General features: G+C 61.2%; 215 protein-coding genes, 3 tRNA genes, 2 pseudogenes and 1 riboswitch (2 of these 221 running past the window's edge). Of the genes and pseudogenes, 94 read left to right on the top strand and 126 right to left on the bottom strand.

From position 1 onward, the window contains the following. From J2Z75_RS08580 to J2Z75_RS08565, 4 genes are all read left to right on the top strand, one after another. Positions 1 to 861 carry the 3' portion of a hypothetical protein gene (locus J2Z75_RS08580; RefSeq protein ID WP_209850462.1) on the top strand. Its footprint begins 267 nt before the window's first position, so only the last 861 of its 1128 coding nucleotides appear in the window; the start codon falls outside the window, past its left edge; its stop codon occupies positions 859 to 861. Beyond that, positions 858 to 2012, top strand: a complete 1155-nt coding sequence (locus J2Z75_RS08575; protein ID WP_209850460.1) for a DegT/DnrJ/EryC1/StrS family aminotransferase — start codon at positions 858 to 860, stop codon at positions 2010 to 2012. The genes J2Z75_RS08580 and J2Z75_RS08575 overlap by 4 nt, the downstream gene beginning before the upstream one ends. Positions 2013 to 2099: 87 nt before the next feature. Next, positions 2100 to 2852: a cephalosporin hydroxylase family protein gene (locus J2Z75_RS08570; RefSeq protein ID WP_209850458.1), complete on the top strand. Its 753-nt coding sequence runs from the start codon at positions 2100 to 2102 to the stop codon at positions 2850 to 2852. Continuing rightward, entirely contained in the window at positions 2837 to 3391 is a 555-nt protein-coding gene (locus tag J2Z75_RS08565) for a GNAT family N-acetyltransferase (RefSeq protein ID WP_209850456.1), read from the top strand. The genes J2Z75_RS08570 and J2Z75_RS08565 overlap by 16 nt, the downstream gene beginning before the upstream one ends. Positions 3392 to 3440: 49 nt before the next feature. Here the strand turns inward: J2Z75_RS08565 and J2Z75_RS08560 are convergent, their stop codons facing one another. The 4 genes from J2Z75_RS08560 to J2Z75_RS08545 form a co-directional block, all read right to left on the bottom strand. After that, the gene (locus J2Z75_RS08560; RefSeq protein WP_209850454.1) at positions 3441 to 4157 is read right to left on the bottom strand and encodes a WbqC family protein; all 717 of its coding nucleotides are present in this window, start codon (positions 4155 to 4157) and stop codon (positions 3441 to 3443) included. A 49-nt stretch (positions 4158 to 4206) separates the two neighbouring features. Continuing rightward, positions 4207 to 5364, bottom strand: coding sequence for a class I SAM-dependent methyltransferase (locus J2Z75_RS08555; protein WP_209850452.1), 1158 nt, complete (start codon positions 5362 to 5364; stop codon positions 4207 to 4209). Next, positions 5361 to 6221 (bottom strand): phytanoyl-CoA dioxygenase family protein, encoded by an 861-nt coding sequence (locus J2Z75_RS08550; RefSeq protein WP_234937218.1) that lies wholly within the window; start codon positions 6219 to 6221, stop codon positions 5361 to 5363. Before J2Z75_RS08550 ends, J2Z75_RS08555 begins: the two co-directional genes overlap by 4 nt. A 118-nt stretch (positions 6222 to 6339) precedes the next feature. Continuing rightward, positions 6340 to 7563 carry a glycosyltransferase gene (locus tag J2Z75_RS08545; RefSeq protein WP_209850446.1) on the bottom strand — a complete coding sequence of 408 codons (1224 nt, stop codon included), beginning with the start codon at positions 7561 to 7563 and terminating at the stop codon, positions 6340 to 6342. Between the two features lie 175 nt (positions 7564 to 7738). Between J2Z75_RS08545 and J2Z75_RS08540 the strand changes: the two genes are divergently transcribed. Further along, positions 7739 to 8044: a chorismate mutase family protein gene (locus J2Z75_RS08540; protein WP_209850443.1), complete on the top strand. Its 306-nt coding sequence runs from the start codon at positions 7739 to 7741 to the stop codon at positions 8042 to 8044. 96 nt (positions 8045 to 8140) lie between these two features. Here the strand turns inward: J2Z75_RS08540 and J2Z75_RS08535 are convergent, their stop codons facing one another. The 7 genes from J2Z75_RS08535 to mscL form a co-directional block, all read right to left on the bottom strand. Next, a complete protein-coding gene (locus tag J2Z75_RS08535; protein WP_209850440.1) occupies positions 8141 to 9370 on the bottom strand; it encodes a class I SAM-dependent methyltransferase in 1230 nt (409 codons plus the stop codon). Further along, on the bottom strand, positions 9367 to 9930 hold the full coding sequence (locus J2Z75_RS08530; RefSeq protein WP_209850436.1) for a dTDP-4-dehydrorhamnose 3,5-epimerase family protein: 564 nt from the start codon (positions 9928 to 9930) through the stop codon (positions 9367 to 9369). Before J2Z75_RS08530 ends, J2Z75_RS08535 begins: the two co-directional genes overlap by 4 nt. After that, on the bottom strand, positions 9927 to 11006 hold the full coding sequence (gene rfbG / locus J2Z75_RS08525) for a CDP-glucose 4,6-dehydratase (RefSeq protein ID WP_234937217.1): 1080 nt from the start codon (positions 11004 to 11006) through the stop codon (positions 9927 to 9929). Before rfbG ends, J2Z75_RS08530 begins: the two co-directional genes overlap by 4 nt. A gap of 5 nt (positions 11007 to 11011) precedes the next feature. Continuing rightward, positions 11012 to 11782, bottom strand: a complete 771-nt coding sequence (rfbF, locus tag J2Z75_RS08520; protein ID WP_209850433.1) for a glucose-1-phosphate cytidylyltransferase — start codon at positions 11780 to 11782, stop codon at positions 11012 to 11014. Positions 11783 to 12096: 314 nt separating this feature from the next. Further along, entirely contained in the window at positions 12097 to 13089 is a 993-nt protein-coding gene (galE, locus tag J2Z75_RS08515; RefSeq protein WP_209850428.1) for a UDP-glucose 4-epimerase GalE, read from the bottom strand. A gap of 94 nt (positions 13090 to 13183) precedes the next feature. Further along, the gene (locus tag J2Z75_RS08510) at positions 13184 to 14350 is read right to left on the bottom strand and encodes a pyridoxal phosphate-dependent aminotransferase (protein WP_209850424.1); all 1167 of its coding nucleotides are present in this window, start codon (positions 14348 to 14350) and stop codon (positions 13184 to 13186) included. Between the two features lie 124 nt (positions 14351 to 14474). Next, a complete protein-coding gene (mscL, locus tag J2Z75_RS08505; protein WP_209850421.1) occupies positions 14475 to 14903 on the bottom strand; it encodes a large conductance mechanosensitive channel protein MscL in 429 nt (142 codons plus the stop codon). A 241-nt stretch (positions 14904 to 15144) separates the two neighbouring features. Between mscL and J2Z75_RS08500 the strand changes: the two genes are divergently transcribed. From J2Z75_RS08500 to J2Z75_RS08490, 3 genes are read left to right on the top strand one after another with little or no spacing between them, the layout of a single operon-like run. Beyond that, complete coding sequence (locus tag J2Z75_RS08500; RefSeq protein ID WP_209850418.1) at positions 15145 to 18645, top strand: PAS domain-containing hybrid sensor histidine kinase/response regulator; 3501 nt, start codon at positions 15145 to 15147, stop codon at positions 18643 to 18645. Between the two features lie 51 nt (positions 18646 to 18696). Then, positions 18697 to 19125: a type II toxin-antitoxin system RelE/ParE family toxin gene (locus tag J2Z75_RS08495; protein ID WP_209850415.1), complete on the top strand. Its 429-nt coding sequence runs from the start codon at positions 18697 to 18699 to the stop codon at positions 19123 to 19125. A 19-nt stretch (positions 19126 to 19144) separates the two neighbouring features. Next, a complete protein-coding gene (locus tag J2Z75_RS08490; RefSeq protein WP_209850412.1) occupies positions 19145 to 19504 on the top strand; it encodes a helix-turn-helix domain-containing protein in 360 nt (119 codons plus the stop codon). A gap of 6 nt (positions 19505 to 19510) precedes the next feature. Here J2Z75_RS08490 and J2Z75_RS08485 read toward each other — a convergent pair whose 3' ends face one another. Beyond that, on the bottom strand, positions 19511 to 20158 hold the full coding sequence (locus J2Z75_RS08485) for a response regulator transcription factor (RefSeq protein WP_209850410.1): 648 nt from the start codon (positions 20156 to 20158) through the stop codon (positions 19511 to 19513). Positions 20159 to 20243: 85 nt separating this feature from the next. After that, entirely contained in the window at positions 20244 to 20681 is a 438-nt protein-coding gene (locus tag J2Z75_RS08480) for a hypothetical protein (protein ID WP_209850407.1), read from the bottom strand. A 114-nt stretch (positions 20682 to 20795) separates the two neighbouring features. On the opposite strand from J2Z75_RS08480, the gene J2Z75_RS08475 reads away from it, so the two are divergent. Then, entirely contained in the window at positions 20796 to 21143 is a 348-nt protein-coding gene (locus tag J2Z75_RS08475; protein WP_209850404.1) for a DUF952 domain-containing protein, read from the top strand. Further along, a complete protein-coding gene (locus tag J2Z75_RS08470; RefSeq protein WP_209850401.1) occupies positions 21140 to 22228 on the top strand; it encodes a quinone-dependent dihydroorotate dehydrogenase in 1089 nt (362 codons plus the stop codon). Before J2Z75_RS08475 ends, J2Z75_RS08470 begins: the two co-directional genes overlap by 4 nt. On the opposite strand, the gene J2Z75_RS08465 is transcribed toward J2Z75_RS08470, so the two are convergent. From J2Z75_RS08465 to J2Z75_RS08455, 3 genes are read right to left on the bottom strand one after another with little or no spacing between them, the layout of a single operon-like run. Next, the gene (locus tag J2Z75_RS08465) at positions 22204 to 23571 is read right to left on the bottom strand and encodes an MATE family efflux transporter (protein WP_209850398.1); all 1368 of its coding nucleotides are present in this window, start codon (positions 23569 to 23571) and stop codon (positions 22204 to 22206) included. The genes J2Z75_RS08470 and J2Z75_RS08465 overlap by 25 nt on opposite strands. Positions 23572 to 23601: 30 nt before the next feature. Further along, positions 23602 to 24105, bottom strand: a complete 504-nt coding sequence (locus tag J2Z75_RS08460; protein ID WP_209850395.1) for a CAP domain-containing protein — start codon at positions 24103 to 24105, stop codon at positions 23602 to 23604. A 1-nt stretch (position 24106) separates the two neighbouring features. Continuing rightward, on the bottom strand, positions 24107 to 24373 hold the full coding sequence (locus tag J2Z75_RS08455; protein ID WP_209850393.1) for a DUF6460 domain-containing protein: 267 nt from the start codon (positions 24371 to 24373) through the stop codon (positions 24107 to 24109). A gap of 170 nt (positions 24374 to 24543) precedes the next feature. Here J2Z75_RS08455 and J2Z75_RS08450 point away from each other — a divergent pair, with 170 nt between their 5' ends. Both J2Z75_RS08450 and J2Z75_RS08445 read left to right on the top strand, forming a co-directional pair. Then, on the top strand, positions 24544 to 25482 hold the full coding sequence (locus J2Z75_RS08450) for a tetratricopeptide repeat protein (protein WP_209850698.1): 939 nt from the start codon (positions 24544 to 24546) through the stop codon (positions 25480 to 25482). A gap of 196 nt (positions 25483 to 25678) precedes the next feature. Then, positions 25679 to 26311, top strand: coding sequence for a YitT family protein (locus J2Z75_RS08445; protein WP_209850390.1), 633 nt, complete (start codon positions 25679 to 25681; stop codon positions 26309 to 26311). A 127-nt stretch (positions 26312 to 26438) separates the two neighbouring features. On the opposite strand, the gene J2Z75_RS08440 is transcribed toward J2Z75_RS08445, so the two are convergent. Both J2Z75_RS08440 and J2Z75_RS08435 read right to left on the bottom strand, forming a co-directional pair. Continuing rightward, positions 26439 to 26900, bottom strand: a complete 462-nt coding sequence (locus J2Z75_RS08440) for a carboxymuconolactone decarboxylase family protein (RefSeq protein WP_209850387.1) — start codon at positions 26898 to 26900, stop codon at positions 26439 to 26441. 23 nt (positions 26901 to 26923) lie between these two features. Continuing rightward, positions 26924 to 27424: an RrF2 family transcriptional regulator gene (locus J2Z75_RS08435; protein WP_209850384.1), complete on the bottom strand. Its 501-nt coding sequence runs from the start codon at positions 27422 to 27424 to the stop codon at positions 26924 to 26926. 139 nt (positions 27425 to 27563) lie between these two features. Here J2Z75_RS08435 and J2Z75_RS08430 point away from each other — a divergent pair, with 139 nt between their 5' ends. The 4 genes from J2Z75_RS08430 (at position 27564) to J2Z75_RS08415 (ending at position 32201) form a co-directional block, all read left to right on the top strand. Next, positions 27564 to 28205, top strand: coding sequence for a YitT family protein (locus J2Z75_RS08430; protein ID WP_209850694.1), 642 nt, complete (start codon positions 27564 to 27566; stop codon positions 28203 to 28205). A 180-nt stretch (positions 28206 to 28385) separates the two neighbouring features. Then, a complete protein-coding gene (locus J2Z75_RS08425) occupies positions 28386 to 30911 on the top strand; it encodes a ligase-associated DNA damage response DEXH box helicase (RefSeq protein WP_209850381.1) in 2526 nt (841 codons plus the stop codon). Positions 30912 to 30934: 23 nt separating this feature from the next. After that, a complete protein-coding gene (pdeM, locus tag J2Z75_RS08420; protein ID WP_209850378.1) occupies positions 30935 to 31660 on the top strand; it encodes a ligase-associated DNA damage response endonuclease PdeM in 726 nt (241 codons plus the stop codon). A 289-nt stretch (positions 31661 to 31949) separates the two neighbouring features. Further along, entirely contained in the window at positions 31950 to 32201 is a 252-nt protein-coding gene (locus tag J2Z75_RS08415; protein WP_209850375.1) for a PilZ domain-containing protein, read from the top strand. Positions 32202 to 32490: 289 nt separating this feature from the next. Here J2Z75_RS08415 and J2Z75_RS08410 read toward each other — a convergent pair whose 3' ends face one another. Next, positions 32491 to 32727, bottom strand: a complete 237-nt coding sequence (locus J2Z75_RS08410; protein ID WP_037104964.1) for an Lrp/AsnC ligand binding domain-containing protein — start codon at positions 32725 to 32727, stop codon at positions 32491 to 32493. A gap of 271 nt (positions 32728 to 32998) precedes the next feature. Here J2Z75_RS08410 and J2Z75_RS08405 point away from each other — a divergent pair, with 271 nt between their 5' ends. Beyond that, a complete protein-coding gene (locus J2Z75_RS08405; RefSeq protein ID WP_209850371.1) occupies positions 32999 to 34849 on the top strand; it encodes an ABC transporter ATP-binding protein in 1851 nt (616 codons plus the stop codon). A 37-nt stretch (positions 34850 to 34886) separates the two neighbouring features. On the opposite strand, the gene J2Z75_RS08400 is transcribed toward J2Z75_RS08405, so the two are convergent. From J2Z75_RS08400 to J2Z75_RS08390, 3 genes are all read right to left on the bottom strand, one after another. Further along, positions 34887 to 35675, bottom strand: coding sequence for a TIGR02186 family protein (locus J2Z75_RS08400; protein ID WP_209850369.1), 789 nt, complete (start codon positions 35673 to 35675; stop codon positions 34887 to 34889). Beyond that, on the bottom strand, positions 35675 to 36601 hold the full coding sequence (locus tag J2Z75_RS08395) for a sulfite exporter TauE/SafE family protein (protein WP_209850367.1): 927 nt from the start codon (positions 36599 to 36601) through the stop codon (positions 35675 to 35677). The genes J2Z75_RS08400 and J2Z75_RS08395 overlap by 1 nt, the downstream gene beginning before the upstream one ends. A 301-nt stretch (positions 36602 to 36902) precedes the next feature. Further along, positions 36903 to 40838, bottom strand: coding sequence for a peptidoglycan-binding protein (locus J2Z75_RS08390; RefSeq protein ID WP_209850365.1), 3936 nt, complete (start codon positions 40836 to 40838; stop codon positions 36903 to 36905). A 405-nt stretch (positions 40839 to 41243) separates the two neighbouring features. On the opposite strand from J2Z75_RS08390, the gene J2Z75_RS08385 reads away from it, so the two are divergent. The 3 genes from J2Z75_RS08385 to J2Z75_RS08375 all read left to right on the top strand — a co-directional run bounded on the left by J2Z75_RS08385 (position 41244) and on the right by J2Z75_RS08375 (position 46844). Continuing rightward, complete coding sequence (locus J2Z75_RS08385) at positions 41244 to 43040, top strand: acyl-CoA dehydrogenase C-terminal domain-containing protein (RefSeq protein WP_209850363.1); 1797 nt, start codon at positions 41244 to 41246, stop codon at positions 43038 to 43040. Between the two features lie 197 nt (positions 43041 to 43237). Further along, positions 43238 to 44446 carry an acetyl-CoA C-acetyltransferase gene (locus tag J2Z75_RS08380; RefSeq protein ID WP_209850361.1) on the top strand — a complete coding sequence of 403 codons (1209 nt, stop codon included), beginning with the start codon at positions 43238 to 43240 and terminating at the stop codon, positions 44444 to 44446. A 184-nt stretch (positions 44447 to 44630) separates the two neighbouring features. Further along, positions 44631 to 46844, top strand: coding sequence for a 3-hydroxyacyl-CoA dehydrogenase NAD-binding domain-containing protein (locus tag J2Z75_RS08375; protein ID WP_209850359.1), 2214 nt, complete (start codon positions 44631 to 44633; stop codon positions 46842 to 46844). Positions 46845 to 47012: 168 nt separating this feature from the next. On the opposite strand, the gene J2Z75_RS08370 is transcribed toward J2Z75_RS08375, so the two are convergent. Together J2Z75_RS08370 and J2Z75_RS08365 are read right to left on the bottom strand one after the other, a co-directional pair. Next, the gene (locus J2Z75_RS08370) at positions 47013 to 48794 is read right to left on the bottom strand and encodes an ATP-dependent nuclease (RefSeq protein ID WP_209850356.1); all 1782 of its coding nucleotides are present in this window, start codon (positions 48792 to 48794) and stop codon (positions 47013 to 47015) included. A 45-nt stretch (positions 48795 to 48839) separates the two neighbouring features. Further along, on the bottom strand, positions 48840 to 49400 hold the full coding sequence (locus J2Z75_RS08365) for a hypothetical protein (protein ID WP_209850354.1): 561 nt from the start codon (positions 49398 to 49400) through the stop codon (positions 48840 to 48842). Between the two features lie 174 nt (positions 49401 to 49574). On the opposite strand from J2Z75_RS08365, the gene J2Z75_RS08360 reads away from it, so the two are divergent. Together J2Z75_RS08360 and J2Z75_RS08355 are read left to right on the top strand one after the other, a co-directional pair. After that, positions 49575 to 50144: a YdeI/OmpD-associated family protein gene (locus J2Z75_RS08360; RefSeq protein ID WP_209850352.1), complete on the top strand. Its 570-nt coding sequence runs from the start codon at positions 49575 to 49577 to the stop codon at positions 50142 to 50144. Positions 50145 to 50657: 513 nt separating this feature from the next. After that, positions 50658 to 51020, top strand: coding sequence for a hypothetical protein (locus J2Z75_RS08355; protein WP_209850350.1), 363 nt, complete (start codon positions 50658 to 50660; stop codon positions 51018 to 51020). A 38-nt stretch (positions 51021 to 51058) separates the two neighbouring features. Here the strand turns inward: J2Z75_RS08355 and J2Z75_RS08350 are convergent, their stop codons facing one another. Both J2Z75_RS08350 and J2Z75_RS08345 read right to left on the bottom strand, forming a co-directional pair. Next, a complete protein-coding gene (locus tag J2Z75_RS08350; RefSeq protein ID WP_209850349.1) occupies positions 51059 to 52096 on the bottom strand; it encodes a Tim44 domain-containing protein in 1038 nt (345 codons plus the stop codon). A gap of 243 nt (positions 52097 to 52339) precedes the next feature. Beyond that, entirely contained in the window at positions 52340 to 53698 is a 1359-nt protein-coding gene (locus J2Z75_RS08345; RefSeq protein WP_209850347.1) for an Nramp family divalent metal transporter, read from the bottom strand. Positions 53699 to 53834: 136 nt separating this feature from the next. Here J2Z75_RS08345 and mntR point away from each other — a divergent pair, with 136 nt between their 5' ends. Next, positions 53835 to 54350, top strand: a complete 516-nt coding sequence (gene mntR / locus J2Z75_RS08340; RefSeq protein WP_209850344.1) for a manganese-binding transcriptional regulator MntR — start codon at positions 53835 to 53837, stop codon at positions 54348 to 54350. Between the two features lies 1 nt (position 54351). Here mntR and J2Z75_RS08335 read toward each other — a convergent pair whose 3' ends face one another. Next, entirely contained in the window at positions 54352 to 55230 is an 879-nt protein-coding gene (locus J2Z75_RS08335; RefSeq protein WP_209850341.1) for a DMT family transporter, read from the bottom strand. A gap of 185 nt (positions 55231 to 55415) precedes the next feature. Continuing rightward, a complete protein-coding gene (locus J2Z75_RS08330; protein WP_209850337.1) occupies positions 55416 to 56501 on the bottom strand; it encodes a calcium:proton antiporter in 1086 nt (361 codons plus the stop codon). A 228-nt stretch (positions 56502 to 56729) separates the two neighbouring features. Here J2Z75_RS08330 and J2Z75_RS08325 point away from each other — a divergent pair, with 228 nt between their 5' ends. The 3 genes from J2Z75_RS08325 to J2Z75_RS08315 are packed head-to-tail and all read left to right on the top strand — an operon-like array spanning position 56730 to position 58718. Then, entirely contained in the window at positions 56730 to 57395 is a 666-nt protein-coding gene (locus J2Z75_RS08325) for a S24 family peptidase (RefSeq protein WP_209850333.1), read from the top strand. 13 nt (positions 57396 to 57408) lie between these two features. Continuing rightward, the gene (locus tag J2Z75_RS08320) at positions 57409 to 58254 is read left to right on the top strand and encodes a thermonuclease family protein (RefSeq protein WP_209850329.1); all 846 of its coding nucleotides are present in this window, start codon (positions 57409 to 57411) and stop codon (positions 58252 to 58254) included. 53 nt (positions 58255 to 58307) lie between these two features. Then, a complete protein-coding gene (locus tag J2Z75_RS08315; RefSeq protein WP_209850326.1) occupies positions 58308 to 58718 on the top strand; it encodes a tellurite resistance TerB family protein in 411 nt (136 codons plus the stop codon). A gap of 38 nt (positions 58719 to 58756) precedes the next feature. Here J2Z75_RS08315 and J2Z75_RS08310 read toward each other — a convergent pair whose 3' ends face one another. Beyond that, entirely contained in the window at positions 58757 to 59629 is an 873-nt protein-coding gene (locus J2Z75_RS08310) for a transporter substrate-binding domain-containing protein (protein WP_407692746.1), read from the bottom strand. A 92-nt stretch (positions 59630 to 59721) separates the two neighbouring features. Between J2Z75_RS08310 and J2Z75_RS08305 the strand changes: the two genes are divergently transcribed. Next, positions 59722 to 61614 carry a glycosyltransferase family 2 protein gene (locus tag J2Z75_RS08305; protein ID WP_234937214.1) on the top strand — a complete coding sequence of 631 codons (1893 nt, stop codon included), beginning with the start codon at positions 59722 to 59724 and terminating at the stop codon, positions 61612 to 61614. A gap of 10 nt (positions 61615 to 61624) precedes the next feature. Here the strand turns inward: J2Z75_RS08305 and J2Z75_RS08300 are convergent. Both J2Z75_RS08300 and J2Z75_RS08295 read right to left on the bottom strand, forming a co-directional pair. Continuing rightward, positions 61625 to 61698, bottom strand: a tRNA-Gly gene (locus J2Z75_RS08300). A gap of 67 nt (positions 61699 to 61765) precedes the next feature. Then, positions 61766 to 62863, bottom strand: coding sequence for a 2'-deoxycytidine 5'-triphosphate deaminase (locus J2Z75_RS08295; RefSeq protein ID WP_209850320.1), 1098 nt, complete (start codon positions 62861 to 62863; stop codon positions 61766 to 61768). A 108-nt stretch (positions 62864 to 62971) separates the two neighbouring features. Beyond that, a riboswitch (SAM riboswitch) is annotated at positions 62972 to 63050 on the top strand. A 44-nt stretch (positions 63051 to 63094) separates the two neighbouring features. On the opposite strand from J2Z75_RS08295, the gene J2Z75_RS08290 reads away from it, so the two are divergent. Beyond that, complete coding sequence (locus tag J2Z75_RS08290) at positions 63095 to 64279, top strand: O-succinylhomoserine sulfhydrylase (protein ID WP_209850317.1); 1185 nt, start codon at positions 63095 to 63097, stop codon at positions 64277 to 64279. A gap of 49 nt (positions 64280 to 64328) precedes the next feature. On the opposite strand, the gene J2Z75_RS08285 is transcribed toward J2Z75_RS08290, so the two are convergent. Beyond that, positions 64329 to 64949, bottom strand: coding sequence for a CDP-alcohol phosphatidyltransferase family protein (locus tag J2Z75_RS08285; protein WP_209850315.1), 621 nt, complete (start codon positions 64947 to 64949; stop codon positions 64329 to 64331). A gap of 95 nt (positions 64950 to 65044) precedes the next feature. Here J2Z75_RS08285 and apaG point away from each other — a divergent pair, with 95 nt between their 5' ends. Continuing rightward, positions 65045 to 65437, top strand: coding sequence for a Co2+/Mg2+ efflux protein ApaG (apaG, locus tag J2Z75_RS08280; RefSeq protein WP_209850313.1), 393 nt, complete (start codon positions 65045 to 65047; stop codon positions 65435 to 65437). A 10-nt stretch (positions 65438 to 65447) separates the two neighbouring features. Here apaG and J2Z75_RS08275 read toward each other — a convergent pair whose 3' ends face one another. From J2Z75_RS08275 to J2Z75_RS08265, 3 genes are all read right to left on the bottom strand, one after another. Next, positions 65448 to 66443: an Hsp33 family molecular chaperone gene (locus tag J2Z75_RS08275; protein WP_209850311.1), complete on the bottom strand. Its 996-nt coding sequence runs from the start codon at positions 66441 to 66443 to the stop codon at positions 65448 to 65450. Positions 66444 to 66727: 284 nt separating this feature from the next. After that, the gene (gene argF, locus J2Z75_RS08270; RefSeq protein WP_209850309.1) at positions 66728 to 67645 is read right to left on the bottom strand and encodes an ornithine carbamoyltransferase; all 918 of its coding nucleotides are present in this window, start codon (positions 67643 to 67645) and stop codon (positions 66728 to 66730) included. A 43-nt stretch (positions 67646 to 67688) separates the two neighbouring features. Further along, positions 67689 to 68888, bottom strand: coding sequence for an aspartate aminotransferase family protein (locus J2Z75_RS08265; protein WP_209850307.1), 1200 nt, complete (start codon positions 68886 to 68888; stop codon positions 67689 to 67691). A 432-nt stretch (positions 68889 to 69320) separates the two neighbouring features. On the opposite strand from J2Z75_RS08265, the gene J2Z75_RS08260 reads away from it, so the two are divergent. Next, positions 69321 to 69845 (top strand): GcrA family cell cycle regulator, encoded by a 525-nt coding sequence (locus tag J2Z75_RS08260; protein WP_209850305.1) that lies wholly within the window; start codon positions 69321 to 69323, stop codon positions 69843 to 69845. 70 nt (positions 69846 to 69915) lie between these two features. Here the strand turns inward: J2Z75_RS08260 and phoB are convergent, their stop codons facing one another. The 7 genes from phoB to phoR form a co-directional block, all read right to left on the bottom strand. Further along, positions 69916 to 70599 (bottom strand): phosphate regulon transcriptional regulator PhoB, encoded by a 684-nt coding sequence (gene phoB, locus J2Z75_RS08255; RefSeq protein ID WP_209850303.1) that lies wholly within the window; start codon positions 70597 to 70599, stop codon positions 69916 to 69918. Positions 70600 to 70721: 122 nt separating this feature from the next. Beyond that, positions 70722 to 71432, bottom strand: a complete 711-nt coding sequence (phoU, locus tag J2Z75_RS08250; protein ID WP_209850301.1) for a phosphate signaling complex protein PhoU — start codon at positions 71430 to 71432, stop codon at positions 70722 to 70724. Positions 71433 to 71509: 77 nt separating this feature from the next. Beyond that, positions 71510 to 72325 carry a phosphate ABC transporter ATP-binding protein PstB gene (gene pstB / locus J2Z75_RS08245; RefSeq protein WP_209850299.1) on the bottom strand — a complete coding sequence of 272 codons (816 nt, stop codon included), beginning with the start codon at positions 72323 to 72325 and terminating at the stop codon, positions 71510 to 71512. Between the two features lie 12 nt (positions 72326 to 72337). Further along, entirely contained in the window at positions 72338 to 73660 is a 1323-nt protein-coding gene (gene pstA / locus J2Z75_RS08240) for a phosphate ABC transporter permease PstA (RefSeq protein WP_209850297.1), read from the bottom strand. After that, entirely contained in the window at positions 73657 to 75141 is a 1485-nt protein-coding gene (gene pstC / locus J2Z75_RS08235) for a phosphate ABC transporter permease subunit PstC (RefSeq protein ID WP_209850296.1), read from the bottom strand. Before pstC ends, pstA begins: the two co-directional genes overlap by 4 nt. A gap of 100 nt (positions 75142 to 75241) precedes the next feature. Further along, entirely contained in the window at positions 75242 to 76276 is a 1035-nt protein-coding gene (locus tag J2Z75_RS08230; protein WP_209850293.1) for a substrate-binding domain-containing protein, read from the bottom strand. A gap of 193 nt (positions 76277 to 76469) precedes the next feature. Then, positions 76470 to 77711, bottom strand: coding sequence for a phosphate regulon sensor histidine kinase PhoR (phoR, locus tag J2Z75_RS08225; protein ID WP_209850290.1), 1242 nt, complete (start codon positions 77709 to 77711; stop codon positions 76470 to 76472). 149 nt (positions 77712 to 77860) lie between these two features. On the opposite strand from phoR, the gene ppk2 reads away from it, so the two are divergent. Beyond that, complete coding sequence (gene ppk2, locus J2Z75_RS08220; protein WP_209850288.1) at positions 77861 to 78742, top strand: polyphosphate kinase 2; 882 nt, start codon at positions 77861 to 77863, stop codon at positions 78740 to 78742. Between the two features lie 22 nt (positions 78743 to 78764). Here the strand turns inward: ppk2 and J2Z75_RS08215 are convergent, their stop codons facing one another. Then, on the bottom strand, positions 78765 to 79910 hold the full coding sequence (locus tag J2Z75_RS08215; protein ID WP_209850285.1) for a biotin transporter BioY: 1146 nt from the start codon (positions 79908 to 79910) through the stop codon (positions 78765 to 78767). Positions 79911 to 80301: 391 nt separating this feature from the next. On the opposite strand from J2Z75_RS08215, the gene J2Z75_RS08210 reads away from it, so the two are divergent. Continuing rightward, on the top strand, positions 80302 to 81261 hold the full coding sequence (locus tag J2Z75_RS08210) for an NAD(P)H-dependent flavin oxidoreductase (RefSeq protein ID WP_209850282.1): 960 nt from the start codon (positions 80302 to 80304) through the stop codon (positions 81259 to 81261). A 122-nt stretch (positions 81262 to 81383) separates the two neighbouring features. Next, positions 81384 to 81459: transfer RNA gene (locus J2Z75_RS08205), tRNA-Thr, on the top strand. A 173-nt stretch (positions 81460 to 81632) separates the two neighbouring features. Here J2Z75_RS08205 and J2Z75_RS08200 read toward each other — a convergent pair. Continuing rightward, positions 81633 to 82250, bottom strand: a complete 618-nt coding sequence (locus J2Z75_RS08200; RefSeq protein ID WP_209850279.1) for a hypothetical protein — start codon at positions 82248 to 82250, stop codon at positions 81633 to 81635. 549 nt (positions 82251 to 82799) lie between these two features. Between J2Z75_RS08200 and J2Z75_RS08195 the strand changes: the two genes are divergently transcribed. After that, a complete protein-coding gene (locus J2Z75_RS08195; protein WP_209850276.1) occupies positions 82800 to 82961 on the top strand; it encodes a hypothetical protein in 162 nt (53 codons plus the stop codon). Positions 82962 to 83164: 203 nt separating this feature from the next. Continuing rightward, positions 83165 to 83353, top strand: coding sequence for a hypothetical protein (locus J2Z75_RS08190; protein WP_209850273.1), 189 nt, complete (start codon positions 83165 to 83167; stop codon positions 83351 to 83353). A 34-nt stretch (positions 83354 to 83387) separates the two neighbouring features. Here the strand turns inward: J2Z75_RS08190 and J2Z75_RS08185 are convergent, their stop codons facing one another. From J2Z75_RS08185 to J2Z75_RS08175, 3 genes are all read right to left on the bottom strand, one after another. Beyond that, entirely contained in the window at positions 83388 to 84215 is an 828-nt protein-coding gene (locus tag J2Z75_RS08185) for a bifunctional allantoicase/(S)-ureidoglycine aminohydrolase (RefSeq protein WP_209850270.1), read from the bottom strand. 240 nt (positions 84216 to 84455) lie between these two features. Then, positions 84456 to 85604, bottom strand: a complete 1149-nt coding sequence (locus tag J2Z75_RS08180; RefSeq protein WP_209850267.1) for an AI-2E family transporter — start codon at positions 85602 to 85604, stop codon at positions 84456 to 84458. Between the two features lie 189 nt (positions 85605 to 85793). Beyond that, positions 85794 to 87005: an MFS transporter gene (locus J2Z75_RS08175; RefSeq protein ID WP_209850264.1), complete on the bottom strand. Its 1212-nt coding sequence runs from the start codon at positions 87003 to 87005 to the stop codon at positions 85794 to 85796. 401 nt (positions 87006 to 87406) lie between these two features. Here J2Z75_RS08175 and J2Z75_RS08170 point away from each other — a divergent pair, with 401 nt between their 5' ends. The 4 genes from J2Z75_RS08170 to J2Z75_RS08155 all read left to right on the top strand — a co-directional run bounded on the left by J2Z75_RS08170 (position 87407) and on the right by J2Z75_RS08155 (position 92825). Then, positions 87407 to 89107: a long-chain fatty acid--CoA ligase gene (locus J2Z75_RS08170; RefSeq protein WP_209850262.1), complete on the top strand. Its 1701-nt coding sequence runs from the start codon at positions 87407 to 87409 to the stop codon at positions 89105 to 89107. A 435-nt stretch (positions 89108 to 89542) separates the two neighbouring features. Continuing rightward, positions 89543 to 91168, top strand: coding sequence for a glucose-6-phosphate isomerase (gene pgi, locus J2Z75_RS08165; protein ID WP_209850259.1), 1626 nt, complete (start codon positions 89543 to 89545; stop codon positions 91166 to 91168). A gap of 143 nt (positions 91169 to 91311) precedes the next feature. Then, positions 91312 to 91554 carry a DUF6894 family protein gene (locus tag J2Z75_RS08160; RefSeq protein WP_209850255.1) on the top strand — a complete coding sequence of 81 codons (243 nt, stop codon included), beginning with the start codon at positions 91312 to 91314 and terminating at the stop codon, positions 91552 to 91554. 218 nt (positions 91555 to 91772) lie between these two features. Further along, positions 91773 to 92825: a glycosyltransferase family 4 protein gene (locus J2Z75_RS08155; RefSeq protein WP_209850252.1), complete on the top strand. Its 1053-nt coding sequence runs from the start codon at positions 91773 to 91775 to the stop codon at positions 92823 to 92825. Positions 92826 to 92869: 44 nt separating this feature from the next. On the opposite strand, the gene J2Z75_RS08150 is transcribed toward J2Z75_RS08155, so the two are convergent. Both J2Z75_RS08150 and J2Z75_RS08145 read right to left on the bottom strand, forming a co-directional pair. Continuing rightward, entirely contained in the window at positions 92870 to 93796 is a 927-nt protein-coding gene (locus J2Z75_RS08150; RefSeq protein ID WP_209850249.1) for a carbohydrate kinase family protein, read from the bottom strand. A 73-nt stretch (positions 93797 to 93869) separates the two neighbouring features. Next, positions 93870 to 94568 carry an orotate phosphoribosyltransferase gene (locus tag J2Z75_RS08145; RefSeq protein WP_209850247.1) on the bottom strand — a complete coding sequence of 233 codons (699 nt, stop codon included), beginning with the start codon at positions 94566 to 94568 and terminating at the stop codon, positions 93870 to 93872. Positions 94569 to 94885: 317 nt separating this feature from the next. Between J2Z75_RS08145 and J2Z75_RS08140 the strand changes: the two genes are divergently transcribed. Further along, a complete protein-coding gene (locus J2Z75_RS08140) occupies positions 94886 to 95356 on the top strand; it encodes a hypothetical protein (protein WP_209850244.1) in 471 nt (156 codons plus the stop codon). A gap of 43 nt (positions 95357 to 95399) precedes the next feature. Here J2Z75_RS08140 and pyrC read toward each other — a convergent pair whose 3' ends face one another. The 5 genes from pyrC to J2Z75_RS08115 all read right to left on the bottom strand — a co-directional run bounded on the left by pyrC (position 95400) and on the right by J2Z75_RS08115 (position 100157). After that, positions 95400 to 96452, bottom strand: coding sequence for a dihydroorotase (pyrC, locus tag J2Z75_RS08135; RefSeq protein ID WP_209850241.1), 1053 nt, complete (start codon positions 96450 to 96452; stop codon positions 95400 to 95402). A gap of 109 nt (positions 96453 to 96561) precedes the next feature. Next, positions 96562 to 97191, bottom strand: a complete 630-nt coding sequence (locus J2Z75_RS08130; RefSeq protein WP_407692750.1) for a nucleoside triphosphate hydrolase — start codon at positions 97189 to 97191, stop codon at positions 96562 to 96564. A 2-nt stretch (positions 97192 to 97193) separates the two neighbouring features. After that, the gene (locus J2Z75_RS08125) at positions 97194 to 97967 is read right to left on the bottom strand and encodes an ATP-binding cassette domain-containing protein (protein ID WP_234937212.1); all 774 of its coding nucleotides are present in this window, start codon (positions 97965 to 97967) and stop codon (positions 97194 to 97196) included. Next, positions 97967 to 99025: an ABC transporter permease gene (locus tag J2Z75_RS08120; RefSeq protein ID WP_209850232.1), complete on the bottom strand. Its 1059-nt coding sequence runs from the start codon at positions 99023 to 99025 to the stop codon at positions 97967 to 97969. The genes J2Z75_RS08125 and J2Z75_RS08120 overlap by 1 nt, the downstream gene beginning before the upstream one ends. A gap of 106 nt (positions 99026 to 99131) precedes the next feature. Then, on the bottom strand, positions 99132 to 100157 hold the full coding sequence (locus J2Z75_RS08115; protein WP_209850229.1) for a sugar ABC transporter substrate-binding protein: 1026 nt from the start codon (positions 100155 to 100157) through the stop codon (positions 99132 to 99134). A 303-nt stretch (positions 100158 to 100460) separates the two neighbouring features. Here J2Z75_RS08115 and J2Z75_RS08110 point away from each other — a divergent pair, with 303 nt between their 5' ends. After that, a complete protein-coding gene (locus J2Z75_RS08110; RefSeq protein ID WP_209850226.1) occupies positions 100461 to 101693 on the top strand; it encodes an ROK family transcriptional regulator in 1233 nt (410 codons plus the stop codon). Beyond that, on the top strand, positions 101693 to 102121 hold the full coding sequence (locus J2Z75_RS08105) for an RbsD/FucU family protein (RefSeq protein WP_209850223.1): 429 nt from the start codon (positions 101693 to 101695) through the stop codon (positions 102119 to 102121). Before J2Z75_RS08110 ends, J2Z75_RS08105 begins: the two co-directional genes overlap by 1 nt. Positions 102122 to 102198: 77 nt before the next feature. On the opposite strand, the gene J2Z75_RS08100 is transcribed toward J2Z75_RS08105, so the two are convergent. Further along, positions 102199 to 102582 carry a DoxX family protein gene (locus tag J2Z75_RS08100; protein ID WP_209850220.1) on the bottom strand — a complete coding sequence of 128 codons (384 nt, stop codon included), beginning with the start codon at positions 102580 to 102582 and terminating at the stop codon, positions 102199 to 102201. Between the two features lie 293 nt (positions 102583 to 102875). Here J2Z75_RS08100 and J2Z75_RS08095 point away from each other — a divergent pair, with 293 nt between their 5' ends. Together J2Z75_RS08095 and J2Z75_RS08090 are read left to right on the top strand one after the other, a co-directional pair. Beyond that, positions 102876 to 103580 (top strand): Crp/Fnr family transcriptional regulator, encoded by a 705-nt coding sequence (locus tag J2Z75_RS08095; protein ID WP_209850217.1) that lies wholly within the window; start codon positions 102876 to 102878, stop codon positions 103578 to 103580. Between the two features lie 4 nt (positions 103581 to 103584). Further along, positions 103585 to 105432 carry a CHASE2 domain-containing protein gene (locus J2Z75_RS08090; protein ID WP_234937211.1) on the top strand — a complete coding sequence of 616 codons (1848 nt, stop codon included), beginning with the start codon at positions 103585 to 103587 and terminating at the stop codon, positions 105430 to 105432. Positions 105433 to 105441: 9 nt separating this feature from the next. Here the strand turns inward: J2Z75_RS08090 and J2Z75_RS08085 are convergent, their stop codons facing one another. After that, positions 105442 to 106065, bottom strand: a complete 624-nt coding sequence (locus J2Z75_RS08085) for a FecR family protein (protein ID WP_209850688.1) — start codon at positions 106063 to 106065, stop codon at positions 105442 to 105444. 220 nt (positions 106066 to 106285) lie between these two features. Here J2Z75_RS08085 and J2Z75_RS08080 point away from each other — a divergent pair, with 220 nt between their 5' ends. Continuing rightward, positions 106286 to 107176 carry a tetratricopeptide repeat protein gene (locus tag J2Z75_RS08080; protein WP_209850211.1) on the top strand — a complete coding sequence of 297 codons (891 nt, stop codon included), beginning with the start codon at positions 106286 to 106288 and terminating at the stop codon, positions 107174 to 107176. Positions 107177 to 107399: 223 nt separating this feature from the next. On the opposite strand, the gene J2Z75_RS08075 is transcribed toward J2Z75_RS08080, so the two are convergent. Genes J2Z75_RS08075 through pxpB form a run of 3 tightly spaced genes read right to left on the bottom strand, consistent with a single transcriptional unit; the run spans position 107400 to position 110099 of the window. After that, positions 107400 to 108434 (bottom strand): proline racemase family protein, encoded by a 1035-nt coding sequence (locus J2Z75_RS08075; RefSeq protein ID WP_209850208.1) that lies wholly within the window; start codon positions 108432 to 108434, stop codon positions 107400 to 107402. A 25-nt stretch (positions 108435 to 108459) separates the two neighbouring features. After that, positions 108460 to 109437, bottom strand: coding sequence for a 5-oxoprolinase subunit C family protein (locus tag J2Z75_RS08070; RefSeq protein WP_209850205.1), 978 nt, complete (start codon positions 109435 to 109437; stop codon positions 108460 to 108462). Continuing rightward, positions 109434 to 110099, bottom strand: coding sequence for a 5-oxoprolinase subunit PxpB (gene pxpB / locus J2Z75_RS08065; protein WP_209850202.1), 666 nt, complete (start codon positions 110097 to 110099; stop codon positions 109434 to 109436). The genes J2Z75_RS08070 and pxpB overlap by 4 nt, the downstream gene beginning before the upstream one ends. A gap of 258 nt (positions 110100 to 110357) precedes the next feature. On the opposite strand from pxpB, the gene J2Z75_RS08060 reads away from it, so the two are divergent. The 11 genes from J2Z75_RS08060 to J2Z75_RS08010 all read left to right on the top strand — a co-directional run bounded on the left by J2Z75_RS08060 (position 110358) and on the right by J2Z75_RS08010 (position 121095). Further along, positions 110358 to 111131, top strand: a complete 774-nt coding sequence (locus J2Z75_RS08060; RefSeq protein ID WP_209850198.1) for a LamB/YcsF family protein — start codon at positions 110358 to 110360, stop codon at positions 111129 to 111131. Between the two features lie 22 nt (positions 111132 to 111153). Continuing rightward, the gene (gene accB / locus J2Z75_RS08055) at positions 111154 to 111600 is read left to right on the top strand and encodes an acetyl-CoA carboxylase biotin carboxyl carrier protein (RefSeq protein ID WP_209850195.1); all 447 of its coding nucleotides are present in this window, start codon (positions 111154 to 111156) and stop codon (positions 111598 to 111600) included. Continuing rightward, a complete protein-coding gene (locus J2Z75_RS08050) occupies positions 111597 to 112007 on the top strand; it encodes a hypothetical protein (RefSeq protein WP_209850192.1) in 411 nt (136 codons plus the stop codon). Before accB ends, J2Z75_RS08050 begins: the two co-directional genes overlap by 4 nt. A 93-nt stretch (positions 112008 to 112100) precedes the next feature. Continuing rightward, positions 112101 to 112907, top strand: a complete 807-nt coding sequence (gene spdA, locus J2Z75_RS08045; protein WP_209850189.1) for a 2', 3'cyclic nucleotide phosphodiesterase SpdA — start codon at positions 112101 to 112103, stop codon at positions 112905 to 112907. A 180-nt stretch (positions 112908 to 113087) separates the two neighbouring features. Continuing rightward, positions 113088 to 113402, top strand: coding sequence for a YkgJ family cysteine cluster protein (locus tag J2Z75_RS08040; RefSeq protein ID WP_209850186.1), 315 nt, complete (start codon positions 113088 to 113090; stop codon positions 113400 to 113402). 188 nt (positions 113403 to 113590) lie between these two features. Then, positions 113591 to 117286, top strand: coding sequence for a trifunctional transcriptional regulator/proline dehydrogenase/L-glutamate gamma-semialdehyde dehydrogenase (putA, locus tag J2Z75_RS08035; protein WP_209850184.1), 3696 nt, complete (start codon positions 113591 to 113593; stop codon positions 117284 to 117286). 271 nt (positions 117287 to 117557) lie between these two features. Further along, entirely contained in the window at positions 117558 to 118142 is a 585-nt protein-coding gene (locus J2Z75_RS08030; RefSeq protein ID WP_209850182.1) for an IMPACT family protein, read from the top strand. Between the two features lie 193 nt (positions 118143 to 118335). After that, positions 118336 to 119322, top strand: coding sequence for an aldo/keto reductase (locus tag J2Z75_RS08025; protein WP_209850180.1), 987 nt, complete (start codon positions 118336 to 118338; stop codon positions 119320 to 119322). 62 nt (positions 119323 to 119384) lie between these two features. Continuing rightward, positions 119385 to 119813: a DUF1810 domain-containing protein gene (locus J2Z75_RS08020; protein ID WP_209850178.1), complete on the top strand. Its 429-nt coding sequence runs from the start codon at positions 119385 to 119387 to the stop codon at positions 119811 to 119813. 164 nt (positions 119814 to 119977) lie between these two features. Beyond that, complete coding sequence (locus tag J2Z75_RS08015) at positions 119978 to 120220, top strand: hypothetical protein (RefSeq protein ID WP_209850176.1); 243 nt, start codon at positions 119978 to 119980, stop codon at positions 120218 to 120220. A gap of 107 nt (positions 120221 to 120327) precedes the next feature. Continuing rightward, entirely contained in the window at positions 120328 to 121095 is a 768-nt protein-coding gene (locus tag J2Z75_RS08010) for a trypsin-like peptidase domain-containing protein (RefSeq protein WP_327791246.1), read from the top strand. Positions 121096 to 121307: 212 nt separating this feature from the next. Here J2Z75_RS08010 and J2Z75_RS08005 read toward each other — a convergent pair. The 5 genes from J2Z75_RS08005 to J2Z75_RS07985 all read right to left on the bottom strand — a co-directional run bounded on the left by J2Z75_RS08005 (position 121308) and on the right by J2Z75_RS07985 (position 127497). Continuing rightward, positions 121308 to 121384, bottom strand: a tRNA-Arg gene (locus tag J2Z75_RS08005). Between the two features lie 198 nt (positions 121385 to 121582). Continuing rightward, complete coding sequence (locus tag J2Z75_RS08000; protein ID WP_209850172.1) at positions 121583 to 123064, bottom strand: sensor histidine kinase; 1482 nt, start codon at positions 123062 to 123064, stop codon at positions 121583 to 121585. Between the two features lie 19 nt (positions 123065 to 123083). Continuing rightward, on the bottom strand, positions 123084 to 124508 hold the full coding sequence (locus tag J2Z75_RS07995) for a dihydrolipoyl dehydrogenase family protein (RefSeq protein ID WP_209850170.1): 1425 nt from the start codon (positions 124506 to 124508) through the stop codon (positions 123084 to 123086). 4 nt (positions 124509 to 124512) lie between these two features. Beyond that, a complete protein-coding gene (locus tag J2Z75_RS07990; protein ID WP_327791245.1) occupies positions 124513 to 125283 on the bottom strand; it encodes a TVP38/TMEM64 family protein in 771 nt (256 codons plus the stop codon). A 198-nt stretch (positions 125284 to 125481) separates the two neighbouring features. Further along, positions 125482 to 127497 (bottom strand): methyl-accepting chemotaxis protein, encoded by a 2016-nt coding sequence (locus tag J2Z75_RS07985; protein ID WP_209850167.1) that lies wholly within the window; start codon positions 127495 to 127497, stop codon positions 125482 to 125484. A gap of 415 nt (positions 127498 to 127912) precedes the next feature. Here J2Z75_RS07985 and rpmH point away from each other — a divergent pair, with 415 nt between their 5' ends. From rpmH to yidC, 3 genes are all read left to right on the top strand, one after another. After that, positions 127913 to 128050 (top strand): 50S ribosomal protein L34, encoded by a 138-nt coding sequence (rpmH, locus tag J2Z75_RS07980; protein WP_037104763.1) that lies wholly within the window; start codon positions 127913 to 127915, stop codon positions 128048 to 128050. 135 nt (positions 128051 to 128185) lie between these two features. After that, on the top strand, positions 128186 to 128572 hold the full coding sequence (gene rnpA / locus J2Z75_RS07975; protein WP_209850164.1) for a ribonuclease P protein component: 387 nt from the start codon (positions 128186 to 128188) through the stop codon (positions 128570 to 128572). Continuing rightward, complete coding sequence (yidC, locus tag J2Z75_RS07970) at positions 128572 to 130356, top strand: membrane protein insertase YidC (RefSeq protein WP_209850161.1); 1785 nt, start codon at positions 128572 to 128574, stop codon at positions 130354 to 130356. The genes rnpA and yidC overlap by 1 nt, the downstream gene beginning before the upstream one ends. A 104-nt stretch (positions 130357 to 130460) precedes the next feature. Here yidC and J2Z75_RS07965 read toward each other — a convergent pair whose 3' ends face one another. Beyond that, positions 130461 to 131339 (bottom strand): LysR substrate-binding domain-containing protein, encoded by an 879-nt coding sequence (locus J2Z75_RS07965; RefSeq protein WP_209850158.1) that lies wholly within the window; start codon positions 131337 to 131339, stop codon positions 130461 to 130463. 78 nt (positions 131340 to 131417) lie between these two features. On the opposite strand from J2Z75_RS07965, the gene J2Z75_RS07960 reads away from it, so the two are divergent. The 3 genes from J2Z75_RS07960 (at position 131418) to yihA (ending at position 134094) form a co-directional block, all read left to right on the top strand. Continuing rightward, positions 131418 to 132344 carry a DMT family transporter gene (locus J2Z75_RS07960; RefSeq protein ID WP_209850155.1) on the top strand — a complete coding sequence of 309 codons (927 nt, stop codon included), beginning with the start codon at positions 131418 to 131420 and terminating at the stop codon, positions 132342 to 132344. Between the two features lie 93 nt (positions 132345 to 132437). Next, a complete protein-coding gene (locus J2Z75_RS07955) occupies positions 132438 to 133355 on the top strand; it encodes a DMT family transporter (RefSeq protein WP_209850152.1) in 918 nt (305 codons plus the stop codon). Between the two features lie 85 nt (positions 133356 to 133440). After that, positions 133441 to 134094, top strand: a complete 654-nt coding sequence (yihA, locus tag J2Z75_RS07950) for a ribosome biogenesis GTP-binding protein YihA/YsxC (RefSeq protein WP_209850150.1) — start codon at positions 133441 to 133443, stop codon at positions 134092 to 134094. Positions 134095 to 134127: 33 nt separating this feature from the next. Here yihA and msrB read toward each other — a convergent pair whose 3' ends face one another. The 4 genes from msrB to J2Z75_RS07930 form a co-directional block, all read right to left on the bottom strand. Next, positions 134128 to 134619, bottom strand: a complete 492-nt coding sequence (msrB, locus tag J2Z75_RS07945) for a peptide-methionine (R)-S-oxide reductase MsrB (protein ID WP_209850147.1) — start codon at positions 134617 to 134619, stop codon at positions 134128 to 134130. A 241-nt stretch (positions 134620 to 134860) separates the two neighbouring features. Beyond that, positions 134861 to 135418, bottom strand: coding sequence for a fasciclin domain-containing protein (locus tag J2Z75_RS07940; RefSeq protein WP_209850144.1), 558 nt, complete (start codon positions 135416 to 135418; stop codon positions 134861 to 134863). Positions 135419 to 135667: 249 nt separating this feature from the next. Then, positions 135668 to 136390 (bottom strand): anti-sigma factor, encoded by a 723-nt coding sequence (locus J2Z75_RS07935; RefSeq protein ID WP_209850142.1) that lies wholly within the window; start codon positions 136388 to 136390, stop codon positions 135668 to 135670. Beyond that, entirely contained in the window at positions 136387 to 136926 is a 540-nt protein-coding gene (locus J2Z75_RS07930; protein ID WP_209850139.1) for a sigma-70 family RNA polymerase sigma factor, read from the bottom strand. Before J2Z75_RS07930 ends, J2Z75_RS07935 begins: the two co-directional genes overlap by 4 nt. A gap of 186 nt (positions 136927 to 137112) precedes the next feature. On the opposite strand from J2Z75_RS07930, the gene argB reads away from it, so the two are divergent. Beyond that, positions 137113 to 138000 carry an acetylglutamate kinase gene (gene argB / locus J2Z75_RS07925; RefSeq protein ID WP_209850136.1) on the top strand — a complete coding sequence of 296 codons (888 nt, stop codon included), beginning with the start codon at positions 137113 to 137115 and terminating at the stop codon, positions 137998 to 138000. A 279-nt stretch (positions 138001 to 138279) separates the two neighbouring features. Here argB and J2Z75_RS07920 read toward each other — a convergent pair whose 3' ends face one another. From J2Z75_RS07920 to J2Z75_RS07910, 3 genes are all read right to left on the bottom strand, one after another. Beyond that, the gene (locus J2Z75_RS07920; protein WP_209850133.1) at positions 138280 to 139047 is read right to left on the bottom strand and encodes an isocitrate lyase/PEP mutase family protein; all 768 of its coding nucleotides are present in this window, start codon (positions 139045 to 139047) and stop codon (positions 138280 to 138282) included. Positions 139048 to 139120: 73 nt separating this feature from the next. Beyond that, a complete protein-coding gene (locus J2Z75_RS07915; protein ID WP_209850130.1) occupies positions 139121 to 140026 on the bottom strand; it encodes a DMT family transporter in 906 nt (301 codons plus the stop codon). Positions 140027 to 140202: 176 nt separating this feature from the next. Further along, positions 140203 to 140994: a sterol desaturase family protein gene (locus J2Z75_RS07910; RefSeq protein WP_209850127.1), complete on the bottom strand. Its 792-nt coding sequence runs from the start codon at positions 140992 to 140994 to the stop codon at positions 140203 to 140205. A 135-nt stretch (positions 140995 to 141129) separates the two neighbouring features. Here J2Z75_RS07910 and J2Z75_RS07905 point away from each other — a divergent pair, with 135 nt between their 5' ends. The 3 genes from J2Z75_RS07905 to J2Z75_RS07895 all read left to right on the top strand — a co-directional run bounded on the left by J2Z75_RS07905 (position 141130) and on the right by J2Z75_RS07895 (position 144082). Next, positions 141130 to 141843 (top strand): pyrimidine 5'-nucleotidase, encoded by a 714-nt coding sequence (locus tag J2Z75_RS07905; protein WP_209850124.1) that lies wholly within the window; start codon positions 141130 to 141132, stop codon positions 141841 to 141843. 139 nt (positions 141844 to 141982) lie between these two features. After that, positions 141983 to 142504: an EF-hand domain-containing protein gene (locus tag J2Z75_RS07900; protein ID WP_209850121.1), complete on the top strand. Its 522-nt coding sequence runs from the start codon at positions 141983 to 141985 to the stop codon at positions 142502 to 142504. Positions 142505 to 142780: 276 nt separating this feature from the next. Next, positions 142781 to 144082 (top strand): RtcB family protein, encoded by a 1302-nt coding sequence (locus J2Z75_RS07895; protein WP_209850119.1) that lies wholly within the window; start codon positions 142781 to 142783, stop codon positions 144080 to 144082. Between the two features lie 72 nt (positions 144083 to 144154). Here J2Z75_RS07895 and J2Z75_RS07890 read toward each other — a convergent pair whose 3' ends face one another. The 4 genes from J2Z75_RS07890 to J2Z75_RS07875 form a co-directional block, all read right to left on the bottom strand. Further along, a complete protein-coding gene (locus J2Z75_RS07890) occupies positions 144155 to 145540 on the bottom strand; it encodes a PepSY-associated TM helix domain-containing protein (protein ID WP_209850117.1) in 1386 nt (461 codons plus the stop codon). Positions 145541 to 145602: 62 nt separating this feature from the next. Further along, positions 145603 to 146007 (bottom strand): hypothetical protein, encoded by a 405-nt coding sequence (locus tag J2Z75_RS07885; RefSeq protein ID WP_209850115.1) that lies wholly within the window; start codon positions 146005 to 146007, stop codon positions 145603 to 145605. 83 nt (positions 146008 to 146090) lie between these two features. Then, complete coding sequence (locus J2Z75_RS07880) at positions 146091 to 146525, bottom strand: pyridoxamine 5'-phosphate oxidase family protein (protein ID WP_209850112.1); 435 nt, start codon at positions 146523 to 146525, stop codon at positions 146091 to 146093. A gap of 90 nt (positions 146526 to 146615) precedes the next feature. Next, positions 146616 to 147515 carry an LOG family protein gene (locus J2Z75_RS07875; protein WP_209850111.1) on the bottom strand — a complete coding sequence of 300 codons (900 nt, stop codon included), beginning with the start codon at positions 147513 to 147515 and terminating at the stop codon, positions 146616 to 146618. A gap of 207 nt (positions 147516 to 147722) precedes the next feature. Between J2Z75_RS07875 and dapD the strand changes: the two genes are divergently transcribed. Together dapD and J2Z75_RS07865 are read left to right on the top strand one after the other, a co-directional pair. After that, positions 147723 to 148580 carry a 2,3,4,5-tetrahydropyridine-2,6-dicarboxylate N-succinyltransferase gene (dapD, locus tag J2Z75_RS07870; protein ID WP_209850109.1) on the top strand — a complete coding sequence of 286 codons (858 nt, stop codon included), beginning with the start codon at positions 147723 to 147725 and terminating at the stop codon, positions 148578 to 148580. Positions 148581 to 148583: 3 nt separating this feature from the next. Then, positions 148584 to 148943 (top strand): DUF805 domain-containing protein, encoded by a 360-nt coding sequence (locus J2Z75_RS07865; protein ID WP_209850107.1) that lies wholly within the window; start codon positions 148584 to 148586, stop codon positions 148941 to 148943. Positions 148944 to 148971: 28 nt separating this feature from the next. On the opposite strand, the gene J2Z75_RS07860 is transcribed toward J2Z75_RS07865, so the two are convergent. From J2Z75_RS07860 to J2Z75_RS07855, 3 genes and pseudogenes are all read right to left on the bottom strand, one after another. Beyond that, a complete protein-coding gene (locus tag J2Z75_RS07860) occupies positions 148972 to 150123 on the bottom strand; it encodes a GAF domain-containing sensor histidine kinase (RefSeq protein ID WP_209850104.1) in 1152 nt (383 codons plus the stop codon). 99 nt (positions 150124 to 150222) lie between these two features. Beyond that, positions 150223 to 150357 (bottom strand): annotated as a pseudogene (locus tag J2Z75_RS29670) (aldo/keto reductase); the annotation flags it as partial. Between the two features lies 1 nt (position 150358). Continuing rightward, a complete protein-coding gene (locus J2Z75_RS07855) occupies positions 150359 to 151267 on the bottom strand; it encodes an AraC family transcriptional regulator (protein WP_209850102.1) in 909 nt (302 codons plus the stop codon). A gap of 203 nt (positions 151268 to 151470) precedes the next feature. On the opposite strand from J2Z75_RS07855, the gene J2Z75_RS07850 reads away from it, so the two are divergent. Further along, positions 151471 to 152187, top strand: a complete 717-nt coding sequence (locus tag J2Z75_RS07850; RefSeq protein WP_209850099.1) for an SDR family NAD(P)-dependent oxidoreductase — start codon at positions 151471 to 151473, stop codon at positions 152185 to 152187. A gap of 289 nt (positions 152188 to 152476) precedes the next feature. On the opposite strand, the gene J2Z75_RS07845 is transcribed toward J2Z75_RS07850, so the two are convergent. The 11 genes from J2Z75_RS07845 to J2Z75_RS07795 form a co-directional block, all read right to left on the bottom strand. Beyond that, entirely contained in the window at positions 152477 to 153715 is a 1239-nt protein-coding gene (locus J2Z75_RS07845) for an adenylate/guanylate cyclase domain-containing protein (RefSeq protein WP_209850096.1), read from the bottom strand. 504 nt (positions 153716 to 154219) lie between these two features. Beyond that, complete coding sequence (locus J2Z75_RS07840) at positions 154220 to 154975, bottom strand: SDR family NAD(P)-dependent oxidoreductase (RefSeq protein ID WP_209850092.1); 756 nt, start codon at positions 154973 to 154975, stop codon at positions 154220 to 154222. A 17-nt stretch (positions 154976 to 154992) separates the two neighbouring features. Then, complete coding sequence (locus J2Z75_RS07835; RefSeq protein WP_112858610.1) at positions 154993 to 155751, bottom strand: SDR family NAD(P)-dependent oxidoreductase; 759 nt, start codon at positions 155749 to 155751, stop codon at positions 154993 to 154995. A gap of 9 nt (positions 155752 to 155760) precedes the next feature. Next, positions 155761 to 156795: a proline racemase family protein gene (locus J2Z75_RS07830; RefSeq protein WP_209850089.1), complete on the bottom strand. Its 1035-nt coding sequence runs from the start codon at positions 156793 to 156795 to the stop codon at positions 155761 to 155763. 5 nt (positions 156796 to 156800) lie between these two features. After that, positions 156801 to 158276 (bottom strand): aldehyde dehydrogenase family protein, encoded by a 1476-nt coding sequence (locus J2Z75_RS07825; RefSeq protein WP_209850087.1) that lies wholly within the window; start codon positions 158274 to 158276, stop codon positions 156801 to 156803. Between the two features lie 34 nt (positions 158277 to 158310). Then, the gene (locus J2Z75_RS07820) at positions 158311 to 159549 is read right to left on the bottom strand and encodes an NAD(P)/FAD-dependent oxidoreductase (protein WP_209850085.1); all 1239 of its coding nucleotides are present in this window, start codon (positions 159547 to 159549) and stop codon (positions 158311 to 158313) included. Positions 159550 to 159612: 63 nt separating this feature from the next. Then, positions 159613 to 160491, bottom strand: coding sequence for a 4-hydroxy-tetrahydrodipicolinate synthase (gene dapA / locus J2Z75_RS07815; RefSeq protein WP_209850083.1), 879 nt, complete (start codon positions 160489 to 160491; stop codon positions 159613 to 159615). 31 nt (positions 160492 to 160522) lie between these two features. After that, entirely contained in the window at positions 160523 to 161188 is a 666-nt protein-coding gene (locus tag J2Z75_RS07810; RefSeq protein WP_209850081.1) for an amino acid ABC transporter permease, read from the bottom strand. Between the two features lie 9 nt (positions 161189 to 161197). Continuing rightward, the gene (locus J2Z75_RS07805; RefSeq protein WP_209850079.1) at positions 161198 to 161860 is read right to left on the bottom strand and encodes an amino acid ABC transporter permease; all 663 of its coding nucleotides are present in this window, start codon (positions 161858 to 161860) and stop codon (positions 161198 to 161200) included. A gap of 9 nt (positions 161861 to 161869) precedes the next feature. Then, entirely contained in the window at positions 161870 to 162652 is a 783-nt protein-coding gene (locus J2Z75_RS07800; RefSeq protein ID WP_209850077.1) for an amino acid ABC transporter ATP-binding protein, read from the bottom strand. Positions 162653 to 162717: 65 nt separating this feature from the next. Beyond that, entirely contained in the window at positions 162718 to 163551 is an 834-nt protein-coding gene (locus J2Z75_RS07795) for a substrate-binding periplasmic protein (protein ID WP_209850075.1), read from the bottom strand. Between the two features lie 197 nt (positions 163552 to 163748). On the opposite strand from J2Z75_RS07795, the gene J2Z75_RS07790 reads away from it, so the two are divergent. Together J2Z75_RS07790 and J2Z75_RS07785 are read left to right on the top strand one after the other, a co-directional pair. Continuing rightward, on the top strand, positions 163749 to 164468 hold the full coding sequence (locus J2Z75_RS07790; RefSeq protein WP_209850073.1) for a GntR family transcriptional regulator: 720 nt from the start codon (positions 163749 to 163751) through the stop codon (positions 164466 to 164468). A 3-nt stretch (positions 164469 to 164471) separates the two neighbouring features. Continuing rightward, the gene (locus J2Z75_RS07785; protein WP_209850071.1) at positions 164472 to 165257 is read left to right on the top strand and encodes a pyrroline-5-carboxylate reductase; all 786 of its coding nucleotides are present in this window, start codon (positions 164472 to 164474) and stop codon (positions 165255 to 165257) included. Positions 165258 to 165617: 360 nt separating this feature from the next. Here the strand turns inward: J2Z75_RS07785 and greA are convergent, their stop codons facing one another. Beyond that, positions 165618 to 166100 (bottom strand): transcription elongation factor GreA, encoded by a 483-nt coding sequence (greA, locus tag J2Z75_RS07780; RefSeq protein ID WP_209850069.1) that lies wholly within the window; start codon positions 166098 to 166100, stop codon positions 165618 to 165620. Between the two features lie 906 nt (positions 166101 to 167006). Here greA and dapE point away from each other — a divergent pair. Both dapE and J2Z75_RS07770 read left to right on the top strand, forming a co-directional pair. Further along, the gene (dapE, locus tag J2Z75_RS07775; protein WP_209850068.1) at positions 167007 to 168200 is read left to right on the top strand and encodes a succinyl-diaminopimelate desuccinylase; all 1194 of its coding nucleotides are present in this window, start codon (positions 167007 to 167009) and stop codon (positions 168198 to 168200) included. Then, positions 168187 to 168798, top strand: coding sequence for a hypothetical protein (locus J2Z75_RS07770; protein WP_209850067.1), 612 nt, complete (start codon positions 168187 to 168189; stop codon positions 168796 to 168798). The genes dapE and J2Z75_RS07770 overlap by 14 nt, the downstream gene beginning before the upstream one ends. On the opposite strand, the gene truA is transcribed toward J2Z75_RS07770, so the two are convergent. The 5 genes from truA to def all read right to left on the bottom strand — a co-directional run bounded on the left by truA (position 168792) and on the right by def (position 171761). After that, on the bottom strand, positions 168792 to 169535 hold the full coding sequence (gene truA / locus J2Z75_RS07765; RefSeq protein WP_209850066.1) for a tRNA pseudouridine(38-40) synthase TruA: 744 nt from the start codon (positions 169533 to 169535) through the stop codon (positions 168792 to 168794). The genes J2Z75_RS07770 and truA overlap by 7 nt on opposite strands. Next, a complete protein-coding gene (gene fmt / locus J2Z75_RS07760; RefSeq protein WP_209850065.1) occupies positions 169535 to 170470 on the bottom strand; it encodes a methionyl-tRNA formyltransferase in 936 nt (311 codons plus the stop codon). Before fmt ends, truA begins: the two co-directional genes overlap by 1 nt. A 24-nt stretch (positions 170471 to 170494) precedes the next feature. After that, a complete protein-coding gene (locus tag J2Z75_RS07755) occupies positions 170495 to 170914 on the bottom strand; it encodes a type II toxin-antitoxin system VapC family toxin (RefSeq protein ID WP_209850064.1) in 420 nt (139 codons plus the stop codon). Further along, complete coding sequence (locus J2Z75_RS07750) at positions 170911 to 171171, bottom strand: plasmid stabilization protein (protein ID WP_209850063.1); 261 nt, start codon at positions 171169 to 171171, stop codon at positions 170911 to 170913. The genes J2Z75_RS07755 and J2Z75_RS07750 overlap by 4 nt, the downstream gene beginning before the upstream one ends. A gap of 65 nt (positions 171172 to 171236) precedes the next feature. Next, positions 171237 to 171761 (bottom strand): peptide deformylase, encoded by a 525-nt coding sequence (def, locus tag J2Z75_RS07745; protein WP_209850062.1) that lies wholly within the window; start codon positions 171759 to 171761, stop codon positions 171237 to 171239. A 144-nt stretch (positions 171762 to 171905) separates the two neighbouring features. On the opposite strand from def, the gene J2Z75_RS07740 reads away from it, so the two are divergent. The 4 genes from J2Z75_RS07740 to J2Z75_RS07725 all read left to right on the top strand — a co-directional run bounded on the left by J2Z75_RS07740 (position 171906) and on the right by J2Z75_RS07725 (position 177172). Beyond that, entirely contained in the window at positions 171906 to 173105 is a 1200-nt protein-coding gene (locus J2Z75_RS07740) for a DNA recombination protein RmuC (RefSeq protein ID WP_209850060.1), read from the top strand. Positions 173106 to 173155: 50 nt separating this feature from the next. Further along, positions 173156 to 174055, top strand: coding sequence for a ribokinase (locus tag J2Z75_RS07735; protein ID WP_209850058.1), 900 nt, complete (start codon positions 173156 to 173158; stop codon positions 174053 to 174055). 290 nt (positions 174056 to 174345) lie between these two features. Beyond that, positions 174346 to 176712, top strand: a complete 2367-nt coding sequence (locus J2Z75_RS07730) for a methyl-accepting chemotaxis protein (RefSeq protein WP_209850056.1) — start codon at positions 174346 to 174348, stop codon at positions 176710 to 176712. 193 nt (positions 176713 to 176905) lie between these two features. Then, a complete protein-coding gene (locus tag J2Z75_RS07725) occupies positions 176906 to 177172 on the top strand; it encodes a hypothetical protein (protein ID WP_209850053.1) in 267 nt (88 codons plus the stop codon). A 75-nt stretch (positions 177173 to 177247) separates the two neighbouring features. Here J2Z75_RS07725 and J2Z75_RS07720 read toward each other — a convergent pair whose 3' ends face one another. After that, entirely contained in the window at positions 177248 to 178192 is a 945-nt protein-coding gene (locus J2Z75_RS07720) for a nucleoside hydrolase (protein WP_209850051.1), read from the bottom strand. A gap of 155 nt (positions 178193 to 178347) precedes the next feature. Between J2Z75_RS07720 and J2Z75_RS07715 the strand changes: the two genes are divergently transcribed. Beyond that, positions 178348 to 178779, top strand: coding sequence for an Hsp20 family protein (locus J2Z75_RS07715; RefSeq protein WP_209850048.1), 432 nt, complete (start codon positions 178348 to 178350; stop codon positions 178777 to 178779). Positions 178780 to 178918: 139 nt separating this feature from the next. Continuing rightward, entirely contained in the window at positions 178919 to 179176 is a 258-nt protein-coding gene (locus tag J2Z75_RS07710) for a BQ00720 family protein (protein ID WP_037157201.1), read from the top strand. A 27-nt stretch (positions 179177 to 179203) separates the two neighbouring features. Here J2Z75_RS07710 and trmB read toward each other — a convergent pair whose 3' ends face one another. The 14 genes from trmB to trpS form a co-directional block, all read right to left on the bottom strand. Beyond that, positions 179204 to 179902 carry a tRNA (guanine(46)-N(7))-methyltransferase TrmB gene (trmB, locus tag J2Z75_RS07705; RefSeq protein ID WP_209850045.1) on the bottom strand — a complete coding sequence of 233 codons (699 nt, stop codon included), beginning with the start codon at positions 179900 to 179902 and terminating at the stop codon, positions 179204 to 179206. A gap of 86 nt (positions 179903 to 179988) precedes the next feature. Further along, positions 179989 to 181269: a methionine adenosyltransferase gene (gene metK / locus J2Z75_RS07700; protein WP_209850041.1), complete on the bottom strand. Its 1281-nt coding sequence runs from the start codon at positions 181267 to 181269 to the stop codon at positions 179989 to 179991. Between the two features lie 261 nt (positions 181270 to 181530). Further along, positions 181531 to 181950: a helix-turn-helix domain-containing protein gene (locus J2Z75_RS07695; RefSeq protein ID WP_209850038.1), complete on the bottom strand. Its 420-nt coding sequence runs from the start codon at positions 181948 to 181950 to the stop codon at positions 181531 to 181533. Between the two features lie 154 nt (positions 181951 to 182104). Further along, the gene (lnt, locus tag J2Z75_RS07690) at positions 182105 to 183700 is read right to left on the bottom strand and encodes an apolipoprotein N-acyltransferase (RefSeq protein ID WP_209850035.1); all 1596 of its coding nucleotides are present in this window, start codon (positions 183698 to 183700) and stop codon (positions 182105 to 182107) included. A 140-nt stretch (positions 183701 to 183840) separates the two neighbouring features. Then, a complete protein-coding gene (locus tag J2Z75_RS07685) occupies positions 183841 to 185004 on the bottom strand; it encodes a hemolysin family protein (RefSeq protein WP_209850032.1) in 1164 nt (387 codons plus the stop codon). Positions 185005 to 185016: 12 nt separating this feature from the next. Continuing rightward, entirely contained in the window at positions 185017 to 185523 is a 507-nt protein-coding gene (gene ybeY / locus J2Z75_RS07680; RefSeq protein WP_209850028.1) for an rRNA maturation RNase YbeY, read from the bottom strand. A gap of 17 nt (positions 185524 to 185540) precedes the next feature. After that, positions 185541 to 186596 (bottom strand): PhoH family protein, encoded by a 1056-nt coding sequence (locus tag J2Z75_RS07675; protein ID WP_209850025.1) that lies wholly within the window; start codon positions 186594 to 186596, stop codon positions 185541 to 185543. A 29-nt stretch (positions 186597 to 186625) separates the two neighbouring features. Then, on the bottom strand, positions 186626 to 188026 hold the full coding sequence (gene miaB / locus J2Z75_RS07670; protein ID WP_209850023.1) for a tRNA (N6-isopentenyl adenosine(37)-C2)-methylthiotransferase MiaB: 1401 nt from the start codon (positions 188024 to 188026) through the stop codon (positions 186626 to 186628). Positions 188027 to 188077: 51 nt separating this feature from the next. Further along, the gene (locus J2Z75_RS07665; protein ID WP_209850019.1) at positions 188078 to 188866 is read right to left on the bottom strand and encodes a lysophospholipid acyltransferase family protein; all 789 of its coding nucleotides are present in this window, start codon (positions 188864 to 188866) and stop codon (positions 188078 to 188080) included. Positions 188867 to 188989: 123 nt separating this feature from the next. After that, positions 188990 to 189502, bottom strand: coding sequence for a GNAT family N-acetyltransferase (locus J2Z75_RS07660; protein WP_209850016.1), 513 nt, complete (start codon positions 189500 to 189502; stop codon positions 188990 to 188992). A 1-nt stretch (position 189503) separates the two neighbouring features. Further along, complete coding sequence (tsaB, locus tag J2Z75_RS07655; protein ID WP_209850013.1) at positions 189504 to 190169, bottom strand: tRNA (adenosine(37)-N6)-threonylcarbamoyltransferase complex dimerization subunit type 1 TsaB; 666 nt, start codon at positions 190167 to 190169, stop codon at positions 189504 to 189506. A gap of 46 nt (positions 190170 to 190215) precedes the next feature. After that, complete coding sequence (locus tag J2Z75_RS07650; protein WP_209850010.1) at positions 190216 to 190782, bottom strand: NifU family protein; 567 nt, start codon at positions 190780 to 190782, stop codon at positions 190216 to 190218. Between the two features lie 155 nt (positions 190783 to 190937). After that, positions 190938 to 191429, bottom strand: coding sequence for a universal stress protein (locus J2Z75_RS07645; protein WP_209850007.1), 492 nt, complete (start codon positions 191427 to 191429; stop codon positions 190938 to 190940). Positions 191430 to 191482: 53 nt separating this feature from the next. Beyond that, positions 191483 to 192550, bottom strand: a complete 1068-nt coding sequence (trpS, locus tag J2Z75_RS07640) for a tryptophan--tRNA ligase (RefSeq protein ID WP_209850005.1) — start codon at positions 192548 to 192550, stop codon at positions 191483 to 191485. A 455-nt stretch (positions 192551 to 193005) separates the two neighbouring features. Between trpS and J2Z75_RS07635 the strand changes: the two genes are divergently transcribed. Next, the gene (locus J2Z75_RS07635) at positions 193006 to 193488 is read left to right on the top strand and encodes a YcbK family protein (RefSeq protein WP_209850002.1); all 483 of its coding nucleotides are present in this window, start codon (positions 193006 to 193008) and stop codon (positions 193486 to 193488) included. 24 nt (positions 193489 to 193512) lie between these two features. Here J2Z75_RS07635 and J2Z75_RS07630 read toward each other — a convergent pair whose 3' ends face one another. The 5 genes from J2Z75_RS07630 to mutS form a co-directional block, all read right to left on the bottom strand. Then, positions 193513 to 193905 carry a VOC family protein gene (locus J2Z75_RS07630; protein WP_209849998.1) on the bottom strand — a complete coding sequence of 131 codons (393 nt, stop codon included), beginning with the start codon at positions 193903 to 193905 and terminating at the stop codon, positions 193513 to 193515. A 13-nt stretch (positions 193906 to 193918) separates the two neighbouring features. Beyond that, the gene (murJ, locus tag J2Z75_RS07625; protein ID WP_209849995.1) at positions 193919 to 195511 is read right to left on the bottom strand and encodes a murein biosynthesis integral membrane protein MurJ; all 1593 of its coding nucleotides are present in this window, start codon (positions 195509 to 195511) and stop codon (positions 193919 to 193921) included. Beyond that, positions 195508 to 198354, bottom strand: coding sequence for a [protein-PII] uridylyltransferase (locus J2Z75_RS07620; protein WP_209849992.1), 2847 nt, complete (start codon positions 198352 to 198354; stop codon positions 195508 to 195510). Before J2Z75_RS07620 ends, murJ begins: the two co-directional genes overlap by 4 nt. A 267-nt stretch (positions 198355 to 198621) precedes the next feature. Continuing rightward, a complete protein-coding gene (locus J2Z75_RS07615; protein WP_209849989.1) occupies positions 198622 to 199890 on the bottom strand; it encodes an RDD family protein in 1269 nt (422 codons plus the stop codon). Between the two features lie 140 nt (positions 199891 to 200030). After that, positions 200031 to 202772, bottom strand: a complete 2742-nt coding sequence (gene mutS / locus J2Z75_RS07610) for a DNA mismatch repair protein MutS (protein WP_209849986.1) — start codon at positions 202770 to 202772, stop codon at positions 200031 to 200033. A 102-nt stretch (positions 202773 to 202874) separates the two neighbouring features. On the opposite strand from mutS, the gene J2Z75_RS07605 reads away from it, so the two are divergent. Beyond that, a complete protein-coding gene (locus J2Z75_RS07605) occupies positions 202875 to 205160 on the top strand; it encodes an NADP-dependent malic enzyme (RefSeq protein ID WP_209849983.1) in 2286 nt (761 codons plus the stop codon). 232 nt (positions 205161 to 205392) lie between these two features. Here the strand turns inward: J2Z75_RS07605 and J2Z75_RS07600 are convergent, their stop codons facing one another. The 5 genes from J2Z75_RS07600 to J2Z75_RS07580 all read right to left on the bottom strand — a co-directional run bounded on the left by J2Z75_RS07600 (position 205393) and on the right by J2Z75_RS07580 (position 211078). After that, on the bottom strand, positions 205393 to 206271 hold the full coding sequence (locus J2Z75_RS07600) for a GNAT family N-acetyltransferase (protein WP_209849981.1): 879 nt from the start codon (positions 206269 to 206271) through the stop codon (positions 205393 to 205395). A gap of 94 nt (positions 206272 to 206365) precedes the next feature. Further along, positions 206366 to 208669, bottom strand: a complete 2304-nt coding sequence (locus J2Z75_RS07595; RefSeq protein ID WP_209849977.1) for a PAS domain-containing hybrid sensor histidine kinase/response regulator — start codon at positions 208667 to 208669, stop codon at positions 206366 to 206368. Between the two features lie 56 nt (positions 208670 to 208725). Then, entirely contained in the window at positions 208726 to 209214 is a 489-nt protein-coding gene (lspA, locus tag J2Z75_RS07590) for a signal peptidase II (protein ID WP_234937207.1), read from the bottom strand. Then, on the bottom strand, positions 209214 to 210074 hold the full coding sequence (locus J2Z75_RS07585; RefSeq protein ID WP_209849975.1) for a TrmH family RNA methyltransferase: 861 nt from the start codon (positions 210072 to 210074) through the stop codon (positions 209214 to 209216). Before J2Z75_RS07585 ends, lspA begins: the two co-directional genes overlap by 1 nt. Then, the gene (locus J2Z75_RS07580; RefSeq protein WP_234937242.1) at positions 210071 to 211078 is read right to left on the bottom strand and encodes a class I SAM-dependent rRNA methyltransferase; all 1008 of its coding nucleotides are present in this window, start codon (positions 211076 to 211078) and stop codon (positions 210071 to 210073) included. Before J2Z75_RS07580 ends, J2Z75_RS07585 begins: the two co-directional genes overlap by 4 nt. A gap of 259 nt (positions 211079 to 211337) precedes the next feature. On the opposite strand from J2Z75_RS07580, the gene J2Z75_RS07575 reads away from it, so the two are divergent. Then, positions 211338 to 211796 carry a CoxG family protein gene (locus J2Z75_RS07575; protein ID WP_209849973.1) on the top strand — a complete coding sequence of 153 codons (459 nt, stop codon included), beginning with the start codon at positions 211338 to 211340 and terminating at the stop codon, positions 211794 to 211796. A gap of 6 nt (positions 211797 to 211802) precedes the next feature. Here J2Z75_RS07575 and J2Z75_RS07570 read toward each other — a convergent pair whose 3' ends face one another. The 3 genes and pseudogenes from J2Z75_RS07570 to sppA all read right to left on the bottom strand — a co-directional run bounded on the left by J2Z75_RS07570 (position 211803) and on the right by sppA (position 213605). After that, positions 211803 to 212147, bottom strand: a complete 345-nt coding sequence (locus tag J2Z75_RS07570; RefSeq protein WP_209850679.1) for a DUF1049 domain-containing protein — start codon at positions 212145 to 212147, stop codon at positions 211803 to 211805. A 61-nt stretch (positions 212148 to 212208) separates the two neighbouring features. Further along, a pseudogene (locus J2Z75_RS07565) lies at positions 212209 to 212529 on the bottom strand (integration host factor subunit beta); the annotation flags it as partial. Between the two features lie 116 nt (positions 212530 to 212645). Further along, entirely contained in the window at positions 212646 to 213605 is a 960-nt protein-coding gene (gene sppA, locus J2Z75_RS07560) for a signal peptide peptidase SppA (RefSeq protein WP_209849970.1), read from the bottom strand. 225 nt (positions 213606 to 213830) lie between these two features. Here sppA and lptC point away from each other — a divergent pair, with 225 nt between their 5' ends. The 11 genes from lptC to J2Z75_RS07505 all read left to right on the top strand — a co-directional run bounded on the left by lptC (position 213831) and on the right by J2Z75_RS07505 (position 222632). Beyond that, positions 213831 to 214499, top strand: a complete 669-nt coding sequence (gene lptC / locus J2Z75_RS07555; protein ID WP_209849967.1) for an LPS export ABC transporter periplasmic protein LptC — start codon at positions 213831 to 213833, stop codon at positions 214497 to 214499. Positions 214500 to 214515: 16 nt separating this feature from the next. Then, the gene (locus J2Z75_RS07550; protein ID WP_209849964.1) at positions 214516 to 215076 is read left to right on the top strand and encodes an LptA/OstA family protein; all 561 of its coding nucleotides are present in this window, start codon (positions 214516 to 214518) and stop codon (positions 215074 to 215076) included. Between the two features lie 13 nt (positions 215077 to 215089). Continuing rightward, positions 215090 to 215899: an LPS export ABC transporter ATP-binding protein gene (lptB, locus tag J2Z75_RS07545; protein ID WP_209849961.1), complete on the top strand. Its 810-nt coding sequence runs from the start codon at positions 215090 to 215092 to the stop codon at positions 215897 to 215899. A 394-nt stretch (positions 215900 to 216293) separates the two neighbouring features. Then, complete coding sequence (rpoN, locus tag J2Z75_RS07540; protein WP_209849957.1) at positions 216294 to 217868, top strand: RNA polymerase factor sigma-54; 1575 nt, start codon at positions 216294 to 216296, stop codon at positions 217866 to 217868. Positions 217869 to 218163: 295 nt separating this feature from the next. Then, complete coding sequence (hpf, locus tag J2Z75_RS07535) at positions 218164 to 218739, top strand: ribosome hibernation-promoting factor, HPF/YfiA family (RefSeq protein WP_209849954.1); 576 nt, start codon at positions 218164 to 218166, stop codon at positions 218737 to 218739. 168 nt (positions 218740 to 218907) lie between these two features. Further along, positions 218908 to 219372, top strand: a complete 465-nt coding sequence (gene ptsN / locus J2Z75_RS07530; protein WP_209849952.1) for a PTS IIA-like nitrogen regulatory protein PtsN — start codon at positions 218908 to 218910, stop codon at positions 219370 to 219372. 169 nt (positions 219373 to 219541) lie between these two features. After that, positions 219542 to 220309: an SDR family NAD(P)-dependent oxidoreductase gene (locus J2Z75_RS07525; protein WP_209849949.1), complete on the top strand. Its 768-nt coding sequence runs from the start codon at positions 219542 to 219544 to the stop codon at positions 220307 to 220309. Positions 220310 to 220313: 4 nt separating this feature from the next. Next, positions 220314 to 220709, top strand: a complete 396-nt coding sequence (locus tag J2Z75_RS07520; RefSeq protein ID WP_209849947.1) for a hypothetical protein — start codon at positions 220314 to 220316, stop codon at positions 220707 to 220709. Between the two features lie 38 nt (positions 220710 to 220747). Then, complete coding sequence (locus J2Z75_RS07515; RefSeq protein WP_209849945.1) at positions 220748 to 221983, top strand: D-arabinono-1,4-lactone oxidase; 1236 nt, start codon at positions 220748 to 220750, stop codon at positions 221981 to 221983. 16 nt (positions 221984 to 221999) lie between these two features. Continuing rightward, positions 222000 to 222320 carry a low molecular weight protein tyrosine phosphatase family protein gene (locus J2Z75_RS07510; protein WP_209849943.1) on the top strand — a complete coding sequence of 107 codons (321 nt, stop codon included), beginning with the start codon at positions 222000 to 222002 and terminating at the stop codon, positions 222318 to 222320. A gap of 39 nt (positions 222321 to 222359) precedes the next feature. Further along, positions 222360 to 222632 (top strand): DUF6959 family protein, encoded by a 273-nt coding sequence (locus J2Z75_RS07505; protein WP_209849941.1) that lies wholly within the window; start codon positions 222360 to 222362, stop codon positions 222630 to 222632. A gap of 134 nt (positions 222633 to 222766) precedes the next feature. Here J2Z75_RS07505 and grpE read toward each other — a convergent pair whose 3' ends face one another. Then, positions 222767 to 223381: a nucleotide exchange factor GrpE gene (gene grpE / locus J2Z75_RS07500; RefSeq protein ID WP_209849939.1), complete on the bottom strand. Its 615-nt coding sequence runs from the start codon at positions 223379 to 223381 to the stop codon at positions 222767 to 222769. 115 nt (positions 223382 to 223496) lie between these two features. Continuing rightward, entirely contained in the window at positions 223497 to 224555 is a 1059-nt protein-coding gene (gene hrcA, locus J2Z75_RS07495; protein WP_407692745.1) for a heat-inducible transcriptional repressor HrcA, read from the bottom strand. Positions 224556 to 224936: 381 nt separating this feature from the next. On the opposite strand from hrcA, the gene rph reads away from it, so the two are divergent. Next, positions 224937 to 225088: the 5' portion of a ribonuclease PH gene (gene rph / locus J2Z75_RS07490; protein WP_209850676.1), read on the top strand. It continues 568 nt past the right edge of the window; only the first 152 of its 720 coding nucleotides appear in the window; its start codon is at positions 224937 to 224939; its stop codon lies off the right edge, out of view.

The following is a 225088-nucleotide window of genomic DNA, read 5'->3' as shown; positions in this document are numbered from 1 at the left end:
CCTGGCGACATGATCGAAAGCGAACTGGCGACCATGGTCGCCTTTCTCGAAGCCAGCTCGCCCGATGTCGACGCGCTCGCCTGGAATGCCTTCCAGATCGACCGCCACGCGGAACCCGGCAAGGCAAGCTCGGTGGCAATCCCGGCAAGCTATCACATCGATACGCTCGACAAGACCGCCATGTTGAAGGCTTTCTTCTATTGGGAAGGCAGCTTGAACAGCCCGAAGATGCCGTTCGGCCTCTACCACGCCGCAATCCGCCGTTCGCTTGTCGATGCGCTGCTGCAACTGCCCGAGCCGCAAGACTGGTCGACTTCGGTACCGCAATATGAATGGGCGGCCAAGGTGCTGCTGTTTGCCAATGAGCTGGCCTTCTGCGCCCGGCCGATGTCGGCCATCAACATTTCACCCTTTGTGGCGGAGCCGCCGCTTCATCCCTGGAATTTTCCCTTCCACTCCGGCATCGGCCTCGCCGGCGCCGTGGCCGAGGTGCAGTTCCATGTGCTGCGTCAGCTTGATACGCCCTGGTCCGGAGGCAGCGAGGCTTTCGTGCGCGCCCTGATGATCGACTGCATGATGGAAACCGATCGGGAAACCTACAAGAACAAGGGCAACGCCTATTTTGCTGCGCTGAAGGAATTCGAAGGCGGATATCTTGCGCCGCTCTTCCGTCCGGAATTCCACGAGGTACGGCCAAGAGATGCTCGGCGCGGCCTGCACGACGGCGCGCTGCTGGTCGACCGCTTCCTCGGCGGTGCGCGGGATGCCGCCGAATTCTACACGACAGTCAAGCTGGTCCTGGCACCGGTCGGACTGATCTGCGGCGGCGTTCTGCGCGACGAAAACGGTAAAGCCGCATGACCGCAAAGACGTCGAGAATTTGCTACACCAAACCCTCGATTACCGAGCTTGAGGTGGAGTATGCCACCGACGCCGCCGCCAACGGCTGGGGCGACCGCTGCTACGACTATATCGTGCGGTTCGAGAATGGCTTCCGTCAGCATCTCGGCGTCGCCCACGCGATTGCCACATCGAGTTGCACCGGTGCCATGCACATGGGCCTTGCGGCCATCGGCATCGGCCACGGCGACGAAGTGATCCTGGCCGACACGAACTGGATCGCCACGGCCGCACCGGTCGTTCATCTCGGCGCAACGCCGGTTTTCGTCGATATCCTGCCTGACAGCTGGTGCATCGATCCGGAAGACGTCGAACGACATATCACGCCGAAGACCAAAGCGATCGTCGCCACCCATATCTACGGCAACCTCTGCGATATGGACCGCCTACTCGATATCGGCCGCCGCCACGGCATTCCGGTCATCGAGGATGCGGCTGAAGCGATCGGTTCGGTCTGGCGCGGTCGCCGCGCCGGTTCGATGGGAACCTTCGGCACGTTCTCCTTCCACGGCACCAAGACGCTGACGACGGGCGAAGGCGGCATGTTCGTCACCAGCGACGCCGCCCTGTTCGAAAAGGTCCTGACATCAAGCAATCACGGGCGCGCGCGCAGCCAGAAGAAGCAGTTCTGGCCGGATGACGTCGGCTTCAAATACAAGATGTCGAACATCCAGGCAGCGCTCGGTTGCGGCCAGCTGGAGCGCATCGACGGCCTGATTGCCCGCAAGCGCGAAATCCTGGCAAGCTATGCCGACAGGTTCAAGGCCTATCAGAGCATCAGCCTCAACCCCGAGGCCCCCGGAACCGAGAACGGCGCCTGGATGCCGACCGCCGTCTTCGACCGCGATATCGGCATCACCCGCGAGATGCTGCAACAGGCGTTCAGCGCCGCCAATATCGACGCGCGCGTCTTCTTCCATCCGCTGACCAGCCTGCCGATGTTTCCTGAAAAGCGCGGCAACCGGCACGCCTGGGACATTCCCGAACGCGCCATCAACCTGCCGAGCTATCACGACATGACCGAGGTCGAGATCGGACGGGTGACAGACGTCATCATCGGCCTTCTCGACAGTTGTTCCGTCGGCGAAACGCCCCTGGTGAAATCCGCTTAAGACACACGGCGCATCGCTCGCCGCCTTCCACACCGCCCGGCACACGGCCCCAGACAGCCATTTTGAAAGACAAAGGCGCTAAACCTCATGACAACCAAAGACGACCGCCAGGAATTCGAAGCGCACAAGCAGGAGATGTGCCTGGCGCTTGGCAAGGACAATGACGCGTTTCGTCAATCCGTCGATGCACTCGTGACCCTCGACAAATACGACTATTCCTATCTCTGGTCCTTCCTCGGCATTCCGATCATCCAGATGCCGGCCGACGTCATGGCGACACAGGAAGTCATCTGGGCAACGAAGCCAGACGTCATCATCGAAACCGGCGTCGCACGCGGCGGATCGATGATCATGATGGCGGCCATGCTGAAGCTGATCGGCAAGGGCAAGGTGATCGGCGTCGACATCGATATCCGCGCCCATAATCGCGAGGCCATCGAAACGCACCCGATGTCGCCACTGATCGAACTGATCGAAGGCCCGTCAACTGCGGCGGAGACGCTTGCCAAGGTCAGGGCATCTATTCCCCACGGCGCTTCCGTCATGGTGGTGCTGGACAGCGATCACAGCCGCGATCACGTGCTGGACGAGTTACGCCACTACGGACCGATGGTGACCGAAGGACAGTTTCTCGTCGTCGCCGACACGCTGCTTGGACGTGTGGAAGCCGCGCAGACACCGACCAAGCGATCGAAGATCTGGCATCCCGGTGACGAGCCGCTGACGGCACTGAACACCTATCTTGGGGAAACCGATCGGTTCCAGCCTGACGATGTCGTCAACGGCAAACTCGTTTTTTCCAGTTCGCCCGGAGGATACGTCCGGTGCATCCGCGCCTGATGATGGATCCCGCCCCCGTTGACGGAGCGGTCGTCTTTCGCCAGCCGTTGGATACGGATTTCGGCGTCCTGGCCAGCCTGCGCCGCGATCCCGCGGTCCAGTCGATGCTGATGGCGATTCCCGATGCCACCGACGATGATGCCGTGCGCGGCTGGATCGATCGCCGGCTGCGCGACAGCGACGGCGCATTCCGGGTTGTTGCCGATGTCCGGAGCCATGATCCTCTCGGCTTTGTCCAGATTAGCCAGGTGCACCGGCGCAATCGCCACGGCTATGGTGGACTGGCCTTGTTGAGCCAAGCGCGCGGCCGTGGGCTTGGGCTTGCCATCGTAACCCTGTTGATGAAACTCGCGTCCGAAGAACTGGGCTTGGCAAAGCTGCTTCTTGAAGTGCGGCACGACAATCTCGTCGCGCTCAAAGTTTATCACGCCGCCGGATTCCGCGTCGTGGGGACGCTGGAAGAGCATTTTCGGGACCGCGATGGCAAAGTCCATGACGTATTGCTTCTTGAGCGCCGCTTGACACCGATCAAGCCGTAGCCCGTTCGAACCGCTGCATCGCACCGAATCCCGTGGCGAGCTTCCGTCCCTATTGGGCGAATTCCTTCCAACCGATCGTTCCCGAATGGATCATTCTGGCGCCCTCCACACCGCAATTGGCGACGAGGTCCAGCGCAGTCACATAGGGCGTGAAATCGCCATGCAGCTGCGGATAGGGCGTCCGCTCATACTGCATGTATTCGACGGCAATGCCTTTTTCTTCGAACAGGGCGTGATTCAGATAATTCCGTGCGCCATGCCCTGTAATGTAGACCGTGCCCTCAAGATGCTCGACGATATCGCAGACACGTTCGCTGCTTGCGCCGGGTATCGGAAGCGTCTGCGATGACAGGAATTGGGATCTGTTCAGACCGAAATAGGCGGCAAGCTCAAGCATGGACTGGCGTGAGATATCCGCAACGGTCTCGACGCTCTGCGCAAAAACCCTGTCCACCAGCGCCAGCATCTCGTCCCGATATGGCGCTTTCCGATAGGCCTGCCGCAGGATTTCCCGATGTTTGCTCCGCCAGTCCGTCCGGTCATCGAGCATCACCTCGTCGATCCGCTGTCCCAGATGATAGTCGCGCAGCGGCAAAGTCATCCAACTGACGCCGTTAATGCCCTTAACCTGTACGCGATTGCTGAAGCTGCCCTTGGAATATTGCACGTCGTCATAATGGACGAAGACATCCGCCAGCCGGATCTGTTCCAGCAGACCGACCCAGGGAAAATACATCGACTGTGAAATAACGATATTCCGGCTCATGACCCGTTCAAGTACCGATCGATGTTTTTGCTATGGAGAATTGCCACCGCTAGCCGTCGATCCAGACGAGATCCAGACCGGGCCGGTGAAGGGCCGCCTGGCTGGCGATCGCGGCGCGCGCCTTCAGCGGATTGAGGCCGACGAAGACGACATCGACGTCGTCATCGAGCTTCGACGGCGACAGGACGGGGCGGTTGAAATGGACGGAGCCCTGCAGCTTCGGATTCTGGTCGAGGAAGACACGGAAATCCACTTCCGCTTCGATGCGGCTGCAGATCCAGCTGCCGTAGAAGCCCGAGCCATAGACTGCCGCGCGCTTGCCGGAAAACTGCTTGGCCGCACCATCGAGACGAATGGTTGCGTCCTTCCAGAAGGCGCAAATTTCCTTGGCCCTTTTGGCCGCGTCCGCGGCGTCCTGCCGGTCACCCTCGATTGCCACCGGCTGCTCGCAGCGAACGGCCACGATGAAGAAGGCGCCGGGAAAAGCTGCATTGTCCACAGTTTCCAGCGTGAAGCCGGAAAGGGCGAGCGCCCGTTTCAGCGAAGCCTCGCTAAAATGGTTGAGGTGGTCTGCAACCGTCATGTCGCCGGGATTGGATGCCACGTCCGGCATGGACAACAGAAGCCTACCGCCGGGCGCCAAAAGACCGCGCAGCGTTTTGAGGAAGCCGATGGGTTCGGCCACATGCTCTATGACGAAATGACTGATGATAGCCTGGAACCGGCCGGCCCACGCATCCGGAACGGTGTAGCTTGCCTGGTCTTCGGGCTTTACCCAGCCGTTCCATGCGGGCACGTAGTCGCGGCTGACATCGAAAACATGCGGATGCAGATCGGTGCGCGCCAGACACATCTTGCGCAACGTATCGGCCTTGCCGGCGCCATAGTCGAGGATGGAAGCACAATGCGGCAGATCCAGCAGTCGCAGGCCAATGGCGGCCTGATGATCGGTCCGATAGATCGGCGTTCCATCGGCAGCCACCGCGAAGATCTGGTCGTGATCGTCGGATTCAAGGGAAATCCGGTAGGTGGTATCGTAGAATGCCTCGATATCCGGCAGGTCGGCGCATTGCGCGTGGCCGCATTCGTCGCACACAAAGGCGAGTGTCGGAATATCGAGGAAAGCCATCATGGACGTCAGCGCCGGAGCCGAGGCCTCATAGGAGGCCTTGGCAATATGCGATCCGCAAACCCGGCATACCGTCATGCCGCGGTCTCCCCGTCCGTCACCAGCTCCGGGAGGATCTTTGAAAAATCCACGCCGGCGGCGAACGAACCGCACCAGCCGATGCGCGTTCCGATCGGATCGGCGAAATTGAAGTAACGGAACTGCAGGCTCCAGCGCGGCATCGTTGAGACATTCTCGCCCCCCTGATGCATGGTCAGGAAGTCCATCAGGATCAGATCGCCCGGCTGGGTCAGCGGCGCAACCGTCTCGTATTTTTCAAGGCGGCCTGCGCAATTGTCCATGAACAGCGCATAGGCGCCGCTTTTGCCGTGCCCGGCGTCATCGCGGTAGACGGGAATCAACCCTTCGGCATGCGAGCCGGAGGCAATCTGGACCGGGCCCATTTCCTGCGTCACAGGCAGCAGCGGCGTCCAGAAAACGATACCGTCAAGGCTTCTGAGCTGGCCCGGAAACTCCTGGTGCCACTGCGCGCGGAATTTCTCCTCGCCCGGATTATCGATCCGGATGCCGTAACCGCCGGCGGCAATCCCTGGAACCGACCCCGGACGCAGGTTTTCGAAAACCGTCAGATTCTTCGCCTTGGTGACCAGTTGCATGAAGGCGGGAATCTGCTTGATGGCGTCGTACACCTCACCGCCCCAGGCGCGGTTCCTGGCGATCAGCGCCGGATAGGCCTTGGTCATCGCGTTCCAGGATGTATCCGTTGGAGCATCGACATTGTACTTGCGGCACATCAGTTCCAGGATGATGCGGATGCCTTCCTGGATCGGCGCCACATCGCGCTGCGCGTCGTAGAACTGCGGCAGCATCGTGTAGCCCTTGGCAACAAAATCTTCCCGCGCCGAAGCGGGGATGAGAACCTCATTCTGAATCATGCCTTGCATCCTTTTCTATGCCGCAACGCCCATTCTGGCCCGGTCGCGGGACACCGGCGGTTCGTTGATAAAGGCGCATTCAAGCCTTCCGCTGATATTGGCAAACCACTCATTCCATTCATCCGGCGGCCTTGAAGTGCTCGTAGAAGTTCAGCTTCAGCGCCTCTTGAGGTGCCAGCATCTGATCGACAAGGTTATAGAGGTCCGCCGGCGTCTGAGCGCCGCCGATCTCCTCGTCGATATAGAGATGGTTGTTGGTGGCAACACCGGTGAAGAACGGCCCCCCTGTCGGATCGGCAAAATCAGCCGGCTTGAAATGCTTCAGATACTTGCCGCCCTTCCATTTCGCAAAGGCGCCCCGATACCCCTCGACAGTTCTTGCATGGTCCTCGCGGCTTCCCATGATGCTGCAACTGACGCCGCATGCTTCGGCAAAATTGGCCTCCCAGTCCCGCATCTCGCTATAACCGTATTGCGTCAGGAACCAGTGCTGTACCTGCGCGATACAGGCGGTAAGCCCCAAGCCCGCCGGAAAGGGAAAGTCCTTCATGTGCGGGTCTTCATCGATATTTCGTCCGGTCTCGGCCGTAAAAACGGCCATCTGCGTCTTGATATTGTCGGTCGATTTTATTTTCGCCGAATTGCTATCCGGGCAGGAGCCAAGAACCGAGAACGGGCGTTCCGAATAAAACATGTGGTCGGCGGTCACGAGGATCTTGCAGACGTTCTCGAAGTCGACGACCGGGTATTCGCAGTATTTTCCGCCAAACTTCGTCTTGATCTTGTCCATCACGCGCTTGGAGACCGCGCCATGATAGAAGCCGAAGGCCATGTTGGGGGTTGCCGTGTTCCCCTTCCAGGAAAAGAACTCCTGATAGAGCCAGGCCCGTGGAAGCTTATGAACACCGGTGGCAAGCGGCGCGGAGACATTGCAATGATGCGGCCGGTTGCCGGGCCAATTGAAAGTGAGACGGCTCCAGACGAACACGTCTATGACGCTGTGCTCCGCCTGCGAACGGCTGATCAGGTCCACCACGTCGGCGTCGACATAGTCGTCATCGCCGATCATGCAGATGAATTCGCCCGTCGCGGCCTCCACGCAGCGATCCCAGTTTTCGAACATCGGCAATACCCGGTCCACCGACGGCAGGTATTTGACGCGCGGATCGGCGACCACGTCTTCCATGAATGAGTTCATGATCGAGGCATCGTCGGAATTGTCGGCAAAAATATACTCGATGTCCGTCCGCAGGTTCATCAGCTGGCTTCTGATCGTTTCCTGAAAATAGCGCTGGCGGTTACGCGAGGGCACACAAATCGTCAGTTTCGGCTGGGCGAACATGAAATTTCTCCGTTTGTCGCACACTAGCGGCGAGGGCTTTCGCGAAGCTTGCCCGCGACCCTTTGGCCACAGGGCGGGTTTTCGGCTTTTCAGGAGGCGGCTCGCTTGATAAGCAGCGTCCCAGACGGTCTTGCGTTGCAGCAAAGTGCCGTGAGGAAGACACCCGGAGACCCGCATGCAGAAAAGTCCGGCAGACTGCGCCTCGATGGCTGAGATCCGCGTCGAGATCGACCGACTGGACAACGCGCTGATGACGCTTTTTGCGGAGCGCTGGGCCTATATCGGCCGGGCGGCGGAAATCAAGAAACCGGCCGGCCTCAAGGCGGACATACCGGCCCGTGTCGATGAAGTCCGGCGCAACGCCCGCAAAAACGCCGAGGCAGCCGGGCTCGATCCCGATTTCTACGAGGATATCTGGGCGCGCCTTATCCGGCATTCGATCGAGCATGAACGTGCCATGCTCGGTGAAATCGAGACGTGAAGCCTGACGGTCAACCGGCCTTGACGGCAGGCGTATCGGCTTTCTTCACCGGCGCATCGACCGCCACCTCTGCCAGATCGACCATGCCGTCTTCCGCTACGGGTGCACCGTCAGCGACGGCACTGCCGTTACGAACTTGCCACCCCAATCGCTGATATACGAAAGCTGCTGTTTGATTTCGGCCTGAAGGTTCCATGGCAGTATCACCACTCTTTCCGGTTTTTCGGCTTTGAGAAATTCCTCCGTGACAACCGGGATACGGCTGCCGGGGAGCAGGAAGCCCTGCTTGGCCGGGTTCTTGTCGACGACGAAGGGCAAGAGGTCAGGTTTGACACCGGCGAAGTTGAGCAGCGTGTTGCCCTTGGCCGCGGCGCCGTAGGCGGCGACTTTGAGACCCGCCCGCCTGCTCTCGATCAGGAAAGTCAGAAAGCCGTCGCGCACGGTCTGCGCAGCCTCTTGGAAATTTGTGTAAAAAGCATCGTCAAGCATGCCGGCCGCATACTCGGCGGCAAGTGTAGCAGCAACGGCTGCGGTGGCGGCGTGCGTTCCGGTATCGCTCCGCTGCGCGAACACACGCAGGCTGCCGCCATGCCAGGGCGTCGTCTCGACATCGAAGACCGAAAGGCCGTTGGCCTCGAAGACCCGGCTGACTGCTGTCAGCGACAGGTAGGAATAGTGTTCGTGATAGGCCGTGTCGAACTGCGCCTCGCGCACCATGTTGAGCAGATGCGGAAATTCGAACGTCGCAACGCCGTTCACCTTCAGCAACCGCGCGAAACCGGCGACGAAATCGTTGATGTCGGGCACATGCGCCAACACGTTGTTGGCGGCCGTCAGGTCGGCCGAGCGCCCCTCCGCTGCCAGTCTTTCGCCAAGCTCGGCACCGAAGAACTCCTCGACAATCTCGATGCCCTTCGCCCGCGCCGCTGCCGCGGTACTCGCCGTCGGCTCGATGCCGAGGCAGCCGATGCCGCGCTCTCTGGCATATTGCAGCAGATAGCCGTCATTGGCGGCGATCTCGACGATGTTGGATACTGCCGTCAGGCCGAAACGAGCCTGCATGTCGGCAACGTAGCGCTTGGCATGATCGAGCCAGGACGTCGAGAACGAGCTGAAATAGGCATAGCTGGACGAAAAGAACGTCTCGCGGTCGGCGAAATCCTCGGTCTGCACCAGACGGCATTCGCCGCAGCAGCGGATGACCAGCGGATACCAGAGCTCCGGCATATGCCGCTCGGTGACGTTGACATAGGAGTTCGACGGCGGCGCGGTCCCAAGATCGAGAAACGGCACCATATGCGTCGATCCGCAGTGACGGCATTTCATGCGGCAACTCCACGATAGTCCTGCGACAGCAGCGCGTGGCTCCCATCGCGCGGCGAGAGATTGACGACCGGCAGCGGCCAGTCGATGCCGAGCGCCGGATCTTCAGGATTGAGGCCACCCTCCGAAGAGGCTGCATAGGGTTCCGAGTGCGCATAGATCATCCGCACATCGTCCGTCAGCGCCTGGAAGCCATGCGCGAAACCCTTCGGGATCAGCAGCGAGCAGGCATTGTCTTCGGAAAGCTCGACGGCGAAATGCCGCAGGAATGTCGGCGAATGCTGGCGGATATCGACGGCAACGTCGAGAATGCGGCCGCGGGTGCAGGTGACGAGCTTGATCTCCGCGTGTGGTGGACGCTGGAAGTGCATGCCGCGCACCGTGCCCTTGCGGAGCGTGCCGGTCTCGTTGAGCTGTGCGAGATGTCCCTGCCAGCCGAAGGCTGCCAGGTCCGCTTCACAGAACAGGCGCGACAGGAAGCCGCGCTCGTCCGACATCGTCTTGCGGCTGACGACGAAAAGCCCCTCAAGCGGCGTTTCGCGCGCTGTAAACCGCGCACTCATCCGGCTGCCCTCAGAGGCTCTTTCTCGGCCGCAAGACCGGCGAAATCGCGGATATCGGCAAGGCAGAGATCGCGTGCCGCCGTTCCGTCGCACTGCGCCCGGTACCATTCCATTGTGCGTTTGACGGTTTCGGCCAGACCCCAGCGCGGCCGGTAGCCGAGATCGGCGCGCGCCTTGGCACTGTCGAGCACCAGATAACCCGCCTCGTGCGGACCGTCCGTTCCGTCGCCCAGCATCATCGCCCCGCCGCCAAAATGCCGCTCCGCCACCTTCAGGACCGCACCGACGGACGCCGCATCGCCGTGATCCGGTCCGAAATTGTAGCTCTCGATGCCCTCGGGCGCCTGCCACAGGCGCTCGGCAAGTCCCATGTAGCCGCCAAGTGGTTCAAGCACGTGCTGCCAGGGGCGCACGGCCCGCGGACGCCGCACCTGCAACGTCTCGCCGCTCTGCCAGGCGCGGACCGCATCCGGAATCAACCGATCTTCCGCCCAGTCGCCACCGCCGATGACATTGCCGGCACGCGCCGTGGCAAGGCCGATCCGGCGGGCTGCAAAGAAAGAGGCGCGATAGCTTGCTGCAACGATTTCCGCTGCCGCCTTGCTGGCGCTGTAGGGATCGTGGCCACCGAGCGGATCGCTTTCCATGAAGGCAAGCCCGGTCTCGGCGTTATGATACACCTTGTCCGTTGTCACCACGACGATCGAGCGCACGTCTTCCGACACCCGCAGGGCATCGAGCAGGTTGGCCGTGCCGATGACGTTGACGTCATAGGTCTCTGTGGGGCTGCGATAGCCGGCCCGCACCAGCGCCTGCGCCGCCAGGTGAAAGACAATCTGCGGCTTGGTCTTCAACACATGATGGGTGACAGCGTCGCGATCACGGATGTCGATGATGCCTGGACCGTCCATGTTGCCGCCGAGAAGCAGGTGCAGTGAAGGCTCGGTCTGCGGCGCCAGCGACAGACCCGACACGTCGGCCCCGAGCTCACGCAGCCACAGCGTCAGCCAGCTGCCCTTGAAGCCGGTATGCCCGGTGACCAGAACCCGTTTTCCACGCCAGAATTCGTTCGTCATCGGCATCACCAGCTCTTCCACGGCGGGGAGCCGCTCTGCCACAGGCTTTCAAGATGATTCTTGTCGCGCAGTGTATCCATCGGCTGCCAGAAGCCCTCGTGGAAATACGCCTGCAACTCGCCGTCTCTGGCCAGCCCCATCAATGGCTCCCCTTCCCAACTTGAATGGTCCGCCTCGATCCGGTCGATAACGCGGGGCGAAAGCACGAAGAAACCGCCATTGATGAAGCCGCCCTCGCCTTCCGGCTTTTCGATGAAGCCCTGGACCTCGTTGCCATCCAGCTGCAGGGCACCGTAGCGCGCCGGCGGCCGTACGGCCGTTACCGTGGCCTGCTTGCGATGGCTTTTGTGGAAAGCAATGGTGGCGCCGATATCGACATTGCTGACGCCGTCGCCATAGGTGAAACAGAAGGCTTCCTCGTCCTTCAGGTAGGAGGCGACCCGCTTCAGGCGGCCGCCGGTCATCGAGTTTTCACCGGTGTCGATCAGCGTCACACGCCAGTTCTCAGCGCTTTGGCGATGGAATTCGATCGAGTTCTGCGACAGGTCGAAGGTGATGTCCGACATGTGCAGGCCGTAATTGGCGAAATATTCCTTGATCATGTAGCCTTTGAAGCCACAGCAGATGATGAAGTCGCGCACGCCATGGGCGTAATAGAGCTTCATGATGTGCCAGAGGATCGGCCGGCCGCCGATCTCGATCATCGGCTTCGGCCGCAGATGGGTTTCTTCCGCGATGCGCGAACCGAGGCCGCCGGCGAGAATAACAGCTTTCATTCGATCCTCCGGCTAGGCGCACAGGTGATCGCGAGCGATCACCTGGCAAGGGGAAAGCGGGCGGATGGAAAACGGAATGGGATTGGTCCGCGATTGACCGGGCACCGGACGGCACGCCGCCTTCGACAGCACAGCCGCGGGCTTTGCCGTCATACGGTTTCTAAGGCGGGGAAAATCCATGATGCTCCGGGTCCAGTCAGTCTATCCTGACCGGCACCCTAGAGCCTGAAACTGTCGTCAAACTGGAGAGGCCGCATGGCGAAAAGCCGGGTCGCAGCTTTGCGGCTCGATTTTTCGTCGAAACAACCCGAATATCAAAAGGAATTCTTCCGCATCAGATGCAGTTCCCAATCGAGCGCGCTGCGGATGATGCCGTTCAGATCGTCATATTGCGGCACCCATCCGAGTTCCTGTCTGGCGAGCGCCGGGTTGGCGACGATCATCGCGGGGTCGCCTGCGCGGCGTTCCGAGAAGGTAACGGCAAAGTCCTCGCCATGCACCTTGCGCACGGCATCGAGCACTTCGAGCACCGAGAACCCATGCCCGTAACCGCAATTGGCAGCCAACGATCCGCCGCCGGCGCGCATACGCTGCAGCGCCTTCAGATGCGCCTGCACCAGATCCCAGACATGGATATAATCGCGCACGCAGGTTCCGTCCGGCGTCGGGTAGTCGGTACCGAAGACGCTCATCGAGGCACGCTTGCCGAGCGCGGTGGCGCAGGCGACCTTGATCAGGTGCGTTGCCAATGCGGAGGACTGGCCGCTGCGGCCCTTCGGATCGGCGCCGGCAACGTTGAAATAGCGCAGTGCCGTATAGGTGAAGGCATGCGCATTGGCGGTATCGCGCAGCATGATCTCGGTCATCAGCTTCGATGAGCCGTAAGGCGATTCGGGCTTGAGATTGACGCTTTCCGTCACCGGCTCCAGCACCTCCGGCGTCCCGTACACCGCGGCCGTCGAGGAAAACACGAAATACGGAATGCCCGCTTCGACGGCGCTGGCAATCAGGCTGCGCGACTTGACCGTGTTGTTTTCGTAATAGCCGAGCGGATCGGCGACCGATTCCGGCACGACGATCGAACCGGCAAAGTGGATGATGGAATCAATGGTGTTGTCGGCAAAGATCTGCCGCATCAGCCCGGTATCGGCGATATCGCCTTCGTAGAAACGCGCCTCGGGAGCGATCGCCCAGCGGAAGCCCGTCGACAGCCGATCGATGACGACAACCTGTTCACCGGCGTCGAGCAATGCCCAGACCATATGGCTGCCGATATAACCGCCGCCGCCCGTTACCAAAACCGCCATTGCGTACTCCCGCTATGTTGCGTTGAGCGGGATAAGACCCGTTCACGACGAGATTCACAAGGATTTTGTGCAGTGCCGAACGGTCAATTCTGGGTCAGAGCGCGGCGATGTAACCCGCCAGCCGTTCCGCGGCGGCCGCGATCTGCCTGGGGTCGCGCAGGAAACAGGCGCGCATGAACAGCGATCCGCCTTCGCCGAACGCTGTTCCGGGCGCAAGCCCCACACCGGTCTTGTCGACGATGTCGAGCGCTGCGCGCCGTGCATCGGTGACGCCGTCGATCTTCAGGAAGGCATAGATCGCGCCGTCCGGCTTGAGCGTCTCCACCCGATTGGTGGCAATCAATGCATCGCAGAACAGGTCGCGCGACCGGGTCGCCTTGGCGACGTTTTCGGCGACGAACGCATCGCCCCGGTCGAGCGCTGCCACCGCGCCCGCCTGGATGAACTGCGCCACGCCGGAGGTGGAGTATTGGATCAGATTCTCAAGCACCTGGCCGATTTCCGGCGGCGCCACGATCCAGCCGGCCCGCCAGCCCGTCATCGACCAGTTCTTCGAGAAGGAATTGACGAAAAGGATACGCTCGTCGGCTTCCATGACATCGAGGAAGGAGGGCGCGCGGACGCCGTTGTAATAGTAAAGCGCATAGATTTCGTCGGCCATGATCCAGAGGCCGCGTTTCCGCGCCAGCGCCAGGATGGCTTTCAGATCTTCGTGCGATGCGGTCCAGCCCGTCGGATTGGAGGGCGTGTTGACGAACAGCGCGCGGGTCTTCGGCGTGATGGCGGCTTCGAGCCTGCCGATGTCGATCTGCCATTTCCCGTCTTCGAAATTTAGCGGCACGGCGACCGCACGCACCCCGGAAAGCTCGGCGCTTGCGGCAAAGTTCGGCCAGGCCGGCGACAGAAACACCATCTCGTCACCCGGAGACGTCACCGCCTCGATGGCGAGCTTGATCGCCTGCATGCCGGAGCCGGTCACATAGAAATTGTCGGGTGAAAGCGTCTTGGCGAAATGACGCTGGTAGTAGCGCGACAGCGCCTCGCGCAGCGGCGGGATGCCGCGCTGCCAGGTGTAGAAAGTCTCGCCCGCCCTCAGCGACTCCTGGGCGGCTTGAGAAATGAAATCCGGTGTCGGCAGGTCTCCCTCGCCGACCCAGAGCGGGATCAGCCCATCGCGGCCGCGCGCATAGTTTACCAGCTCGACGATACCGCTTTCCGGTGCTGCAAGCGATCGGGGGCTGAGGCTGGAAAGAATAGTCATCGGCGGGCTCCTGTTGGCCCGCCGCTTCTAACGGTTTTTCAGATCACGATCACGCGATATTCGCTGACGGATTTATCGATTTCTGTGATGTTTCGATATCCGGCAGAGGACCGCGAAATGGCGCTTATGTTCTCTGCGTCTTCAGCAGGTCGCGGATTTCCGTCAGCAGCTGGACATCCACCGGCGGCGGTGCTGCCGGCTCCTCGTTCTTCTGCTTTTCCATCGAAACACGCATCTTGTTGACCGCCTTGACCAGCAGGAAAATGATCCAGGCAAGAATGAGGAAGTTGATCACCACGGTCAGGAAGCTGCCATAGGCAAAGACCGCGCCCTGCTCGCGGGCGGCGGCAAGCGACGTCGCAGTCACCGTGCTGGAGAGCGGAAAGAAGAAGTTGGAGAAATCAAGTCCGCCAGTGATGGCGCCGACGACCGGCATGATGATGTCGTTGACCAGCGAGTTGACGATCAGCGTGAAAGCACCGCCGATGATGATACCGACCGCAAGGTCCATGACATTGCCCCTGGCGATAAACGCCTTGAACTCATTCAGCATTATTCTCTCCTCATGTTCCGTTGAACCGGCCGGGACGACCTGTCCTTGTCCAGCCGGATGGCCGCCCGATGCTAACCGAAATCGTGATCAAGTAAATCGGGCGTTGAAAAACGGAACGGAACACGCCGATTTCATTTCGCTCGAAAAACGGATGTCCCGTCTTTGACTTAAGGCTTAGGCACGCCCGATTTTCTTCAAGGCCGTCTTGTCCTATGCTCAATCCCAGGGACAAGGAGGAAGCATGCTTTCGGGCTCGATCATTTTCGCGGCCGCGTTCGCCTATCTGTTGCTGCTGTTCGCGGTGGCAAGCTATGGCGATCGCAAGGCGCGGAAGACTGCTCCTGCCGGAAAGGGCAGGCCGCTGGTCTATGCCTTGAGCCTTGCGATCTACTGCACCTCCTGGACCTATTTCGGTGGGGTCGGCCTTGCGGCCGAGCGCGGGCTGGAATTCACCGGGATTTATATCGGCCCGATCCTGATGTTCACGGTCGGCCTGCCGGTGATCCGCCGCATCATCGCGCTTGCCAAGTCCCAGAAACTGACCTCGGTCGCCGATTTTGTTGCGGCGCGCTATGGCAAGAACCCGACCGTTGCCGCCATCGTCGCGCTGATCTCGCTGATCGGTGCCATCCCCTATATCGCCTTGCAGCTGAAAGCCGTGTCGAGTTCGGTCTCGGTCATGGTCGATACCAGCGGCTACGGCATCGGCACCGGCCAGAATTTCATCGACCTGCCGCTTCTCGTCACGCTTTTCCTCGCTTGCTTCGCCATCGTCTTCGGCACGCGCCATACCGATGCGACCGAACACCAGGACGGGCTGATCCTCGCCATCGCGATGGAATCGGTGGTCAAGCTGCTGGCGCTGGTGACAGCCGGCCTCTACGTGGTCTTCTTCCTGTTCGACGGTCCGGGCGATCTGTGGGCCAAGGCGCTCGCCAACAACCAGGTGATGGCGGCGCTCAACTACCAGACCCCTCTGCCGCGCTGGATCCTGCTTGTCGTTCTCTCCGCCTTCGCCATCATCATGCTGCCCCGGCAGTTCCATGTGACCGTCGTCGAAAACCGCACGGAAAAAGACCTGCGCACCGCCGGCATCCTGTTCCCGATCTATCTCCTCGCCATCAACCTGTTCGTGCTGCCCGTTGCGATCGCGGGGGTGCTGACCTTTGCCGGCAGCGGCGAGGCCGATCTCTATCTGTTGACGCTGCCTCTTGCAGCGGACATGCCGGTGTTGACACTGATTACCTTCATCGGCGGTTTTTCCGCGGCAACCGCCATGGTCATCGTCGCTTCCGTCGCATTGTCGATCATGATCTCCAACGACATCGTCATGCCGACCTTTCTCCGGCGCAACCTGACGGGACGCAACGGCTCGCACGACATCACCGGCACATTGCTCAATGTCCGGCGCACAGCGATCTTCGTCGTCCTCTTGCTCGGTTATGGCTACTATCGCTCCGCCGACATGAGCGCCGGCCTTGCCTCCCTCGGACTGCTTTCCTTTGCCGCCATCTCGCAGATGGCGCCGGCGTTCTTCGGCGGCCTCGTCTGGCGGCAGGCGAATGCGCGCGGCGCCATCGCCGGCATGACGCTCGGCTTTCTCGTCTGGGCCTATCTGCTCTTCCTGCCGAGCCTTGGCGGGCCGGACAATTCGCATGTCGCGACCACCGTTCTGGGCTTCCTTTTCCCGTTCACCGGCATTTTCTCCGGCCCCGCCGCCGATCCGCTGGTCAATGCATCGGCACTCAGCCTGCTGGTCAACATGCTCGCCTATGTCATCGGCTCGCTGACCCGGGCGCCAAAGCCGCTGGAGCGGCTGCAGGCCGGTGTCTTCATCCGCCGCAAATCGCGCACGGAAAAGGCGTTCCGCGGCCGCAAAACCAAGATCACCGTGCTGGACCTGAAGACCACCATCGCCCGCTACCTCGGCGAGGAACGCATGCGGCGCTCGTTCCAGACCTATGAGCGCCAGTCCGGCCGCTGGCTTGAAGATCATCAACCGGCCGACATGGCCCTCATCCATTTCTCGGAGCAACTGCTCGGCAGCGCCATCGGCTCGTCCTCCGCCCGGCTCGTCCTGTCTTTGGTGCTGCAACGGCTGGACGATACGTCGTCGGACACCGCCTGGCTGCTCGACCAGGCATCGGAAGCGCTGCAATACAATCAGGACATGCTCCAGACGGCGCTGTCACAGATGGACCAGGGCATCGCCGTCTTCGACAGCTCCAACAACCTGATCATCTGGAACCGCCGCTTCCGCCAATTGCTCGACCTGCCGGAAAGTGCCGGGCAAGTCGGTTTTCCGCTGGCCGAAATCGTCTCCATGCTGACCAGGCGCGGCGATATCCGCAAGGAAGACGGCAAGCGGCTGATTGCCAACTTCCTGACGCTCGACAAGCCTTTCCTGCTTGAACTCTCCGGTGGCGCGCGCATCATCGAAGTGCGCACCAATGCCATGCCGGACAAGGGCATCGTCACCACCTATACCGACATCACCCAGCGCGTCGCCGCCGACATGGCGCTGAAACAGGCCAACGAAACGCTGGAACTGCGCGTCGCCGAGCGCACCGGCGAACTCACCCGCGTCAACAAGGAGGTTGCCGAAGCCCGCGCCGCCGCCGAGGAGGCGAACATCGGCAAGACACGGTTCTTCGCCGCAGCCGGTCACGACATCCTGCAGCCGCTCAACGCCGCCCGCCTCTACTCCTCGTCGCTGGTCGAGCGCCTCGGCGAATCGGAAAACAGCGTTCTGGTGCAGAACATCGATTCCTCGCTGGAATCGGTGGAAACCATCCTCGGCGCCGTACTCGACATTTCCAGGCTTGATACCGGCGCGATGAAGCCGCGCCTGCAATCGGTGCCGCTCAACGATCTGCTGCGGCGGATCGAAACCGACTTCGCCCCCGTCGCCCGGGCCGCCAATCTGAAGCTCACTGTCATGCCAACGTCCCTGACAGTGCGCACCGACCCGAACCTGCTCCGCCGCCTGATCCAGAACCTTGTCTCCAACGCCATCAAATACACGCTGACCGGCAAGGTTCTGGTTGGCGTCCGGCGCGAAGGCGGCAATGCCGTCATCCAGGTACTCGATTCCGGCATCGGCATTCCCGCATCCAAGTTCCGCACCGTCTTCAAGGAATTCTCCCGCCTCGACGAGGGCGCCAGGACTGCTTCGGGCCTTGGCCTCGGCCTGTCGATCGTCGATCGCATCTCGCGCGTCCTCAACCACAGCGTCGATCTGCAATCCAAACCCGGCAAGGGAACACGCTTTCGGGTCACCATGCCCATCGACCGCACGGCCGCCGCCAGCGTCAAGACCGCTCCCCCTGATCCCGTCCGCACCGCCGAACCGCTGCACGGCCTGCGCGTACTCTGCATCGACAACGAACCGCTGATCCTTGAGGGCATGAAGCTGCTTCTGGAGGGCTGGGGCTGCACGGTTTCCACCACGCCGTCCCTGGACGTCTGGCAACAGGATCCCCCGGCCCGTGACCTGCGCCCTGACGCGATCATTGCCGATTATCACCTGGACAACGGCACCGGCATCGACGTGATCCAGGCCATCCGCCTGCATTTCGGCGCCGACATTCCGTCGCTGCTCGTCACCGCCGACCGCTCCCCCGAAGTCCGCGCCGCTGCCGAACGTGATGGCATCGCTCTCCAGAACAAACCCGTCCGCCCCGCCTCGATGCGGGCCTGGCTGACGCAGCTTTCAGTGTCGATGAAGGCGGCGGCGGAGTAGCTGACATTACTCTTTATTTTTATAGCAAAAACACTATAATCGAGTTGTTGAATGACGTCCGATGATGCTGTCGATATCAAAGAAGTCGTCTTCCTGTCACAGCGCGTCGAGGACGACTATTTGTCTCAACCGGGCGATGTGGTGGAAGCGTTTGATGCGCGTGTGACCGCTGTCCAAAATCTTCAACGTTTACCTGCAAAGCACCATCGAGCTCTGTCAGGAAATCTGAACGGCATCGAAGAACTCCGCGTATCCCACGACAGCAATACGTACAGAACATACTACCTTGCAAACTACGAAGAGGCCGTGATCCTCATTGAGGCAGGTATGAAAAAATCGAAGAAGGACGGCGAAATACCAGCGGAGCAGGTTGCGCGACTGGTGGAACGAAAGCGGCAGGCAGATCAATTTTACGCGGAAAACCGGATATTGCTGCGTACGCGCTATGAAATGAGACAGCAGCGAAGAGCGCTATCGTAAGCGAACCATGGTCAAGACAATGAAGGATGCAACATTGGAACCGGCAAAATTGGGAAGCGGGAACTACCTCAAGGATCGCGGATATGCCGATCCCGCAGAGATGCGGGTCAAGTTTCTGCTTTCGAACGAAATCGCTCTGGCGATTGATGACAAAGCGCTCAGCCAAAAAGCGGCAGCTGAGCTGACAGGGCTGAAACAGCCCGATATATCAAGAATTTCGAATGGCAACGTAGCCGATTATTCCGTCTGGCGGCTGATGCGGACACTGTCCCTGCTTGGCAAGGATATCGTCATCGACATTCAGCAATCGAGCCAGCAGCAGGGTGACATCAATACCAACACCGTTCCTGCGAAATTGGTTTCCGTCGCCGGACGTTGATCCCTATCAAGCCGCCACAGCCGCGATCTTCCCCAGCTGGATCACCGCCTGCGTGCGGCTATCGACATTGAGCTTCAGCAGGATGGCCGACACGTGCGCCTTGATGGTCGCCTCGGAGACGCCGAGTTCGTAGGCGATCTGCTTGTTGAGCAGGCCTTCGGCGAGCATGCCGAGCACGCGCGACTGCTGGGGGGTGAGCGTCTGCAGCCGATGCAGCAGCGCCGCCATTTCCGGTTCATGTTCCATGCCGGCATGAAATCCGGGCGGCGTGAAGATGTCGCCGGCCATGACGGTATCGATACCCTGACGGATTTCGTCGATGCCCGCGGATTTCGAAAGAAAGCCGGAGGCGCCCAGCTCCAGCGCCCGCTGGATCGTCGCCGGATCGTCATGCGCCGAGACGATCATCACCGGCAGGCTCTGGAATTCGGCGCGAAGCGCAATCAGGCCGGAAAGGCCGCTAACGCCCGGCATGGTCAGATCAAGCAGCATCAGGTCGGCCGAGACATTGTCGATCGCTGCCTGCCGCGCCGAGGTGAAATCGCCGGCCTCGATGATGGTCGGGTTGCCGGCCATGCTCGCCAGCGCCTGGCGCATGGCGCCGCGAAACAGCGGATGATCGTCGGCGATGATGATGGTCAATCCTGATGTCATGACGCTCCCTCCCAAGAGCTTGGCCCAACGGCCTCGCACAACGCGCAAATCCTCCAATTCGCCGCTATGCGTCGTCCGGATCCGGTCAGGTTTTCTGAGGGACGTCCTCCGTCTTGTTCGACGGCGGTTTTTCCTCGCTTTCCAGATCCTTCACAATTCCCATGAAACTGCGCATCATTCTTTCCATGACGCTCATCGTCTGGTCAATCTCTTCCTTCGTCGGAAGCCGCGGTTTCAGGCTCGTCTGGCCATCTCCGACAGATTTTTCCAGGGTTTCGACACGTTTCGTCAGGAGATCGAGTTCCAGCTCGAAGGCGGTGCGCTCGTCGGCCGCCATCCGGCAGACGATGTCGCCGTCCTTTTCCTGGCAGAGCGAAACCTCGCCGGTCTGCGTATCCAGCCGCGCGATGCCACTGTCGGTCTTCTGCATGGCATAGCGCCCTGGCGCCGGCTCCTGGGCAAAGGCCGTAAAAGCCGCGAAGGTCCCGCCAAGAACCAAGACCGGCATCATCATCCTGTTCATCGCACTCTCCTTGATCGCCAAAAATCCGGGATCGAACCCGCTTGCCGGTGGACATTCGCAGAAGATTGCGGCAATCCCGCAAAGGATATCGTCCAAGGTCCAGGAAACGACGGCATGAGCAGCATCATCTACAAAATCGTTCCGGCAGTTCTATGGCAAGATGCGCGCAAGGGCGGAGATTTCAAGGGCGCCTCGATCGACCTGTCGGACGGCTTCATCCATTTATCGACGGCCGACCAGGCAAGAGAGACCGCCGCACGGTATTTTGCCGGCCAGGACGGCCTGCTGCTGATCGCCGTCGATGGTGAAAGGCTCGGCGACAAGCTGGTCTTTGAGCCCTCGCGTGGTGGCGCGCTGTTTCCGCATCTCTACGGCCCGCTGCCTTTCGAGGCCGTTGCCTGGGAGAAACCGCTACCGCTCGGCGCCGATGGCGCCCATGTCTTTCCGGAGCTTGACCGATGATCGATGTCTTCCAGTCGCTCGCCCGCCGTGGCCTCTTCCTGCTCGATCCGGAGGCAGCCCACGGACTTTCCATCAAGGGGTTGAAGACCGGACTGGTTCCGGCCTGTGCGGCACCCGCAGACCCTCGCCTGGCGCAGACCGTCGCCGGCCTCACCTTCGCCAATCCGCTCGGTCTTGCGGCCGGTTACGACAAGAACGCCGAAGTGCCGGAAGCGCTGCTCCGGCTCGGCTTCGGCTTCACCGAGATCGGCACCGTCACACCCAAGCCACAGGCCGGCAACGACAAGCCGCGCATCTTCCGGCTGGTCGAGGATGAAGCCGTCATCAACCGTCTCGGCTTCAACAATGAAGGTCATCAGGCAGCGCTAACGCGCCTTCGCGCCTGCGACCGCAAGGCGATGATCGGCGTCAATATCGGCGCCAACAAGGACAGCATCGACCGCGTCGCCGATTACGTCACCGGCATCCGCACGTTCTACGGCGTCGCCCGCTATTTCACCGCCAATATCTCGTCGCCCAACACACCCGGCCTGCGCGACCTGCAGGCGCGCGAAAGCCTGTCGGCGCTGCTCCTGGCCGTTCTTGCCGCCCGCGACGACGAAGCCGCCAAGGCGGGCGTCCGTGTGCCGGTGTTTTTGAAGATCGCGCCGGACCTCACCGAAGAAGGCATGGACGATATCGCCGCTGTTGCGCTGGCGCATCAGCTCGACGGCCTGATCGTCTCCAACACGACACTGTCGCGCGAAGGTTTGAAGGATCAGCGACAGGCCAAGGAAAGCGGCGGCCTTTCCGGCAAGCCGCTGTTTGAAAAATCCACCGTCGTGCTTGCCAAGATGCGCCGGCGCATCGGCCCCGACCTGCCGATCTTCGGCGTCGGCGGCGTTTCGTCCGCAGAAACGGCCGCAGAGAAAATCCGCGCCGGGGCCAATCTCGTCCAGCTCTATTCCTGCATGGTCTATGAAGGCCCATCGCTGCCGGGCAGGATCGTGCGCGGCCTGTCACAACTCTGCGACCGCGAGAAGCTGGGCTCAATCAGCGATATTCGCGGCAGCCGGACCAGCTACTGGGCCGATAAGAACGTCTGACCCGAGCGGCGCGGCACCAGCACCATCAGGAAAACGCCGCGAAACAGCAGGAACAGGTTGAGCGCGCCCCACAGGCCGTGATTGCCGAAGGCAGGCACGAGAAGACAGAGTGCTGCGACATAACCCGCGAAGGCAAGCAGCATCATGTTGCGCATGTCGCGCGACCAGGTAGCGCCGATGAACACGCCGTCCATCAGGAAAGCCAGCGCACCGGTCAGCGCCGTGATCGCCGCCCACGGCATGTAGACATAGGCCTCGGTGCGAACGTCGGCCGCCGTCGTCAGCAAATCGATCAGCCGTTCGCCGAAGATGAGGAAGGCGACGGTGGTGAACCCGGCCAGCGCGAACGACCAGATCGCCGTCATCTTCAACGCCCGGTCGAAGGCCGGACGAAAACGTGCGCCGATCGCCCGGCCGGTCAGCTGCTCGGCGGCATTGGCCAGGCCGTCGAGATAGTATCCCGCCACCAGGAAGATGGTCATCAGCACGGCATTGGCGGCAAGCGTCACCGGACCGAAGGAAGAGCCGATCCGGGTCATCAGCGTGAAGGCGGCAAGAAGCACGAAGGAACGGATCATGATGTCGCGGTTAAGCCCGAACAGCGGCTTCAGCCGTTCGGCGGAGAAGATCGTCGCCCAGCCTGGTGCAACGGTCCGGTCGAACCGGGCATAGACGATCGCAAATCCGACGATTGCGCCGACGACTTCGCCGGTCACCGTTGCCAATGCCACGCCCATGACGCCCCAGCCGAGATGAAGGCCCAGGAAGATGCAAAGCACGATGTTGATGCCGTTGATCAGTGTCTGCAACAGCAGCCCCGTCGTGCCCTGCCCGCGCCCAAGCACGAAGCCGAGGATGGCATAATTGGCGAGCGACGCCGGAGCAGCGAGGATGCGATATTCGAAATAGGTGCGCGTCACGCTTTCGATTTCCGGCCCCGGCGCCAGCAGCCAGAGACCGGCGGACAGAAGCAGCGGCGACAGGGCGACAGCAGCCGCGCCGCTGACCAGCGCTATACACAGCGATCGCCAGAAGACGGCCTGCTCCTCCGTCCTGTCGCCCCGGCCAAAAGCCTGCGCCACCAGGCCGGTGGTGGCCGAGCGCAGAAAATTGAACGTGGTGAAGATCAGGTCGAACAGGATGGCGCCGACGGCAAGCCCGGCCAAAAGCGTCGCCTGGCCGAAATGGCCGATGACGGCGGTATCGACGAGGCCGAGAAGCGGTGTCGTGAGGAACCCCAGCGTCATCGGCACGGCGATCGACAGGATCAGCCGATTGGTGACGAGAAACGGGCCTGCCTCGTGGGCATTGTCGGCTATGTCGGAAGTTTGCGCTGCGGTCATGCCCTGTCCTTCAGACCGGCAGGAATCAGCTTAGCCGGTCGACAGCACCATGGCCCAATAGGGCCGGTTTCCGGAAGCCGGATTCCGCATCACGGCCACGCCGAGCCCGCTATAATTCGGCCCCAGCATGTTCTCCAGATGCTTGGGCGAATGGAACCAGGCGGCATAGGCCTTTTCGGCGCTATCCTGTCCCATGGCGATGTTTTCCGCCGCCGGCAGGGCAACGCCGCCGCCCTTCATGCGTTCCAGGAAGCTGTCGCCCATGCCGATCAGGTGCGACATCTTGCCGGCCTTGGCCATGCGGCCGGCCTGCGACAGGGCAGCCTGCGCCGCAGCCGGATCGCGCACCAGCGGCTTCAGCCCCTTTTGCTTTCTCAGATCGTTGATATAGCCGAGCGTCGCATCCGTCTGGTCGCTGCCATTGCCGCTGGGGACGACCTTCGGCGTGCCGCAGCTGGCGAGCGCACCGAGCGAAAGGACGGCTCCCGCCCGCAGGAAATTGCGGCGGGAGGCAGGAAAGTCGTTGTCGTGCATGTTAGCGCCGGTAGCTGAGGATACGCAAGATAATGAAGACCGGGATCACGACCGCCGCGCCGAGCAGCAGATAGTCGCCGACACGGCCGAGCGCCGCGAAGCCGGAATGCCAGAGATCGAGAACGAAATCCCTGACGGTGTAGAGAATGCCGTAGGGCGTCCAGCCGAAGACGGCCATGACGAAACCGACGATGACCGAGACCACCAGCAGCTTGACCAGCACACGAAGGGGCGAATCGCCCAGAAACCTGTTCACTCCATCGGCCATGGCGTCATTCTTCTCCTGTTTCGCCTGACATAAGCTGCCGCGGCGTCTGCTGCAAGCGGTGAAGATGCAAGGAGATCCCTGCCGTCAAATCGCCGCTTGCCATTTTGCCCGTTGCGCGCAACAAGGCGTTACGGCCGCAAACCTAGGGCTGCGGCGCAAGATCAAGGCACATCACCATCAACCAGCTCTCCTCCGGCAACCTTCTCGCCGATCGCCGCACCGAATACGCGCTCATGCTGGCCGCCGAGGGCGAGCATGCGGATGCGGCCGACCTGATGACACAGGCGCTGGAGCTTGTTCCCGGCTGGGCGGCCGGCTGGTTCTGTCTTGCAGACTATGAGGAAAAATCCGGCCGCAAAGAGGCGGCGGTCGATGCACTGCGCAAAGTTCTCGAGCTCAATCCCGACGATATTTTCGGCGCCACCCTGAAGCTTGCTTTTCTCAACGGCGCCGAAGCCGGCAGCCCGTCGCCGAGCCTGCATGTCGAGCGGCTGTTCGATGACTATGCCCACCGTTTCGATACCTCGCTGGTCGTCAAGCTCGGCTACAGCGTTCCGGAAACGCTGAGCGCGCTGATCTGGGAGCATGTCGGCGAGGCTCATCTGGCCTATGTCACCGATCTCGGCTGCGGTACAGGCCTGTTCGGCGAACGCATCCGCGCCCGAACCGACTATCTCGAAGGCTACGATCTCTCGGCCAACATGCTGGCCAAAGCCGCGGACAAGGGCGTCTACGACCATCTTGCGCAGGCCGACCTTTCCCTGCCGCCAGAGACATCGGGACTGTTTGCCAATCACAAGCGCCATCGCGCCAGCCTGGTCAGCGCCGCCGACGTTTTTCTCTATCTCGGTAATCTCGACAGCGCCTTCATTCTCGCCGGCGAGCTGCTCGCGGAAGCAGGTCTGTTCGCCTTTTCGGTCGAGGACGCCGGCAATGACGGTGATGTGGTGCTGCGCCAATCGCTGCGCTATGCCCATTCGCGCGACTATGTCCTGCGCTGCTGCGGGGTCCACGGCCTGACGGTGCTGGCAATCCGCGAGACCGTCATTCGCAATGATGGCGGAAACCCCGTCTCCGGCATTCTTTTCCTTGCGCGGAAATCGGCCTGAGCGCATTTTTCTTGCGAAGTGTAAATAGGTCAGCATTGCTTACATATTCTGCTTGATCAACGCCGCAGGATTCCCGATAATTGCTGCATTGCACACAAGCGCCGCCGTCGAAAAGACCGCTGGCGTGATCGTACTTTATTCATTCCCGTCATTGCCGCCCGGGCGCCCACCCTTTGCGGCCTTTGGAGATCGCGACATGAGCATCATCAATGCCCTTGGCTTCTGGAAGACCAGTGCGACACGCCATACCCCTGTCGAGGACGTGCAGGGTATTTTTTCCGGCAGCCTGGTGGCAGCTCTCGGCCTCTATGTGCTGGCCAGCGCAGGCCTGTTGACGGGCAGCACCGCCGGCGTCGCCTTCCTGCTGCACTATGCGATGGGGATCAATTTCGGTCTCGCCTTCTTCCTGCTCAACCTGCCGTTCTTCTACCTGTCGTGGAAGCAGCTCGGCATGGCCTTCACCATCAAGACCTTCATCGCGATTGCCATCACCTCGCTTCTGACCAACGTCCAGGGACACGTGTTCCAGATAGCCAGCATCCATCCGGCCTGGGCGGCGCTTCTCGGCGGCCTGCTGCTGGGCTTCGGTCTTCTGGCGCTGTATCGCCATCGTGCCAGCCTCGGCGGCGTCGGCATCCTGGGGATCTATATGCAGGAGCGTTTCGGCATCCGCGCCGGGCTTGTCCAGCTTGCCATCGACATGTGCGTGCTGGCAGCCGCCTTCTTCGTCACCACGCCTGCGGTGGTGTTCTATTCCGTGCTCGGCGCGGTCGTGCTCAATCTGTTTCTGACCATCAATCACCGCGCCGACCGCTATATCGCGCTTTAAAGTGCAGCCCCTCATTCGCCCTATCGTGCACCTTCTCCCCGTTCACGGGGAGAAGGACAAGCGGCAAACTCCGTAATCCCCTCTCCCCGCCTGCGGGAGAGGGCTAGGGTGAGGGGCAATCTTCCACTCAGGCGGCCTTTGCCACCTTGTCCACCGGATGCTGCGACCGGAAGCTGACGGCTAGCCGGTTCCAGACGTTGATGGCGCCGATCGCCACGGTGATCTTGGCAATCTCCTCGCTGGAGAAATGCGCCTGCAACGTTTGATAGGCGTCATCCGGAGCGCCGGTTTGGGCGATATTGGTGACCGCATCGACCCAGCCGAGCAACGCCCGTTCGCGGACGTCGTAAACCGGCGATTCCCGCCAGACGCACATCAGGTTGATCCACTGTTCGCTTAAGCCGTCATGGCGCGATTCCTTCACGTGCATGTCGACACAGAAAGCGCAGCCGTTGATCTGCGAGGCGCGCAGCTTGATCAGGTGAATGAAGCGGCGCTCCAGGCCGGAATTCTGCACGTAATTTTCGAGCGCCAACACGGCCTTGAAGGCTTCCGGCGATGCTTTGGTCATATCGAGACGCGGGTGCATGGGTCTTCTCCTTTGTTGGTGGCTCAGCGAGCCGTCTTGCGTTCGTGGATTTCCAGGAAGGCGCAGCCTCTGGCCGCGATCGGTCCGTCGTCGATTTCGGCCAGTTGCTCGCCGAGATCGGCAATGGTGGTCTTGGCCAGTTCCGCCCGGTAGACGCGCTCGGCCCGCAGCATGGTGGCCGAGATATTGCAGGGCCTGGAAAAATAGCGGTCGGGCACCGGGTTCGGTCCGCGCTGGCGGATTTCGTTGCAGCGGAACGCCGGCGCCGGGCCTTCGACGGCAAGCACGATATCCAGCAGCGTGATCTTGTCTGCGGGGCGTGCCAACCGGTAGCCGCCCTTCGGGCCTGGCACGGTATCGAGAATGCCGGCGCCGGAAAGCGATTGCAGGTGTTTCAAAAGATAGCTGGTCGACACACCATGGAACTCGGCAATCGCGGCCGCCGAAAGCACGCCGCCCTCGGAAAGGCCGGACAACATTGCAACGCCATGAATGGCCTGCTCGACACCCTCGCCCAGTTTCATCTGCATCTCCCTCTATCGTGGATAATTCATATCCACGATTATTTCCGCCGTCAAGCGGCAAAATCCAGGGCAGCGCTTGCGTTCCGAAAGCGAGGCGATAGAACGATCGGATACGGGGCTACGGGAAACGACGACAATGATGGCAACACCGGCAAAATCCGCCTTCGCGGCGCTGATGAATTCGAGCGCGGAACGCCATTCGCTTGTCGATGACGCGCAGGGCGTCATCTCCGGCAGCATGCTCGCCGTGCTCGGCATCACGCTTCTGTCCAGCGCCGGACTGTTGACGGGCGGCACGCCCGGCATCGCCTTTCTCGTCCACTACGCGACAGGTTTCAGCTTCGGCCTGTGCTTCTTCGCCGTGAACCTGCCCTTCTATTATCTCGCCTTCCGCCGCATGGGCCTTGCCTTCACGCTGAAGACATTTGCCGCCGTCGCCCTCACCTCGGCGATGTCCGAACTCTTGCCGCGCGCGCTCGGTCTCACCCATGTCGATCCGCTTGTCGGCGCACTATTCGGCGGGCTGGTCATCGGCGCCGGACTGCTCGCGCTCTTTCGCCACCGCGCCAGCCTTGGCGGCATCGGCATTCTGGCGCTCTACATCCAGGATCGTTTCGGCTGGCGCGCCGGCCTCGTCCAGCTCGGCTTCGACGGCGCCATCGTCGCCTGCTCCTTTTTCCTCGCCAGCCCCTTCATCATCGCCTGCTCGATCGTCGGCGCGGTGGTGATGAACGTGACGCTGGCGGTGAACCATAGGAAGGACCGGTATATCGCGATGTGAGGGGCGCGCGGTTCCGAACACTTCCTCTTTCGGTCGCATCGAAATACGACGATCGGGTCAAAGTGGAATTTTACCCGTAAATCTCGCTCAAAGGTCCACTATCGGAGCGCGCGGAAAAGGGCATGTCAGTCCTATACTCCCCGGCTTCAAATCCCCCGCATCTGCGCTACATTCACCCGCGTGAACCAGATCGATTCCGCCACACGCGCAGAGCCCCCACTGCTCCTGCCCCCGCCCTTCCTGCGCTGGTTTGCGGACAAGGGCTGGCAGCCGCGTGCGCATCAGCTGGAGCTGCTTTCCCGCGTTGAGGGCGGCGAAAGCATGCTGCTGATCGCGCCGACCGGGGCCGGAAAGACGCTCGCGGGATTTCTTCCTTCGCTGGTCTCGCTGACGCAGCGCGGCAAAGTCCCGCCGGGCTCAGCCTTTACCGGCATCCACACGCTCTACATCTCGCCCTTGAAGGCGCTGGCCGTCGACATCGAGCGCAACCTGATGAAGCCGGTCGGCGACATGGGGCTGCCGGTGCGCATCGAGAACCGCACCGGCGACACGCCGGCGTCCAAGCGCCAGCGCCAGAAGCTCAACCCGCCGGATATTCTTTTGACGACGCCGGAACAGGTGGCGCTGCTGCTGGCCAATGGCGAGGCCGAGCGTTTCTTCAGGGACCTGAAATATGTTGTGCTCGACGAGTTGCACTCGCTGGTCACCTCCAAGCGCGGCCATCTGCTGTCGCTCGGCCTTGCCCGCCTGCGGCGACTGGCGCCCAAGATGCAGGCCATCGGCCTGTCGGCCACCGTCGCCGATCCGATGGACCTGCAGCGCTGGCTGGCGCCGCAAAGACCCGGCGAAAACAATCACGCCGGGCTGATCACGGTGACGGGCGGCGCGCGGCCGGAGATCTCGATTCTCTCCACCGAGGAGCGCGTGCCCTGGGCCGGCCATTCGGCGGCTTATGCCATCAGCGACATCTACAAGGCGATCGGCGGGCAGAAGACCACGCTGCTGTTCGTCAACACCCGCAGCCAGGCCGAGCGCGTCTTCCAGGAGCTCTGGACCATCAATGACGACAATCTGGCCATCGCGCTGCATCACGGCTCGCTCGATGTCGGCCAGCGGCGCAAGGTCGAGGCAGCGATGTCCGAGAACAGGTTGCGCGCCGTCGTCGCCACGTCCACTCTGGATCTCGGCATCGATTGGGGCGATGTCGATATGGTCATCCATGTCGGTGCGCCGAAGGGCGCGTCGCGCCTTGCCCAGCGCATCGGCCGCGCCAACCACCGCATGGACGAGCCCAGCCGCGCCATCCTGGTGCCCGCCAACCGTTTCGAGGTGATGGAATGCCAGGCGGCCCTCGACGCCAACTATATCGGCGCGCAGGACACGCCGCCTGTCGGCAAGGGTGCGCTCGACGTGCTGGCCCAGCATGTGCTCGGCATGGCCTGCGCCGCCCCTTTCGATCCGCTGGCGCTTTATGCCGAGATCACCAGTGCTGCGCCTTATTCCTATCTCACATGGGAGACCTTCGAGCGCATCGTCGATTTCGTCGCCACCGGCGGCTATGCGCTCAGAAGCTATGAGCGTTACGCCAAGATCCGCAAGACACCCGAAGGCTTTTGGCGCGTGTCCAATCCGATGGTCGCCCAGCAGTACCGCCTCAATGTCGGCACGATCATCGAATCGCCGATGCTCAACGTGCGGATGGTCAAGCACAATGCCCGCGGCGCCCTGGGGCGCGGTGGAATGCCGCTCGGCAAGGTCGAGGAGTATTTCATCGAGATGCTGTCGCCGGGCGACACGTTCCTGTTTTCCGGCAAGGTGCTGCGCTTCGAAGGCATCCGGGAAAGCGAGTGTCTGGTGAGCCAGGGCTACAAGCTCGATCCGAAGGTTCCATCCTATAATGGCGGCAAGTTTCCGCTGTCGACCTATCTTGCCAGCCAAGTCCGCAAGATGCTCGCCGATCCCAGCCGCCATGCGACCCTGCCCGAGCAGGTGCGCGACTGGCTCTCCCTGCAGAAGGACATCTCGATGCTGCCGAAGGAGGACGAGCTGCTGATCGAGACCTTCCCGCGCGGCAGCCGCCATTACATGGTGATCTACGCCTTCGAGGGGCGGCTGGCCCACCAGACGCTCGGCATGCTGTTGACGCGGCGGCTCGACCGCGCCGGGCTGAAGCCGCTCGGCTTCGTTGCCACGGATTATTCGCTCGCCGTCTGGGGACTGGACGACATGGGCGAGGCTTTCAAAGCCGGAAGCCCTCGCCTTGCCGATCTCTTTGACGAGGACATGCTCGGCGACGATCTGGAGGCCTGGCTCAACGAGAGCTTCCTGTTGAAGCGCACCTTCCGCAACTGCGCCGTCATCGCCGGCCTGATCGACCAGCGCCATCCCGGCAAGGAAAAGAGCGGCCGGCAGGTAACCGTCTCGGCCGACCTCATCTATGACGTCCTGCGCAGCCATGAGCCCGATCACATCCTGCTGGAGGCGACGCGCAACGACGCCTCGACCGGACTTTTGGAAATCGAGCGGCTTGGCGATATGCTGACGCGAATCAAGGGCCACATCACCCACCGCCCGCTCGACCGCATTTCGCCCCTGGCCGTTCCGGTCATGCTCGAAATCGGCAAGGTCCCAGTCGGCGGCGAAGCGCAGGATTTCCTGCTCGCCGAAGCCGCCGACGAACTGTTCGAGGATGTGGTGCGACACTGACGCTAAAACCAAGCCGGAACCCCATGCACCGCATCGCCCATGCCATTTCTGCCCTGCCGGACAATCCGGCGCTGTCGGCCCGCACCGTCATCAACGGCGTGGCGGCCGTCTGCGATCCGCTGGGCGGCCTCTATCTGCCCGATCTCGATATTCTCGTCGTCTCCGACCTGCATCTGGAAAAAGGCTCGGCTTTTGCCCGCCGCGGCATGATGCTGCCACCCTACGATACGCTCGCGACCCTGCGCATTCTCGATGCGGTGATCTCCCGCCACAATCCGAAGACCGTCATCAGCCTCGGCGATAATTTCCACGACCGAGTTGGCTCGGCCCTGATGCCGGAGCTTTTTCGCGGCATGATCGAGACCATGGCGCGCGGCCGCGAATGGGTCTGGATCAACGGAAACCACGATCCCGACGGCACTGTCGCCCTGCCCGGCTCCTGCGCCGACGAGCTCCATCATGCCAGCCTGATCTTCCGCCACGAACCGTCGCTGAATGCCTCAGCCGGCGAGATCGCCGGCCACCTGCATCCGTCAGCCACCGTCCGCCGCCGTGAAAAATACATGCGCCGCGCCTGCTTCGCCACCGACGGCAAGCGCCTGATCATGCCCGCCTTCGGCGTCACCACCGGCGGGCTGGACCTGCGCCACCAGGCCATGCGCGGCCTCTTCGACCACCAGAGCCTTGTCGCCCATATGCTGGGGCGGGACCGGATCTACTCGGTACGGTTTGCCAATTTGCTGGGGTGACAGCGGGCTCTTTTCGTCAAGACCCTGGACATAGGCACGATCGACATGAAAACCGCATCCTTTATGACCAGTCTGCAGGCGATCTGTCCTATGATGCCGATGGTTCTGAAGCGGGAGCAAGCATCAATTCCGCGCAGGTCGCGGACAACGCATTACTGAGTTTTACCAAGTCTCGATTTCGTCGTGGCTAGATTGTTCGAAGAGCATCAGTTTTCGGCGGGATTTGCGCAGCTTTTGCGAGCGGAATAGCCGCGAGCGAAAACTGTAACGGAAATCGGAGATCCTGAACTTGACAGAGAAACGCGATTCACCGAGGACACGGGCTCTCAAGAGCGGACGCATCGTATTCAATCACGGATCATCATCGATCGACTGCACGATCCGCAACCTCTCAGCAAGCGGCGCCAAGCTTCTTGTCGAGAACGCCTTGGGTCTCCCCGCTGAATTCGTTTTGATGTGCGCGGACGACAGGAGCTACAGATGCACCGTCAGATGGAGGAAGCTCAATGAAATGGGTGTCAGTTTCGACGCAACCATCTAGAGCGCTTCATCTTCAAACGGAAGCGATTCTGTTGGCTCAAACCGGCCGGGCCGCGAGAAGGTCGGCGCAGGGCGATGCCGGGCCCATCGTACAAGCCGGCCGACGCTGCGGACGACCGGTTTCAGCCAACCCTTTGGGCCGGATGAATTTCGGCCACTACCGGTGGCTGCCGTCTCGACCGCAGCTTCTGCTGCGCTCTTCGCCAACCGCCTTGGTTCTGGCCGAAATTCCTTCCGGCAGAATGCTTCCGTTTGAAGATGAAGCGCTCTAGCCGCTCACCCAACCCCCGCTAAAACGCGTTGAACGTCAGCGTCGTCAGCGACCGGTTGATCCCCGGCACCGTGGCGATGTTGTCATTGATGAACTTGCCGATGTCCTGCTCTTCGTCGACATAGACCTTGATCAGCAGATCATAGTCGCCGCTGGTCGAATACATCTCCGAGACGATCTCCTTCTTGTAGATCACGTCGGCGACCTCGTAGGTCTTGCCGGGGGCGCATTGCAGCTGGACGAAAATCGGCTTCATGGCGGAGGTCTCCTGATCTTTTGAACGCAAATAGCCTGTTTTGACGGCGAGGCAAAGCCGGATCAAGTTGAACTGCGGCAATGGAGACGCCGTTGCGGAATGGACATTCGGTGTTTCACGTCCTATAAACCCGCCAAGCGACTGAAGAAGGAGATCGTTTGATGAGAACCCTCGGCACATCCCACAGCTGAACAAGCGGTGCCGGGATCGGGCTGCCTGTTCGGCTCTTTCCATCAAATGATTCAATCTTTCGGCCCCATGGAGGGCATTCATGTTTCGTCGCTTCTCAAGCCTCGTCGATCCGTTCCGACCCTATGACCAAAGCACGCCGCCCGACAACGCATGGCGGTTCCTTGCCGAAAACCTTTGGCCGTTCCGGCATGTCACGGCAATGAGCCTCATCCTGACGGCGATCGGCGCCGCCATCGAGGTCTGGCTGATCGGTTACGCCAGTAAGCTCGTGGACGCCCTTGCCGAAACGCCACCTGCGGCGTTCTGGGCAAGGCACAGCCACGAACTCCTGCTCGCCGCCGCAATCGTGCTCGTCGTGCGTCCGCTTGCCGGGCTGCTGCGGGAAAGCCTCGACGATATCGCCTTTCGGCCGAATGCCGAATTCCTCGTTCGCTGGCGGGCGCATCGTCATGTGCTCGGGCAGTCCGTCGGCTGGTTTCGCGGCGATCTTGCGGGGCGTATCGCGAGCCAAGTTCGCGATCTCGGAGCCGCCGGCGTCGGGGTGGCCTACAGCATCCAGCACACGCTGTCCTTCGTCGCGATCTATGTCGCGGGCTCGATCTGGCTGATGGCATCCATCAACATCTGGCTGACGATCCCGCTTATGACCTGGGTCGGCTGCTATGTCGGACTGATGATCTATTCCATTCCCCGGATTCGCGATGCCTCCGAACGATATCAGGAGGCGTTTTCAGCGCTGACGGGAACGATGGTCGATACCTATGCGAATATCGACACGTTCAAGATGTTCGCCAGCCGGGAAGGCGGCAAAGAGGACGACGGGCAGTTTGAGGAGACGCGGGCCGCGGCGGTCGACGTTCAGCGGCTCGAGGTGATCATCAATTCCGGCATGCTCTTCCTCGGCAGCGCGCTGATCGTCGGGCTCGTCGGCTATTCGCTGGCGCTGTGGCAGACCGGCCTGGCGCCGCTCGGCCTCATCGCAGCATCGCTGACGCTCAGCTTCCGCATCACCGCCATGGCCGAATGGATGCTCGACGCGGTCTCCTCCCTGTTCGGTTATCTCGGCACGATGCGCCAATCGCTGAAGACCGTTGCCCAGCCGCTCGACATCGTCGATGCGGCAAATGCCGTTCCACTGGCACTGTCGGGCGGCGAGATCCGGTTCGAGCAGATTAGCCATCATTACGGCAGGGACGGCGGCGGGCTTGACCGCGTGTCGCTGACGATTGCGCCCGGCGAAAAGGTCGGTCTCGTCGGACGCTCCGGCACAGGCAAGTCGACGCTGGTCAATCTCCTGCTGCGTTTCTTCGATCCGGAGGCGGGAACGATCCGCATCGATGGACAGGATATAAACGGCGTCACCCAGGAGAGCCTGCGCCGCCATATCGGCATGGTCATGCAGGACGCCTCGCTGCTGCATCGCTCGGTGCGGGACAATATTGCCTATGGCCGCAAGGACATCCCGCAGGCGGCGATCGAAGCCTCGGCGGAAAAAGCCGAAGCCGGAGGCTTCATCCCGCTGCTTCGCGACCAGCATGGGCGGGTCGGTTACGATGCTCATGCCGGCGAGCGCGGCGTCACATTGTCCGGCGGCCAGCGGCAGCGCATCGCCCTTGCCCGGGCGATCCTGAAGGACGCGCCGATCCTCATTCTCGACGAGGCGACGTCGGCGCTCGATTCGGAGGTCGAAGCAGCCATCCAGCAGACGCTCCATCAGGTCATGGAGGGCAAGACGGTGATCGCCATCGCCCACCGGCTCTCGACCATCGCCCGGATGGACCGGATCGTCGTTCTCGATCAGGGCCGCATCGTCGAGGACGGAACTCACGAGGCTTTGATGGCACTGGGCGGCATCTACGCCATGCTCTGGACACGGCAATCCGGCGGCTTTTTCGGTGTGGACGATACCGTGGCAAGCAAAGCCCGCTGAGGCCATCCGGCGAACCTGCCGATGGGGGTTGGGTCCGTCAGTCCCTGCGGAAGACGATGCTGGCCAGCCAGCCGGTAATGACGGCCAAAAGCACGGCGGTCAGGCCGTAGAGGAACGGCTGTTCATGGGCGGCGCGGGTAATCGCCTGTTCCAGCCCGGTCTTGACGACGCGCAGCGGCAGGGCCTTGGCGGCGACGAAGACGCCGTCGCGGAACAGATAGGCGCGGACGATATGAACGCCGTTCGGCACGTCGGCCGGCAGGCGCACCGACGCCTTGAACAGGCTGGAACTGATGAACTGCACACCGCCGGGATCGCGCTGGTAAACGCCCGTCGTCTCCCGCAGCCGGCGGAAGGCGTCGCGGAATTCGGTGAGATTGCTGCCGTCGCCGATATAGCCGATCGGCGTCAGCGGCATGTGCGCGACGCCGATGCCCATATTGTTCATGTCGCCCGGCGGCGCGATCGTCTCGATGTCGCGCGTGCTCGACAGCGAATAGGATTCCGGCACCAGCTCGAAGGTCATCGAATTGGTGTTGATCCAGATGCCGAAGACGCGCTCCTTCTTGCGCACCGTGGTATTTTCCTTCGGCCCTTCGAGTGCCACGACAATGTTGTACTTGCCCTGGGCCAGAAGCCTGGAATCGAAGCCGTCGATGGCGCCGAAGATCGTCAGGTCGGCGCCGCGAAAATCGGAGGTGATCGAAATCTCGTCGGTCGAGATGCCGATGTCGAGCTTTTCGGTAAAGTCCACCGGCTCGGCGCCCGCCACGACAGGCGCGGCGAGAAACAGACCCAGTATCAAAATCCGCCAGACGATCCCCATCAGAAGCCAAGCCCCGCGGAAACGACCGAATAGATTTCCTTCGGCGGAATGACCAGCTCGATGGCGAGACGGATGCCGACGGCGAGAACCAGCAGGGCCAGCAGGGCCCGAAGCTGCTCGCCGCGCAGCCTCTGGCCGACCCGCACGCCATATTGCGCGCCGATCACCCCGGCGATCATCAGCACGAAAGCAAGCACGATATCGACGGTATAATTGGCCGTCGCCTGGACGATGACGGTATAGGCGGAGACGAAGATGATCTGGAACAGCGAGGTGCCGACGACGACATTGGTCGGGATGCGCAGGAGATAGATCATCGCCGGAACCATGATGAAGCCGCCGCCGACCCCCATGACGGATGTCAGGACGCCGATGCAGAAGCCAAGCCCCGCGATCGGGATGACGCTCAGGTAGATCTTCGATTTCTTGAACCGCATCTTCAGCGGCAGCCGGTGCACCCAGTTGTGCTGCCCCGGCCTCTTCAGCGTTACGCTCTCGTTCTTCGCAGCCCGGCGCAGCGCGATGATGCTTTCCCACAGCATCAGCGAGCCGACGGTGCCAAGCAAAAGCACATAGGCAAGCGAAATGACCAGATCGAGCTGGCCGATGCGGCGCAGCATCGCGAAGATCCAGATGCCGACTGTCGCCCCCGCCAGACCGCCGCAGAGCAGCACCGTCCCGAGCTTGATGTCGATCGTGCCGCGGCGGAAATGGGTAATGGCACCGGAAATCGAGGACGCGACAACCTGGTTGGCGCCGGTAGCAACGGCCACGACGGGCGGGATATTGTAGAAGATCAGCAGCGGCGTGATCAGGAAGCCGCCGCCGACACCGAACATGCCGGACAGGAAGCCGACGGCCGCGCCCATGCCGAGGATGATCAGAATGTTCACCGACAACTCTGCGATGGGCAGATACACTGTCACGGCCGGACCTCTAAATATGCCAATAGCCCGCAAAGCGGGCGGAAACATCAAAGTGGCAAGTGATTCACCACGGGAAATAAGGAGTGGAACGGGTCGGAAAACCAATTCTGAAATTGTGAATTCAACGTCGTTCCGTCATGCGCCCCGGGGTCGGGCCTGTCAACCTTTTGCAAGGTTTGAGCCTAACCTCTGGCACGGCCTTTTGTCCGGCCGGTCTGCGGCATTATTGCGGCCGCAGACGCCGTTTTGACAGTCTCTCGGTCAAAGCTGCCCGCCTGTGTCGGAATGGACACGCGGCAGCTTAGCCGTTTCGTTTCAGGAGTTCCTTGACCAGCGCGTCGGTGATCTGACCCGTCGGCTCCTGGCCGATCGATTTCTGGAAGGCCTTGATTGCCGAAAGGGTCTTCTGACCCATCTCGCCATCCGCCTTGCCGGCATCGAAGCCGTTGTTGTTGAGGATCGCCTGGATGTTGCGCAGCGCCTTCTTCATATCGATCGAGGCAGTCTTTGTACCCTTGCCAACCCAGGTATCCGGCACGTCGACCGTGTTGGCCTTGGCGTCGAGCGGGATCAGCTTCCAGGCGTCGAATTTCGCCTTGGCGCTCTTCAGCTGGTCGGGCTTCAACGCCTTGCCCACTTCGTCGCGCTTCTGGCCGGCATCGGCATCGCCGTCGCGGGCAGCAATCGCAAACCACTTGTAGGATTCTTCCAGATCCTGCTTCACGCCGTTGCCACGGGCATAGAGGATGGCCAGGTTGAACTGGCTGTCGCGAATGCCGCGATCGGCCGCCATGGCGAACCATTTGCCGGCACCGGCAAAATCCGGAGCCGCATCGCCACCGCTTGCCAGCATGACGGCGAGATTGTGCATGGCGCTGGCATTGCCCTTGTCGGCGGCATGCTCATAGAGCATGCGTGCCTTCTTCAGGTCGCGACCGACGCCGGTGCCCTTTTCGTAGAGGCTCGCCAGCCGGTATTCTGCCGGGATAACGCCCGCATCGGCGGCGCGCTGGTACCATTTCGCAGCCTCAGCCAGATCGGCCTTGATGCCGCGGCCTTCGGTATAGACGGCACCGATTTCGAACAGTGCCAGGGGATCGCCCTTCTTGGCAGCCTCGGCAAGTGCTTCCGGCTTGATCTCGGCGGGAACGACGATCGCGACGGCTGCGTCTGCCGGCGGCGTTACGCTCTCAGCCTTGGCGGTTCCATCCTTCGTGCCTTCGAAGCCTGTTGCCGTATCCGGTGCGGCGCCTTCGGTGACCGGCGAAAGCAGCTTTGTGCTTGCCTCTCCAGTCTCTGGCGTTGCCTCCGCGGTATCCGGCAGCGTCGTTTCAGGTTGCGCCGTCTGCGGCTCGGTGGCGGGCAGCTGTTCCGCCGCATTCTCGTCAGCCTGCGGCTGCAGCGTGTTCAGCGGCTCGATGTCATTGTCGCCGGCCTCGATTGCCGGTGCGACATTGGCCGTTGCCGGCGTTTCGCCCGCAACCGGCATTTCATTGGTCACCGGCTGTTCGATAGCAGCGACCGGCACCTGGATAGGCGCCTGGTCGCCACGGATCAGCGTGTTGACCAGCGGATAGGACATGATCGCCAGAAGCACGGCGCCGACCGCCATCAGGATCGGGCGGCGATGACGGGCAAAGGCGCCGCCGATGGGCGACGGAGCAGCGCCGCTCTTGCCCTTGTTCAGCGTATCGACTTCTTCGGCGGCAAGCTGCGCGGCGCGACGGGCAGCGGCAATGAAATCCGCCTTGTCGGATTCGCTCGGCGGCGCATTACGGCCCGTCTGGCCGGCGCGGACCCGCTCGAGGATCTTCTTGACGTCCGGAACGCCGGAGCCGGGTTCCAGCAACTGATTGGCCACATCCGGCTCGATTGCATCCGACGCGTCGATCGACGGCGTGGGATCGACGACCTGGCGTTCGACGGCCCGTGCGGGCTCGGCGCGCTTGCCGGTAAACCGCTTGGTAAGCCCGGCAAGGAGGCTGGGCTTGGCGGCAGGCATTGCCGTCGATTTGACGTCACCCCGATGCACGGTGGCCTGTTCGGTGGCGACGGCAACAGCTTCCGCAACCTCTTCACGCGAGGGGCCCAAAGGGTCGGCCTCGGACGCAAGCCCGTGCATGTCGCGTTTCAGGTCGTCGTAGCGGCGACCGAAATCAGCCTCGGCGAAGGGATCGTCCTCCATCTCGAAAACCGGTTGCGCCGCTCTCGGCATCTGCGGCTGGCTGTCAAGACCGCGCGAACCGAAGGCGCGGGGCGCATCATGCTCCGGACCGCGTTCCTCCAGCCGCTCCAGCTTCTCGGCGATATGAACGAGCGTTTCGTGCAAGGCTTCGAAGGTCCGCGCCGTGCGTTCCTCGCTCGAGCGGCTCATATTTTCCAGAACCTTGAGATCGTCGGCCAGCGCCGAGATCGCCGCCATGTCCGTGCCGCCGGACGCGGTTTGGGCCATGCCGTTTTTCGAATAGGCCTCCATCACGGCTTCGGCCGCCTGGCGGGCTGCTTCGATGATATATTCGTCGCTGGTCGCCAGGTAATCCTCGAGCGCGCTCATCCGGCCTTCGAATTCGGCGGGAACGGCGCTTTGGCTCACCTCGCGCGGCTGGCTGACGAGGCTCGAGAGGTTGGCGATCTGGTCCTGCAGGCTGCGCAGGATCTCGCTGTCATCATAGGGCGCCGCATGGGTTTCTTCGAGGCGGATGGCAATATCGGAAAGCTGGCCCTCAAGCCGATCGAAACGGGCATCGCCGACATAGCTGGTGGCGGGCATGTCCAGCTGGTCGATCCGCCGGGCAAGGTCGTCGAGACGCTCGGCGAGCGCATCGTTGACGGAGCCCTGGTCCAGCGCATCGATCTTGCGGGAAATATCGGAAAGATATCCCGTCAGGTCAGGCTGGGCGGAAATTTTCTGTGAGCGCTCGAGCATCAGCGACAGCTGTTCGAGGCGCTCTTCGAGGCGCACGGCGGCTTCCTCGTTGGCCAGTTCCTCGACGCGGGCAGCCAGTGCCTCGATGCGTGAGCCCACACCGTTGTCGGTCGGGCGTTGAAGACTGTCGATCTGGCGGGAAAGATCGGCAAGGCGACCTTCGACGCGGGTTACCCCGGCGCTGTCGGGCGTAGCAGTGCGGCCGCTGGCGACGATGGCGCGGCTGATTTCGTCAAGACGCGCGTCCAGATCGGCAAATTGCGAAACCAGGCGGCGATCGTCCGGCTGCATGTGGCGGCCGATCAGTTCGATCGCCTGGGCAACCGAAACCAGCTTGTCCTCCAAGGCGTGGATGGCCGGCCCGCTGTTCATCGTGCCGATCTGCGACTTGATCTCGTCGAGCCGGTAGGCGAGCGCCACCAGTTCGTCGTCGCGGTTCGCATCGAAAGCGTTCATCCGCTCTTCGACGCCGGTCCAGCGCGTTTCCATGCGATGTACGGTGTCTTCGCGGGCAAGGCCGTCGATCATGGCGCGCAGCTCGTCGAACTCGACCTTGAGCGCATCGGCCTGCGACGGCGATGCCTGCCGGCCGAGCTGGTTGATGCTGTCGGACAGGCGCTGCAGATCGCCGCGGATGTCTTCCGCCATCGACTGGTCCTGGGCCGCATCGACCGTGATGCCGCGAATTTCGGCACGCAGCGTCGTCATCTCGCGCGACAGGCCGTCGGCAATGTCCTTCTTCAACTCCTGACGCAGGCCGACCAATGCCTGGGCGATCTCGGCCATGGCCGGATCCGGACGCTGCGGCTCGCTGCGGTATTGTTCCGAGCGCATTGGTTCGCCACGAACCGGCGCCTGACGCAGGCTCTCGGAACGCACGTTTTCGGGGCGGATCGGCTCACGGCGGAACTGCTCGCTGCGATAAGGCTCGCTGCGCAGTTGTTCGCTGAGCGGAGGCGTCACCGGCATCTCGCGCCGGGGCTGGATAGGTGACTGGAAGGGAGCCGCAGCGCGCTCATCAAAGGCGCGGGGATCGGGCCGTGGCTGGACGCGGTCACGGATCGCATCGCGTTCCCGCGTTGCCGTCAGCGTGCGCTGGCGCTGCATGATTTCCGTGATCGGATCGGGAAGGCCCGCGGGAACGTCGCGCTCCGCCGAAACGCGGGCGCGCGAATCACGTCCGCCCGTGCCCATCAATCCTTCGATACGCGCTTCCAGCCCTTCGATCGTGCGATTCAGCGCATCGAGGGACGACCTGTCACCATGGGACGGGACGCCGGGGCGTGGAGTGTTTGATCGCGATCCGTTCATCGTTCTTCGCCTCTTTCATCGGCCTTGATCGGAATCCGGGCTTCAGAAAGGCCTATCCTCGCCTTCCGGTGGCTCCGGTACCGATCCGGACAAAGCTGCAACGACGCGAAGACAAAACTATTGCAACCATGACCATCTCAACACGCACTTTCACGAAACGTGGTAAATAAGCCGTTAACCTGACTGAAAATTTTTTAACGATTTGCGCGCATGCTGGGTGCGGGAGGCTTCCAGGAGATAGTTTCGGCACACCCGGTTCGCCGGTCCGGTGATCGATCAAATTCTGCCAACCGATAAATTTTGACGTTTACGCGCACGTCAAAATTTTGTAGCGTAGTGGAAACGACGCGGAGCGCTCCAGGAGAAGCCGCCCCGTGACACGGTTACAGGTGAGGAACACGAGACATGCCCAGCTATAAGGCCCCGGTCGAAGACACGCTTTTCATTCTCAACGACGTTCTCGGCATCGAGCGCTACAACAACCTGCCCGGCTTTGCCGATGCGACGCCCGACATGATCGAGGCGATCGTCGGCGAAGCGGCCAAGCTTGCCGAGGAAGTGCTGTTCCCGGTCAACCTTTCGGGCGACCAGGAAGGCTGCAAGCGCAACGACGATGCGACCGTGACGACGCCGAAAGGCTACAAGCAGGCCTTCGACCAGTATCGCGAGGGCGGCTGGCTCGGCCTGTCGGTGCCGGAGGAATTCGGCGGCCAAGGCCTGCCCTATACGCTGCATACCGCCATCGGAGAATATATGTCGTCGGCCAACATGGCGCTGACCATGTATCCTGGTCTCACCCAGGGCGCCATCGCCGCGATCCTCGTGCACGGCACTGACGCGCAGAAGGCCACTTACCTGCCGAGGATGGTGTCCGGCGAATGGACCGGCACGATGAATCTCACCGAGCCGCATTGCGGTACCGACCTCGGCCTGCTGCGGACCAAGGCCGTGCCGCAGGGCGACGGCTCCTACAAGCTGTCCGGCCAGAAGATCTTCATCTCCGCCGGCGAACACGACATGGCCGACAATATCATCCATCTGGTCATCGCCCGGATCGAGGGCGCGCCAGAGGGAACAAAGGGCATCTCGCTGTTCATCGTGCCGAAATTCCATGTCGAGGCTAACGGTTCGGTCGGTGCGCGCAACACGGTCTCCTGCGGTGCGATCGAACACAAGATGGGCATCCACGGCAATTCGACCTGCGTCATGAATTATGACGAGGCTGTCGGCTATCTCATCGGCGCGGAGAACAAGGGTCTCAACGCCATGTTCGTGATGATGAACGAGGCCCGCCTCGGCGTCGGCCTGCAGGGCCTGTCGGTCAGCGAAGTCGCCTATCAGAACGCTGCCAACTACGCCCGCGACCGCATCCAGGGCCGCTCGCTCTCCGGCGCCAAGGCGCCGGACAAGAAAGCCGACCCGATCATCGTGCATCCGGACGTGCGCCGTACGCTGATGACCATCAAGGCCTTCAACGAGGCCGGCCGCGCCTTCACTCTGTGGACCGCGCTCAAATCCGACATCGCGCACCGCGGCGACAATGACGCGGACCGCCAGACCGCCGACGATATCCTTGGCCTGATGACCCCGATCCTCAAGGGTGTCTTGACCGACAAGGGTTTCGACCACGCCGTCATGGCCCAGCAGATCTTCGGCGGCCACGGTTATATCGAAGAACACGGCATGAGCCAGTATGTCCGCGACGCCCGCATCGCCATGATCTACGAAGGTGCCAACGGCATCCAGGCGCTCGACCTCGTTGGCCGCAAGCTGGCGCTGAACGGCGGCCGCGCTATCACCGCCCTGTTCAAGGAAATCGGCGATTTCTGTGAGGAAAACCGCGCTGACGAGAAGCTTGTCGTCTACACCAAGGGCCTGAAGAAGGGCTTGAACGACCTGCAGGCGGCGACCATGTGGTTCATGGGCAATGCCATGGCCAAGCCCGACAATGCCGGTGCCGGCTCGACCGACTATATGCACCTCTTCGGTCTCGTCGTGCTCGGCTATATGTGGGCGAAGATCGCCAAGACCGCGGAGGAAAAACTGGCCGAGGGCGATACCGCGCGTGAAGAGTACCTGAAGAACAAGCTGGTCACGGCGAAATTCTTCATGGAACGCATCATGCCGGAAACGGCACTGCGCAAGGCCCGCATCGAAACCGGCGCCGACACGATGATGGCGCTGGATGCGGCGGCGTTTTAATTGAGCTTGCCTCTTCTCCCCAGCGGGGAGAAGGTGGTCCGAAGGGCCGGATGAGGGGACGCCGAAGGCGCAGCTTTTTCTGGCTCCGGCCTTGCCGGAGCCCCCCTCATCGCCTCGCGTTGCTCGGCACTTCTCCCCGCTGGGGAGAACAGGAAAACAATGAATTCACGGCCGATGGTCGATAGGGAGAAACAATCATGACCGAAGTCTTCGTTTACGACCACGTGCGCACGCCGCGCGGCCGGGGCAAGAAGGATGGGGCCCTGCACGAAGTGCCGACGCCGCGTCTGGCTGCCAAGGTGCTGCAGGCGCTGCGCGACCGCAACGGCCTCGACACGTCCACCGTCGACGACATCATCATGGGCTGCGTCGATCCGGTATTCGAGGCCGGCGCCGTCATCCCGAAAGCCGCCGCCTTCGAGGCCGGCTATTCCAACAAGGCGCCCGGCATGCAGATCTCGCGCTTCTGCGCCTCGGGTCTCGACGCCGTCAACATCGCGGCCGGCAAGATCGCCTATGGCGCCGACGACATCGTCATTGCCGGCGGCGTGGAATCGATGTCGCGCATCGGCATGGGCATGTCCGGCGGCGCCTGGTACATGGATCCGTCGGTCAACTTCCCCGGCTATTTCATGCCGCAGGGCGTTTCCGCCGACCTGATCGCCACCAAATACGGCTTCTCCCGCGACGACGTCGATGCCTATGCCGTCGAGAGCCAGAAGCGTGCCGGCCATTCCTGGGACAACGGCTATTTCGACAAGTCGGTGATCCCGGTCAAGGATCAGAACGGCATCGTCATCTTGGCGAAGGACGAGCATATGCGTCCGACGACGACGATGCAGAACCTTGCCTCGCTCAACCCCTCCTTCCAGATGCCCGGCGAGATGGGCGGCTTCGACGCCGTCGCCATCCAGGCGCATCCGGAAATCGAAAAGATCAACTATGTCCACCACGCCGGCAACTCGTCGGGTATCGTCGATGGCTCGGCAGCGGTCCTGCTCGGCTCGAAGGCCGGCGGTGAATCGATGGGCCTCAAACCGCGTGCCCGTATAAAAGCATTCGCCAATATCGGCTCCGATCCGGCGCTGATGCTGACCGGCCCGGTCGACGTCACCGAAAAGCTTTTGAAGCGCGCTGGCATGACCATTGCCGATATCGACCTGTTCGAGCTCAACGAAGCCTTTGCCGCCGTCGTCCTGCGCTTCATGCAGGCCTTCGACATCAGCCATGACAGGATCAACGTCAACGGTGGCGCCATCGCCATGGGCCATCCGCTCGGGGCCACCGGCGCGATGATCCTCGGCACCGTGCTCGACGAACTTGAACGCCGCGGCAAGCAGACCGCGCTGGTCACCCTTTGCATCGGCGCAGGCATGGGCACGGCGACGATTATCGAACGGGTGTGAGGTCTTCCCCTCCCCCTTGTGGGGAGGGTGGCCCGAAGGGCCGGGAGGGGTTTCCGTCACGAGGCAAGAAGCCCCTCCCCAACCCCTCCCCACAAGGGGGAGGGACTTAACCCGGCCGGATCGCCCCAACGGGAGGCGGCGGCATCGAGCGAAGCCAAGATTTCAAGGGAGAGGAATTCCCATCATGAGCAGCTACACCAATTTCACCATCGAAACCGACGCCGACGGCATTGCGCTCGTCACCTGGAACATGCCCGACAAATCGATGAACGTCTTCACCGTCGAGGTGATGAAGGAACTCGACGCCATCATCGACGAGACCGTTGCCGATGCGGCCGTCAAGGGCGTCGTCTTCACCTCCGGCAAGTCGTCCTTCTCCGGCGGCGCCGACCTGTCGATGATCAAGGGCATGTTCACCTTTCAAGAACAGCAGAAGAAGATCGATCCGGACAACGCGGCGCAAAAACTGTTCGAGCTGACCGGCCAGATGACCGGCCTGTTCCGCAAGCTCGAAACCTGCGGCAAGCCGTGGGTGTCCGCCATCAACGGTACCTGCATGGGCGGCGCCTTCGAACTGTCGCTGGCGTGCCACGGCCGCGTTGCCGCCAATTCCAAGGCGGTGAAGCTCGCCCTTCCCGAGGTCAAGGTCGGCATCTTCCCGGGCGCCGGCGGCACGCAGCGTGTTCCACGTCTCACCAATGCGCAGGACGCCCTGCAGATGATGACCACCGGCTCGTCGCTCACCCCGCAGCGCGCCAAGGCGATGGGCCTGATCCACGAGATCGCCGAGCCCGCCGAGCTGATCAATGCTGCCAAGGCGATGATCAGGAATGGCCTGAAGCCGGTCCAGCCCTGGGACGAGAAGGGCTACAAGGTTCCCGGTGGCGGCATCTGGACGCCGGCTGCGGCCCAGCTCTGGCCGGCCGCTTCCGCCATCCTGCGCCGCGAGACATCCGGCAACTACCCGGGCGGCCTTGCCATCCTCAAATGCGTCTATGAAGGCCTGCAGGTTCCCTTCGATACGGGGCTGAAGATCGAGCAGCGCTATTTCACCGAAATCCTGCAGACCACCGAGGCCTTCTCGATGATCCGCTCGCTGTTCGTCTCGATGCAGGAACTCGGCAAGGGCGCCCGGCGGCCTGCCGGCATCCCGAAGGCGGACCTGAAGCAGATCGGCGTCGTCGGCGCCGGCTTCATGGGCGCCTCGATCGCCTATGTCTCGGCCGCCGCCGGTATCGCCGTCACCCTGATCGACCGCGACATGGAAGCCGCCACCAAGGGCAAGACCCATTCGGAAGGCCTGGTGAAGGATTCGATCGGTAAGGGACGGATGACACAGGAACAGGGCGAAGCCCTGCTGGCGCTGATCACCCCGTCGGCCGACTACAGCGACCTCAAGGACGTCAAGCTCGTCGTCGAGGCCGTGTTCGAGGATCGCCAGGTGAAGAAGGACGTGATCGAGAAGGTCGAAGCCGTGCTGGCGGACGACGCCATCTTTGCCTCCAACACCTCGACGCTGCCGATCACCGGTCTTGCAAAGAATTCCAAGCGCCCGGCCCAGTTCATCGGCATCCACTTCTTCTCGCCGGTCGAAAAGATGATGCTGACGGAAGTCATCCTCGGCAAGGAAACCGGCGACGTGGCGCTGGCCACCGCGCTCGATTTCGTCGCTAGCATCAAGAAGACGCCGATCGTCGTCAACGACACGCGCGGCTTCTACGTCAACCGCTGCGTCTTCCGCTATATCCACGAAGCCTATGACATGCTGATCGAAGGCGTGCCGGCGGCAATGATCGAGAACATTGCCAAGATGGCCGGCATGCCGGTCGGCCCACTGTCGCTCAACGACGAAGTGGCGATCGACCTCTCCCAGAAGATCCTCAAGGCCTCGATCGCCGATCTGGGCGAAGGCGCCGTCGATCCGCGGCACATGGCGCTGATCAACAAACTGGTCGACGACCTCGACCGCCGCGGCCGCAAGAACGGCAAGGGCTTTTACGACTACCCCGCCAAGCCCGCCAAGAAGTCGCTCTGGCCGGGCCTCAAGGACCTCTACCCGCAAAAGCCGGCCGACAGCTTTGACGTCGAGACGATCAAGCAGCGCTTCCTCGTCACCATCGCGCTCGAAGCCGCCCGCACCATCGAAGAAGGCATCGTCACCGACCCCCGCGAAGCCGACGTCGGCTCCATCCTCGGCTTCGGCTTCGCGCCTTATACCGGCGGCACGCTGAGCTATATCGACGGCATGGGCGTGAAGACGTTCGTGGAATTGTGCGAAAAGTTGGCCAAGACTTACGGAGCGCATTTCCAGCCGACGCCGTTGCTGAAGGACATGGCGGCGAAGGGCGAGACGTTTTATGGGCGGTTTGATCCGTATGGGAAGAGGGAGGCGGCTTAGGCCGCCTCTCTTCTGTTCCGACATGGAGGAGCAGGACGCAGTATTTCGGCACCTTACAAACGCTTGGAACACAGCGCCAGCGAAAAGGTCGATCGGATGACTTCTGCGGTTAGTGGCCAGGGGAACTCACGTAATTACGACAGGAATCGGCTAAACGATTCGCGAAAGTTACTCACTGGAACGCCTACAGAACTCCTCAAGATTCTGGATTAGCTGGACCATTTCAGCAGGAACCTCATGAACTTGCATAGCGTCTATAATCCCGGTTTCAGTAATGCTGATCCCGAGAGAACTGCCAATGTATTTGTTGATAACGCTCAACGCGTCTTTGCCGGGTACAACGCGCAAGCGGCTCTCGGTTGATTTCCAATCGGCCTCAAATTTGGTCAATGCGATCTCAGCGAGTTTTGCTTCGTTGCTACCCGATCTGTGTTCCTTATCAAACCGGGTCCTGCTTGTTATATATTGAGCGGAAATATAACTTTTACTTTCTTCACAAAACGAAATAAGTTCACTTGTTATATCTATGGAGTCTTTTGGTAGTTTTCTTCCAGAACGCTTTGCCTGCTCTTTTAGTCTGATCTCAATCGCTCGGTTAATCGCACTAATCACAAGCAAAAAATTCTCAATTTCTTTGCATTTATGAATAACGACTATATCGCAGAATTCTTCGCACTTACCAATAATGAACTGTCGCTCCTCGTCGCTCCTATAGTCCCTGTCCAATATAGCAGCAGCAGAAATTTTTCCACCCAAAGTAGTTTCCATGCCGGCCTTGAGGTTGCGAATGCGCTCCGGGTTAAAGCCCTCCACAGGAACGACGGCAAAATCACGCCTGTTTCCAATGCCTTGCTGTCCTAGCTTTCGCGCAAATTTTCCAATAATTTGAAAATCTTTACCCTCGACAAAGACTACGCGCCGCGTCTTAGCAAGCTGAGTGAGTATTGGATTCAAATTTGAACCCAGGACATTGAAGACCCTCGACAGCTGCGATGGATCCTTAATGCGGCTGCCAGAAGTCTTCCCTTTGTTGATTAGAATGATGTCATTTGTTTCCGCTTCCGAAATCATCTCGGTAGAATGAGTTGCCAAGAGAATATCTGGGCCAAGATTTCGAAGTATCCCAAGGAGTTGTCTCTGCAACTCGGAATGAAGATAAATATCGGGCTCATCTATCAAGAATAGAGAGACTCCACTGGACTGGATCACATGCGTAAGCATTTGGCACCAGACCTGAAAGCCAAAACCAGCCCAGAAAAGCTCCCGAGGCAACCGATTTTCTGGGCAGTACATATGTAGCCTGGGTTTATCGTGTGATCTATCAATCTCAGGCCGCTGTATGTCCATACCTGGCCAGGTTTCTTGTAGCAGTGATCGAAATTCATCAAATTTTTCAGGGAAATGATGCCAGATATTTCGAAAATTTCGGGCAGCAATGTAACTAAACAAGGCTAAGCGTGCAGCTTCTTTTGCATAAAGTTGCTCGTGATGGTCCACAGGACCAAGTATAGGGACAAATCCTATCGGTGCATTGAAATGCTTGCCAAAATCGGAAGGATTCGCAAAATGTTTACCCTGGGCATCGGGAAGCAAATGGCATATTCCTTGCTCCGGAAAATACAGAGTGAGAGAATTTTGATTGGATAAGGTAAATTTAACTGACGCCGCTTCATCATCATCATAATTATAGAATATATTCTCTTCAGCCACCGATATTGTGGATAGGTCAATTTCATAACCAGTGACCATACCGCCTGGCCCACGAACCAGTGTAGCCTTTCGGGCTGACGCTTTTCTCATTGCAGCAGCAAGAATACGAAATGCCGCGAGGATAGTGGATTTCCCGGCATTATTAGGCCCAACCAAAATATTGAAGTGCTTCAATTTTAAATTGAACTGTCGAAAAGCCTTAAATCTACTGAACTCTACATTCGTGAATTGATGGAGCATCAAATACCCTAGATAATAATGGAGATTAAGTTTTAAACGGTGAGGTTATATAGGCTTTTTCCTTGCCATATATCGCGCTGCATCTCGCTCCAATGCCTTCGCCCAAGACTCGAATTGTACAGCACTTCGGTCAGGCATTCTTCCCATGATTTTTTTGGCAGCAGCTTCCGCTTGGCGGCAAAAATATTTTGTGGATTGGAGGGGCCAGCCTCGAGTATCTCTGAAGTCCAGCCCCAGGTTTAACAGCACCTTAACGGCCTCATCGTCGGTTACATCGGCGGTTTCAAACTGCAGTTCATGCCTGTAGAAACTACTATCGATCGCCCATCGTTCAGAATCCCACTCCGGTAGATCTTGATATTCTTCTGGAAATTGAAACCTTGTGTTCTCTTCCGTAACGCCAAACGTTTTCCTAGATAAATCGTCAATAAAATTTCCCAGTTCAGGGGGCAGCTCGCCGTATAGGGACCTATATAGAAGAAGCTTGTCCTCCAACTTTTGAAAATCACTGATTTCAACGAATTTTATTGGAGTGTGCGGAGTTTTTTTCACAACAGCATCGCTATTGCTGGAAAGTTTTGCCCAGTCTTCGAATCGCTTTTTCATCAAACTAAATCCTCGAATCGTGGAATTCAGTATTTTATCAAAAATTACACGTAAAAGAACTTGTATGCATTTTCAGAACAGCTTTCTGTTGCAAATCTTGTGGATTACGGGACTACTATGAAAAAATGACGAATAATGCGGCTGCCATTAGGTTCTATGCAAAGCTAACTATCGATGAAACCAGCGGACACTCCAGCCCCCCACGCCTTCACCACATCAGCCGAATGGGAAACCTGGCTCGCCACCCACCACGCCCAGTTCCTCGGCATCTGGCTGCTGATCGCCAAGAAAAACGCGACCATCCGCCTGATCACCATCGGCGAAGCCCTTGACGTTGCCCTCTGCTACGGCTGGATCGACAGCCAGCGGAAGGGGTTTGACGAAAAATCCTATCTGCAGCGCTACTCGCCCCGGCGAGGGAAAAGTCCGTGGTCGCGGCTGAATGTCGATCGGGTGGCGGCGCTCTCTGAAGCCGGACGGATGCGGGCAGCCGGCCTCGCGGAAGTGGCGGCGGCGCAGGCGGACGGGCGCTGGGCGGTGGCCTACGAGCCGCAGGGCAAGGCCGGGCTGCCGGAGGATCTGGCGGCGGCTCTTGCCGAAAATGTGCAGGCCGCGGCCGCCTTCGCGAGCCTCGACAAGACCGGCCAATACATGCTCATCCTGCCGCTCCTGAAAGCCACCACGCCGGGGATCCGTCTTGCCCGCGTCAGACAAGCGATTGCCCGGCTGGCCGGGGACGAATAGGTGGCTGCCGCCGGCGCTTTTGCGCCGTGACGCGCGGTTTTCCGGAAAAATTCATCGCCATTTTTCCCCGCCCCGAAAACCTGCCCCATACTTTCCCTCATCTCCGCCGCCGGAGTGTTTCGCGAGACGGTCGCGGGCAGGCGGAGGCCGGCGCCCTCACTTGACCCGTAACGTGCGGCAACGGTGAGGGAGGTGAAAGCCATGGCGGCCCTGTCCTTTGGGCAGTCGCCTATCAAGCCTCCCCCGGGCCGCCAGGTCCGGTTCGGTTGAGCCGTGCAAGTGGCCGGGCGTCCCGAAAAGACGTCGCGAAGAAAGCCATGCAGCGAGGCGAGGCAATCACCTGTAGGGGCCGGACGCCCCGAATGAACGCCGAAGGCCACGCGAGTGCGGAGCCACAGACTAAAAACCAAATGAGGTTCCGCACTCGTGTGGGCTCTCCATGGATCAACACGGGATCGTAACACGGGCAGACAGGCGGCGTGGCCGCAAAGCCGTGCGTGAAGGATAAGCGAGATGAAGATCAGAACTCCGGAAGAACAGCAGCGTTACGAGGCGGAACGAGATGCCGAGCCCTATTTGCCGGGCTTCACCTGGGGCGAATTCCACCGATTGCCGCAACGCCGGCAGGAGCGCGAAAGCCAGAAATTCTTCCAGTTCGCCACCAGTTCGCTTGGCTACTGGAAGACCTGCAGCCTCTCCCCATGCCGCCGGGCAAAGGCCTGCCGGGGTTTCCTTTCGGAAGCGCAGGCGGCGTCCGGTTCTTACCAGACAAACTTTCCGCCCTGCATCCGCGAAGGCGCCTATCGCCAGGAGGCGACATTGAAGGAGATGGCCAGACTTTACGGGCTGACGGACGAGGAAGCTAACGGAGGATGACCGCCGGCAGAGCCGGCGGTCAGAGGTCGAGGTGGCCTTTAAGCCGCCATGCCCTGGATGGCCGAGACCTGCCAGTCGCCGCCGCGCTTGCGCAGGAACGTCCAGAGTTCGACGGATTCCGTCGGCTGATCGGGATCGCCCTCGACGACGCGGCCGGTGGCGCGCTCGCGGGTGACGTCGATGCTCTCGTAGCGCATGGCGACGGTGGCGTAGTCATCGCCGCCCTCGTTCCAGGCTTCCGAAACGTCGCCCTGCACCAGATGCACGTCGCGGACCTCGTTCTTCAGGCCCTTGGTGGCATTGTCGCTCAGCTCTTCGGCCAGCCACGACATTGCCTCCGGCGTCGTCAGCTTGCGCAGCGTGCCGTAATCTTCCGCCGCATAGGCCGCCTGCACCTGCTTCAGCATGGTCTCGAACTGGCCGAGATCGGCCTCGCCGACACCGATCTCGTCGGTCGTGTCATCGGCCATGCGCGGCTGTGCCGGGCGCGCGGCACCCCCGCTGAGAGCCCCGCCACCGATGGACGGAATCTTGAAGGACGGCATGCCCGAACCGGAGCCCGAATTCTGGCCCTGGCCAAAGCCCTGCATCGGCGAGCTACCGGCTCCACGCGGCGCATAGCCGGCCGGAGCCGCCGTCTGGCGGCCGCGGAAGAAGCGCAGGGCGAGCATCACAGCACCGGCGATCAGCGCCATCTGCAACAGCATGCCGAGCATGCCGGCAGCACCGCCAAAGCCGGTGCCCATCATCATGCCGATCAGGCCGCCAAGGGCCAGACCGCCGAGCATCGAGCCGGCAAAGCCGCCGAACAGGCCGCCGGGACGCTGGGCGCCGGGACGGGCCGCCGTGTTCTGCTGGGCAGCACCGGGTGTCGCCTGGTTCTGCGGGGTCATCGTCCGGTTGATCGGCGTCGCGTCCGCCGGCGCCGTGCGGGTGATCGGCGGCTGCGAAAACGTCCGCGTGCCGCGGCTGCCGAAGCCGCTGCCGGCGCGGCGTGCCTCGGCCAGATCGACCACCGTCAGCATCACCATCGAAGCGACCGCGAAGGTCGCAAGAACACGTCCAAACCTAACCATGAAACCAAAATCCTGTTGTTCGCTCCCGGCGCGCAAGGCACGCCTCGTGAGGGACATATGGGGACATCGCAGCGAGAATTGAAGGCTTTTGCGCCGCAGTTCACGGTAAAGCGAGGGCTGAACGCTTGTGACGCGGGAGAAAAAGGGACCGGCGAACATCCCCGCCGGTTGAATCCGGGCGATGATGCCAAAAGAAAAGGCGGCACACCCGCCGCCTTTCCCTGTTCTCTTGGTCGGCCCGACCTAGCCGATAAACGTGTCGTACAGCAGCTTGAGATTGAGGACGACGATGATCGAGGCGACGATCCAGGCAAGGGCGGCGACATATTTCGGAATGACGAAGGTGCCCATCTTCTTTTTGTCGGAGACGAAGCGCACCAGCGGGACGACCGCGAAGGGAAGCTGCATGGACAGGATGACCTGGCTGAACACCAGGAGTTCGGCCGTGCCCTTCTCGCCATAGATCCAGGTAACGATGACCACCGGCACGATGGCGATGCCGCGGGTGATGAGACGCCGGGCCCATTGCGGAATGCGCAGCCGCAGAAAGCCTTCCATGACGATCTGGCCGGCCAGCGTCGCCGTCACCGTCGAGTTGAGGCCGGAGGCAAGCAGCGCCACGGCAAACAGGGTCGAGGCAATGCCGAGGCCGAGCAACGGCGACAGCAGTTCGTAGGCCTGGCCGATCTCGGCAACGTCCGTGCGGCCGTTGGCATGGAAGACGGAGGCCGCGATGATCAGGATGGCGGCATTGATGAACAAAGCCAGCATCAGCGCGATGGTGCTGTCCGTCGTCGCCCACTTGATTGCATCGCGCTTGCCCTCGTCGGTACGCTTGTAGTTGCGGGTCTGGACGATCGAGGAATGCAGGTAAAGGTTATGCGGCATGACGGTGGCGCCGATGATGCCGATGGCGATGTAGAGCATGGCCGGATTGGTGACCACCTCGGTCGACGGCAGGAAACCGCTGAGCACAGCCGCGATCGGCGGGGCAGCAGCGGCGATCTGGACGAGGAAGCAGCCGGCAATGATGACCAGAAGCGCGATGACGAAGGCTTCGAGAAAGCGAAAACCCTTGTTCATCAGCAGCAGCAGCAGGAAGGCATCGGCCGCGGTGATCAGAGCGCCGCCGATCAGCGGGATGCCGAACAGCAGCTGCAGCGCGATCGCCGTGCCGATCACTTCGGCAAGGTCGCAGGCGATGATCGCCGCTTCGCAGGCAAGCCAGAGGAGGAAGTTGACGGGCTTGGAATAGGTATCGCGACAGGACTGGGCAAGGTCACGGCCGGTGGCGATGCCGAGCCGGGCGGCAAGCGCCTGCAAAAGGATCGCCATCAGGTTGGACAACAGGATGACCGTCAGCAGCGTATAGCCGAATTGCGATCCGCCGGCGATGTCAGTCGCCCAGTTGCCGGGGTCCATGTAGCCGACCGAGACCATATAGCCCGGCCCCATGAAGGCAAGCATGCGACGGAACCAGATGCCGCCGGAGGGCACGGGAATGCTGGAATTGACTTCCGGCAGGCTCGGCCGGGCGTCCTCCGTGGTCTTGGCAAAGGTCCAGCTTTGCTGCGGCGGCAGGACGGCTTCGGAATTGGACATGCACGGTCTCCGGATGCGGAATGGGCCCTCTTGTCCCGAACTTATGCCAAGGCTCAACATTATGCAATGTGCTATATTGTATCGATCCGGCTTTTTTGAGCCGTGTTATCTGCGGTGGAAGACGGGATAAACCGTTATGAAAAATCGAAGCCTGTGCTATGAAATTGCAAGAGCTTTAAAAAAAGACAGAGAGGATCAGCCCCTGCCGCGCCGCCCCGTTCCCCGCACGGATCCGCTTCCCGACGCGGACATTCACTCCGAGGGTTTCAGGCAGACCCGCGAAGCACGGCGCGGTGCGCTGATCGAGGATTATGTCGAGTTGATCGCCGACCTCATCGAGGATGGCAACGAGGCGCGGCAGGTGGATATCGCAGCCCGCCTCGGCGTGGCGCAGCCGACGGTTGCCAAGATGCTGGCCCGGCTTGCCTCCGAAGGGCTGGTCTCGCGCAAACCCTATCGCGGCGTGTTCCTGACGGAAGCCGGCCAGAAGATGGCGCTGGAAAGCCGCGCCCGCCACCAGACGGTGGAAGCCTTCCTGCGCTGCCTCGGCGTCAGCCCGGAAACGGCCCGCATCGATGCCGAGGGCATCGAGCATCACGTCAGTGTCGAAACGCTGGAAGCCTTCCGCCGGTTCATCGCCAGGAAGACCTGACCTAACCCGCCGTCAGCCGCCGCCCGAAGCGTTCGCCCAGAATGATGATCATGCCGGCGGAAAAGATCAGCGCCGCGCCGGCGAAAACCCGGGTGGCCGGAATATCGCCCCAGATCAGGAAGCCGAGCCCGAAGGCCCAGATCAGCGAGGAATATTCGAACGGCGCCAGCACCGAGACCGGCGCCCGGCGCATGCCCTCGAACAGCGCATATTGCGCGATGCCGGCGACCACTCCCGTGCCCACCATCAGTGCGACATCGGCAAGGCTCGGCGGAACCCAGGTGACCACGACGGCGGCACCGGTGAAGAGAATGAAGAAGCCGCTCGAAATCGTCATCTGCACCATCGTCACCTCCTGCATCGCGGTCTTGCGCAAAAGCACCGTCGAAAAAGCCCAGAATACCGCCGCCTGCAGCGCCAGCCAGACCGGCAAGGAGAGTTTCATGCCGGTTCCGAACGGATCGGTCGCAACCAGCACGCCGGCGAAACCGACGAGAACGGCGATCCAGCGCAGGGGCGGCACATCCTCCTTGAGGATCGGCACGGCCAGAATGGTGATCAGGATCGGCGCGGCATAGTAAAGCGTCGTCAGCTCGGCCAGACCCAGATCACGCGCCGCCGTGTAATAGGATAGCCACGCAGCCAAAAGCAGCAGGTTGCGCAGGATCATCGGTTTGAGAACCGGCGAATGCAGCGAGCGGCGCAACAGCGGACCCCGCCCGATGACGGCGCAGATCGTAAAGATCGTCACGCTGCGCACGAACAGGATCTGCCAGACCGGCAGCGCCACGACCAGCCACTTGACCGAGGCATCCTGCAGCGTGAACAGGAAATAGGAAAAGATCGTCAGCAGAATGCCTGATAGCACGGAGGTATTCACGAAGGGCTCCCGAAGGCGCGGCGCAAGTCGCGCGCAGCCTGTGATAGCCCGAGGAAAACGGGCCAGGAAGGGGCGAGAAAGGCATGTCTGTGGCGAAAAATGGGGGTCGGACAGTCAAATCCGGACTTCAACACCGAAGCCGTGCCGATGGTGACCACACGATGCCCTCGGCCGAGAGACCCGTTTCAGAGCCCGATCACCGAGAGCATGACAAAGGTGGCGAACAGCACGAAATGCGTCATGCCCTCGATCGCATTGGTCTCGCCGTCGTTGAGATTGATGGCAGCGACGATCAGGGTGATCGTCACCATCAGCGTCTGCACCGGCGTCATCGCCATGATGAAGGGCTGACCGGTATAGAGCGCGATCGCCTCCATCACCGGCACCGTCAGGATAACGGTGGACAGCGAGGCGCCGAGCGCGATGTTGACGACCGCCTGCATGCGGTTGGCGAGCGCTGCCCGCATCGCCGTCATGATCTCCGGCGACGCCGAGATCGCCGCGACGACGATCGCCGCCAGAACAGGCGGCGCGCCGCTGCCCTTCAGACCTGCCGTCAGCAGGCCGGACATGATTTCGGCGAGCGCACCGATGATGACGACGCCGATGATCAGGATGGCGATGGACGTGACGACCGGTTCTTCTTCCGGTGCATGCTTTTCCGCGCCTTCGCGCTTGGGATAGCTGTAGCTGAAGAAATAACTATGCACGCCGACCTGCATCTTCAGGAAGACCGCATAGAGCGTCACCATCGCGACGATCGTGAAGGCGGAATAAAGGTGCCATTTGGCTGCCGGTACAAATTCCGGCACGATCATGGAAATGCCCATGGCCGTCAGGATCATGACGCTGTAGGTGCGGCTGGAATCGTCGTTGTAGGATTGCTCTCCATGCTTCAGGCCCCCCAGCAGCGCCGCCAGCCCGAGGATGCCGTTGATGTCGAGCATGACCGCGGAATAGATCGTGTCGCGCACCAGCGTCGGCGACAACTCTTCGCCGCTCATCATGATCGCCAGAATGATGACCTCGACGAGTACGGCCGACAGCGTCAGGATCATCGTTCCATAGGGATCGCCGACCTTGGCCGCCAGCACTTCGGCATGGTGAGCGACGCGCATCGAGGCGAGCACGATGGCAAAGACCAGAACCGCCGCGCCGGCAAGGGCAGCCACCTGCCCGCTCTCAAGCAGTTTATGTTCGATCAGGAAGCCGACGGCAGCAAAGACAAGTGCTGCGCCGAGCAGGATTTCGGACTTCAGAATGGAGAACAATGCAGCGCCTCGTGACCAACGGTATGAAGTTCAACCAAGTATAGGCGCCAGGCTGCGCATTTCAATCGAACGTCAGCGATCTCACAGACACGGCTACAGGATTATTTTCCTCGCACACTTTACTCCGCTCTGCATTTTGGTTAATCTCGGCGGAGAAACAATCAAGACAGCAAGAAGCCAAAACACCAGAGAAAGCGTCACGCTTCACCGCCCGCAGGATGCGCACCGATGTTTTCACATGACCGGATCTGGAGTGCGATCGATGCGCTCGCCGAGCGGCATCAGCTGTCCCCTTCGGGCCTTGCCCGGCGGGCCGGACTCGATCCGACCTCTTTCAACAAATCCAAGCGGCATTCCGCCGATGGGCGCGAGCGCTGGCCTTCGACGGAATCGATTGCCAAGGTGCTGGATGCCACCGGCTCGACGATCACCCAATTCATGGAATTCCTGCGGCCGGGGCCTGCCTCCGGCGCCTTGCAGGAGAGCGCTTTCCCGTCGCAAACAGGCTCCATCCCGCTGCTCGGCTTTGCCCAGGCCGGTGCTGGCGGCTTTTTCGACGACGGCGGCTTTCCGGCGGGACAGGGCTGGGACGTGGTCGAGTTTCCGGCAGCTCCGGGCGCCAAGGCCGGCGTCTATGCGCTGGAAATCCAGGGCGACAGCATGCTACCGCTTTATCGCGACGGCGACGTGCTGATCGTCGAACCCGGCGCGCAGATCCGCCGCGGCGACCGCGTGGTGGTCAAGACGACCGAGGGCGAGGTCATGGCCAAGATCCTTGTGCGCCAGACCCCGCGTAGCATCGAGCTGCTCTCGCTCAACCCCGAACACCCGAATCGCACGTTCGAGCTCAGCGACGTCGAGTGGATAGCCCGCATCATCTGGGCGAGCCAATAGGACAGTTTTCCTGATGAAGCGGCATCTTCTCACCGCCGGCGGCGGCATCGCCGGCATTTTCCTGACCATCGCCCTTCTGATGAGCGGTGCCTCCGCCATCCAAGGACGGCAGAGTGCCGCCACGCCCGAGTTTACGCTGGAAACGCCCGATCTGGCGGATGTGCCCGACCTCGGCGGTGACGGGATGAACACGGGCGACGAACAGACGGACAACAGCGAGACGGTGCCTGATGATCCCGCCGAAAGTGGCATGATCGAGCCACAGAACAAATCCGTGCGCGATATCGCGCCGGAGCAATTCGGTCTTCCAGACGAGGTGACCGCGCAGCCGCTGGAGCGCATCGAACCCCGGACGCCGCTTTCGGAGCCTGTTGCAAGGCCGGAGCCCGTTCCCCTGGTGCTTCGCCATCCGGTCGCGCTGTCGGCGGGCCTGATCCAGTTCGGCGACCGACTTTTGCAACTGGACGGGCTGACACCACAGAAGGCAGAGCGTGTCTGCGGCGAGGCAGGCAAGACCTGGCCCTGCGGCGTGGTGGCGCGAACCGCATTCCGCAATTTCCTGCGGGCCCGCGCGCTTCTGTGCAATGTCCCGAAAAACGGTTGGCAGGGAACGCTGACCGCCGCCTGCAGCGTCAACAACACCGACCCCGCCCTATGGCTTGCCGAAAACGGCTGGGCCGAGGCGCAGCCAGGCTCGCCGCTCGAAGACAAGGTGGACGCAGCGCGAAAGTCCCGTCTCGGCTTTTTCGGGGACGATCCCCGGGATTTCAGCACAACGCCTATGCCGCTGGATGAAACGGCCGTGCCCGGGGGCATGGATGTGCCCGAAGCAACGGACACGATCGAACAGGGCTTGTAAGCGGCAGCACCTGCCCATACCTCTCAGCGCAGATACAGCAGCACGGATATCCTATGCCCGAAAACATGAGCCATCACGAAGCCCTCATCTACGTCATGGTGATGATGTCGGCGGTCGATACCGCCATGAGCGATGATGAGTTGGAACGCATCGGCAGCCTCACCAGCTTCCTGCCGGTCTTTGACGGATTCGATCACGACCACCTGGTGCATGCCGCACGCGAGTGCGCCGCCCTTCTCGATGGCCCGGAAGGACTGGACATTGCGCTCGAGGTGGTGCGCGAAGCGCTGCCTTCGCGTCTCTACGATACGGCCTACGCGCTGGCGGTCGAACTGGCCGCGGCCGATCTCTCGATCCGTCAGGAGGAAATTCGCCTGCTGCAGCTTCTGCGCGACCGGCTGGGTCTCGACAAGCTCACCTGTGCGGCGATCGAGCGCGGCGCCATGGCCCGCTTCCGCAAGTAGAAGCTGCTCCCGTTTCGAAGGATGCAGCAGCACATGTTTCAATAAATCCCGGCCGGGAAATAGCGCAGGTAGATCTCGTTGAGACGGCCCTTGCGGGACAATTCCAGAAGCGCGTGGTCGATCGCCTGCGTCAGCGCAGAATCGCCCTTGCGGTTCATGATCGCCAGCCCCTCGCCGAGGAAGCGCTGCGAGAAATAGGCGCCGTCGAGGAGCGCGCAGCAATCGGCGGCGTCGCTGCCGGCTGCCCAGAAGGACAATTGCATCCCGTCCGAAAAGACCGCGGCAACGCTCCCCTGCTTGAGGGCGGCCAGCATGGCTTCACGGCTGGGGAAGGACCGCGTTTCAAGCTTCGGGAAAAAGGCCTTCAGCATCGCCTCATGCGTGGTCCCCGATACCGCACCAACGGGCTTGCCACTGAGCGACGCCACGGAAAGATCCGCCCCCATGACCTGGCGATTGGCGGCGAAGCGGGCTGGCAATTTCATGAAGGCGCGGGAAAAGGCGAAGCGCTGGCGCAATTCCGGGCTGATGCCGATCCCGGCGACCACCGCCTCCCCCTGCCCGTCCTCAAGCGCCGGCTGCAATTCCGCGAAGGTCACGGCCTGGATCTGGCACTTGGCGTCGATCTCCAGCTCGCGGCAGATTTCCCGCACCAGATCCACATGGAAGCCTGACAGCTTGCCGGATTGATCGATAAAATTGAACGGCGGGAAATCCACGGTCGTCAGGAACCGCAACCGTGCAAGGCCACTCAGGTCCGGCTTTGCAATCCGCTCGCGCGCGTCAAACAGCAGGGGCAGGTCATGAACCCCCTCCGCGGCCCGCGACACGGTTGAAAAAGATACAACCGACAGCACGCAAAGCGTGAAAATCCCGTAAAATTTTAGGGATGCACGGAAGGCGCGTGTCATTATGATCATTCCCGGGGTGAGATAGGGGATATTGCCGCGCATGCGGCAACGGGGTTTTCATGCGTCTCGGAGAATATCCGGACAATTCCGGAATGGCTACCGCAAATGAGCCGACGGCCAGGCGATCGCTGTCTGATGCCGCAGCACGACGATTGCCGCCGGCGCTGAAGCAGGAAGGCCGTCTGCTTCTGCAGATGGGTATCGGCAAACCGGCCATCGCGCGGGCGATGCTGCTCGCCGATATCCATGGCACGACCGTCGAGGAAGAATTGCTCGCGTCCGGCGAAATCGACGAAACGATCTATTTCGAAGCCCTTGCTGAAAAGCTGGGCCTCGACTTCATGCCGGACATCGACTCCGGCCGGGTGCAGGATATCGCAGATCTGGATACACAGATCGCAAGGCCGGAAATGCTGCGCGTTCATCACACGAGCCGTCCGCCGGTCACGGTGATCGTTCCCTCGCTATCCAGGCTTGCCGAGGTTGCGGCCCTTCTGGAGCGAACACCGCTGCTGCGCCGATCGCTGGCGGTCTCGACGCCTTCGGCGGTGCGCAAAGCGGCCTGGCAGGCCGGGCGCCTGCGCCGGGTTTCGGCGACCACACGATCGCTTTTCGAAACGGTGCCGCTGCACAGCGCGCGCATTACCTTCTGGGGGAAGCAGGGATTTTACGCGGGCATCATCCTCTGTGCCATGGTCGCCGCATCCATCACGGTACCGCTGGTCAGCCTGCTGATGCTGCATATCGTGCTCACGCTGTTTTATCTCGCCAATTTCCTGGTGCGGTTCTACGCGCTCGGCTGTGCCTTCATGCAGGAACGTGCCGGACAGGCGCCGAAACCGGACGTCCCCGCCGGTCCGTTGCCGATCTATTCGGTACTCGTCGCACTCTACAAGGAAGAGAGCGTCGCGACCCAACTTGTCGATGCCCTGGACCGGCTCGACTGGCCACGGTCCCGCCTCGATATCAAACTCATCTGCGAAGAGGATGACGCAGAAACGATCGCGGCCCTCAAGGCTTTGCCGCTCGCTTCCGAATACGAGATCGTGCTGGTGCCGGTCCATCTGCCGCGCACCAAGCCGAAGGCGCTGAGCTACGCACTTCCCGGCGTTCGCGGTACATTCGTCACCGTCTACGATGCCGAAGACCGGCCGCATCCGGGCCAGTTGCGCGAGGCCCATGCCGCCTTCATGGCAGCGCCTCGGCATGTCATCTGCCTGCAAGCGCCGCTGATCGTCACCAATGCGCGTCAATCCTGGCTGAGCGCGCTGTTTGCGCTGGAATATGCAGGGCTGTTTCGCGGCTTGCTGCCGATGCTGTCGCTGACCGGCCTGCCGTTGCCGCTCGGCGGAACATCCAATCATTTCCGAACGGCCGAGCTGAAACAGATCGGCGGCTGGGATCCGTACAATATGACCGAGGATGCGGATCTCGGACTGCGGCTGCATCGGCTCGGCTACCGCTCGCGCGTCATCTTCAAGCCGACCTTCGAGGAGGCGCCGATCTCGCTGCCGGTCTGGCTCGGCCAGCGCACACGCTGGTTCAAGGGCTGGCTGCAGACATGGCTGGTGCTGATGCGCAGGCCAGCCCAGCTTGGAAGGGAAATGGGCTGGCCGGCCTTTGCCGTCTTCCAGATCCTGATTGCCGGCATGCTGCTTTCCTCGCTCAGTCATCCCGTCATCGTCGGCTTCCTCGTCTATCTGACATGGGCGATGCTGCAAGACGGCACGCATGTCGATGGCTGGCTGGCCTTCTGGCTGTTCATCTGCGATGTCGTGAATATCTTCGGCAGCTATGCCGTCTTTGTCTCGCTTGGGTTCAACCGGATGACTACGCGGGAGAAACGAGCGGTCGGCCGGCGCTGGGTTTTCGTCCCGTTCTACTGGCTGATGATGTCGCTGGCGGCCTGGAGGGCGCTGCTGGAACTGCGGACCAGTCCGTTTTCATGGAACAAGACGCCACATGCGCCGGTTGGCAAGAGCTAGAAAAGCAAGGTGGAGCGGGTAGCGGGAATCGAACCCGCACGATCAGCTTGGGAAGCTGACAAGCTACCACTACATCATACCCGCAACGCATGCGACGTTTCCACCAAGCACCGCTGGCTGTCAAGGCGGGGCATGATTTTCCGGGCGCTATTTATTCCGAGCGGAAATGCTTGGAGAGCTTCAGGCCCTGCGCCTGGTAGTTGGAGCCGAGACCGAGCCCATAAAGACCTTCCGGCCGCTCCATCATGTGCTCATAAACCAGACGGCCGACGATCTGGCCGTGTTCGAGGATGAAGGGAACCTCGTGGCTGCGGACTTCGAGAACGGCGCGGCTGCCCTTGCCGCCGGCCGAGACGTGGCCGAAGCCGGGATCGAAGAAGCCGGCATAGTGGACGCGGAACTCGCCGACCAGCGGATCGAACGGAGTCATTTCCGCGGCATAGAGCGGCGGAACATGGACCGCTTCGCGCGAGACGAGGATATAGAACTCGTCGGGATCAAGGATCAGTTCGTCGCGACCCCGGCTGTAGAGCGGCTCCCAGAAATCGAAAATGCCATGCACCGCCTTCTTGTCGACATCGACGACGGCCGTATGGTGCTTGCCGCGATAGCCGATGAGGCCGTCGGCGCCGGTGCCCTTGAGGTCGATGGAGAGTGCGATGCCGGCGCCCGAGACGTTCGGCGTATCGCTGGCCACCAGAACATCGCTTTCATGCAGCGCCATGACTTCCGTTTCGGTGAGCAGCGCATGGCCGATGCGGAAGCGGATCTGCGACAAACGTGAGCCGCGCCGGACGATGACCGGGAAGGTGCGCGGGCTGATTTCAAGGTAGAGCGGGCCGGAATAGCCAGCCGGGATCTTGTCGAATTCCTGGGCGCGGTCGGTGATGACGCGGGTGAAGATATCGAGGCGGCCCGTCGAGCTTTTCGGGTTGGCCGATGCCGACATGCCGACCGGCAGGTCCAGGCTTTCCATCAGCGGCACGATATAGACGCAGCCGGTCTCCAGCACCGCGCCTTCGGAGAGATCGATGACATGCAGTTTCAGCCGGTCGAGCTTGTCGGCCACCAGATGGCCGGGGCCCGGCATGAAGCTGGCGCGGACCCGGAAGGCGATCGAGCCCAGGCGCAGGTCGAGGCTTGCGGGCTGGATCTGATCGTCATCCAGCTTGCCCTCGCTTTTCAGCCGCCCCGCATCAAACAGCGCCGCAATGGCGCGATCGGCTAGAATGCCCGTGGCCCTCGTCATTTCCATCTTCCTCTTTGCCGCAGACGGCACGTCATAAACCAAATTGTCCCTGTGACATATCTTCTTGTTCGCGGGAATTGACGCAAGCGCGGCTAATCAGTAAATACTGACTTATCCCGTGGTGATTTGGCCGGTCGGCTTGCAGCCACGTTAAACAAATAGCTAAAAAGGCCGGGTTTGAAACCGGCTTGCTTTACGCGGCCGGTTTTTTTGTTTTGAAAGAGACAATCGATGAGCAAAAATTGGCGCCCCGCGACACAGCTCGTTCATGGCGGCACGACCCGTTCAAACCATGGTGAAACCTCCGAAGCCATCTTCATGACGCAGGGCTTCGTCTACGACAGCTCGGAAGCCGCCGAAGCGCGCTTCAAGGGCGAGACGGACGGCTTCATCTACGCACGCTATGGCAGCCCCACCAACGACATGTTCGAAAAGCGCATGTGCATGCTGGAAGGCGCCGAGGATGCGCGCGCCACGGCATCCGGCATGGCCGCGGTCTCGGCTGCGATCCTCTGCCAGTTGAAGGCCGGAGACCATATCGTTGCCGCCCGCGCTTTGTTCGGCTCCTGCCGCTGGGTGGTGGAAACGCTGGCACCGAAATACGGTATCGAATTCACGCTGATCGACGGACGCTTCCTCGAAAACTGGGAGAACGCGGTCAAGCCGAACACCAAGGTGTTCTTCCTCGAGAGCCCGACCAACCCGACGCTGGAAGTGGTCGATATTGCCGGCGTCGCCAAGATCGCCAATCAGATCGGCGCCAAGGTCGTGGTTGACAACGTCTTTGCGACACCGCTGATGCAGAAGCCGCTGGAACTGGGCGCCCATATCGTCGTCTATTCCGCGACAAAGCATATAGACGGCCAGGGCCGTTGCCTCGGCGGCGTCATCCTGTCCGACAAGGAATGGATCGACGAGCATCTGCACGACTATTTCCGCCACACCGGCCCGGCGCTATCGCCGTTCAACGCCTGGACGCTGCTGAAGGGCATCGAGACCCTCCCCTTGCGCGTGCGCCAGCAGAGCGAGAATGCCGCGCGCGTCGCCGATTTCCTTGCCGAGCAGAGCCAGGTCGCCAAGGTAATCTATCCCGGCCGCAAGGACCATCCGCAGGCCGATATCATCGCCCGGCAGATGAAGGGCGGCTCGACGCTGGTCTGCTTCGAGCTGAAGGGCGGCAAGGAGGCGGCTTTCGCGCTGCAGAACGCACTGGACGTCGTGCTGATCTCCAACAATCTCGGCGATAGCAAGAGCCTGATTACTCATCCGGCGACGACGACACACAAGAATCTCTCGGACGAGGCCCGCGCGGAACTCGGCATTTCGCCGGGTACCGTGCGCTTCTCGGCCGGCATCGAGGACAGCGAAGACCTGATCGAGGATTTTGCCCGTGCGCTGAAGTCGGTACAGGGCTGATCCGCAACTCAATTGAAACGCCCATGTCCCGCAGGATGTGGGCGTTTTTCTATGCCTGTCTTTCCGCTTTGAAGCGTGTGCGCGCCAGCATGATCCGCGACAGCGCGGTGTAGAAGCACACAAGCGCGAAACAGATGGCGATTTCCGAAAACCAGTGCGGGAAAAGGCAGAAAGCCAGGAACACGGCGATCGTTTCGCTGGCCTCGGCAAGACCCGTTGTGAAATAGAGCGATTTCGCTCCCCGCACGTCCGTCGAAAGACCGCGTTTTTCAGCCATGATGGAAAAGGCGAGGAAGCTAGCGCCGTTGACATAGAACGACAGCAGCAGAAGCCCGCCGGCAACGCCGTTTTCATAGGAGTCGGCAAGGATGAAGGCGAACGGGATGAGACCGTAGAAGGCGAAATCGAGCACGATATCGAGGAAGCCGCCGAAATCGGTTTTTTGCGTTGCCCGCGCAACCGCTCCGTCCAGGCCATCGCACATCCGGCTGACGCCGATCAAAACAAAAGCCCAGATATAAGAGTCCAGAACGATGGCAACCGCAGCGGCCAGACCGATCAAAAAGCCGGTGATGGTGACGGCATTCGCAGTGATACCATGACCAGCCAAAGCGCTGCCTGCGCGCCCCAGCCACGGGTCAAGCCCCCTCTTGATATGACCGTCGAGCATGCTGTGCCCTATCCCTACAGTTTACCGTGTCCGTTATTCTTGACGAAACCATCTTGCTGTAGAATATCGCTCATAGACTTGAAAAGGGTTTGGATATGTACCGCGCGCTGACACGCGACATCGAGGTGACCGTTGAGCCTTATTATCTGGAGGAGCAGTCCGATCCGGATGACAGCCGTTATGTCTGGGGCTATCGCATCCTGATTTCCAATCTTTCCGACAATACGGTGCGGCTGATGACGCGCTACTGGCATATCACCGATGAAAACGGCCAGGTGGACGAAGTCAACGGACCGGGCGTGATCGGCGAGCAACCGATCCTCAATCCCGGCGACACCTATGAATATTCGTCCGGCTGCCCGCTCGACACACCGTCCGGCGTGATGTTCGGCCACTATTCGATGGAAACGACGCAAGGCGAGTCCTTCACGGTGGACATTCCCGCCTTCTCGCTCGATTCACCCGGCCAGAACCGGACGCTGAACTGACGGCCGCAGATTACTGCGGCCGCACTTCCGTTGCTTCGAAGCTATAGGTCGTCGAGCAGAACTCGCAGGTGACCGAAACCATTCCGTCCTCGACGGTATGATCGATATCCTCCTGGCTCAAACTGGCCAGGACATCGCGCAGCTTTTCCCGCGAACAGCTGCATTTGTCATAGACCGCCTGCGGCGGATAGACCTTGACGCCGCGCTCGTGGAACAGCCGGTAGAGCAGACGTTCAGTACCAACCGTCGGATCGGTCAGTTCATCGGCGTCGATGGTCTGCACCATCACGCTTGCTTCACCCCAGAGATCATCGACCTCGAAGTCAGCATCGACGTCCGTCGCGTCGCCATCGCCGCCGTGCAGATCCCGCTGGCGCATGCGCTCGGGCGCTTCAGGCAGGAACTGGGCCACCATGCCGCCGGCCCGCCAGCGATGGCGCGGCTTGCCGTTTTCATCGCGGTCGAGCAGCTCGGCGACGCCGAGGCGCACCTTGGTCGGAATCTGTTCCGACTGGCGGAAATAGACGCCGGCGATCTCCTCAAGCGTCGCGCCATCCAGCGGTACGATGCCCTGATAGCGTTGCGAATGTACGCCTTGATCGATCGTGAAGGCGAGAATGCCGTCACCCAGCAGATGCTGGGGCTCGGTCAGACCGTTCTGTTCGGCAATCGACAGCGCTTCCTCATTGTAACGCGCATAGGCGCGCACCCGGTCCGGCGTCGAGAAATCGGCGACGACGAGATCGACCGGGCCGTTGCTCTTCGTCTGCACGATCAGCTTGCCTTCGAATTTGAGCGACGTGCCGAGCAGGACCGTCAGCACGACTGTCTCGGCAACGAGGCGGGCGACCGGAAGAGGATAGTTGTGGCGCTCGAGAATCGCATCCAGCATCGGGCCGAGCTGAACGGCGCGGCCGCGCACATCAAGGCCTTCCACCTGAAACGGCACGACGTGATCGTCGCCGGCGAAATCGAACTGGCCGAGGCCCGGTATGGTTTCCGTCATCACTCTGCTCCTTAGCCCTCGGCCATCCGCACCCCACAGAGGCCAAGGCCAGGGGCGCAACGATGTCCGATGCTCATATTGATCCTGCGCAGGCCCGGTTTGTCCAGATCGTCGCTGAAAAAACGGTTGCTTATCCTGATCGCCTCCAGTGTGGACAGCGAAACGGATGGGTGGATATTCCAAACATGAATGACCGGCACAGAAGGCCTCGCCACCCGCCGGTCATCACCTTGCAGCATAGATCGTGTGCCGCCGTCCGTTTTTCAATATGCGGCGGAACGCTCCTAAAGTGCCCCGAGGCACCAGGCGAGAACCGATTTCTGCGCATGCAGGCGGTTCTCCGCCTCATCGAACACGACCGACTGCTTGCCGTCGATCACTTCGTCCGTGACTTCCTCGCCGCGATGGGCAGGCAGGCAATGCATGAACAGCGCGTCCTTGTCGGCCTTCGCCATCAGCGCGGCATTCACCTGGAACGGCTGGAAGACATTGTGGCCGCGGGCGCGGTGTTCCTGGTTCATCGACACCCAAGTGTCGGTGACCACGCAGTGGGCGCCATCGACGGCCTGTTCGGCCTCGTGATAGAGCTTGATGTTCCCACCGTTGTTGCGGGCCCAGTTGAGGATCTTGTCGTCGGGTTCTGAACCGAGCGGAACGGCCATGTTCATCTGGTAGCCGAAGCGCGCCGAGCCCTCGATGAAGGAATGCAGCACATTGTTGCCGTCGCCGGTCCAGGCGATCGTCTTGCCCTTCACCGGACCGCCATGCTCCTCGAAGGTCATGATATCGGCCATGATCTGGCAGGGATGCGTGGTGTCGGTCAGACCGTTGATGACCGGGACGGTCGCATGCTCGGCCAGCTCCAGCAACCGTGTGTGATCGGTGGTGCGGATCATGATGGCATCGACGTAGCGCGACAGCACCTTGGCCGTATCGCCGATGGTTTCGGCGCGACCGAGCTGCATTTCGGTGCCGGAGAGGAACAGCGTCTCGCCACCGAGCTGACGCATGCCGACATCGAAGGAGACGCGGGTGCGGGTCGAGGGCTTCTCGAAGATCATCGCCAGCATCTTGCCGGCCAGCGGCTTTTCAGCCGTGCCCGCCTTGGTGGCTGCCTTGCGGACGCGGGCGTCGTCGATGATCGTCCGGAGGTCGCCTGTCGTCATGGCAGAAAGATCGAGAAAGTGTCTGGTACCGGCCATTCTATTCAAAGTCCTGTGTTCTTCAGCGTAAGGGGAACGTCGTTCAGGCCGAGGCCTGTCGTCGTTCCGCTGTGAGCTGTTCGGCGGCGCGCTCCAGCCGCGCCAAACCTTCACGGGCCTCCTCGGCCGTCGTGATCAGCGGCGGCAGCAGGCGGATGACATTTTCGCCCGCAGGCACGGCCAGCAGTCTTTCGGCCCGAATGGCCTTGAGCAGATCGGCCGACGGTACCTTGGCCTTGATGCCGAGCATCAGGCCTTCGCCGCGGATTTCCTCGATGACATCGGGGAAACGATCGGCAAGCGAGGCAAGGCCCTGGCGGAAGACCAGAGAGACATCGCGCACATGCTGCAGGAGGTCATCCGCGAGGATGACATCCAGGACCGCATTGCCGACGGCCATGGCCAACGGGTTGCCGCCATAGGTCGATCCATGCGTGCCGGCGACCATGCCGGAGGCTGCTTCCTCGGTCGCAAGGCAGGCGCCGAGCGGGAAGCCGCCGCCGATACCCTTGGCCACCGCCATGATATCCGGCGTGATACCCGCCCATTCATGGGCAAACAGCTTGCCTGTCCGGCCGACGCCGGACTGAACCTCGTCGAGAACGAGCAGCAGTCCGTATTCGTCGCACAGCGCCCGTAGTTCCTGCAGGAACTCCTTCGATACGGTGCGAATACCGCCCTCGCCCTGGATCGGCTCGATCAGGATGGCAGCGGTCTCTTCGGTGATGGCAGCCTTCAAGGCTGCCATATCGTCGAAGGGTACCTGATAGAAGCCCGGCGCCTTCGGGCCGAAGCCCTCAAGATATTTCGCCTGGCCGCCGGCGGCAATGGTTGCCAGCGTGCGGCCATGAAAGGCGCCCTCGAAGGTGATGATGTGGAATTTTTCCGGCTGGCCCTTGGCGAAGTGATAGCGCCGCGCCGTCTTTATCGCGCATTCGAGCGCCTCCGCACCGGAATTTGTGAAGAACACCTTGTCGGCGAAGGTCGCCTCCGTCAGGCGGCGGCTGAGGCTCTCCTGGCCGGGGACCTCGTACAGATTGGAGAGATGCCAGACCTTCTCGGCCTGTTCCTTCAATGCCGACACGAGATGCGGATGGGCATGGCCGAGCGAGTTGACCGCGACACCGGCGGCAAAATCGAGATAGCGCGTGCCATCCTCGGCGATCAACCAGACGCCTTCGCCGCGCTCGAACCGCAAGGGTGCGCGGGCATAAGTGTCATAAAGCGGCGTGGCTGCGGCCATGGCGCAGGTCTCCTCAATCATCGCGGTGATTGTTTCGGTTCATTGTTCGTCTCGGGTCGGGGCCAACCCTTAAAAAATCAAAATGCCGCCTTTCGGCGGCGAGGGCACTATCTTCATTTCGCATTGCGATGTCAACAAAAGCCCATGATTTGCAGCAATTCGCGCATACACGGCGGATATGATTTTTTTTGCGCGCACTCTTGCAAAAATGCCACGCATGGCAAGCAAGTTGGGGAAAACTCACAAATCGATTCGGTGAGATTCAAGGGACTCTTGTCAGAGAGTCCCCCGGTCTCTACGTTAATAAACAATTACTAGAACGCATGCGGCGGACCTAGTCACCAAAAGTGTTATCGCGTTTCAACCTCGGAACATGTCCGGGGTTCGGTGGAGGATTCGACCATCACCAACGCTGGGAATGGAGACAAGACCATGAACTGGACTGACGAGCGGGTCGAAAAACTCAAGAAATTGTGGGCCGAAGGATTGAGCGCGAGCCAGATCGCAGCACAGCTCGGCGGCGTCAGCCGAAACGCGGTGATCGGCAAGGTTCATCGGCTTTGCCTGCCCGGCCGCGCCAAGGCCGGCGGCACGGCAGCAACTGCCCGCACCAAGCGCCCCGCGACCTCCGCTCCACGCGCACCAAACTATGCTTCGCGCATGACCGCTACCCGCACCGTGACACGCACCGCCGGTGCCACCGTCATGAAGGAAGAGGTCGAGATCGACACCATCGAAGATCGGGAAGCAGTGCCCGCCGGCAACGTCGTCGTTCCGATGTCGCGCCGCCTGGTTCTGACAGAACTCACCGACCGCACCTGCAAGTGGCCGATCGGTGATCCGATGAAGGACGAGTTCCACTTCTGCGGCAACGACTCCCCGGATAGCTCGCCCTACTGCACATTCCACGCAAAGCTGGCCTACCAGCCGTCCGGCGAGCGCCGCCGGGCACGCTGAGGCTCCCCGAATTGCATTGCACGGAAAAGGGGCCCGTTGGGCCCCTTTTCCGTGCATTCAAAACAACAGATCAGCTTTCCAGCGAATAGCCTGCGCCGCGCACGGTGCGGATCACGTCCTGCATGTTGGAAAAATTCAGCGCCTTGCGCAGGCGGCCGACATGGACATCCACAGTGCGTTCATCGACATAGATGTCATGGCCCCAGACGCCGTCCAAAAGCTGCGAGCGAGAGAAAACCCTTCCCGGTGACGCCATGAAGAATTCGAGAAGACGGAATTCCGTCGGCCCGAGGCGGACTTCGCGGGTCTTGCGATGAACGCGGTGGGTTTCCCGGTCGAGTTCGATATCGCCGCAGCGCAGCAGCGTCGACAGCACTTCCGGCTTGGCCCTGCGCAGCATCGCCTTCACCCGCGCCATCAGCTCAGGCGTCGAGAACGGCTTGACCACATAATCGTCAGCGCCGGTGGCAAGCCCGCGAACACGCTCGCTCTCTTCTCCGCGCGCCGTCAGCATGATGATCGGCAGGCGTTCGGTCTCCGAGCGCTGGCGCAGCCGGCGGCAGAGTTCGATGCCGGAAACGCCAGGCAGCATCCAGTCGAGGATCAAAAGGTCAGGGAGGCGCTCCTGCAGACGGATTTCCGCTTCGTCGCCACGATTGATCGTATCGACTTCGAACCCTTCGGCCTCGAGATTATAGCGCAAGAGAACGCTTAGCGCTTCCTCATCTTCTACAACGGCAATTCTTGGCAACATGCGGTCTCAACTCCTTGACGCCCTGCCCTTAAATGCGAGAAGCGCGCCCGGCGGCCATCAGGACCGTCCGGGCAGTCAAAATGTAAGCAAATGCTTACTTCAGTCGGGTTTGGCGCGGCAGATCAAGTGCCGATTGCGCCGACGGTATTGGCGGTGTCGTCCTTCGGGCGTTCGCCAACGGGCTGCGCGCCGGTCGCCATGTAGTAGATGGTTTCGGCGATGTTGGTGGCGTGGTCGCCGATGCGCTCGATGTTCTTGGCGCAGAACAGAAGATGCGTGCAGGGCGTGATGTTGCGCGGGTCTTCCATCATGTAGGTCAACAGTTCGCGGAACAGCGACGTGTAGATCGCATCGATCTCGTTGTCGCGCTCGCGGATGCTGTTGGCCTTTTCCGGGGAACGGGAGGCGTAAACGTCGAGCACTTCCTTGAGCTGAACAAGCGCAAGCTCGGCCAGATGCTCCAGGCCACGCGCCAGCTGGCGCGGCAGGCTGGCGGTGGCAACGGCGATGACCCGCTTGGCGTTGTTCTTGCCGAGATCGCCGACCCGTTCGAGGTCGGCGGCAATGCGGATCGACCCCATGATCTCGCGAAGGTCGGAGGCGACCGGCTGGCGCCTGGCGATGGTGACGATCGCCTTCTCGCCGATCTGGCGCTCGGCCTCGTCGAGGATGGTATCGTCGGAAATGACCTTCTGAGCGAGCGCCAGATCGGAATTGACCAGAGCGCGCACGGATTCGGCCACCATCTGTTCGGCAAGGCCGCCCATTTCGGAGATGCGCCGGGTCAGGTACTTCAGATCTTCGTCGTAGACGGAAGCAATGTGCGTAGACATGATTGTTTTTCCTTGCGATCACAATCCGGGTTGGAAAACCGCCGCCCTGCCGGGATAGGAGGGCGACGCGAGAATCCTCAGCCGAAGCGGCCCATGATGTAGTCCTGCGTGCGCTGGTCGTCCGGATTGGTGAACATTTTGTCGGTATCGTTTTCCTCGACGAGATTGCCGAGGTGGAACATGGCGGTGCGCTGCGAAACGCGGGCTGCCTGCTGCATCGAGTGCGTCACGATGACGATCGTGAAATTGGTGCGCAGCTCGTGGATCAGTTCCTCGACCTTGGCGGTCGCGATCGGATCCAGCGCCGAGCACGGCTCGTCCATCAGGATGACTTCCGGGCTGACAGCAACGGCGCGGGCGATGCAAAGGCGCTGCTGCTGGCCGCCGGAAAGACCGGTGCCGGATTCATGCAGGCGATCCTTGACCTCGTTCCAGAGACCGGCCTTCTGAAGGCTCGACTCGACGATCTGGTCAAGTTCCGCCTTCGTGCGGGCAAGGCCATGAATCTTCGGGCCGTAGGTTACGTTCTCGTAGATCGACTTCGGGAACGGATTCGGCTTCTGGAAAACCATGCCGACGCGCGCGCGCAGTTCGACGACGTCGATGCTCGGATCGTAGATATCGCCGTCATCAAGCGTGATCTTGCCCGTGACGCGGCAGCTGTCGATCGTGTCGTTCATGCGGTTCAATGTCCGCAGGAAGGTGGACTTGCCGCAGCCGGACGGACCGATCAGCGCGGTAACGGTATTTTCACGGACATTGAGGTTCACATCGAAAAGCGCACGCTTCTCGCCGTAATATACCGAAACGTCCTTTCCGATCATCTTGAAGGGAACGGTGTTCATTTTCTGATCCAGCGCCTTTTCAACTGCTGCTTCTGACATCATGTTCATGTTCTTACCTCACTACCAGCGCCGCTCAAAGCGACGCCGCAACAGGATTGCGCCAAGGTTCATGACGACGAGGAAGATCAGGAGAACCATGATCGCACCCGAGGTCCGTTCGACAAATGCACGTTCGGCTTCATTGGCCCACATATAGATCTGGACGGGCAGAGCGGTGGATGGATCCATCGGTGTGCCGGGATAATCGACGACGAAGGCGACCATGCCGATCAGCAGCAGCGGCGCGGTTTCGCCGAGCGCATGCGCCAGACCAATGATCGTACCGGTCAGCACGCCCGGCATTGCGAGCGGCAGCACATGGTGGAAGATCGTCTGCATCTTCGAGGCGCCGAGACCGAGGGCGGCGGCGCGGATCGACGGCGGAACCGCCTTCAGCGCGGCGCGGGTGGCGATGATGATCGTCGGCAACGTCATCAGTGTCAGTACCAGGCCACCGACGAGTGCCGCCGAGCGCGGCATGCCGGCAAAGTTGATGAAGATAGACAGGCCGAGCAGACCGTAGACGATCGACGGAACAGCGGCGAGGTTGTTGATGTTCACCTCGATCAGGTCCGTCAGGCGGTTCTTCGGTGCGAACTCTTCCAGATAGATCGATGCACAGACACCGATCGGCAGGGCAAGTACGAGCACAATCAGCATCATGTAGAACGAGCCGAGGGCTGCGACGCCGATACCGGCAGCTTCAGGACGGCTGGATGCACCATAGGTGAACAGGCCGGTGTTGAACTGCTTGGCCATCGCGCCGCTCTCGGTGAGCGTCTTCATCCACCCAAGCTGCTGGTCGTTGACCTTGCGGTTCGCCTCGGCAACCGTCAGGTCGATCTGGCCCTTGTTCGCACTGTCGATATTGCCTTCCGCGAGGAGGGCGACATCTGCCGTCGTTCCGATGATCGCCGGGTTAGCAACCACCAGGTCGCGCAACTGGGTGCGGGCACTCGGCGACACCATATCGGTCGCCTTCTTGACCAGCGCCTTGTTGTTCGGGTCGATGGCGAGCGCCTTCACCAGTGCATCACGCACCAGCAGGGGATAGTTCGCCGACATCAGCTTGGCAGGGTTGGCGGCACGCTCGTTCTTCGGATCGATGATCTGTTCCGAAAACTCGATCGGCAGCGTGATCGCCGTCTGCTGGAAGGCCGTGTAGCCCTTGGAGACGACGGTCCACAGAAGCACGAACAGGAAGAACAGGCCGATCAGGATGGCGGTGACGCCATAGGCCTTGAAGCGGCGTTCGGCGGCATAGCGTTTCTTGATACCGATATCGCGTCTTGCCTGGGCCGGGCGCTGAAACGTGGACTGTACCGAGGATGTCATGTCGGTCATTCGTACTGTTCCCGATATTTGCGCACGATGTAGAGTGCATAGATGTTGAGGCAAAGCGTGATGGCGAACAGCGTGATGCCGAGAGCAAAAGCCACCAGCGTCTGCGGCGAGTTGAACTCAAGGTCGCCCGTCAGCTGGTTGACGATCTTGACGGTGACGGTTGTCATCGCCTCGAACGGGTTGAGCTGCATGCGGGCAGCAACACCGGCGGCCAGCACCACGATCATGGTTTCACCGACAGCGCGCGACGCCGTCAGAAGGAGCGCGCCGACGATGCCGGGAAGAGCCGCCGGAAGGATGACGCGCTTGATGGTTTCGGAGCGGGTTGCACCAAGGCCGAGCGAGCCGTCGCGCAGCGAGCGCGGCACCTGCGTGATGATGTCATCCGACAGCGACGACACGAACGGGATCAGCATGATGCCCATGACCAGACCGGCGGTCAGAACGCTCTGTGCCTGGATGAAGTTGACATAGTTTCCGGTCACCAGTCCGTTCAGCTGCGCCGACATGTCGCGCAGGAAGGGGCCGACCGTGACCAGGGCGAAGAAGCCGTAGACGATGGTCGGGATACCGGCGAGAATTTCCAGCAGTGGCTTGGCAATGCCGCGCACCGCAGGCTTGGCATACTCGGCCATGTAGATGGCGGCGAAAAGGCCGACCGGCACCGCAAACAGCATGGCGACGAAGGCGATATAGAGTGTGCCAGCCAGAAGTGGCAGCAGGCCGAACTGGCCTTCCGTGCCACCGCTGCCGGCGGCCGAAAAGCGCGGGTCCCAAACCGTACCGAAGAAAAAGGTACTGGGAGATACCGACTGAAAGAAGCGGATGGCTTCGGACAGCATGGAGCCGACGATACCGACAGTCGTCAGGATCGCGATGGACGACGCAAGCAACAATGCACCGAGCATGACGCGCTCGACACGGTTTCGCGCCCGGAACGGCGCGTTGATGCCGCGAACAGCAAAGACGGCGCCGGCAATCGCGATGATCAGCACGACGGCACTCATCATCCAGCGGCTGGCATCCTGCATCGTATTGTATTTTTGCGCCGAGGTGACCATGTATGCCTCGCCGGCATTCGCCATCGGCACGCCCTTGGCAGCCAAGGCATCGCGCAGACTGCTGGAACCGCTCGTCACTGCCCCCAACTCTTCGGCGTTGAGCAGCTTCAAGCCGGAAGCGACCTGCATGACCTGGCCCAGCATCAGCTCGGTGGTCGCACCACCCTGGTTACGCACATCCTCCGGAAGCGAATTCCTGACGGCACTTTCAACGAAGAAGGGGCTGACGAGGAGCCAAAGGGCCAGAACGGCTGCCGCAGGCAGGACCGCCCAGATGGCGACGTAGACGCCGTGATAGCCCGGAAGGGAGTGCAAGACGGACAGCTTGCCATTGGAGCTGGCCGTCGCCCGCGCGCGGCCGGCAAAATATGCCGCAAGTCCAACGATCAAAACAATCAAAAAAATAAGAGAAGTGCTCATCGATAAATCCCCCCGGCCTTGTCAATCATTGAAAGCCGGCAATCCGAACTCGGGAGGTCCGGCACGGCAAAGATGCCGTGCCGTATTTTTCAAACCGCTATTACAGCATGCCGCCGTCAGCAAAAGCCTTGCGGTCAGCTTCGCGCTCTGCGTCCGGAGCCGGAACCAGGCCGTAGGAAGCAAGCGGGCTGTCAGGGCCGATCATCTGGTCGTCGAGGAAGAACTCAACATATTCCTTGAGGCCCGGGATAACGCCGAGATGTGCCTTCTTGACGTAGAAGAACAGCGGGCGGGAAACCGGATATTCGCCGGAAGCGATCGTTTCGGTCGACGGAACGATACCGTTGACGGTTGCGACCTTCAGCTTGTCGGCGTTGTTTTCAAAGAAGGACAGGCCGAAGACGCCGATGCCGTTCTTGTTGGAAGCGATACGAGCGAGCGTTTCGGTGTAGTCGCCGTCGATGTCGATGGCCAGACCGTCCTTGCGAACGGCAACGCACTTCTTGGCGGCTTCCTTTTCATCGGCAACCAGACCCTTGATCGCGTCGGTCGCGCCCGAAGCCTTGCAGCCTGCAGCGAGAACCTTTTCTTCGAAGACTTCGCGGGTGCCATGCTTTTCGCCCGGGATGTAGGCGGCGATTTCAACGTCCGGCAGGTCCTTGTTGACTTCCGACCACTTCTTGTAGGGGTTGGCAACGAGCTTGCCGTCAACAACGACTTCAGCGGCCAGAGCGAGATAGAGGTCCTTCGGCACCAGCGCCAGCTCGGCATTGCCGCTGTCCGTCGCGAAAACGATGCCGTCGTAGCCGATCTTGACTTCCTGGACTTCAGTCACGCCGGCTGCCTTGCAGGTTTCCAGTTCGCTGTCCTTGATCTTGCGCGATGCGTTGGCGATGTCGATCGTGTCCGGGCCAACGCCCTTGCAGAATTCCTTCAGGCCGGCACCGGTGCCGCCCGATTCGACAACCGGGGTCTTGAAGTCAGGGAAGGTTTCGCCAAACGTTTCGGCAACGATCTTGGCATAAGGAAGAACGGTCGAGGAACCGGCAACCTGGATCTGGTCGCGAGCAATGGCAACGCCTGCGAAGGCGGCGGATGCAACCAGAGCTGCAACAGTAAGTTTCAAGGATTTCATCAGAATACTCCCATAATGGGCTTGTGTGGGTGCGCTTTTCACCAGCGCTCGCTTTCGCCGTGTCGATCGGCCGCCCTAGTTAGCGCCCGATGCCCACACCTTTTATGTCAACTTGACGAAACATTTGTGACAGTTTAACCATTTGTAATAATTAGATATTTTAAAATATCTGCCTTCATGCTACGGGTTTATGTCAAAATCTTACGGTAAATACCGTGCCCTTGCCGATTTCGGATTGAACCAGCAGTCTGGCACGATGCCGGGTCAGAATATGCTTGACGATGGCAAGCCCCAGACCCGTTCCTTTTTTTGACCGGCTGGCCTCCACGTTAACCCGATAGAATCGTTCGGTAATGCGAGGAACATGCTCGGCGGGGATACCCGGGCCATGGTCGCGGACGGAGACTTCCGCGGGTGTGTCGCCTCCCCCGGAAAGGATGACTTCGACCTTTTTGCCCTCCTGCCCATATTTGCAGGCATTTTCGATCAGGTTCTCAAAAACTTCCGTCAGTTCGTCACGGTCACCCTGCACCATGACCGGATTATCGGGTACGATCAGCGAAATCTCCACACCGACATCCTCGGCGAGCGGCGATAGCGCATCGCGGACATGGCCGAGCAGCGGCGCCAGGTTGATCGCCTCATCCGGCGCGATATGGGATTTCAGCTCCAGCCGTGACAAGGACAGAAGATCATCGACAAGGCGGCTCATCCGGGTTGCCTGTTCATGCATGATGCCGAGGAATTTCTCGTGGGCCTTCTGATCGTTGCGCGCCGGCCCTTGCAGGGTCTCGATAAAGCCGCGCAGCGAAGCCAGCGGCGTTCGGAGTTCATGGCTGGCATTGGCAACGAAATCGGAGCGCATCCGATCGATGCGCCGCGCCTGCGATATATCGCGATAGGACAGGATATAAAGCCGCTCATCCCTCGTCGATCCTATATCCGCGAGGGCGACCCGGACGATATAGACCGATTCCGACGGGAGGCGCTCGGAATGCTCGATCTGGTTCGCCTTGCCGGTCACGATCGTCTCGCGGACCATATCAAGGATACCGGGCGAGCGGACGCGCGCCGACAGGTCCGTATTCGGCGGGATGGTACCGAAGGCCTTTTCCGCCGCCTGATTCTGCAGAAGTACCGTTTCATCGGGGGCGATCACCAGGATCGGCGTATCGAGCGCGTTAAAGACAGTGGTGAGCATTCCGAGATCGGTCTCTTCCACCCTCGATGGCACGTTCACCGGGACGGGCTGCTTGGGATCGGCGCTGCGGTTGAAAAGAACCGTCATCCAGACCAACCAGAACAGCAGGACGGCCGCCGTGTGAATGCCGGAGGCAATGAGCCCGGCCGCAACGATGACGGACAGGCCGATGATCCACTTCTCGGAACTGGCTCTGTCTTTCAGACGCTCCCAGACTGTTTTTGTTTCTTCCAAGATGCTCTCTCGTGCACGGGTACAATCAACCGGTGATATCGGAGGTTCATGACATGATTTTCACGGCATGCTTGAATTCGCAATGCAATTGTGGCCTCCTCCCGTGAAATCGGCAGCCGGCCGCAAAAAGCGTTCAGGGAGGGCACATCATGACGGATATGGAAGAAAACAAGCCGGTCGAGCTGGTGATCAACGGCAAGGAACGCATTTTCGACATCGACAATCCGGAATTGCCCGGCTGGATCGACAAGGCCGCGCTATCTTCGGGCGATTATCCCTATGACAAGAAGCTCGATAGCGACGCCTATGACGCAATGCTGGAGAAGCTGCAGGTCGAACTCGTCAAGGTACAATTCTGGCTGCAGGCAACCGGCCAGCGCGTGGTGGCTATATTCGAGGGCCGCGACGCCGCCGGCAAGGGCGGGGCGATCCATGCCACGAACGCCTACTTGAACCCGCGCTCGGCCCGCGTCGTCGCGCTGACCAAGCCGACCGATACCGAAAAAGGCCAATGGTATTATCAGCGCTACTTCGCGCATTTTCCAACCGCCGGCGAATTCGTGATGTTCGACCGCTCCTGGTACAATCGCGGCGGCGTCGAGCCTGTCATGGGCTTCTGCACGCCCGAGCAGCAACAACATTTCCTCAAGCAGACGCCGCGCGTTGAAAAACTGATCACCGGTGACGGCATCCACTTCTTCAAGTTCTGGCTGGATATCGGCCGCGAGATGCAACTGAAGCGGTTCCACGACCGGCGCCATGATCCCTTGAAGGTGTGGAAGCTCTCGCCGATGGATATCGCGGCGCTGACGAAATGGGACCTGTATACCGAAGCCCGCGACACCATGCTGAAGGAAACCCATTCCGACCATGCGCCATGGACGGTGGTGCGCGCCAACGACAAGCGGCGCGCCCGCCTGGACCTCATCCGCCATATCCTGAAGACGCTCGATTATGACGGTAAGGACAAAGCCGCGATCGGCGAGATCGACGACAAGATCGTCGGCTTCGGGCCCGGCTTCGTGAAATAGCCGCCCGGCCGCAGCCCAGCGGCTATTGCCCGGGAAGGATACGGACGGCGAATACGCTAAGGCTGTTGCCGGCGCCTGTCACGTCGCTGTTGATCAGGATGTGGCCGGGTGAACTCGGGGCGAGGCTGCGGTCGAACGTCACCTTGAACAGCATGTCGCTCTTTTCCTCGTTCACCGTGAACCGGTGACGACCGCAATCGCCAAGCGAGGAAAAATCGCATTCGACCGAAAACTGTGTCTGCTTGCCCGCATCCGCCTGAACGCTCAGCGCCACGGTGGATGTCTTGCCAGAAATCTGCTCAAGCACCGAGGCCGGAATCTCGATCAGCACGTTGCCGCCGGCCTCCGCCGTCGCCGACGTGACGCGAAGGCGCTGGCCGCGTTCGTCGCTGACGGGATCCGCCGCAGCCTGGCTGCCTGCCTTGACATTGGCTGCATCGGCAGGCGTGAAGACATCGATCCAATCGCCGGAGAAGCCCGACTGGGTTCCGAGCGTCCTCAACCCGGCTTCGCCGTCGAAATCCTCCGACTGCACCGTCGAGGGCGGATTGGCGACGCTGGTATCGCGCTCGGCGGCCGACTTCAGAAGACCGCTGGTTTCAACCCACCAGGCCGCCATGACAAAAGCGGCGACCAATGTGGTCACGACCATGACGAAAGACAGAAAGCTGCCCCGCTTGCGCCGGCGCGGCTTTGGCTGAACTGCCGCGGCCTTGGCAGCCTTGCCGCGCTTTTCGGCGGTCGGCTCGAGGGGTGCCGCCTCCGCGCCACGGGTGGCCTCGCGGCGCTCCGGACGCAGGCCTGCAAGTCCGCCGTCGGCGACGGGGCTATGGTCCACGCCCGCGCCTTGCTCGGGCGGCATGTGGATTCCGTCATCCAGCTCCGCCGAAGCGGAGGGATTGCCGTTGCCGGTGGTATCGATCCGGACCGGCGGCGGCACCGACGCAGCCGCCTTCAGCGTGGCGCGTTCCTCCAGTTCGATGGCGTGGATGATGGCCTCCAGGCGGTGGCGCTGCTGGGTGATCACGGCCGGATCGTGCACGTCCTGCTTTTTGAGGCCGGCCTCAAGCGCGTTTCGCGCCGATTGATAGATGCGCGCGCGCGTCTCGGAATTCGCCCTGTCCGAGCGTTCCAGCGCATGTCTGATGGCAGTTTCCAGTCCGCTCACTATCCGTCCTTCTTGGTGCAGGCATCAAGCCGCCCTGCAAGAGCATGTCGCACTCGGGCCGAAGCCCCGGAGCCGGGCAGACATGCCGTCAACATCGCCCCGAAGCATCGCACCCATGGCCGGCGCCTCGGTTCCACCAGCAATCCACCGTCGCGGCCGGAGTTCTCATGAACCCCGGTACGCTTTTGGATGTGTTAACAATTGGGTAACGGTTGACGCGGCGATCTGCAAGCCTTGCGCATGAAACTGACTGATAGCGCCGGGGAAAACCCCGGGGATTTCACCCACCCGGCCGTGTCAGCCCATGCAAAGCGGCTTTGCAAAACGAAACGCGGCTGATAAAGTTCTTACGTTTACGAAAACGTCAATTAATCGAAACGGGAGCGAACCCTTGTCTTTGCCAGCCATTCTCAACGGCACCACGCGGCTGCCCGTCGTCGCAGCGCCGCTTTTCATCATCTCCCATCCGGCCCTGACGCTGGCCCAGTGCAAGGCGGGTGTCGTCGGTTCGTTTCCCGCGTTGAACGCCCGGCCCGAAGCACAACTGGACGAATGGCTGGCCGAGATCACGCAGGAACTGGCTGCACACAACACCCGCAACCCCGGCAGGCCGGCAGCCCCCTTCGCCGTCAACCAGATCGTCCACAAATCCAACAAGCGGCTCGAACACGACCTGATGCTCTGCGTCAAATACAAGGTGCCGATCGTCATTTCCTCGCTCGGCGCCGTGCCCGAGGTCAATGCCGCGATCCATTCCTATGGCGGCATCGTGCTGCATGACGTGATCAACAACCGCCACGCCGATTCGGCCATCCGCAAGGGCGCCGACGGGCTGATCGCCGTTGCGACCGGTGCCGGCGGCCATGCCGGAACGCTCTCTCCCTTTGCCCTTATTCAGGAAATCCGCACCTGGTTCGACGGTCCGCTTTTGCTGTCGGGGGCGATTTCCACCGGGGGCGCAGTGCTCGCAGCCCAGGCGATGGGCGCCGACATGGCCTATATCGGCTCGCCCTTCATCGCCACCACGGAGGCGCGCGCCAGCGATGCCTACAAGCAGATGATCGTCGACAGCGCTGCCGCCGACATCGTCTATTCCAACTATTTCACCGGCATCCACGGCAATTATCTGAAACCCTCGATCACAGCCGCCGGCATGGACCCCGATCATCTGCCCGAGGCCGACCCCTCGAAGATGGATTTCGAAACGGCGACGACCGGCGCCAAGGCCTGGAAGGACATCTGGGGCTGCGGCCAGGGCATCGGTGCCGTCACCGAGATCGCACCCGTCGCCAACCTCGTCGACCGGCTTGCCCGGGAGTATGCGGAGGCGCGGCAAAAACTGGCGCTGTAAAACCCACCTTTCCGTTGTCCGTCGCTTTTTTCAGGTTCTCAAAACTGATGGCTTGAAATCCCATCGGTTTGCAGGTATCAGCCCCTCACACATCGTTCCGCTGCATTGCGGAACGCATGCTGGCCGCTTTAGCTCAGGTGGTAGAGCACATCATTCGTAATGATGGGGTCGCAGGTTCGAGTCCTGCAAGCGGCACCATTCTTCCATTGTCCATACCGGAGACACGCGAATCGCGTCCGCAGGGTTCGGGTCGCATTCCTGCATCCATAAGACATGGCCGATATCTGCGCGGGATCGTTCGGTATCATCGCCGCATTGAGGGCTGGTTCAGCGTGCCAGGTCGCGTCCATGTCCGGCATGAATTCCGTCCGCTACTTTGGAAAGTCCCGGGTAAACGCATCAAGCACGTCCAAAAGGACTTCGTTGACCTTGTCCGTGGTGAAATCGTTCAAGCTGATGACGTTGTGCCCGACCGACACGCTTTGTGCCGACGATCGGCGATAGTGTTGAAACTGGATATGATCCTCGGTCAAGCTGACTGCGCTCCTGATGGATCGGCCCGACAGGTCGCTTGAGATTTCCATCTCGACTTTCGACGATGTCCCGGGAGCCGGCTCCGTAAGGCGCATTCGGGGCATATCGGCCATTTGAAGCTTCTGGTTCAGGACGTCGATCGCACTTTCAATCCTGGGGCGGAACGTTTGTACCCAATTTTCCTCAACCCATTGCCTGCGCTCCGCCTTCCGGGTTTTGGCAAGCTCGAGATCCTGCTTCTTCCGTCTCTCTTCGCTCTCAATGCGGCTTCCCAGCACAAGAAGTTTGTTCAGGCGCTCGTCGGTGGATTTAGACATGGTCATCCTCGGAAGTTTACGATCGATCGGAGCGGCGGGCGGGCGAAGCTCTGAAAATCGACGTGATGCAACGTGGTATGGCGAGCCCCCTGAACACATATCGGGGTCCCAGTTGGCTGCCAGGACCGCTGCATTCATCCATCATGCAAAATGCAGCCGCCACTTTTCGGTGGGAGATCGATCCTTCCGGACCCATCCTCCCGAGATCAAAGGGTCTTGGCGATCTCAGGCTGGCACGATCTTTCGGCAAGCCGGAGCGCATGATTGCATGCCGGACACTATCGATATCATCAACCACAGATTTCCTTGCATTAATTCGATCGCACGGCGTCCCACACTGCCGCCTGGTGCGATGACGCGTGTTGCACGGCTGCTTTTCGACGGGCCGGAGCGGCATGTCCAACGCCCCCAAGGCAGATACATTTCCCACGCGGCGCCGCTTGTGGCCTTTGCCGTCAAAGCCGGGGAACAGCCGTGGCAAAATCGCTGCGTCGCAAGCGGGATTTTCCGAGCGCATGCGAACAAGAAGTGCAAGCCTACGCCCATCGAAGCACGATTTAACTCGACGGAATCAGAATTCCGCCCTATTGGCTGACCTCCCGTCCAACTGTTCAAGCCCGGCGCAAGCGACGCGCCGTACCAGTGTCCCTATCACTGGCATGAAGCCGGACAGCAGAGGACAATGACATGTCGAATACCGTCGAATATTTCGCCAATTCCCAGGACGCTGCAATTGCCCTCTTCCTGCAGGACGACAACGGCGACAAGCTGACCGACATCCTGGTCGACGCCCTCGACGAAGCATTCCGGATCTTGAACGAAGAGCTGGTTACCCGACCGCTGAATTGATCTTTCGACAGATCGCGGCTTCGAACACCAACCGCGCGACGCACCGATGTCTTACATCGTCTGTATGATCGCCCCTGGCAGCGCGTAGCTCCCCGCGACAGAGTTCCCCTCGCGAACATGGTTAATTTTTTAACTATTTTTCGGTTATGAGCGGAACGGTTTCGGCGGATCGGCCGTTGATGCGAAAACCGGGAGGGCCTTCGATGATCTTCAATCTGCTCAAGGGCAAGCGCGACGATGCCGAGGACACCGGCACCTATGCCGATGGCGCTTTCGAACTTCCCGCCATCGAGATCACGTGCTCGCCGCGCCGCCTTCGCGGCCATGTCGCGCATCAGCGGGACTATGGCAACGACCGGACCATCGCGCCTATCCCCGCCGGCTTTGCCTGAGCTTGTCCGGCGGAAATGCTGATATGCCGGAAACTCAGCCGCGCGGCTTCAGCTTCATGTGGCGGTTGACGTCCTTGTAGAGCAGGTAGCGGAATTTGCCGGGGCCGCCGGCATAGCAAGCCTGCGGGCAGAAGGCGCGCAGCCACATGTAGTCGCCGGCCTCGACCTCGACCCAATCCTGATTGAGCCGATAGACCGCCTTGCCTTCCAGCACATAGAGCCCATGTTCCATGACATGGGTTTCGGCGAAAGGGATCACGGCGCCCGGCTCGAAGGTGACGACCGTCACGTGCATGTCGTGGCGAAGGTCACTGGGGTCGACGAAACGGGTCGTCGCCCACTTGCCCTCGGTCCCGGCCATCGGCGAGGGGGCGATATCGGCTTCATTCAGGAAAAGCGCGGGCGGCACGTCCAGCCCGTCGACGAACTCGTAGGCCTTGCGTATCCAGTGAAAGCGAACCGGCTTGTCGCTCGTATTGCGCACCGACCACATGCTGGCGGGCGGAATGAAGGCGTAGCCGCCGGGAGACATCCGACGGGCTTGACCATCGAGCGTAACGGTCAGTTCACCCTCGACGATGAACAGCACGCCTTCGGCGGCTTCGTCGAGTTCCGGCCGGTCGCTGCCGCCGCCGGGCGCCACTTCCATGATGTATTGCGAGAAGGTCTCGGCGAAACCGGAGAGCGGCCGCGACAGGACCCAGAGGCGGGTGTTTTCCCAGAACGGCAAGAAGCTGGTGACGATGTCCATCATCACGCCCTTGGGGATGATGGCATAGGCTTCGGTGAAGACGGCGCGGTCCGTCAACAGCTGCGTTTGCGCGGGGGCGCCGCCCTGCGGGGCGTAGTAAGTGCGGTTCATCTGCTTCCCTGAACTTTCGAATGGATCAGCCTTGACGGCGGCGGGATGCCGTTCGGCGCATAGAACCATTAGCGCAACCCGGCGCGCAGATCACGCGGCAATTCCCTCATATCCTTGGATTCAGTTTCGCCTGGGAGATGGAAATCGCCGGCTGCCATTTACAAAAACGACATCACCGCAGTCGCAGGCCATGGCAACGGTTTCGATGTTCCCTGCTCGTGATCAAGGCGTGCGGTGAGCTTATTTGATGATGGTGCTTGGCGGCGGCGTGGTGACCTCCCGCAGCCATTCCCGCCAGATCGATACCAGCAGCGCCATCAACACCGGCCCGACGAAAAGCCCCAGAAAGCCCATCGTCTTGACGCCGCCGACGAGGCCGAAGAAGGTCGGCAGGAAGGGCAGCTTGATCGGTCCGCCGACGAGCCTCGGCCGCAGCGTCTTGTCGACGATGAACAGCTCGATCGTTCCCCATGCAAACAGGGCGACGGCCGCGAAAGGCGATCCGCTGGCGAAGAGATAGACGGACACCAGCGTGAAGCAGAGCGGCGCACCGCCGGGAACCAGCGCCATGATGCCGGTGATGATGCCGAGCGTGACCGGCGACGGAACGCCGGCCAGCCAATAGGCAACGCCGAGCACGATGCCTTCGCCGATGGCGATAACGCCCATGCCGGTGACCGTCGAGCTGATGGTCAAGGGCACGATGCGCGAGACGCGCTCCCAGCGCATCGGCAGGATGCGCTCCCCCAGGCGATCAAGCTGGGCAACGAGTTTCTCGCCGTCGCGGTAGACGAAGAAAAGCGTTATCAGCATGAAAAGAAGCGTCAGGAACGACTGGAAGGCCGAGGCGCCGACGACGAGCACGCCGCGATAGATATTGCCGATATTGGAACCGCTGACCAATTGGACCAGTTCGCCGAGCGCGCCGGGATGACCGACATATTTCGCCCATTGTTCTCCAAGCCAGACCCCGAGCCCGGGAATCTGCGTCAGCCACATCGGCACGGGCGCGCCGGACGCATTCGTCTCGATGGTCCAGGCCACCCAGTCGCGGACTTCGTCGACGGCATAGACCGCGGCAAGCGAAATCGGGGCGACGATGAAGGAAATGACGGCAATGATCGCCACGGTCGCTCCAAGCGTCCGGCTTCCGCCGATGGCGCTCAGAAGACGGCGATAGATCGGCCAGGTGGCAAAGCCGATGACAAGCGCTGCCAGCACCGGCACGAGAAAGCCGTGAAAGAAATAAACGCCGGCAAGCAGCACGAAGACCAGCAGCCAGCGCGCGGCCGCAATCGGCCCGACAAGCGCCGAACGCTCATAGGCCGGACGACCGAAAAGGCGCGGTTCCGACGGCAGTTCGTCCCGTTCACGATTGCTCAGTTGCAAAAAGCATTCCTCCATGTCATCAAGATGACAGCAAAACCCACGGCTTGCCAGCATGTTTCCATTTGTTTCCGGCAAGCCGGGAACCATGCGCCATAGGTAAGTATGATCGCATGGTCAACACAAGCGGATGACAATCGAATTTCATCGGGAGGAAACAGCGATCAGCGCGACGAAAACGCGCCCGAATAGCTATTGACGGCTGGTCACCGCCGCTTTCGAGCGGTCGAGAAAGACCGACGACAGGAAGATGCCGATACCGGCGACCGACATCATCGCGCCGACCAGACCGGTCGATGTCCAGCCGTAGCCGGCCGCGATCGACAGGCCGCCGAGCCAGGCGCCGAGCGCATTGGCAAGGTTGAAGGCGGAATGGCTGGCCGCGGCCGCCAGTGTCTGGGCCTCGCCCGCCACATCCATCAGCCGCATCTGGATGCCGGGCACGACGGCAAACCCGCCGCCGATCAGCAGCACGTTGACGACGGCCATCCACGGCGTCGTCATGGTGAAGTAGAACAGCACATAGGCGACGAGGTTGAAGACGAGCGCAATGCCGATCGCCGGCATCAGCGACCAGTCGGCAAGGCGAGAACCCACGATATTGCCGAGGATCATGCCGGCGCCGAACACCGAGAGCATGATCGGGACACTGCCGAGCGAGACGCCGGCAACCTCGGTCAGCGCCGGCGTGATGTAGCTGAACACCGCGAACATGCCGCCGCAGCCGATGGCACAGATGCCGAGCGTCAGCCAGACCTGGGATTTGCCGAGCGCGGCGAGTTCCGTCAGCGGCGAGGCGGTCGGGTTGGCGCGGTCCTTCGGGACATAGAACCATGTCAGCACGATGGTGAGCAAGCTGATGGCGCCGACGATGGCGAAGGCGGCACGCCAGCCGAGCGCCTGGCCGAACCAGGCGGCAAGCGGCGTCCCAAGCAGGGTGGCAACGGTCAGGCCCATCATGACCCGGCCGATGGCGCGCGCCCGCTGATGCGGTGCCGCCATGCCGGCGGCAACCAGGGCGGCAACCCCGAAATAGGCGCCGTGCGGCAGGCCGGCGAGAAAGCGGGCCGCAACCAGCAGACCGAAGCTGCCGGCAACGGCACTGGCAAGATTTCCAAGCGCAAACAGACTCATGAGGGCAAGCAGGACATTGTGGCGGGAAAACCGCGCGGCGAGCACCGCAATCAGCGGCGCGCCGACAACGACGCCGATGGCATAGGCGCTGATGACATGGCCGGCATAGGGAACCGAAACCGAGAGATCGTCGGCCACCTGCGGCAGCAGCCCCATGATGGCGAATTCGCCGGTGCCGATGCCGAAGCCGCCGACGGCCAGGGCCAGTTCCGCGCTGGACATACCGCCCCAGCGGGCGGCCGGAAGGGAAGAAAGAGTGTCGTCTGACATGGAAAGACCTGCCGGGAGCCTTGTAGGCCCAAAGGATTTTGGTTCTGAAATGGAAAACCAGGACAAAATGGGAGGAAAGCCTTGGCGTTATTGCACCGCAATATACCTTTTTTGCGCCCGCTCGCAAAGACATTGCTGCAAAGGCCTGCCGCGAAATCTGACCATGTACCCGCAAACGATAGGTGTCTTATTGACGTTTACGTCAAGGTTATATAATCCGGAATGTGCTTGATGGGGCGCAACAAAAGCCTCATCTTGATCAGGCGAGCGATCTGGAGGGATTTTTCGCACATGTGCAACGGGCTTGCCGGAGACATCTTCGGACAGGGTTGCGCATGGAAAAGGAGACACGGTGCGCATCTGGCTTGCGGCGCGGCGACAGATGCATGAGGGAGAGAGACATGCCGGACACATTGATACAGACGCCCGGACCCCAGGCAGACAAGCCCTGGCTCCAATCCTATCCGCCGGGAATGCCGGCTGAAATTTCTCCCCTGCCCTACAACTCGATCGGCGATCTCTTCGCGCAATCCTGCAAGAAATACGCATCGCGTGCCGCTTTCACCTGCATGGGCAAGACGCTGACCTTCGGCGATCTCGATGCGCAGAGCAGGAAGATCGGCGCCTGGCTGCAATCGACAGGCCTTGCCAAGGGCGACCGCGTCGCGGTCATGATGCCGAACATCCTGCAGAACCCGGTAATCGTCTTCGGCATCCTGCGCGCCGGCTACGCAGTCGTGAACGTCAACCCGCTCTATACACCCCGCGAACTCGAGCACCAGTTGAAGGATGCCGGCGCCAAGGCGATCTTCGTGCTGGAAAACTTCGCCCATACCGTCGAGCAGGTGGCGGCGCGCACCGAGTTGAAACACATCGTCGTCGCGACCATGGGCGACCTTCTGGGCCTCAAGGGCCTGATCGTCAATATCGTCGTGCGCAAGGTGAAGAAGCTGGTCCCCACATGGTCGCTGCCGGGGCACCTCTCCTTCAAGGCCGTCCTTTCAAAGGGGGCCGCGGCACCCCTCAAGACCGTCGACGTGAAGCCCGGTGACGTCGCCTTCCTGCAATATACCGGCGGCACGACCGGCGTTTCCAAGGGTGCGACGCTCACCCATTCAAATCTTCTGTCGAACATGGCGCAGATGGGGCTCTGGCTCGAAACGGCCTTCACCCACAGGACGCGGCCGGATCATCTGGTCTTTCTCTGCGCCCTGCCGCTCTACCATATCTTCGCACTGACGGTGAACGCACTGATGGGCCTGAGCACCGGCGGGGAAAATATCCTGATCCCCAACCCGCGCGATATCCCGGCCTTCGTCAAGGAGATCGCCAGGTACAAGGTCAACATCTTCCCGGGCCTCAACACCTTGTTCAATGCGCTGATGAACAACGCCGAGTTCCAGAAGCTCGATTTCTCCAGCCTGGCACTCACCTTCGGCGGTGGCATGGCGGTGCAGCGCCCGGTTGCCGAACGCTGGGAAGCGATGACGGGCTCGCCGATCAAGGAAGGCTATGGCCTGTCGGAAACATCCCCGGTCGCCACGGCCAACCGGCTCGACGAAGGCGAGTTTACCGGCACGATCGGCCTGCCCCTGCCCTCGACCGATGTCGAGATTCGTGATGAGGACGGCAATACGCTGCCGCTTGGCGATATCGGCGAGATCTGCATCCGCGGACCCCAGGTCATGGCCGGTTACTGGCAGCGGCCCGACGAAACCGCCAAGGCCATTTCCGCCGACGGCTTCTTCCGTTCGGGCGATATCGGCTTCATGAACCCGCAGGGGCTGGTCAAGATCGTCGACCGCAAGAAGGACATGATCCTGGTCTCCGGATTCAACGTCTTCCCCAACGAGATCGAGGAAGTGGCCATGACCCTTGCCGGCATTCTCGAATGCGCGGCCATCGGCGTGCCCGATGCGCATTCCGGCGAGGCGGTGAAGCTGTTCGTCGTCAAGAAAGACCCGAACCTCACCGAAGCGGAGGTCAAGGCACATTGCGCAGCAAACCTCACCAACTACAAGCGGCCGAGATTCGTGGAATTCCGCACCGAACTGCCGAAATCGAACGTCGGCAAGATCCTGCGCAAGGATCTGCGCGGATAGGTGGGTAGACGGCTTGTCTTGTCAGAATCCGTTGAAACGTTTATGTTGGCGGAGTGGTGACTGGAGCGCGAACCCCAGCCACCGTTTGCTATGCTAAGAAGCTAACCCGCACGGCGATTGACCAGCTCGCGCGGGTTTTTCTTAGGCTAAGCGTGATGCCAAATGGTCGAAACCACATAGATCACCTCCACATTCAAGGACAGGGCTGTGTCCTGCCACAGTCCGGGAAGCCCATCCGCCCGGATGCGCCAGCTGGCATGGCATCGCTGCTTTCACTATTGCAAGCTTTGGATTTTGCAACCGTAAGATGATGGGCAACTGCCGACCGAAAATAGGAAAGAACGGCTTTTTTAGCCTTCGGATGAAGACGCCCTTGATTTGCTGGGGCCAAAGCGACTAGCTATCGCAACCCTCCGCGATGCAAGGAACCCTGCCATGAGCGCGCTTGTCGACCAGCTGAAATCCACCGTTTCCGACACCAACGCAACCGACATCCGGGCAGCTTTTGCGAGCGATCCCAAACGCTTCGCCAAATATAGCGTCACGTTCGACGACATGCTGTTCGACTATTCGAAATGTGCCGTCAACGACAAGGTGCTGGATGGGCTGGAGGCAATCGCCAAGGCCGCCAAGGTCACGGAAAAGCGCGACGCGATGTTTGCCGGCGATATCATCAACATCACCGAAGGCCGCGCGGTGCTGCACACGGCCCTGCGCAATCGGGCAAACACCCCGGTGCTGGTTGATGGCAAGGATGTGATGCCCGATGTCAACGCGGTACTCGATGCCATGGGCGTGTTTTCCGACGGCATCCGCTCCGGCGCGCTGAAGGGCGCCACCGGCAAGAAGATCACCGACGTCATCAATATCGGCATCGGCGGCTCCGACCTCGGCCCGGTGATGGCGACGCTGGCCTTAGCGCCCGACCATGACGGCCCGCGCCTGCATTTCGTCTCCAACATCGACGGCGCCCATATCGCCGACACGCTGAAGCTGCTCGATGCCGAAACATCGCTGTTCATTGTCGCATCGAAGACCTTCACCACCATCGAGACGATGACCAATGCCGCCACAGCGCGTGCTTTCATCGCTGAAAAGCTCGGCGAGAAGGCCGTTGGCCATCACTTCTGCGCAGTCTCCACCGCGCTCGACAAGGTCGCCGCCTTCGGCATCGACAGTGACCGGATCTTCGGCTTCTGGGATTGGGTCGGCGGCCGCTACTCGATCTGGTCGGCCATCGGCCTGCCGCTGATGATCGCGATCGGCAAGGAGAATTTCGGCGAATTCCTGGCCGGCGCGCACGCCATCGACAACCATTTCCGCACTGCCCCCCTGCGCGAAAACATCCCGATGCTGCTCGGCCTTCTCGGCTACTACCACCGCAACGTCCTTGGCTATGCGACCCGCGCCATCCTGCCCTACGACCAGCGCCTGTCGCGCTTTCCGGCCTATCTGCAGCAGCTCGACATGGAATCGAACGGCAAGGGCGTGACGCTTGACGGTACGCCCGTCGAGGGCAATTCCGGCCCGGTTGTCTGGGGCGAGCCCGGCACCAACGGCCAGCACGCCTTCTACCAGCTGATCCACCAGGGCACGAGCATCATCCCGGCCGAGTTCATGATCGCCGCCAACGGCCATGAACCGAAGCTGCGCCATCAACACCAGCTCTTGATGGCCAATTGCCTGGCGCAGTCGGAAGCGCTGATGAAGGGCCGCACGCTCGCGGAAGCCAAAGCACAGATGGCGTCCAAGGGCCTCGACAAGGATTTCATCGAGCGCATCGCGCCGCACCGCGTCTTTACCGGCAACCGCCCATCACTGACCTTCGTCTACGACAAGATGACCCCGTTCACCTTCGGCCGCCTGATCGCGCTCTACGAGCATCGCGTCTTCGTCGAAGGCGCATTGTTCAACATCAATTCCTTCGACCAGTGGGGCGTCGAGCTCGGCAAGGAACTGGCGACGGGATTGCTGCCGGTCGTGGAAGGCAAGGAAAGCGCCGAAGAACATGATTCTTCGACCGCTGGACTGGTTGCTGCCTTGTTGAAGGCCGGTAAATAACCTTTCGGCACTGGCGCGTCGGACACGGATGAATACAGGCTGAATACGCAATTCAGCCTGTATTCGGACACAATCCGCTATTCCCGGCATTGCGTCCTCAAGCCGGGGAAATCTCCGGCGACGCAAGGGTCCGGGGCATCGGCGTGGAACACTATTTCTTCGATTTGCATTTCGGCGACGAGCAGGTCGTCGATGAGGATGGCGTCGATCATTTCGACGTAGGGTCCGCCATCTACTACGGCCAGAGGATTGCCGACAGGATCGGCCGCGATGCAGACTATCGCTCGCTGACCGTCCATGTGCGCACGCTCCAGGGTTCGGTCTTGGCGATTGTGGCCGCGTCGGCCGGGCGCGGATATGAGCAAATGGCGCTGGTCGGGCGATAAGCAGCAAGGCTCCACCTCACCCTTCGCCGCACTGCAAGACCGGCCATCCCATCCGGGCTTGGCCCTCCTCAGGAGAAGCGGCCATGCCCCTCGTCAACACGGCCAATCATCCGCCTGTCATCCGATCATGATCAAAGGGCCATATTGGCAGCCGCCAGTTGATTCGATTGTCAGCCGATGCTTCGCCGTATCTGGCGGAGCCGAGTCCAGGGGCCACTATGGAAAAGACCGTTCTCGTTGTCACCGATGCCTGGCATCCACAGGTCAACGGTGTCGTGCGCACGCTCGACGAACTTGCCCGATCGGTGAAGGAACAGGGGATCACCATCAATTTCCTGACGCCGGAGCGGTTTGCGACCTTCCCGTTGCCCTTCTACTCCGATATCCGGCTGGCGCTTCCGACACGGCGGCAGGTGGGAAACGAGATCGATGCCCTGGCACCCGACTATATCCATATCGCCACGGAGGGGCCGCTCGGCCTTGTGGCGCGCGGCATCTGCCTGCGCAGGCAATTGCCGTTCACGACGAGTTACCACACGCGCTTTCCCGAATTCGTCAGCGCGCGATTACCCATTCCGGAGGACTGGAGCTATTGGTGGCTGCGCCAGTTCCACAATTCCGGCAATGGCATGATGGTCGCGACCGCGTCGCTCGGTACGGAAATGGCCGCGCGGGGGTTCCACAACATCAAGCGATGGACACGCGGCGTCGATACCGTTCTCTTCGATCCGGCCCGCCGCCAGACCCTGCCGCTCCCCCGCCCGATCTTCCTGAATGTGGGGCGGGTCGCCGTGGAAAAGAACCTCCCGGCATTCCTCGATCTCGACCTGCCGGGCAGCAAGGTTGTCGTCGGCGACGGACCCGATCTCGCCATGTTGCGTCAGCGGTACCCGGATGTGCATTTCCTCGGGCGCCGCATGGGCACGGAACTTGCGGCAATCTATGCGTCGGCTGACGTCTTCGTCTTCCCGAGCCGGGTCGATACGTTCGGCAACGTCATTCTGGAAGCGCTCGCCAGCGGCTGTCCGGTTGCCGCTTTTCCGGTCACGGCGCCGAACGACATTCTGGGCGATGGCGGCGGTGTGCTTTCCAGCGACCTGCGGCAGGCAGCCCTCGATGCGCTGTCGCTGTCGCGGGAAGATGCGCGGCAAAAAGCGCTGACCTTCAGCTGGAGCGAATGCGCCCGCCAGTTTCTTTCAAACCTTGCCGGCGTGCCGCGTAGCGCTTTTGCCGGTCGCAGCGGTAGGCAAAGGCTGAGGTCCACGGCATAAAGCAATAGGCCGGCAAAGATTGGAGCGCTTCATCTTCAAACGCTCTAAAGCCCGATTTCATAGCTCCAGGGCGGGTTGGCTCCTGCCCGCGACACCGTAACGGCGGCGGCCTTCGCACCCAGCGCCAGCGCATCATGCACTGCGCTTTCGCTCAAGGTCGCGACTTGTTCCTTGGTCAGCAGATTGTTCATCTTCAGCGAGGCGAGAATGCCTGCGTCGAACGTATCACCGGCACCGACCGTGTCCACCACCGTGACCTTCTCGCCGGGGACCGAAACCTTGCCGCGCGTCGTATAGCCATCAGCACCGTCGGCGCCCTTGGTGATGACGACGAGCTTCGGGCCGCGCTGGAGCCACTTGGCCACCAGCTCCTCATGCGTACCCTCCTCGCCGAACCAGTCCAGATCCTCGTCGGAGAATTTGACGATGTCCGACATCGCCGCCATGCGCAGCATGCGGGCCTTGTGCGCTTCCGCGTCCTTGATGAAACCGGGGCGGATATTGGGGTCGAAGGAAATCACGCGCTTCTGATATTCGCGCGTCATCAGCGCTTCGTAAGTCGATCCGCACGGTTCCGGGATCAGGCTGATGGCGCCGAAGTGCAGCGCCTCGCAGAAATCACCGAGTGCCGGCAGGTCGTCCTTGGTGATCATTCGGCCAGCGGTGTTCTCATCGAAGAAAGCATAGGTCGCCGAGCCGTTGACCAGCTTGACAAAGGCGAGCGTGGTGTGGAGCGACAGCGTCGCGCAGGGGGCGAAATCGACATTGCTGGATTTCAGCGTTTCGCGCAGCACGTCACCGAACATATCGTCGGACAGGCCGGTAAAAAAACCGGTCGGGATACCGAGGCGCCCAAGCGCGATGGCGGTGTTGAAGATGGCGCCGCCGGCATAGGGGGCGAAAGCCGTTTCGCCTGATGTCGTCTGGCGCGGCAGCATATCGATCAGGGCTTCCCCACAGCAGATGATCATGGCGGCGTCTTCCCCTCACTGATAATATTTCAATCGATTTAAACCAGCTGGCGCCAGAATTCCAGCGCTGTTTTCAGGCCGTGGCGAGTTCACTGACGCCGCCGTTGCGACCGGACCATTCGAGCGGCGCATTGAGAAAGGCTTCGACTTCAAAAAGAGTCTTTTCATCGAACAATTTCTGCGCCTTGGCGACATCAAGCACGTCACGCCAGGTGGCGATATTCAGGAGCGTCACGCCCTTGTCCAGCATCTCTCCGCGAGCCTGCGGGAAGATGTCGTAGTAGAACAGTGCTATGCCGTGATCCACAATGCCGCCGGCTGCGCGAATGGCGTCGATGAATTTGAACATCGAGCCGCCGGCCGTCGTCAGGTCCTCGATGACGAGAACGCGCGCGCCTTCCGGCATATGCCCTTCGATCTGGGCGTTGCGGCCATGGCCCTTCGGCGCCTTGCGGACATAGATCATCGGCAGCGCCAGACGCTCGGCCAGCATCGCGGCGAAGGGAATGCCCGCCGTCTCGCCGCCGGCGATGACGTCGAACTGCTCGAAACCGGCTTCGCGCAGCACGGTGGCAGCGGCAAAATCCATCACCACTGAGCGGATGCGCGGATAGGAGATCAGCTTGCGGCAATCGATATAGACCGGGCTCGCCATGCCCGAAGCCAGCTTGTAGGGCTTGTCGGCGCTGAAATGCACCGCCTTGATTTCCCAGAGCATCTTGGCAACGAGTTCGGCCATGACGGCCTTCTCGGGAAAGGATGTCTGGATCATTGGCGGGCTCCTCAAGGCTCGAATTTGTATCTCCCGCGCATAGCAGTTCAGGCCTCGGAACGCCAGAGGTTGAACGAGCGGCGGCAGGAGTTTACCGCCTCGATCGACTCTATTCCCCTGTGGCAGAGGGCGATGCAGTGCTTCCAATCGAGCGTGAAGCTGCAACGGCAATCGCACCAGATTAAATTTTGGTAACCCTCGCAGGCGGCGCGCTCCAGACCATCATCCGGTCACAAACCGGGAAACATATCCCTGATTGAGGCGGACGTTCAACGCGTCGCTGAACGCCTGATGTCCTCGTCTGATGAGGTTATCCGATGAAGATTCTCAATCTCGCGACCTTTGTCGCACTCTCACTCGCACCCTTTGCTTTTTCATCTGCCGCACACGCGTCGACCATGGCGGAATGCAGCGCCAAATACAAAGCGGCGCAAACGGCCGGAACACTCAATGGAATGAAGTGGAATGACTTTCGCAAAGCGCAATGTGGAACCAATGCCGCCGCCGCGACACCGGCAGCGATAAGCACAGACGAGGAACCGACCGCGAGCAATACCGACAATATGCCGGAGCCCGCCACGACCACCGCGAAGGCGCCGAAGGGCGTTGCTTTCCCGAAAAAGGTCGATGCAAAATATTCGACAGAAACTGCCGGGAAAGCCCGCATGCATACATGCCTTGATCAATACAAGGCCGACAAATCCAGCAATTCACTCGACGGCCTGACCTGGATCAAGAAAGGCGGCGGCTACTACAGCATCTGCAATTCCAAGCTCAAGGCGTCCTGATCTCTCGATACGGGTTCCTGGGGGCGGCGACTTTCGTCTGCTCTCAGGAAACCGCCCAATGCAGCGGGAACATCGGGTCGAACACGGTGACGGTACCTGCCTCCGTCTCGATCTTGTCCGGAAACGTCACCGCCTCCGCCTGCTTGCGCAGCGTGATCGTTTCTGCATTGACCGGCAGGCCATACCAGGCCGGACCGTTCAGCGATGTGAAGGCTTCCAGCTTGTCCAACGCATTTTCCTGCTCGAACACATGGGCAAGGCAGCTCATCGTGTTGATCGAGGTATAGATGCCGGCGCAGCCGCAGGCGCATTCCTTCAGGGGGTCCACATGCGGGGCACTGTCGGTGCCCAGGAAGAAGCGGGCGTCGCCCGAGGTCGCGGCGCCGCGCAGGGCCAGACGATGCAGCTCGCGCTTGGCGACCGGCAGGCAATAATAGTGCGGGCGGATGCCGCCGACGAGGATGGCGTTGCGGTTGATGATCAGGTGATGGGTGGTGATCGACCCGGCAAGATTGCCCTCCGAGGCCTTGATATAGTCGATGCCGTCCTTGGTGGTGACATGCTCCATAGTCACCTTCAGCTCCGGCAGGCGGGCACGCAGGGGATCGAGCACGGTTTCGATGAACACGGCCTCGCGGTCGAAGATATCCACCTCCGGCGTCGTCACCTCGCCGTGGACGCAGAGCGGCAGGCCGATCCTGGCCATGCGCTCCAGCACCGGCATGGCATTTTCGAAGTTGCGCACGCCGCCATGCGAATTGGTGGTGGCGCCGGCCGGATAAAGTTTGACGGCCTTGATCAGGCCGCTTTTGTGCCCGGCTTCGACATCATCGGGGTTCGTGCCTTCGGTGAGGTAAAGCGTCATCAGCGGCTCGAAACGATCGCCCTTCGGCAGCGCGGCCATGATGCGTTCGCGATAGGCCGTTGCGTCGGCCGTGGTGACGACCGGCGGCACGAGATTGGGCATGATGATGGCGCGGGCGAAATGGCGGCTGGTGTCGCCGATCACGCCCTTCAGCATACCGCCGTCGCGCAGATGCAGATGCCAGTCGTCGGGACGGCGGATTGTCAGTTCGATGACGGGCTGTGGGCTCATGGCGGATATCTCCAGACGCAATCTTCTCGCGCATGGGTTCGGATCATGCGCTGGCCGAAGGCTCCGATAGCATCATTGTACTGCGGAAAACAATGATCGAGTGCCGGTGTCAAACCGTTTCGAAAACCTCGATGGCGATGTCCGCCGGCCGCGAATTGTCGATGATCCGCTTGCCGTTCGGCAGGTCGTTGCCGTAGAGCTTCCATTCGATGCCGGCCGCATCCAGCCCGTAGTGGATCCAGCGTTGCCTAAGCCGCTCCTCGAGAACCTCGTAGGACGGACCGACGAAGACCGACAGGTCGAACATGCCGTCGAGCCGCGACCAGGGTGCCTCGTCCAGCAGCAGGTAGTTGCCTTCCGCAAGAATGAAACGGGTTTCGGGCGCAATAACCCGGGCAGAGGCGATGGCGATTTCGCGGGACCGGTCGAACACCGGCACGAGAACCTCCTCGTCGGCCTTGCGCACCGCCGAAACGATGTCGATGAAGGCGCGGACGTCGAAGGTTTCCGGCGCGCCCTTGCGTTTCAGCAGGCCGCGCTCTTCCAGAATGCCGTTGTCCATATGAAAGCCGTCCATCGGCAGGACGGCGGATTTTTCACCGCGCCGCGTCAGTTCTTCCTGAAGCGCATCGGCCAGCGTCGACTTGCCGGCCCCGGGAGGGCCGGCAATGGCGACGATGAAGCGCTGGGATTGTCCCGCCTTTTCAACGATGCTGTCCGCGATGGCGGCAAGCGTCATGGTCATGCGGCGGCGGCCTCTGGCGGCACCTTGGCGCCGGTCATGAAGGCGACGGCGTCCGACATCGTATAGTCCTTCGGATTGATGACGCAGAGGCGCTTTCCGAGACGATGGATATGGATGCGGTCCGCCACCTCGAACACATGCGGCATGTTGTGCGAGATCAGCACGATCGGCAGGCCGCGTTTTCGAACGTCGAGGATCAGCTCGAGAACCTTGCGGCTCTCCTTGACGCCGAGCGCTGCGGTCGGCTCATCCAGAATGATGACCTTGGAACCGAACGCCGCGGCACGCGCGACGGCAACGCCCTGGCGCTGGCCACCCGAGAGGGTTTCCACCGCCTGGTTGATGTTCTGGATCGTCATCAGGCCAAGCTCGGAGAGCTTGTCGCGGGCGATCTTGGCCATCTTCGGCCGATCGAGCATGCGGAAGATCGACCCCATCGGCCCGGATTTGCGGATCTCGCGTCCGAGGAACATGTTGTCGGCGATCGACAGCGCCGGCGACAGCGCCAGGTTCTGATAGACCGTCTCGATCCCGGCTTCGCGCGCCTGAAGCGGCGAGCGGAAGTTGACGACCTGACCTTCCAGGCGAATTTCGCCTTCGTCTGGATGGATCGCCCCGGAAATCGCCTTGATCAGCGAGGACTTTCCGGCACCGTTGTCGCCGATCACGGCGAGGATTTCGCCGGGATAGAGGTCGAAATCGGACTGGTCGAGGGCGGTGACGCGGCCGTAGCGCTTGACGATGCCGCGTGCGGTGAGAAGAGGTTCCATCAGCCTGCTACCTTTCTGATCCACTGGTCGACACCGACGGCCGAGATGATGAGGACACCGGTCAAGAGTACCTTCCACTGCGGATCGGCGCCGAGCATGTTGAGGCCCATCGACACCACGCCGACGATGAGAGCGCCGAACAGCGTGCCGAGGATCGAACCCCGCCCGCCGAACAGCGAGATGCCGCCGATGACCGCCGCCGTGATGGCCTGCAGATTGTAGTCCGTGACCGCCCAGGACGGCGAGATCGAGCCGTTGCGGCCGATCGAGACCCAGGCGGCAAGCGCCGCGATTGCACCGGCCAGGCCATAGACGCCAAGCAGCACTTTCTTGACCCGGATACCCGACAATTCAGCTGCTTCAGGATCGTCGCCGACGGCATAGACGTGGCGGCCCCAGGCGGTGTGGTTGAGCCCGTACCAGAGTACGATCACCGTAATGACCATCATGATGACACCGAGCGTAAAGACTGCGGAGCCGAGTTTGAGGCTGATGCCGAAGAAGCCGAGCAAGGGCGCTGCGGTCTCGATGTCGGCACGCCGGATCGTTGCATTGGCGGAATAGATGAAATTCGCCGCCATGACGATGTTCCAGGTACCCAGCGTGACGATGAACGGCGGCAGCTTCATCCTGGAGACGAGGAATCCGTTCAAGAGACCGCAGAGTGTTCCGGTGACGAAACCGGCAGCCACGGCAAGCGGCGCCGGCATGCCATAGGTCACGGCGCAATTGCCCATGACAACCGCCGAAATCACCATGATAACGCCGATAGAGAGATCGATACCGGCAGTCAGGATGACGAGGGTCTGGGCAGCGCCGAGAATACCAACGACGGCGATCTGCTGGAGAATGAGTGTGAGTGTTCCCGCGGTAAAGAACCGCTCGCCCTTCAGGACGCCGAACACGATGATGGAAAAGATCAGCACGATCGCCGGAATGGCGGCCGGTGTCGAATGCAGAAAATGCTGAATGCGCCGCAGAGGCGAACGATCTTCGAATGAAGCGACCGACTTGTCGCTCTGATCCAGTGTTTTTTCGAATTCCTGGACGCTTGTCATGACAACGCCTCCCTCCCAAAAAGCCCGGCCTCATTTGCCGGTTGTTGAAAAGGGCGGCTCTGAAACCGCCCTTTCATATTCATTGTGTGCTGAAAGCACTAAGGCATCAACCCCAGCACTTGTCCGTACCGGTCTTCACGTCGATCGATTCGACGCCTGCGGCCGGCTTGTCGGTCACCAGGGCAACGCCCGTATCGAAGAAGTCCTTGCCTTCGGTCGGCTTCGGCTTGGTGCCGTCCTTGGCGTACTGGGCAATGGCTTCGATGCCGAGCGATGCCATCAGCAGCGGATACTGCTGCGACGTCGCGCCGATGACGCCTTCGGCCACCGACTTGACGCCCGGGCAACCGCCGTCGACGGAAACGATCAGAACGTCCTTTTCCTTGCCGACAGCCTTCAGCGCTTCATAGGCGCCGACAGCAGCCGGTTCGTTGATCGTGTGGATGACGTTGATGTCCGGATCCTTCTGGAGAAGGTTTTCCATGGCCGTGCGGCCGCCTTCTTCATTGCCGTTGGTCACGTCGTGACCGACGATGCGCGGATCGTCTTCATCGCCGATCTTCGCCGGATCCTTCGGGTCGATGCCGAAGCCGATCATGAAGCCCTGGTCGCGCAGAACGTCGACGGTCGGCTGCGACGGCACGAGGTCGAGGAAGCCGATCTTGGCATCCTTGGCCTTGTCGCCCAGCGTTGCAGCAGCCCAGGCGCCGATCAGCTTGCCGGCCTGCAGATTGTCCGTGGCAAAGGTTGCGTCGGCGGCCGTTGCCGGATCGAGCGGGGTGTCGAGCGCGATGACCAGAAGACCGGCATCCTGTGCCTTCTTGACCTGGTCGACGATCGCCTTGGTGTCGGAGGCGGCAATCAGGATACCCTTGGCGCCATCGGCGATGCAGGATTCGATCGCTGCAACCTGGCTGTCATGGTCGCCATCGACCTTGCCGGCATAGGACTTCAGATCAACACCGAGTTCCTTGGCCTTGGCTTCAGCGCCTTCCTTCATCTTGACGAAGAACGGGTTGGTATCGGTCTTGGTGATCAGGCAGGCCGAAACGTCGGCGGCCTGAGCGGGGGCTGCAAATACGACGCCGAGCGCCAGCGCGCCGAGAGCGGCGGAAACAATAGTCTTCTTCATGAAATCCTCCCAAGGATTGAAAAAAGGCACCGGCGAACCGGCCCGTCAGGCTTCGCCAACCGCAACGTCTCCTCTGCCGCGGGTGGCGCTTCCGGGCACAAAACAAACATCAAAACCAAACGCTGTCAATAAATAAATCAAATTGAATTATTAAAAATCTATGGCATTCTCTGCGCAGAAAATGTGCATGCGCATTTTGTTGTTGCAGCGCACACATAAGAAACAGGGTGAAGGCACGATCAGGAGGCCAGTCCGGAACAACCCGATCCGGACGGGAGATCGCGCCTACGGGAGGAAACGGGCATGACATCACAGGCCGGTTCCGGCGGTGCATCGACCGTTCCGGACGTCTTCGATCCGGGCGGAGGCGCCAACCTCACCCGTGTGCGCGCCTACAACGAGCGGCTGGTGATGTCGCTGGTGCGCCGCCACGGCAGTCTGTCGAAAGCGGATATTGCCCGCCGCTCCGGCCTGTCGGCGCAAACGGTCTCGGTCATCATGCGGGCACTCGAAAAAGACGGTCTTCTGATGCGCGGCGATCCGGTACGCGGCCGGGTCGGTCAGCCATCCATTCCGATGCGGCTCAATCCGGATGCGGTCTATTCCTATGGCGTCAAGATCGGCCGGCGCAGCTGCGATCTCGTGCTGATGGATTTCGTCGGCAATATCCGCCTGCAACTACACCAGACCCACGCCTATCCGATGCCGGAGGAAATCCTGTCCTTCATCGTCGAGGGCATACCGAAACTCGAAAGGATGCTGACCGAGGAACAGCGCGGCCGCATCGCCGGCGTCGGCATCGCGACCCCGTTCCAGCTCTGGAGCTGGGCCGAAGAGACCGGCGCGCCGAGGGAAGCGATGGCCAGATGGCGCGGTTTCGACCTGCGCGACGCGGTGGCGGCACGCACGCATCACCCCGTGCTGATGCAGAACGATGCCACCAGCGCCTGCGGCGCGGAGCTTATCTTCGGCGTCGGCGCCTCCTATCCGGACTTCATCTATTTCTATATCGGCTCCTTCATCGGCGGTGGCATCGTCCTGAACTCGGCGCTGTTTTCCGGGCGCAGCGGCACGGCGGGCGCCGTCGGCCCGCTGCAGGTTTCCGACAGGAACGGCAAGCCGCAGCAGCTGTTGAAAATCGCGTCGATCTTCGTGCTTGAAAATCTTCTGCGCGAAAGGGGGATCGATCCGAAACCGCTGTGGTATTCCGCCGACGAATGGATCGATTTCGGCGAGCCGCTGGAGACCTGGATACAGCTGACGGCCGCCGCCCTTGCCCAGGCGATCGTTTCCTCCGCCTCGATCATCGACTTCAGCGCGGCCGTGATCGACGGCGGCTTTCCCGGCTGGGTGCGCGAACGCATCGTCGCGGCGATCCGCAAGGCTGCCGGCGAGCTTGATCTCGAAGGCGTTATCCTGCCTGATATCATCGAGGGTGCCGTCGGCGCCCAGGCGCGGGCCATCGGTGGCGCCAGCCTGCCGCTTTTCTCACGCTATCTCATCGATACCAATGTTCTTTTCAAGGAAACAGCCTGATGCTGAAAGGTCTGAACCCACTCCTGAGCCCCGAGCTTTTGGCCACGCTGCGCGCCATGGGCCACGGCGACGAGATCGCGCTGGTCGACGGCAACTATCCCGGTCTCGAACATGGCCGACGGCTGATCCGGCTCGACGGGCATCATCTGATCCCGGTTCTCGACGCGATCTTGAGCGTCCTGCCGATCGACGACTTTGTGCCGGAGGCGATCTTTCGCGCCACGGTCAAGCAGGACCGCGACGCCCTCGATCCGGTGCATCGCGATATCATTGCCTGCTGCGCCAAGCATGAGCCCGATCGCGCGGTCATGCCACTGCTCGGGCCGGAATTCTATCCGAGGGTTCGCGCAGCACACACCGTCGTCCAGACCAGCGAGCCGCGGCTCTATGGCAACGTCATCCTGCGCAAGGGCGTCATCTATCCCTGATCGGCTTCAACCATAGACACGAAAAAGCCCGCCGATTTTCCCAACCGGCGGGCTTTTCTTTATCAAGCAATCAGCAATCAGGCGCGCTTGGCATCAACCGAGAGGGCACCGGCACCGAAGGTGGCGACGAACAGGAAGCCGCCTGCGATGGCAAGGTTCTTCATGAAGTGGATGTCATTGCCGGCAACCGAGAAATCGCCATGGCCGATGAATGCCGTGGCAACGCAGAAGAGCGCCAGGATGTAGGCTGCCGGACGGGTGAAGAAGCCGACGAGGATAGCGATGCCGCCGAGCAATTCGACAGCAGTCACGAGGATTGCCGTCAACATCGGGATCGGCAGGCCCATGCTGCCGAAATAGCCGGCGGTGCCGCCGAGATTGGTGATCTTGCCGTAACCGGCAATGATGAAGAGGATCGACAGAAGGATACGGGCGACGACGAGGACTACGTTCTGCTGCATAGGAAGAGGCTCCGGTTTGGGTTCGTTGTTGGCAACAGATTTATCAGCAAATCCAAATTCATCCAGCCCACGAGCGCGAAACAGATCGTTCACAATAGCAAGACAGCGAACACAGATCGTCAACATTGCGTGATAGGGTGTGAACTCGGCAAATCTGGCAGCAATGAAGCTGCGGAGAGAACTCGCGTAGAGTGCCTGCATTGCATTTCCAGGATGTTTTTTGTTGCAACGCCGGGAAGACTGCGAGAAGAATTTCAATGGGTAGCAATGGACCTGCGGACGGGGATAGCAGTATGAGCGAAGTCAACAAAAGTCCCGCCTTCTGGCGTTCCTTTCCGATCTTCGAAGAATTCGACAAGGAAACGGTCGCTGCGATCGCTGCACTTGCGACCTATCGCAAATGGACCGCCGGAACGGTGATTTTCCAGCGCGGCGATGAAGGCAATTACATGATTGCCGTTCTGTCCGGCCGCATCAAACTGTCGCTGATCACGCCGCAGGGACGCGAACTGCTGCTGCGCCATATCGAGGCCGGAGCCCTCTTCGGCGAAATGGCAATCCTCGACGACCAGCCCCGCTCCGCCGATGCCACCGCGATCACCGTGACCGAGGGCTACGTCATCGGCAAGAAGGCTTTCCTCGATTTCATTACCCACACGCCGAATGCCGCCGAATCAATCATCCGCTATCTCTGCCTGCAATTGCGCGACACAACGGACAGGCTGGAAACGATCGCGCTCTATGATCTGCATGCGCGCGTGGCACGTTTCTTCCTGGCAACCCTGAAACAGATCCACGGCAACGAACTGCCGGAGAGCGCCAATCTGCGCCTGACGCTCAGCCAGTCCGACATTGCCGGCATCCTCGGCGCCAGCCGCCCGAAGGTGAACCGCGCAATTCTGGCGCTGGAAGAAAGCGCCGCCATCAAGCGGGCCGATGGCGTCATCAGCTGCCATATCGGCCGGTTGCAGAGGATTGCGGAACCGGAAGAGGAATAACCCCTTGAATAGCTTCCGCCTGTCCCGGATCAAGCCGCTGTTTGCCGGAGCGGCTGCGAGCCTGCTGAGCGCGCTCCTGTTGTTCTTCTACGCGGGATCGGCGCTCGAAACGCAGCGGGAACTGTTTTTCGATTCGCTGACCCAATGGGTTCCGGCACCGCAGTCCGACCAGATCACAGTCATCGACATTGACCGCAAATCGGTGCAGCAAACGGCAACCAAGAACTGGGGCCGGGCGGAAACCGCCGATCTTTTGTCCCGGCTGTCAAAAGCCGGCGCAAAGGCCGTCGCGGTCGATTTCATCTTCAGCACCGCCTGCGACCCGGCCGAACAATCCAATGCTGCGCTGACGCAGGCGATTTCCGGCGTGCCCGTCATTCTCGGCTTCCTGATCGCCGATGGCGGGCCTGAACATCCCGTGCCGGTGCCGCCCGTCGCCGTCAGAAAGCCGGTCGCGATCCCCGATCTCTGGTTCATCAACGGCGCGGAAGCATCCTGCGGCTTCCTGCAGAAAGCATCGCGCTCGGCGGCAGCCGCATTTCTGGTCGGCGACGAGGATGCGCGCATCCGCCGTGTCCAGGCCTATTCGATCATCGGCAACGACGCCTATCCGGCGCTGGGGCTCGAGGCAGCCCGGCTGGCCGAAGGCGGACGCACGCCGATCCTGGGCGGGCAGCCCGCCTGGCTGAAGCTTGGAAGCCGCCTGATCGAACTGGATGAGGATGGCAGCCTGCGCTTTGCCGCAAGCCCGATCACTGCGATCGAGGCACGGACCGTGTCGGCGGGCGATGTGCTGAGCGGCGCCGTTGCGGATGAACGATTCAAGGACAAGACGGTGTTCATCGGCAGCAGCCTGCCCAATCTCGGCGGCTTGCGTTCCACCGCCTCCATGCCGCTCGAGCCGTCGGTTCAGATCCATGCCGATATCGCCAATGCCGTGCTCACCGGCTTCATTCCGGAAAGGCATGCGCAGCTTCCGCTGTACGAGGCAGCTTTGGCGCTGGTCGGCGGGCTGCTTGTCGCCACGCGTCTGCGGCCTGTGACCTCTGCGGCTCTCGGCATTCTGGCGATCTCCGCCACGATCGGCGCGGCGGCGGCGATCTATGCGGGTTCCGCCCTACTGGTCGATGCCGTCAGCGTCAGCCTTGCCTTGGTCTTCGTCCTAGTTGTCACCAGCACGCTGCAATTTGCCCGGGTCCGGCGCGCGGAATCGAAGGCGCGCAGCAAGTTTTCGCAATACCTGCCGCAATCCGTCGTCGCCCGCTACATCGACAATCCGGACGACGATCGTGTGGCGGGCGAAGAGCGGCCCGTCACCGCGCTGTTCACCGATATCGAGGGCTTTTCGACGCTGTCGCAGAAGCTTGCGCCGCGCGATCTCGTCACCCTGCTCGACATCTACTATGCCGAGGTCAACGGACTTGTCGCGCAATATGGCGGTATGGTGGACAAGGTGGTCGGCGATGCCGTGCATGCCTTCTTCAATGCGCCGGAGGATCTGGCCGATCACGTCAACAAGGCGATGGATTGCGCCGAGGCTATCCGGGCATTGACGGAGGAAATGCGGCGCCGGCCGGGCTTTATCGAACACCAGTTCGGCCGAACCCGCATCGGCATCGAAACGGGGATCGCCGTGCTCGGCGAGGTCGGCGCCGGCGGCAAGCTGGATTATACCGCGCATGGCGACTGCATCAACCTTGCCGCCCGGCTTCAGGAGGCCAACAAGTTCCTCGGCACCGCCATCTGCATCGGCCCGGAAGCGTCGGTTCAAAGCGGCCGCGCGCTGCGCTCGGTCGGCATGCATGAAATCCGCGGCTTCGGCGAAATGGAGCTGTTCACCACCGAGGCATAAGGCAGGACGTCAGCGCTTCAGGCCGACGCTGGCGTAAGCTTCGACGATCCGGGCTTCCTTCCAGACGACGGTTTCGGTCGGCGCATCGCCGGGCTTGGCGATCTCGATGCCTTCGCCGGCGCCCACCAGCCGCTGCACGCCGCCGCCATCGACCGATACCTGGCCGTGTTCGACGAAGACGGCAAAGACGCCACGGTTGGGACCGGCGAAGAACTTCGTACCGCGCACGCCGATCATGCCGAAGGTGGTGCGTAAGGCGAGATCGATCTTCGGCAGGCCTTCCGGACGATCAAAGACCATCTGGCCCATGCCGAGTTCCATCGTGCCGCCCTGGCCGGCGATGAAGCTGTCGAGCAGAAGCTCCGTCTGGCTGCCGAGCAGGATGCGCGTGTCGCCTTCAAGCGCCAGATCCGCAAAACTGTTGCTGCCGGTCGCGACATAGTCGTTGTCCATGATCTGGGCACCCGTCGCCAGACCCTCTTCCTTTTCCGCCCGCTTGAGGTTGACCTTGCCGCGCACGTCCGAGGCCTTGCCGATGATCGTGTTCGCCCGCGTTGGAATGGCGGCGAGGCCTCCCGCGATCAGCGCGCAGCCAGCGATGAATGTCCTTCGCCCGATCAGGCCGTGCCGCATCGGGAAAATATCTCGCGTCATTGACCTTGCTCCTTGTTCAAACAATCCGGTTTTCCAAAAAGAGTGTCCGGGATAGCGGGCGGGGAAATCGCCTGTCCCAAAACCACCCTGGCCGGTGTTGTCCTCATTGTCCCCTCCAGCTGCATCAGCGGCTGTTTCCCAAGGAACAGCCGCTGACCGGCGCGCTCCATAAGGTGACACAAACACGAAGGAGAACGCCATGAAAAACGAAGCCAGCAAGCGCATTTCAGTTGTCAACGCAATCCTGCTCACCGCCGTGAGCCTGCTTTCGATCGCGGCAATCGCCCTGCCCTCGGCCCATGCCGCCTCGCCGCTGCTTCCGGCGGATCAGTGCGACGCCGAAGCCGGCAGCGAACACGACCTGCAACGCAACATGGCCTTTCGTCCCGTGGCAACCGAAGACATCCGCATCGGCATTGCCCTTTCGGCTTGCCGCGAAGCCTACAACCAGGGCAGCGGCCCGCGACAGACCTTTGAACTTGCCCGCGTGCTCCATGCAGCCGGTCAGCGCGGGCAGGCCATGGCCATGCTTGAAAAGGCGGTCGAAGGCAATCATGCGGTCGCGATGGTGAACTATGCCGTGATGATCGGCGAGCGCGGCGACCACGCAAGCGAATTCGCGCTCTATCAGAAGGCAGCCGCCACCGGAAACATCCTCGCCGCCTATAATCTCGGCGTCGCCTATCGCGACGGCGTCGGCACCGCCGCCAACGGTAAGCTCGCCGCCCAATGGTTCGAGCGGGCATCCGTCGCCAGGGACAATCTCGGCGCCTTCAACCTCGCCGTGATGCTGGACGAAGGCACGCAGATCCCGGAAGACGACCAGCGGGCCGCGCGCTTCTACAAACTGGCCGCCGACCGCGGCAATGTCGATGCCATGGTCAATCTCGGCCTGATGCTGGAGAACGGCGAAGGCATGGTTGCGGACGCCGCCGCTGCCACCGAAATGTTCAAGAAGGCCGCCGAGAAGGGCGATGCCTTCGCCCAGAGCAAGATTGCGCCGCCGCAGATCGACACAGCCACCACCGCCAGCATAGAGCCGAGCGAGCAGGCAAACCTTGTTTTACCGAAAGCGGGTCGTGTGAAGTGACACGGCTTTCGGGGGAACTCTCATTCTCCGCAGATTGTGGAAGCTTACCCCCCCTCTGTCACTTCGTGACATCTCCCCCTCAAGGGGGGAGATTGTTCTTTTCCCTGGCGCCCAAAGTCCTGTGGCTGATCTCCCCCCTTGAGGGGGAGATGTCGGCGTCGCCGACAGAGGGGGGTAAGCTTCCAGAATTCGAATTAACCGAGGAGACCCAACGGAAACCGTATCAGCGAATTTCCCCAGCCTGCGGTCCCCATGTATCCGTCAACGCAAACCCATCAGCCAGCGGATCGAACGGATCGAGCGCCACCTGATGCAGGCCGAAGGTCCAGCCGCGTCCCGAGATGGTCGGGATGATCGCCGGGCGGCCGGCGACTTCCGTCACGCTTTCCAGACCCACCTCGAATTCCGAGCCGATGATCGAGCGGGACTTGAAGATGTCGCCGACCTTGGCAAGCCCACGCGCATGCAGCGTCGCCAGATTGGCCGAGCTGCCCGTGCCGCAGGGCGAGCGGTCGACCCGGCCGGGCCACATCGTCGTGCAGGTGCGCACCGTGCCATCGCCTTCCGTATCGCGGAACATCACATAGGCGACACCCTTGATTTCCGGGATTTCCGGATGGACGATCGGAATGGTGCGGTTGACGAGGTCCTTCAGCATCATGCCGGCCTCGACGATCTTTCGCGCATTGGCCTTATCGATCGTCGTGCCGATCTGCGCGACATCGACCAGCGCATAGAAGACGCCGCCATAGCAGAGGTCCATCTTGATCCGGCCCCAGTCCGGCGTATCGACCTCGACATCCAGCTCATGCACGAACGACGGCACCATGGTGAGCTTGACCCGCTCGCAGCGCCCGTCACGGCAGGTGGCCGTCGCCTTGACGAGGCCGGCGGCGGTATCGAGCATGACCACCGTTTCCGGCTCCTTCATCTCGATCATGCCGGATTCGAGCAGTGCCGTCGTCACGCAGATCGAGTTGGAGCCCGACATGGCATGCGCCTGATCCGCCTGCAGGATGATGAAGCCAAAATCGGCCTCGGGACGCTTGGCCGGAACCAGGAGGTTGACCGAGCCGATCGAAGCCGCGCGCGGCTCGAGGCACAGGAAACGGCGCAGGCTGTCGTCTACGGTGTTGATATGGTTGAGCTGCTCGGCGATCGAATTGCCGGGAATCTTCGGCACGCCGCCGATGGCGACCTTGCCGATTTCGCCTTCGCAATGAACATCCAGCAACTGGATCGTGCGTTTCCATCTCATCGTTTCACTCTCGCTTTTTCAAAGGTCACATCCAACCGCGCATCAGGCTTACAGAAGCAGCAAGATCGGCCATGAAGGCACGCTCCTGCCGCAGCGCCGCGACAGCCGTGTCGCGATCGGTTATTTCAAAACGCAGCCGCGCACCCGCCGGCGCCTGCGCCAGTTTCCACAAGTCCGCCTCGATGACATTGGCGATCTTCGGATAGCCGCCGCAGGTATTGGCCTCGGCCAGCTGGATGATCGGCTGGCCGTTCGGCGGCACCTGCACCGTGCCGGGCATGATACCATGCGAAAAAAGCTCCAGCTTGCGCGTCAGCGAAAGTTCCGGCCCGCTCAGGCGATAGCCCATGCGGTTGGCGTCATTGGTGATCAGCCAGTCGGTTTGATGAAATGTCGAGATCGCCTCACCCGTGAAGGCGGTATATTCGGCGCTCGGCAAGACACGCAGGATGATCGCCTCGTCGTTTTCCACTGGGCGCCCGCGCAGCTCCGATACATCCGCGCCGTAGCCACCTTCCATCCGCAACACTCTGCGAGACGTCCCCGCAAGCGCCAGCCTGTCACCTCGGTTCAAGCCCCGCCCTTCAAATCCGCCAAAAACGCTCTTGAGATCGGTGGCACGCGAGCCAAGCACGAGCGGCACGTCGATACCGCCCTGGAAGGCGATGACGGCGCGGGCACCCGAGCGCGGCAGGCCGAGCGTCAGCACCTCGCCCGCCTTGGCATTCATCGCCCACCAGCCGGGGACCTGCCGGCCATCAAGCTTTGCCGGGCAATCTGCGCCGGCCAAGGCAAAGACCGTATCAACCTCGAACCGCAACCGGAAGGGAAACAGCGCCACCTCGATGCCGGCCGCACGCGCCTCGTTCCCAACCATCAGGTTGGCGATTTCGAGCGCCGGGGCGTCCATCGTGCCGGAACGGCCGACGCCGGCATCGAGATAGCCGGTGCGCCCGAGATCCTGCACGGAATTGACCGCGCCTGTCGACAGGATCTCGATCATACCTGAACCTCGATCACACGGAAGCGGATGCGGTCGCCCGGCTTGCAGGCGGACGGCGGATCGCGCAGCGGGTCGAACAGTGGCACCTTTGTCTTGCCGATGACGTGCCAGCCGGAGGGCGCCGTGCAGGGCATGATGCCGGCCTGCGCGCCGCCGATGATCACCGAGCCGATCTCGACCTTCATGCGCGGGACAGCGCGGCGCGGCATGGCGAGGGCGGGATCAAGCCCGGAGAGGTAGACGAAACCCGGCATCGCGCCGACGGCCGCGACCGAGTAGACCGCCTCCGAATGCCGGCGCACCACCTCATCGACGCTCAATCCGGCGTGCTCTGCGAGCACAGCAAGGTCCTCTCCGGTAGCTCCGCCGTAAACAACAGGTATGTCGACATCCCGGCCCGCGATGGCATTGGGTACCACTGTCTGCCAGGCTTGAAGAAGCTGGTGCTCGATCGCGTCCGGCGCGACCGCCAGCGGATCGAACACGATCATCAGATTGTTCATGCCCGGCACGGTCTCGGCCACGCCACCGACCTTCAGCATCCACGCCGCCACGGCCCAGATCCGCGATTGAATATCGTCGGAAAAAACCGTGTCGGCAGCGTCGAGCAGGATCGCGCCCGCGCCTTCCGTGCTCAATCTGGGAGAAACAACTTCGGTCACCTGAGAATATCCACCGAACGAACCCGACGCCTATCTGATATATCAGCTTTATGGTCTTGCCTAGCTACTATCGGGTTCAGACAGACGATTCTGCGTCATCCGCCATGCCTCACATGTAAATCGAGGTAATTTGACCGGAGGCTGCACAGCCCGTCAACCGCTCTTCTCGACCACCGAGAGGCGCATCCTGTCATTTCCCTCATCCTCGACATAGGCTAGGATCGGTCTAACCCGACCATCGAACAGCTGGAAAAAGCCTTGAACACCAAACCCTTGCGCATCGACCTCAATTCCGACATGGCCGAAGGATTCGGCGCCTACCGGATGGGCGACGATGATGCCATCCTGAAGGTTGTCACCTCGGCCAATATCGCCTGCGGTTTTCACGGCGGCGATCCGGAGATCATGGCGACAACCTTTGCGCTGGCGAAGGAGCGCGGCGTCGCCGTCGGCGCCCATCCCGGCTTTCCCGACCTCTGGGGCTTCGGCCGCCGCAACATTCCCTTTTCCGCCGGCGAGATCGAGCGCCTCGTCGCCTACCAGATCGGCGCGGCGCAGGCGATGTCGGCCTATGCAGGCCATCCGATCACCCATGTGAAGGCGCATGGCGCGCTCGGCAACCTGACCCAGCAGAACGCCGAGGTGGCGATGGCCGTCAACCGCGCCATCAAGGCGGTCGATCCCTCGCTCGTCTGCCTCGTCATTGCGCTTGGCCACCAGCAGCGGCAGGCGAACGAGATGGGACTGACGACGGCATCGGAAATCTTCGCCGACCGGGCCTATACGGAAGAAGGTTATCTCGTCGACCGCAAGATCGCCGGCTCGGTGATCCACGATCCGGACGAGGCGGCAGCCCGCGTCATCCGCATGGTCCGCGCTGGTGCCATCGAAACCATCACGGGCAAGAGCATCGCCACCCCGATCGATTCGATCTGCGTTCACAGCGACACGCCCGCCGCCGTCACCATCGCGGCCACCGTTCGCCAGCGCCTCGAGGCCGACGGCATCGCGGTGAAGAACTTCCTCTCCTGACCCTGGCTGAAACGAGACATTCATGGACCTCGACCTGATCGAACGGCTGATGCGCCTTCTGGAGAATTCCAGCGTCAACGAACTGGAACTGACGGAAAACGGCACGCGTATCCGCCTTTCGAAGACGGTTGCGCAGGTGACCCAAACCAGCGCGGCCAGCGCTGCGTCTTCATCGACTGAAAGTGCCGCAAGGGCAACGGCATCCGCCTCGGCAGCCGGACCAAGGGAGCATATCATCGTCGCGGGTCTCCCCGGCACCTTCTACCGCTCGCCGATGCCCGGCGAAGCGCCGTTCGTCGAGATCGGCGAGCGGGTCGAGGACGGCCGCAAGCTCGCCATCATCGAGGCCATGAAGATGATGAACCCGGTGGAGGCCGATTGCACCGGGCGTGTTACGGCAATCCACCTTGAGGACGGCGCCCCGGTGACGGCAGGCATGCCGCTTTTCACCCTCGAGACATCGGCTTGACCCCGATGAACAGCGCAGATATCCAAAAACTGACTGCCCTGATGGAACGGTACGGAATTGCCGCTTTCGACTACGAGCAGGGTTCCGTGCAGCTTCGTTTGACGCTCGGCTCCAGCGTGGAAGCCGCGGCGATTACCGAACCTGCACGATCGTCCGGGATAAGGGAATCAGACACCCTCCGATCGCCCGCCGTCGGCATCGTCCTGCACAGCCATCCGGCAAGCGCGTCGCCCGCGCCCGCCTTGCCGCGACAGGCTGCCAGGGGCGAGATCGTCGCCTATATCAAGACAGGCATGACGCTACGCGCCATTGCAACTGCAAAGGACTGTGTCCTCCGCCGCGCCCTCACCGCCGAAGGCAAGGGCGTTGGCTATGGCGACGCGCTGTTTGAAATCGCGCCTGATTGAATCCTCCCAATTATGTTGCTTGACCCACAAGCTCTCGACCCACAGCTTGGTGGTGTTCATTAGCGTTTTCTTTTAAAGAGTGGATTGTCCAGAATGACAAAGCTGATCATCTTCACCGACCTGCACATGGTGCCAGAGGGCATGACGATCATCGGCCTCGATCCGTTCCAGCGGCTTGCCGCCGGCATCGAACACGTCAACCGCTATCATGCCGATGCGGACCGGGTGATCGTCATGGGCGATCTGGCGCACCGGGCCGACCGGGCTTCCTATGAGCGCCTGAAAGGCCTGCTGGACAGGCTGGTGCCGCCGTTCGCCATAACCATTGGCAACCACGACAACCGCGAGACGTTTGCCGACGTTTTCCCGAACGCCGCACAGGACGAGGATGGCTTCATCCAGGACGTCATCGACTTTCCGGATTGCCGCGCAGTCATCCTCGATACGCTGTTTGCGCCGCCCTACGACTATCCGCGCAGCCATGCCGGCTTTCTCTGTACCAAGCGCCTTGCCTGGCTCGACCGTCAGCTGGAGACCGCCGGCGACCTGCCGGTGTTGTTGTTCATGCACCATCCGCCGCATGAAACCGGCTTTACCGGCATGGACATGATACGCCTGATCAACGAAATGGATTTCTACGATGTGGTGAAGCGCCAGGGCAATGTTCTGCATATCTTCGCCGGCCATGTGCACCGGACGATTTCCGGGTCCAGCCGCGGTGTCCCCTTCTCCGTCTTCAAAAGCCCCGTGCACCAGCAGCCCATGCCGTTCGATTCTCCGGATGCCTCTCTCTCCGTCGACGAACCCTCCGCCTACGGCATCGCTGTTATGACCGATACGGGCATTCTCGTGCACACGGAGGATTACGAGATTGCGGTCAGGGACGCGGCGGTGGCGTGATTTCCTCTTCTCCCCAGCGGGGAGAAATGCCGAGTGAAACGAGGCGATGAGGAGGTGGTACGGCACATCCGGAGTTTGCGGCTCCCCCTCATCCGGCCCTGCGGGCCACCTTCTCCCCGCTGGGGAGAAGAGGGAGCTGTCACCTTCCGCCATTCCCCCATTCCATGCTACCCTGCCGTCATGACCCTTGCCGTTCCCACCGACGATTTCGACTGCCAGAGCTGTGGCGCCTGCTGCAGCTATTCGCAGGACTGGCCGCGATTCTCGCTGGAGACGGACGAGGAACTGGACCGGATTCCCGCTGAATACCTGTCGGCCGATCTCGGCGGCATGCGGTGCGAGGACAATCGCTGTTCGGCGCTCGACGGCAAACTCGGCGTTCATGTGGGCTGTAAAATCTACGCCGTCCGGCCGATCGTCTGCCGCACCTGCATGCCGGGCGACGACGAATGCCTGATGGCCCGCCACAAGCTGTCGCAGAAGGTTCTGCTCTGACGCCGGATCGTCCGGCATGATTTGGATACTGCCGTATACCATACGGTTTATGCCTTCATATTCGGTGAAACATCCAGCCTGACGCCTATTTTCCCGGATAGCTATCCGGATACCTCTGCCCTATTTTGCGCCCATGAATTCCGGGCCACGCCGCGTGCGCCTGATCGCTTCGAAGAGGGATGATTTCGATGAGCCAGCCGCAGCCGCAACAGACCACCGATATCGCCCCCCTCCCGTTTGAAAACTTCGCCCCGCCGATCGCCGAGCAGACCGCGCTGCGCCAGGCGATCACCGCCGCCTATCGCCGCCCGGAAACCGAATGCCTGCCGCCGTTGGTCGCATCCGCCACCCTGCCCGACGATATCCGCGCCAAAGCCAAGGCGACCGCCCGCAAGCTGATCGCGGCGCTGCGCGCCAAGCACAAGGGCTCCGGCGTCGAGGGGCTGGTGCATGAATATTCGCTGTCGAGCCAGGAAGGCGTGGCGCTGATGTGCCTTGCCGAAGCGCTTCTGCGCATCCCCGACACCGCCACCCGCGACGCGCTGATCCGCGACAAGATCGCCGACGGCGACTGGCGCTCGCATATCGGCGGCGGCCGCTCCCTGTTCGTCAATGCCGCCACCTGGGGCCTCGTCGTCACCGGCAAGCTGACCTCCACCGTCAACGACCGCAGCCTCTCTGCCGCTCTCACCCGGCTGATCGCGCGGGCCGGCGAACCGGTCATCCGTCGTGGCGTCGACATGGCGATGCGGATGATGGGCGAACAGTTCGTCACCGGTGAAACCATCGACGAGGCGCTGAAGCGCTCCCGTGCGCTGGAAGCCAAGGGCTTCCGCTATTCCTACGACATGCTCGGCGAGGCCGCGACCACGGCGGCTGACGCCAGGCGCTATTACGCCGACTATGAAAACGCCATCCATGCCATCGGCAAGGCTTCGAACGGTCGTGGCATCTATGAAGGCCCCGGCATCTCGATCAAGCTGTCGGCGCTGCACCCGCGCTACGTCCGCGCCCAGAGCGCCCGCGTCATGGCCGAACTGCTGCCGAAGGTGAAGGCACTGGCGCTGATCGCCAAGAGCTACGATATCGGTCTCAACATCGACGCCGAGGAAGCCGACCGGCTGGAACTGTCGCTGGATCTGCTGGAAGCGCTGCGTCTCGATCCCGATCTTTCGGGCTGGAACGGCATGGGCTTCGTCGTCCAGGCCTATGGCAAGCGTTGCCCGTTCGTGCTCGATTTCATCATCGACCTCGCCCGCCGCTCCGGTCATCGGATGATGGTTCGCCTGGTCAAGGGCGCCTATTGGGATGCCGAGATCAAGCGCGCCCAGATCGACGGCCTCGATGGTTTCCCGGTCTATACACGCAAGATCTATACCGACATTTCCTACATCGCCTGCGCCCGCAAACTGCTGGACGCGGTGGACGTGATCTTCCCGCAATTTGCCACCCACAACGCCCAGTCGCTGGCAACGATCTACGAAATGGCCGGTCCCGATTTCAAGGTCGGCAAGTACGAGTTCCAGTGCCTGCACGGCATGGGTGAACCGCTGTATGACGAAGTCGTCGGCAAGGCCAATCTCGATCGTCCCTGCCGCATCTACGCACCGGTTGGCACGCATGAGACGCTGCTCGCCTATCTTGTCCGCCGCCTATTGGAAAACGGCGCCAACTCCTCCTTCGTCAACCGCATCGCCGATCCGGCCGTCTCCATCGACGAGCTGATCGCCGACCCCGTCGATATCGTCCGGGCCATGCCGGTGATGGGCGCACAGCACGACCAAATCAAATTGCCGGCCGATCTCTATGCTGGCCGCAGCAACTCTGCCGGTCTCGACCTTTCCAACGAAGCCTCGCTGTCGATGCTGTCCGATGCCCTGAAGGCAAGCGCTGCGATCGACTGGACGGCGGCGCCAAATCTCTGCGCGGAAAAGCTGCGCGGCGAAAGCCGCCCGGTGCTCAACCCCGGCGATCATCGCGATGTCGTCGGCTCCGTCATCGAAACCGCCGAGGACGACGCCCGCCGCGCTGTTGAAATCGCGCTGGCCGAAGGCGCCAAGTGGAGCGCGGTTTCGCCGACCGAGCGCGCCCAGTGCCTGGTGCGCGCTGCCGACCTGATGCAGGCCCGCATGCCGACGCTGCTAGGCCTGATCGTCCGCGAAGCCGGCAAGTCGCTGCCGAACGCCATTGCCGAAGTGCGCGAGGCCATCGATTTCCTGCGCTACTACGCCGAACAGGCCACCCGCACGCTTGGCCCGGCACATCAGGCGCTTGGACCCATCGTCTGCATCAGCCCGTGGAATTTCCCGCTTGCCATCTTCTCCGGCCAGATTGCCGCGGCCCTCGTTGCCGGCAATCCGGTGCTGGCAAAGCCCGCCGAGGAAACCCCGCTGATCGCCGCCGAAGGCGTCCGCATCCTGCATGAGGCCGGCATTCCGGCCGAAGCGCTGCAACTGCTGCCGGGCGACGGCCGCGTCGGAGCCGCCCTCGTTGGCGCGCCTGATATTGCCGGCGTCATGTTCACCGGTTCGACCGAAGTCGCACGGTTGATCCAGGCGCAGCTTGCCGACCGCCTGTCGCCTGCCGGCAAGCCGATCCCGCTGATTGCCGAAACCGGCGGACAGAATGCCATGATCGTCGATTCATCGGCCCTTGCCGAACAGGTCGTCGGCGACGTCATCGCGTCGGCCTTCGACAGTGCCGGCCAGCGCTGCTCGGCGCTGCGCGTGCTCTGCCTGCAGGACGATGTCGCCGACCGCGTGCTGACCATGCTGAAGGGCGCACTGCACGAACTCGATATCGGCCGCACCGATCGGCTTGCCGTCGATGTCGGCCCGGTGATATCAGCGGAAGCCAGGGGCATCATCGAAAAGCATGTCGAGACCATGCGCGGCATCGGCGCCAAGGTCGAGCAGATCGCGCTGTCGCCCGCCACTGCGCAAGGCACCTTCGTGCCGCCGACGATCATCGAGCTGAAACAGCTCTCCGACCTGAAGCGCGAAGTCTTCGGCCCGGTCCTGCACGTGCTGCGCTACGAGCGCGACGATCTCGACCGGCTGATCGACGACATCAACGCCACCGGCTACGGCCTCACATTCGGCCTGCACACACGCCTCGACGAAACCATCGCCCATGTCACATCTCGCGTGAAGGCCGGCAATCTCTACGTCAACCGCAACATCATCGGTGCCGTCGTCGGCGTGCAGCCTTTTGGCGGACGCGGCCTTTCCGGCACAGGCCCGAAGGCCGGCGGCCCGCTCTATCTCGGCCGTCTCGTCACCACGCCACCGGTGCCGCCGCAGCACAGCTCGGTGCACACCGATCTAACCCTGCTCGATTTCGCCAAATGGCTGGATGGCAAGGGCCTGAAGCCGCAGGCGCAGGATGCCCGCGAAACCGGCAGCCAATCGGCACTCGGCCTCACCACCGAGCTTGCCGGCCCGGTCGGCGAGCGCAATCTTTATGCGCTGCATCCGCGCGGAAAAATCCTGCTCGTGCCGCAGACGGCAGACGGCCTCTACCGCCAGCTGGCCGCGGTCTTTGCAACCGGCAATACCGCCGTTGTCGACACGACCAGCGGCCTCAAGGAAGCATTGGCATCGTTGCCGGCAACCGTCGCCGCCCGTGTTTCCTTCACCGCCGACTGGCGGATGGATGTGCCCTTCGCCGGGGCGCTGATCGAAGGCGAGGCGGACCGTGTCCGCACCGTCAACAAGCAGATCGCCACCCTGCCCGGCCCGCTGGTCCTGGTTCAAGCCGCATCGACGGAAGAGCTTGCCCGCAACCCGGATGCCTATTGCCTCAACTGGCTGCTGGAGGAAGTCTCTACCAGCGTCAATACGGCAGCGGCCGGCGGCAATGCGAGCCTGATGTCGATCGGGTAAGCCGTCCCATACAGGACATTGGAGTTGTGGAGCACCTCACCCCTCTTCGTCCTCCTCGCCCTTGTGGCGGGGATCCAGCGGCGCCGCGTCTGCGGTGCCAAAAGACTCTTATTTCCGTGAGGAAATGGTTCTTTCACCGCGCCGACGCGCGGTGACTGGATCCCCGCTACAAGGGCGAGCATGACGGAAAGTGGGAGTCGTCCACTGGAAATGCCATCCCCTTGGCACCACGCCACCCGATGCGCTATCACCGCGCAAACGGACTCTACGCATGTTCACGCTTCAGCGCATCGAAACCCATACACAGGAAATCAAGAAAAGCCGGTTTCTTGCCGTGTGCGGCCCTGTATCCAGCGAGCAGGCGGCCAGGGACTTTATCGCCGAACATTCCGATTTGACCGCCAGCCACAATTGCTGGGCCTTCCGCATCGGCCAGGTCTACCGCTTCAGCGACGACGGCGAACCGAGCGGAACGGCGGGGAAACCGATCCTGCAGGCAATCGACGGCCAGTCGCTCGATCATATCGCCATTGTTGTCATCCGCTGGTTCGGCGGCACGCTGCTCGGCAGCGGCGGCCTGATCCGCGCCTATGGCGGCACGGCGGCGATGTGTCTGCGGGCGGCGGAGAAGCTGGAGGTCGTCGAGACCGTCCGCGGGAGCGTCGTTTGTGATTTTTCCGATCTTGCCCTGATCAAGGCGCGGTTGGGCGGACTGGGCGTCACGATACGCGCCGAGACTTTCACCGGCACCGGCGCCAGCCTCTCGCTGCAAATCCCCACGGGCAGCCTTGAAACGGCCTCGGCCATCATCCTCGACCTCAGCCGTGGCCGGGCCGCCCTCATATTGGACGATTAGCAAGGATCGCTTCCGCGCCAAGAATTATAACATCTTGAAAACAATAATGATTTTCTTCAGACCGTATCTTTCTTGAAAGATTGAATGCTGGCCAGCCTGTCATATTCGGAATAGAAACGACGGGTAAACAGGGTTTCCCGTCCGAAACGGGCCGGGATTTGGGACGGCATCGCCGTCCGGCGAGGATTGAGACATGAAAAACAGAATTCTGGGGCGCACCGGCGCCACCATTTCGGAAATCGGCTTCGGCGCCTGGCAGATCGGCGGCTCCTGGGGCGACATTTCCGAGGACGACGGCAAGCGCGCCTTGAATGCAGCGCTGGACGCCGGCGTCACCTTCGTCGATACGGCCGACGTCTATGGCGACGGCCGTTCGGAAAAGATCATCGCGGCCGTGCTGAAGGAACGCGGCGGCGACAAGCCGTTTGTCGCCACCAAGGCCGGCCGCCGGCTGAACCCGCATGTGGCCGACGGCTATACCGGTGCCAATATCGAGGCCTTCATCGACCGCAGCCTTGCCAATCTTGGCGTCGAGACACTCGATCTCGTCCAGCTTCATTGCCCGCCGACGGAAGTCTTCTACCGGCCGGAGGTGTTCGGCGCGCTGGACGATCTGACAGTCAAGGGCAAGATCCGCAACTATGGCGTCTCGGTTTCGAATGTCGAGGAGGCCCTGAAGGCGATCGAATATCCGGGCGTCGCGACGATCCAGATCATCTACAACATCTTCCGCCAGCGCCCGCACGACCTGTTCTTCGAACAGGCGCAAAAGAAGAATGTCGGCATCATCGTCCGCGTACCGCTGGCTTCGGGCCTGCTGTCCGGCAAGATCACCGCCGACACCAAATTCGCCGATGATGACCATCGCAAGTTCAACCGCCATGGCGAATTCTTCGACGTCGGCGAGACCTTCGCCGGCGTGCCGCTGGACGTTGCGCTGGAAGCCGTCGAGCAGGTGCGGCCGCTGGTGCCGCAGGGTGTGTCGATGGCACAGTTTGCGCTCGCCTGGATCCTTGAGAGCAAGGCCGTTTCCGTCATCATCCCCGGCGCCCGCAACGAAGCGCAGGCCCAGGCGAACGCCGCCGCAAGCGACGTTGCCGCCATCCCCAAGGAAACACTGGCGCAACTTGCCGATGTCTACGAGCGCCTGATCAAGGTTCACGTTCACCAGAAGTGGTAGAAAAAAGGGTCGCGCCGAAATTCCGGCGCGACCCTTTCCCCGGATGTTCGGAGGTACCGCGTATGAACGATCCATATCGCCTCTCCCGCTTCATCGAGGCGCAGGAACCGGTCTACGAGACCGCCCTTCGCGAACTGGAACATGGGCGCAAGGAGAGCCACTGGATGTGGTTCATCTTTCCGCAGCTTGCCGGCCTTGGCCATTCGCCGACCGCGCTTCGCTTTGCCATCTCCTCGCTGGAAGAGGCCCGCGCCTATCTGGCGCATCCGCTGCTCGGCGGCCGCCTTGTCCAATGCACACGCACCATCAACGCCGTGCGCAATCGCACCGCGCACCAGATCTTCGGCTCGCCCGACGACATGAAGCTGCGCTCGTCCATGACGCTGTTTCGGCAGGCCGCAACCGACCCGGAGCCGTTCAGGGCCGCGCTTGATCGCTATTTCGGCGGCGAGGCCGATCATCGGACGCTGCAAATTCTGGCGGGCGGCTAGCCGGACAGTGAGCCTCGGGTGCCGGCATGGCGTGCAGAACCGGCACGGGCATGGGCTATGTATTGACGGTCATACCGGGAGACTGGGCCGTTTTTTCCCGCTATAGACACTTTGCCGACGCTCAGTCGCCGGGCCAACCACGACCTAAATCGCCGGAGAACGACATGGCTTTCGATCCGATCAAGGCACTGACCAATTATGCAGATGCGGAATGCTCGGTGCAGTTCTGGGTTGCCGGGACTGAGGCCTCGGTCTTCGCATCGCTGGAAGAGGCCGTGATCTTCGCCCGCGACAATGGGGCCGGCTGGAAAGACGTCGAGATCACCGTGCATCTCGAACACGAAGACATTGTCTATGCAACGGGCAAGACACGCACGTTGATCGAGGCTTTGCGACGCAAGTCATAATGGGGATTGGTGACAGAAATTTGGGGTGAATACAAAATCTATCTGCAGCTACACAAGCATATGTTGATCCCGCACGCCTCCCTCCGATATTGAAAATTGGAACTTATATGTCCCAAAATCTTAGCGCGCCATCTTTCCAGTCATATTTCATCGAAATGTATTTTGGAGAGACCTCCATTTCCAAAGGGACCGCATTCACCGTGACAGGGAGGAACGGCCCCGTGCTCATCACGAACAGGCATAATGTTACGGGTAGGCGCCAGGATGATGATCAACCGCTGTATGATCACGGCGGCGTCCCAGATAGGATGGTTGTTTGGTTTCCTTGTCGCTATAAATTTGGAACTTGGACGAACACGACGATTCGACTTCTCGACGATGACGAGCAACCACTTTGGCACGAGCACCCCACTTTGGGCAAAGCGGCCGACATCGTGGCGATCGCGTGTCCTTTTCCGCAAGATGCTCATGTTGTCGCCTACTCATTAAGCCCTCCAGAACGAGAAATGTTGCTGCGTCCATCAGAAACATTAAGCATCGTCGGCTTTCCGTTTGGCATGAAGGGAGCGGCACAAAGCGCGATTTGGGTATCGGGCTACGTCGCATCAGAAATTGAACTGGATTTTGAAGATCTCCCTCGCTTCCTTGTTGACTGCCGTGGGCGGCCGGGAATGTCAGGATCGCCAGTTCTTGCGTTTCGACCCAGCGGAATGATCAATTTCAAGACTGGAGAATACAAAGCTGCCATGATGAATGGACCAGTATTGGAATTTTTTGGTGTCTACAGTGGAAGGATACACCCAGAATCCGATATCGGAATTGTATGGAAACGCTCGTCTGTCATCCAGCTGGTGGAATCACTCCCTGCCAATTGAACGATGCTACGCGCTGGATGGATAAAGGGACGAGTTAGCATTTTTTATCTGGGGTGCCAAAACTGGCACTTATCTGCAAGGTCGCACCACGACAACGGTACTCGCTATTGGCTTACCACCGCCCTACTTACGCATTGCTTATCACCAGCTCCAGCCCCTGCGCAGGCCGCAGCACTGCTGGCGTAAGATATTGCTTTATTTGAAAAGAAAAATGGTGCACCCGGAGCGATTCGAACGCCCGACCCCCAGATTCGTAGTCTGGTGCTCTATCCAGCTGAGCTACGGGTGCAACTTGCTGCGGTGTCAACCGCTTGCGTGGCGATCCTCTAAAACGTCCGACCGGGGAATGCAAGCGAATTTGCGCGAAAAACTTCTTTTTTGACAGAGGGGCGTTCTTATACCCTTGAAACTGTGGATGGATTCCTGCGTCAAACCTGTCCACAGGTCCGGTTCGCCGGCACTGACGGGCGTTGCAAGAGCCTGCCGGTCAGTGCCAGGCCTTGGAGCGGAAGGCGTCGAGAGGCACAGGCCGATCGGGCAGCTCGATGCGGAAAAGCGTTCCCGGCGTCGGTTTTTCGACAAGCGCGATCGTGCCGCCATGGGCAAGCACCAGTTCGCGGGCGATGGCGAGCCCGAGGCCTGTGCCGCCCGAGCGGGCCGAGCCCCGAAAGGCGGCAAACAGGTTCTCGCGCGCCTTGGGCGGCATGCCGGGGCCGGTATCATCGACGGAGATGCTGACGACGCTGCCGGTGCGCATGGCCGAGACGCTGATCGTGCGGGGAGAGCCGCCATCGGCGTGATCGTTCATCAGCGCCTGTACGGCATTGCGGCAGATATTGTGGACGACGCGAAACAGCTGCTCGCTGTCGGCGTCGATCTGCAGGTCGTCGGGAATCTGGATATGAAACTCGATACCGGCATTCGGGTCGATCGCCAGCATCTCGCCGACGTCGCTCACCAGCGGCCGCAGCTTGACGAAGCGGCGATGCGGTTCCGGCTCGGTCGTCCGGCCGTAGGAGAGCACTTCCGTGGTATAGCCGACGGCGCGGTCGATGGTGCGCAGAAGCGTCGGTGCGAAGCGCTTGACGATCGGATCGTCGACATCGGCGAGACGGTCGGAGATCAGCTGCGCCGACGCCAGGATATTGCGCATGTCGTGATTGATCTTCGAAACGGCAAGACCGAGATCGGCAAGGTTCTTCTGCTGCTTCAGCGTCTTTTGCAACTGCTGCTGCATGGCCGACAGATGCTGGCCGGCGACGGCGAGTTCGTCGCGACCCGGCGCCGGCTCCAGCACGCGGGCGGGATCGGACGGTTCGGCGGAAAAGTCCTGCATGTTGGTGGTCATCCGCCGGATCGGCACGATCATCAGCCGGTTGATCGCCAGGAAAATCAAGGTGGCGGTAAACAGCGAGATGACAATCGACAGGAAGAACACGTTGCGCGAATAGATCAGCATCGCCTTGCGCAGGCTCGCATCTTCCATCACCACCTCGATGATCGCGTCGCTGTCGCCGACCGGCCCATAGATCCGCACGACCTTGTCGCCGCCGAACAGCAGCGTGTCGAAGGCATCGCAGATCGCTGTGACCGGCGTCATGGCGGCGACGTCGTACTGCGCGTCGACCTGCGGCGGCATGTCTTCCGCCGCGATCAGCCGCGATTCGTCCTTGCGCCTGAGCACGATCGCCTTGGTGCCGGTCGCCATCAGGGTTTCCTCCTGCACGGGACGGGAGAGCTGCACACCCTGCAGGCCATCGACCACGACACCGGCCGCCGCCGCCGTATTCAGCCTGTCCTCCAGCCAGCGGATGCGCATGTTGGCGACCGAGGGCACGAAGATCAGCACTTCGGCGAGCATGACGAAGAACACGGTCAAAAGCAGCAGCTTGCCAGAAAGGCCACGAAAGAAGCCGGCGCGTGCCGGCTGCTTTTGAACGACCGTGGTTTCTGTGGTGCCTGTCGTCATGTCCTGCATTTCCGTCGTCTTAGCCGAAACGCCGCAACAGCCGGATGACAGCCCGGACGAACGGCGTTCGCGTTAGGGGCGCATAATAGGCGATGACGGCCCGTTTTCCAATCTCCGTCATGGTCGGATAGGGTGCGACGGCGCTGCGCACATGGCGAAGTGCCTGGCCATTGGCGATTAGCACCGACCACATGTTGATCATCTCGGCCGCGCCGGCGCCGACGATACCGACGCCGAGAATCTTCCCGCGCCGGCCGGCCACGATCTTGATCAAACCTGCGGTGGCGCGCTCCGCCTGGGCGCGGTCGTTTTCGGCATAGGGCCAGCGCAGGACAGCCACCGTCCCATGCCGCTTGCGCGCCTCGTCCTCGTCAAGGCCGACAGACGCTATCTCCGGATCGGTAAAGGTGGCGCGGGGAACGATGGCGCGGTTTTCCCGCGCCGGCAGCCGGAACAGGATTTCGCGCAGCACGAGCGCGGCATGATAATTGGCGGCATGGGTGAATTGCAGCCCGCCGGCCGCGTCGCCGATCGCATAGACGCGGCGGTTGCCGGTGCGCAGGCTGGCATCGACCGCTATGCCGGTTGCCGTCACGGCGATATTAGCCGTCTCGAGGCCAAGCCCGGCGGTATTGCCCTTGCGCCCCGTGGCGAGAAGCAGGGCGCTGCCCTCCACTGTGAGCGGCCCATCCCGATTTTCGCAGTGTAGTCTCAGTCCCTGCCCGGTCTTTTCCACAGCCAGAATGCGGGTATCTTCCAGAATCTCAATGCCTTCGCCGCGCAACCGGTCGAGCACGATGCGCGTCAGTTCCGGGTCTTGTCTGGCAAGCGCACGCCCCGCATCGACGACCGTGACCTTCGCCCCCAGCCGCCGGTGCGCCTGCGCCATCTCCATGCCGACCGGGCCAGCGCCGATGATCACCAGATGCTCCGGCAGGCGTGTCAGGTCGAACACCGTCTCATTGGTGAGGTAGTCGATTTCCGAAAGCCCTGGGATCGGCGGAATGACGGTCGAGGAGCCGGTGGCGATCACGAACCGGCGTGCCCGGATCGTGAAGCCGCCGGCCGATACGGTATCGCGGTCGACAAAGCGCGCGTCGGCCTCGATGACCCGGACGCCCAGGGCAGTGAACCGCTCGACCGAATCATTCGGCGCGATCGCATCGATCACCGAGCGGACATGCGCATGCACCTTTTCGAAATCGATGACGGGTTCGCCGGCCATGACGCCGAATTCGGCTGCCTTGCGCACCGCATGCGCATGCCGGGCAGCGGCGATCAGCGCCTTGGAGGGTACACAGCCATAATTGAGGCAATCGCCGCCCATGCGGCCGCGCTCGATCAGCACGACCGGCACCCCGAAGGCGGCAGCGCCGGCGGCAACCGAAAGCCCCGCCGAACCGCCGCCGATCACGCAGATGTCGGGAGAAAGAATCGTTGTCACGCCGTCAGTCTTTTCCAACATTGCCCGCCGCTTGTCTTTTCTCGCGGACAAATTGCACGATCAGCGGCAGCGCGGCAATGACGGCAAGCGCCGAGAAGGCGAAGCTCAGCTCCCGCGTCAGGAAATCCGACAGCATCAGCAATCTGCCCTCTTGCGCGGCAGTCCCGATCACCTGTTCGCAGCCGCGGCCGAGCCACGTATAGGCAAAGGTGCCGGGCATGATGCCGATGACGGTGGCAAAGGCAAAGGTTCTCAGGCTGACCGGGAAAAAAGCCGGGGCGATATTGACCACGAAGAAGGGAAAGACCGGCGCTAGGCGCAGCACCAGCAGGTAGCCAAAGGCATTCCGGGTAAAGCCGTCGGAAAAACGGCTGAGAAACGGCCCTGCCCGCCGCCGCAGGATATCGCCGAAAACCGTGCGGGCGCCGGCAAACAGAATGCAGGAGCCGATGGTGGCAGCGATAACGACGATGACGCCCCCCATCAACCAGCCGAACAGGAAACCGGCAAAGATCGTCAGCACCGAAGCCGCCGGGACCGACAGGGCCACAACGACGACATAGACGATAAAAAACAGCGCCGCCGCCTTTAGCGGATAGCGCGCGACCATGTCCATCAGCACTGCGCGCTGGTCGGCCAGCCAACCGAGAGAGACATAGCGGTGCCACCCCAGTCCGTAGGCTGCGGCAAGGCCCAGGGCAAGCAGGACCAGCGGCATGAGGCGCAGCACAACCGGCTGCGCATGCTCCGCGGTCTCGGCGTTCGCCGCTGGCACTAGCCGATGGCTCTCCACGTTCGGATGCCGACTTTTCTGATCGTGCTGTTTCATCGCAGCAGCATTAGAAGGAAAGCGCCACCGGAACCAATAACGAATGATCGCGGTTAAAAACGTCGCCGTGATCGAAATGCAAAATCCCGCGGCGATACCGGATCGCCGCGGGATTGTCATTCAGGTCCCGACACGACAACCGGATCAGAACTCTTCCCAATTGTCCTTCGATACGGCAGCGCTTGCCGAGGCTCCTCCACCACCGAAAGCGCGCGCGACCGTGCCCATTATCTTGCGGGCCGGTGACGCGACAGGACGGGTATGTTCGCGAACCGGGGCGGCGGCAACGCGGCGGGGTGCGGCATCGTCCAGCTTGAAGTGCGAGATCAATCGGGCGAGGCTGTCTGCTTCGGCCGAAAGCTTGTGCGTCGCGGCGTTGGCTTCCTCGACCATGGCGGCGTTCTGCTGGGTCACCTGATCCATCTGGTTGACGGCGGTGCTGACCTCGCCGAGCCCGGTCGATTGTTCCCGGGCCGCGATGGCGATCGAGTGGATGTGATCGTTGATGCTCAACACCCGCGTTTCGATCTGGCCGAGAACCTGGCCGGTCTCCTGTACCAGCTTGACGCCGGTTGCGACTTCCGAGCCCGATTTCGCGATCAGGCCCTTGATGTCCTTGGCAGCGCTTGCGGCGCGCTGGGCAAGCTCGCGGACTTCCTGTGCCACGACGGCAAAGCCCTTGCCCGCATCGCCGGCACGGGCCGCTTCGACACCCGCATTCAGTGCGAGCAGGTTGGTCTGGAAGGCGATTTCGTCGATCACATTGGTGATCTGGCCGATCTCGCTGGAGGCCTGCTGGATCCGGCCCATGGCATCGACGGCGTTGCGGACGACTTCGCCCGATTGCGCCGCACTCTGCTTGGCCTCGGTGACCATGACAGTTGCTTCCTGAGCCCGATCGGTCGAGTTGCGGACCGCCGCGGTGATTTCCTCCAGCGCCGCGGACGTTTGCTCGAGCGCTGCGGCCTGCTGTTCGGTGCGCTTGGACAGGTCATCGGCCGCCGACCGCAGCTCGGTCGAGTTGCCGTTGATGGAGTCCGTCGTGGTGCGCACTTCGCGCAGCGTATTCTGCAGGGTGGACAGCGATTCGTTGACGTTCTGCTGCAATTCGGCAAAGGCGCCCTGGAATTTGCCGTTCATATTCTGGGTGAGATCGCCAACCGCAAGGCTGGCGATGACGCGGCGTGTCTCGTTGACGCCGCTATCGACGCCATCAACCAGTTCATTGACGCTGGAGGCGAACCGGTTGAGATCGGCATTGCCGTAGTCCTTGTTGATCCGCTGGGTAAAATCGCCGGCGGCGGCGGCCGAAACGACAACCGCGATGCTCGACTGGAGATCGGCGCTCTTTTCCCGCAGCGCGGTTTCCTGCGCGTTCAGTTCGCGCACGGCCAGGCCATTGCGCTTGAAGACTTCGACGGCGCTCGCCATCTCGCCGATCTCGTCCTTGCGCCCGGCAAAGGGCACCTCGGCATCGAGATCGCCGTCGGCGAGCTGCTTCATCGTTCCTGTCAATTTGAGGATCGGCTGGCTCAGTTCCTTCGTGCCGATGTAGAAGGCCGTGCCGATGCCGATGACAAGACCGAAGCCGGCGGTCAGAAGGACGATCAGGATCATCTTCTGCTGGATGGCGCTCACCTCTGCCTGAATGACATCCAGTGCCGCGCGGTCGGTTTCGACGACGGCGTCGATCTCGGCCTGGAAGGCCTTCCGGTTGGCCCGGTTGAGCTCGTTGTTGCCCTGCTCGTTGGCAGCCTGCGGCGAAACCTCCTGGCTGAGGCGGGCCGTCTCGGTGCGGAACGTGCGGAATTCGGCCGCGCGCTTGACGACGGCGTCGAACGCCGGCAGCTGGTCCTGCGGGATCAACGGACGCCACTCGGTCAAGAGAGTATCGATCTTGCCAAGGTTCTTCATCAGGCCCTCGGCGAAGTTTTTCGACTTCTCGGCCGTCGGAGCCGCGTAGATCCCGCGCGCTTCCATCACCACCCCGGTGACGAGGCGGTTCAGGCGCTCGCCGTTGAAGGCACGATCCGAGGCATTGTCGAACTGTACGAGCCTTGCGTTGTATTGCGTGATCACGGTCAGGGCCATGCCCGTCACGGACAGCGCGATCAGGCTCATCACGCCGACAATGAGATTGATCTTGCCTCGAATTTTCATGGAACGCGTCTCCTTGGAACCGGCAACGGGCCTGAAAGTGGCAACTGACAGGCTCATATATTAGGAGGGACAGTAAGACGTCGATGGTTAACGAACCTCTTCCCGGAATGGAACAATTCTAATATTCCCGCTTTAGGAGTTTGTTTGTATTCTTACATTATCATACTCTAATTTTCAATTGTAAGTTGAATATTACAAATCTTCGCGGCGTGGCACGAGATGCGACCGGCGCGCTCGAAAACAGGCTATTCCCAGCTTTTCCGCTCCGGCAATTGACTTTTGCGGGTCTTTGCTCTTATAAGCCGCCCACGTCCGGACAAGTCCCCTTGCCCTGTGCAATGCCATGCCCGGAACGTAACGCTCCCTTGCTAAGAAGCAAACCCAAGAAGGGCCGCACACCGCGGTATTAAAATAAATGACGAAGCGTACCTATCAACCGTCCAAGCTTGTTCGCAAGCGCCGTCACGGCTTCCGTGCACGTATTGCCACCAAGGGTGGCCGCAAGGTTATCGTTGCCCGCCGGGCACGTGGCCGCAAGCGTCTGTCGGCTTAAGGCCGTCTGGCGCGTGCCGCGTCTTCGCGCACTAACCTTCGCGAAACCTGCACGCGCAGCCTCACGGCGCCGGAGCATCACCGAAACGTCCCCGTGGCCTTCGGTTGCTCCTGTTCCCAGAAGGAGCGCGGGCGAATGACATCACCCAAGCACAACCCAACTGCCGGGCGGCTGAAAAGCCGGCCGCAGTTTCTTGCTGTGCGCAAGGGAGAGCAGCGGAAAGGCCCTCTGTTCCTTCTCGAAGTTCTTGATCGCGGCGAACCGGAAACCGGGCCGCGTGTCGGTTTTACCGTCACCAAGAAGCATGGCAATGCCGTCGAGCGCAACCGGATGCGCCGGCGTCTCAAGGAGGCCGTGCGGCTTTCCGCCGGATTTGCAATGAAGCCCGGACATGACTATGTGATTGTCGCCAGACGCGACCTCTTGAACGCGCCCTTCGAGCGGATCGGCAAGACCCTCAGCGAGCGGATCGAAAACAAGCAAAAATATTCACGGCCGCCGGCCGGCTCCAGGAAAGAATGATGGAAAAAAACCGCAACTACTTCGTGGCGATCGCCCTGTCGGTGCTCATTCTGATCGCCTGGCAGTTTCTCTACGTCAATCCGAAGATGGAGAAGGAACGTCTCGCGGCGGAAGCCCAGCAGAAGATCACCCAGCAGACCCAGCCCGCCGGCACACCTGCCGTTTCGGGCCAGGCCCAGCCGGCAAACGGAGCTGTCCCCGGCGCCGTCGAAAGCCGCGACCAGGCAATCGCCAAGTCTGCCCGTGTATCCATCGACACGGCAGCGCTCAGCGGCTCGATCAATCTGACCGGCGCCCGCTTCGACGACCTGAAGCTCAAGGAATATCACGAGACTGTCGACGACAAGAGCCCGCTGATCACCCTCTTCAGCCCGGCCGATACCAATGACGGCTATTTCACCGAACTCGGCTATATCGGCAACGAGGCGACCGGCACGGTTCCTGGCCCGACGACGGTCTGGACGGTCAAGAGCGGCGACAAGCTGACGACCGAAACGCCTGTCGTGCTGACCTTTACCAACGAGAAGGGTATCGTATTTGAGCGAGCGATCTCGATCGATGAACATTTCATGTTCCAGATCAACGACAAGATCACCAATGGTGCGGCAGCTCCGGCTGCGCTTTCGGCTTACGGCCGGGTGACCCGCTTCAACAAGCCGACCACGCCGAGCGCCTACGTTCTTCACGAAGGCTTCATCGGCGTGATCGGCGAGCATGGCCTCAACGAAGTGGCCTATGGCAAGGTTGAGAACGACGTACCGGCTAACCATGAGAAGGCTACAACCGGCTGGATCGGTATCACGGACAAGTATTGGGCTGCGACAATCGTGCCGCCACAGAACCTTGCCTACGAATCCAAATACGCACATTTCACCGATGGCCGGCCGCGCTTTCAGGCGGACTACAAGCAGGATGCCGTCACGATCGCGCCTGGCCAGTCCACCGACCTGAAGATGCTGGTTTTCGCCGGCGCCAAGCAGGTGCCGCTGGTCGATGGCTATGAGAAGTCCTACTCGATCCCGCAGTTCGACCTCTTGATCGACTGGGGCTGGTTCTACTTCATCACCAAGCCGATGTTCAAACTGATGGACTTCTTCTTCCGCTATTTCGGAAACTTCGGTGTCGCCATTCTCGCAACGACCGTCGTCGTCAAGGCGCTGTTCTTCCCGCTCGCCAGCAAGCAGTACGCTTCGATGGCGAACATGAAGAAGGTTCAGCCGAAGATGGAGGAACTGAAGAAGAAGCACGGCGACGACCGCATGGCGCTGCAGCAGGGCATGATGCAGCTTTACAAGGAAGAGAAGATCAACCCGATTGCCGGCTGCTGGCCGATCCTGTTGCAGATCCCGGTGTTCTTCGCCCTCTACAAGGTGATCTACGTCACCATCGAAATGCGCCACGCGCCGTTCTTCGGCTGGATCCAGGACCTGTCCGCTCCGGATCCGACCTCGCTGTTCAACCTGTTCGGCCTGCTTCCCTTCGAGGTACCGCATATGCTGATGATCGGCGTATGGCCCTTGATCATGGGTGTCACCATGTTCCTGCAGATGCGCATGAACCCGACGCCGCCGGATCCGACCCAGGCGATGCTGTTCACCTGGATGCCGCTGGTCTTCACCTTCATGCTGGCCACCTTCCCGGCCGGTCTGGTCATCTACTGGGCCTGGAACAACACGCTGTCGATCACCCAGCAGGCTTTCATCATGAAACGCCATGGCGCCAAGATCGAACTGTTCGACAATCTGAAAGGATTGTTCGCGAAGAAACCGAAACCGGCCGAATAGGCCGGAAGCGGAAATCACGACTTGAAAAGCCCCGGTTCACAACACTGAACCGGGGCTTTTTCTTGCGCAAAGCCTGAACCCTGCGAGCGGCTTTTCCGCCGTCGCTACAACATGCGCTGCATTTCCTCGCCGAGCCATTTTCGGAATTTCCGCGTCATGCGGTTTTCGTGGCGTTGAAAGACGACACGATAGTGGCCGAGATCCACCGGGCCGAAACCGGGCAAGGCCACCAGCCCCCCGGAACGGATTTCGCGCTCCGTCAAAAATGCCGGCGCAAGAACCATCCCCAATCCCGCGGTCGCGGCATGCAGGGCGGCATCGTCGGTGTCGAACACATGCTGGATCTGTATGGCGTTCCGATCGAGGCCGAGGGTGCGGGCCCACAGCGCCCAGTCCCAATTGTCCTGCGCGCATTGAAGGGCTGGGATCCTCCCGAGGTCACCGGTGCCTTCATATTGTGCGGCCGCCAGAAGAGCCGGCGATGCGACGGGACGGCTCATGTCGGCGGCGAGCCACTCGCCCTCCACAGGCGCCGAGCCGGCACGATGGTAGGAGATGGCAAGATCGCAGGACCCGAGGGATATGTCGGAGGCAATCTTCGTCTCCACACGGACACGGGCCGCCGGGTGGATCACCTTGAACCGCTCCAGGGCCGGGATCAGCCAGCGAACGGCCAGGGACATGGAGACACGCACGACGATTTCGTTCTGATCGCGACTCAGCGCTTCCGCCGAGCGATCGATCGCGGCGATTGCTGCGGCGGCATCGTCGTAGAAACGGCGTCCGGCGTCCGTCAGCACCAGGAAGTTATGGCTCCTCTTGAAAAGAGCCAGGCCCAACTCGCCTTCCAGCTTCTTGATCTGATGGCTGACCGCACTCGGGGTCACGCCGACCTCTGCAGCAGCCTGCGAAATGCTGAGATGGCGGGCGGTCAGGACAAAAATCCGCACCGCATTGAGCGAGACGCTTCGCTTGTTCTGCATCGAAAATACTCATCCAGGGTTCAAAAATCGAATTTGCAATACAGGCGGCCGATTTGGCAAGACATGCGGGAGAAACCATTGAAAGATAAGGTCTTGCGGAAGAACCTGCTGAATTCGAATGCCGAGGCGATGATCTGGGTCGTACTCGGAACGGCGTTATTTTCCTTGATCTTCGCATCGGGAAAATTCGGCGGAGAAAGCACGTCCGTCGTTCAGATCCAGTTTCTTCGCTATGTCAGTGGTTTTGCGACATTGCTCGGCGTCGTCGCCTGCAAGGGCGGAAGTATGCGCGCCTATCGCAGCGACCGGCCGTTTTCGCATGCGGCGCGCGCTGTCTTCGGCGTTTCGGGCGGTTTCGCGCTGATCTATTCCTCGGCTGAGATGCCGATCGTCGATGCGACCGCGCTCGGCCTGCTCTATGTTGTTTTCGTCATTCCGCTTGCCGTTCTCATCCTGAAGGAGACCGTGACCAAACAGCATATGGTCGGCATCACGCTCAGTTTCGCCGGTGCAGGCTTCATCATGGTCTCGCGTGGTGCGTTCACGCAATTCCAGCCGGCCTATCTCATACCCGCGGCGATTGCCGTTCTCGGTGCCGCCCTGCTGGCCATCGAAGGCCTGATGATTCGCGTTCTCTCCCATGCCGACCGGCCGCTGACGGTCCTTCTTCATGTCAACGGCTTCGGCATCATCCTTTTGGCCGTGCCGGCGGTGATGACCTGGAAAACCATGTCCCTGTCCGCCATGGTTCCCTTTCTCCTGCTCGGCCCCATCGCCGTTACGGCGCAATACTGCGTCGTGCGCGGCTACCGGCTTGCCTCGCTCGCGATCGTCGGGCCGGTCGACTATGCGTGGCTTGTCTTTGCCGCGCTCATCGGGTTTCTGTTTTTCAATGAGATCCCGACCACGGGCGTCATCGCCGGCGCGGCGATCATCGCCATCGGCGGGATCGTGCTTGCCGTTATCAAACCCGTGCCGGAAAACGTGCCTGCGAGCGATCGATGACATACGGGATTTGCGACAGGGCTCTGTCGCGAATATCGGCGCCCATCCTCCCGTTCGCTTTTAAACTACGCTCACCGCAATTGGATTCTTGCCATGTCGCAGCCCTCCGCCCTGCCGCAATCCGTAAACGCCGGACCACAGAGCCCGGTGCAGGGCGCCGCGCTCGTCCTCGGTTCCGCCATCGTCTGGAGCTTCGGCGGCACGCTGGCGCGCTTCCTTCATATCGAGGATAGCTGGACCATCGTCTTCTGGCGCTCGCTGTTTGCCGCACTGTTCCTGCTTGGCTTCATGCTTCTGCGCAACGGCCCGCGCGGCACGGTCACACTGTTCCGCAGCATGGGCCTGCCGGGTGTCGCCGTCGGCCTCTGCTTTGCCATCGCCTCCACCTCCTTCATCCTGGCGCTCGCCTATACCACGGTCGCCAACGTCGTTCTCATCCAGGCCGGCGTGCCGCTGATCGCCGCGCTCATCAGCTGGATGGTTTTCCGCGAGCGCGTCTCGCTTCTGACATGGTTTGCCATCGCCGCCGTCATCGGCGGCGTTGCCATCATGGTGTCGGATTCCATGAGCGGTGCGGTTTCACCGATCGGCGATGCGCTGGCTATCCTGATCGCCTTCGTCTTCGCGCTCGCCACCGTGATCACCCGCCGCTACGCCCATGTGCGCATGACGCCGGCCGTCTGCTTCGGCACCGTCGTCGCCGGCACGGTCGCAGCGATCATGTCGTCCGGCCTCAGTGTCACCCCGCCCGAACTTGGCATTCTCGTCACCTTCGGCGCGCTCAATTTCGGCCTGGGACTGGCCTTGTTCGTCACCGGCGCCCGGCTCGTCCCCTCTGCGCTGGCCGCACTTCTGGGAACGGCGGAAACGGTGCTTGGGCCCCTCTGGGTGGCGCTGATCCATGGCGAGATCCCCAGCACCAACACCGTCATCGGCGGAACGGTCGTGCTGGTCGCGCTGCTGTCCTATCTCAGCGTCGAGATGTGGCGCCAGCGACGGGCGCTTGGCTGAGCGAAAACTGGCCAAAACGCAACTTTTCTTGACATGGCGGCGCAAAACCTTGAAGTCCTCTGACAAAGCCAAGGACAGGACCGCCATGACAGACGTTAAGCCGCAGGACGACAAGCCCCTTTTCGGGCGGCCGTGGATTTTCATCCGCGGCGTGCCGTCGATGAAGTTCCTGCCGCCGGAAGGTCCGCTGGAGATTGCCTTTGCCGGCCGCTCGAATGTCGGCAAGTCTTCGCTGATCAATGGCCTGGTCGGGCAGAAGGGCCTTGCCCGCACGTCCAATACGCCGGGCCGCACCCAGGAGCTCAACTATTTCGTGCCGGACGGCTATTCCGGCGAACCCGGCGACTTGCCGCCGATGGCACTGGTCGACATGCCCGGCTACGGCTATGCGCAGGCGCCGAAGGAACATGTCGATGCCTGGACCAAGCTGGTTTTCGACTATCTGCGCGGCCGCTCGACGCTGAAGCGCGTCTATGTGCTGATCGACAGCCGCCACGGCATCAAGAAGAACGACGACGACGTCCTGAGCCTGCTCGACAAGGCGGCAGTGTCCTATCAGGTCGTCCTGACCAAGACCGACAAGATCAAGGAACCGGCGGTTCCCCGGCTGATTTCCGAAACGCTGGAAAAGATCAGGAAAAGGCCGGCGGCCTTCCCGGAAGTCCTTGCGACGTCGTCCGAGAAGGGCATCGGCATGGACGAACTGCGTGCTGCCATCAAGGTCGCCATTTCGACCTGATCGCCCCTGTCACATTTCGAGCCCCGAAGACGATCAGGCCGCCGAGGCCGGTGTGAACGTCATTGCCATCCCGTTGATGCAATGGCGCATGCCGGTCGGCTGCGGACCGTCATCGAAGATATGGCCCATATGCCCGCCGCAGCGGCGGCAGTGACATTCGGTCCGCGTCATGAACAGCGATGTATCCTCGCGCGTGGCGATCGCGTTCGGCAGCGCTTCCCAGAAGCTCGGCCAGCCGGTGCCGCTGTCATATTTCGCTTCGGACGAATAGACCGGCAGGTCGCAGCCGGCGCAATGGAATGTGCCCTTGCGCTTCTCGGTGTTGAGGGCGCTGGTGAACGGCCGCTCGGTGTCCTCGTGACGCAGGATCTGATACTGCTCGTCATTGAGGATGGCCTTCCATTCCGCGTCGGTTTTCGTCACTTCGAATGTTTCGGCGGCGATGCTCTGCGGGGCAAAGCCGCGAAACGCTGCTGTAGCGGCAATGGCAACTCCGGAAAGAAGAAAAAAGCGTCGGCTCGTCATGATGTTCTCCAGTCTGGCGAATGGCTTCGGCAATTCCCCGCCAGACTAATGCGCCGTTCGCTGCGCGGCAAAACAATTGGCGATCAATCCCGCGTGAGGAACTGCTTGAATACGATATAAAAAGGCCACCGGTGCGTGGTGACCGGTGGCCTTGAGGCCGGAGAGGTTGGGTCTCCGGCCCGGCGCCGAAAATGCATTCGAAAATACATCCGGCTCCCAATCCCTATTGCCGAGAAGCCGATCAGGCCTTCGGCAGCAGAACCTTGTCGATCACGTGGATGACGCCGTTCGACTGCTTGACGTCGGCGATTGTGACGGTGGCGACCCCGCCGGTTTCATCCGTCAGCGTGATCTTGCCGCCGTCAGCCTTGGCCTTCAGCACGCAACCGCCAACCGTCTTGACGTCATGGGTACCGCCATCGTCGGCCACCATCTTGGAGATGGCATCGGACATCGCATTGGCAGAGACCACATGGCAGGTCAGCACCTTGGTCAGCATGTCCTTGTTCTCGGGCTTCAGCAGCGTGTCGACGGTACCGGCCGGCAGGGCGGCAAATGCCTCGTTGGTCGGGGCGAACACCGTGAACGGGCCGGCACCGGACAGCGTTTCGACGAGACCGGCGGCCTTCACGGCAGCGACCAGCGTCGTGTGGTCCTTGGAGTTAACGGCATTCTCGACAATATTCTTGTTGTCGTACATCGGTGCGCCGCCGACCATCGGGTTTTCGGCGTGTGCGGCAAAAGTGCCGGCGGCCAGTATCGAGGCGACGGTAACCGTGCGCAGCATGGACTTGAACATTTCTATTCCTTCCTGTTGATCTCGTTGACCCGCGATGCGGGCCTCTCCCAATTTTTCTGGAATTCATGTTCCCTGCAGAGGACAAAGCGAGGAACGGGAGGTTTTCCGAAAGAGTTTCAGGAAAAATACGAATTCTCCAAATATTTGATTTTTTATGGTTTTATGACAATCTACAGAGCGATCGAAAAAATGCTGCGCCCTTTCGGGCGCAGCATTTGGTAAGCAAAAGCTAACGTGAAGCGTCGCCGTCTATGGCAGACGCGTCTTGCCAACGGCGACCACCGGCCCGGTCGCGGTCCCGGTCGGCGAGCCGCCGAAGGGCTCGACGCTGACGGCAAGGGTGACGCCCGCTCCGAACCTGGAGCGCAGTTCTTGCGGAATGATGATCTCGCCCTCGCCGGTCTGCGGCAGGACACCGAGCGACTTGGCGGGGTTGTCGCCTTCGATCAGCCAGAGTTCCAGCGATTTGGTTTCCGCCTGCCTGGCTGCAACCGGCGTAATTTTCAGCGCGCCGCTGCCGGCATCGTATTGCGCCAGAAGATTGATCGTTGTGCTGGCGTCCCCGGTCAACTCGGCCACCAGTGGCTGCGTCTGGCTTGCCGGCGTCAGGATGCCGGACGAGAATGTCGCAACGGTGACAAGACACGCGACGGACGCCAGCGTCAGCACGCGCCAGAGAGCCAGCGAGTTCCAGACCCCGCCTGCTGCCGCAACCGGTCTCGTCTGGTCGGCAAACAGCCGGCGCTCGACGGCAACCAGCACCTGCGGCGGCGGCGCGATCGGCTCATAGGCATCGTCGAAGGAGGAAAGATTGCTCTGCCAATGATCGACCATGGCCGCGAAGGCGCCGTCGAGAACCATGCGTGCCTCGACTTTGCGGCGATCATCGGCGGACAGAACACCCAGCACATATTCGCCCGCGATCACCTGGTCGCGACGGGAATCTCCGCTTTCGGGGTTCTGTGTGGTCATCGCTCCATGCACTCTCTCAGTTTCAACAGGCTGCGGCGCAGCCACGTTCGCATCGTATTCAGCGGCGTGCCGAAAAGATCGGCCAGTTCCTGGTAGCTCAGTCCCTCGACATAGGCCTTGCGCACGGCTTCCGCCCGGTCCGCCTCGAGTTCGTTCATGCACGTGTCGATCCGGCGGCCCTCCGCCGTATTGATGGCGGTTTTTTCCGGGTCCGGAGCAGAATCGGCGAGATCATATGCCTCGTCAATGGTGTTTGCCACTGGCTTTCGCGCCCGCAGGGTGTCAATCGCATGATTGCGCGCGATCGCCGAAAGCCAGGACATCGGATTGGTGTCGCCGCTCGCATACCGGTCGGCCCGCTGCCAGATCTTGATGTAGATTTCCTGCAAGGCTTCTTCCGCCTCCGTCCGGTCCCGCAAGATACGGACGCAAATGGCAAAAAGTTTCGGGCTGGTCAGCCGGTAGAGGGCGGAGAACGCGGCGCGGTCCCGCAGCGAGACCCTGCCGATCAGCGTGGAAATGTCGTCTATGGCCATCGATGCTTCCGGTCCTCGCCCCGTCAGCGGCGAACATAGGGCACAAGGCGGGGGATAAAAAGGGATCCGCATCAGATAAAGTCGGCAACCACAGCCGATGTCACACCGGCTTTATCTTTACTGCTGATCATTCCCTCCACCGGCAACTTGCGCTAAACAGCACCCGGCTAATTTCGAGGTATTCCCATGTCCGCATCCGAAAGCGAAATCCAGGCAAATCTTCTCGCCAAGGCGCTGCCCTATATGCAGCGCTACGAGAACAAGACGATCGTCGTCAAATATGGCGGCCACGCCATGGGCAATGCCGAGCTCGGCAAGGCCTTTGCCGCGGATATCGCGCTGTTGAAACAGTCCGGCGTCAACCCGATCGTCGTCCACGGCGGCGGCCCGCAGATCGGTGCGATGCTGACCAAGATGGGCATCGAATCGAAATTCGAAGGCGGCCTGCGCGTCACCGATGCCAAGACCGTCGAGATCGTCGAGATGGTGCTGGCCGGTTCGATCAACAAGGAAATCGTCGCACTGATCAACCAGACCGGCGAATGGGCGATCGGCCTTTGCGGCAAGGACGGCAACATGGTCTTCGCCCAGAAGGCCCGCAAGACTATCATCGACCCGGACAGCAATATCGAGCGCGTTCTCGATCTCGGCTTCGTCGGCGAAGTGATCGAAGTCGACCGCACCCTGCTCGATCTTCTCGCCAAATCCGAAATGATCCCGGTCATCGCACCGGTCGCACCCGGCCGCGATGGCGCCACCTACAACATCAACGCCGACACCTTTGCCGGCGCCATTGCCGGCGCGCTGCACGCCACCCGCCTGCTGTTCCTCACCGATGTTCCCGGCGTCCTCGACAAGAAGGGCGAACTGATCAAGGAACTCTCGGTCGCCGAAGCACATGCGCTGATCAAGGACGGCACGATTTCCGGCGGCATGATCCCCAAGGTCGAAACCTGCATCGAAGCGCTCGCCCGCGGCGTCGAAGGCGTCGTCATCCTCAACGGCAAGACGGCCCATTCGGTGCTGCTGGAAATCTTCACGGAGCATGGGGCTGGGACGCTGATCGTTCCGTGAGGGATGGCAGATAGTTCGGCAGCGGTTGGGGTTGGTTCGTTGTTTTGAGTGCGGCTGGCGCCGTCGAAATGGCTGGTTACAATCCCCCACTTCCGTCATTCCTGTGCTCGTCACAGGAATCCAGCCGCGCGACGTCCGTCGCGTGAAAAGAGTCTTTCAGCGGCGCAGACGCGCCGCTACTGGATCCCCGCCACAAGGGCGAGGATGACGGGAGAGTGAGGTGAGGTGAGGTGCGTCGCTCCACAACCGCTAACCCCGCGCGCTGGAAACCCAAGCCCCTCAGCGTCCCTGATAAACCCCGCTCGCCTCACCCTTCAGCCACTCGATCATCGCGCGGTACGGCCCCGGCCCGTAGCTGACGCGCCCGACGCCAAGCCCGGCCAGCGTCTTCACGTCCATGCCCTGCCGCATCATGATATTGACCGGCAGCACAACAGCCTCGCAAACTCCACCAATCAGGTCCGGGTTCGACAAGCCCGGCACGAAGAAGCCGCTGGCGCCGGCCTCAGCATACGCCGCTGCCCGCTCGATTGCCTCGTCGACCAGCGGTGCGTGGCGCACGGGGTCGGAGACCTTCAGGAACAGGTCGGTGCGGGCGTTGATGAAGAACGGAATACCCTTCTCATCCGCCATCGCCCGGATCGCCTTGATCCGCGCCGCCTGCGCCTCGATCGTATGCAGCCCGCTGCCGCCGACCACCTGGTCCTCGAAATTGATGCCGACAGCGCCCACGTCGATCAGCCGTGCGACATTCAGCGCAGCGCCTTCCCCATCTTCGGCATACCCGCCCTCGAAATCGATCGACACCGGCAGATCGGTCGAAGCCACGATGGCGCGGGCGATATCGACGAGTTGCAGCAACGGAATGTCCTGACCGTCGCCATAGCCATTGGCAGCGGCCACCGACCAGCTTCCGGTCGCCAGCGCCTTGGCGCCGGCGTCTGCCACCGCCTTGGCGCTGCCCGCGTCCCAGATGTTGTAAAGCACCAGCGGATCGCCCTTGCGGTGCAGCTCCGTGAACGCCTTTGCCTTGTCCGTCTGGTTCATCGCTTTTCCTCCGAAAACGTCTTTCCCTGTCATGCCACAACAGGGATAGCCGGCGCCAGAGCTGGTGATCGGCTTACGTCCACATCAACAGCAGCAGGATACCCGTCACGATCAGCAGGCATCCCGCCGTTTCCATGCGATTGATCCGCTCGCGGAACAGGAAGATCGAGGCCATGAAGGTGAAGACCAGTTCGATCTGGCCCAGCGCCCGCACATAGGCGACCTGCTGCAGCGTCATCGCCGTGAACCAGCAGGCCGACCCCGTCACGCCCGCCAGCCCGACAAGCGCCGACGACCGCCAGGAGCGCGCCACGCGTCCGATCTCGCTTTTGTCCTTGATGAGCATCCAGATGAGCATGAACACCGTCTGGAACGTCGTCACGCAGGCAAGCGTCATGGCCGCCTGCATCACCGCATTCGGCCCATTAAGCGACAGTGACGCCGAGCGATAGGCCACCGCCGAAATGCCGAACACCGCGCCCGAGGCGATGCCGATCAGCGCCGTGCGCCCGGTCAGCGCCACCATCAGGTTGCGCCAGGACAGCGGCATCCGCGCCACGGAAATCATCATCACGCCGATGACGCCGACGATGATCGCCGCGACAGCACCCGGCGTCAGCCGCTCGCCCAGAAGGATCAGCCCGAAGATCGCCGCCTGCACCGGCTCGGTCTTCGAATAGGCCGTGCCGACGGCAAAATTGCGCAGCGAGAAGAGATAGACCAGCAGAATCGTCGCAAAGATCTGCGCCAATCCCCCGAGTACAGCCCAGAACACGAAGGCGCCGGTCAGCACCGGAAAGGCATAGCCCGCGAAAGAATGCAGCCCCAGCACATAGGCGATCGCCAGCGGAAAGCCGAAGCCGAAGCGCACGAAGCTCGCGCCTGTCGTGCCGAGCGAGCCCTGCAGATGCTTTTGCAACGCGGAGCGCAGGTTCTGCAAAAAGGCGGCGGTGATGGTGATGGCGATCCAGGCTTCCATCCCTGCCCGCTAGCATGGCGCAACTGCGGAATCCATATCTGTGTGGGCGACGGCGGAGATTTGTCGCCTTTCGGTCACAACGCCCGCCGGTGTTTCCACCGGAAGCGCTCCAGCCAGCGGGAGGTGCCTTGCGCCGTTGGCCCGGCGGGTTTTGACGATGGCGGCCGCGAGACGTTTCAGACCGATTCTTCGCGAGCATCAGGCACAGCCGCGACCTGGCGGAATGTCAGCGGTGGCGCTTCTTCTTCCGTCTTCCTCACGCGCTGATCGTAGTCCGGCGAGACGGTGCCCAGAACGCGGTCCCAGAAGGAAAAGTAATTGCCGTAGTTGTAGCGGAAGCCCGAATGATGCTGGTCATGGAACGTCGTGCACAGCATCGGTGACGGATAACGCGCCGTCGAGGACGCAAAATACTCGAACCCGCAGTGGCCGAACATGCCGTTGAAATGTTCGAATACGCGTTGTCCAATCAGAATGGCCGGCGGAAACGGGACGACCAGGACGATGACCGCCGAAAAACCCTGCAGCAGGAAGTTGTCGAGGACATCCTCGGAATAGGTACTCCAGACCGTCGGTGCGACACTCTTATGGTGAAGCGCATGCAGGGGGTAGAGCCATTTCGTGTGCAGCAACCGGTGCATGAAATAGAACCAAGTGTCGTACAGGAACATCACGAGAAGGAAGAGCGGCACCGCCGTCCACCAACTGAAGGCCCAGGGCGCCGGCGCCCAGCCCTTTTGCTGGAGGTAGAGGCCGATCGTCAGCGGCAGGCAGGCGCTGAACATCGAGGCCAGGCTCTGCCGGATTTCCGCATTGCGGCGCTTGCTCGAGCCGCGCCCCTTCTGGATCTTCCGCTCGGGATTGCGGTCGTTCATCCAGGTTATGGCAAAACCGAAAGCGAAGTAGGTAATGACTGATGCGGCATAGAAGCCGGACAGAAACAACAGATAGAAGAATTCATCCGACATCGGCACTTCCAAGCCCCTGCGCCAAACCGCTCCGGCACGAACCGTGACACATCGGCTCGGCAATTCAAGGTGGAAATGCGCGCGACGCTCACAAAGCCCATTTCCTCGTCACATCCGCCATGGCATAAGGCGCGGATGACCCAGCTCGACCGCTTGCCGACCAAAGCCGATTTCGCCCATGTCACCGACTGGGTGTTCGATCTCGACAACACGCTCTATCCGCATCATGTCAATCTGTTCTCGCAGATCGACCGCAACATGACGGCCTTTGTCGCCACGCTGCTGCGGCTGGATCCGGCGGCCGCCAAGACGCTGCAGAAGGAATATTACCGGGATCACGGCACGACGTTGCAGGGCCTGATGATCCATCACGGCATCGACCCCAACGATTTCCTCGAAAAGGCGCATGCGATCGACTATTCCGTCGTGCCCGCCGATCCGGCGCTGGGCGATGCCATCCGCGCGCTTCCAGGCCGCAAGTTCATCTTTACCAATGGCAGCGTCAAGCATGCCGAGATGACGGCGCGGGCGCTCGGCATCCTCGACCACTTCGACGATATCTTCGATATCGTCGCGGCTGAATATGTGCCCAAGCCGGCCGGCGATACCTATGACAAGTTCATGAGCCTGCACCGGGTCGACACCAAACGCGCCGCCATGTTCGAGGACCTGCCGCGCAATCTGGTGGTACCGAAGGCGCTCGGCATGAAGACGGTGCTGCTGGTGCCACGCAATTTCGAGTACGAATTCGCGGAAGCCTGGGAAAAGACCGGGGACGGCGACGCGCAGGCCGACTATGTCACCGAAGACCTGACCGGCTTCCTCACCCGGATTGTTTCGGAGCGTTGACGCCGCCTATCGAAACGTATTTTCGACACGAAAAAACCCCTTTTATGTCAAAGGCTTAAATTACAAAAGTTTAACTGGTCATCGCGCCGGACCCGTCTATCCTGCTTTCAGGGACAAGGATCACTGAAAGGATTTTGACATGCGGAAGAACACCCTCATTCTCGGCGTCGTCGCTGCCAGCCTCACTTTGACTGGCTTCGTCGCCCCCACTTTCGCCGCCCGGCAGAAGCCGACACCGGAACAACGGGCCGAATGGATGATAAAGCGCCTCGACACCAACGGCGACAACAAGGTCTCGCTGGACGAGGTCCAGGCGCGGACCACCGACGCTTTCAAGACATTCGATGCCGACGGCAACGGCCAGGTGACGCGCGACGAGATCAAGGCCAAGCGCCAGGCCTTCCGCGAAGCCCGCAAGGAAATGCGCGCCACACGCGACAAGACCGGCGAAGACAAGACGGTGGCGATGGAGAAGCTCAGGGAAATGCGCCCGGCGATGCTGCCCGGCATGCGGCACAAGGCCTTCAAGCGCGTCGATACCGACAACAGCGGTTCGCTCAGCCTGGCCGAAGTCACGGAACAGGCCGGCAAGATGTTCAAGCGCCGCGACGCCAATGGCGACGGCTTCATCGACGCCGCCGATTTCACCAAGAAGATCTGACTCCAAGTCACGCCCCGGCCGTCGATGGCCGGGGCGCCAGACTGTCGGAAATCGTCGCTGGTTTGCGAACCATTCGACCTCCCCCATCATGCGCCCTGCGACAGACCGGTGGCTTCAAGGTCCCTGGCAAGACCAGCATGAGGGTCCGGAGGTGAACTTGACCAGTCTTTGTGTATTGTGGTGTATTGTGCTCATCTATCGCAACCACGAGGACATCATCCGCGACCATGCCTGCAATGGCAATATCGGGACCTCTTTTCAGAACCGGAACCCGACATGAGCCATCCGAGCACCGGCAAATTTGCCCCGCAAGCCGCCGATCAGCCCCCGCTCCGCACCAATACTCTGCCGTTCGGCCAATTCATCGAACCGGAAACCGACGACGAAATCATCAACGTCCATGCGGTGATCCAGCACATGGACGTGCTGCTGCGTGTGCCGACCATCAGCAAGGCCGCGGTCATGCCCGATGCCTGCCCATCCGGCTCCACCCCAGGCACCATTCCTGTCGGCGGTGTCGTCGCCACCAAGGATGCGATTCATCCCGGTTTTCACTCGGCCGACATCTGCTGCTCCATGGCCGTAACCTTCTTCAAGCGCAACGACGCGGTTGCCGACATGCTCGATGCTTCGGTTGCGTCAACGCATTTCGGCCCCGGCAAACGGTCGGTCAGCGAAGTGGGGAAGAATAAAGAGCTCGCACAGTTGATCGACAAGTTCGAGAAGAACTTTTTTCTGAAAGGTCTGGAAGCACACGCCGAGCAGCATTTCATGACGCAGGGCGACGGCAACCATTTTCTCTATATCGGGGAAACCGAATCAGACCATCGGCGCGCCCTCGTCACGCACCACGGCTCGCGTGGCCTCGGTGCGCAGGTCTACAAGCGCGGGCTCGCTGCCGCTCAGAAGCACACCGCCATTCACGCTCCCAAAGTGCCGATGCACAATTCGTGGATCGATGCCAACAGCGATGTGGGCGCACAATATTGGGAAGCGCTGCAGCTGGTCCGCGAATGGACGAAACTGAACCACTTCGCGATCCACCGCAAGATCGCACTGCGGCTTGGCAATGCCATCACCGACCAGTTCTGGAACGAGCACAATTTCGTGTTCCTTCGCGACGGCCTGTTCTATCACGGCAAGGGCGCAACACCGTCTTTCAGCGGCTTCTCGCCGGATGACACGGGCCTGACCCTGATCCCGCTGAACATGGCCCAGCCGATCCTGATTGCATCCCATGCCGACCGCGCCGACGCTCTTGGTTTCGCCCCGCATGGTGCCGGGCGCAACCTCTCCCGCACCGCCCATCTGCGGCGGCTGATGGAGGAGTTCAAGGCCGATGCCCGCGGGCTCAGCCCAAACAATATTGCCGAGATCGTGGCTCGCGAGACGAAAGGGCTGGATATACGGTTCTTTACCGGCAAGCCCGATATCTCCGAGCTACCGAGCGCCTACAAGAATGCCGAGCAGGTCGCGAGCCAAATTGAAAAGCACAAGCTGGCCCACATCTCCGAGCGCATCATGCCGCTCGGCTCGATCATGGCCGGTGACATGAACTGGAACCGTGCTGGCCGCTGAGTTCCTGATGCCCGAACCCAGAAGACCTCCACGTCGCCTCCCTCGTATCGAGGGAGGCGAAAAGTCTTTGCCTCACACGTCCGCCGCCGGTGGCGCAAAACGGATCGCACGGCGGAAGCGCGGATAGGTCCAGTCCAGCGCCAGCATCACGACGAGCGAGAGGCCGACGAGCGGGAAGAGAATTCCGCCGATCGCCAGAAGCGCGATCAGGCCGCGAAACACCCGTCTGTCGGCCGGCATCGGCGGCACGCCGAGCGAGCCCTTTGGCCGGCGCTTCCACCACATGATACCGGCCGAAACCGCCAGCAGGACGATGGCCACGCAGGCAGCGAGCAGGACAAGCTGATTGGCAAGCCCGAACTCCTGCCCCATATGGACGTTGATCCCCCATTCCAGCGCCTTGCCGAGCGGGCCATAATCCGCGTAGCTCATGTCGATCAAGGGCTTGCCGCTGTACTGGTCCAGATGCACCACCCGTTGCTGTGAGAGATCGTCGGGATAGACCGAGCCGGTATAGACGCCGCTCGGGGTCGCCGGGATATTCACGGCATAACCGCGATGCAGGCCAAGCTTGTCGAAGGTGGCGACAGCCTGATCGAGGCCGATCGCGACACCACCATGTCCTGACGACTGCGGCACCTGTGCCTGTTCCAGCGACCACGACGTCTTGGCAATATGGTCGAGATGTTCGTCGGACATCGGCACGGCGGTGCGCACGCCGACGGGATAGCCGAAATTGCTGCCATTGGCCCATTCGTTGACCTTGGCGCCCCAGACGCCGGACCAGGGCATGCCGGTGACGGCGAGAAAGACGATGAAGAATCCGACGACGATGCCGGTCACCGCATGGGTGTCGCGCCAGAAGACGCGGCGTTTCGGCGTGCCGCGAATGCTCATGACACCGCCAGTCTGGCTGCGCGGCCACCACAGATAGATGCCGGTGGCGACCAGCAGGATCGACCAGCCGCCCGCGATCTCGATCAGCGAGCGTGCGAAAGAACCGAAATATTTCAGGCTGTGCAGGGTGCGGATGGTCCACATGATGGTGCCGCGATCCGGCAGCGATCCCAACACCTTGCCGTCATAGGGGTTCACATAGACAGCCAGTTTTCCATTTGCCGGCGTCGTCACGGTGATTTCGGCGGACGAACCCGGCGAAACGGGGTCCGTGAATTTGACGGCGGTACCGGGATAGGCGGCAAGCGCCGCCGCCACCATCGCCGAAGGTGCGGCCCTTGCCACATTCTCTTGAATTTCGACGCGCTTCAGGTCGGCATAAACGGCCCCATCGATCTCGTCCCTGAACAGGTAGAGCGCGCCGGTTATCGCCAGCGTGATCAGAAAGGGCAGGACGAGCAGGCCCGCATAGAAATGCCAGCGCCAGACGGCGCGGTAGAGGTCGGACGAGGAACGCACGGCAACGGCGCCGTTCGCGCGGCCGATGGTAAAATCGGACATGGGATTCTCCGGATAAGCGAAACGATCGACCGTCGCCTGGCGAGCGGCCGTGACTTACGACGTCATGCGGAGAGGAAAGGAGGAGCCCTGGCTTCGGCGAAGAAACTGCGCAGGACAGCGCGGGGCGTGCCTTCAGGAGTGAAATAGGCCTCGGCCACCTCATGCAAGGCAGGCGAAGCGACATCGGCGGACCGGCCGGGCAAAACGGGTGTGGAGCCTGCCGCAAGCTGGCAGAGCGTGGCGCAAAGATCGTGTCCGGCCTTGACCGGGCCGTCTCCCGGCAAGCGCTGTCCAAGGCTGCTATCATGCGAGACGCACAGGATATTGAACGGATCGACGGCGGCGCTCGCCATCGTCCCCTGAGCGATACCGCCCAGAAGCCCCTGCATCAAAAGCATGGCGCCGACCAGCACCGCGATGGCGCCGGCCGACACTCTATCTCTCAGGACAAGCCGCAGGGTTTTCATGGCGGCTCATTGCCACAACCGCGGCCGTCTGTCACTGCGACACAAAGCCGGTTGGAGACTTCGCAGCATCGTGCGCCAAATGGTCAATGACGCCGCTTGCCTGTCAGCTTGACTTCGCCCTCGTCCTCGCCGTCCCAGTAATGCGCCCGCACAGCGCTGACCTTAATCATCACCATACCCTTGGTGTCGATGCCGTCCTTGAACCAATCGCCGAGATCCGGCGTCCAGCGCTCCTTGAAGGCTTCCTTGTCCTTGATCACGTCGGCTTCTCCCTCCACGGCGATCGAAAAAGCTTTCTTTCCCAGAAAGGATAGTCCCACCTTCGAATTCTTCTTGATGTCATCAACCATGCGCGACTTTTCCCAGGTGAAATAATAGGAATCGCCGTCGTAATCGACTTCGCCATTGTTGCTCATCGGCCGTGCAGCAATCGCACCGCCATCCGTATGCGTCGATAGCATGGCGATATCGATATCGCGCATTTTCTGGGCAACTTCGGAAAGGCTCTTCTCGCTCATGGTCAGCTCCTATGTTCGCGAATGAACTGAGGAACGCGCCTGAAGCGATTTGGTTCAGGCGCGTCTGACCAATCAAAGAACAGCAGGCACTTACCGTGCGCCGGAAGCCACAGGCACCGCAGCCGGGTCGACCGTCTCGTAGAATCTCGCGATGATCTCCCAGGCTTCATCGGCCGTTTCGACGAACTGGAGCAGATCGACGTCGTTCGGGGCGATGGTGCCGAACTCGGCGAGCGCTTCGAAATCGATGATCTTGCGCCAGAATTTCTCGCCGAACAGGATCAGCGGCACCAGCGCCATGCGGCCGGTCTGCATCAGCGTGATCGTCTCGAACAATTCGTCGAGCGTGCCGAAGCCGCCGGGAAACACCACGACGGCCTTGGCGCGCAGCAGGAAATGCATCTTGCGGATGGCGAAATAGTGGAAGTTGAACGAGAGCTCCGGCGTCACATAGCGGTTCGGCGCCTGCTCGTGCGGCAGCACGATGTTGAGGCCGATCGACGGCGCGCCGATTTCGGCCGCACCCCGGTTGCCCGCCTCCATCACGCCCGGCCCGCCGCCGGTGGTGACGACATATTCCTTGTAGCCGGACTGCGCCGAATGCAGCGAGCACAGCCGGGAGAATTTCCGCGCTTCCTCGTAGTAGATCGAGGCGGCCGTCAGGTTCTTGCGCTGCGTCTCGTTCTTCGCCGCCCAGGCGTCGCCGCCCGGTTCGGGAATGCGGGCGCCGCCGAACATCACCACCGTCGATGTGATCCCGCGCTCGGTCAGGATCATGTCGGGTTTCAGGAGTTCCAGCTGCAGCCGGACCGGGCGCAGTTCCTCGCGCGTCAAAAAATCGTCGTCGGTATAGGCGAGCCTGTAGGAGGGCGACATCGATTGCGGTGTCTGCGGGACGCCCGCCGCCCGGTGTTTTGCCTGCTCGCTATCGACCAGCGGATCCCAGACCCCGTCCTTGCGCCGCAAATTCGTCTTCTTCACACGTGCCATGTCAAACTTTCCTGCCGCAAACCGGCCGCTCTTCATCGCTGCCGGATGCTCCTTCCCATGTCATCCCGCGCTACGGATCAAATCACCCGCAGCCATCGCGTGACATACACCTTCATCCCGTGCCGACCGCAACCGAAAATCACTTCAATTTTTCGGGATCATGCTCTAGAGCAGATTACGATAGACGCCGAAGTTTAAGGAATTCCGATGACGACCCCTGATCTCGCTTCCCTGTCGAAGACCATCGACACCGCTTTCGACAACCGCGATACCGTGACCATCAACACCAAGGGCGAGATCCGCGATGCGGTGGATACCGCGCTCGATCTGCTCGACGCTGGCAAGGTGCGCGTGGCGGAGCGCGGCGAAGACGGCAACTGGACCGTCAATCAGTGGCTGAAGAAGGCCGTTCTCTTGTCCTTCCGCCTCAACGACATGGAAGTGGTCAAGGGCGGTTCGGGCCAGTCGACCTGGTGGGACAAGGTGCCGTCGAAGTTCGAGGGCTGGGGCGAAAACCAGTTCCGCGAGGCCGGCTTCCGCGCCGTGCCGAATGCGGTCGTCCGCCGGTCCGCCTATATCGCCCCGAACGCCATCCTGATGCCGTCCTTCGTCAATCTCGGCGCCTATGTCGGCGAAGGCACCATGGTCGACACCTGGGCGACGGTCGGTTCCTGCGCCCAGATCGGCAAGCATGTGCACCTGTCCGGCGGCGTCGGCATCGGCGGCGTGCTGGAGCCGATGCAGGCCGGCCCGACGATCATCGAGGACAACTGCTTCATCGGCGCCCGCTCCGAGGTGGTCGAAGGCTGCATCGTGCGCGAGGGCTCGGTGCTCGGCATGGGCGTGTTCATCGGCAAGTCCACCAAGATCGTCGACCGCGCCACCGGCGAAGTGACCTATGGCGAAGTGCCGCCCTATTCCGTCGTCGTCGCCGGCTCGATGGGTTCGGGCGCCACCATGCCGAACGGCCTGCCCGCGCCGAACCTCTACTGCGCCGTCATCGTCAAGCGCGTCGACGAGAAGACCCGCTCGAAGACCGGCATCAACGAACTGCTGCGGGACTGATCGATGGCGACGGAGGGGCAGCAAAGCATGTCCTGGCTGTTCTTCAGCCCCTCCGGCCGCCTCAGTCGCCGGCCCTATTTTCTCGGCTGGCTGTTCTGGGCCGCCATCGGCGGCTTCGTTCTGACGCGCATGTTGGCGCATCAGGAAAATGATCTTGCCCTGGCTCTGTGGACATTGGCGCTGGTGGTGACCGGCCTCGTCTCCACCGCATCGATCGTCATGCTGACCATCAAGCGGCTGCACGATATCGGCTATCCCGGCCATCTCGCCATCTGCCTGTTCATACCCGTGCTCAGCCCCGTCATCTTCATCGCGCTCTGCCTCTGGCCGGGCGACGACGGCGTGAACGGCGACCGCCGCTAGAGCCAGCGGGATAAAGCGCAGCGCCGGTTCATTGTTGCGGCATGCGAAAGGTGAAGCAGGTCTCCTCGGGTGCCGAAATGACCGTCAGCTGACCCTTGTGCGCCTTGGCGATTTCCGAGGCGATGTAAAGTCCGAGACCCAGCCCCTGCAGGTTGGCCTTGGCCGAAGCGCGCACGAAAGGCTTGAAGAGGTCCTTGACCACCGCCTGCGGGATCGGCTCGCCGGCATTCGCTACCGACAGCTCGAAGCGGTCGCCCGCAATGGTCGATCGCACCCGGATCGGCGCTTCGGGATCGCCATGGGTCAGGGCATTGGCAAGCAGGTTCGACAGCAACTGCCCGATGCGGCCCTCGTCGCAGCGCACCAGCGCTTCCGTCAGGTCGGCGTCGATCCGCCGTCCCGGATTGGCCATCCTCAGCTCCCCGATCACCTGCTCCATCACCGGCTTGAGCGGCACCCGGCTCGCCTGCTCCACGGCGATACCGCCGCCGAGCCTGCCGCGGGCGAAATCGAGCACGTTGTCGATCAGGCCCGACATGCGCGCGATGCTGCTCCGCATCAGTGCAAGCACCGTCTTACCCTTGTCGTCCTCCACCGAGCGCAGCAGCATGCGCGTGCCGGCATCCAGCGACGCCAGCGGATTGCGCAGATCATGGCCGAGCACGGCGATGAACTGCTCGCGCAGCTCGCTTGCCTGCCGCTCCTGGTCGATGCGCTGCTGGGCGTCGAGATGGAAGGCGATCAGATTGGCAAACAGCTGGAACATGCCGACGGTTTCCGGCGTGTTCAGCGTGCGCGGCACCGTGTCGATGGCGCAGAGCGTGCCGAAGAAGGAGCCGTCGGCCAGCGTGATCGGCATGGAAATATAGCTCTGCAACCCATAGATCGCCGGCGTGTGGTGGTTGGCATAGGCCGGATCCTCGGCAACATTGTCGATGATGACAGCCTGGCGGTGATCCCGGATCTCGTTGCAGATCGTCGTCTCGATCTTCAATTCGCCGCCCGGCTCCAGGCCGAAGGCGATCTCGTCGCGAACGCTGCAGGCGATCCAGCGATCCACTGTCACCCGCGCCACCGCCGCAAAACGCATGCCGGTCGTCTTGCAGACCACGTCGAGAATGGTCGGTACGGCACTGATCTGCGTGATGGCATCGATGGCGGCGGCGGGGTTGTCGGTCAATGCGTCACTTTCAGCTGACAATGTTCAGGCAGGTTTCCTTGTCGGCGGAATACGACGGTGATGCAAGCCTTCCGGTTGAAAAGGCCCCCTCATGCGGCATCATAGCTTGGGCTTGAACGGCTGCGGACGCCGGGCTGCACCCTGCCGCTCCAGCATCCAGCCCGGATATTCCGGCGGCAGCGCGCTGAGCGCGTCGAGCTTCCGGTTTTCCTCCAACTGTTCCACCCTCGGGGCGTTACTCGGCCGCCACCTGGGTCCTGAGCGCGGCGACGTCGCGCAGCGGCGACAGACCGTAGAGACGGGTATATTCCAGCCCGAACTGGGACGGGCTCTGGTAGCCGACCCGATGCCCGGCGGTTCCGGCGTCGATGTTCTCGACCAGCATCAGGCGCCTCGCCTCGTTGAGCCGGAGCTGCTTCTGATATTGCATCGGCGTCATCGCGGCGACCGCCTTGAAGTGATGATGCAGCGAGGACACGCTCATGCCGACATGTTCGGCCAGGTCCTCGATGCGCAACGGCAAGGCATAGTTTTCCCGCAGCCAGGCGATCGCCTTGGCGACCCGGTTTCCGGGACTGTCTGCCGTGGCGATCTGGATCAGCCGGGGTCCGTAAGGCCCCGTCAGAAGATGATAGAGAATTTCCTGCTCGACGAGAGGGGCAAGCCCGGCAATATCGTTCGGAGTATCAAGGAGCCTGAGATAGCGGAGCGTCGCATCCACGAGCGCCGGCGACGCCTTGTGGACGGCAAGCCCCCGCATGCCGTCGGCCGTTGCCGCGACGGATGGAACGGCGATCCGCTGCAGTACCTCGCGCAGCCGGTCGGGATTGATCATCATGCCAAGACCCAGATGCGGCGTCTGCGGACTGGCGACGCTGACCCGGGAGATGACCGGCAGGTCGAACGACACCACAACACAATCGCCGACCCCATAGCGATAGACATCCTGCCCCAGCGTCACGCTTTTTTCGCCCTGGGCGATGAGGGCGAAGGCCGGGCGATGGGCCAGATGCACCGGGTTCGTCGGCGCGGTCTGGCGCCCGAAGAACAGGTTTTCGATGGCGGTTTCGAACATCCCCGTTCCGGACACGTGCCGTGAAATGATCGAGGCGATTTCCGCGAATCTCTCGGATTGATCTTGCATGGAACGATAAGGCTTCCCGGTTTCCGCCGGTGTTTCCGGCAGTTTCGACGCTACCCCGAAATTGTCGCCTGGGGAATGCGGTGATACCGAAATTTGCAGGATCGCATATAAATCTCGGAGGATCGCTGTAACACCCGGACACGTATCCGTTGCATGATCGGCTCATCGGACGAACGCGGTCCGGCGAATCAAGGAAGAGCCCCATGACCAGATTGACCGGAAAAATCGCTATCGTCACCGGAGTGTCCAACGGGCCGACGGCGCGGATCGCCGGCCGCCTTGCCGGCGAAGGCGCTGCCGTCGTGGTCAACGACGCGGCGGACATGGAGGGCGCCGCTCGTATCGCGGCCGATATCGTCAGGCACGGCGGCCGGGCCATTGCCGTCCAGGGCGATGTTTCGAAATCGCAGGACGTCAGGCGCATCTTCCGCGCCACCGACGAGATTTTCGGCAGGCCCGACATCGTCGTCAACAATGCCGGCATCTTCCGGGTCGAGCCGGCGGATCCGCACCGGGCATTCGCCGTCAATGTCTTCGGCACCTTCCTGATGTGCCAGGAAGCCGCCCGGCAGTTCGGCAACAAGGGCGGCATCATCATCAATATGAGCGCGACGGGCAATGCCACATCGAATGAGGAGGCGCATTCCACTATCAAGGGCGCCATCGATATGCTGACGCTCGGCCTTGCCCGCGAATTCGCCGCGCGCGGAATCCGCGTCGTCTCGGTCGACCCGGCAAGCTTTGACGCGGAAGACCTTTACGAACCCGACGTCCCCGGGACAATGCCACGGCGCATTGCCGGCCTGACGACCCTGCGCCGCCGCGGCAGGCTCACCGGAGCCGGCACCCTCGCCGCCTCCGACGACATCGCCTTCATCCGCAACGAACTGGTCGCCTCGGCCGGCTGGCGCGGGTGGTGAAGGGGGGCTGCAAAGGTTCATGAAGGGCGAGTTTGCGCTAGAGGCGGTCGTTGGCCTCGGCCTGGACGGGTGACAATTTTGGGGCCGTGTGCGGATTGTCAGCTTTTGGTCTCGGTTCTGATCAAGCGGACGTTCAAGGCTCGCCACGAGTCGCGGGCTGCAGCCGCATCCGATCTCCAATACGGGCATGCCCTGTCTAAGCGGAAGCGTATTCATACAGGCGGCCAGACGCAGCGACAGGTCTTGCCCCATCAATGCCTCGCCACAGATGCCCGCCGGCGAGAGGCCCTCATTTCGATGTCGTATCCGCGGCTGCAAGGCTTGGATCGAGCGTGAACAATTCCTTGGCTTTTCCAACGCCTTTCAACGCAAATCGCCCGACGGAAACGAGCTTGTCTCGTTCCGCCCCCAGCAGGAGGTCGGCGAACTCCGAGGAGCAGAGCATGTTTCGCCCTGTGGATTGGCACATGTCGCTGATGCGGCTTACTTCATTGACTGCTTGGCCAACCACAGTGAAATCGAGCCGGTCGGGTGTGCCGATGTTGCCGTAGAATACATCGCCCGCATGCAGACCGAGATGGATGTCGGCGACAGGTAGGCCCTCTGTTTTGCGGCGGCGTGCAAGCTGGCCGAGCCGCAGCCGTAGATCGTGCTCCGCGTCAACGGCCGCTCGGCACGCATATTCCGGCCGGGAACTCGTAAATATCGCCAGCACACCGTCTCCGATCAGCTTCAGGACATCACCGCCGGCCGACCTGACCGCCCCAATCACCGCCTCCGCATAGTCGTTGATCAGAGGGATCAACTGATCGACCTGCACGGACTCGGAGAGATGGGTGTAGCCGGTGATGTCCGAATACCAGAGCACGGCCCGGATACGCCTCACAGCATCATGTCGAATCGCGCCGCTGAGCACACGCCGGCCGGCATCGCGACCGAGATATGCTTCCGCGAGCGTCTTCGTCAGCCGGGTCTGTGCAGCGGACCTGATGGCGAGGCCGAGGTGAGGCGTAAGTTGCGCCAGGCAGGCCACATCAACGTCGCTGAATCCGCCCGGCCGAGCCGTGGTGAAACGCGCATAGAATGCATCGACATCTTCGACTCGTACTGCCTGCCGCGTGCGGTAGACGAATGCCAGATAGTCAGTCTGACCAGCGTCACACAATTCCTGGATCGCTGGATAGCCGTGGGTTTCGCCGTGCTCCAGCCGGCAGCGCAGCGAGGTCTCGCGCCGACGCAGCATTTGCAGGAAGGGGCTACGCGACCGCTGACCCGCACCTTCCGGATCACGACTGCCGACATGTTCTTCTTCGCGGAAATTGTTTTCGGGATCCTCGTCCCAAAAAAACGCGCGCGCCTCATACATCGGATGAAGCGTGTCGATCATCACGAAGACTTTGCCTAGCGGCAGTCCGGCCTCGACGCATCGTTCGCAGAATGCCTGCGTCAGCGAGGCCTCGTCTCGAATCCCCAGCAGGCCGGCCTCGGCCAACCACGCGGCGATCTCGTTGCAGTCACGGGTATCCATGACCCGATCATAGCGGCATCGTCCGCAGGTAAGAAGCCGAATTGCACTGCTGGGCTAGTGAATGTTGCCAGGGTCAATGCAGGACGAGAAGTTTTGGTTGCCCAGACGCCGACGACGGTCATCGCTTGCCTGCCTTGCGGGTTATCTCATCGAGCGTGGACTGTGCGGCAGCTACGCAAACATCGATGGAGGCAGGCAGTGTGATCCATCCCAAGCCTGCTCTCCTATCACGGTGGATTTGGTACCGTCGCCTATGCGTCGATCTGGTTGTTGCGAACTGAAGGAGGTCTTATCGCGACCTTCGCTGTGGCTGGTGGGAAAGTCAGAACTGGCGCGACCGAGACCATCAGCGCAGTCACCTCCATATCCGCTTCTGGGTCGAGGCGAACTTTATCTATATGGCCAAGATGGCGGGCGCGTTCCGGACGTAATGACCCCCGCTCGTAGTATGCGACCAAATTCCGAGCCTGCTAAAAGTCCGTGGGACAGCGCCGCGAGCCGCCGCTACGCAACAGCCTGCGCGCCCGTAATTTCGACAAGCGATCCGCACATGAAAGCTGCCTCATCCGATGCGAGGAAAGCAACGAGAGCTGCGACTTCCTCGGGTTTGCCGATGCGCCCGAAGGGCACGAGCTTGTCGAGATCGGCGATTGTTCGTCCGGATCGTGTGACGCCTGCTTCCAGCATGGGCGTGTGGATCTCGCCGGGGCACACGGCGTTGACGCGGATCTTGTCGGGAGCATAGTCGCGGGCGAGGTTCTGGGTGAAGGCGGCGACGGCAGCCTTCGTGGTGTTGTAGGCGATGTGGTTCGGCGCCGGATAGAGACCCCACTGCGAAGCCGTGTTTACAATCGCGCCGCCGCCAGCAGTGATCATATGGGGAATGGTCGCCCGGCAGAGATGGAACATCGCGTCGAGGTTGACGGTGAAGCTGATGTCCCAGTCCTCGTCGGAAAGAGACAAAAGATTTCCGCGCCGGTTGATGCCTGCGTTGTTGACGAGAACATCGATACGGCCGTTCAGGCCGTGAGCTTCCTCGATCAAGCGGAAGCAGGCTTCCTTCTTCGAAATATCCGCCGGAATTGCCGCAGCCGCACCACCTTCCGCCTCGATGCCGCTGACAACCTGCGCTGCTGCTTCCGCATTCACATCGGTGACAACAACGAGAGCGCCTTCGGCAGCCAGCCGGCACGCGATTGCCGACCCTATGCCGCCGCCGGCTCCCGTGACGATGGCAACCTTGTTTTCAAACCGCTTCATGACAATCTTCCTCTGTTCTATCGAATGTAGCTTCCGCCGTTGACGTCAAGCGTCGCCCCGTTCAGGGATGCCTGCGACGGGCGCAGCACGAATGCGACGAGTTCCGCCACCTCTTCCGGGCTGGCCATTTCTCCGATTGGGATATCGGCGACAGCCGCGGCCTTGCCGTGCGTCGCGATGAACTCTTCCGCCATGTCCGTGCGGACCCAACCGGGCGCGATCGCAACGGCTGTCACCCCATCTGCGCCAAAGCTGCGAGCGATGGATTTCGTCAGGTTCACGAGTGCCGCCTTGCTCGCTCCATAGGGCATCGCGTCCGCCGCATAACCGCGCTGTCCGGCGCGGCTTGCCATGTTGACGATCCGGCCGCCGCCATGCGCCTTGAAATGGCGGATCGCTTCCTTGCAAAGATCGGCCGCAGCGAAGAAATTGATCTGGAATTCCTTCTGCCAGGCGGCTTTCCAATCGTCCGGAGACGCTTCTATGGAAATCTCGGTGCGGATTCCGGCATTGTTGACAACACCGTGCATCCGTCCGGCGGCATCAACGGTTTTTTGCCAAAGCTGAAAGGCGCCTTCGGGAGCAGACAGATCGGCCTGCACGATGAAGCCGTGTCCGCCAATGCGCGACAGCAATGCTTCCGCTCCATCGCGATCACGGCCGTAGTGGATGATGGGTCTGGCACCTTCAGATGCCAGGCGTTCAACGATCGCGGCGCCAATGCCGCCTGATGCGCCGGTGACAAGGATAGACTGTCCATCGAGCGATTGGCTCATCTGTTCACCTCACTTCAGAAGGCCGACCTGCGACCCCCAGGTATCGGAAAGCGCAAATCCCTGCGCAAACGGGTCGTCATCCGACAGCCGCAGCTCGGTGTGGCCATAGATATAACCACGGCCGGTTATCCTCGGCAAAACGGCCCGTCTTCCCGCGACATCAGTTTCGCCGATCGCCTCAGCCTGGAATTCTCCCCCGATGATGGAGCGAGACGTGCGCTTGTCGCCCACTTTTACAAGGCCTCGGGCAAAGAGTGCCGCCAGGTTGGCCGAACTGCCGGTCCCGCAAGGAGAACGATCGACCCGCCCCGGTTGCAACGTCGTGCACGTTCGGATCGCTCCGTCCGGCTCCAGGTCCCGGAACATGACATAGGCAATCTCATCGACGCCGGGCAACGTGGGATGCCTAACCTCGATCTTGTCCGCCAGAAGGCGTTTGAGCTCGATACCGGCTTCAGCAAGAGCGCGCGCGTTTGCCGGGTCGATGCGAAGTCCGATTTGCCCGACATCCACCAGCGCGTAGTAGACGCCGCCGAACGCCACATCGACCTTGATGCGACCCCAGAACGGGGTACCGATTTCGTGGTCGAGAAGCTCGGCAAAGCTCGGCACATTGTCGAGACTGACGGCAAGGCAGCGCCCGTTCTCGCAGCGTGCGCGGGCGACGATCAGTCCGGCGGGCGTATCCAGTCGAACCGTCGTTTCCGGCTCCTGCATGGGAACACGCCCGCTTTCGAGAAGCGCGGTCACGACGCAGATGCAATTGCTTCCCGACATCGGGTGCGCCCGGTCCGCCTGTAGCACGATGAAGCCGGCATCAGCATCCGCACGCGCCGGCGGAACCAGCAGGTTCACTGACATGGCGACGTTTGCGCGCGGCTCGAAGGTGACGAAGCGACGCAGGCTGTCATCGACCGTGTTGATGTGGTTCATCTTGTCGAGCATCGTGGCGCCTGGAATGTCGGGAGCGCCGCTGACGAGGACGTGGCCAAGTTCGCCCTGGCAGTGGACAAGAAGCAGTTCGAGAGATCTTTCGAAACGCATGTCGCTCACTTGATGTACCAGCCCCAGGGCTTGTCGGTGATGTATTTGGTGATCTGCTTCGTTTCGAGGTAGTTTTCGAGCCCCCAGCGACCGAGTTCGCGACCTATGCCGGATTCCTTGTATCCACCCCAAGGCGCTTCGGTGAAGGTTGGCTGCGAGCAGTTGATCCAGACGATGCCGGCGCGGAAGGCGGCGGCGACCCGCTCGGCACGAACATCATCCTTGGACATCACCGCCGCAGCAAGCCCGAAGCGACTGTCATTGGCAAGCTCGATTGCCTCCTCCTCCGTCCTGAAGGGCCTGACGCAGACGACCGGCCCGAAAATTTCCTCGACCCATGCGTCGCTGTCGAGAGGAACATCAACCAGCACTGCCGGTCGAAGGTAGTAACCCTTGTCGAATCCTTCCGGACGTGTCCCGCCGCAGGCAACCGTCGCCCCGGCTTTGCGTGCGCCCTCGATCGCTGCGAGAACCTGTTCGTACTGACGCTTCGACACCAGCGGGCCCAGCAGGACGCCGTCATCGAGACCGTTGCCGATCGTGATCTTGTTCGTCTCCTCGACGAGGCGGGCGAGCAGGCGCTGGTAGATCTCCTCGTGCACGAGAACGCGGGAAGTCGCCGAGCAGACCTGACCCTGGTTCCAGAAGATGCCGAACATGATCCATTCGACGGCTTCATCGATATCGGCATCTTCGAAGACGACGAAGGGCGACTTGCCGCCGAGTTCGAGGCTCACGCGCTTGATGTCGCGAGCAGCCGCGGCCATGATTTTGGAGCCGATCGGTCCCGATCCTGTAAATGCCAGCTTGTCGACCCCCTTGTGATCGATGATCGCCTGGCCAGCCACGGAACCGGCGCCGGTCAGAATGTTCAATACCCCTGCAGGCAGGCCGACGTCGTCGGCAATGGCGGCCAACTCAAGCGCCGTCAGCGACGTTTGTTCAGCGGGTTTGAGAACAATTGTGCATCCAGCCGCAAGCGCCGGTGCGACCTTCCAGGCGGCCATCAGCAGCGGATAGTTCCATGGAATTATGGCTCCCGCGACACCGATCGGCTCCCTCACCGCCTTGGACGTGAACCGGTCATCGGCGAGAGCGATCCCCTCCTCCGGATTACTATCGAGCTGCTCGGCAAGCCCCGCGTAGAAATCAAAACATCCTGCTGCATCCGCAACATCCCAGTCCGCTTCCGGAAAGGGTTTGCCGTTGTCGAGAACTTCCAACCGGGCGATCTCTGCCTGGCGCGCACGAATGCCGTCGGCGATGGAACGAAGATAGGTCGCACGCTGGGCGCCGGACAGTTTCGGCCAGCCATCCTTGTCGAAAGCGCGGCGGGCCGCCTTGACGGCGAGGTCGACGTCTTCCTCGGTCGCGGCGGCAATCGTTTGGATGACCTCCTCGGTCGCAGGGTTGATCACCTCGGTGCTACCTCCCCTGACGGGCTTGACCCATCTGCCGTCGATGTAGAGTTCGTTTCGCATTGCCGTTTTCCTTCCTGTCGAGCGTGGCGTCCGGTTAGAACCGGTCGACCCGATAGGGTTTCATGTCGATGGGCGGCGTGACGCCCGTGATGAGATCGGCCATCAGACGTGCGGTGGTCGCGCCATATGTCAGGCCAAGATGTCCATGGCCGGTGGCGTACCAGACGTTCTTCCGCTTTGCCGATGGCCCCATGACCGGAACGGTGTCCGGCATGGCCGGGCGATGCCCCATCCATTCGGTCGTATTCTCCACCTTCAGGTGAGGCAGTGCCTCCCGCGCCCGCTTCACCAGAACCTTGGAGCGTCTGTAGTCTGGCGCAGCATCAAGGCCGGCCATTTCGACCGTGCCGCCGACGCGGATGCCGCCGGCCGTTGGCGTGACCATGAAGGCCCGTGCCGGCCAGATCATCGAATGGCGTATCGAAAGACCAGGCGCCATTATCTGCGTGTGATAGCCGCGCTCCGTTTCGAGCGGGATCGGCTCCTGCAGCATTGCCGACAGGCGTGCGGTGAAAGCTCCGGCCGCCAGGACCACCGATCCGGCTTCAAGCCGGCGGCCATCAGCGAGGCGCAAGGCTGTAACGCCGGAATTGTCGTGATCGAAACCGACGACCTCTCCCTGCTGAATAACACCGCCAAGCTCTTGGAATTTTTCGAAGAGTTTCAGAACGAGTTTATACGGATCGGAGATCGAACGATTGTCAGGAAAAAGCAGTGCCTTGCTAATCTTAGTCGTCAAAGCAGGTTCCAGATGACGAATGGCGTCGCCGCCGAGGATTTCGTAACGGAAGCCGAAACGATCCAGAATCTCGACATGATCCCGGTCCGCGTGGAATTCCGCCTCATCGGCGTAAACGCTCAGGCAGCCTTCTCTGCTGAGCATATCCTGAAGACCCGTCGTCTTCAGCAGATCGTCGAGATCCTCGTAAACCCGTGCGCACAGGGCAGCCCCCGCAGCCTCAAGCGCCCTGAGCTTCGACGGGCGGCTCGCGTCGAGAAAACGCAGAAACCAGGGGATCAGGCGGGGCAAGTACGAGGGGCGGATGCGCACCGGGCCTTCCGGATCAAGCAACCATTTCGGCATCTGCGCCCAGATTCCCGGCCGGGAGGCCGGCATAAATTCCGTCACCGCAATGCTCGCCATGTTGCCATAGGACGCACCCTGCCCCGGCCCGGTCTTGTCGACCAGCACGACGGACTGGCCGCGGCGCTGCAACTCGTAGGCAATGGCCGTACCAATGATGCCGGCTCCGACGACGACGATGGAAGACACTTCTTTTCCTCAGGCTCAAGAGATAACGACCGGGGGCCTGTCGCGCCGCGACAGAGATGACGCCTACCAGTTCAGGATAGGCTGCATGGCTGCGGTGAATTCCGCCTTCTCATCGGTGGTCAGCTCGCCGAGCGGAGCCCGGCAAATACCGACTGGAAGCCCCTGCAGTTCGCAGCCATACTTGACCTTCTGCACGAACTTGCCGCTCTCCAGGATGTTCATGGCACGATAGAGAACCACCATCTTCTCGCGCGCCTCGGCAAGGTCGCCCGAGCGGAAGGTGCGGTCGAGGTCGACGCAGGCCTTCGCCATGCAGTTCGCCGGTCCGCAAATCCAGGCATCGGCACCCCAGAACATGAAATCGAGCGCGATATCGTCGGAACCGGAGATGAGGTCGATACGCCCCTTGTAACGGGCATGGATATCGATCGCCCGTTGAAGCGAACCGGAGCTCTCCTTGATGCCGAGAACGCGCGGATCATCGGCCAGCGCGTCGAGGATGTCGAAGCCGATCTCGACACCATCCTTGTAGGGATAGCTGTAGAGGACGAGGTTGATGTCGGTTTCCGTCAGCACCCTCTGGAAATGCGCCAGAAGCTCGTCCTGGGTCGGGCGGGTATAAAACGGCGTGGCGAGCAGAACGGTGTCGTAACCGATCTCCTTGGCGCGCAAGGTGTTCTCGATGACCTCGCGGGTCGCCGGTGCATTCGTGCCGGCGATCAGGGCCTCGCCCTCATTGGCGAAATCCTTGACGAACTTCAGCACCTCGTCCCGCTCCGCATTGGTAAGCGCGGAATATTCGCCGGTCGATCCCATCGGCACCCAGCCTGTCACGCCCGCAGCGCGCAGGGCGGTCAGATGTTTTTCATAAGCTTTGAAATCGACCTTGCCGTTTGCGTCGAAAGGGGTGATGAGCGCGGGCATGACGCCGGACAGTTTCATGGGGTGTCTCCTGTCTGTGAAGCTGTTGCGATTAGATGGCGAGTTTCCTGAGGATCCGGGCCTCGATGACCGAGACGGCCCGTGTCAGGGGAAACGCAATGACGAAATAGATGAGCGCCACGACCGTGAGCACTTCGACCGGCCTTGCGGTGTTGTTGGAGATATTCTGGCCAACGAACATCAGATCGGCCATGCCTACGGCCGAAACCAGCGCGCTCTCCTTGAAGAGACTGACGCAGTTCGACAGCAGTGTCGGAATGGCGCGAAGAACCGCCTGCGGCAGAACGACGTTGATCACCTGCACGTTCCTCGGCAGCCCAAGCGCCACACAGGCATCAAATTGCTCCGGCCCGATCGACTTCAGGCTCGCCCGGAAGGTCTCGCTGGTGATTGCTCCCATGTACAGCGTCAGCGCAACGACGCCGGACGTGAAGTTGGAGAGCTCGACACCAAGCATCAGCGGCAGGCAGAAGAAGATCCAGAACAATTGGACGAGGACCGGCGTGCCGCGAAAGAATTCCACATAGGCGCTGGAAACCGCCCGAACGGCGATGTTGCGCGACGTGCGGGCAAGGCCGACGGCAAAGCCCAGCGCGCAACCAAGCACGATACAGATCACCGTGAGTTTGAGCGTCGTCCATAGTCCGAGCCGAAGCGCGTACTGGAATTTGGATAGGATCGAGAAATCGAGTTCCATGACGTGCCCCTAGCTGACGAGAAGCTGCCGGCGGCGCTCAAGCAGGCCGACGATCTGGGTTACCGGGAAAGACACCGCGAAATAGATCAGAGCGACCACGGTGAATGTCTCGATCGGGCGATAGGTTTCCGTTGCCAGGGATTTGCCCTGGTACATGAGATCCTGGATCGCGACGATCGCAACGAGGGCGCTCTGTTGGAAGATCACGATGCCATTGGTCAGGAGAACCGGCACCGAAGCACGGAAAGCCGTTGGAAAGACGATGTGGAGAATGCGCTGGACCGGCGTCAGGCCAAGGGCGATCCCGGCGTCGATCTGCTCTTTGGGCACCGCCTGGATGGACGCCCGATAGGCTTCCGCATTGAAGGCCATTAGATTGAGGCCCAGAGCCAGCACGCCCATCGTGATCGGATCGAGAAACACGTCGAACAGCATCGGCACGCAATAGAAGATCCAGACGATCTGGACGATCGCCGGCGTGCAGCGAAAGAACTCGACGAACAGCATGAACGGCAGCCGGACAAGCTTGAAGGGGCTCATGATCAGCAGCGCCAATCCGAAGCCGAACACGATGCCGATGACATTGGCGGCGACCGTCAGTTCAAGCGACACCCATAGGCCCTTGAGCAAGGGTGCAAGCGAGACCGCGTTGAAGTCGAATGTGTACTCCACCCTCGCCTCCTATTGGTTGATGTGAAAGACGCGGTCGATGAATTCCTTGGTTCGCTCCTCCTTCGGAGACCCGAGCACCTGCTCCGGCGGACCGTCCTCGACCACCACTCCGCCTGCGCAGAAGATGACCCGGGAGGCAATATTCCTGGCGAACCACATATCGTGGGTGACGATCATCATCGGCATGTTCTGGGCGGCAAGCTGCAGGATGACCTGCTCGACTTCGCCGACCAGTTCAGGGTCCAGTGCCGATGTCACTTCGTCGAACAGCATCAGCTTCGGATCGAGCATCAAGGCGCGGGCGATGGCAACGCGCTGCTTCTGGCCCCCGGAAAGCTGGGCCGGATAGGCTTTCGCTTTTGCACCCAGCCCAAAACGCTCCAAGAGGGTCTGCGCCCGATCCTGCGCCTTGGCCTTTGCTTCGCCGCGCACCTTGCAGGGAGCAAGGGTGAGATTCTGCAGGACATTGAGATGCGGAAACAAAGTATAATGCTGGAAGACCATGCCGATCGAGCGGCGGACACTCATGTCAATGACGGTCTTGCTCTCTTTGACTCCGGAGGAGATGTACGGCTTTCCGTCAAAGGTCACCGAACCGCTGTCAATCTTCTCCAGCCCCATCATCACCCGCAGCAGGGTACTCTTGCCGCCGCCGCTGGGGCCGATGACGACGACGCGTTCACCCGGCTTCATTTCGATATCGATGCCTTTGAGCACCTGGATGGCGCCGTCGGCATAGCTCTTGTGGAGTGCCTGCATTTTGACGAGGGGAAGACTGAAGGACATGGCCATGGCCGCTCTCGGTTCATCTTAAAACCAGAAGAAGGCGTCGGCGACATGCGCCGACGCCAACAGGATCAGTTGGAACTGCTGAGAACCTGATCCACCGCCTTGCGGATCAACTCGTCGACATGACCGGTCGCGACCTTCTCCTCCAGGAAGATATTCACCACTTCGACATCGGCGGCCGACATGCCGTGCGGCAGGCCGAACGAAACCCCCTGCTTGGCAAGCGCCGGCGTCGGATTGATCGCCACCGCCCAGTCCGGGTTGGCCTGTGTGAGAAGCTGGTTTGTGTCCGAAGCGTCGACCAGGAGATCGGCGCGTTTGGAATTCAGCGCGAGGCGCGTTTCATCGTTTCCAGGCAGGCGCATGATCGTCGCGTTCTTGACGACGGCCGAAATTGCCTTGTCCTGCGCGGTACCGGACATGACGGCGATCGTCACATCGGCCTTGTCGATATCGGCGACCGAAGCGGCGCCCTGCGGGATCTTCGGGTTGCTTTTGTTGTAGGCAAGCGAGATCTGGTATTCCATCGCCGGGATCGAAAACTGGACGGCCATGGCGCGGGCCGGTGTGCGGTTGAGCGCCAGCGACATGTCCCACTTCCCGGCCTGAAGACCGGCAACGATGTTATCCCAGGTCGTGTCGATGAATTCGGCTTTCACCTTCAGCGTGTCGGCGAACTCGCGGCAAAGATCAGCATAGAAGCCGGAATATTCTCCGGTCGCCGGGTCCCGCATAATGTACGGCGGAGCCACTGCAGCACCGCATTTCAGGACACCCGCAGTCTGGACCCCCTGCCAATATCCCTCGGCAGTCTGGGCGTGAGCGGCTGGTACGGAAAGAGCACCCACGAGAGCGAGCGCTGGCACTGCCCGCGCGGCGGACGTGATCATCTTCGAGAACATCGGCATTCCTCTTTTGCTGTGCGCGTGATGCGCGGTTCCACTCGTCGGCTCTGGCCGTTTCTGTTATTTCATGTCGGCTACGTGTCGACTGAGTAATATGTGTCAACAGCGTGTCGACAAAGTCAAGCGGAAAAATTACATTGCCGGGACGATGGTTTTCTGGCCCAATGCCGCATCTGCCGATGAAAGGGACCTAAGTGTCTGACGAGACTGAAGTGAAACGAATCCGGGGTACCGGCTGGAAAAGCGTCTACGACACGCTCCGCAACGAGATTCTGGCGCTGACGCTGCCCCCCGGCCAGCTTCTCGACGAAACCACTCTTGCCGAGCGGTTCGACATGTCACGTTCACCCGTGCGGGAAGCGCTGATCCGTCTCGGGGCGGACGAGCTCGTTGTGACCCTGTCGAACCGCAGCACGATCGTCGCGCCGATCGAGGTGGCGACCTTTCCGAAATATGTGGAAGCCCTGGACATAGCCCAGCGCATGAACACCCGCCTTGCTGCCGCGTTGCGCACCGATACCGATCTGAAGGTCATCGCCAAGCGTGACAAGGCCTTTGCGACGGCAGTCAGGACCGGCAATCACCTCGCCATGTCCGAGGCGAACAAGGAATTCCATATGGCGATCGCCTATGCTGGCAAGAACCAGTATCTCGCGTCGTTCTACGAGAAGCTCCTGTCCCAGGGCCAGCGCATGCTCCACCTCCATTTCGAGTACCTTGAGCGAACACATGAAGGGTATCTGCTGACGGACGAACATAGCCAGATGCTGGACGCCATCCGGGACAAGAATGTCGAGCTGGCCGACGAGCTCGCGCATGCTCATACCCGCCAGTTCCAGGACAATTTCATCAACTTCATGCGCGAAAACTACACGACCGACGTTACGCTCGGTCCGTTGCGAGCCGCGGAGTAGATCGTGAGCATCAACAGTATTGGCTTTGTCGGCACCGGCGCCATCACCGAAGCGATGGTTCGCGGACTTCTGGCCACCACCCCTTATACGGCCGAAGTGCACCTTTCTCCGCGCAGCGCGGAGATAGCCGCGCGGCTTGCCGCTGATTTCCCATCGGTGCGCGTGGCCAAGGATAATCAGGCCGTCGTCGATCTCAGCGACATCGTTTTTCTTGCGATCCGGCCGCAGATTGCCAGGGAGGTTATCGAGGCGCTTTCGTTCCGGCAGGGCCAATCGGTCATCAGCGTCGTCGCGGCAACGGAGCGGCAGAGCTTGCTCGACTGGATCGGCGCCGACGTGCATCTGGTGCAGGCGATCCCGCTTCCGTTCGTCGAGGACCGTCTCGGCGTAACGGCCATCTATCCGCCGGACGTCGAAGCGGCGGCTTTGTTCAACGCCCTCGGCAATGCTGTCCAGTGCGAAACGAAAAAGGAATATGACCTTCTCGCGGCCGTCAGCGCGCTGATGTCGACCTACTTCGGCATCATGGAATTCGCAACGGAATGGCTGGCAGACCAGGGCCTCGAGAGATCGAAGGGGCGAGCCTATCTCACGCCGCTTTTTCAGAGCCTTGCAGACAGGGCGCAAAAACCGGGCATCGAATCCTTCAGCTTGCTGAGCCGGGAGTTCGCCACCAAGGGTGGACTGAACGAACAGGTGCTCTCGGAATTTGAAACAAAGGGTGGAAAGGCGGCGCTGACCCAGGCTCTGGACAGAGTGCTGGCACGTATCGAGGGTGGGAAAAGCTAGAATGAGGTTGGGGTGTCATTGCGACGTCAGCACGATCGAGTTCTGTTCGGACAACAAGAGGCCGGAGGCACCGGTTGGGAATGGGGCATTCCGGATGTGACCACTGGCCAATCAGAACGACTGCTTCTGGGAGCTTTAGTGGGCGGTTTGAACGACTGGAATGACAGCGCGTTCCCGACGTGACCGCTCGAATAGCGGACTGACTGCATCCAGGTACTCATGAGGGTGGTGTGGGCGACCGGGATGAAGGCGCAAAGCCGCCGTATCCCTCGTCGATGAAGGCATGGTCGAACCAGGCCGATTGCAGAAGGCCGTGAACCCGAATTGCAGAGCCGGTGCCTTCACGCCGTGGCGGGCACCCTACGAAATCGCAATGATCTCAAGTTCCTGCCCCTCAGCGCCCACCACATCCCCAACAGCCTTGCCCATGAGAAGCCGTGCCACCGGCGAGACGAAGGAAATCGATCCGGCCTTGGGGTCCGCCTCGTCCTCGCCGACGATACGATAGGTCTGCACGCGCCCATCGTTGCGGCTGAAGGTCACCGTGCTGCCGAAGGCGACACTGTCGGTGGAAGCCGGGTCGGGGACAACCTCGGCCGTGTGAACTCTTGCTGCGAAGTAGCGCGTATCGCGCAAGGGGGTTGCGGCCTGCCGCCGGCGTTCATTGACGTCTTCGATTGCGCTCGTTGCGTCATAGGCCTCGCGCGCCTGCTGGAGCTGAAATTCCAGGGCCTTCAATCCGGCTTGCGTCACACGGTTCGGGTGCGGTGAAATCGGGCGGTCAGGCAGCAGGATTTCCGCAGCCGTTTCGGAACTTTCTTCCTTGGTGAAGGCTACGCTCAATCTTGAACTCCGTCTCAATGCGGTGCGCTCTTGCGGGCGCCTCGGGGTCGATTGCCGACACGTTTGCCAGATGCAGGCAGACGAGGACAAGAGACGAACACGCTCGCTTCATCACGCGAAGTCAAGAGGGCGCACATTGGCTGCGATGCCACGACCGGCAAGTCTGACCACATTGAGACGCCTTTTCGGCAGGAATTTTCATCCCCGTTTTTCCCCGCCCCGCAAACCTGTGTCATCCTGACGTCGTTCCGCCAATGGATACGCTGCCAGGCGTGGCAGTGAGGCGGAGCCGGTGCCGGATGGGGGACAGACGTAAGCCTTCATCCGGTGGATTGGCAGAAAATGGTTTCCCTCTCGTCTGCAAAATGGCGGGGCGTGCCTGTGAGGCACACATGAGGACCGGCGACTGATAGCGCGAAAGCGATATCTTTCGTGGCGCGGCGATGACAATCGTGAGCGCCACCCTGGCAAAGGCCGCCGATCATCCGCGCAGAGAAACCGGAGTTGCCCGTCGACCAACACCGAACGGGGCGCTGGAAGGCGTCATATACATTACTTAGTCATCGGCACTTTCCAGCGCCCCGGCCAAGTAAACATCAGGCAAACCCACGGCGGATTTTCCGGGCGTGGCTGAAGGCCGTTGCGGCTGCCGCGCGCTCCCTCAAGGAAACAGGGCTATCGCATATGGAAAAAGACCCCCTCTGGCCTGTCGGCCATCTCCCCCACAAGGGGGGAGAACCCCAGCTGCAAGGCCTCGTTTCCAGCCATGGAAAGAGCGGCAGTTTAAGCCCCTCCCCCTTGTGGGGAGGGGTTGGGGAGGGGACTTTTCATATGCGAATGCCCCCACCCCGTGACAGCCCGGTATGGATCGGCTAAACCAACGTCGCGAAACAACAGGCTTTCTTGATGACCGCTACCGATCCCGTCGCCAATCTCTCCACCCTCATCCGCTGCCCTTCCGTGACGCCCGCCGAAGGCGGCGCCCTGGCGGCGCTTGAAACCATGCTGAAGCCGCTCGGCTTTGCGGTCGACCGGGTGACGGCGCGCGAGGACGGCACGCCGGATATTGAAAACCTCTATGCTCGCCTTGGCACCGGTAGCCCGCATCTGATGTTTGCCGGCCATACCGACGTCGTGCCGGTCGGCGACGAAGCCGCCTGGACGCATGGCCCGTTTTCGGCCGATATCGCCGATGGAGAGATGTACGGCCGCGGCGCCGTCGACATGAAGGGCGGCATCGCCTGCTTTGTCGCAGCCGTCGCCCGTCATATCGAAAACAACGGCCCGCCCAGGGGCTCGATCTCGTTCCTGATCACCGGCGACGAGGAAGGCCCGGCGATCAACGGCACCACCAAGCTGCTCGAATGGGCCGCCGCCAAGGGCGAGCGCTGGGATGCCTGCCTCGTCGGCGAGCCGACCAATCCGGACCAGCTCGGCGACATGATCAAGATCGGCCGGCGCGGCTCGCTGTCCGGCACCATCACCGTACACGGCGTCCAGGGCCACGCCGCCTATCCGCATCTGGCCGACAGCCCGGTGCGCGGCATTCTGGCGTTGACGCAGGCGCTGATGGATCCGCCCTTCGACGGTGGCACCGACACTTTCCAGCCGTCCAATCTCGAGGTGACGACGATCGACGTCGGCAACAAGGCGGTCAACGTCATTCCGGCCAAGGCGACCGCGAGCTTCAACATCCGCTTCAACGATACCTGGGAGGCCGACAGCCTGAAGGCCGAGATCATCGCGAGGCTCGACCGCGCCGCGGCCGACGGCGTGCTGCGTCCGGGCCGTCAGCCGGTCAAATACGACATCGCCTGGAGCGAGCGCCCGAGCCATGTCTTCCTCACCCGCAACAACGCGCTGATCGCCTCGCTGTCCGGCGCCGTCGAGGCCGTCACCGGTCGCGAGCCGAAACTGTCGACGACAGGCGGAACATCCGACGCCCGTTTCATCAAGGATTATTGCCCGGTCGTCGAATTCGGCCTTGTCGGCCAGACCATGCACATGGTCGACGAGCGGGTCGCCGTCGCCGATCTCGAAACCCTGACCGGAATCTATGAAGTCTTCATCAGCCGCTGGTTTGGCCATGCCGCAGATTGAGGAAATCGGCATCTACATCAAGGGCCTGTGGCTGCTGATCCTCGGCGACAGAAGCGGCTTCGACTGGCTCGACATCTCGGCCTCCGGCGTCTGGCGCTCCTTTGCAGCCTTCCTGTGGTGCCTGCCGGCCATGGCCGTCGGCTGGGGGGCCTGGCGCCTCTTCTATCTTGCGCAGATGCCGGACGGCACCGAAACGGGCCTCGTCTTCATCCTCAAGCTGTTCCTTGTCGATACGGTCATCTGGATAGTGCCGCTGATCATCATCGCCGCTCTGGCAAAGCCGCTCGGCTATGGCGCGATGCTGGCACCGATCGTGATCACCACAAACTGGCTCTCCGTGCCCATGGCCTATGCCATGGCCGTTCCGCTGGCGCTGCGGCTCGTGCTTCCGGGCAGCGAAGGCTTGTCCTACCTGCTGTCCTTCATTCTGCTGATCGTCAATTTCACGGCGATTTTCCGGCTGGTGAAAACCATTGCCAGCGGCCAGATGCTGCTCGCCTCGGCGATATCAGCGCTTTTGATCCTGCTGCCGCTGATGCTCAGCAACGCCCTGCCCGACCTGTTCGGCCTGATGCCGGTCTACGCCGCGGTTCAGTAGTCGACCTGCATGAAATAAAGCCCGTCCGGCGGCGCGACGGGACCGCAGGCCTTGCGGTCTCTCGCCTCCAGCGCGGCGCGCACATCATCCGGCGTCCACCGGCCATCGCCCACCATCTTCAGGGTGCCGGCAAAGGAACGGATCTGGTTGTGCAGGAAACTTTGCGCCGTCGCCCGGATCTCGATCACCTCCCCGTCCCGCGTCACGTCGAGCCGGTCGAGCGTCCGCCACGGGCTGTTTGCCTGGCAATGGGTGGAGCGGAAGGTGGTGAAGTCGTGATAACCGACCAGCATCTGCGCCGCCGCGTGCATCGCCGCGTGGTCGATCGGCTTCGACACCCACCATGCCCGCTTCGCCTCCAGAGCCAACGGAGACGGCCGCGAAATGATGCGATAGAGATAATGCCGCCGAAGCGCCGAAAACCGCGCGTCGAAATCGTCGGACACCTCGGCCGTGTCGATGATCGACACCTGCTCCCCGGCCCGGCCGAGATAGGCGTTCAGCGCATTGCGCAACGTCTCCGGCTTCCATTGCCGTGTCAAATCGGCATGCGCTACCTGTCCCCGAGCATGCACCCCGGAATCGGTGCGCCCAGCCCCCCGGATCAACACGACCTCGCGGGTCAGGGCCAGGATCGCCTTTTCGACGGCGCCCTGCACGGAGGGACCATTGTCCTGTCGCTGCCAGCCGACATAATTCGAGCCGTCATATTCGATGGTCATGCGGAAACGCGGCATCAGGGAAGCCTTGTGCCGGCGGGAATAGGCGTGCCGCGCCGGAAGTCCTCGGCACCAAGCACCTTGCCGCCAGCCTTCTGCAGCCGGGTCAGCCGCACCGAACCATCGCCGCAGGCAATCGTCAGGTCGTCGAACAAAGCCGTCCCAGTCTCGCCGCCTGCGGTTTCGACCACCGAGGAAAGCACCTTTATCCGCTCCGGCTTGCCGCCGATCTCCAGTTCGAACCAGGCACCGGGAAACGGTGAAAGCCCGCGAATGTGATTGTGGACCTCGGTGGCGGTCTTTCCAAAATCGATCCGCGTCTCCGCCTTGCTGATCTTGGCCGCATAGATCACGCCGCGTTCGGCCTGCGGCGTCAACGGCAGGTCACCGCCATCGAGCTTTTCCATGGCTTCCTTCATCAGGCCGGCACCGACCAGCATCAGCTTGTCATGCAGCTCGCCTGCCGTCGTCTCGCTGCCGATTGCAACGACCTTCGTCAGCGCCACGTCGCCGGTATCGAGGCCCTTGTCCATCTTCATCACCATCATGCCGGTCTCATGGTCTCCCGCCATGATCGCCCGCTGGATCGGTGCCGCTCCCCGCCAGCGCGGCAAAAGCGAGGCATGGCCGTTGTAGCAGCCGAGCCGGGTGCCGCTGAGGATTTCCTCCGGCAGCAGCAGTCCGTAAGCCACCACCACCGCGACATCGGCGTCGAAATCGCGGAACGTCTGGCGGTCGGTCGCATCCTTGAAATTGGCGGGGGTCAACACCGGAATGCCGAGCAGTTCCGCGGCCTGATGCACCGGCGATTTCTGCAGGTCGAGACCGCGGCGTCCGCCCGGACGCGGCGGCTGGGTGTAAACCGCGACGATCTTGTGTCCGGCCTCGGCCAATGCCGCCAGTGTCGGGACCGAAAATTCGGGCGTTCCCATGAAGATGATGCGAAGCGGCACGGTGCGCGGACTCCCGTTTCTGAATCAGGCCTCTTCAAACGGGTTTACGAGCTTCAAATCAAGCCCCTCGAAGTCTTTTACATTCCGCGTCGCCAGCGTCGCATCGTGAGAAAGGCAGATCGCGGCGATCATGGCGTCCTTGGTTTCGATCGATTTTCCCGCCTTTTGACGGTGCGCAGCAATGGCCCCATATCGCGCAGCCGCAGTTTGCGAGAAACTCAGGATTCGCCCGGAAAACTCATTCTCAATGCGCATGAACGTTTGATGGAGATTTTCTCGCCGTGCTCCTTGATCCAGCAAGGCGATACTGAAATGGATTTCGGCCATGGCAATCGCCGTCAGGAAGACGGCCTCGCTATCATAGGCGTCTAACCATCGAAGGATGCGTTCGCTATGCCGCCGCCCTTGCAGTTCCGAAATGACGTTGGTGTCGAGGACAATCATTTGAAGTCTGGTGGCGAGCGATCGGGTTGCTTGCGAAACGCCTCGATGGCGTGCAGCTCGTCGTCATCAAATTTAGCATCGCCCAAGACGGCACGCAGCCGCTGTCCGGCCGCTTGCCCACGATGTTGTTCCCTCTCCAATGCAGAGCGAATTTGTACAATGGCCTCGTCGGAAAGACTGCGGCCGTTTCGGCGCGCGCTTTCCTGCAATTCGATCTTCAGAGCATCATCCATTCCACGAAGAAGCAGATCGCCCATACGCAACCTCCACTATGATATCAGTGATATCATAGTCGCAGAGGCCCTGATTTTCAATGGAAGCGTCAGATCGCCTTGGCGCCGCGGGTCTTGGCCGCCTTGGCGAACTTGCGGATCACCATTTCGCGCTTGAGCTTGGAGATATGATCGATGAACAGCACACCGTTGAGGTGGTCGATCTCGTGCTGCAGGCACGTCGCCAGCAGCCCGTCGGCCTGGGCGGTCAACTGCTTCCCATCGAGGTCGATATATTGGACGGTAATCGTCGCAGGGCGCTCGACCTCGGCGTAGTAGTCCGGGATCGACAGGCAGCCTTCCTCATAGACCGAGCGCTCGTCCGACATGACCAGAATCTTCGGGTTGATGAAGACCTGCGGCTGCTTTTCCTCACCCTCCTTCGACACATCGATCACCAGCATCTGACGCGGCACGCCGATCTGGATCGCCGCAAGGCCGATGCCCGGCGCATCATACATCGTGTCCAGCATGTCGTCGGCCAGACGGCGGACATCGGCGTCGACGGTCTCGACCGGCTTGGACAGCTGGCGCAGCACGGGGTCGGGAAGAATGATGAGCGGCTTGATGGTCATCTGGCTCCCATAACCGATCTTTCGCGTCGATGGAATTCTCGTTTTCAAGATTTTTGCAGCGAATGCGGCAGTTCGTATCGTTCGATTCATCAATGTTCCTGTTTTGATCTGGTCACCCATCCCGAATTCGCTTAGGCTGCGCCGATGGAACCAACAATTCTCACGCTCGATCAGCCGCTTTTCATTCTCGGCTCCTATACGGTTACCCTCGGCATGTGCCTGTTCGGCGCAGTTGTCGTCCTGCTTTTTGCAGGCATCCCGGCGGTTCTTGGCAAGCGGCGGAACCGGCAAGCAGCGCTGGACGCTGAGCAGCGCATGACCGCGCTCCTGGCCGCGCAGACCGAGATGCAGGGCCGCATCGCAGCGATGGCGGACGTTTTCGGCGCGCGCCAATCCGAACTCAACCAGTCGATCAGCCAGCGGATCGACGGCATGACGCACCGGCTCGGCACCTCAATCACCGAGCAGACGAAGGCGACGCATGAAAACCTGCGGCGGCTGCAGGAGCGGCTGGCGGTGATCGACACCGCGCAGACCAATATCCAGTCGCTGGCGAAAGACATGGCCGGGTTGCAGAGTATCCTCTCCAACAAGCAGACGCGCGGCGCCTTCGGCCAGTCGCGCATGGAAACGATCATCGCCGACGGCCTGCCGATGGGGGCCTATGCCTTTCAGACGACGCTTTCCAACGGGTCGCGGCCGGACTGCACCATCCGCATGCCGAACGGCCAGCCGGCACTGGTGATCGATGCCAAGTTTCCGCTCGAAGGCTGGAACGCGATTCGCAGCGCCCAAAATCCCGAAGCGGCCCATCAGGCGCAGCAGCAGTTCCGCCGCGACATGGAGGTGCATATCCGGGATATTTCGGGGAAATACCTGATCCCCGGCGAGACGCAGGACACCGCCTTCCTGTTCGTTCCCTCCGAATCGATCTTCGCGGAAATCCACGAGCATTTCGAAGGCATCGTCCAGAAGGCACATCGGTCGCGGATCGTCATCGTCTCGCCATCGCTTCTGATGCTGTCGATCCAGGTCATCCAGTCGATCCTGCGCGATGCCAGGATGCGCGAGCAGGCACATCTGATCCAGGGCGAGGTAATCCGGCTGATGGAGGACCTGACCCGCCTTGACGACCGCGTGCGCAAGCTGCACGGCCATTTCCTCACCACGCAGAAGGATGTCGACGACATCCTGACCTCATCGGAGAAACTCAAGCGGCGCGGCACCCGGATCGAGGCGCTGGATCTCGAAGCAGCCGGTTCGTCGCCCGATGCCAAAGCGGAACCGAAGTCGTTCGACAATCGCGTCGGACAATTGAAGCTGCGGGTGGTTGACGAGGACTGACCCTCTCGGGCACTGTCCGGCAAAAATCGACTGCCGGGGAGACGCTTCAGATGATTACAGTTTTCGGTTCCATCAACATGGACCTGATCGCCACCACGGCACGCCTGCCGAAGCCCGGCGAGACCGTTGCCGGAACAGGATTTTCGACCGCGGCCGGCGGCAAGGGGGCCAACCAGGCATTGGCTGCAACCAGAGCCGGAGCCTCTGTGCGCATGGCCGGAGCCGTCGGATCGGACAGTTTTGCCGATGGGGCGCTTGCCTTGATGAAAGAGGCGGGAACCGACCTGTCCTTCACCAAGATTGCAAGCGAACCTACAGGCACTGCGCATATTCTCGTCGGCGGCGATGGCGAGAACGTCATCGTGGTCGTGGCGAGCGCCAATGGCACGGTCAGCGAACTGGATGCCGCTGCCGCCGTCGACGCCATGTCGCCGGGCGATACGCTGATGCTGCAACTTGAAATCCCGGCCGCGTCGGTGGAAAGGGCGCTGGTCGCTGCAAAAAGCAAGGGCGTCACCTCGATCATCAATATCGCCCCGCTGACACCAGACGCCGCGCGGCTCGGGCGGATGGCCGATATTGTCGTTGCCAACGAGACCGAGTTCGAATTGCTGGCCGGACGCGAGGGGTTGTCCGCGGCTGAACGCGAAGATGCCATGCAGGCACTGTCGCGCGAAACGGGACAGACCGTCATCGTGACGCTTGGCGCCGAGGGTGTTGTCGCCGTGCGCAATGGCACTATCCATCGTGCCAAGGGGCTGAAGATCGAACCGGTCGACACGGTCGGTGCCGGCGATACCTTCTGCGGTTATCTCGCAGCCAGCCTTGATGCCGGCATCGATTTCGACGCTGCGCTGCGCCGTGCCGCGGTTGCCGGCTCGCTTGCCTGCCTGAAAGCGGGTGCCCAACCGGCCATCCCGCAAGCCGTCGAGGTCGATGCAAAAATCTGACCGATCACGATCCGGCGACCACCCCCTGCGCAATCAGGACAGGGAAGGTCGCCAACGCGGCACTCGCGCGTAAATCCTTCAAAAACTGTGGGATTTCGGTCTGCGCTGTTGGCCTAATTTTAATAAATATCGCGCTATTCAGGCAATTACAAAGGTCGCCTTCCCAGGATCAAAGGCGGCCTCACGATGTCGGTCGGCATCTGGCGCTCCATGAGGGGGCATCTCCCACAACAGATCGCGTCATTCCGCGGCTTTGAAACCCGTGGACCTCTCACAATGCGGGGACATTCATGTTCAAGTTCCAGGCCAAATCGCTGGCGACCAAACTTATCGCGGTAACGGGCGGCACCATCGCGCTCGTTCTTCTTGCCTCCAACTACGTGCTGATTTCCCAGACGCAGGATCGCGTCGAGACGCTGGTGCTGGACCAGGCGCGCACCGAAGCGAAATCCATCGCATCCGATATCGCCAGCAACATTGCCGAGCTGGCGGGCGCCGCCCGCTCGACGGCAGGCGTGATCGGCCGCGGACATGAAGGCGGCTATCTCGACCGCAAGGGCGTGGTCGATATGCTGAAGGCCAATGTCGAGAAGAATACGTTCGCCTTCGGCAGCTGGTTTGCAGAGGAGCCGAATGCCTTCGACGGCAAGGCCGCCGATTATGCCGGCAAGAAGGATTTCGGCGCCAGCAAGGACGGAACGCTCAACCCGTACTGGACCAAGGGCAAGACGGGTATCGACTTCTCGACCTTCGATTCCGATTATCCGGCCGACTGGTATGCGCTGGCAGCCAAGAGCCTGAAAGGCGCGATGTCGCCGCCTTATACCGAGACCACGACGGGCGACAACAATTCGATGTCCTCGATCGCCTACCCGGTCATGTCCAACGGCAAGCTGCTCGGCGTCTCCGGCGTCGATGTATCGCTGACGTCGCTTGCCAACAAGGTCAAGGATATCCGGCCCTTTGGGTCCGGCCGCGTGACACTCCTGTCCCAGAGCGGCAAATGGCTTGTCGCCCCGATCCCCGATCTCCTGATGAAGGACTATGACGGGATCGGAGCGGATGTCGTCAAGAACGCGCTGTCCAGCGCGCAACCCGGCATGATCCACGACCTCACCTATGACGGTAACGAGACCTTCGAGCGTGTCGTCTATCCCTTTGCCCTGCCCGATGTGAACACGACATGGGTCGTCCTCGTCGATGTGCCGCAGAGCGCCATCAACGCGCCGGTCGTCGATCAGACCTACATGATGATCGTCGGCGGCCTGATCGTGCTTGGCGCCGTGCTTCTCGGCCTTTATCTCGCCGTCCGCCGCTTCGTTCAAAAGCCGCTTGCCGGCCTTGTCAGCGACGTCGCCAACCTCAGCAGCGGCATCTACACGGCGCCAATCTCCGGGCAGGACCGCACCGACGAAACCGGCTCGGTTGCCAAGGCGCTGGAAGGCTTCCGCCACCAGCTCGCCGATACCAAGCGTCTGGAAGCGGAAGCCCAGCATGAGCGTCGGCATTCCGAACAGCAGCGCAGCCAGTCCGAAGCCGAACGTGCCGAGGCCAACGCCACCCAGCGCGAGATCGTCGCCAAGCTTGCCAAGGGACTGTCGCAGCTCTCCTCCGGCGACCTGGCCTACCGCATCACCGAGGATTTCCCCGGCGAATATGCGCAGCTGAAGAGCGACTTCAACTCCGCCATGGAAAGCCTCGAGGAGACGATCCAGACGGTCAATACCTCCGTCGTCAACATCGGCACCGGCACCAGCGAAATCAGCAATGCCGCCAACGATCTGTCGCACCGCACCGAGCAGCAGGCCGCAAGCCTCGAAGAAACAGCCGCGGCGCTTGATCAGTTGACCTCGCAGGTCAATGCCAGCGCCGACAATGCCAAGGTCGCGGCGAAATCCGTCGAGACCGCCAGCAGCGACGCCGAGCAGTCCGGCGAAGTGGTGCAGAAGGCGATTGCCGCGATGAAGGGCATCGAGCAGTCGTCCGGCGAAGTCAGCCGCATCATCGGCGTTATCGACGAAATCGCCTTCCAGACCAACCTTTTGGCGCTCAATGCAGGTGTCGAAGCCGCCCGCGCCGGCGATGCCGGCAAGGGGTTCGCGGTCGTCGCCCAGGAAGTGCGGGAACTGGCACAGCGCTCGGCCAATGCCGCCAAGGAGATCAAGACGCTGATCAACACCTCGGCCGGCCAGGTTCGCGACGGTGTCGATCTGGTGGGACGTGCTGGCGGTGCGCTTCAGAAGATCGCCGACCAGGTGGTTCAGATCAACGGCCTGATCCGCCAGATCTCCGGCTCGGCCTCCGAACAGGCGGTTGGCCTGAAGGAGATCAACACGGCGGTCAACCAGATGGACCAGGTGACCCAGCAGAACGCTGCGATGGTGGAAGAAACCACTGCTGCCAGCATGGCGCTGAACGAAGAAGCGCGGGCGCTGAGCACGCTCGTCGCGCGCTTCCACGTCGCCCGCCAGAGCCCGTCCTCCACCGAGATGCTGCGCAACACCGCCGACCGCATGCGGGCGCCGGCAAGAACACCGGCACCGAACTACAGCGCTCCGGCAAGGCCGACGCCGGCACGCCATGCTGCGCCGCAGAAGGCAGTGCCGCAGGTTTCCGGCAACACCGCTCTCGCCCAGGACAACTGGGAAGAATTCTGAGCCCCTCGGCGCTTCGGAGAAGGCAATCAAAGATGCAAACGGCGCCCTTGTGGCGCCGTTTGGCGTTTGGTCGCCGACCATGAGATCTACATCAGCCCGCCATCCCCAACGGTTTGGAAGAATATCAATGCTTTCGGGAACTTACGCTGCACTTCTGCGTTTAAGTTACATTATCAACGCGGAGGAATTCGAGATGACTGATCGTGGACCAACAGTTATCAATACAGGTCGCAGCAGCACCGCCGGATGGGCGGTTGCCGTGATTCTGGCGCTTGTCGTCATCGGCGGGTTGCTGATGTTTACCGGCGTTATCAACATCAACGGCGGTGGCGGCACCGAAGTCAACGTCAACGTGCCGGCTGTCGAGACCCCATCAACGGACAAGCCTGCGACGGACACGCCAGCAACAGGCACCCCGGCAACGGGTACGCCTGCAACAGGCACGACGACCACCCCGTAGGTGCAAGTCTGACGGGCAAACGCCCTTGATGCTAAAGCAACGGCGCCCTTGCGGCGCCGTTGCCATGTCGAGGTCTCAGAGCCGCGCGAGGCGTTCCGTCAAAAGGTCGAAGAAACCCTGGTCGTCGACTTCGCGCATGACCCTGGCATTGTGCTTGCGCTGCGTTACCTGCCACCAGTCGACGACAGTCATTCCGACCGTCAGTTCGGACTTGGTCTCGATCTCGACATTGCAGTCGCGGCCCTTGAACAACTCCGGGCGCAATAGATAGGCGATGACCGTCGGATCATGCAGCGGACCGCCATCGCTGCCGTATTTCTCGACATCGAACCGCTCGAAGAATTCCAGCATCTCGGCCATGGCGACCGCAGCCGGCGAGCCGATCGCCTTGATCTTTTCCACACGCGCCTTGTAGGTCAGGACCCGGTGGGTGACGTCGAGCGGCATCATGACGATCGGGATGCCGGACTTGAAGACGATGTCGGCCGCATCCGGATCGACATAGATATTGAATTCTGCGGCCGGCGTGATGTTGCCGCCCTCGAAGAAGCCACCGCCCATCATCACCAGTTCGCGAATGCGCGGGGCGATCTCCGGCGCCTTGTTCAGTGCCAGCGCGATATTGGTCAGCGCACCCAGCGTGCACAGCGTGACGGTGCCGGGCTCGTGCGACAGCAGCGTCTCGATGATGAAATCGACGGCGTGCTGCGCCTGCAGCGGCATGGTCGGCTCCTCGACCACGGGGCCATCGAGGCCGGTCTTGCCGTGCACATGTTCCGCCGTCACCAGCTGGCGGACGAGCGGCCGGTCGGCACCGGCAAATACCTTGACGTCGCGGCGATTGCACAGCTCGCAGATCACCCGGACATTGCGGGACGTCAGGGCCACCGGGACATTGCCCGCCACGGCCGTGATGCCGAGTACGTCGAGTTCGCCGGGGCTGCCGAGGGCAAGCATGATCGCGGCGGCGTCGTCCTGCCCCGGGTCGGTATCGATGATAATTTTTCTCGGCACAGCCATGCGGTCTTCCTCTCAAATCAGCGAGCGGACTATGATTTGCCTCTTGGCCCGGCGCAAGCGCCTTGCGCTTGCTACGCACAGCTACCATATTGAGGCTCGCGGATGCTGCCTCGCAGGTCCGTAAAAACGGTCGCTTGAAAGCCAAGGACTACGATATGACCCGGATCACGCCTTTTACGAGCCCGCTTCTGCTTGGTTTCGACGCGATGGAAAAGACCCTTGAGCGCATTGCCAAGGGCAATGACGGCTACCCTCCCTACAATATCGAGCGCATCCACGGGGACGATTCGTCCGGCGAGCCGGAGCGCCTGCGAATCACATTGGCCGTTGCCGGCTTCTCGGACGATGATCTCGACGTGACGACCGAGGAAAACCAGCTGATCATCCGCGGCCGCCAGGCGGAAACCGGCGAACGCGACTATCTGCACCGCGGCATCGCGGCCCGCCAGTTCCAGCGCATGTTCGTTCTGGCCGACGGAATGCAGGTCTCGAAGGCGGAATTGAAGAACGGTTTGCTGTCCGTCGACCTGATCCGGCCGGAACCTGTCCGCATGGTAAAGAAAATTAATATTTTGGTCCCAGAGTAGGATAACCGGCAGCGTTTTGTCGGCTGCATCAAGCCCCGGCTCACCCCTATGGCCCTGAACTTCGTGCAGTGAATCAATGAGTTGCAGATTTCTCGCGTCTCCCGGACTGTGAATTCTGCAAAGCCACGGAGTACGACTCATGGGATTGAAACACGTCAGCTCACATCTGTCGAAAAACGATCTGGCGCATCTGGGCGCCGGCGAGGTTGGCTATATCCGCAAGATGCGTTCCGACGAAGTGTCGCGTGTCTTCCCGGAAGCCCCCGACATGGATCCCGATCTTGACCTATGGGCTCTGTTCGGCGCCGACGGCACGCCGATTCTTCTCACCGACAACCGCTCGAGCACCTTCTTCAAGGCTGCGGAAGACGACCTGCGGACTGTCAGCCTGCACTGAGCTGATTAAATTTTCGCGTTTCGGCCGTCAAATTCGCCGGAACGTCAGATAGGCGGACTTGCGCCCTTCCCGTCGTGCCTTGGCCTCGTAGCGCGTACTCGGCCAACCGGGATAGGGCGTCAGCCAGTCGCTCGCGTTTTCCGCAGTCCACTCGAACGCCGCGTGATCGCGGCAATGAACGAGTGTCCAATTGACATAGCTATCGATATCCGAGGCGAAGCAGAAGGTGCCGCCGGGTTTCAGCACATGTGCGAACCGATCGAGATTGACCGCCGAGACGAAGCGGCGCTTCCAGTGTTTCCGTTTCGGCCAGGGATCCGGATAGAGAAGATCGATCTGGTCGATCGATGCTTCCGGCAGCCAGTCGAGCACCTGCGTCGCATCGTCATCGTGAAGACGGATGTTTTCCGCGCCACGTTCCTCGATATGCCCCACCAGCTTTGCCATGGAATTGACGAAGGGTTCGACACCGATGAAGCCGGTCGCGGGGCTTTCGACGGCCCGATGGATCAGGTGCTCGCCGCCGCCGAAGCCGATCTCCAGCCTCACCCGATCGGCGGGATGCCTGAACAGCGTGCTGATATCCAAGGGTGCGGGTGCCGCAAGGTCGAGGCGGAGTACAGGCAGCACCGTTTCGAGATGCGTGGCCTGCAGCGCCCGCAAAGGCTTGCCCTTGCGGCGTCCGAAGAAGGCTTCGGTCGAGCGGTGACGAGGCTGATCGGTCATAGTGCGGTCTTTCACGATAAAAGCGGACGTCTCCGTCAGGAAACATCCGCTTTATAGTTTTATCAGTCGATCCGTAAAGAGCCGGATCAGGCCGCCTTCAGGGCTTCTTCTTTCAGAGCGTCCTTGAGCGGCTTGACCAAGTCGAGCTTTTCCCAGGAGAAGGAGCCGTCACGGCCGGCCTTGCGGCCGAAATGGCCGTAGGCCGAGGTCTTGGCGTAGATCGGCTTGTTGAGATCGAGGTGGCGGCGGATGCCCGATGGGGACAGGTCCATCGTCTTGCGGATCGCATCCTCGACCTGGTCTTCCGTTACCTTGCCGGTACCATGCAGATCGACGTAGATCGACAGCGGCTGGGCAACACCGATCGCGTAGGAAATCTGGATGGTGCAACGATCCGAAAGGCCTGCTGCGACGACGTTCTTGGCGAGATAACGGGCGGCATAGGCAGCCGAACGGTCGACCTTGGTCGTGTCCTTGCCGGAAAACGCGCCGCCGCCATGGGGAGCTGCGCCGCCATAGGTATCGACGATGATCTTGCGGCCGGTAAGGCCCGCATCGCCATCGGGACCGCCGATAACGAACTTGCCGGTCGGATTGATGTACCAGTTGCAGTCATCGGCAATGTGGATGTCGTGCAGCGCTTCGCGGATATAGGGCTCGACGACGGAGCGAACCTTGGCCGAATCCCAGCTCTCATCCAGATGCTGCGTGGAGAGCACGATGGAGGTGACTTCCTGCGGCTTGCCGTTGACATAGCGCACGGTCACCTGGCTCTTGGCGTCGGGGCCGAGCCTGCCGGCATCACCCTCTCCTGCCTTGCGGGCCGCCGCGAGCAGAGCGAGGATGCGGTGCGAGTAATAGATCGGCGCAGGCATCAGGTCGGCTGTCTCGCGGCAGGCATAGCCGAACATGATACCCTGGTCGCCAGCACCCTCGTCGCCCTGCTTGTCGGCGGCACTATCGACGCCTTGGGCGATATCGGCCGACTGCGGATGCAGGAGTACATCAATCTTTGCCGTCTTCCAGTGGAAACCGGCCTGTTCATAGCCGATTTCACGGATCGCCTTGCGGGCGGCGGCCTTGAACTTTGCCGGGTTGATCAGCGGATGGCCGGCGGCGTCCTTCAGGACGTTGCCTTCCTTGTCCTTCTTCAGCAGGGTGTCGGGCACCCGCACTTCTCCGGCGATCACGACCCGGTTGGTGGTCGCCAGCGTTTCGCAGGCGATGCGGACACCCCAGGGGTCAACGCCTGTTTTTGCAGCTTCACGATACACAAGATCAACAATTTCATCCGAGATCCGGTCACAGACCTTGTCCGGATGACCTTCTGCCACGGATTCACTCGTAAACAGGTAGTTTGCGCGCATGCGGGAAGTCCCCTCAAAGAAAAACTGCTTGAAACGTGTTAGTGATTTTGCCACGAAAAAACAAGCACACAAGGACATAAATATATCTTTATATGCGCAAGACGGGAACGCTTTTCCTGTCTTTTGATGCTTTAAAGTCGCATTTCACGGCAGATGGCCCGCCCTCGACACAAACGGCCGATTCATCGATCCCTGTATCAGGGCACAAAAAAAGCGGCACTATCCGGCCGCTTTTTTTCAGTTCCGCCTTATGCGTCAGCCTTATTCGGCTTCCGCTTCCGCTGCCAAAGCCTTGACAAGGTCCACCAGCTTGCGACGCACCTTGGGATCGCCGATCTTGACGAATGCGCGGTTGAGCTGAAGTCCTTCCGAAGACGACAGGAAGTCGACCACGTAGTTCGAGCTTGAGGCGTCTGCCGTGCCCGACAAACCGGTTGACGAATCGCCCGGTGCATCTTCGAAAAAGAAGGATACCGGAACATTCAAGATGCTTGAAATGTTCTGAAGACGGCTGGCGCCGACCCGGTTCGTTCCTTTTTCATATTTCTGGATCTGCTGAAAGGTGATGCCCAGGCTCTCTCCGAGCTTTTCCTGGCTCATGCCCAGCATGGTACGGCGAAGGCGAATCCGGCTGCCGACATGGATATCGATCGGGTTCGGCTTCTTCTTGTTTTCTATCATAACGGTTTCCTAATAAGCGAAGTTTCAGTTGCTCCATAACCTGGACACTTGCCGAGAGCTGACTACACGTAACGTTGTGTAACCGGGCGGAAACCCTCCGAACATAGGTGAAGATCTATGGTGATCGTCACTATGCAATTTTAGGGGTTTTTGGTCAATTCTCTCTCAAAATAAAACTAGCGCGGGAAATAACCGCAATGCCGAAGAGAAGACACGCCAGCAGCATTGCATTCCTTTCCTGCTCTTGAGGGCTCATCGGCAAAGCAAGCTTTCCCGGCAAAATTGTGTCCACGAATCCTCTTGTGCCGAACGGAAACCCGGTCACGACCTCGCCGCGCCCATTGACGATTGCCGATATGCCGGTGTTGGCGTCGCGGATCATCGGCAAGCCGGTTTCGACGGAACGAAGCCGCGCCTGCTGGAAATGCTGATAGGGGCCTGGCGTGTTGCCAAACCAGGCGTCGTTGGTGATATTGAGCAGCGCGTTTGCCGGCAGTGCTTCATTGCCGATCTCGCCCGGAAAAATCGCCTCGTAGCAGATCAACGGATAGAGCGTCTTGCCGCCCGGCAGCGTCAGCAGCGAGCGCGTCGCTGCCGTCGAGAACCCTCCCGGCATGGCGGCGGCGATCGCGTTCAGTCCCGCCGCCGACAAAAGGCTTTCCAGCGGCAGATACTCTCCGAAGGGAACGAGGTGCACCTTGTCGGAGGCGCCGACGATCTGGCCACGATCATCGATCACGTAGATCGAATTGTAATAGCGTGGCGGCTGACCTGCGCCGGTGTCCTCGGCCCGGACCGCACCGGCGATGAGGATCTGGCCATCCTCCAGCACATCGGAAATCCTCAGCAGCGCATCCGGATTTTCGGTCAGGATGAACGGCACGGCGGTTTCCGGCCAGACGACGATATCCGGCCTTTTGCCACCATCGGCTGCCGGCGCCTCCGTCAGCTTGAGGTGCTCCTCGAAGATCGACATCCTTTCGGCATCGTCGATCTTCTTGGACTGGTCGATCAGCGGCTGCACGAGGCGAATGGTGACGTTCGGATCGGGCTGTGGCGGCAGAGGCTGTGCCAGCCGATAAAATCCGTAGCCGAAATGGGCCGCGACCAACAGCACCGCGATGCTCATCCCCGGACGCAAGCCCTTGCGCGTTCCGATGAGTGCCGGTGCAGCGAAAACGAAGACGGCAAGCAGATTGACGCCGGCAAGACCGATCACGGCGGCCGACTGCATCATCAGTGGTACCGGCATGGCGGTATAGCCGATCGCGTTCCAGGGAAAGCCGGTGAGGACAAAGCTGCGCAGCCACTCGAACAGGCCGAAGGCGAAGGCAAGTGCCGCGATACGGCCCATTCCGTCCGACCAGAGGATACGTGCGACCGCCGTTGCAAACGCGTAAAAGAAGGCGAGGAACGCAGGCACGCCAATCACCGCCAGCGGCAGCGCCCAGGCGAAATCGTCGGCTTCGACGAGAAGCGCGTTGCCAAGCCACCAAAGGCCGCCCAGGAAATAGCCAAAGCCGAAACACCAGCCGATGAAGAAAGCGGGCAAGCTCCGCCTGATTGCGCCATGGTCCGGATCGCCCGATGCGCCATCAATCAGCCAGACGAGAACCGGGAAGGACAGGAACGGTGCTGCGAAAATGCCGAAAGGCGGCAAAGCGAGAACGGCGATCAATCCGGCAGCAAAAGCGACAAGCGCCCGGCGGGCTCCTGACAACAGCATGATCCTGCCTGCAAGCCACTCCATTCAGTCCCCCCCAATCGGCGCAAACGGCCATCCGGCGAGGCGCAAAGACCATCCATCCGAATCAACGTGCCGGCAGTGTTCCAAAAAAGTGGCGGCTTGTCGTGCCCTGAAACGGCGTTTGCGCGCAAAGAGCGAACGGCTTATCCGGTTTCGCGCAGGGATTTTTCAGATGGAGCGAGAGGATTGGCTTCAAGTGACACGTCCTCGTCGCCCTTCACCAGGCGGCGGCGAGCCGGCGGGCGTTTGCGGACAATCCGAACGCGCTTTACCCGGCGCGGATCGGCATCCAGAACCTGGAATTCGAAGCCGGGTATGGCCTGAACGACTTCACCACGGGCCGGGATGCGACCGAGTGCGGCAAAGACCAGGCCACCAAGCGTATCGACATCCTCGAGCTGCTCGCGGACGTCGAAATCCGGACCGATCGCCGCGGCGATCTCCTCCAGTTCGACGCGTGCATCCGCCACGAAAACGTCATCGGAGGTCTTGGCGAACATGACCTCTTCGTCGTCATGCTCGTCCTCGATATCGCCAACCACCATTTCGACGATGTCCTCGAGCGAAGCGAGGCCATCGGTGCCGCCGTACTCGTCGATCACCAGCGCCATCTGGATGCGCGCGGCCTGCATGCGCTGCATCAGGTCGGATGCATGCATGGACGGCGGCACGAACAGGACCTGGCGGATGATGCCCGCCTCTTCCACGGTCTTGGACAAATCGATACGGCTCAGATCGAAGCTTGGCTTGGGCTGGCGCGTCGGCTTCTCCGGCTTTTCGGCCGTGGCGGCCGGCGTGCTGGCAGTAGCACGACTGCCGCTGCGCCGCTTGTTGCGGGCCTGCTTGGTGACATAGGAAAGCAGATCGCGGATGTGGACCATGCCACGCGGGTCATCAAGGCTCTCGCTATAGACCGGCATGCGCGAGCGGCCGGATTCCTCGAAGATCACCATCAGCTCGCCAATGGTGATAGACAGATCCACGGCCTCGATATCGGCACGCGGAACCATCACGTCCTCGACGCGAACTTCACGGAAACGGAGGATATTGTTGAGCATCGCGCGCTCGGCAGGCGAAAAGGCAGTATCGCCTTCCGCGCCACCGGTCATCAGCGCATCGGCAAGATCTTCACGCAGGCTGGAGCTGCTGCTGGCGCGCCAGATCCGGGCTGCACGGCTCCAGAAGGAGGAACCGGATTTACCGTTCTCAGGTTTTGCAGCGGTGCCACTACTGCCCGCCTCGTCTTGACTGGAGGCTTCCGCCTCGTCTCTGACAGCCGGGGCCGGCTGTGCTCTAAAATCGCTCATTGTTCCAAACTATCAAACGGGATCGCTGTCCCCATAGGGATCAGATAGCCCAAGACCGGCTAAAATGCGAGTCTCAAGGTTCTCCATTCTTTCCGCATCGCTCTCATCAAGGTGATCATAACCGAAAAGATGCAGAAATCCATGGACCAGAAGATGGGTGAAATGCGCGTCGAACGGCTTGCCGAGGTCGTCAGCCTCCCGCACCAGCGTCTCATGGGCAAGGATGATATCGCCAAGCATCGGACCCGGCATCTTGCCCGGTGTTAACGGAAAGGCCGGGAAAGACAGGACGTTCGTCGGTTTGTCCTGGCTGCGCCACTCGGCATTAATGGCACGGATCGAGGCATCGTCGGTAAAGACCAGCGACAGTTCGGTCGGCATTTTTGGGAATGGCTGCTTTTCTTCACGTTGAAGAAAAGCAGCGCTCGCACCAAGAACGCGCTCGCTCAATTTCTGAAGCTCGGGCTCGGAAGGCCATGGGCCTTCTTCGACGCTGATCTGGACATCAAGGATGGTCATATTGGCTACGACCGCCTTCAGCGGTCGCCCTGCTCGCTTTCGTCATGCACGGCAGTCGTTGCCTCGTAGGCCCGGACGATACGGGCGACCATCGGATGGCGGACCACGTCCACGTCCTTGAAGCGGACGACGGAAACACCTTCGACACCCTTGAGGATCTGCAAGGCTTCGACCAGACCCGATTTGACGCCGCGCGGCAGGTCGATCTGACTTGGGTCACCGGTAACGATCATCCGACCGTTTTCGCCGAGACGGGTCAGGAACATCTTCATCTGCATCGCGGTGGTATTCTGCGCCTCATCAAGGATGACGGCGGCATTGGCCAGCGTCCGGCCGCGCATGAAGGCGAGCGGCGCGATTTCGATGACGCCGGCGGTGATGGCCCGCTCGACCTTGTCGCCGGGCATCATGTCGTAGAGCGCGTCATAGAGTGGCCGGAGATAAGGATCGACCTTGTCCTTCATGTCGCCGGGCAGGAAGCCGAGCCGTTCGCCGGCCTCGACGGCGGGGCGCGAAAGCACGATGCGATCGACGGCGCCACGCTCCAGAAGCTGGGCTGCATGGGCGACCGCGAGATAGGTCTTGCCGGTACCGGCGGGACCGACGCCGAAGACCAGCTCGGAACGCTCCAGCGCGCGCATATAGGCGTCCTGAGTCGGCGTGCGGGCGGCAACGGTCTTCTTGCGGGTGGAAATCTGGGCGAGGTTCAGCTTGGCTTTCTTTTCCATGGTCGGCAGCTGCAGCTGATCATCCGCGGCAACGGCCATGCGGATTGCGCCCTCGACATCGGAGACCTCGACGGTGCTGCCGTTCTGCAGACGACCGTAGAGATAATCGAGCGCCCGACGGGCCTGATTGGTGGCAACGACTTCACCCGAAATGGAAACGGAATTGCCGCGCGGACGTGCATCGACGTGCAACCGCTGTTCGATCAATTTGAGGTTCTGGTCGAACTGACCGAAAAGCTCGCTGGCGAACCGGTTGTTCTCGAATGTGAGCACGAAGTGATTGACGTCTGTCGCGGATGTTTTCGACTGGCGCGGCGAGGATGAAACCAATTCGTGTCCGTTCAAGCGGTCAGGCTCCTTCAGTTGGCGGTCCCTTAGCTTACCACCTCGGCAAACAGACTGTTAGGGCCCGCACCAGTGATTCGTACAGATACAATGTCACCGATTTGCGATGACTTTGCATCAACATTCACCGACTGCAGCCAGGGCGAGCGACCGATCAGCTGCCCCGGCATGCGGCCGGGCTTCTCCAGAAGCAGATCGATGGTCTTGCCGATGCAGGCCTGAGCGAATGCATTCTGCTGGGACAGCAGCAAAGCCTGCAATCTTTCCAAGCGCTTGGCCTTCACGTCTTCCGGCACCTGATCTTCGAGATCAGCACCAGGCGTTCCCGGACGGGTGGAATATTTGAAGGAAAATGCCTGTGCATAACCGACCGTCTCGACGAGGCGCAGCGTGTCCTCGAAATCCTCGTCGGTCTCGCCGGGGAAACCGACGATGAAGTCGCCCGACAAAGCAAGGTCAGGGCGTGCCGCCTTGATGCGGGCAATCAGCGCGATGTACTCGGCCGTCGTATGGCGCCGGTTCATCGCTTTCAGGATACGGTTCGAGCCCGACTGGATCGGCAGATGCAGATAGGGCATCAGCTGCTTGAGGTCGCGATGCGCCGCAATCAGGCTGTCGTCCATGTCGCGCGGGTGGCTGGTCGTGTAGCGCAGGCGGGCAAGGCCTTCAATCTTCGTCAGGCGGTGGAGCAGCTCGCCGAGGCCCCACTTTTCGTCATCCGGACCCGCGCCATGCCAGGCGTTGACGTTCTGGCCGAGCAGGGTGATTTCGCGCACGCCGGCATCCACCAGCTTCTGTGCTTCGGCAACGATCTGGGCGACCGGGCGTGAGACTTCCGAGCCGCGCGTATAGGGCACGACGCAGAAGGTGCAGAACTTGTCGCAGCCTTCCTGGACGGTGAGGAAGGCGGTGACGCCACGCGCCCTGGTCTTTGCCTTGTCGGGAGCCGGCAGATGCTCGAACTTGTCTTCGACGGCGTAGTCGGTCTCCAGCACCCGCTCGCCGCGCTGGACGCGCTTCAGGGCTTCCGGTAGCCGGTGATAGGTCTGCGGGCCGATGACGAGATCGACGGCAGGCGCACGGCGCAGGATCTCGTCACCTTCGGCCTGGGCGACGCAGCCGGCGACGCCGATCATCATCTCGCGGCCTTCGCTTGCCTTTTTCTTTTTCAGGTCGCGCAAACGCCCGAGCGCCGAATAGACTTTTTCGGCCGCCTTCTCGCGGATATGACAAGTGTTCAACAGGACCAGATCTGCGTCTTCGATCACGTCGGTGGAGACATAGCCGTCTTTCGCCAGCGCGTCCGTCATCCGATCGGAATCGTAAACGTTCATCTGACAGCCGTAGGTCTTCACGAAGACCTTGCGAACGGCTGGGCTTTCGACAGCCATTTCAGGCTTTGTGGATAAAACGGCGATTTCCTGTGTCATGCCCGGTTCCATAGAGCATAGAGGGCCAAAATTGAAGCCCCTTCCATTGCATCAACGCCCGCGCAGCTTGAGTGCCAGCATCGAACGGATGCTCTTCTCCACCTGGCGGCTGACGACCTTGCGGTTGCTTTCCGCCGTATAGGTGATCTGTTCGCCATAGATGACGTCCACATCCACGGCCCCTTCATAGAGGATACCGAGGAGATGCGGCGCCAGCGCGATATCGCCGGGCCAGGCAGCGACGGGCCGATGGTAACGGCCCATCGGCATCCCATGAATGCCTGTATAGGCGATGGCGACGGGCTGAACGTGGACGGCACCTGTCGGAGACATCGGCACGGCGGCAGCGGCGGCGCCGAACAGCGAGGTCTTCATTTCCAGCAGCCGGTTGCCGTCCGATGTCGTGCCTTCGGGAAACAGCACGACAATCTCGCCGTCGGCCAGCCGCCTGCCGATCTCGTTGACCTGGTTGCCTGTGGTGCGCTTCTGGTCGCGCTCGATGAAGATCGTTGCCTGCAGGCGCGCCAGAAGGCCGAAGACCGGCCAGGCCTTGACGTCGGACTTGGCGACGAAGACCACATCGGCAATCGAGCCGAGGACGAGGATATCCTTCCAGCTGGCATGGTTGGAGACCAGCATCAGCGGCCGCTGACGGTCCGGCGTGCCATGGACGCGAACGCGGATGCCGACGAGACGGCAGGCCATGCGGTGCCAGAGGCGGGGAAGCGTGCGGCGCGGCGGCATGTCGAGCCAGAGAAAAACGATCTGCGCCGGCGCCATGACGAGCGTGGCGACAAGCAGAACGGTCATGCAGAGCGTGACACGCGCCCAATTGATCACGCGTGATTTCCCGGCATGGCAACCGACGTCAATCGGCGCGATGCCGCGTCTCGTCCATCTTGATACCAGAATGTCTTGTTGGCATGGCGGCGCAAGTGCGTCCCTCTTTCAAAGCCAATACGGCTAGCCAAGATCGAGGCGCATGACAAGGGCAGCCGTTTTGGCCCCGTTAACACCTTGATAATAGGCGCGTCTTTCGCCGACTTTGACAAAACCGAGTTTTTGGTAGAGTGCGACGGCAGCAATGTTGGTTTCGTCGACCTCAAGGAAAACCGCTTCGGCGGCCCGATCGCGTGCTGCGCGCAGTGCTGCCCGCATCAGCCGCCAGCCGAGACCCATGCGGGAAAACCGCGGATCGACGCCGATCGTCAGGATTTCAGCTTCGCCGGCTGCAACGCGGGAGAGGACGAAGCCGCCGACCAGCGGTTGCGTGATAAACGGTCGCGTATAGGCATTGCTCTGACGGGCGATAAAGCCGAAAACGGTATCCTGGATCAGCAACGAATGCAGTTCCCCGTCGCTCCAGGAGGGCGTGAAGCGCAATTGGTGGATGGCAGCCGCCCGCGGCAGGTCATCCGTTTCCAGAGCGAAGATTTCGAATTCGGGCTTGCGAACGAAATAATCAGTCAGCGACATCTTACGCTCGAGCCACCGCAAAACCGGCCTGCGACTTGACGTCGGGACCACGGAGATAAAGCGGGCTTGGCTTTCCCCGCGAGGGATCGGCTGCAGCGCCCAGGCGGGCGACGATGCGGATATCGGTCATGTCTGTTTGTGCCACGTCTGCCGGCGGGGTGTCGATCAGATGCTTGGTGGCCGTCCCGCATACGATGCCGTCGAAATCGGCCAATATTCCCAGAGCCTCCGAAAGTTCGAGGATCTGCGCCTGGCTGCGCGGGGTCCCGTCGGCTTCGAAACTCTGGCAATACAGTTCGTCGCGCTTGGCATCCATCGCGGCCAGCACCGCTTGTCCGGGATGCGCTTCACGGGCCGACCCGGCCAGCGCTGCAAGCACGGAAACGCCAATGGCCGGCACGCCGAGCGCCAGAGCGAAACCGCGCGCAGCAGCAACGCCAACCCGAATACCCGTGAAAGAGCCGGGACCGATGGTGACGGCGATACGGTCGATATCAGGGAGCGACTTGCCGCTTGCCGCCAGTGCCTCGTCGATGAAGGCCATCAATTGCTCCGCATGACCGCGGCCGATATCGGCGCCGGCGGAGGCAAGGACCACATCATCGGCGCTGTCATAGACCGCAGCGAAGCAGCCCGTCCCAGCCGTATCAATGGCCAGGACGATCATGGTTTTTGGACTTTGACGGATAGTCGCGGCACGATTTGACGCTCGCTCAGACGGCCTCGACCGCCTGCACTTCGGGAATGAAATGGTGCAGCAGGTTCTGCACGCCATGCTTCAAGGTTGCCGTCGAGGAAGGGCAGCCCGAGCATGCGCCCTTCATGTTGAGGAAGACCGTGCCATCGCGGAAACCCTTGAAGGTGATGTCGCCGCCGTCTTGGGCAACGGCCGGGCGAACGCGGGTTTCCAGCAGTTCCTTGATGGTCGCGACGATGGTTTCGTCACCCTCCTCGAAGAACTCGCCGTTCTGATCGCTCTCCTCGGCGCGGGTGTGCACCGCCATGACCGGCTGGCCGGACATGAAATGCTCCATGATCGAGCCGAGGATGGCCGGCTTCAGATGCTGCCACTCCTGCGCTTCCTTGGTGACGGTGATGAAATCATAGCCGAAATAGACCCCGGTGACGCCGGGGATCGCAAACAGGCGGGAGGCAAGGGCCGAACCGGCAGCAGCCTCTTCCTCGTCGCGAAATTCCGCCGTGCCGTTCTCCATCACCACCTTGCCGGGCAGGAACTTCAGCGTGGCGGGGTTCGGCGTGGCTTCGGTCTGGATGAACATGTCTTTCTCCGCGACGGCCGGGATCGAATTCAACCAGCCTGTTTAGAATTATTCAAAAGAATATAAGCCGTTTGAACGGCCGCTTCAAGATGCGCGGACAACCGTTTTGACCGGCACAGGATGAAATCCGCTGATGCTGCCATCAGCGCCAGACCTCAGCTCAGAGCGTCGATTTCCTCATCCGTCAGAAGATCGGGTATGACCGTCACGGGAATGGGGAACGCCGCCGTCTTGCCGGCGATCGAGGATACCAGCGGGCCTGGACCATCCTTGGCGGAGCCGGCAGCCAGCACGAGGATGGCGATGTCCCGGTCTTCCTCGATCAGGCTGTAGATCTGATCCGTCGCGCCGCCTTCGCGGATGACCATTTCCGGCTCGATGCCGATCGTCTCGCGCACTGTCTGGGCGATCTTGGCGAGCGTCGCCTCGGCCTCGGCGCGCGCTTCGGCCCGCATGATGCCCTCGACACCCAGCCATTGCTGGAAGTCGGCATCGGCGATGACGTAGAGCAGAACAAGACCGCCATTGGAATTCTTCGCCCGCATTCCAGCATAGTGGACGGCGCGGCCGCATTCCGGCGTATCGTCGATCACCGCCATGAATTTGCGGCGGTGACCTTCCATTCTCGAGAGACGTGTTGAAACCATGGCGGGACTCTTACACCCGATATTCTTGGCTGCAAGGACTCTTTTGCGGCGAATTATTGCAGAAAGCCGACGATCTCGCGAACCTGTTTCATCGTCACTTCCGCCCGCATGCGCGCACGCTCGCCACCGTCACGCAGGATGCCGTCGATATGCGTCGTGTCATCCATCAGGCGGCGCATTTCGCCGGAGATCGGGGCGAGGACCGTCACCGCCAGATCAACCAGAGCCGGCTTGAAGACGGAGAATTGCTGGCCACCGAATTCGCCAAGCACGTCCTGCTTGGTCTTGTCCGACAGCGCCGCATAGATGCCGACGAGGTTGTCGGCTTCGGCACGGCCCTTCAGGCCATCAACCTCGCTTGGCAAGGCGTCCGGATCGGTCTTGGCCTTGCGGATCTTCTTGGAGATCGTGTCAGCGTCGTCCATCAGGTTGATGCGCGAGAGATCGGAAGCGTCCGACTTCGACATCTTCTTGGTGCCCTCCCGCAAGGACATCACGCGCGGCGCCGGACCGCCGATCAACGGCTCGACCATCGGGAAATAAGCATGCACAGGCTCGTCGCCGACCTTGATGTCAACACCGTAGCCGGTCCTGCGGATATGGTCGCTGAAGTCGATGTTGAACTTCTGGGCGATATCGCGGGCAAGCTCCAGATGCTGCTTCTGGTCGTCGCCAACCGGCACATGGGTACCGCGGTAGACGAGGATATCGGCCGCCATCAGGCTCGGATAGGCAAGCAGGCCGAGCGACATCTGTTCGGCATTCTTGCCGCCGGACTTGTCCTTGAACTGGGTCATGCGTTCCATCCAGCCGATGCGGGCGACGCAATTGAATATCCAGGCAAGCTCGGCGTGCTGCGGCACAGCCGACTGATTGAAGACGATGTGCTTCTTCGGGTCGATCCCCGACGCGATGAAAGCGGCGGCGATCGAGCGGATCTGGCCGGGCATGTCCTCATGCACCAGCTGCGCGGTGATCGCGTGCAGGTCGACGACGCAATAGATGCAGTCGTTGTTTTCCTGCAGCGCCACGAATTTGCGGATCGCACCGAGATAGTTGCCGAGATGGAGATTGCCTGTCGGCTGGACGCCGGAAAAAACGAGCGGCTTGAACTCTGACATCGTGTCCTCATTCGGGCTTGTGGAGGGCCCGGCCTCTTGTTGCTGTTGGCGGGCTTATGCACACAGGCGCGGCAGCGATCAAGAGGCAGGTACGGTGTTTTGGCCATCACGTACGCAAGTGTCCGTCGATCAAGGGTAGCCGACCATCGGCCATACGGCGCAAACCGGCTCGAAGGCCTTGATTCCAAACATCCAAATTGGAATTTTATCCTCTAATATTACCAACGACATTAATAAAGAAGGCCGAAATTAGGCCTACCTCTTTCGAGGTATCGGTAGATAATTTCACAAAATTGCTTCATTTCAGATGAATTTACCAATTCGCCACAAACGGCCGAGACTCCAGGCCTAGCTCGTCCTGTTACCGCGCGCATTTACCGGCGCGGCTAACCGACATTTGCATCAGCCCCTATCCGAACATGGATGCCGAGAGGGTTTATGCCGAGGGGATTGTCATGCTTAAGATATTCTCGATTGCTCTTTCGTGCCTTATGACCATTTCGACCTTTGCGACGGCAGATGCCAGGGACGGACGTCCGCGCAAAGTGAAACTCCCGACCTACAGCAGATCAACGGCCTATGCAGTCCAGACCGTATCCGTCAGAACGGGCTGCTTCTCCGCCCGTCTCGAGGGCATCCTGGCGCATATCGCCATGAAAACCGGTCGCCGCCCGCTTGTGACGTCAGGTCATCGCCCGCGCGCCCATCGTGCCGGCTCGCTCCATAGAAACTGCCAGGCGGCGGATATCCGTGTGCCCGGGGTACCGGAAAGTAAGATCATCGCAGCCGCAAGGACCGCGCCCGGCATTGGCGGCATCGGCCGCTACTGCAACGGGATCGTCCACGTCGATATCGGCCCCAGGCGTCAATGGGCTTATTGCGGAAAGTCGAGGGGCGGCATCCTCAGTGCCAAACGCCGGTCGGCACGGCGGGCTTGACGCCGGCCTTTCGTTTGATCCGGCTCAGCGCGCGGGCTGAAGCAGATCCCACATATTGCCGAAGGGATCTGCAAACACGGCGACGGTTCCATAAACCTCGCGGCGCGGCTCTTCCGTGAACCGAACCCCTGCCGCCAGCATGGACTGGTGATCACAGTCAAAATCGTCGGTGAAGAGGAAAAACCCGACACGGCCGCCTGTCTGATTGCCGACCGCCGCCTGCTGGGCCTCGCCTTCGGCTTTGGCGATCAGAAGCGCCGTCTCGGTGGCACCCTTCGGCCGAACCAGCACCCAGCGTTTTCCCTCGCCCAGATCAGTGTCTTCGAGAAGATCGAAACCGAGCGCGCCGCAGTAAAAAGCGACAGCCTCATCGTAGTCGGGCACGACAAGGGTGATACGGGCAATGATTTGCTTCATCGGGGTTACTGCCTCAAAGATCGGCCGGCGGCGCAGGTTCGGAACCGGCCTTGCGCTTCATGTTGCGCCGGATCATGCCGAGATCGGCGCCGCCGATCAGGAAGGCGACGGCGAAATACACCACCATCGAGACACCGATCAAAAGTCCAAGCGCGCCCAGTTTGGTGAGTAACGGCGAACCTGAAGCGAGCGAGGCTGCGAAGACGCCGCGGAGATAGTAGAGAACACCGCCCATGATTGCCGCTGCAACGATGAGAAGAGCCGTGCGCCGGACAAGCGCCCATTCCCAGGCAAGGTGACCGCGGCGAAGCAGCGTGACGAAAAGAAGAACCGTGCTGATCCAGCCGGCCGTAGCTTCGGCAACGGCAATGCCCGGTGCACCGAGGCGGGGAAACAAGGTCAGCGCAAGGGCACAGTTGACGGCAACGGCAACGGCGGAAAAGCGCATCGGCGTCTTCGTATCCTCGCGGGCGTAGAACCCCGGCTGCAGCGCCTTGATCAGCACGAAGGCCGGCAGGCCGATGCCGTAGATGGCGAGAATCGATCCGACGACAGCGGTGTTCTGCGCGTGGAAGGCGCCACGCTCGTACAACACGCGGATGATTTCATCGGACAGGATCCACAGGGCGAAGGCCGCGGGGATTGTCAGGAACAGCACGAACTCGATCGACCGGTTCTGCAGGTTTCCGGCCTCGCGCAGACTGCCACCCTTCAGCGCGCGCGACAATTCCGGCAAGAGCACGACGCCGACGGCAATGCCGACGACGCCGAGCGGCAGCTGGTAGATGCGGTCGGCATATTGCAGGGCGGCAATGGCACCGTCCTGGGCCGAGGCGATCGCCTGGCCGATCAGCTGGTTGATCTGGGTGATGCCGCCGGTAATGGCGGCGGGCACCGCCAGGATCAGCAGGCGCCTGACATTGGGCGTGAAGCGAGGCAGCCTGAGCCCTATGCTCATGCCGGCATGGATGACGCCGAGATAGACGACAGCAAGCTGCAGGACGCCGGCGGCGAGCACGCCCCAGGACAGATACCAGGCGGTGGCGAGCGGATCGGCCCCGGTATAGAGCGCATAGAACAGGGCGCCGATCATCACGACGTTGAGGAAGATCGGCGCGACGGCGGCAGCGAAGAAGTGATGCAGCGAATTGAGCATGCCGCTCATCATCGCCGTCAGCGACATGCACATGAGATAGGGAAACATCACCATCGCCATGCGGACAGTCAGGCTCGATTTCTCGACATCATCGGCAAATCCGGGCGCGATCACGAAACGCACCAGAAGCGGCATCGAGAATTCCATCACGATGGTGATCAGCAGCAGCACGGTGAAGAGTACGCCGAAGACTTCCTCGGAGAAACGCTTGGCGCCATCGGTGCCGTTCGCCTCGATCTCCTTGGAAAACAGCGGCACGAAGGCAGCATTGAAGGCACCCTCGGCAAACAGACGGCGGAAGAGGTTGGGGAAGCGGAAGGCAGCGTAGAAAACGTCGGCCATCGGGCCGGTGCCCAGCGCTGCCGCCATCAGCGTTTCGCGGGCGAAGCCGAAGATGCGGCTGCCGAGCGTGGCGCCGCCGACGGTCATGAACTTCCGGACGAGACTCATGATTCTGCCTTGGCCTTCTTTGCGCCGGTAACGGACCGCGTGTTCTGCGGCGCGATCATGCCCGAGGGCATACGGTCGCGCATTTCGTCCGCCTCGTCCGACATCACGGCCTTCAGCCGCGCTACGATATTGCCGTGCCGGCCCTCATTGGTGATCTTCTGGCCGACGAGGTCGGTGACATAGAAGGTGTCGATGACCTTCTCGCCGAAGGTGGTGATGTGCGCGGAGGCGATGTCGAGCGAGAGATCGGAGAGCACGGCGGTGACTTCCGACAGAAGGCCGGTGCGATCGAGGCACTCGACCTCGATGACGGTGAACTTGTTGGAGAGGCTGTTGCTGATGGTAACGGCCGGCGGCACGGTGAAAGCCTTGTTGCGCTTGCGATGCTTGGTGCGGCTGGCGATCACCTCGGGCAGGCGCTTGGCGCCCGACAGCACATCCTCGATCATCTTGCCGATGCTGGCCGCCCGGCGCATTTCGTCGTCATCGATCGGAAACTCGCGATTGATGAGGATCGTATCGAGCGCGCGGCCGTCCGAAGTGGTGAAAATCTGCGCATCGACGATGTTGGCGCCGGCAGCCGCGCAGGCGCCGGCGATCACAGCGAGCAGGCGCGGATGGTCGGGCGACAGCACGGTGATTTCGGTGATGGCGTGGAACTGGTGGGTGCGCACCATCGTTGCCAGCGTCCGGCCGGCCTTGTCGGCCTCGCGAATGAATTTGGCATGCCTCAACTGGTCTTCGAGCGGGACAGAAAGCAGGTAGGGCTGGTAATGCAGCTTGGTGTAGGTCTTGCGGTCCTTCTGGCTCCAGTCGGACAGCGCATCGAAAAGCATGTCGGCGGCATGCGCCGCACGCTCCTTGCGCGGCAGATCGGAAAAACCGCCGGACAGAAGCAATTCGGTCTCGTAGTAGAGCGTGCGCAGAAGCTGGCCTTTCCAGCCGTTCCATACACCGGGGCCAACGGCGCGGATGTCGGCGATCGTCAGGATCAGCAGCATTTTCAGCCGGTCGAGCGACTGCACCTTCTCCGCGAAATCGATGATCGTCTTGCGGTCGTTGAGGTCGCGCGTCTGCGCGACCATCGACATGGTCAGATGCTCCTCGATCAGCCAGGCGACCGTCTCGGTCTGCTTCGGCGTCAGCCCGAAGCGCGGACCGAGCTTGCGGGCGACCCTGGCTCCGGCGGCGGAATGATCTTCCGGACGGCCCTTGGCGACGTCGTGCAGGAGGACGGCGACGAACAGCGCGGTGCGATCCTCGATGCCCGGCATCAGCTTGACGGCGAGCGGGTGAAGCTCCTCGTCCCGGCCCTGATCGATCCTCGAAAGCACATCGACGGCGCGCAGCAGATGCTCGTCCACCGTATAGTGGTGGTACATGTTGAACTGCATCAGCGAAACGATCTTGCCGAACTCCGGGATGAAGCGGCCGAGCACGCCGGCCTCGTTCATCCGCCGCAGAATCAGTTCCGGGTCGCGGCGCGACGTCAGCATCGACATGAAGAGGCGGTTGGCTTCCTCGTTGTCGCGTACGGCCGGCGTGATCAACGCAAGAGACCGGGTCACCTGCTTCAAGGCCGCCGGATGGAACTCCAGCCCGTTGATATCGGCCATATGGAAGATGCGGATCAGGTTGACGGGGTCGCGCTTGAAGATATCGGGGCTTGCAAGTGCGATGCGGCCGCCGTCATCGACGAACTCCAGCGTGCCGGCGATCTTGCGGATGCGATGGGTGAAACGGCTGAGCGCCGCGCTGAACCCCGGGAGCTGCTTGGCCTGCTGGTCCTCGAGCGCCGCGCAGAAGATGCGGGTGAGATCCCCGACATTCTTGGCGACCAGAAAGTAGTGCTTCATGAAGCGCTCGACGGCCGTCATGCCCGGGTGATCATGATAACCGAGGCTTTCGGCAATCTCGCGCTGGATGTCGAAAGACAGCCGCTCTTCCGCCTTGCCCGTGAGGAAATGCATGTGGCAGCGCACCGCCCAGAGGAAATCATCGGCCTTCTGGAAGAGATAATATTCCTGCCGCGAGAGAACCCCGAGCTTGATGAGATCGGCCGAATCCTTGACGCGGTAGAAATACTTGGCGATCCAGAACAGCGTGTGGATATCGCGCAGACCGCCCTTGCCTTCCTTGACGTTCGGCTCGACCAGATAGCGGGTGTCGCCCGCCTTGCGGTGGCGCTCGTCGCGCTCGGCAAGCTTGGCGGCGATGAAATCAGGCCCGGTGTTCTTGACGATTTCGCTGTCGAAGCGGGCCTCGAGCTCGTCGGCCAGTTCCTTCGATCCACAGATGTAGCGCGTTTCGAGGATCGCCGTGCGGATCGTCATGTCGCTGCGCGACAGGCGGATGCATTCGTCGATCGTGCGCGTCGCGTGACCGACCTTGAAGCCGAGATCCCAGAGAATATAGAGCATGAACTCGATCGCCGGCTCGGCCCAGACCGCTTTCTTCACCGGCAGCAGGAACAGGAGATCGATATCCGAGCCCGGCGCCAGCGTACCCCGGCCATAGCCGCCCACGGCTGTGACGGCGATACGCGTCCAGGGCTGCGCATTGGCGGCGTTGAAAACCTCGTTCAGGACGAAATCGTGCAGCACGGTGATCAACTGGTCCTGCAGCCAGGAAATCCGCTCGGCGCATTTCAGCCCGCTGCCGTCCTGCAGCAGCAGTTCGCGCGCCTTTTCGCGGCCTTCGAGATTGGCCTGCTTGAACGCCGTCAGGAGCGCCTGACGCATCAGGTCGCGATGCTCCGCATGCGCCGAAGCGATAAAGCTGCACTTGGCTCTGAGTGCTGCGACATTCAGGATGTCGTGAAATGACGTTTCATGCTTGGCCATCAAATGCCGACCGTCTTCCTGTCCGGCAGGCTCTGCGAGCCGCTGCTTGTGCATGCGCTATAGACCTTTTGTCCGAGAATGGACAAGACTTTAGCGGTCAAGAATTGCCAAGTCGTTTCTTCAGCGCACAAAGCGCGTCCATGGCTCTCGCGGGGTCATATCATCTGGATCGGTGGTTTTCAAAGCCCATTCGAACCGGGTGGACGCATGCGCGATATCCCGTCGAATTTCTTCAAGGGCGGATATTTGTTGGAAATCGCGGTCCTCTCAGAACGCTGTTCGCGACTTGCCCACGTAGAGAAACGACAGGCAACTTTCCTCCTCGCAAGGCATGTTGGTCGGAACGTTGATATCCCGTGCGGTGGAGAACGCTGACGCAGCAAGCTCCTCCCTTCCGGGGAAGCCGCTCAACGCTCTGCCTCTGACGAAGACCAGAGTGCGCCATGCGCTTCCTCCCGCAATCGCCACGGTGATTTCCACATGCGTGTCTGCGGCCGTTTTATGAACGGCGGTTGCCCGCGCTGCATTGAAGCCGTTGACCGTGATGGGCGTCCATTCCGAATTGACCGTCACCTCGTCCGAAATCGCCTCCTGAAGCGCTTCTCCGTAGGCAACGGGATCGACGTTCTCCTCCTCCATCGGCTCATAGCCAAATACCATTTCCGCCAGCAGCTTTTCCGAGAAGAAATAATAGACGTTGCCGGTTTCAGCCTCCAATTCCTCGAAAGCCCAGGTCTTGGCCAACCTCGTCGTCATGCCGGTTGCCGGATTGGTCCAGTCCTGCGTCAGGAAGACGTCGCTGGCGGCCATCCTGTCCATAAAGGAAAGATAACCGTTGAACGAAAGCACACACATGGCAACAGCAATGCCAATCGCGCCGCGCCGCATCGAACTTCTGCCGCCAACCGTCGCGAAATCCTTGTCGTAACTGGCCGACCCGCTCAACGAGAGACGCCGGTGCTGGACAATCATGGAGATAAAAGATGCGACGGGCACTCCGAGACACAACCCGAATATCCATACTTTGAGTTCGCGCGTGAAATGGAAGAGAAAACGATTGAACCCGGATATGTTTTGCACCTTGATACCAACGATGGCCTTTCCGATCGTGGTTCCGGACAGGCTCATCATGATAGCAAGAACTACGCCGGCAAGCGGCAGCAGGATCATGCCAAATACTACATTCGGGAGCGCTATGATTCTGAGATAAAGGGAGGGCATATAGAGCGAGGAAAGCAATCCGATCGCATAGCCGAGGGCAAGCGTGACGACATAGACATCGATCAATCTAGCCCAGAATCTGGCCCAAGGACGAGCAAGCGTCGGATCACTAAATTCTACAGCAGTATTCGCCCGGGCTTCCGCGAACTGGATATTAAAATCACCAATGTCGACTGCTTTTTTCCAATCGCTTATCCCGGGGTGCCAGAGTCTGGTATCCGGCTTGACCGCACCCGTTTTCGCCAGCTCGACAAGTTCTTCTGAAGAAACAGGCCCAACCGGTTTCTTCCCCAATTTATAGTACCAGCTTGTCATCCATATCCCCAACCCGCAGGGTAACCTACAGGGGCAGGGCCAGAAATTTCAAACGAAAAGTTGCGCGGCGGGACGTCAGCTCACGTCATTTTGTGACCGATAGCGCCCCTCTGCCGACACGCGCTTCAGGTCTTCAAACCCTACTTCGCGAGTTGTTTCTTCAGCGCATAAAGCGCGTCCATGGCCTCTCGCGGGGTCATATCGTCCGGATTGAGACTTTTCAGCGCCTCTTCGACCTTCGACGGCCCGGCTTTCGTCCGCTCCTCGCGGCGGATCGCCACCTGGAACAGCGGCAGATCGTCTATCAGCTGGCTGGCCGGGTTTTTGCGATCCGCATCCTCGAGTTTCGCCAGAACATCCTTGGCGCGCGCGACGACGGAGGCCGGAAGGCCGGCAAGGCGCGCGACCTGGATGCCATAGGAGCGGTCGGCGGCGCCGGGGCCGACCTCGTGCAGGAAGATGACGTCGCCGTCCCATTCCTTGACCCGCATCGTGGCGTTCGACAGCCGTCCGAGCTTTTCGGAGAGAACCGTCAGCTCATGGAAATGCGTGGCGAACAATCCGCGGCAACGGTTAGCCTCGTGCAGATGCTCGACGGAGGCCCAGGCGATCGACAGGCCGTCGAACGTGGCCGTGCCACGGCCGATCTCGTCGAGGATGACCAAGGAGCGATCCGTGGCCTGGTTGAGGATCGCGGCTGTCTCGACCATTTCGACCATGAAAGTTGAACGTCCACGCGCCAGATCGTCGGATGCGCCGACGCGGGAAAACAGCCGGTCGACGATGCCGATATGAGCGGATGCTGCAGGCACGAAGGAGCCCATCTGCGCCATGATGGCGATCAGCGCGTTCTGGCGCAGAAAGGTCGATTTACCGCCCATGTTGGGACCGGTGAGCAGCCAGATCGCCCCGTCGCCCTCGCCGTCATGCGGCGACAGATCGCAGGCATTGGCAACGAAAGCCTGCCCCGACTGGCGGCGCAGTGCCTGTTCGACCACCGGATGACGGCCGCCGTCGATGGCAAACATCTTCGAGGTATCGACCAGCGGGCGGCAATAGGCCTGCTCCTCGGCGAGTGTCGCGAGACCGGCGGAGACATCGACCACCGCGAGGGCCAGGGCAGCAGCCTTGATCGCTTCTGCTTCCGCCACGACTAAGGCGGACAGCCTGTCGAAAGCTTCGAGCTCGATCGTCAACGCCCGGTCGGCGGCGTTGGCGATCTTCGTTTCGAGATCGGAGAGTTCCGTCGTGGTGAAGCGCATGGCATTGGCCATGGTCTGGCGATGGATATAGCGGGCCTTGGCCTCCGGGCTGTCGGTCATCGGCCCGGCATTGCCCTGGGTCACCTCGATGAAATAGCCAAGCACGTTGTTATACTTGATCTTCAGCGACTTGATGCCGGTTTCCTCGGCATAGTCGAGCTGCAGGCCGGCAATCACCCGGCGGGACTGGTCGCGCAAAGCCCGCATCTCGTCGAGTTCCGGGCTCGCGCCGTCACGGAGAAAACCGCCGTCGCGCTTCAAGAGCGGCAGTTCGTCGCCGAGAATGGTGGCCAGTTGCTGGACCATGTCCTGCGGCAACACCCTCAATGCTTGAAGCGCCGCACCCAGTTCCTCGGAAAGATCGCCACGGCCAAGCAGGCCGGCCACCTCGACCGCAGACTGACATCCGGCAAGAATGCTGCCCAGATCGCGCGGGCCGCCGCGGCCGAGTGACAGGCGTGACAGGGCGCGGGGCATGTCCGGCACGTGCTTGAGCGCGGAGCGCAGGTCGCTGCAAAAGGCCGGCTGATCGGCGAGTGCAGAGATGGAATCCAGTCGCGCATTGATCCGTTCCGGATCCGTCAGCGGCGACATCAACCGTTCGGCCAGAAGCCGGGCGCCGCTGCCGGTCACGGTGCGGTCCAGCGCCTTCAGCAGCGTGCCGTTGCGGTCGCCGGACTGGGTCTTGACCAGTTCGAGATTGGTGCGGGTCGCGGGGTCGATGAACAGCGTCGAAGCGGCACTTTCTCGCTCGGGTGCACCCAGCGGCGGACGTTCGGCGAACTGGGTCTTTTCAACATAGGAAATCGCGGCGGAAGCGGCGGCAAGCTCGGCGCGGGAAAAGCTGCCGAAGCCGTCGAGCGTCTTGACGCCGTAATAGCGCGTCACCCGGTTTTCCGCCGTGGCGCTATCGAACAGCACGGCCGGCTGCGGAACGGCGACACGGCCGAGAATATCGATGACCGGACGCATATCCGGATCGTGGAAGACCGTATCGGCCAGGATCAGTTCGCGCGGCTCGATGCGCAGGATATCGGCGAGCAGCCGCGTTTCGGTGGTTTCGGCCAACCGGAAGACGCCGGTGGAAATGTCGATCCAGGCAAGTGCTATGGCCGGCTCGGCACCGCCGCGGATTCGCGCCAGCGCCATCAGGTAATTCGATTCCGAGGGCGAGAGCAGCTTGTCCTCGGTGATCGTGCCCGGCGTGACCAGCCGCACCACGTCACGCTTGACGACAGATTTTCCGCCGCGTTTCTTGGCTTCCGCCGGATCCTCGACCTGCTCGCAGACGGCGACGCGGAAGCCCAGCCCGATCAGCTTCTGCAGGTAGTCATCGGCGGCATGCACCGGCACACCGCACATCGGGATTTCCTGGCCGAGATGCTGACCGCGCTTCGTCAGCGTGATGCCGAGTGCCCGCGACGCCTCAACCGCATCCTGGAAGAACAGCTCGTAGAAATCGCCCATCCGGTAGAACAGCAGCGAATCCGGGTTGTTCGCCTTGATCTCGATGAACTGTTCCATCATCGGCGTGGCCGTGGCGCGGCTTTCCTCCGTCGCCAGTTGAACGGCGGTGAGAACCTCGGTTCTGCGGGTGATCGGCTCGGCTACAAAAGTCATGCTGGTTCCAAAAAAGTGGTGCCACACTATCCATGCGCGTTTATAGAAGACAACAACAAAGCGGCTAAGGAGAGCCGTCGCCCACAAAAGGTTGGAGGACCCATGCCCGCAAATGACAAGACCGACCGCAGCGCAACCAGCGTCACGGATCAGGAAGCGCTCGATTTCCATTCGCAGGGCCGGCCCGGCAAGCTGGAGATCTCGCCGACCAAACCGATGGCGACGCAGCGCGATCTGTCCCTTGCCTATTCGCCGGGCGTCGCCGTGCCCGTGAAGGCGATCGCCGCCGACCCGTCCAAGGCCTATGACTATACGACCCGCGGCAACATGGTCGCTGTGATTTCGAACGGAACCGCCATCCTGGGGCTCGGCAATCTGGGGGCGCTCGCCTCCAAGCCGGTGATGGAAGGAAAGTCGGTCCTGTTCAAGCGCTTTGCCGACGTCGATTCGATCGACCTTGAAGTCGATACGGAAGACGCCGACGAATTCATCAATTGCGTGCGGTTCCTCGGACCGTCGTTCGGAGGTATCAATCTGGAGGACATCAAGGCGCCGGAATGCTTCATCATCGAGCAGAAACTGCGCGAGATCATGGATATTCCGGTGTTCCATGACGACCAGCACGGCACGGCGATCATCGCAACCGCCGGCCTCATCAACGCGCTGCAGCTGACAGGCCGTGATCTCAAGACTACCCGGCTGGTGTGCAATGGTGCAGGCGCGGCGGCAATCGCCTGCGTCGAGCTCATCAAGTCGATGGGTTTTGCGCCCGAAAACATCATCATGTGCGATACGAAGGGCGTCATCTATCAGGGCCGCACCGACGGCATGAACCAATGGAAAACGGCGCATGCTGCCAAGACCGACCGGCGTACGCTCGAAGACGCGATGGATGGTGCGGATGTGGTGCTCGGCCTATCACAAAAGGGCGCCTTCTCGGAGGCGATGATCCGGTCCATGGCCGCAAAGCCGATCATCTTTGCCATGGCCAATCCCGATCCGGAAATCACGCCGGAGGAGGTATCCGCCATTCGCGACGACGCAATCATGGCCACAGGCCGATCCGACTATCCGAACCAAGTCAACAATGTGCTATGCTTTCCCTACATGTTCCGCGGTGCGCTCGACGTCCATGCCTCCACCATCAACGAGGCCATGAAGATTGCCGCCGCTGAGGCGCTTGCAAGCCTTGCCAAGGAGGACGTGCCGGACGATGTGGCGGCCGCCTATCAGGGCAACCGCCCGCGTTTCGGGCCGCAATACATCATTCCCGTGCCGTTTGACCCGCGCCTGATTTCGTCCATCCCCGTCGCAGTCGCAAAGGCCGCGATGGAAAGCGGCGTCGCGCGCAAGCAGATTCCGGATCTGGCCGCTTATGGTCGCCAGCTGTCGGCCCGCCGCGACCCGATCGCCTCGACGCTGCAACGCATCTACGAACGCGTCCGCCGCCAGCCAAAGCGCATCGTCTTTGCCGAAGGCGAAGAGGTGCAGATGATGCGCTCCGCGCTCGCCTATGCCAACCAGGACCTCGGCACGGCGATGCTCCTCGGCCGCGAGGACCGGATGCGCGAGACGGCGGAACGCGAGGGCATCGACCTCGACCGCCCCGGCATCCAGATCGTCAATGCCCGCATTTCCAAGCGTACCGGTGCCTATACGGACTATCTCTACGCTCGCCTGCAACGGCATGGCTACCTGCACCGCGACGCGCAGCGCCTGATCAACAACGACCGCAACCACTTCGCCGCCTGCATGGTGGCACTTGGGGATGCGGACGGCATGGTGACCGGCATCACCCGCAACTATTCCACCGCGCTCGACGACGTGCGCCGCTGCATCGACCCGAAACCGGGGCACCGGGTGATCGGCGTGTCGCTGGCGCTTTGCCGTGGCCGCACCGTTCTGGTTGCTGATACCGCTGTTCACGACATGCCGTCTGCGGATGAACTGGCCGATATCGCCGAAGAAGCGGCAGGCCTTGCCCGCCGGCTTGGTTATGTGCCGCGCGTGGCGCTTCTGGCCTACTCCACCTTCGGTCATCCCTCCGGCGAACGTTCCGAGCGGGTGCGTGAGGCGGTCGCTATCCTCGACAAGCGCCGCGTCGATTTCGAATATGACGGCGAGATGGCGGCGGACGTCGCGCTGAATGCCAAGGTGATGGAGCAGTATCCGTTCTGCCGCCTATCGGGCGTAGCCAACGTGCTGGTGATGCCGGCGTTTCACTCGGCGTCGATCTCGACCAAGATGCTTCAGGAACTGGGTGGGGCGACCGTGATCGGCCCGCTGCTCGTCGGTCTCGACAAATCGGTCCAGATCGTCTCCATGTCCGCCAAGGACTCCGACATCGTCAACATGGCAGCACTCGCGGCGCACAACGCCAATAGCTGACTCATACCAGGCACCAGAGCAAAGCCTGTGAAACGAAAAGAGCCCGCCCGGGAAAACCGGAGCGGGCTTTTTCATGCGATATGTCTAGCTTGATCAAAAAACACTCAGTTGAATACTTATTACGCAGTACCGCAGGCCTGATCAAAAAACTTCCACTCACAACCAAACTGTATTCAATAATGCTGCATTGCGTCAAGTCATTTTGCAATCGCGAAAGACTTTTTTAACCGTTTCAACTGGCGAAACGGCCCGCATCCGCACCGTAATAGTTCAGGTAGCGGCCGGAGATGTTGGTGATCGGCAAAACGATCAACACGTCGGTGGTACGGAAGGCGTGATCGACGACAGCCCCCTTGCCGACCATGGCGCCAAGGCGCATGTAGCCCTTGATCAGCGGCGGCAAGGCGGCAAGCGCCTTGCGCATGTTGATGGCCTCGACCGGCATGAGGTCCATGGTGCGGAACAGTTCCTGGCGGGCCGACACGTCCCACTCGTCGCGCACCACCATGTTGTGATGAAGGAAAGAGAGCGCCAAGGCATGTTCTTCCGGAATGACGCCCGGGAACGAGCCGCAGCCGAACATCGCATCGACACCATATTTCAGCGCATAGGCCCAGTTGCCCTGCCACAGAAGCTCGACAGTACGCTTGGTACGATACTCCGGCAGAACGCAGGAGCGGCCAAGCTCCATGAACTTCTTGTCCGGGTGGCGCTCCAGAAGCGAGCCGACCGAAAACTCGGAGGCCGAATAGAAACCGCCGGTGCGCACCGCGACATCCTGGCGAAGCAGGCGGTAGGTTCCGACGATCTGGTCTTCCGGGTCGCCGTCGATCGCGGTATCGAGCACCAGGAGATGATCGCAGACGAGATCCCAGGCGTCGGCATCGCGCTTGCGGCGATCGGCATCCTGCGGGATTTGCGCCTTCATCTCTTCGACGAAGACCTTGTAGCGTACCGCCTGCGCCGCATCGATCTCGGATGCATTGCGGGCAAGGCGCGTTTCGAGATTGCCGATACGGCCAAGTATGTCATGCGCCGGGGCATTGACGCCCCGGAGACGGGTCTGCGGCTGGTCAGCCACTACAACCAGATCCAAAGGTTCGATTGTCATCGCGCGTCATCCTAGTCGCTTTGATCCTGTGCGGCTTAAACCATGTTTCTGCGACAGGATAGTGACATTGGGGCTACAAGAAAACCATCGCCAGTCAACGGTCGAGCAAGCGGTCGATCTCCGCCGTCAGCGCCTTCGGATCGGCAGGCTTGGACAGCACGGCGCTCGCTCCGGCCGCCATCAGTTTCTCGCGCGTGTCGGGCTGCGTATCGGAGGTCAGGACGATGACCGGAACAGGTCTTCCGCCCGACTGCCGCTCATCCGCGCGGATGCGTTGCAGCATGGAAAGCCCGTCACCACCCGGCATGTTCAGATCGCTGATGATCAATTCCGGCGCGATGCGGATGGCAGGTGGGGCATCGAACAGGGCGACGGCCAGGGCTTCGAAATCTCCGACAACACGCACCGAGTGGCCAGCCCTCTCCAGAACGGAGCGTACCATGAAGGCATTGATCGGGTCGTCTTCCGCCAGAAGCACACCGCCTTCGGCCGGCCTGTCGCGCAGGGCCGGAACCTCCCGCAATACCGGGCGGTTGTCGTTGATCGCGTCGCGCACTTCCATTCCCTTCATGCGGCCGCGCAGCACCTCGACCAGAGACTTTTCCCGCAAAGGTCGGATAAGCCAGGCATGATAGCCGTCCATCTGGTTGATCGGCCGGCCGTTGCGCTCTTCCGGATTGACGAGATAGGTCTTGCGCAGCTTCTGCTGGTCGAGACCCGGCATCTGCGCCAGCAGCCGGCGGAACTGCGCGGCATGCCGATGATCCACAATGATGTCCGTCAGCGATGTCGCCATCGACAGTGCACGCACCGCGACGGCCTGCGCATCTTCCAGCGTTTCGACGCATTCACAGACGCCGCCCAGCGTCCTGATCGTCTCGGAAAGCGCCCTGGATGCCGGCCCCGCCGGCGCCATCACCAGCACGCGGGAACCGGCGAGGACACCCTTTCTGGCGCGAGCGGCGGCGGCGAGATCGCAGCCAAGCGCGGGAAAGCGGATTTCGAATGTGCTGCCCTTGCCGGGAACGCTGGAAACCGTCAGCGAACCGCCATATTCTTCCATGATGCGCCGCGAGATGGCGAGACCAAGGCCGGCGCCGCCGGCGCGCTGGGCGCTGGCGCCTGCCTGCTCGAACTCGTCGAACACCCGCGCCTGCTCCTGCGGACTCATGCCCGGTCCGCTGTCGTCGATGCGGATGACGATCGTTTCGCGGTCCAGCAGAGCGCTGACGAGCACGCCGCCCGTATGAGTGAACTTGACCGCATTGCCGACGACGTTGAACAGCACCTGGCGCAAACGGGCTGCGTCGAAATCCATCAGGCCCGGCACATCCGCCGTGACCGTGGCCGCAATCTCGATGCCCTTTTCATGGGCCCGGTGCGACAGCATCTCGACAACGCTCTCGATCGTCTCACGCAGGGGTTCCGGCGCAGGGCGGAGCTGGAAACGGCCGGCCTCGATCGACGAGAAATCGAGAAGATCATCGACCAGCTGCACCAGCGCATGGCCTGACTGGCGCATGCCGGCGAGATAGTTCTTCTGCTCGCTGGTCAGCCGCGTCTGGCTGATCAGATGGCTCATGCCGAGGATGCCCGACAGCGGCGTGCGGATCTCGTGGCTGACCGTTGCCAGCAGCCGGGATTTCGCCTGGCTCGCATTCTCAGCGCGACGGCGCGCTTCCTCGCTTTCGCGGGCGATCCGGCTTTCCTCCGTCACGTCGCGGGCGATGCTGTGCAGCATGAATGCTCCGCTTGCCGGCTCGCGGGCGATCACGTCATGCCAGTCGAACAGTTTTGCGCCGGCATCGGTAACGATCCGAACGCGGAAGTGGTTGGGGCCGGATGCCGGTTCGAATTCGATCCCGAGTGCCTCGCAGGTCATGCCTTCGGGCTTCAGCCATCCGGTCAGCCGGCAGAACACGGAATTGGCCTGGACGATCTTGCCGCCTGGCTCGCGGATGATGGCGATATCGCCAAGCGCATCGTGGATGGTCGAGAGAAGCTGCGATGTCTCGCTTCGCTCCCACCGTTTGTCATTCGCCTTCTCAGCACGCGCGCGACCGTGGATCGTCGCGGGGCGAACGGAGGAACGATACCAATCGCGCAGCAGCAGCGCGGCACCGGCAACGCCGGCGACGGCAAGTCCCGCGGATAGCATATGGAGGCCCGCATCGACGCCGGTACCGAGGATGGCGGCCGAACCGAGAAGTCCAGCGCCTGCCAGTGCGGGCTTCAGCGCAGGGTAGCGCTCCTTCGGCACATCGAAGCCATCGTCCGGTTCCAGCGAGTGGGGATCGTCATCCGGCGTCGTGGCGGACGCGCGTTTCTGGCCCAGCGTGCGGCCCGGCACGCTGAACTCGGCTGCAATCCGTTTTCTAAGGTTTGGCAGGTCGCTCATGACGTTTGCCCTAGCATGGCAAGCGTTTTGATTGGCTTCAGCCGGTCCGTAAAATTTTACCGATCCCGCTTTTTCATCTGCAGGAGTTCGTCCAGGATGATGGAACCGGCACCGATGGTGATGAAACTGTCGGCAAGATTGAAAACGGCGAAGGACCAGGTCGCCGTGTGAAACAGCACGTAGTCGATGACATAGCCGAAGATCAACCGATCGACGAGATTGCCGAGGGCGCCGGCAATGATCATCGCATAGCCGAGATGCGCGAAGAACCGGTCTTTTGGCGTCCGGCGCCATAGCCATATTACGAACGCGACGACAATCAGGCGCATACTGACGATGAACCACCCCTCCATGCCGGACAGCATGGAGAAGGCAACCCCGTAATTATATGTGCGATACAGCGCCAGCATCGGCATGACCGGCACGGCCTGCTGAAATGGCAACCACATCTCGACCGCGACCTTGATCGCCTGATCGAGCAGCATCGCCACGATGACAAGAACGAGAATCGGCAGCGGGCGCGAAAAAAGAGCTGTCTTTTCCATTATGTCCTGTCGTCCAGCGTCAGCAGATGACGGCGTGCCTCGAACAGCATGATGCCGGTGGCGATCGCCAGATTGAGCGAATCGGCCCGTCCCTGCTGAGGGATACGGGCAAGCGCTGTCGCTTCCCTGGCGAGTTCGTCGGGAAGCCCCGCCTGCTCGTTGCCCATCAGCAGCACGACGGGCTTCTTGCGGTAGTCGATGGTGCGGTAGTCGACGGCACCGGCAAGGTGTGTGGCGACGACCTGCGTGCCGGCAGCCTTCTGCCATTTGATGAAATCGGCAACGTTTGCCCGGATGATCGGCATCGCGAACACCGAACCCATCGTCGCGCGCACCGTTTCCAGCGAGAACGGATCGGTGGTTTCGCCGACAAGGATGACGCCGGAGGCGCCCGCCGCATCGGCCGTGCGGATGATGGTGCCGAGATTGCCGGGGTCGCGGACGCGGTCGAGCGCAACATAGGTTTCGCCGAGAGCCGGCTTCACGTCGCGGAGGCTGGCATAGCGCTGTTCGAAGACGCCGACGACCATCTGCGGATTGTCGCGGCGGGTGATCGCCGACAGCACCTTCTCGCTGACCTCAAGCACCAGCCCGCCGGTTGAGACCGTCTTCAGGGCCACCTGCTCGACCTGCGCCTTGCCCTTGGCGGCCTTGGCATAGACCAGCGTCTTGATGGTCCAGCCGAGATCGAGCGCGTCGATGACCAGTTTCAAGCCTTCGGCGATGAAGGAGCGGGTTTCGTCGCGCTCCTTCTTGTTGGAGAGCGCCTTGATGTCCTTGATGATCGGATTGGCAAGGCTGGTGACTTCCTTCACCTGGCCGACGCGGCGGGAACCGTGGTCGCGGGTATAGTCGTTCATTTCGGCACCCAACGGCTGAAGAGAGAGGTGGAAAGCGCCCGGCCCGGCTCGTTGCCGTCAAGCCCGCCTTCGCGCAGGATCAGTTCGCCCGATTCCACCGCACCGCCGCGCCCGCGCATCGTTTCGCGCATCAGCTCGTGGATGGAATAGAAGCTGGCGCGGATCGAATAGGCGGTCAGCACCAGCCCCTTCGCATCCGGCGACAGGATCTCGCGGCAGATATCCAGCATCAGGGCGAGATGATCGAAGAGCTGCCAGACTTCGCCGTTGGGACCGCGGCCGAATTTCGGCGGGTCGGTGAGGATGATGTCGTAGCGGCTGCCGCGGCGCTCCTCGCGCTGGATGAACTTCATCGCATCCTCGCAGATCCAGCGGATCGGCAGATGGTCGGCACGACCGAGCGCCTGGTTTTCGCGCGCCCAGCCGATCGCCTTCTTGGAGGCATCGACATGGGTGACTTCGGCGCCGGCTTTCGCGGCGATCAGCGAGGCGACGCCGGTATAACCAAACAGGTTGAGAACCTTCAAAGGTCGGCCGGCCGTCTCGATGCGTTCCTTCATCCAGCTCCAGTGGGCCAACTGCTCGGGGAAGACGCCGACATGGCGGAAGGCGGTGAAGCGGCCATAGAATTCGGCGTCGAGGATCTGCATCGGCCAGGTCTCGCCGAGGGCCTGCCTCGGGAAGCGCCAGCGACCCATGCCGTCCTCGTCGGTATCGCCGGTAAAGATCGAATCGGCGTTCTCCCAGACATGCGACGGCAGCGTCTTCGGCCAGAGCGCCTGCGCCTCGGGGCGGACGATCCGGTATGGGCCGTATTGTTCGAGCTTCAGGCCGTCGCCACTGTCGATCAGGTGATAATCGCGCGCGCCCTTGGTCTCGAGAATGATCGGTATGCGCTCATCCGGCTTGGCCCCGGTGCGGATGCGGACCTCGACGCGCGGCGGGCCGGCGTCCGCACTTGCGGGCTTGGCCACCGTCTTCTCTGGAGCACTCTTTGCCGGCATGCGGCCATCGCCGCTTCTGGTTGCGTGCGGCTTTGCCTGTGGCGGCCGGTTTCCCGTCACCTGTACAGCACGGCCCTGCACGCCGCGCGACGACGTGGCCGGTCCGGCTTTGCCCTTTGGCCGTCTATCTTTGTCTTTCACGCCGCTTCGTCCGTCATCTGCTCTGGTTGAAAGGCTGCAAATAGCACCGCTCTTTCTCTTGGCAAAGCTGTTTCCGATCTGCGATACATTTGAACGGACATGATCAGGGAGGATCATCATGGAGATGCAGGGCGAAGAACGCATCGCTGCCCGCCGCGATATCGTCTGGGCGGCGCTGAACGATCCCGAAATTCTAAGGCAATGCATTCCCGGCTGTCAGTCGCTGGAGCTGAAATCGCCGACCGAACTGTCGGCCAGCGTCAAGATCAAGATCGGCCCGGTCTCGGCGTCCTTCTCCGGCGACGTGGTCCTGTCGAACATCAACGCGCCCGAGAGCTACACCATTTCCGGCGAGGGCAAGGGCGGCATTGCCGGGTTTGCCAAGGGCGGCGCCGACGTCATACTGACGGAAGACGGCGATGACACCATTCTTGCCTATGAGGCCAAGGCCGAGATCGGCGGCAAGCTGGCGCAGCTCGGCTCGCGGCTTGTCGGCTCCAGCGCCAAGAAGCTTGCCCAGCAATTCTTCGCCGACTTCAATGCGGCCGTCAGCGCGCAAGCCGCGGCCAACAGCTGAGCGGCGTTATTTGGAGGATGCCGGAAGCAGCGTCTGCGAGGCGATGGTTTCGGCGCGGGTGCGGTGCTTCTCGGCTTCCGCATGCCATTTGACCGCTTCGTGGGCCTCGTTGCGCGCCCGCTTGCGGTACTTGCCCTGGCTGAACCATGTGGCAAGCGAACCGACGATCATTCCGAAGATCACCGCGAGAAACAGGAAGACGAAGAACGGCGCCGAGGCAGACAGGACGCTGTCTGCCGGATTGAACGGGTTGAGCGCCAGCGTCACCGTCTGCCTGTTGGCAACCGACAGCACGATCAGAATGATGGCGACCGGAATCAGCACCACGATATTCAACAGCTTCTTCATCATCATTCCGTCTCCGTCATGCCGCCTGCCCGAGGCTGTCCAGCACCGGGCGGATCACCACGGCTCATTCATCATCTTCATCATCGGCGCCAGGATTAAGGCGCTCGCGCAATTCCTTGCCGGTCTTGAAGAAGGGAACCCATTTTTCCTCGACGAACACGCTGTCGCCGGTGCGCGGATTGCGGCCGGAGCGCGAAGGCCGGTTCTTCACCGAAAACGCGCCGAAACCGCGAAGTTCGACCCGGTTTCCACCGGCCAGGGCATCTGTGATCTCATCGAGAACCGCGTTGACGATATTTTCGACATCACGGTGATAGAGATGCGGATTGCGAGCCGCAACAATCTGCACCAACTCTGACTTGATCACTGTCGCCCCCTCTGGTGATTTTACATGTGTTCTTAAAGCGTTACGCCCATCGGATGGTTATGTCCATCTCTCGTGATGCCGCCCTGCAGCTTTCAAACCTCCAAAAACCGCAGACACGAGATCACCGGGTACTCTCAATCGCTGCCAACCTGCCAAACGGAAACCAGACCGTCAAGAAACAACTTCTCGCGCCCCAACTTTTCGAGACTGCCAAGAGACGGAAAAGCGTCATATCCCAAGGATTTGAGCCATACGGCCGCTGCCGATCCAAGCCCGAATGGCAAGGAGCTGCTGGGGGCTTTCCATTCGATGACGTCGAGGCCCTTGCCAACTTTGCGGCCGTCGAGGAAGGCGCGGATTTCATCGTCGCCGCCAAGCTCGTCGATCAGCTTCAGTTTGAGCGCCTGGCGACCGGTAAAGATACGCCCGTCGGCAAGCTGCAATGCCTCGGTGCGCGGCAGCTTGCGACGATCGGCGACGAGATCGACGAACCAGTTGAAACTATCGTCGATCATCGCCTGGATCACCGCCTTGGCATCGTCGCTCGGCGGATGGAATGGCGAGGGCTCCGCCTTGAGCGGTGCCGACTTGATCTCCTCCAGCGACACGCCGATCTTGTCCATAAGGTCCTTGACCTGCGGATACTGGAAGATCACGCCGATCGAACCGGTGATCGAGGTATCGCCCGCCACGATATGGTCGCCGGCAAGGGCAATCATGTAGCCGGCCGAGGCAGCCAGCGTGCGGACATCGGAGACGACCGGCTTCTTCGCCGCGACCTTGCGGATCGCCTTGAACAGCACTTCGCCGCCATAGGTCGTGCCTCCCGGCGAGGAAATGGTGACGACGAGGGCCTTGACCGCGTCGTCCTCGGCAATGCGGTTCAGCCTCTCCACCAGCTCGCGGTCATCCTGGATGATCCCGGAAATGTTGACCCGCGCGATATGCGGGCGACTGAAGCCGCCGACCTGTCCCGCGCCCGAATAAAGGTAGACCGCGATGCCCGCGCAGAGCACGAGAGCAATGGACACGATCCGCCAGAAACCGAGTTTCCGCCGAAGCTGGCGCCGGTCGGCGATGGCGAGCTGATCCATGATCTTTCCTCCTTTTCAAGGGCTGCGGGACGAACCGCCCTTTTTTACGAAACGCACAATTCAATAGCGGCAGCGCGGCGACGTTGTAACCCGGCTTGAACAAAATTCGCGCCTCCATTGTCGTGGAACAAAAAAATCTCCATATTCGCGATCACTCACATCGCTTGGCAGGCATGGCATATGCGTATTTGCGCCGCGATGTATCTTGAACGACAGGTCTATTTAATGCTGAATGAAGTGCAATTTTCCGGCGCCTTGCCGCATTCGGGGCCGATCCTGGCCGATGCCTATTCGGTCGCTGCGCGCCATTCCCGGCGCGTCAAGCGGCTGAAGATCATCCTGCCGCTGGTGGCCGTCCTGATCGGGGCGATCTTCGTGGCCGTCTCGGTGGTGCGCGCTTTCCTGCCGGAAAACCTGCAGATCGAAAACGCGACAATCGAGAACGGCAAGATCGTCATGCAGAACCCGGCAATCTCCGGCCGCAACAAGCAGGACATCAGCTATTCGATGAAGGCGGTGCGTGCGCTGCAGGACATTGCCAATCCAGAAATCATCACGCTCGAGACGATCCATGCCGAGATGCCCGTCAACGCTACTCTGATCGCCACCGTCGAGGCGGCAAGCGGTATCTATGACAGGGGCGGCAACACATTGAATATGAATGCCCCATTCACCATAACGATGAACAACGGCCTGATCGCCGATTTCCAGGCGGCCTATCTCGACATCAATGCCGGCGAGATGGAAACCAAGAAGCCGATTGCAATCACCATGAACGGCGGTTCCATTGTTGCACAGTCGCTGAGAATGACGGATAAGGGACGCATTGTTACATTTGAAGGCATGGTCAAGGTCGTTGTCGATCCCAAAACCATTCGCAAAACCGCCAACTAGAAAACCGGTGCAACATATGTCGGCCACTTCCGCCTTTTCCTTTCGGCTTGCCGGAACATTCATTCTTTTGAGCCTTTTCGCCAGCGCCTCCTTTTCTCCAGCCGCCGCTCAGGCGACGACGAGCAAGATCAAGGGGATGCAGCTTTCCAACAATGAGCCGATCCAGATCGAAAGCGACAAGCTGGAAATCAAGGACGCGGAAAGCAAGGCGATGTTCACCGGCAATGTGAAGGTCGTTCAGGGAACGACGACACTGCAGGCCGGCAACATGGTGGTTTTCTACAAGAAGGGCGGCGGTGCGATTTCCGGGGGCAATGCCGATATCGACCGCATCGAGGTCAACCAGAAGGTGTTCCTGCAGTCAGGCACGCAGCAGGCAACCGCCGACACCGGCGAATTCAACATGACGGCGCAGACGCTGGTGCTGAAGGGCAAGCAGGTCGTGCTGTCGGAAGGCAAGAACGTCTTTACCGGCTGCCAGCTGAACGTCCAGATGGATACCGGCGAGGCTCAGTTGGAAGCCTGTGGTGGCCGCGTCCAGATTCAGCTCGACCCGAAGTCCCAGAAAACGAACTGATGCAGACGCCCACGTGAACATTCCCTTTCTTCACAAACGCAAACGCGGCGGCAAGCCCGAAGCCGGAGCGCCGGAGCGCATCGTCGACAAGGCACGTTATGAAGGCACGCTGATCGCCCGCGGCCTGACGAAAGCCTATCGTGGACGCACGGTCGTCAACGGCGTGTCGCTGGTCGTGCGCCGCGGCGAAGCTGTCGGCCTGCTTGGACCCAACGGCGCCGGCAAGACGACCTGCTTCTACATGATCACCGGCCTCGTGCCTGTTGACGAGGGCTCGATCGAGATCAACGGCAACGATGTCACGTCGATGCCGATGTATCGTCGTGCCCGCCTCGGCGTCGGCTACCTGCCGCAGGAAGCCTCGATCTTTCGCGGCCTGACCGTCGAGGACAATATCCGCGCCGTCCTCGAGGTGCACGACAAGAATCGCGAGCGGCGCGAAAGCAAGCTCAACGAGCTTTTGAGCGAGTTCAATATTTCCCACCTGCGCAAATCGCCGGCGGTCGCCCTTTCGGGCGGCGAACGTCGTCGCCTCGAAATCGCCCGGGCGCTCGCGACCGATCCGACCTTCATGCTGCTCGACGAACCCTTCGCCGGCGTCGATCCGATTTCGGTTGCCGACATCCAGGCGCTGGTGCGGCACCTGACCTCGCGGGGCATCGGCGTCCTGATCACCGACCACAATGTCCGCGAGACGCTGGGACTGATCGACCGTGCCTACATCATCCACGCGGGTGAAGTCCTGACGCATGGGCGAGCCAACGACATCGTCACCAACCCGGATGTCCGGCGCCTCTATCTTGGTGACAATTTCAGCCTTTGAGGCTCGATCCCTTCGCCATATGGTAAACGGAAACAGCGGCGGCGGACAAAAATCTGCCGCTTCTGGAACATGCCTCTTGACCGGTTGCCGGAATTGCGCAACTTTTACGCGCCCGGAAATGCTGCGGCGCAATATTGCTTCAGCGATCGCTGGCCCGAAGAAATCGCCTCTACACGTCAAATGCACGAAATCGAGCCGAATTTGCCCATTTCGATCATTTTGGACGCGTATTGCATATAAAAATGCCCGGCGTCTTCGATATTCATCTTATTTTCCGCTACCGCTTGACCAAACCCCATTAATACGCAATTTTTGGGCCAATTGAAGAGCTGGCACTTTCATCCCTTAGAAAATGAGGGCCGGCTCGGAGAATTGAGGGGAGTTTCGCGTCCGAATGGCACTTTCAGCCAGCCTCTTCCTGCGTCAAAGCCAGACCCTGGCCATGACGCCCCAGCTGATGCAGTCGATCCAGCTGCTGCAGATGACGCATTTCGAACTGAACCAGTTCATCGAGCTGGAAGTCGAGAAAAATCCGTTGCTCGAATTCGCCGCCAATGACGATATGCCCTCCGGCGCGGACCGGCACGGCAAGGACGAACTTCACATCACGCCGGATGAGCGGAGCGACCGCGACAACGCCGAGGGTGCCGCCTTCGACCCGCTGGGCGACGTCTACGACAGCGCCACCTCTGTGACCGGCGAGCGGATGAGCGAGCAGCTCGACGCCAATTTCGAAAATGTCTTTCCGGACGATACGACGCCGCAGCGTGCCGATGCACCGGAACTGCTCAGCCAGTGGAAGTCCATGCCGGGCGGCGGCGAGGGCGAAAGCAGCGAAGGTTACGACCTCGACGATTTCGTCGCCAACCGCGTGACGCTGCGCGATTTCCTCAACGAACAGGTTCCTTTCAGCGTGCACGGCGCCGCCGATCTTCTGATTGCCCAGCACCTGATCGACCAGCTCGACGAAGCGGGTTACCTGCATGCGGATATCACGGAGATGGCCGAACGGCTCGGCTGCGCGACGGCCGATGTGGCGCGGGTGCTGGACAGCCTGCAGCAGCTCGACCCGCCCGGCGTCTTTGCCCGCACGCTCAGTGAGTGCCTTGCCATCCAGCTGCGCGCGCGCAACCGGCTCGATCCCGCCATGGCGGCGCTTCTCGACCACCTGGAACTGTTGGCCCGGCGCGATTTCGCCAGCCTCAAGCGTATCTGCGGCGTTGACGAGGAAGACCTTATCGACATGCTCGCGGAAATCCGCAAGCTCGACCCGAAGCCGGGCACGGGTTTCGAGGCGAGCCCTTCGGAAGCGATCGTCCCGGATATTGTCGTTCGCCCGGCGCAGGATGGCAGCTGGGCGGTGGAGCTCAATCCGGACACGCTGCCGCGCGTGCTCGTCAACCAGACCTATTATGCGACGGTCTCCCGTCACGCACCCAAGAACAGCCCGGACCAGGCTTTCCTCACCGAGTGCCTGCAGACCGCCAACTGGCTGACCCGCAGCCTCGACCAGCGCGCCAAGACGATCATGAAGGTGGCGACCGAGATCGTGCGCCAGCAGGATGCCTTCCTGATCAACGGCGTCGATCACCTGCGGCCGCTCAACCTGAAGACCGTCGCCGATGCCATCAAGATGCATGAATCGACCGTCAGCCGCGTGACATCGAACAAATACATGCTGACGCCGCGCGGGCTGTTCGAGCTGAAATACTTCTTCACCGTCTCGATCGGATCGGCGGAGGGCGGCGATGGGCATTCGGCGGAGTCCGTGCGCCATCGCATCCGCAACATGATCGTGCTGGAAAGCCCGGATGCCGTGCTTTCGGATGACGATATTGTCGATGTCCTGAAGAAGGGCGGCGTCGATATCGCCCGCAGGACTGTGGCGAAATATCGCGAGGCGATGAACATCCCCTCCTCCGTTCAGCGCCGAAGGGAGAAACGGGCAATCGCCAAAGTCTCCGCATGACCGATGCGACGGCTCGACTGCAACCATTTGAACTGCCCGAAGTTATCCCCATTATCCCGGCCATCAACAGGCCCGGGACCTAACATTTCAGGTTTCTCGACTGTTTTATTGACTCTGACATCAACCGGTAGTATGAGGCGGCCGCAATGGGCACGGGCATAGAGCCTGCCGTAAGCATATCCCTCCAAATCCAGGCCGTTCTGACGCAAAATTCTTTTGCGTGCGTGAAATGCTTGGATGACGGATGCGGTTGGAATAGACTGGCTACGCAAATCACGAAAAGAGAGGAAACTCCATGAGTGTGCGTGTATCCGGTAAACATATGGAAATCGGCGAAACGTTTCGTCTGCGGATCGAAGACCAGATCGAACTGGCCGTAACCAAATATTTTGACGGAGGATATTCAAGCCAGGTCACTGTGGAAAAGTCTGGATCCCGCTTCAGCGCCGATTGCAAGATACACCTCGATTCTGGTGCGGCCTTGCAGGCGAGCGGGGAAGCGAACGATCCGCAAGCCGCGTTTGACGCGGCGTCAGAGCGGATTGCCAAGCGCATCCGCCGGTACAAGCGGAAGCTCAAGGACCACCACAATGGCAACGGCCATGCTGGATTTGCCGAAGTAGCCTACACCGTAATGGATTCAGTGCCCGATGAAGACGACGAGCTTCCGGACAATTATGCACCGACGATCGTTGCGGAGAGTTCAAAACAACTGAAGACGATGTCTGTCGCAAACGCCGTCATGGCGCTCGATATGACGGATGATCCCGTTCTGATGTTCCGTAGTCCTGGCAATGAACAGTTGAATATCGTCTATCGACGCAACGATGGAAACATTGGCTGGATTGATGCAGCCAATATCAAGGGCTAAGCGGATTAGTTCGAGTGCCGGCACTCGAATGACCGCTTTTTTCTGGTGGTGGATGCGCGGAAGACCGTTGACGGTCCGCCGGGAAACCGCCGAGAGAAAGATGGATGGGGCCGCCGTCCGGCATTTTGCCGGGCGTCGCGGTTTCTACCTGTGAACGAGGACAAAAGAATGGCATTGGCAGGCTTGCTGCAGCAGAATGCGATACTTCCGGCCATGAAGGCCAATTCGAAGAAGCAGCTGCTTCAGGAATTGGCGGCAAAAGCATCCAAGATCACCGGACTTCCCGAACGGGAAATATTCGACGTCATCCTTCAGCGCGAACGACTGGGCTCCACCGGCGTCGGCAACGGCATTGCCATTCCGCACGGCAAGCTCAGCCATCTGTCGTCGATCGTCGGTATTTTTGCACGCCTTGAAGCGCCGGTCGATTTCGAAGCGCTGGACGACCAGCCGGTCGACCTCGTCTTCCTGCTTCTCGCCCCCGAAGGCGCCGGCGCCGATCACCTGAAGGCATTGTCGCGGATTGCGCGCGTCCTGCGTGACCCGGACATGGTTGCCAGGCTGCGGGCGACGGATTCAGCGACGGCGATCTACGCCTTCCTCAGCGACGACCAGGCTTCCAACGCGGCCTGACGGACAAAACGGCTAAGTCAGTTGAGAAAGCGCGGCCGCAAGGCTGCGCTTTTTGCTTTTTGACGGGCATCCCGCCGGCAATCGAAAATTATTGCCTCGTATTCAAAGAGATATCGACACGACCCGACGGCTCGACAATACTCCCCCAACACACAGAGGAGGAACGGGCATGGCAGGACGTTTGGCTGGAAAGACCGCATTGATCAGTGGCGGCGCCGGCGGATGCGGCCTTGCCGCCTCCCAGCTTTTCGCTCGCGAAGGCGCCCGCGTCGGCATTGTCGATCTGCCGCGCAGCAAGGGTGAAGAGGTTGCCGCTGCGATCCGTGCCGAGGGCGGGCAGGCAGTTTTCGCGCCTGCCGACGTCTCGGTATCCGTCGAGGTGAAGACGGCAGTGAAGGCCGTCGAGGATGCATTCGGAGCCATCACCGTTCTCTTCAACCATGCCGGCATCCTGGCCGTCGGCCCCTTCCTCGAAACGGAGGAGGACGAGTGGGACCGGCTGATGGCCGTCAATGTCCGCTCGATGTTCCTGATGACCAAGGCCGTGCTGCCCGGCATGCTGGCCGCCGGCGGCGGCAGCATCGTCTCAACCTCCTCGATCTCGGCCGTCGCCGCCACGCCGATGGAGGTGCTCTACGACACGACCAAGGGCGCCTGCCACATGTTCGCCCGGGCGATTGCGGTGGAATTCCGCGACCGCGGCATCCGCTCCAACGCCGTCTGCCCCGGCTTCATCGCCACCGACCACGGCAAGCGCGAACTGGTGGGCCTCGCAAAGTACGGTGTCGATGTCTCCGATGCAGCAATCGCCGCCCAACAGGGCCGCATGTGCGATCCGATGGAAGTGGCGCAGGCCGCGCTGTTCCTCGCCAGCGACGAATCCAGTTTCGTCAACGGCACCCATCTGTTTGTCGATAATTGTTTTACGGCGATGTGACGCAATGTCGGAAGCAAGCGGATATGCGGAGTTTCATTATTTCGCCGTAGTTATTATCCTTTTGGCTCTTGTTATCGCTCCTATTTTTCACAGATCCTACGAGATCAACCGAATGAAACGGTATGTGCCGATCCGGGCAATAATTACGGGCCTGCGGAAACCGGCTTTTGAAGATCCAAGGGTATTTCTGCACATAAGTTATGAAGTCGATGGCATTCCATACGCATCAACTATTGACAGTCGATCCCAGACAAGGGTCGACTTCAAGGTAAATGATGAAATCGAAATATATGTGAATCCCGTCGATTCATCAAAAAGCTTTATCCCAAGCGAATTATCGGGCCATGTTGAACGCCTCGCGATGTCGTTGGCAAACAAGTGGAATCGGCGCGGCGGCTAGGAATACCACACCAAGATTACTCCAAGAGGGACCCAAGCATGATGGAAGCAGGTGGACACTGGCGCAACTGGGTGGGAAATCAATCGTGCATCGTGCGGCATCGGGGTGCACCCGACAGCGAGGCGGCCCTTGCGGAGATGGTACGGGAAGCAACATCCAACGGGCTGAACGTGCGTTGTGCCGGCTCCGGGCACTCGTTCACGCCGGTGGCGCTGACCAGCGGCCTGCATCTGACGCTGTCGAAGCTGCAGGGCATTACCAATATCGATGCGGCGCGCAAGCGGGTCTCCGTCCATGCCGGAACGACGATCAATACGCTGGGCAAGGCGCTGAAGCGCAGCGGCCTGTCGATGATCAACCAGGGCGATATCGACAGCCAGGCGCTGGCGGGCGCGCTGACCACAGGCACGCACGGCACGGGCATCAAGCTGGGCAACATGGCGTCGCAGATCGTCGGCATGCGGCTGGTGCAGCCGGACGGCAGCATTCTGGCCATCGACGACAGCGAACCCGACATGCTGAACGCCGCCCGCGTTTCCATCGGCATGCTCGGCGTCATCTCCGAAATCACCCTGCAGGCGATGGACAGCTACAATCTGCATGAGAAACTCTGGCGCTGCACCTTCGACGAATGCATGGAGCAGCACGACGATCTGGCCGCCAACCACCGGCATTTCGGTTTCTTCTGGTGCCCGGTGCCGGAGAGCCGGCATTGTTACTGCCTGCCGGATACATCCTCCGTCTCGACCACGACAAGTCTCTCCGATGTCTGCGAGATGAAGACCATCGACATCACCGACGCGCCGCCGATGGAGAGCGCTTTCGAGAAGATCGCCTATTCCTCGGAAATCTACCCGATCGAATATGTGCCGAATTTCCACGAACTGGAGTATGCGGTGCCGGTCAAATACGGCAAGCAAGCCTGCACCGAAGTGCGCAAGCTGATGCTGGAGAAGCACCCGACCTGCATCTACCCGATCGAATACCGCTTCACCGCCGGCGACGGCGGCTGGATCAGCCCGTTCTTCGAGCAGGATTCGATCACGCTCTCGGTCTCCGGCCAGCCGGGCACGGACTACTGGAACTACCTGAAGGACGTCGACGATATCCTGCGCCAGTTCGGCTCACGCCCGCATTGGGGCAAGCTGCATTTCATGGGGGCAGAGGATGTGGACGCGCTCTATCCGCGCGCAGGGGATTTCAAGGCGCTGCGCAACAAGCTCGATCCGGAAGGGCGGTTTCTGAACGACCATCTGAAGCAGTTGTTTGGGTAACGTAAGCGGAGGTACGGTGAAAAACGTCTTATTCATATGCAGCCAGAACAAGCTGCGCAGCCCGACTGCCGAGCAAGTGTTCGCACATTGGCCGGGCATCGAAGCTTCCTCCGCCGGAACGAACAGGGATGCGGAAAACCCGCTGTCATCAGAGCAAATCGAATGGGCTGACATCATCTTCGTCATGGAGAAGGCGCATCGCAGCAAGGTCCAGGCCAAATATAGGGCCAACCTCAACGGAAAATGGCTGATCTGCCTGCATATTCCCGATGAATACGAATTTATGGACCCGGATTTGACCGCATTGCTGAAGGCGAAAGTACCGAAACATTTGTGAGTTCGGCAGCGACACAGCCCAACACGTGAGAGACATCCCATGCAAACAGCCGAGCTTTTCACCCAGCCTCACAATTATGCCGTTGTTCAACTCCCGGAGCGCAACTATCCGGGAGTGGTTTTTCAAGGAGACAGCCTGCATTGCCTTTTACGCGACGTCATGGAGCTGCAGAAGCTTTTGAAAGATGGCGATCTGGATGAATTGTCGGCGAGCATCGAATATCTGAAAAACGATCTCGCCGACATTCAGAAGCGCTACGAGCGAGTTTGTCACGACCGCAAAATCGAGTTGCCGTATGTCAAGTCGGCGTAGCTGCATTTCACCTCCCCCTTGACGGGGGAGGTCGCCGCATCGCGGCGGGTGGGGGTGACGGTCAGGGACGCACAAAGGTCACCCCACCCCGGCACTCACGTGCCGACCCTCCCCCTCAAGGGGAGGGTAAATAATCACGCCGCCGGCGTCTCTTCCGCCGCAACGGCCTTCGGGCCACCCTTGGCGACGCCGACCATGGCGGGGCGGAGAACCCGCTCGCCGATCGTGTAGCCGGCCTGGACGACCTGGACGACGGTGTTGTTCGGGACTTCCGTATTCGGGATTTCGAACATCGCCTGATGGAAGTTCGGATCGAACTTCTGGCCGACCGGCTCCAGCTTCTGCACGCCGTGACGCTCGAGCGCCGACAGCATGGCGCGTTCGGTCATTTCCACACCTTCGATCAGGGCATTGAAACCGGCATCGCCGGACTCGCGGGCCTCCGTCGGAATGGCATCGAGTGCGCGGCGCAGGTTGTCGGAGACGGCGAGCATGTCGCGGGCAAAGCCGGCGACGGAATAGGACTTGGCATCCTTGACGTCGCGCGCGGTGCGGCGGCGCAGGTTGTCCATCTCGGCGGCAAGGCGCAGATAACGATCGCGCATGTCGGCCGCTTCAGCCTTGGCAAGCTCCAAGGGATCCGGTTCGGAAACGGCGGCTTCGACCTGTTCGGCGGCAGCTTCGGCATAGGCGGCAGCTGCTTCGTCCGCGTTCGCTTCAGCACCATGTTTGTTCGTATCGTCGGTCATGACGGTCTCCGGAATGTCAAACTGTCTAGGATTTGGTGTCGATATCGAGCTTTGAAGCTGAAAAATCAAGGGTACAATCGAAAGCCGCCAGAAAAACCGGCTGCTTTCCCGGCGATTACCGCGACAAGCGAGACATCAGCCGCGCCGTATAGTCGACCATCGGCACGATGCGCGAGTAATTCAGCCGCGTCGGGCCGATGACGCCAACGGCGCCGACGATCTTGTCGTCGCTATCCCTGTAGGGCGCGACGATCAGCGACGAGCCCGAGAGCGAGAACAGCTTGTTTTCCGAACCGATGAAGATGCGCACACCCGGCCCGCTTTCGGCCAGGTTGAGGATTTCGATCAGGCTGTCCTTCTTTTCCAGATCGTCGAACAGCATGCGCAGGCGGTCGACATCCTCTGCGCCGGCCAGGCCCTCAAGCAGATTTGCGCGGCCGCGCACGATCAGCTGCGTCGGCTTGTCGTCGGCCTCGCTGCCCGACCAGATGGCAAGGCCGCGCTCGACCAGATCCTGGCTCAGCGTATCGAGTTCGCGCCGGACGATCTCCTTGACCTTCTCAAGCTGGCTGCGCACCTCCGGCAGCGTTTGCCCGGCCAGATGGGCATTGAGAAAATTGGCGGCTTCCGTCAGCTGCGAGCTGGTGATGCCGGCCGGAAGTTCGATGATGCGGTTTTCCACCTGATCATGCTCGCCGACGAGCACGGCGAGCGCCTTGGTCGGAGCCAGACGGACGAACTCGACATGCCTGAGTACCGGATCGTTCTTGGCAGTGATGACGAGCCCTGCCCCGCGCGACATGCCCGACAGCATCTGGCTGGCATCATTCAGCAGCGTTTCGACCGGCTGGTCGCGGTCGGCGCGGCGCACATGCCGGTCGATCGAGGCGCGGTCCTCGGCCGACAGATCGCCGACCTGCATGAACGCATCGACGAAGAAGCGCAGGCCCACCTGGGTCGGCAAACGGCCGGCGCTGATATGTGGGGAATAGATAAGGCCGAGATCTTCCAGATCGCTCATGACGTTGCGCACGGAAGCCGGCGACAGCGACATCGGCAGGATGCGCGACAGGCTGCGGGACCCGAGCGGCTCGCCGCTTTCCAGATAGCTCTCCACGATGCGACGGAAGATTTCGCCCGAACGCTCGTCGAGCGCCGAAAGCCTTTCCCGCATTGCAGATTTATCCAGCACCATTCGAACGCGAAAACCCATCCTGTTGAAGTCTATTGAAATATAGTGATCCCGGCCCGGATAGCAAAAGGGAAATTGGCTGGAAAGCCCGCCGTACAGCGCCTTTTGCGGCTTTTCACTCTTTTGGCGCAAATGAATTCCCTTCCAGCCAACATAGGCTTGAGCGCTTCATCTTCAAACGGAACCATTCTGCCGGAAGGGTTGGCTGAAACCGGCCGTCCGCAGCGTCGGCCGGCTTGTACGATGGCCCCGGCATCGCCCTGCGCCGACCTTCTCGCGGCCCGGCGGGTTTGAGCCAACAGAATTGCTTCCGTTTGAAGATGAAACGCTCTAGAAGGCTGACAAACATTACAGGAGTTCATGATGCGGCCTTCCGGCAGAAAAACCGACCAGATGCGCAAAGTCTCGTTCGAGCGCAACATTTCCAAGCACGCAGAAGGATCCTGCCTCGTCAAGTTCGGCGACACGCATGTGCTGGTGACGGCAAGCCTGGAAGAAAAGACGCCGCCGTGGCT

Origin of the sequence: Rhizobium herbae, from assembly GCF_017873135.1 — a bacterium.
In the GTDB taxonomy this organism is placed as follows: Bacteria; Pseudomonadota; Alphaproteobacteria; order Rhizobiales; family Rhizobiaceae; genus Pararhizobium; species Pararhizobium herbae.
This window is presented reverse-complemented; position numbering and strand designations above follow the sequence as displayed.

What these genes read in the sequence shown, in the direction of transcription:
- J2Z75_RS08575 (WP_209850460.1), top strand. Translation starts at nt 858, where the DNA reads ATGACCGCAAAGACGTCGAGAATTTGCTACACCAAACCCTCGATTACC.
- J2Z75_RS08570 (WP_209850458.1), top strand. Translation starts at nt 2,100, where the DNA reads ATGACAACCAAAGACGACCGCCAGGAATTCGAAGCGCACAAGCAGGAG.
- J2Z75_RS08560 (WP_209850454.1), bottom strand. Translation starts at nt 4,157, where the DNA reads ATGAGCCGGAATATCGTTATTTCACAGTCGATGTATTTTCCCTGGGTC.
- J2Z75_RS08555 (WP_209850452.1), bottom strand. Translation starts at nt 5,364, where the DNA reads ATGACGGTATGCCGGGTTTGCGGATCGCATATTGCCAAGGCCTCCTAT.
- J2Z75_RS08550 (WP_234937218.1), bottom strand. Translation starts at nt 6,221, where the DNA reads ATGATTCAGAATGAGGTTCTCATCCCCGCTTCGGCGCGGGAAGATTTT.
- J2Z75_RS08545 (WP_209850446.1), bottom strand. Translation starts at nt 7,563, where the DNA reads ATGTTCGCCCAGCCGAAACTGACGATTTGTGTGCCCTCGCGTAACCGC.
- J2Z75_RS08540 (WP_209850443.1), top strand. Translation starts at nt 7,739, where the DNA reads ATGCAGAAAAGTCCGGCAGACTGCGCCTCGATGGCTGAGATCCGCGTC.
- J2Z75_RS08535 (WP_209850440.1), bottom strand. Translation starts at nt 9,370, where the DNA reads ATGAAATGCCGTCACTGCGGATCGACGCATATGGTGCCGTTTCTCGAT.
- J2Z75_RS08530 (WP_209850436.1), bottom strand. Translation starts at nt 9,930, where the DNA reads ATGAGTGCGCGGTTTACAGCGCGCGAAACGCCGCTTGAGGGGCTTTTC.
- rfbG (WP_234937217.1), bottom strand. Translation starts at nt 11,006, where the DNA reads ATGACGAACGAATTCTGGCGTGGAAAACGGGTTCTGGTCACCGGGCAT.
- rfbF (WP_209850433.1), bottom strand. Translation starts at nt 11,782, where the DNA reads ATGAAAGCTGTTATTCTCGCCGGCGGCCTCGGTTCGCGCATCGCGGAA.
- galE (WP_209850428.1), bottom strand. Translation starts at nt 13,089, where the DNA reads ATGGCGGTTTTGGTAACGGGCGGCGGCGGTTATATCGGCAGCCATATG.
- J2Z75_RS08510 (WP_209850424.1), bottom strand. Translation starts at nt 14,350, where the DNA reads ATGACTATTCTTTCCAGCCTCAGCCCCCGATCGCTTGCAGCACCGGAA.
- mscL (WP_209850421.1), bottom strand. Translation starts at nt 14,903, where the DNA reads ATGCTGAATGAGTTCAAGGCGTTTATCGCCAGGGGCAATGTCATGGAC.
- J2Z75_RS08500 (WP_209850418.1), top strand. Translation starts at nt 15,145, where the DNA reads ATGCTTTCGGGCTCGATCATTTTCGCGGCCGCGTTCGCCTATCTGTTG.
- J2Z75_RS08495 (WP_209850415.1), top strand. Translation starts at nt 18,697, where the DNA reads ATGACGTCCGATGATGCTGTCGATATCAAAGAAGTCGTCTTCCTGTCA.
- J2Z75_RS08490 (WP_209850412.1), top strand. Translation starts at nt 19,145, where the DNA reads ATGAAGGATGCAACATTGGAACCGGCAAAATTGGGAAGCGGGAACTAC.
- J2Z75_RS08485 (WP_209850410.1), bottom strand. Translation starts at nt 20,158, where the DNA reads ATGACATCAGGATTGACCATCATCATCGCCGACGATCATCCGCTGTTT.
- J2Z75_RS08480 (WP_209850407.1), bottom strand. Translation starts at nt 20,681, where the DNA reads ATGAACAGGATGATGATGCCGGTCTTGGTTCTTGGCGGGACCTTCGCG.
- J2Z75_RS08475 (WP_209850404.1), top strand. Translation starts at nt 20,796, where the DNA reads ATGAGCAGCATCATCTACAAAATCGTTCCGGCAGTTCTATGGCAAGAT.
- J2Z75_RS08470 (WP_209850401.1), top strand. Translation starts at nt 21,140, where the DNA reads ATGATCGATGTCTTCCAGTCGCTCGCCCGCCGTGGCCTCTTCCTGCTC.
- J2Z75_RS08465 (WP_209850398.1), bottom strand. Translation starts at nt 23,571, where the DNA reads ATGACCGCAGCGCAAACTTCCGACATAGCCGACAATGCCCACGAGGCA.
- J2Z75_RS08460 (WP_209850395.1), bottom strand. Translation starts at nt 24,105, where the DNA reads ATGCACGACAACGACTTTCCTGCCTCCCGCCGCAATTTCCTGCGGGCG.
- J2Z75_RS08455 (WP_209850393.1), bottom strand. Translation starts at nt 24,373, where the DNA reads ATGGCCGATGGAGTGAACAGGTTTCTGGGCGATTCGCCCCTTCGTGTG.
- J2Z75_RS08445 (WP_209850390.1), top strand. Translation starts at nt 25,679, where the DNA reads ATGAGCATCATCAATGCCCTTGGCTTCTGGAAGACCAGTGCGACACGC.
- J2Z75_RS08440 (WP_209850387.1), bottom strand. Translation starts at nt 26,900, where the DNA reads ATGCACCCGCGTCTCGATATGACCAAAGCATCGCCGGAAGCCTTCAAG.
- J2Z75_RS08435 (WP_209850384.1), bottom strand. Translation starts at nt 27,424, where the DNA reads ATGAAACTGGGCGAGGGTGTCGAGCAGGCCATTCATGGCGTTGCAATG.
- J2Z75_RS08430 (WP_209850694.1), top strand. Translation starts at nt 27,564, where the DNA reads ATGGCAACACCGGCAAAATCCGCCTTCGCGGCGCTGATGAATTCGAGC.
- pdeM (WP_209850378.1), top strand. Translation starts at nt 30,935, where the DNA reads ATGCACCGCATCGCCCATGCCATTTCTGCCCTGCCGGACAATCCGGCG.
- J2Z75_RS08410 (WP_037104964.1), bottom strand. Translation starts at nt 32,727, where the DNA reads ATGAAGCCGATTTTCGTCCAGCTGCAATGCGCCCCCGGCAAGACCTAC.
- J2Z75_RS08405 (WP_209850371.1), top strand. Translation starts at nt 32,999, where the DNA reads ATGTTTCGTCGCTTCTCAAGCCTCGTCGATCCGTTCCGACCCTATGAC.
- J2Z75_RS08400 (WP_209850369.1), bottom strand. Translation starts at nt 35,675, where the DNA reads ATGGGGATCGTCTGGCGGATTTTGATACTGGGTCTGTTTCTCGCCGCG.
- J2Z75_RS08390 (WP_209850365.1), bottom strand. Translation starts at nt 40,838, where the DNA reads ATGAACGGATCGCGATCAAACACTCCACGCCCCGGCGTCCCGTCCCAT.
- J2Z75_RS08385 (WP_209850363.1), top strand. Translation starts at nt 41,244, where the DNA reads ATGCCCAGCTATAAGGCCCCGGTCGAAGACACGCTTTTCATTCTCAAC.
- J2Z75_RS08380 (WP_209850361.1), top strand. Translation starts at nt 43,238, where the DNA reads ATGACCGAAGTCTTCGTTTACGACCACGTGCGCACGCCGCGCGGCCGG.
- J2Z75_RS08375 (WP_209850359.1), top strand. Translation starts at nt 44,631, where the DNA reads ATGAGCAGCTACACCAATTTCACCATCGAAACCGACGCCGACGGCATT.
- J2Z75_RS08370 (WP_209850356.1), bottom strand. Translation starts at nt 48,794, where the DNA reads ATGCTCCATCAATTCACGAATGTAGAGTTCAGTAGATTTAAGGCTTTT.
- J2Z75_RS08365 (WP_209850354.1), bottom strand. Translation starts at nt 49,400, where the DNA reads ATGAAAAAGCGATTCGAAGACTGGGCAAAACTTTCCAGCAATAGCGAT.
- J2Z75_RS08360 (WP_209850352.1), top strand. Translation starts at nt 49,575, where the DNA reads ATGAAACCAGCGGACACTCCAGCCCCCCACGCCTTCACCACATCAGCC.
- J2Z75_RS08355 (WP_209850350.1), top strand. Translation starts at nt 50,658, where the DNA reads ATGAAGATCAGAACTCCGGAAGAACAGCAGCGTTACGAGGCGGAACGA.
- J2Z75_RS08350 (WP_209850349.1), bottom strand. Translation starts at nt 52,096, where the DNA reads ATGGTTAGGTTTGGACGTGTTCTTGCGACCTTCGCGGTCGCTTCGATG.
- J2Z75_RS08345 (WP_209850347.1), bottom strand. Translation starts at nt 53,698, where the DNA reads ATGTCCAATTCCGAAGCCGTCCTGCCGCCGCAGCAAAGCTGGACCTTT.
- mntR (WP_209850344.1), top strand. Translation starts at nt 53,835, where the DNA reads ATGAAAAATCGAAGCCTGTGCTATGAAATTGCAAGAGCTTTAAAAAAA.
- J2Z75_RS08325 (WP_209850333.1), top strand. Translation starts at nt 56,730, where the DNA reads ATGTTTTCACATGACCGGATCTGGAGTGCGATCGATGCGCTCGCCGAG.
- J2Z75_RS08320 (WP_209850329.1), top strand. Translation starts at nt 57,409, where the DNA reads ATGAAGCGGCATCTTCTCACCGCCGGCGGCGGCATCGCCGGCATTTTC.
- J2Z75_RS08315 (WP_209850326.1), top strand. Translation starts at nt 58,308, where the DNA reads ATGCCCGAAAACATGAGCCATCACGAAGCCCTCATCTACGTCATGGTG.
- J2Z75_RS08310 (WP_407692746.1), bottom strand. Translation starts at nt 59,629, where the DNA reads ATGACACGCGCCTTCCGTGCATCCCTAAAATTTTACGGGATTTTCACG.
- J2Z75_RS08305 (WP_234937214.1), top strand. Translation starts at nt 59,722, where the DNA reads ATGGCTACCGCAAATGAGCCGACGGCCAGGCGATCGCTGTCTGATGCC.
- J2Z75_RS08295 (WP_209850320.1), bottom strand. Translation starts at nt 62,863, where the DNA reads ATGACGAGGGCCACGGGCATTCTAGCCGATCGCGCCATTGCGGCGCTG.
- J2Z75_RS08290 (WP_209850317.1), top strand. Translation starts at nt 63,095, where the DNA reads ATGAGCAAAAATTGGCGCCCCGCGACACAGCTCGTTCATGGCGGCACG.
- J2Z75_RS08285 (WP_209850315.1), bottom strand. Translation starts at nt 64,949, where the DNA reads ATGCTCGACGGTCATATCAAGAGGGGGCTTGACCCGTGGCTGGGGCGC.
- apaG (WP_209850313.1), top strand. Translation starts at nt 65,045, where the DNA reads ATGTACCGCGCGCTGACACGCGACATCGAGGTGACCGTTGAGCCTTAT.
- J2Z75_RS08275 (WP_209850311.1), bottom strand. Translation starts at nt 66,443, where the DNA reads ATGACGGAAACCATACCGGGCCTCGGCCAGTTCGATTTCGCCGGCGAC.
- argF (WP_209850309.1), bottom strand. Translation starts at nt 67,645, where the DNA reads ATGGCCGGTACCAGACACTTTCTCGATCTTTCTGCCATGACGACAGGC.
- J2Z75_RS08265 (WP_209850307.1), bottom strand. Translation starts at nt 68,888, where the DNA reads ATGGCCGCAGCCACGCCGCTTTATGACACTTATGCCCGCGCACCCTTG.
- J2Z75_RS08260 (WP_209850305.1), top strand. Translation starts at nt 69,321, where the DNA reads ATGAACTGGACTGACGAGCGGGTCGAAAAACTCAAGAAATTGTGGGCC.
- phoB (WP_209850303.1), bottom strand. Translation starts at nt 70,599, where the DNA reads ATGTTGCCAAGAATTGCCGTTGTAGAAGATGAGGAAGCGCTAAGCGTT.
- phoU (WP_209850301.1), bottom strand. Translation starts at nt 71,432, where the DNA reads ATGTCTACGCACATTGCTTCCGTCTACGACGAAGATCTGAAGTACCTG.
- pstB (WP_209850299.1), bottom strand. Translation starts at nt 72,325, where the DNA reads ATGAACATGATGTCAGAAGCAGCAGTTGAAAAGGCGCTGGATCAGAAA.
- pstA (WP_209850297.1), bottom strand. Translation starts at nt 73,660, where the DNA reads ATGACCGACATGACATCCTCGGTACAGTCCACGTTTCAGCGCCCGGCC.
- pstC (WP_209850296.1), bottom strand. Translation starts at nt 75,141, where the DNA reads ATGAGCACTTCTCTTATTTTTTTGATTGTTTTGATCGTTGGACTTGCG.
- J2Z75_RS08230 (WP_209850293.1), bottom strand. Translation starts at nt 76,276, where the DNA reads ATGAAATCCTTGAAACTTACTGTTGCAGCTCTGGTTGCATCCGCCGCC.
- ppk2 (WP_209850288.1), top strand. Translation starts at nt 77,861, where the DNA reads ATGACGGATATGGAAGAAAACAAGCCGGTCGAGCTGGTGATCAACGGC.
- J2Z75_RS08200 (WP_209850279.1), bottom strand. Translation starts at nt 82,250, where the DNA reads ATGAATGCAGCGGTCCTGGCAGCCAACTGGGACCCCGATATGTGTTCA.
- J2Z75_RS08195 (WP_209850276.1), top strand. Translation starts at nt 82,800, where the DNA reads ATGTCGAATACCGTCGAATATTTCGCCAATTCCCAGGACGCTGCAATT.
- J2Z75_RS08190 (WP_209850273.1), top strand. Translation starts at nt 83,165, where the DNA reads ATGATCTTCAATCTGCTCAAGGGCAAGCGCGACGATGCCGAGGACACC.
- J2Z75_RS08185 (WP_209850270.1), bottom strand. Translation starts at nt 84,215, where the DNA reads ATGAACCGCACTTACTACGCCCCGCAGGGCGGCGCCCCCGCGCAAACG.
- J2Z75_RS08175 (WP_209850264.1), bottom strand. Translation starts at nt 87,005, where the DNA reads ATGTCAGACGACACTCTTTCTTCCCTTCCGGCCGCCCGCTGGGGCGGT.
- J2Z75_RS08170 (WP_209850262.1), top strand. Translation starts at nt 87,407, where the DNA reads ATGCCGGACACATTGATACAGACGCCCGGACCCCAGGCAGACAAGCCC.
- pgi (WP_209850259.1), top strand. Translation starts at nt 89,543, where the DNA reads ATGAGCGCGCTTGTCGACCAGCTGAAATCCACCGTTTCCGACACCAAC.
- J2Z75_RS08155 (WP_209850252.1), top strand. Translation starts at nt 91,773, where the DNA reads ATGGAAAAGACCGTTCTCGTTGTCACCGATGCCTGGCATCCACAGGTC.
- J2Z75_RS08150 (WP_209850249.1), bottom strand. Translation starts at nt 93,796, where the DNA reads ATGATCATCTGCTGTGGGGAAGCCCTGATCGATATGCTGCCGCGCCAG.
- J2Z75_RS08145 (WP_209850247.1), bottom strand. Translation starts at nt 94,568, where the DNA reads ATGATCCAGACATCCTTTCCCGAGAAGGCCGTCATGGCCGAACTCGTT.
- J2Z75_RS08140 (WP_209850244.1), top strand. Translation starts at nt 94,886, where the DNA reads ATGAAGATTCTCAATCTCGCGACCTTTGTCGCACTCTCACTCGCACCC.
- pyrC (WP_209850241.1), bottom strand. Translation starts at nt 96,452, where the DNA reads ATGAGCCCACAGCCCGTCATCGAACTGACAATCCGCCGTCCCGACGAC.
- J2Z75_RS08130 (WP_407692750.1), bottom strand. Translation starts at nt 97,191, where the DNA reads ATGACGCTTGCCGCCATCGCGGACAGCATCGTTGAAAAGGCGGGACAA.
- J2Z75_RS08125 (WP_234937212.1), bottom strand. Translation starts at nt 97,967, where the DNA reads ATGGAACCTCTTCTCACCGCACGCGGCATCGTCAAGCGCTACGGCCGC.
- J2Z75_RS08120 (WP_209850232.1), bottom strand. Translation starts at nt 99,025, where the DNA reads ATGACAAGCGTCCAGGAATTCGAAAAAACACTGGATCAGAGCGACAAG.
- J2Z75_RS08115 (WP_209850229.1), bottom strand. Translation starts at nt 100,157, where the DNA reads ATGAAGAAGACTATTGTTTCCGCCGCTCTCGGCGCGCTGGCGCTCGGC.
- J2Z75_RS08110 (WP_209850226.1), top strand. Translation starts at nt 100,461, where the DNA reads ATGACATCACAGGCCGGTTCCGGCGGTGCATCGACCGTTCCGGACGTC.
- J2Z75_RS08105 (WP_209850223.1), top strand. Translation starts at nt 101,693, where the DNA reads ATGCTGAAAGGTCTGAACCCACTCCTGAGCCCCGAGCTTTTGGCCACG.
- J2Z75_RS08100 (WP_209850220.1), bottom strand. Translation starts at nt 102,582, where the DNA reads ATGCAGCAGAACGTAGTCCTCGTCGTCGCCCGTATCCTTCTGTCGATC.
- J2Z75_RS08095 (WP_209850217.1), top strand. Translation starts at nt 102,876, where the DNA reads ATGAGCGAAGTCAACAAAAGTCCCGCCTTCTGGCGTTCCTTTCCGATC.
- J2Z75_RS08085 (WP_209850688.1), bottom strand. Translation starts at nt 106,065, where the DNA reads ATGCGGCACGGCCTGATCGGGCGAAGGACATTCATCGCTGGCTGCGCG.
- J2Z75_RS08080 (WP_209850211.1), top strand. Translation starts at nt 106,286, where the DNA reads ATGAAAAACGAAGCCAGCAAGCGCATTTCAGTTGTCAACGCAATCCTG.
- J2Z75_RS08075 (WP_209850208.1), bottom strand. Translation starts at nt 108,434, where the DNA reads ATGAGATGGAAACGCACGATCCAGTTGCTGGATGTTCATTGCGAAGGC.
- J2Z75_RS08070 (WP_209850205.1), bottom strand. Translation starts at nt 109,437, where the DNA reads ATGATCGAGATCCTGTCGACAGGCGCGGTCAATTCCGTGCAGGATCTC.
- accB (WP_209850195.1), top strand. Translation starts at nt 111,154, where the DNA reads ATGGACCTCGACCTGATCGAACGGCTGATGCGCCTTCTGGAGAATTCC.
- spdA (WP_209850189.1), top strand. Translation starts at nt 112,101, where the DNA reads ATGACAAAGCTGATCATCTTCACCGACCTGCACATGGTGCCAGAGGGC.
- J2Z75_RS08040 (WP_209850186.1), top strand. Translation starts at nt 113,088, where the DNA reads ATGACCCTTGCCGTTCCCACCGACGATTTCGACTGCCAGAGCTGTGGC.
- putA (WP_209850184.1), top strand. Translation starts at nt 113,591, where the DNA reads ATGAGCCAGCCGCAGCCGCAACAGACCACCGATATCGCCCCCCTCCCG.
- J2Z75_RS08030 (WP_209850182.1), top strand. Translation starts at nt 117,558, where the DNA reads ATGTTCACGCTTCAGCGCATCGAAACCCATACACAGGAAATCAAGAAA.
- J2Z75_RS08025 (WP_209850180.1), top strand. Translation starts at nt 118,336, where the DNA reads ATGAAAAACAGAATTCTGGGGCGCACCGGCGCCACCATTTCGGAAATC.
- J2Z75_RS08020 (WP_209850178.1), top strand. Translation starts at nt 119,385, where the DNA reads ATGAACGATCCATATCGCCTCTCCCGCTTCATCGAGGCGCAGGAACCG.
- J2Z75_RS08015 (WP_209850176.1), top strand. Translation starts at nt 119,978, where the DNA reads ATGGCTTTCGATCCGATCAAGGCACTGACCAATTATGCAGATGCGGAA.
- J2Z75_RS08010 (WP_327791246.1), top strand. Translation starts at nt 120,328, where the DNA reads ATGTCCCAAAATCTTAGCGCGCCATCTTTCCAGTCATATTTCATCGAA.
- J2Z75_RS08000 (WP_209850172.1), bottom strand. Translation starts at nt 123,064, where the DNA reads ATGACGACAGGCACCACAGAAACCACGGTCGTTCAAAAGCAGCCGGCA.
- J2Z75_RS07985 (WP_209850167.1), bottom strand. Translation starts at nt 127,497, where the DNA reads ATGAAAATTCGAGGCAAGATCAATCTCATTGTCGGCGTGATGAGCCTG.
- rpmH (WP_037104763.1), top strand. Translation starts at nt 127,913, where the DNA reads ATGACGAAGCGTACCTATCAACCGTCCAAGCTTGTTCGCAAGCGCCGT.
- rnpA (WP_209850164.1), top strand. Translation starts at nt 128,186, where the DNA reads ATGACATCACCCAAGCACAACCCAACTGCCGGGCGGCTGAAAAGCCGG.
- yidC (WP_209850161.1), top strand. Translation starts at nt 128,572, where the DNA reads ATGGAAAAAAACCGCAACTACTTCGTGGCGATCGCCCTGTCGGTGCTC.
- J2Z75_RS07965 (WP_209850158.1), bottom strand. Translation starts at nt 131,339, where the DNA reads ATGCAGAACAAGCGAAGCGTCTCGCTCAATGCGGTGCGGATTTTTGTC.
- J2Z75_RS07955 (WP_209850152.1), top strand. Translation starts at nt 132,438, where the DNA reads ATGTCGCAGCCCTCCGCCCTGCCGCAATCCGTAAACGCCGGACCACAG.
- yihA (WP_209850150.1), top strand. Translation starts at nt 133,441, where the DNA reads ATGACAGACGTTAAGCCGCAGGACGACAAGCCCCTTTTCGGGCGGCCG.
- msrB (WP_209850147.1), bottom strand. Translation starts at nt 134,619, where the DNA reads ATGACGAGCCGACGCTTTTTTCTTCTTTCCGGAGTTGCCATTGCCGCT.
- J2Z75_RS07940 (WP_209850144.1), bottom strand. Translation starts at nt 135,418, where the DNA reads ATGTTCAAGTCCATGCTGCGCACGGTTACCGTCGCCTCGATACTGGCC.
- J2Z75_RS07935 (WP_209850142.1), bottom strand. Translation starts at nt 136,390, where the DNA reads ATGACCACACAGAACCCCGAAAGCGGAGATTCCCGTCGCGACCAGGTG.
- J2Z75_RS07930 (WP_209850139.1), bottom strand. Translation starts at nt 136,926, where the DNA reads ATGGCCATAGACGACATTTCCACGCTGATCGGCAGGGTCTCGCTGCGG.
- argB (WP_209850136.1), top strand. Translation starts at nt 137,113, where the DNA reads ATGTCCGCATCCGAAAGCGAAATCCAGGCAAATCTTCTCGCCAAGGCG.
- J2Z75_RS07920 (WP_209850133.1), bottom strand. Translation starts at nt 139,047, where the DNA reads ATGAACCAGACGGACAAGGCAAAGGCGTTCACGGAGCTGCACCGCAAG.
- J2Z75_RS07915 (WP_209850130.1), bottom strand. Translation starts at nt 140,026, where the DNA reads ATGGAAGCCTGGATCGCCATCACCATCACCGCCGCCTTTTTGCAGAAC.
- J2Z75_RS07910 (WP_209850127.1), bottom strand. Translation starts at nt 140,994, where the DNA reads ATGTCGGATGAATTCTTCTATCTGTTGTTTCTGTCCGGCTTCTATGCC.
- J2Z75_RS07905 (WP_209850124.1), top strand. Translation starts at nt 141,130, where the DNA reads ATGACCCAGCTCGACCGCTTGCCGACCAAAGCCGATTTCGCCCATGTC.
- J2Z75_RS07900 (WP_209850121.1), top strand. Translation starts at nt 141,983, where the DNA reads ATGCGGAAGAACACCCTCATTCTCGGCGTCGTCGCTGCCAGCCTCACT.
- J2Z75_RS07895 (WP_209850119.1), top strand. Translation starts at nt 142,781, where the DNA reads ATGAGCCATCCGAGCACCGGCAAATTTGCCCCGCAAGCCGCCGATCAG.
- J2Z75_RS07890 (WP_209850117.1), bottom strand. Translation starts at nt 145,540, where the DNA reads ATGTCCGATTTTACCATCGGCCGCGCGAACGGCGCCGTTGCCGTGCGT.
- J2Z75_RS07885 (WP_209850115.1), bottom strand. Translation starts at nt 146,007, where the DNA reads ATGAAAACCCTGCGGCTTGTCCTGAGAGATAGAGTGTCGGCCGGCGCC.
- J2Z75_RS07880 (WP_209850112.1), bottom strand. Translation starts at nt 146,525, where the DNA reads ATGAGCGAGAAGAGCCTTTCCGAAGTTGCCCAGAAAATGCGCGATATC.
- J2Z75_RS07875 (WP_209850111.1), bottom strand. Translation starts at nt 147,515, where the DNA reads ATGGCACGTGTGAAGAAGACGAATTTGCGGCGCAAGGACGGGGTCTGG.
- dapD (WP_209850109.1), top strand. Translation starts at nt 147,723, where the DNA reads ATGACGACCCCTGATCTCGCTTCCCTGTCGAAGACCATCGACACCGCT.
- J2Z75_RS07865 (WP_209850107.1), top strand. Translation starts at nt 148,584, where the DNA reads ATGGCGACGGAGGGGCAGCAAAGCATGTCCTGGCTGTTCTTCAGCCCC.
- J2Z75_RS07855 (WP_209850102.1), bottom strand. Translation starts at nt 151,267, where the DNA reads ATGCAAGATCAATCCGAGAGATTCGCGGAAATCGCCTCGATCATTTCA.
- J2Z75_RS07850 (WP_209850099.1), top strand. Translation starts at nt 151,471, where the DNA reads ATGACCAGATTGACCGGAAAAATCGCTATCGTCACCGGAGTGTCCAAC.
- J2Z75_RS07845 (WP_209850096.1), bottom strand. Translation starts at nt 153,715, where the DNA reads ATGGATACCCGTGACTGCAACGAGATCGCCGCGTGGTTGGCCGAGGCC.
- J2Z75_RS07840 (WP_209850092.1), bottom strand. Translation starts at nt 154,975, where the DNA reads ATGAAGCGGTTTGAAAACAAGGTTGCCATCGTCACGGGAGCCGGCGGC.
- J2Z75_RS07835 (WP_112858610.1), bottom strand. Translation starts at nt 155,751, where the DNA reads ATGAGCCAATCGCTCGATGGACAGTCTATCCTTGTCACCGGCGCATCA.
- J2Z75_RS07830 (WP_209850089.1), bottom strand. Translation starts at nt 156,795, where the DNA reads ATGCGTTTCGAAAGATCTCTCGAACTGCTTCTTGTCCACTGCCAGGGC.
- J2Z75_RS07825 (WP_209850087.1), bottom strand. Translation starts at nt 158,276, where the DNA reads ATGCGAAACGAACTCTACATCGACGGCAGATGGGTCAAGCCCGTCAGG.
- dapA (WP_209850083.1), bottom strand. Translation starts at nt 160,491, where the DNA reads ATGAAACTGTCCGGCGTCATGCCCGCGCTCATCACCCCTTTCGACGCA.
- J2Z75_RS07810 (WP_209850081.1), bottom strand. Translation starts at nt 161,188, where the DNA reads ATGGAACTCGATTTCTCGATCCTATCCAAATTCCAGTACGCGCTTCGG.
- J2Z75_RS07800 (WP_209850077.1), bottom strand. Translation starts at nt 162,652, where the DNA reads ATGGCCATGTCCTTCAGTCTTCCCCTCGTCAAAATGCAGGCACTCCAC.
- J2Z75_RS07795 (WP_209850075.1), bottom strand. Translation starts at nt 163,551, where the DNA reads ATGTTCTCGAAGATGATCACGTCCGCCGCGCGGGCAGTGCCAGCGCTC.
- dapE (WP_209850068.1), top strand. Translation starts at nt 167,007, where the DNA reads ATGACCGCTACCGATCCCGTCGCCAATCTCTCCACCCTCATCCGCTGC.
- J2Z75_RS07770 (WP_209850067.1), top strand. Translation starts at nt 168,187, where the DNA reads ATGCCGCAGATTGAGGAAATCGGCATCTACATCAAGGGCCTGTGGCTG.
- truA (WP_209850066.1), bottom strand. Translation starts at nt 169,535, where the DNA reads ATGCCGCGTTTCCGCATGACCATCGAATATGACGGCTCGAATTATGTC.
- J2Z75_RS07755 (WP_209850064.1), bottom strand. Translation starts at nt 170,914, where the DNA reads ATGATTGTCCTCGACACCAACGTCATTTCGGAACTGCAAGGGCGGCGG.
- J2Z75_RS07750 (WP_209850063.1), bottom strand. Translation starts at nt 171,171, where the DNA reads ATGGGCGATCTGCTTCTTCGTGGAATGGATGATGCTCTGAAGATCGAA.
- def (WP_209850062.1), bottom strand. Translation starts at nt 171,761, where the DNA reads ATGACCATCAAGCCGCTCATCATTCTTCCCGACCCCGTGCTGCGCCAG.
- J2Z75_RS07740 (WP_209850060.1), top strand. Translation starts at nt 171,906, where the DNA reads ATGGAACCAACAATTCTCACGCTCGATCAGCCGCTTTTCATTCTCGGC.
- J2Z75_RS07735 (WP_209850058.1), top strand. Translation starts at nt 173,156, where the DNA reads ATGATTACAGTTTTCGGTTCCATCAACATGGACCTGATCGCCACCACG.
- J2Z75_RS07730 (WP_209850056.1), top strand. Translation starts at nt 174,346, where the DNA reads ATGTTCAAGTTCCAGGCCAAATCGCTGGCGACCAAACTTATCGCGGTA.
- J2Z75_RS07725 (WP_209850053.1), top strand. Translation starts at nt 176,906, where the DNA reads ATGACTGATCGTGGACCAACAGTTATCAATACAGGTCGCAGCAGCACC.
- J2Z75_RS07720 (WP_209850051.1), bottom strand. Translation starts at nt 178,192, where the DNA reads ATGGCTGTGCCGAGAAAAATTATCATCGATACCGACCCGGGGCAGGAC.
- J2Z75_RS07715 (WP_209850048.1), top strand. Translation starts at nt 178,348, where the DNA reads ATGACCCGGATCACGCCTTTTACGAGCCCGCTTCTGCTTGGTTTCGAC.
- J2Z75_RS07710 (WP_037157201.1), top strand. Translation starts at nt 178,919, where the DNA reads ATGGGATTGAAACACGTCAGCTCACATCTGTCGAAAAACGATCTGGCG.
- trmB (WP_209850045.1), bottom strand. Translation starts at nt 179,902, where the DNA reads ATGACCGATCAGCCTCGTCACCGCTCGACCGAAGCCTTCTTCGGACGC.
- metK (WP_209850041.1), bottom strand. Translation starts at nt 181,269, where the DNA reads ATGCGCGCAAACTACCTGTTTACGAGTGAATCCGTGGCAGAAGGTCAT.
- J2Z75_RS07695 (WP_209850038.1), bottom strand. Translation starts at nt 181,950, where the DNA reads ATGATAGAAAACAAGAAGAAGCCGAACCCGATCGATATCCATGTCGGC.
- lnt (WP_209850035.1), bottom strand. Translation starts at nt 183,700, where the DNA reads ATGGAGTGGCTTGCAGGCAGGATCATGCTGTTGTCAGGAGCCCGCCGG.
- J2Z75_RS07685 (WP_209850032.1), bottom strand. Translation starts at nt 185,004, where the DNA reads ATGAGCGATTTTAGAGCACAGCCGGCCCCGGCTGTCAGAGACGAGGCG.
- ybeY (WP_209850028.1), bottom strand. Translation starts at nt 185,523, where the DNA reads ATGACCATCCTTGATGTCCAGATCAGCGTCGAAGAAGGCCCATGGCCT.
- miaB (WP_209850023.1), bottom strand. Translation starts at nt 188,026, where the DNA reads ATGACACAGGAAATCGCCGTTTTATCCACAAAGCCTGAAATGGCTGTC.
- J2Z75_RS07660 (WP_209850016.1), bottom strand. Translation starts at nt 189,502, where the DNA reads ATGTCGCTGACTGATTATTTCGTTCGCAAGCCCGAATTCGAAATCTTC.
- tsaB (WP_209850013.1), bottom strand. Translation starts at nt 190,169, where the DNA reads ATGATCGTCCTGGCCATTGATACGGCTGGGACGGGCTGCTTCGCTGCG.
- J2Z75_RS07650 (WP_209850010.1), bottom strand. Translation starts at nt 190,782, where the DNA reads ATGTTCATCCAGACCGAAGCCACGCCGAACCCCGCCACGCTGAAGTTC.
- J2Z75_RS07645 (WP_209850007.1), bottom strand. Translation starts at nt 191,429, where the DNA reads ATGGTTTCAACACGTCTCTCGAGAATGGAAGGTCACCGCCGCAAATTC.
- trpS (WP_209850005.1), bottom strand. Translation starts at nt 192,550, where the DNA reads ATGTCAGAGTTCAAGCCGCTCGTTTTTTCCGGCGTCCAGCCGACAGGC.
- J2Z75_RS07635 (WP_209850002.1), top strand. Translation starts at nt 193,006, where the DNA reads ATGCTTAAGATATTCTCGATTGCTCTTTCGTGCCTTATGACCATTTCG.
- J2Z75_RS07630 (WP_209849998.1), bottom strand. Translation starts at nt 193,905, where the DNA reads ATGAAGCAAATCATTGCCCGTATCACCCTTGTCGTGCCCGACTACGAT.
- murJ (WP_209849995.1), bottom strand. Translation starts at nt 195,511, where the DNA reads ATGAGTCTCGTCCGGAAGTTCATGACCGTCGGCGGCGCCACGCTCGGC.
- J2Z75_RS07620 (WP_209849992.1), bottom strand. Translation starts at nt 198,354, where the DNA reads ATGGCCAAGCATGAAACGTCATTTCACGACATCCTGAATGTCGCAGCA.
- J2Z75_RS07615 (WP_209849989.1), bottom strand. Translation starts at nt 199,890, where the DNA reads ATGACAAGCTGGTACTATAAATTGGGGAAGAAACCGGTTGGGCCTGTT.
- mutS (WP_209849986.1), bottom strand. Translation starts at nt 202,772, where the DNA reads ATGACTTTTGTAGCCGAGCCGATCACCCGCAGAACCGAGGTTCTCACC.
- J2Z75_RS07605 (WP_209849983.1), top strand. Translation starts at nt 202,875, where the DNA reads ATGCCCGCAAATGACAAGACCGACCGCAGCGCAACCAGCGTCACGGAT.
- J2Z75_RS07600 (WP_209849981.1), bottom strand. Translation starts at nt 206,271, where the DNA reads ATGACAATCGAACCTTTGGATCTGGTTGTAGTGGCTGACCAGCCGCAG.
- J2Z75_RS07595 (WP_209849977.1), bottom strand. Translation starts at nt 208,669, where the DNA reads ATGAGCGACCTGCCAAACCTTAGAAAACGGATTGCAGCCGAGTTCAGC.
- lspA (WP_234937207.1), bottom strand. Translation starts at nt 209,214, where the DNA reads ATGGAAAAGACAGCTCTTTTTTCGCGCCCGCTGCCGATTCTCGTTCTT.
- J2Z75_RS07585 (WP_209849975.1), bottom strand. Translation starts at nt 210,074, where the DNA reads ATGAACGACTATACCCGCGACCACGGTTCCCGCCGCGTCGGCCAGGTG.
- J2Z75_RS07580 (WP_234937242.1), bottom strand. Translation starts at nt 211,078, where the DNA reads ATGCCGGCAAAGAGTGCTCCAGAGAAGACGGTGGCCAAGCCCGCAAGT.
- J2Z75_RS07575 (WP_209849973.1), top strand. Translation starts at nt 211,338, where the DNA reads ATGGAGATGCAGGGCGAAGAACGCATCGCTGCCCGCCGCGATATCGTC.
- J2Z75_RS07570 (WP_209850679.1), bottom strand. Translation starts at nt 212,147, where the DNA reads ATGATGAAGAAGCTGTTGAATATCGTGGTGCTGATTCCGGTCGCCATC.
- sppA (WP_209849970.1), bottom strand. Translation starts at nt 213,605, where the DNA reads ATGGATCAGCTCGCCATCGCCGACCGGCGCCAGCTTCGGCGGAAACTC.
- lptC (WP_209849967.1), top strand. Translation starts at nt 213,831, where the DNA reads ATGCTGAATGAAGTGCAATTTTCCGGCGCCTTGCCGCATTCGGGGCCG.
- J2Z75_RS07550 (WP_209849964.1), top strand. Translation starts at nt 214,516, where the DNA reads ATGTCGGCCACTTCCGCCTTTTCCTTTCGGCTTGCCGGAACATTCATT.
- rpoN (WP_209849957.1), top strand. Translation starts at nt 216,294, where the DNA reads ATGGCACTTTCAGCCAGCCTCTTCCTGCGTCAAAGCCAGACCCTGGCC.
- hpf (WP_209849954.1), top strand. Translation starts at nt 218,164, where the DNA reads ATGAGTGTGCGTGTATCCGGTAAACATATGGAAATCGGCGAAACGTTT.
- ptsN (WP_209849952.1), top strand. Translation starts at nt 218,908, where the DNA reads ATGGCATTGGCAGGCTTGCTGCAGCAGAATGCGATACTTCCGGCCATG.
- J2Z75_RS07525 (WP_209849949.1), top strand. Translation starts at nt 219,542, where the DNA reads ATGGCAGGACGTTTGGCTGGAAAGACCGCATTGATCAGTGGCGGCGCC.
- J2Z75_RS07520 (WP_209849947.1), top strand. Translation starts at nt 220,314, where the DNA reads ATGTCGGAAGCAAGCGGATATGCGGAGTTTCATTATTTCGCCGTAGTT.
- J2Z75_RS07515 (WP_209849945.1), top strand. Translation starts at nt 220,748, where the DNA reads ATGATGGAAGCAGGTGGACACTGGCGCAACTGGGTGGGAAATCAATCG.
- J2Z75_RS07505 (WP_209849941.1), top strand. Translation starts at nt 222,360, where the DNA reads ATGCAAACAGCCGAGCTTTTCACCCAGCCTCACAATTATGCCGTTGTT.
- grpE (WP_209849939.1), bottom strand. Translation starts at nt 223,381, where the DNA reads ATGACCGACGATACGAACAAACATGGTGCTGAAGCGAACGCGGACGAA.
- hrcA (WP_407692745.1), bottom strand. Translation starts at nt 224,555, where the DNA reads ATGCGGGAAAGGCTTTCGGCGCTCGACGAGCGTTCGGGCGAAATCTTC.